Below are 230,686 nucleotides of genomic sequence, written 5' to 3'. Positions count from 1 at the left end.
ATCGGCCGCCACCTTGAATGACAATTCGGTGCTTACCGGCTTTTGTTTTCGGCCCTACCTTCCATTCCCAAGAGACATTTCCGCTTGAATCAGATACCTGCGGGGACAGTCCTTTTGCTTCGCTGGCTTTTGTCGAGTAATAAACCTCGATGGAATATTTTGTGTTTGGCTTTCCTTTAATGGATAGAATGGCTTTGCTTCCGGCTTGAACAGTACCGGGGGATTGCGTAATGGAAATACCCGTCAATGCGGCTGGCGTTTTCTCTGTTGATTTTTCTGCAGCTTTTTTCGGTGGCTCCGCTGAAGAAACTTTTCCTGCAGAACTTGCCTTCGCAGAAGATGGAGGCTCAGAAGAAACAGCAGATGAAACCGGCGTGCTGCTGGATACGGAACTGCTCAAAGCTGCTTCGCTGCTTGAGGTAAGTGCAGAAAAGGAAGCTACGTCAGAGACCACAGAAGAGGAAGAAGACTCATTTCCTCCAAAGATACTTGCAATAACAACGAGAAAGACAATCACAGCGCCAGTAATGGCCGTAGCGGTCAAACACCCGCGCTTTTTGTTACCGGAATTCGGTGATCGCATAGGTGCGTTATCGTGATAATTGTTAAGCGAAGCGGTTTTACTAAAGCCGAAGCCTCTGTGCGAAGATCCACCAATCTTTTCGGATTTAGAGTATGAGATTCCGGTTCCCGGAATTCCGAAACTGGTTGTTTTCTTTCCGGATGTGCTGTATGTTACATGAGCACCCCGAATTCCCGTAGTAACACTCATGCCTTTTTTTCCAAAGTTCAGCCGTATACCTTTTCCAAATCCTACGCTTTTCCGAAACCGCAATCCCATAGCATGTATTTTATGTATTTTCAATAGAAATACATAATGGATATGGAATATTTTACGTTATATAAAAATTATATGTCACTTTGTGAACAGTTGCAAGAAATCATTATAAAAGATGTCATCTTCAAGCTGGTTCAGATTTTTCTGGTTGCTTTTTCATCGGAAAAGATTGCATTTTAAATTCAAGATGAATAGAATACTAAAATAATGGTTTGAAAAATGTATTGAGGTGTCAAGTTATGAAAATGGATAATTATAAAGAAATCAAAGCGGCTATTGATAACTTTCTAGAAAAGGAAAATTCCACTTTAGATAAATATGATTTGTTCGCGAAAAAGGTATGGCTGACGATTGGCAAACCGGAACCTCAAGCCGGTGAGTTTGCCAAGACGCTTAAAAATATGTTGGACAGCTTTACCAAATCTTCATGGAAGCTCTTATATAAGTTAAAATGAAAAATGCTTAAATCGGAAGGCATCCGGGTTTCTCCTGGATGCCTTTATTTGCACTCCGGTGTTGCAGCTACCTAGCACATTCGCCAACACTTTCAATAAAAAAGGTACGTCGGATTTTCATGGCAGTTGCTTGACAAGAAACCCTTAAAGCGATATAATAACAAAGCGTTCTCAAAAAAAATAGGGGTATAGCTCAGCTGGTAGAGCAGTGGTCTCCAAAACCACGTGCCGAGGGTTCGAGTCCTTCTGCCCCTGCCATTCAAAACCCGCATGATACCGATTTCGGTGTGCATGCGGGTTTTCTCATTTGTTCCATTGATGTTTGTGCGTTGTGTTGACAACTGCTGCCGAATACTGATAAAATTAAATGATGATATATTGTTTTTGGGAGTTCATGACATCCATTCTAGAAAAAATTGAACTGAGATGATTTTACGTGATTAACAGCATGACGGGTTTCGGCAGAGCCGAAGAAACGGTGAACGGTCGCGATATTATTGTTGAAATAAAATCGGTCAACCACCGCTTCTTTGACTTTTCCGCCCGGGTACCGCGTGCTTACGGCTTTCTGGAAGATAGGCTGAAAAAATATCTTCAGGGCCGCATCCAGCGCGGCAAAATTGATGTTTTTGTAGATTTTGAAACCGTCGATGACGTTTCCGCTCAGGTTACGGTCAACCACACTTTGGCCGCCGGCTATGTGAACGCTTTGCGTGAACTCAGCAGCACCTATGGATTAAAGGATGACATTACGGCGGGGATGATAGCAAAATTCCCAGACGTTCTTGTTGTCAGCCATGCTCCCGAGGACGAAGACGCCGTCTGGCAGCAGGTGTGTCAGGTGCTGGAAAAGGCCCTTGTGCCGTTTTTTGCGATGCGCGCAGCGGAAGGCGAAAAAATGAAAGAAGACGTTCTCAGCCGCGCAAACACGATTCAGAAAATCGTCGGGTGTGTGGAAGAAAGGTCTCCTCAGACGGTGGAAGAATACCGCCGCCGCCTTAGCGACCGCATCACCGAACTAACAGCGGCTGGGGCAGACGAGCAGCGCATTCTGACGGAAACCGCAATTTTTGCCGATAAGGTCTCCGTTGCCGAAGAGACTGTGCGCCTGCGGAGCCATATCGCACAGTTTTCGGATATGCTTGCTGCCGGCGGAGCGGTGGGCCGTCGCCTTGATTTCTTGGTGCAGGAGATGAACCGGGAAGCCAATACCATCGGCTCAAAGTGTGTAGACGCGCAAATCGCTCACTATGTTGTTGACATGAAGGCGGAAATTGAGAAGATCCGCGAGCAGATCCAGAACATCGAGTGAGGATTACAGAAAAGGAGAAATCTTATGCGATTAATCAATATCGGTTTCGGTAATATGGTTTCCGCGAACAGATTGGTTGCCATTGTCAGCCCGGAGTCTGCACCGATTAAGCGGATCATTCAGGATGCGAAGGAACGCGGTTCCTTGATTGATGCCACTTATGGAAGACGCACCCGAGCGGTCATTATTACCGACAGCGACCATGTAATTCTTTCCGCTGTGCAGCCGGAAACGGTTGCCAACCGCCTGAACAGCGACCGCGACGATCTTGATGAGGAGGAACTAGACGAAGATGACGAATAGAGGCCTGCTTGTTGTGCTTTCAGGCCCTTCCGGCGCCGGAAAGGGAACGATTGTGAAAGCCCTGCTCGAAAGGCGCCCGCAGATTCGCCTGTCGATTTCCGCCACCACGCGGGCACCGCGCCAGGGAGAGACAGACGGAAAGGAATATTATTTTATTTCTAGGGAAAAATTCAGCCAGATGGCGGAAGAGGGCAAGATGCTCGAAACAGCCGAGTATTGCGGCAACTTTTACGGCACGCCGGCTGCCCCGATTGAAGAATGGACTTCACAGGGGAATGATGTTATCCTGGAAATTGAGGTTCAGGGCGGAGCCAACGTGAAGAAGAAACGACCGGATTCGGTAGGGATTTTCATTCTTCCTCCGTCGCGCGAAGAGCTGGAACGCCGTCTGAGAACGCGCGGAACCGAGTCCGATGATGTCATCCGCGAGCGCCTTGCCGCAGCCGACAGGGAGCTCAAGGAAGTTGAGCATTACGATTATGTTGTCGTGAATGACACGGTAGAGAATGCCGTGGAGAAGATTTGTTCGATTCTGCAAGCTGAAAAATGCAAAACAGCCAGAAATGCAGAGCTTTTGGAAAGGATGCAGAGACATGATTAAGCCGATTGCAGATTTGATTTTAACCCCGGACCAGAGCCGGTACTCGCTCGTAATTGCCATTGCGAAGCGTGCACGGCAGATCGCCGAAGAAGCGGAGAAGAACAAGGTGATTCTCGACGATAAGCCGGTTCAGATGGCAGTGGAAGAGTTCCAAAACCACAAAATCAGAATGATTGAAGAAGACAGAACAAAGAAGAAAGACATGGAATAATCAAACATAAAGGAGTGACGGAAGATGGCGGCTGTTGCAAAAATTGCTGTTGAAAATTCCGTCTACCACTTTGATAAGATGTTTGATTACCGGATTCCGGAGGATTTAATCGAAAATGCCCAAATAGGGTGCCGTGTCGTTGTTCCGTTCGGGCAAGCAAATGCAAGGCGTCAGGGAATTATTCTGGGGCTCAGCGAGAGTAGCGACCCGGCAGAAAAATCGTTGAAATCCATATTATCTGTCACTGACCGGGCCCCGCTTCTTTCCGAAGAAGCCGTGGGCCTTGTTTTCTGGCTGAAAGAGCATACATTCTGTACCCTGTTTGAGGCTGCAAAGCTTTTCTTTCCGGCCGGAATCCAGGTTCGCCTGCGCCCCGAGTATGCGCTTGCGTCGCCGATTTCGGAAATCGATACCGACAGGCTCGAGCCAGAAGAACGCCAGATTGTGGAGTACCTTTCCCATTCGAAAGATTTTGTTCCTTGGAATAAACTCCTCAAAGACCTCGGCCTTTCGGAGGATTGCAGTGCGTTGACAGAACTGCTGAAGGCCGGAATCGTGCTGCAAAACAGCGGCGTCGTGCGGCAAATCACGGACGCAACGCAAAAAATGGTGCGTTTGGTCGAAAATGCCGAACCGCGGAAGCTGACGCCGAAACAAGCCAGCGTGCTGGATACACTCCGCGCAGCGGGCTGCGCATCGTTGAAAGAACTGTGCTATTTTTCCGGCGTAACGCCCGCGGTGGTCAATGCGCTTCAAAAGAAGGGCCTTGTTCAGTATTATGACATGGAAGTTTACCGCAATCCGTATGCCGGTGTTCCGACAGAACCGCCGAAGGATTTTGAACTTTCGCCGGAACAGAAAAAAGCCTTTCAGCAAATGTATGCCCAGTACCGTGCGGGCGTTGGCGGCGTTTCGCTCCTGTTCGGCGTAACCGGAAGCGGAAAAACCTCCGTTTTCCTCCGCTTGATTGACCGCGTGAGAGAAGACGGCCGCGGCGTCATTGTCATGGTGCCGGAGATTTCACTCACTCCGCAGACCATCTCCATTTTCCGCGCGCGCTACGGCTCCGATGTTGCGGTTTTCCACAGCGGCCTGACGCTTGCCGAACGTCTCGATGAGTGGAAACGTGTCCGCAGGGGAGAAGCCTCCATCGCCGTCGGGACACGTTCGGCGGTTTTCGCGCCGCTTGACAACATCGGGTTGATTATTATGGATGAGGAGCAGGAAAGCACCTACAAATCCGAATCCTCTCCGCGCTATCATGCCCGTGATGTGGCAAAATACCGTTGTGCGTACCACAAGGCACTTCTGGTCCTGTCTTCCGCTACGCCGTCAATCGAGAGCTATTATTACGCGCAGAAAGGGCGTTACACACTCAATACGCTTCCGTCCCGCTACGGGCAAGCGGAGCTGCCCCAAGTGGAAATCGTCGACATGAACGAGGAACTGGAGCGCGGAAACAGAAGTATTTTCAGCTCCAAACTCCAAGAGGCGCTGCAGAAGAATCTGGACGAAGGCAAGCAGTCCATTCTTCTCCTGAACCGCAGGGGGTTCAATACGTTCGTTTCCTGCCGCGCTTGTGGACATGTTTTGACATGCCCGAATTGCAGCATCACGCTGACCTACCATGCGGCAAACAACCGCCTCATGTGCCATTACTGCGGTTTTTCGATTCCGTTTACGAAGGAATGTCCCACCTGCCATGAAGACCAGGTGCATTACACCGGATTCGGAACCCAGCGCGCCCAGCAGCAGCTTGCCGAGCTTTTCCCGCAGGCGCGGATTCTGCGGCTTGACGCCGATTCCACCATGACGCGCTTTGCCTATGACAAAAAGCTCAAGCGGTTTGCCGAGGGCGAATACGACATGCTCGTTGGGACGCAGATGGTCGCCAAAGGACTTGATTTCGAGAACGTAACGCTTGTGGGCGTGCTTTCCGCAGACCAAGCGCTTTATGGGGACGACTTCCGCAGTTATGAACGCGCTTTCGATTTGCTGACGCAGGTCGTGGGCCGTTCCGGGCGCGGGCGTTTCCGAGGCAAGGCGATTATTCAAACCTTCACGCCGGAGAACAAGGTAATCCGCTTAGCCGCGGAACAGAATTATCCGGAGTTTTACAGGGAAGAAATCGCACTGCGCCGAGCAATGCTTTATCCGCCGTTTGCCGATTTGTGCGTTGTAGGATTCGTCGGCAGCGAGGAAGCGCGAGTCCGCGCATCGAGCGTCGCGTTCATGCAAAAACTGCGGCAGACGGCGCAGAGGGACTATCCGGAACAGCCGCTGCGCGTTCTGAACCCCTCTCCGGCATTAATTGGCAAAGTAAATAATAAATATAGGTATAAATTACTGATTAAGTGCAGAAACAGCAAACGATTCCGGGAAATGATGGCCGCACTTTTGACGTGGTTTCCGACCGATCGGGCAAATAACGGCGTCACCGCTTATGCGGATTTAAATCCGGATTCGATATTATAAGCAGGAGGAATCAACTTGGCAATACGTAATATACTAACGGAGAGCAACGACAGCGAATTTCTCTCGAAAAAATGCCGCCCCGTGGAAAAATTCGACGAACGTCTTGCGTCGTTGCTTGACGATATGGCGGAAACACTTCACCAGGCAAACGGCGTCGGCCTTGCCGCAATTCAGGTCGGCGTTCTGCGTCGTGTCGTCGTCATTGACATCGGCGACGGCGTCAAGGAACTCGTGAATCCGGTCATTGTGGAACAGAGCGGTGAACAGGAAAGTCTGGAGGGCTGCCTTTCCATTCCAGGGAAATGGGGCATCACAAAGCGCCCGAAGCATGTCAAAGTGCGTGCACAGGACAGGCACGGCAATTGGTTTGAATATGAGGGCGATGATCTTCTTGCCACCGTTTCGTGCCACGAAATCGACCACCTTGACGGTGTCCTTTTCCTGAAGCATGTTGTCCGCATGCTGACGGAGGAAGAATTGGAAAAAATGTCATCTAAGTCGGAGGATCAATAATCGTATGCGCATAGTTTTCATGGGAACACCGGAGTTTGCAGTGCCGTCTCTTTTGGCTTTAATAAAAGCAGAGCATGAAGTCGTAGCTGTCTACACGCAGCCGGATAAGCCTCAGGGCCGCAAGATGATACTGACTCCGCCGCCGGTTAAAGTGGAAGCAGAAAAACAGTTGATTCCCGTTTATCAGCCGAAGACGCTGAAAGCGCCGGAAGAAGTCGCTCGTCTTACGTCTCTCAAGCCGGATGCCATTGTTGTGGCCGCTTACGGAAAGATTCTCCCGAAAGCGGTTCTGGATATCCCGAAATTCGGCTGCATCAATGTACATGCTTCCCTTCTGCCGAAGTACCGCGGCGCGTCACCGGTTCAGGCGGCGATTCTGAACGGAGACGCGGAGACGGGCGTAACCACCATGCTGATGGCGGAAGCCTGCGATGCGGGCGATATCCTTTTTCAAAAGGCAACGCCCATCCTTCCGGATGAGAACACTCCGGAGCTGATGGCTCGTTTGGCAAAGCTCGGCGCGGAGCTTCTCATTACAACGCTCAAGGCGGTGGAAGAAGGCACTGTCAAGCCGCAGAAACAGGATGACACAAAGGCTACCCATGTTTCTTTGATTACCAAAAGCATGTCGCCGATTGACTGGAATCGAACGGCGCAGGAGATTCACAATCAAATCCGCGCGCTTTACCCGTGGCCTGCCGCAAGTGCGAGCCTGAACGGCCACCGTTTGAAGATTTACCGTTCCCGCGTGAGGGAAAAAGAATACGGCGAGCCGGGACTGATTGTTCCCGGCACGGAAAACTTTCTTGTTTGCTGTGGCGACGGCACGGCAATTGAGCTTCTGGAGGTCCAAACAGAAGGCGGAAAGAGAATGAGCGGAAGCGATTTCCTGCGTGGCCACAAGGCGCAGGGATTGAAACTGAGTTAACGGAAAATCGGAGGATTCCATGGACGCTTTCGGACTTTATTATTTTGATTACACCTATTTTCTCTTCATGGTGCCCGCCCTCATTATCACCATGGCGGCACAGATTGGGGTGCAATCTGCTTTTACAAAATATTCCCGCGTCCGCACAGTGCGCGGAATGACGGGTGCGCAAGCCGCTGAGGCGGTAGCGCGTTTGGGAGGGGCTTGGGTCACGATTCGCCCGGTTGCCGGAAATCTGACGGATTTTTTCGACCCGCGGAACCATACCATCAACCTTTCGCAGAATGTTTACGGTTCCACATCCATTGCGGCAATCGGTGTCGCGGCGCATGAGGCCGGTCATTCCGTGCAGGATGCACAGGGGTATTTTCCCAACAAGATACGCACGGCGCTTGTTCCGATTACCAACATCGGCTCGCGCCTTTCCATGCCGCTGATTTTGATTGGCCTTCTCCTGCCGGTGCAGTACGATTACGTTGTCTACACAGGCATCGCGCTTTATGCGCTGGTGGTACTGTTCCAGCTTGCAACCCTGCCGGTGGAATTCAATGCGAGCCGTCGCGCCATTCGTGCCCTGGGTGAAACGGGAATTCTCACCCAGGAAGAGCTTGTCGGCGCGAGAAAGGTTCTCACCGCCGCCGCCATGACCTACCTTGCTGCGAGCTTTACGGCGCTGGTTTCGCTGCTGCGTCTGCTTTTCATCGCCGGAAGCCGCGGGAGGAGCGACTGATGGCGGGAGCAAGGTCAGCAGCGCTGAAAGCGCTCCTTCGGGTAGAGAAGGAGGACGCTTATTCCAACTTGGTGCTGGATTCCGTTTTGGAATCTTCCGGACTTGACAGCAGAGACCAAGCGCTTGCAACCACGATTTTTTACGGAGTCTTGGAACATCAAATCACGCTGGATTATATTCTCGGTGCGTATTCACGAACACCGGTGAAAAAACTTTCCCCTGTGGTTCTCGAGATTCTCCGCATCGGACTTTATCAATTGAAGTACCTTGAAAAAATTCCGCCGTCAGCCGCCGTGAATGAATGTGTGGCGCTGGCGAAGAAAAACGGGGAATTCCGCGCGGCCGGCTTTGTGAATGCCGTCCTTCGCAGTTTCCTGCGGAATCCGGAGAAAGCCCGTCTTCCGGATAAAAACCGCGAACCGCTTCGCTACCGGAGTGTTCTTTATTCCTGCCCCGAAGCGCTTGTGGAATTTTGGCAAAAGCAATACGGAACCGAGATTGCGGATAAAATTCTTGAGGGCAGTTCCGCAAAACCCGACTTTTTCATCCGTGTGAATAACATCCGCATTTCGGAGCAAGAATTATTGGAAAGACTTCAGGCGGAGGGCATCGAGGCGGAGCCGGTTCCTTGGCTTGAAGGAGCTTTGCGGGTCGTGAAAAACGCCGCAGGGCTGAAACAGTTTTCCGGTTACCGTGAGGGGCTGTTTCATGTTCAGGACCTTGCTTCCCAGATTTGCTGCCACGTACTCGACCCGCAGCCGGGGGAGCGCATCGCCGATGTCTGCGCCGCACCCGGAGGGAAGACGTTCACCATCGCCGAACGCATGGAGAACCGCGGAGAAGTCATTTCCTGCGATGTTTATCCGCAGCGTACCCAATTAATTGCAAGCGGGGCACAGCGCCTCGGCCTAACTGCTGTGCATACACAGACGCGCGATGCGGCGAATCCGCAGGGCAATCTTCCGGCAGTGAACCGTGTTTTGTGCGATGTGCCCTGTTCGGGCCTCGGCGTCATACGCCGGAAGCCGGAAATTCGCTATAAATTTCCATTGACTATTGACAGCTTGCCCGATTTGCAGTACCGTATTCTGTGTAAATCAGCCGCCCTTGTAGCAGATGGAGGGGTTTTGGTCTATTCCACCTGCACCTTGAACCCAGCGGAAAACTCTGCGGTAGCAGAACGCTTCCTTCGGGAACAGGAAGGCTTTGAGCCACTGGCGCTGCGGCTGCCGGACAACATCGTTCATGTAGTGGATGAACCAGAGTACCAGCTTACGCTGATTCCGGAACTTCATGGGCCGGACGGCTTTTTCATCGCTGCGTTTCAAAAAAGGTAGGAAGAGTAGATTTGAGCTTGACAGATATCAAATCAATGACACTGGAAGAACTGAAGGAACGTTTCACGCAGTGCGGCTTGAAGTCGTTTCATGCTCTTCAGGTGTATCATTGGCTGGCCCGGGGCGTTGTGAGCTTCGACGAAATGACAGACTTGTCAAAGCAGCTTCGTGAAAAATTAGCGGGTGAATACTACATACCCCGCGCCGACATTGAAAGAAAATACTGCTCCAAACTCGATGATACCGTAAAATACCTCTTTCGCATGCATGATGGGCAGTTTGTGGAAAGCGTTCTCATGCATTACCACCATGGATGGACCATCTGCATTTCCTCGCAGGTCGGCTGCAAGATGAATTGTGCCTTTTGCGCAACGGGCAAAAGCGGCTACGCGAGGAATCTGCTTCCTTCGGAAATGCTTGCACAGGTGCAGTCAGCGCAGGCTGATGCCGGCATACGCATTTCCAACATCGTGCTCATGGGCATGGGCGAGCCTCTTGACAACTACGAAAATGTCCTTCGCTTTTTGACCCTCGTTTCTTCCGATGAGGGCATGAACATCGGGATGCGCCACATATCGCTTTCAACCTGCGGTATCGTGGATAAGATATATGATTTAGCCGAAAAAAGACTGCAGTTGACTCTTTCCGTTTCGCTTCACGCGCCGAACGATAACATCCGTTCGCGTCTGATGCCGGTGAACAGCCGGTGGAATGTGGAAGAGTTTTTAAAAGCCTGCCGTTATTATTTGAACTGTACTGGCCGGCGCATTTCCTTTGAGTATGCGCTCATCGGCGGCGTCAACGACAGCAGCGAGTGCGCTGAGGAGTTAGCCGCCAAGCTGGAGGGAATGCTTTGCCATGTAAACCTGATTCCGGTGAATAACGTGAAGGGTTCTCCCTTCCGTCCAAGCACGCCGGAGAGGGAACAGCAATTCCTTCGCATCCTAGGCAAGGCGGGCATAAACGCAACCGTTCGTAGAACTCTCGGCGCAGATATCGACGCTTCCTGTGGCCAGCTTCGGCGCAGGTATGAAGAGGAGGCGGCTCATGTTTAAGGTTTTCAGCCAAAGCGATGTGGGTTTGGTCAGAAAATCGAATGAAGATGATTGCCGGTGCGGCGTTTTTTCCGAAAACGCGGCATGGGCTGTCGTCTGCGATGGAATGGGAGGCGTGAACGGCGGCAATATTGCAAGCAGTATTGCGGTTCAGAAAATTTCGGAAACCATTCTTGCAGGTTACCGAGAAGGCATGAGCAGCGATGCTGTGCGCGAATTGATTGTTTCGTCCATTGCAGGTGCCAATAAAGCAGTGCATGAAATGGCGGGCACTGACGCGATGCTCACCGGAATGGGCACGACTGTGGTTGCGGTTGTCATATCTGATTCCATCGTGCATGTTGCGCATGCCGGCGACAGCCGCGCCTACCTCATTTCACCAGATGGCGAGCTTCATCGCCTGACAACGGATCACTCCGTTGTGCAGGAAATGGTGGATAAAGGAGACCTGACGGAACAGCAGGCCCGGGTTCATCCACAAAAAAATATCATCACGCGGGCGCTTGGTGTGGAGTCCTCCCTCCAAATTGATTACAGCGAAACTTCCATCTTGCCGGGAAGCCGGGTTCTTATCTGCACCGACGGGCTGACAAATTATGTGGAGGAAGAAAGCCTGTCTGCTCTTTCCAAAGAGTACAGCGGAAAAGAATTGACGGAAAATCTGATCGGGCTGGCAAAAAAAGCCGGCGGGGGCGATAACATCACGGTTGTCCTTCTGGAAGATAAGCCCGAATGAGGAGATGAATGAAATGGAACAATACACGGGCAAGCGTCTTGACGGTCGCTATGAGATTCACGAGGTTATCGGCGTGGGCGGAATGGCTGTTGTCTACCGCGCGTATGATACGATTGAAGACCGTACGGTCGCCGTGAAAATTCTGAAGGATGAATATTCGCAGAATGCTGAGTTTCTCCGCCGTTTCCGCAATGAATCCAAGGCGATTGCGGTTTTGTCGCACCCGAATATTGTGAAGGTCTACGACGTCAGCATCGGCGATCGCATTCAATATATCGTAGAGGAATATATCGACGGAATTACGCTGAAAGAATACCTCGATCAGCAGAAGCAGATTAAATGGAAAGAAGCCATTCATTTTGCCATTCAGATTCTGCGTGCGCTCGAGCATGCGCATGGCAAGGGAATTGTCCACCGTGACATCAAACCGCAGAACATCATGCTTCTGCAGGATGGGACCATTAAGGTGACGGATTTCGGCATCGCGCGTTTTGCACACAGCGAGACTCGCACCATGACGGACAGAGCCATCGGCTCCGTTCATTACATCGCGCCGGAACAGGCGCGCGGCGGCTACACCGATGAAAAAACGGATATTTATTCTGTGGGCGTCATGCTGTATGAGATGCTGACCGGTCAGCTTCCGTTTGAAGCGGACAACGCTGTTTCCGTAGCCATCATGCAGTTACAGACAGATCCTAAGCCTCCGAGGGAAATCAATCCTTCCATTCCGGAAGGCCTCGAGGAAATCACTCTGCGGGCGATGCAGAAAGACCCGGAGCGTCGCTATCAGTCTGCCGCAGAAATGCTGCGAGATATCGAGGAGTTCCGCCGCAATCCTGCAGCAAGGTTCGAGTATAAATATTTTATCGACGAAAAGCCTACCAAATATATTGATGCCATCGAATCTGTAAAAAGTTCGGGACAGTCCAATTATAACGATAACTACGACTACGTTGAAGAATTGGAGCGCGTTCCGGAAAAGAAGAAAAAGCCGGTCGCGATTTACGTAATTGCAGGCATTGCCATAGCGTTCATCATCGGTGCTGTCGCACTTGGAATTTCATCGTTGCTAAAGCAAAAACAAAATGAGCCGTATGATGTAACCATGCCGAACTACGTCGGCAAGATGTACAACGACGTTGTGAATGCTGCTTCGTCCGATTCCAAGTACGCCTTTACGTTTACGGAGGAGAAAAAGAACGATTCTACCCATCCGGCTGGGACAATCATTGACCAGATTCCAAAGGCGGGTTCCGTTGTAAAGTCGAACGCTTCGGTCACTCTGGTCGTCAGTACCGGCGTGGAACCGGTGGTTATGCCGGATGTGACGGATAAAACCGAAGAAGAAGCCACCGCGGAGCTCTCCGCCGCAGGGCTGAAAGCAAATGTCATCAAAGTGATCGACGACAATGTTGAGAAGGGGCACGTTGTCAATACGGATCCCAGAGCAGGCCAGGAAGTGGAGAAAGGCTCCGAAGTAAAAGTATACGTCAGTTCCGGTAAGGCTGAGGAAGAAATTGCGGTGCCGGATGTCGCACGCTATCCTCTTCAGCAGGCAGAGTCGGTCATTGCCGCGGCAGGCCTGACAGTGGGCGACAAGACGTACCAGGATGACGAAAATCTTCCTAAGGATTACGTCATTTCAACAAACCCGCTTAATGGCGTGAAGCTGAAAAAGGGCGGAAAAGTCGATCTTATTTTGAGTTCGGGTAAGGCGCCGTCTAAAGATGTTACGATTCAGCTGAAATTGCCGCAAAACGACCCAAGACAGCTTTATGTGCATGCGTATATTGACAGAAAACTTGTGTATCAGTCCATTGTGAATGCAGCAGCCAGCGATACCACTCCTTTGAAATGCAGCGGCTTTACGGGCACGAAAACGTTAAAGGTTTTCCTTGATGACAAAGAGAACGTGTTAAGTCACCTCTATGCAGAATTCTCTGTGAATTTTACAACCGGGGAATATACCCAGACGCAGGGTTACTATGATTTGCTGCAGCCGAAACCCAATAATGATAACCAATCAAATCCAGAGAATGGTGCAAATCCTTGACCTATGGCCGAAAACATGAAAGACTATTCTGAAGGGTTAATATTAAAGGGAATCGGAGGTTTCTACTATGTAGAAACCTCCGATGGGGTTATTGAGTGCCGTGCACGCGGCGTTTTCCGCAAAAAGGGAATGACTCCTTTGGCCGGTGACCGCGTGAAGATTCGTGTTTCGTCTGACAAAACCGGTTTTGTGGAAGAGATTTTGCCGCGGAAAAATTGCCTTGCGCGTCCCCCCGTTGCGAACATAGACTGCTTGGTGATTGTTGTTTCCACCTGTGAACCGTCCCCGAATACGCTCGTAATTGACCGCCTGATTGCCGAGGCGGAGGCAGCTGGCATTGAGCCAGTTTTGGCGATTTCAAAGATAGACCTTCAAAGCGCCGATGGACTTTCCGAAATATACGGGAAAGTCGGGATTCGGCTTTTTTATGTCTCTCCGGTTCATGGAACCGACGGGCTGGAAACGATTCTTCCGGGGAAGATTACCGCCTTTACCGGAAATTCCGGTGTCGGCAAGTCAACCTTGCTCAACAGAATGTTTAGCACATTCCATCTGCAGACTGGGGAAATCAGTCAAAAACTCGGCCGCGGGCGCCATACCACGCGGCAGGTGGAACTGCTGAAGCTGCCGGAAGGCGGATATGTCATTGACACCCCCGGCTTTTCCGCCCTTGATTCCGAGATGAGCAGTGCCCTTACAAAGGATAATGTTGCGGAGTGTTTCCGCGAGTTCCGGCCCTACCTGAACCAGTGCCGTTTTACTTCCTGCACTCATACCTGCGAGAAGGGCTGCGCGGTTCTCGCGGCGGTGAAGGAAGGCGTTATCAGTTCCTCACGCCACGAAAGTTATTGTGTAATTTATCAGGAGATGAAAGAAAAGAAATCATGGCAGAAGAAAGAAAAATCTGCGCTGTAGTCGGGGCCGCGCCAATCGCAGAAAACCCCTTTTCCGATTTCGACCGGAACCAAAGGTTTATTATCTGTGCCGACGGCGGGTACGATACTCTTGTGAAATTCGGCGTTGTCCCTGACCTTTTGGTCGGGGATTTTGATTCTATGCAAAGTGAGATTCCCAGAAGCATCCGTACCATACGCCTCAAACGGGAAAAAGATGATACCGACTTTTTTGTGGCGGTCAAGGAAGGAATTCGGCTCGGTTTTCGTGATTTCGAGCTTTACGGGGCACTCGGCGGAGAGCGTTTTGACCATTCGTATGCCAATCTCTGCGTCCTGCAATACCTTTGCACACAGGGATGCCGAGCGTTTATTTCAGACGGCTGCCGCCGTGTTTTTCTTCTGTGCGGAGGAAGAATCACCATAAGCGGCATGCGGGGAGCGGTCCTTTCCGTGTTCCCGTTTGGCTGTGCCGCTTGTGAAGTTAGTTATATCGGAATGAAATATCCGCTGGAGAATGCAACCCTTTCTTCCGAGATTCCGCTCGGCGTAAGCAATGAGATAACGGAAGATACTGCTCAGATTACCGTTCACAGCGGCAATGCGCTGATCATTGTTCAGAAATAAAATTACTTTGCACCAATTTCCTCCGTTTGTTATATACTGTAACAGAAACAACGGATGGGCGGTGCGGGAATATGTGGAAGAGCCGCAGCTATGGAAAGCCTTCATGGGTACGCTACTGTATTGTTTTTGGCATTGGGCTGGCACTGTCCTGGTTTTGCCCACCGGGATTTGTTATGTTCGTCCTTTCAGTCCTTTTGGTAGCGGTCGGCATTGCACTTCTTAGAAGGTGCTGAACATATTTAGGAGGTCAGCGGTATGAAGGTAGTCGTTGTGAAGAGTTCAAAATTCCTTGCTTTCCTTTTGCGCAAGATGTTCAACATAAAAAAAGAGCAGTAATCGTAACATATGAATCCTTTTCCCAAAGGGAGGACGGTTTCTTTCTGGAAACCGTCCTCCTTTTTTTCGGCTACTGAGCATAAAACAGACGAGTCCCGAATACCATTACTTAGAAACAGGAAAAGGAGAGACCTTTATGGATTATATGCTTGAGCGGGAAAGGATTGCCGTCGGTGAAATTTTATTCGACGGCTGTCAGGAGCAGCCGATTGATATAGATATCAATCTGCCGGATTACTGCCCTGACATCCAGCGAATCCTGAAGTGTCAGATCTACCCGAAAATCTCCTCTCGAAGCATCACGGGAGACCGACTGATGCTGGATGGAAGCTATACCGTGAAGATCTTCTATCTTGACCCTGAGGGAAAGTGCGTCCGTTGCCACGAATGTGACGATTCCTATACGGCAGAGATTGCCTTGAAACAGCAGGCGGAAAATGCCATGGTTTCGGCTTTTGCGCGTGTGGAGTATGTGAACTGCCGCGCCTCCAGCCCACGCCGCCTGAATGTGCATGGTTCCTTCTCTTTGTGCGCAAAAGTCATTTCAACCGGTCAGTGTGAAATGGTCAGCAACATCTGCGGCAGCGATGTTGAGCAGCAAAAACTGCAGACCACAGCCTACGAACTGGTCGGCTTCGCACAGCAGCAGTTCAGTGTCGACGAAGTCCTTGAGCTGGGACAGGGAAAGCCGCCGGCCGATGCCATTGTGCGCTCGGATGCGTATGTCGTTTTGCAGGACTGCAAGATTGCCGCAGGAAAACTGATGACAAAGGGCGAAGCAAACGTCAAGTTCCTTTACCGCACGGTGGAAGAAAACGGCGAGCTGGAAACGATGGAGTATACGCTCCCGTTTACACAAATGTTGGACTGCGACGGTGTCACGGACGACTGCTCCTGCTTTGTTAGCATGGATGTAGTGAGTGCGGATGCGCAGATTAAAAATGATTACTCCGGCGATAAGACCTTCTTTGATACGCAGGTGAAAATCTCCGCAACGGCGAAGGCATACCGCCAGAAGAAGATTGTTCTGGTCAACGATGCATTTTCCCGCACTTATGATATGAACATTGATGCCAAGCAAAAGACAATGGAAACTTTTGCAGAGTCGGTGCAGGATACCATCTACCATAAGGCGGAACTGACGCAGGAAGGTACCACCATTACCAAAGTAATTGATGTCTGGAGTGAAATGGCCAGCGCGACAGCTTCCTTTGATGAAGGAAAAATGAAGCTGAAGGGCAAATACAATCTGTGCGTGCTGGCGAGAAACGAGCAGAACGCACCGATCTATTTTGAACGAATGATTGATTTTGAGCATGAGATGTCTTGCTCGGCAGAAGGAGATTTGAAGTGCGAGCCTGAGGTAACGACGGGTGCAATCAGCTACCGGATTTCCGGCAGCGGAATTGAAATGAAGACCGAAATTTTCATTTGTGCTGAAATTATGCGCCGCATTACCTTCAAATCGGTTACGGCAGTTACGGCGGATGAAACAAAACCTGTTGCACGCGACACCACCGCTTCCCTTTGCCTCTATTTTGCTGATGCAGGTGAAAGCGTCTGGGACATTGCCCGCGAGTACCGCACCTCCATGGCCTCGGTATGCGCTGAAAACGGAATAACAGGCGATGTTGTTGAGAACAGGGGGATGCTGCTGATACCCATGTAGCGGCCCGGCGATACTCCTGTCAGCTTCAGCGGCAAAATATTCTCATCCGGAGGGGGAGGCAAAATGGAAGAACGCAATATCTACCGGGATATTTCCGAGCGAACAAACGGAGATATTTACATTGGGGTCGTCGGACCAGTTAGAACCGGCAAATCGACTTTCATCAAGCGCTTCATGGATACCATTGTTGTGCCGAATATGGATTCCAAGTATTCAAAGGAACGCGCCATTGATGAAATGCCACAGTCCGCGGCCGGACGGACGATTATGACAACAGAGCCGAAATTCATTCCGGAAAAGGCCGTTACCGTTCATATCGGCGACAGTGCAACTTTTTCCGTGCGGATGATTGACTGTGTTGGTTATATCGTTCCAAGCGCACTCGGCTACATAGAGGGCGACACCCCGCGCATGGTGATGACGCCGTGGTATAAGGAACCGATTCCGTTCAACATGGCGGCGGAAATCGGAACCAAAAAGGTCATCACCGAACATTCCACCATCGGCCTTGTTGTAACGACAGATGGCAGCATCAGCGACATTCCGCGCGCCGAGTATGAAGAGGCCGAGGAACGCGTCATTGACGAGCTGAAGAAAATCAATAAGCCGTTCATCGTCTTGCTCAACTGCGTTGACCCGACAACGCAGAATGCCATCGAGATGGCCGCAGCACTGGAGCAGAAATACGGCGTGCCGACGCTTGCCGTCAACTGCCTTGAGATGTCGGAGAAAGACATTGAAGACATCCTCACGAAGATTTTGTTTGAATTCCCGGTGCGCGAAATCAAAGTCGAAATGCCGCACTGGATTTCTCTGCTGGAAAAGGAGCACTGGCTTCGCTCTTCCGTCTTTTCAACGATTCGTCAATCCGCGGAGAAGGTCTCCAAGATTCGCGATGTAGACGGCATTATCTCAAACGTTACATCCTGCGAGTATATTTCGGCAGCGCGTACGGTTTCCATGGATCTCGGTACCGGGCGTGCGAGAATCAATATTACGCTGCAGCCGGGTTTGTTCTACAAGGTGCTGGGTGAGAAAACCGGCCTTGAAATCAAGGACGAAGGCAGCCTGATGGACTGCATGCTCCAAATGGCGGAAATGAAAAAGACATACGACAAAATCGGTGCAGCATACCGCGACGCAGAAGAGACCGGTTACGGCATCGTAATGCCGAGCATTGATGAACTGACGCTCGACGAGCCTGAAATCATTCGGCAGGGCGGAAGATACGGAATCCGGCTGAAGGCGGCCGCACCGTCTATCCATATGCTGAAAACACGCATCACGACGGAAATCACACCCATTGTCGGTTCTGAGCAGCAGTCGCAGGAACTGGTCGATTACATTCTGAAAGAGTTTGAATCGAACCCCACGCAAATCTGGGATTCCAATATTTTCGGCAAGAGCTTGCATGAACTTGTAAACGACGGCCTGCACAACAAGCTGACGCGCATGCCGGACGACGCGCGTGAGAAAATGCGCGAAACAATTGAGCGCATTATCAACGAAGGCTGCAATGGACTAATTTGCATTATCCTGTAACTCTCCTGCTGTTTCACTGAACATAGGGATTTCCCCTCGAAAAAGGCAGCAATTCGTTTTCACGAATTTGCTGCCATTTTTTCTGCTGCTTTTTCGTCTCTCGGACGGAAGGCCTTTCGTGCTGCACCGTCCCTCAGACATCACCGTCGGCGATTTTGGGGTATTGAAAACTTGATGCCCGAGTTTGAAGACGAGAAAGGCGTTTCTCTTGTTTTGACAAATCCTCGAAAGGACTGTATACTTTTTAATGCAGTTCGTGCTTCTTTGGATATCCGTGACTGTAATCGAAAGATTGCCTGCAGCAACTGCGCTACAAAGTGAGTAAAGGAATCACTTTATGAAAAAGCATGAATGGAAGCAACTGTTTTTTCAGACTCTGCCCATCCTCGTTGCGCTGTGGATTTTTCATAATTCCATGTTTTCCGGCGAACAGTCCGACGAGCAAAGCAAGTTTGTTCTGATGTTTTTCGAGAATCTTTTTTCGCGTGTCGGAATTTCCGTTACACTTACGTCCTTTGCGGTGCGCAAGCTGGCGCATCTTACGGAGTATTTCCTTTTTGGTTTCACGCTGAGCCTTTCTCTTTGGAAACAAGGCAAACGGATTTTTCCTTCTCCACTGTTTTGGTTTCTGGCCGTGCCGCTTGTCGACGAAACCATTCAGCTTTTTTATCCGGGCAGAAACGGCAATGTCGTCGATATCTGGATTGATTTTTCCGGATGTTTGATAGGCCTCGGCCTGATTTGCCTCATCATCCATTGCATGAAATCGCGCCGTAGGGCCAAAATATAACGTATTTATAAATGCAATAAATTTACCCCGCAAGAGCACACAGCACGCTTTGCGGGTATTTTTATGCCTGCGTTAAAGTTTGCATCGGAGTCCAAACAGCGGGCAAAAACGCCGTCCTCCGGAAATGCAAGCGCATCAGACATCACATATTTCCGGTGTCCAGGCGAAAAATACCGACAGTTGACAAACCGTTAGGAAAGGGGTATTTTATAATGATCCCCGGTTGAGGTGGTTACATGAAACAGAAATTTCGCGTTACCGGCATGAGCTGTTCTGCCTGTTCGGCAGCGGTTGAGCGGAGCGTAAAAAAGGTTGACGGAGTGAAATCCGTCAACGTCAGCTTGCTTACCAACAGCATGCTGGTTGAATATGAAGGAGATAAACAGCAGGCAATCATCCGTGCAGTAGAGGAAGCCGGGTACGGCGCTTTCCCAAGCGACGAGGAAAACCGGCGTTCGGAAAGCAAAGGAGAAGATACTTTTTCGGCACAGCAAAAAGCGGCGAAAACTCGTCTTATTGTCTCGTTTGCCTTTTGGATTCCGCTGATGTACCTTGCCATGCACCACATGCTTTACATGTGGTTCGGCCTTCCTGTGCCGCCGTTTATGACGGCTGCCTTTCACGGCACGGAAAACGGCGTCGTCTTTGCGTTGACGCAGTTTTTGCTTCTTCTTCCGATTTTGTATGTGAACCGCGGTTATTACCGCACGGGCTTTCGGGCGCTCGCAAAGCGTGCCCCGAACATGGATTCGCTCATTGCGGTGGGTTCTTCCGCTGCGGTTGCCTACGGCATATATGCTATCTACCGCATCGGCTGGGCCATTGGCCACGGCAATTTTGCGGTGGCAGAGCAGAGCCTGTCGAATCTCTATTTTGAATCGGCTGGCACAATTTTAACCCTGATTACCCTCGGAAAATATCTGGAGGCCCGGTCAAAAGGAAAAACGTCGGAGGCCATCACAAAGCTGGTTCAGCTTGCCCCAAAAACCGCAACGGTGGAGCGGGACGGAGAAGAGACGGAAATCCCCGTGGAACAAGTCAAAGTGGGAGATATCGTTGTGGTTCGCCCCGGGCAAAGAATCCCCGTCGACGGTGTGGTGACGGAGGGCATCTCTTCCGTTGACCAGTCCACCGTTACGGGCGAGAGTATCCCCGCCGCAAAAAAGCCGGGCGACCAAGTCATTGCGGCAACCGTCAACGGGACCGGCTTTTTCAAGTTTCGCGCCGAGAAGGTCGGGGAAGACACAACCTTGGCGCAGATTATCCGCCTTATGGAAGAGGCGGGTTCTTCCAAAGCCCCTATCGCGAAGCTTGCGGACCGCGTGAGCGGAGTCTTTGTGCCCGTCGTAATTGCCATCGCCATTGTTGCCACAGTGGGGTGGCTGCTGGCAGGGCAATCCTTTGAGTTTGCGCTGTCCATCGGAATTTCCGTCCTTGTTATCTCCTGCCCATGCGCACTCGGCCTTGCAACGCCTGTGGCTATTATGGTCGGCACAGGGCGCGGGGCGGCAGACGGCATTTTGATTAAATCCGGCGAAGCGCTCGAAGCCGCCCAAAGCATTAAGACCGTCGTGCTTGACAAAACCGGCACCATAACCGAAGGAAAGCCGCGCGTCACCGATTTGCTTCCGGCAGACGGAGTCACGGAAACAGAACTACTGCAAATCGCCGCGTCGCTGGAAAAATCGTCCGAGCATCCGTTGGCGGAAGCCATCATGACTTACGCCTCAGAGAAGAAAATCGACGCGTTGCCTGTTGAAGACTTTAAGGCTGAGGCCGGGCGCGGCGTTTCCGCTTTGGTTGACGGAAAGCGCTGTGCTGCCGGCAATCTTGCCTTTATGAATGAACTTGGCATTCACCCGGGAAATGCCGAAAAGCGAGCCATGAAGTTGGCAGAAGAGGGGAAAACACCGCTTTTCTTTGCAAGGGAACAGACGCTGATTGGCCTTATCGCCGCGGCGGATGTAGTGAAGCCAACCAGCCGCCAAGCAATTCGGGAATTTGAAATCATGGGCATTGAAGTCGTCATGCTGACGGGCGACAATCGCCAGACGGCAGAGGCTATCCGCAAGAACCTCGGTATCGGCAGAGCTATTGCCGAGGTCCTGCCGCAGGATAAAGCCGGGGAAATCCGCCGGATTCAGGAAAGCGGACGAAGGACCGCAATGATCGGCGACGGCATCAATGATGCGCCTGCGCTCGCCGGAGCCGATGTCGGCATTGCAATCGGTGCCGGCACGGATATTGCGATTGAGTCGGCTGATATTGTCCTGATGAAAAACGACCTGTTGGATGCAGTTGAAGCGATTCGCCTTAGCCGTGCCACCATGAGGAACATCAAAGAGAACCTTTTCTGGGCATTCTTCTACAACGTCATCGGAATCCCGATAGCGGCCGGTTTGTTTTACCCTGCGTTCCACTGGACACTGAGCCCCATGATAGCCGCTGCTGCCATGAGCTTCAGTTCCGTTTTTGTCGTTACCAACGCGCTGCGACTTCGTTTCTTCCGCTCGGGCCGTGCTCCCTCGGTACAGAACGAAGAGCGGCGTGAGGCAAATATACAAACTATAACAGATGAGAAGGGATATAAAGAAATGAAAAAGATTATTACCATTAATGGCATGATGTGCGAACATTGCAAAATGCACGTGGAGAAAGCTCTCAACGCTTTAGACGGCGTCAGCGCAGTCGTAGACCTTGAAGGCAAAAAAGCAGAGGTCGTCCTCACCGCAGATGTCAGCGACGAGACGCTGAAAAAAGCTGTGCGCGATGCCGGCTATGAACCGGTTTCCGTGGAAACGAAAGAATAGTCAAGTGCAATCCACATCGGCAATTGCAGAATGTCGATATGTGTTAGACATTCGGTATGAATTGTCGTATCATTTTCTCAAATCGAGAGGCAAGGGGCGAACAATCGAATGAGCTGTCTTGGAAATGTTTTATGGTTTCTTTTCGGCGGGATGCTCATGGGCTTTGCCTGGGCGTTGGTTGGTGCGCTGTGGTGCATTACCATCGTCGGAATCCCAATTGGCCTGCAATGCTTTAAGTTTGCCTCCCTTGCTTTCTGGCCGTTCGGCAAAGAAGTTGTTTACGGCGGCGGGGCAGGTTCCCTGCTTTTGAATATTCTTTGGTTGATTTTCGGCGGGCTGGAACTTGCCGCTTGGTGTGCAGTAATCGGCTTGCTGCTTTGCATTACGGTTATCGGAATCCCGTTCGGCAGACAGTGCTTCAAACTGGCAAAATTGGCGCTCATGCCGTTCGGTGCACAAGTCATCGGATAAACCAAAATTCGCCAACGCAGTAGTACACGGATACAAAGAAAAGCTCCCCAACCGGTTTCTGTAACCGATTGGGGAGCTTCTGTTCTATGTGAAATTAATCGTTTTTTAGCCCCATTTTCTCGTCACGGAAGATACGCTCGTCCATGAGCTTCAAATCGGGGGAAATGAGAGGCTTTTTCGGCATGTGCGCCAGAATGTCGCGCTCCATGTCAACGCCGGGGGCTATTTCACAAAGCATGATGCCGTCTTTTGTCAGGCGGAACACGGCACGCTCGGTGATGTACATAACGGGAAGGTTGTTTTTCACGGCCGTTTTTGCGCTGAAAGTGATTTGTTCAATGGATTCGGTGAATTTGTCGACCGCGCCTTCCTGCACGATGCGCAATTTCCCGTCGCCGATTTCCGTCTTCAGTCCATTCGCTGTGAAGGTACCGCAGAAATAGACCTTTTTGGTGTTCTGCGTGATGTCGATAAAGCCGCCGCAGCCGGGCATCAGCGGGCCGAATTTTGAAACATTTACGTTGCCTTCCATGTCGCCTTCCGCAAACCCGATAAATGCCTGGTCAAGGCCGCCTCCGTCGTAAAAATCGAACATGGAGGACATCTGCACCATGCAGGCTGGGTTCAGGCTGACACCGAAATCAAGGCCGCTTTGCGGAATTCCGCCAAAAATACCGTCTTCCACCGTCAGCGTGAATTTTTTTGAAATGCCTTCCTCGGCAGCCACAGTAGAAATAAATTCGGGAATACCGACGCCGAGGTTGACAACACTGCCGTCGCAAAGCTCCATTGCGGCGCGGCGTGCAATCACCTTTTTGTTGTTAAGCGGCATGGGCTCGACCGATGAGGTACTGATGCGGTGCTCACCGGAGAATCCGGGGTTGTACTGCGTTTTGAAGTTCTGCATGCAGTATTTCAGGTCGCTTGCCACAACAACGTAATCCACCAGAACACCCGGAATTTCGACCATGCGCGGGTGGAGAGAGCCGGATTTCACAACCTGCTGCACCTGCACGATGACTTTTCCACCGGAGTTTTTGCAGGCCATTGCCATCGAAAGCGCTTCGGTGCGGACGCCCTCTCGCTCAAATGAAATATTGCCGTCCTCATCCGCGTATGTACCTGCAATCAGCGCGTAGTCGATAGGGACGGATTTGTAAAACAGAAATTCCTCGCCATTGAGGTTTACAATCTGAACCAGATCTTCCGCCGCACGGGTTTTCTCGTTCATCTTGCCGCCAAGCTGCCGCGGATCCACGAAGGTTCCGATACCCACACGGGTGAGGACGCCGGGCTGGTGTGCCGCCGTTTCGCAGAGCAGATGAGCCAAAACACCCTGAGGGAAATCGTAGGCTTCAATCTTGTTTTCAATGACCAGCTTGCCAATCTTACGGGCCATACCGTAGTGTCCACCGATTGTACGCTTAATCAGACCCTCATGTGCCAAATGCTGCAGACCTTTCTCTTTGTTGTCGCCCTGTGCAGCGCAGAAGTAAAGAGTCAATCCGTTCGGCTTGCCGGTTTCAAGGAACCGGTTTTCCAGCTCCATGGCCACTTCTTCCGGAAAAGTGGTGCCCATAAAACCGTTTGAGCCGACGGTAACGTTGTCGGGGATGAGTGCGGCTGCTTCTTTCGCATTAATAAATTTTGCCATGTTTTTCCTCCTAAATCTTTTCTCGGAGAATGCGTTTTGTCAATTGCGAATTATGTTTTCCAATTTAATGAACTTTGTTAATATTATGTCATACTATTTCTTTGATTATAGCAAATTTCCAATGTTGATACAAGAGGTTTCCTGTTTTCCAGCAGAGTGTTCCGGAATTGTGCCATACGGAATCCCCTTACAAAAATCTGTTGCAAAGAGCTTTGCTGGGTATTATAATGTTTTCAAAGCGCATTTTCGTGGGAGCATTTCCACAGAAACTTGCTTTAATCTGAAAAGATACGGGAAATTTAAGGTTATAGATTTCATAAACAGGAGGTAACAAACAATGGCTCAAATTACAAAAGATATGCTGATTGGCGATATTCTTCGGGTTGCTCCCGATTCCGTTCCGCTTTTTTTGGACATGGGTATGCATTGCCTCGGTTGCCCCGCTTCTTTAGGGGAATCCCTAGAGCAGGCTTGCTTGGTTCATGGCGTGGATGCCGATGAAATGGTGCAGAAGCTGAATGAAATGGCTTCTTCCGACGAATCGAAAACAGACCAGAAATAAGGTTTAGTACGGTGATGAATGGCCGCCCGGCTTTTTGGTTGGGCGGCCGTTCGGTTTGGAGGTCTAGATGAAACTCTTTTCGCTCGGCGCAAGGCTTGCACTCTGTGCTTCTATGGTACGGCAAGGAACCACGCTGGCGGACGTTGGAACCGATCATGCTTATCTTCCGGTTTGGCTTGCGTTACAGGGCGTTATCCGGAGTGCCATAGCGGTTGATATAAGACCCGGGCCATTGGAACGGGCAAAACAGAACATTGCAAAGTTCAAAGTGGGGGAGCAGGTGAAAGCCCGCCTTTCCGACGGCCTCGATGAAGTCAGCCCGGAGGAAGCCGATGATATTGTAATTGCCGGCATGGGCGGTGAAATGATTTTGAACATCGTCGGGCGAGCCGCGTGGCTACAAAATCCGGAAAAGAATCTCATCCTTCAACCGATGACGAAAGAGGAAGAGCTTCGTCGGGGACTTTTGGAGCTTGGTTTTTCCGTGCGTCAGGAGCAGGCTGTGCAGGAAGACTACCATGTTTACACAGTCATGCGCTGTGTTTATTCTCCCGAGTGGAAGCCGCAAAATGACGCACTTTTTCCATACATCGGTCTGCTGACCGGAGATACACCGGCAAGTCGGGCATATCTGGAGCGCGAGAAAAAACGTTTGAAAAACTATATCAGGGGCCTTGAAGCTTCAGGCGACGGTTCCGGTGCCTCAACGCTTCTTGAACTCTGTGAGCAACTGGAAGCGATGCTGGAAGAACAGCAAAAGGAGCGAAAACCATGACAACGGTTCAGGATATTTTTCAGTATATTGACAGCTTTGCACCTTTTCAGACCCAGATGAGTTTTGACAACTGCGGCTTGCAGGCCGGAGATCCTCAGGCAGAAGTACATTCGGTTCTTTTGGCGCTGGACATTACTCCTGCCGTCGTTGAGGAGGCTGTTCAGAAGAACGCACAGCTCATCGTGAGCCATCATCCGGTCATCTTCAATCCATTGCGAACGCTGACGGCAGACACAGTGCCTTATCAGCTTGCACGGCACGGCATAGCCGCAATATGCGCACACACAAATCTTGACCTTGCACCCGGCGGGGTGAACAGCTGCCTTGCAGAGCGGCTCATGCTAACCGATGTGCGTCCTTTGGCCTTGGATGTGCCGTCAGGACTGGCGGCAGCGCTTTGTGGCCAGACAACGCGCAGCTTTTCACCGAGCGAATTTGCCGCCTTTGTTAAGAAACAACTAAACTGCGACGGGCTTTTCTACACAGACGGTGGAAGGCCGATTCGCAAGGTGGGCCTGTGCAGCGGTGCAGGTAGCGAGTATCTTGAAGATGCCGCCATTAACGGCTGCCAGGCATTCGTAACCGGAGAAGCAAAGCATCATGAGCTGCTCAATGCGGAAAATTTTGGAATAACCTTGGTGGTAGCCGGGCACTATTTTACGGAGGATGTTGTCATTGACCCCTTGATGGAACGCTTGGAAAAGCAATTCCAAGATGTTATATTTCAAAGGGCACAGGCATCACACTGCCCGGCGGCATATTTGTAACTAAACTAAAGTGAGGGCAATCAAATGGCTCTTGATGGAGCTTTTTTAAGACATATAAAGTGTGAGCTGGAGGATAATGCACTCGGTTCCAAGGTGGATAAAATCTACCAGCCGAACCGCGACGAGCTAGTCTTTTTTTTGCGCTCGCGCAGCGGAATCCGGAAACTGTTGCTTTCCGTGCGTGCAAACAGCGCACGCATTAATTTTACGGAGCAAATTCCCGAAAATCCGAAGGAACCGCCCATGCTTTGCATGCTGCTTCGCAAACGGCTGGTCGGCGCGCGCCTTGCTGGAATCCGGCAGCCGCAGCTGGAGCGCCTGCTGTGCTTTGACTTTGAGACAATCAACGAGCTCGGCGATGAAATCACACTGACGCTGGTTGCTGAAATCATGGGGCGTTACAGCAATGTGATTTTGGTTGACGAAAAAGGAAAAATCGTCGATGCACTCAAACGTGTTGACGCATCAATGTCCTCAGAACGCTTGGTTCTGCCCGGAATTCCGTATCAACTTCCCCCGCCGCAGGATAAACTCTGCTTACTCACAACGGATGTCCGCGAGATTGCGGACCGCGTTTGTGCGCAACAGGCAGGCGTGAGCCTTTCAAAAGCACTCTTGAGCGTACTTCAGGGCGTTTCCCCCATTGTCTGCCGTGAAGTGCAGCACCGCACCGCTCGCGGCGCTGATGTGCGGGTGGGGGAGATGACTCCCGAGCTGAAAGAGCGGCTTGTCTTTTTCCTCGGCAGATTGGCAGAAATCGTAAAAAACGCGGACGGAACTCCGTTTATGGCAGTGAACCCGCAAAAGAAGCCGGTCGATTTCACGTTCTTTGCACCGCAGCAGTATGGCACAGCGGCAATTGTGAGCCAGAAAGGCAGCTTTTCGGAACTGCTGGATGATTTCTACGGGGAACGCGACCGCATCGAGCGGATGCATGTACGCTCCCAGGGAATTTTAAAGGTCCTGACTACCGCGTCGGAGCGCCTGAGCCGGAAAATCAATGCACAGCAGGCAGACCTAGAACGCTGTGCGAAAAAAGAAGAACTCCGCATGTGCGGCGACCTTCTGAACGCGAACCTGTATCGGCTCAAAGAGAATGTTCCGTATGTTGACCTGCCTAATTTTTATGAGGAAGGACAGCCTACTGTAAGAATTAAACTGAATCCCGCCCTGACACCTTCCCAGAATGCGCAGCGGTATTATAAGGAATACCGCAAAGCAAAAACTGCAGAAGAGGTGCTGGCGGTACAAATCCGCGAAGCAAAGCAGGAACTTGCGTATCTTGACACGGTTTTTGAGGAACTCAGCCGTGCGACCGGCGAGCGAGACCTTGCCGAAATACGTGCGGAGCTTGAAGAGCAGGGATACATCCGGGTTCAGAGAGGGGCAAAGAAGCAGAGCCAGACGCGCGGCGCCATGGAATTCCGCTCAACGGACGGATTCCGGATTCTTGTTGGCAGAAACAATCGTGAAAACGATGTCCTGACGCTGAAAATGGCCAAGAAGAACGACCTTTGGTTCCACACGAAGAACATCCCGGGTTCCCACGTTGTGCTCTTCTTAGAAGGGAAAAAGCCCACGCAGCGGGCCATAGAAGAAGCCGCGATGCTTGCGGCCTGCTTCAGCCGCGGCAGAGATTCTTCCAATGTTGCGGTGGATTACACGGAAGTTCGCCATGTCAGCAAACCACAGGGTTCCAAGCCCGGAATGGTTATCTATGTTGCGAACAAAACGATTTTTGCGGTTCCCGACCGCGAAGCGGCGGAAAAACTCCGTGTGACAAGATGATTTGGCAGTCGGTGACAATCGTGATATAATTGCTAGTAATAATTTTTTCACGAAAAGTCCGGAGGGTGAATTCATGTCAGCAGATCGGCTAAACGCGAAACATTTAATTTGGGATACGATTTTTTTCGGCACTGCTCTGTGCCTGATGCTTACAGCCTGCCTGATGGCGGTTGTCGGCAGTGAGGAAACAGCGGCCTGCACGGTGTTTGTTGCCAATGCGGTTTTGAATATTGCAATTTTTCAGAATTTATTCCGAAATGCCAGGCGCGATTTTCCGCTAATTTTGTTTATGTTCTCTTATGATCTGCTGCTCCTCGGACGCGTGTACAGCGTTTTTTTAAGGTGCTACTCCATGATTCTCTCATACCTCGAAGCGGAAAATTTCTATAATCTTTTTCTTGCGCTGATGATTGTTACCGTCGCACAGCTCACGGTTTATGCTGCCTACAAACTTGCAGCGCCGCTTTTCTGGAAACGGGAAAGGGCTATCTGTGAAAAAGGTGTACAAGCAGTCACCCAAAGCCCCATTATACCAATCATTCGGCAAATCAGCGTCGTCGTGTTGCTGTTCAGTTCGGTAGCATCGTTCTACATGCTGTTTCAGATAATACTCCTTGTCTTTCAGCACGGTTACCGCGGTTCTTACGTCATGAATAACTCTTCGGTTCCTTCCGTTATCAGCCGAATGTCTGCCTTTTTTGCTCCGTCGTTTGCCGTGTTTCTTGCAACACTCCCAAATCGGAAGCAGATGTGGTTCCCGTTGGTCATTTATAGCGCCTATATGCTTACTTCTCTGTTTACGGGACGGCGAAACATTTTTGTCTGCGAATTGCTTATGCTGCTCATATATGCGTTTCTTCGGGTCGTATTGAGCAGAAAAGGCAAGCTTGCATTATCAAAGAAAAAGATTTTGCTTGTGGTGCTGTTCTGTGCAGTCAGCGCCTATATGATGCAACTGGTTGCCTTGATAAGAAACGGTTCCTCGTTTACGGCGAAGGGCTTCTTCGCTACGATTGGAGATTTCATTTATTCGCAGGGAGCCAGTTTCCGCGTTGTGATTCAAACGGTCAACTGTTGGAACCGTTTTGACCATCAGACAGCTTACCAGTATCTGTTCTATCCGTTTGAAAAATATGTTCATAACAATGTCCTGCTCAGTTCTATCTTTGGGTTTGCTCCCATTACGGAAGGGCAGAATATCCGTTTTGTTTCTTCTACCCACAATTTTGCACATGTCATTACGTTCATGGTCAATCCGGCTTATTATCTTTCCGGCGGTGGTTTCGGTACATCGTTTGTTGCGGAAGCCTATGTCGCTTACGGCATGGCAGGCGTTGTGATTGTGAGCGCGATGGTTGGCGTCATTTTCCGTTTCTTTTCTTCCTTGCTCACCCGCAACTGGGTCGTCATTGCGATGGGGCTGATTGCGCTCAAGGATTTTGTTTACATTCCGCGCAATCTCACATTCTCTTGGGTCATCGATGTTTTCAGCATTACTTATCTCGCGTATTACATTGCGGTCTATTTTGCGGCTCTGTTTCTTGCTGGCTTGGCGCCGCATCTGCGGAAAGTCCGTGCTGCTTCGTCACCTTCCTCGGAGGAACTGACATGAAAGTATTGCTGCTCTTAACGAATTCGTTTCCCTACGGAACCGGGGAGAGTTTCCTTTCTCCCGAACTAAATTATGCAGATGGATTCGATAAGATTTATGTCTGCCCGTGCAGCCTCAGCGAGTCATCCGAAAAGACAAGAAAGCTGCCAGAAGGAATCGAATGTATTCCGCTTCATCGGGTTACATTAGGGAAAAAACAGTATCTGCGCCTTGTGTTTCGCCCATGTATTCTGGCAGAGTGCTTCCGACTTCTTCGTGAAAAAAAGCTGACACTGGATCGCGTGCACGAACTCCTGTTTTTTATGAAGAATGCGCAGGAGATTTCCAATGCGTTGAAACAGGCTGTATCCTTTCATCCAGGTGACAGCGTAGTCATTTACAGCTATTGGTTGTACGATGCGGCTGCGGCAGGAGTACTCTTTGCTTCCATTCTTCGCAAAAATGGAGTATCTGTCCGCGTTATTTCACGAGCACATGGGTTTGATATCTACAAGGAGCGAGCAAAGGACTCCTATCTTCCCATGCGAAAGTATCTGTTCAAAAACCTAGACCACATTTATCCATGTTCCGTGGACGGGGAATCGGTGCTGAAAAAAGAAGCTGGAAAGGATGCGGCGAAAATCACTTGTGCCTATCTCGGCACGGAAGACTATGGGGAAGGGCCGCAGAAACGGGAATCGTTTCACATTGTTTCCTGCTCTTACCTCGTGCCCGTCAAACGGGTACACCGGATTATCGAAGCACTAAAGCAGGTAGATTACCCCATCATCTGGACGCATATCGGTTCCGGACCGCTTGAGAAAGAAATCCGCCAAGCTGCGTCGCAGCTTCCCAAGAATGTGAAAGCAGAGTTTTTAGGCACACGCGGCAACGAAGAAATTTTAGCCTATTACCACAGCAATGATATTTCTGCATTTGTCAATGTAAGCTCAAGTGAAGGAATTCCGGTTTCGATTATGGAGGCCGCTTCGTTCGGAATTCCAGTAGTTGCGACCGACGTGGGGGGAACACACGAAATTATTGAGAATGGTACAAACGGCTTCCTGATTCCGAAGAATTTTACATCGCAGGAATTTCTCAATGCCATCGGCAAGATTCGCACCATGAACGATGACGAGTATCACACGCTTTGCCGGAATGCCCGACGTGTCTGGAAGGAAAAATTCAATGCTGCCGATAATTTTCATAGATTTTACGGAGAGATTAGCAAATGAAACTTATGTATTTGACTTTTCAAGAAGATGCACTGCTATATGTCGGCGTAGTCCGCAAAATACGGTGGCAGGTCCACGCGTTTGAACAGCTTGGCTATGATGTGACCTACTCGCTGTTTCGCGGAAATGAGTACCGTTTTACTACGGGAGATCAGACGGAAATCAAGACAATTGCCGGCGGAAGAGGATTGATGAAACAATTTGCGAAGGTGGCGGAGGAGTACCTTTCCTCTCATCGGTTTGATGTCCTTTATATCCGGCTTGACCGCATCAGCTTTGACATCATACGTATCTGCCGCATAGCCCGAAAGAATGGCGCGCAGCGTGTGATTCTTGAATTGCCGAATTACCCGTATCTTGCCGATTACATCAATAGCGTCAACGACGTCCCTCAATTCACGAAACGTGCGTTGCAGCGGTGCCGTGTGCTCGGCTTCGCGGCGGAGGATAGGCTTTCCGGCCTTTTCCTCCGTGGGTTGGTGGACGCTGTGATACTTATCGGGAACCACGCAGACAGCTTTTTCGGCGTGAAAGCCATGAACATCAGCAACGGCATCGACGTAGATGCAATGCAGCCGGTTCCGCAGAAGACGAACCCCAATGAAATCGTCCTGGTTGGTGTCGCGGGAACTCTGTGGTGGCAGGCGTATGACCGCATCCTTGAGGGAATGTACCTTTACAAGAAGGCAAACCCCAATCGCCTGCCGCGGATTCGTTTCATCTTAGTCGGCGGCGATGCGAAAGAAATGCCGGATTTCCGTGCTTTGATTCAGAAATACGGCCTTGAGGACGATGTGGAATGTCCCGGCTTTAAGACAGGCAAAGAACTCGATGAGATATATGCCCGCGCCGATGTCGGCGTTTCAAAACTTGGCTGTTACCGCCGCGGGCTGCAATCTTGTTCTTCCCTGAAAGCCAGAGAATACTGCGCAAAAGGTTTGCCGTATATCTATACCTGCGAAGATTCGCTGGAAGACCAAAAGGTTAAATTTGCACTTCAAGTCCCAAACGACAGCACACCGGTGGATATGGAAGCCGTAGTTCGCTTCGTACAGGAATGCCGTTCTGACCCCAACCTTCCGTTCGCAGAACATCAGTTTGCGAAGGATCATTATGACTGGAAGTCCATCATGAAGCGTGTGCTTGAATTTGCGGGCGCTCATACGGAAGAAAAGAATTAGGAGGTACCACCAATGGAACTCTTTGTCAGCTTTTCGGAAATCATGCACTTTTTCAAAAGAACTTGGATTCGATTCCTTGTTGTAGTCATCGTTTTTGGCGTTGCCTGTTCTTTACTGTCGTTGAAACTGTTCCATCGTACTTATTCTGCCAATTCCACCATTACGCTGAGCTGTGATATTCCGGAGGATGCCGGAACGGATTACCGCCTCCAGTATACGAACATTTTAGCTTCTAGGGTCCAAACGGCAGTTGCCCAAGCAAATACTCATTCTCTTATCGAAAAAACCGCTGAGAAGTTAGGCATTGATTCTTCGGAAATCATTAGCATTGCCGGGGAACAAGTCCTTTCAGCGCCCGTGGTCAAGATTACGGTTCAAACACAAAGCGCAGGCCGTGCAGCAGAGATTTCCGACACAGCCGCTCAGATTTTGGCGGACGGTATTGCTCAGCAGTTCCCTTCTCCAAAGCTGACGGCGACTTTGACCGATAAAGCACAGCCGGCAAAAGCAAGCTCCTCTAAGTCCGCTGTGCTAAAAGCCGGAATTCTAGGCGCAATCCTCGGCTTCTTGATTTACGTAATTTATGGGCTAATTTGTATCCTAGGCGACCGCTCGGTGCGAAACACCCGCTTTGCGGAGGAAGCTTTGAAGATTGACCTTCTTGGGGAAATTCCGCACAGCGGCGGTCGAGAAGCGAAAGAAGATGCATTCCGTAGAATTCGTGCCGCAGCGCTTCATAAACTGGATAACGCAGCGTGCATCGTTGTGGAAAGTGTTTCAGACGGCGACGAGGGCGCAGAAACAGCCGCCGGCCTCGCTGTTTCGCTGGCACGCACCGGAAAGCGGGTGCTTCTTGCTGACGGAGACCTGCGTGAACCGAAGTTGGCAGGTATGTTCCAACTCCAGCCGAAAAAGACTTTCAACGATGTGCTGTCCGGAACCTGCGGGCTAACGGATGCTGTTGCAGAGGTAAAAGGGGTTCCGGGCCTTTCCGTCGTGTGCGGTGCAAAAGCGGAAGAAAGTCCGGCAGACCTTTTTGCAAAGGGATTCGCGAACTTTACCGCCGAGGCGAAGAAACTCTGTGATTATCTTATTGTCTATGCTCCGTCGTCCACGAGGTACCCGGATGCGGAAAATCTGGCTGCCGCTTCCGAAGCGGTCATTCTGAACGTAAAATTCGGTTCTACCTCCTATGTGGCGCTTCGGGATGCGCTGCGCAGAACAACAGAAGCCGGCGGAAACGTTGCGGGCTTCGTTGTTGCAAGCGTGTAACAAATTCATACTATAATTTGAATGCGTTCCGTGCGATCTGCACGGAACGCATTTTTGTGTCTTGTTGCAAAAATCTGCCGGCGGCATAATCCTGCCTTTTTCTCCCATACTAAAGGGCAGGTGATGCAAATGACGATATCATTGATTCGTACGGTTATCCTTTATGCGATTGTCATGGCGGCCGTACGGTTGATGGGGAAAAGGCAGATCAGTGAAATGCAGACGAGTGAACTTGTTGTCACGCTGCTCATTTCAAACCTGGCGTCCGTTCCGATGCAGGAGACGGGCCAGCCGTTGATCAACGGCCTGATTCCGATTGTTGCTCTCGTGATAAGCGAAATTGTTGTGTCAGCCCTCATGGTCAAGCTCCCGATGTTTCGCAAATTGATTTGTGGACGTCCGATTATTGTGATATACGACGGGAAGATCCAGCAGGATGAGATGCGCCGGCTGCGCATGACGACGGAGGATCTTTTTGAGCAGCTGCGCGAGAAGGACGTTTTCAGCATCAAAGACGTCGCCTATGCCATTGTGGAGACAAACGGAAAAATGAGCGTCATCAAGACGCCGGAAAAGGAACAGCCAACAGCAGGCGCTCTGAACGTCGTAGAGCCGGATAAGGGGCTGGAAACCGTCGTGATAAGCGACGGCGTGATTTCCGATTACTCTTTGGCTTTGTGCCGACAGACCCGAAATTGGGTGGAAAACATTTTGGAGAATGAGGGAATTATACTTTCCGATGTGTTTCTGATGACAGCAAATGCGAAAGGCGATTACTTGATTGTGAGGAGAGACCAAACGAAATGAAACGACTGTGGATTGCTCTGGCACTCCTTACACTTGTCATAGCAACCTGCGTCATGGGGATTTCTTATACAAGGCAGATTACAACGCAAATGACACAGACGGTTGAAGAAGCAAAGGCTGCGGAGAAACGCGGTGACGTAAATGCGGCGTATCAGCTCAGCATCACCGCAAAAAACAATTGGAAAAAGGCACACAGCGTGCTTTGCGTCTATATGATACACAGTGACCTGGAAGAAATTGACCAAACCTTAGCCCTTTTGCCGGAGCTTTGTCTCAACGGCGCAAAGGATACCTTCCTTTCGGAATGTGACCGCGGCCTGACGCTCATCTCCAGCTTGGAGGAATCTGTGGCACCTAGTCTTGAGAATGTGTTCTAAAAAAGAAATGCTGCCCTTTTTCGGGCAGCATTTCTTTATTTCGGATAAATATTCCGTGCAAAGTTTTCATAGTTTTCGGAAGCGTTGAAGTTCTTTTCCCAGATTTCCCGGGAAGCTCTGCGCATGGCAGCTCGCTCTTCCTTCGTCTTGCGGCAGAAGGAAGCTATCGTTTCCGCCAAAATCTTCGGGCTTAGGTTGCTGTCAAGCAGATAGCCATTTTCACCGTCGTGTACAATCTCCCGTGTGCCGCCTACGTCGGTTGCGGCGATAGGAATTCCAAACGAACAGGCTTCCATAATGCTAACCGGCAAACCTTCTGAGGTGCTCGTGTTGACAAATAAGTCCACCCGGTTTTGCTGGTAAAATTTCATTAAATCCGAGTTAGCGGTTTCTCCGGCAAAAGTTACTTTCATGAAACTGAGGTTTTCAGCGGCATATTGTTTCAGAGATTCCAATTCACTGCCGCCTCCAAAGTGAATCCATTCCAGATGGAGTTCGCTGTGATTTAGTTCCGCAAGTGCCTGTGCCAGAAGTTCCACGCGTTTAACTGGTGAGATGTGACAGCAGCTTGCAATACGGAAAACGCCGTCTTCTTCATCTGGTCCCATACCGTGGTCTGCTGTTCCGAGGTAACGGGTTGAAATTTTAGCCGCTAGCTCAGGGAAGGAGCGCTTCAAATAGCAAGTTCCGTCCTCAGAACATGGGAACACACCGTTAAGGTTATCCAGAAGATAAGGACGAAGCGGCAAGTATTTTACAGGGCTGAACTCAGGATATAAATCGTAGCGGTGCGCTCGGCTGTAAGCATGGCATTTGCGTGCTTTGCAGTTTTGCTTCAGCTTAATTGCCGCGAGTGCAGTATCGTAAAACCAGTAGCTGTAAAATGTTATGCCGTCAGCCTGCGAAATGTCTGTCTTTTCAAGAATCGCTGAGGCCTTTTTCGCAACTGTAAGGCCTTTTGCGAGAAAGTATGCACGAAACAGGCGCTTTTCCGGCGAGTGTCCAATCGCCAGCTTATCCGCGTCGCTTTCATATTCCTTCGGTATGTGAAAGAAATAGCCCGCGGCAGAACGAAGCAGGGCTTTGTTGACGTCGGAAGCGTAAATTTTGTGTATCTCAACGTTTTCGGGAACGCTGCGTGTTTGTTTTGCGGCGTCTGGTACGGAGGTTGCAATCAAAATCACTTTATCAAATCGTTGCGCTAAGGCGGGGAGCTCATTTTCAATGAATTCTTCGCCCGATGCAAACGGGAATGTCTTCGTCAAAAAAACGAGGCGGCTTTTCATTTCTTTTCAACTCCCAAAACAGCATAAAATAAGCATAACATACAGCACCAAGGAATTCAACCTAGGTGCATTTGCTTTAAGGATAGCGACTGGAACCACAGGAAGATAAGCCTCGCGGCGATCGACAAGGTGAAAAGTGAAATCATTTTCTATGCGGAAATCTGGTAATCGGTTGAAAATCTGCAATTAAATTCTTGACAAAACGCCGCACCGAGCATATAATAACGACAAATAGGAAAACCGTTGAGTAAGAGTAGTAACCCGAGGAAAATGTGCACAAAGAGAGCCGCAGGCGGTGGGATTGCGGCGGAACATTTCGGGCGAATGGGCTTACGAGGGCACGGAAGAACGGCAAAACCAAGTAATCCGTGACGGGAACTTCACCCGTTACCAAGGAAGCGTACATGTTTGTGTACGGAACGAGAGGGCTTCGGCCAAATAGGGTGGTACCGCAGGATTCACTCCTGTCCCTGTAAAAATTACAGGGACAGGAGTTTTTGTTTTACTAGCAAGAGGGGGTGGTGCCAATGAAAGATGGCTGGCACTGGCAAAATCGTAAGAATCAATCTACCACGACCCTATTCTTTGAGAATTTCAGGAGGAATTCACGTATGAATCAGTTTATAAAGAAAGCGCTTGCCGCAGGCATGGCACTCACACTCATAACATCATTCACCGCTTGCTCTTCTTCGGGAGAGAACGCATCTGCAAAATCGGGTGACGGGAATCAAGCGGCAATCGGTGTGATTCAGTACGCAACGCATCCGTCGCTCGACGACTGCTACAAGGGTTTTCTGGAAGGCCTCAAAGAAGGCGGATATGAAGAAGGAAAGAACCTTACAATCGACTTTCAAAATGCACAGGGAGATAATTCAAAATCCGACTTAATGGCACAGACCATGGTGTCCAAAAAATATGACATGATTGCGGCAGTAGCGACGCCGGCTGCCATGTCTGCCTACAGTGCGGCGCAGAATTCCAACATTCCGGTGGTGTTTACTGCTGTTTCTGACCCCGTAAGTGCGCAGCTGGTCAGTTCCCTAGAGAAACCGGAAAGCAACTGCACCGGTTCTTGCGATGTCCTTCCGCTGGAAGCTCAGGTCAAAATGATCCGCGCGTTCCTGCCGAATGCAAAGAAAATCGGCGTTCTTTATACAACGAGTGAGCCGAACTCCGTTTCTCAGCTTGCGAAACTCAAAGAGATTGCTCCAAAATATAATTTTGAAGTTGTAGACATCGGAATCACAAATTCTTCTCAGGTGGCTTCCGGTGCTGCTTCGCTTGTTGCGAAGAAAGTCGATTGTGTCAACAACTTTACTGACAATAATGTCGTCAACAACCTTTCCACGCTGCTGCAGGCGACCGACGCGGCCAATATCCCCGTGTTCGGTTCCGAAGTACAGCAGGTGAAAAACGGATGCCTTGCGGCCGAAAGCATTGACTATGTTGCTCTCGGCAAGGAAACCGGAAAAATCGCTGCCAAGATTCTCAAAGGAGAAGCCACAGCGTCCGAAACACCGGTTTATGTTGTTACGGAAGGAAAACCGGTTTATAATAAATCTGCATTGGAAAAGTTCGGCATTACGCTTCCCTCCGAATATTCCGGAGCCGAAGCCGTAGACTGATAGACATTTATTCTCAGCAATAGCCGGGGTAGGGGATTCCTGCTCCGGCCATGCTGCACTTCATACCCTCTTAATTCTATTAGGAAAGCTGTGATACTGCCACATGGATATTTTCCTCGGTTTAGCAAACGACGTCCTGATGGAGGGCTTTATCTACGCCATCATGGCCATCGGCGTTTATGTCACCTATTCGGTATTGAATTTTCCAGACCTTTCGGTGGACGGTACGTTTCCGCTCGGCGCCTGTGTCACGGGTGCGCTGATTCTTGCAGGTGTAAATCCGTGGGTCGCGTGTGTGATTGCGTTCTTGTGCGGTGCCGTCGCGGGCGGAATCACGGGCTTGCTCCATGTTCGCCTGCACATTACGGACCTCCTTTCCGGAATCTTAGTCATGACGGCGCTCGGAAGCGTGAACCTGATCGTCACGGGCGGAAAATCCATGCTCGCGTATTACAACATGGGAACAATTTTCAAAACAGGGCTTATGGCAAAAGTTCCGAAGTCCGCGCAGAACTGGGCGTATGCCGGCCTTGCACTGCTTTGCTGTGTGGCTGTGAAGATTCTGGTTGACCTTTTCCTAAAGACCAAGACCGGGTTGCTGCTCCGTGCGGCGGGGGATAATCCGCAGTATGTCGTTTCTCTCGGAAAAGACCCGGGAAATATGAAAATCCTCGGCCTGATGATCGGCAACGGCTGTACGGCACTGGCAGGATCTATCCTCAGCCAGCGTTCCGGTTCGGCCAACATCTGGAGCGGGTCCGGCATGGTCGTCATGGCGCTTGCCGCCGTCATCATCGGCACCAGCATTTTCGGACGTTTGAAGTTTATGTCGATTACGCTTGCCGTGATTTTGGGAACTGTCGTCTATAAGCTTTGCTTGGTGCTGGCAATGCAGCTTGGTCTGCCCGCCGATGACTTGAATCTCCTTATGGCGGTCCTTCTGACCGTTGCGCTTGTACTCAATAATCTTGCACCTACGGGTGGAAGGAGGAAGAAACCAGATGTCAACCCAACACAAATCTGAAGAAATTCTGGTGGAACTCAAACACATTGATAAGGTTTTCAATCAGGGAACCATCAGCGAAGTTTCGCTGTTCCACGATTTCAACCTTTCCATCCGCAAAGGCTCGTTTGTTTCCGTCATCGGGAGCAACGGTTCGGGCAAGACGACAGTTCTGAACCTTCTCTGCGGCAGCGTGACTCCGGATGCCGGTGAAATCAAAGTGAACGGCAGAGAAATTAGCCACCTTCCCGAATTTCAACATTCCCGCTTTATCGGCCGTGTATTTCAGAACCCCGCGGCGGGAACCTGCCCGGAACTGACGATTCTTGAAAATTTGTCGCTTGCGGACAACAAGGGCAAGCGCTTCGGCCTCACGCCCGGCGTTTCACGCAAGCGCATTGATTTTTACCGTTCTCAACTGGAACTGCTTCACCTTGGTTTGGAGGATAAACTGAATGTGCCGGTAGCGAGTCTTTCCGGCGGTCAGCGTCAGGCGCTGGCTTTGCTGATTTGTACCTTGACGCCGATTGAACTGCTGATTCTCGACGAACATACAGCCGCGCTTGACCCAAAATCAAGCGAAAATGTCATGGAACTGACAGACCGGTTTATTCGGGAGAAAAACCTTACCGCACTGATGGTGACGCATAACCTGAAATACGCCTTAGCCTATGGAGACCGCCTGCTGATGATGCACCGCGGTACCATTGTTTTGGACTGCGAAGGCGAAGAAAAAGAAAAGCTGGAAATTCGTGACCTGACCGCACGTTTCGACGAAATCAGCCTGGAGGATGGAAATTCAATCTGAACAGCCTTTTCTGAGTAAGCTGTATGGACAAAGAAAGGATTTCGGATATGGAAGCATACAAACAACAATTCATTGAATTCATGGTGAAAGCTGGTGCACTGACTTTCGGCGATTTTATAACGAAAAGCGGCCGCAAAACCCCATATTTCATCAATACAGGCAACTACCGCACCGGCTCGCAGATTGCGAAACTGGGGGATTATTATGCCGAGTGCATCCACCGAAACATCAAGGAGGATTTCGATATCCTATTTGGTCCGGCCTACAAGGGAATTCCTCTTTCCGTTGCCGCTTCGATTTCACTCTACAAACAATACGGGAAAGACGTAAACTACTGCTTTAACCGCAAAGAGAGCAAAGATCACGGCGAGGGCGGAAATCTGGTCGGTTGCAAGCCGAAAGACGGGGACCGCGTTGTCATCATTGAAGATGTGATTACGGCCGGCACCTCAGTCCGCGAGACCATTCCGCTGCTGCAGGCTGCGGCGAAAGTTCAGGTGGTCGGTTTGGTTGTTGCGGTTGACCGCATGGAGCGTGGAAAGACAAACAAGACGCCGGCGGCGGAAATCTATGAAGAGTTCGGCCTGAAAACCTATCCGATTGTTACAGTGCGTGAGATTATTGATGCACTATATGGCAAAGAGATTGACGGCCGCGTCTATTTGGATGATGTGCAGAAAGCAAGAATGGAAGCTTACCTCGAGCAGTATTGTGTTCAGTAAATAAGAACAGCCGGAGCGTTATGGCGACACTCCGGCTGTTTTTGCAAGATTGGCAACAAAAAACGATGCAGTCTTTCGGCTGCATCGTTTTTAAGTCCAGAATGAAATCAGTCGCTGCTGAAGGGCAAAAGTGCGAGATGACGCGCACGCTTAATCGCGACAGTCAACTGACGCTGATGATGTGCGCAGGTTCCGGTAACACGGCGGGGAAGAATCTTAGCGCGCTCGGAAATGTAACGGCGCAGTTTTGCAACATCCTTGTAGTCAATGGTCTCGACTTTGTCGACGCAGAAGCTGCAGACCTTTCTGCGGCCTTTGCGTCCACCGGGACGATCATTTTTATCAGCCATGAGATAATTCTCCTTTCTATCAAACAAATCAGGCCGTTTTGTTAGAACGGCAGGTCGTCGTCGGACGGAATTTCTTCAAAATCATCCGCATTGCCGCTGGAATATGCGGGAGCCGGCCGCTCCGTCTGACTGGCCAGATTATCCGGACCAGCGAAGTGGTTTGTGCTGGAAACTCCGTCACGCTTCGGCTCGGCGAAATGAACATTGTCCGCGACGATTTCGAAAGCTTTGCGTTTGTTGCCTTCTTTGTCGGTGTAAGACCTTGTCTGGATCGACCCCTGAACGGCCACAAGCTGACCTTTCCGGAAGTACTTGCAGACAAACTCGGCGGTATTGCGCCAAGCGACAATATCAATGAAATCCGTCTGGCGCTCAGCACCGGACTTCACATAAGAACGGTCTACGGCCAGAGTAAAGCTGGTTACGGAAACACCGTTCGGTGTCTGCCTCAGTTCCGGATCCGCGACCAAACGCCCCATCAAAACAGCAACATTCAGCATTTCATTCACGCTTCCTTTTTCTCTTCGGCTTTCGGCTTGCTGGGAGCTTCTTTCTCCTTCTTAACAATCAGAGAACGGAGAACGCCGTCTGTGATGTTATAGACGCGGTCAAGCTCTGCAGTGAATTCCGGAGCACTTGTGAAACTGATAAGCGTGTAGTAGCCTTCTTCTTCTTTGTTGATAGGATAGGCGAGTCTGCGCTTGCCCCACTCGTCGACATTGTCAATCGTGCCATGAGCAGCAATCAGTTCTTTGAACTTGTTTACTGTGGCAGCAATGCCTTCTTCTCCGAGCTTCGTGGACAGGATAAACACTGTTTCATAGGAATTTTTGACTTCGGGCATTGATTTACACCTCCTTTTGGACTTTAGGCCCCCGTTGCCGCCGGGAGCAAGGATAAAACCCATTTAGGGTTAACCTAAAATATTATATCAGCCGAAAAAGTCTGCGTCAAGCAAATATTTTGCTCAAAGTGTTTTCGCAATTTCTTTCAGATAGGCTCGGAAGTCATTCCCGATTTCAGGATGATTCAGTGCGACTTCAACCTGCGCTTTCATGATGCCGAGTTTATTGCCCATGTCATAGCGGGTGCCGGTAAAGTCCACAGCAATCATACCGTCTCTGCGGGCAAGCGTGCGCATGGCGTCGGTCAGCTGAATTTCATTGCCTGCACCAGGTTCCGTGTTTTCCAGAATATCAAAAATATCCGGAGTCAGCACACAGCGCCCGAGAATGGAGTAAAGCGACATAATCTTGTCCGGTGACGGTTTTTCAATCATATCCGTGCAGCGGAAAATGTTGTCGTGTAGGGGCTCAACTTTCAGGGAACTGTATTTCGTAATTGCCTCTTTTGAGACCTTGTTTACACCTACGACGCAGAGCCCGTATTCTTCATAGGCGCGAATCAGCTGCCCGCAGGCAGGGTCTTCTCCGATAATAACGTCGTCGCCGTAGAGCACAGCAAACGGTTCGTTGCCGACAAAAGATTTTGCCTTGCTGACGGCATGCCCGAGGCCGCGTGTCTCTTTTTGGCGGACAAAATAGATGTTGGCCATGTGAGCTATGTCAACGATTTTATCGAGAATTTTCTGCTTTTCAAGTCCACCGGATTCCAGCCTGGACTCTAGTTCCGGAGCGCGGTCAAAATGGTCCTCAATCAATCCCTTGCCGCGGTTCGTAATAATCAGAATATCCGTGATTCCAGCGCGGACCGCTTCTTCTACAATGTATTGAATTGCAGGCTTGTCCACAATCGGAAGCATTTCCTTAGGCATGGACTTTGTTGCCGGCAGAACGCGGGTACCGAGTCCCGCCGCGGGAATGACTGCTTTTGTAACTTTCATAAAATAAACAACTCCTGTTCGTAAAATCAGCTCAGCTAAGAATCAGCTCAGTTAAAGAATGTAAATAAGAAGGAAGAAGCATAATACAAGCGTAGTGGCAAGCACGGTATTCATGCCGCCTTCCTGTTGAAGACGAATCGAATAGTCACTTGGATTTTCCGTTTCCGCTTGGATTTTTTTGATTTGAGTAACGCAGTTTTTCAGATATAGCCGATTGGCGAGGATGCCGGAGATCAGCATGATGGCAATCTGGCCCAAGAAGAACAGCATCGGTGAAATTACAACCAGCTTTTGAAGCGGGGAAAGCTGAGCAATTAGATTCATCAATGCGTTTTGCTGAGCTGTCGTCATCGAGTAATAATCGTTGGTTGTGACGCCGGCGAGAGCAAAGAGCTTCTGGTAAAGCGGAGCAGTGTAATCCCTGGAAACAATGATGTATGCCGAAAAGAGCACTGCCTGCAAAGCGGTGAATATACTGCCAATCCAATACATTTTGCGGTAAAGCATCCAGATTCCTTGGAGAAGGAAAGCCGAAAAGTTAAACCGGTTTCTGCCGAAACGGCTGATTGCCATAAAGACCGGCAGGTAATACGGTGTGTTGCCCTGAACGAATTTTGCTATGTCACCGGCCGGAATTCCTTCTATCGGTTCATTGGGGGAAACGCCGCCCAGCGGGTCGAACAAAAAAGGAAAACCATAGTCTGGCGGTATATTGTTGCCATTCTGCGGCGGATAACCGTTCTGGGGCGGAATTCCCCAACCGTACCTCTGCTCCTGATTTTCCCGGTCCTGATTCTGATATGGAAAGGAGGTATCCCTCGGAGGTGTATTTACCTCGGAAAAGGAGTGACCGCAGTGCGCACAAAAAAGCGCATCTTTAGCGTTGACCGCACCGCAGCGGGGGCAGCGCTTTGTTTCCTCCTGAGGCGACTCCTCGTGTTCCGGCGGATGCCATGCGTCAGGCGTTCCGTGACGGTCGGTATAAATACACTGCCCAACTTTTTTGTAGCACTCCCTATGGTAGGGTGCTCCGCACTGTGGGCAGACTACAATATCATCACCTGCAGAAAAAGGCTTTTCGCAGATGGGACATTTCATCCCAGTAAAATTCATTATCCAAAACCTCCTATCCACTATATATTTCATTGTAACGAAAACAACAGAAAACTTCAACGATTTCCGCTGGAAGTTTTCAATACATTCACAAATTCTAACATCTCGCCGCGGGCGAATCATGCCGTAAAAAAGGCCTCTGAAATTTTTTTGACTTTGCATACAGATTATCTTATAATTAAACTTCAGAGTAACTCGACTGAAGGATGATGATATGCTTCAATTTGAAGAACTGAAACTCTCGCTCCAAGGGCTTGAGCCTGAGCTCAGAGACCTGGCGGAAGCGCTTGGTCTCGATGCCATGCGGAAAGAAATCATGGAGCTAGACCAGAAGGCAACAGCGCCGGATTTCTGGGATGACATGGAGCGGTCGCAGAAAGTACTGCAGCGTTCCAGTTCGTTAAAAAATAAAATCGAGAAATATGAGAAGCTGTGCAGTGCTTACGATGATCTTCTCACCCTGATTGAGCTTGCTGATGAGGAAGGCGATTTATCGCTTCTTCCGCAGGCCCAGGAAGAATTTGAAAATTTCCGCAAAGAGCTTGAAAGTCAGCGCTTGACAACTCTCCTTACGGGAGAATATGATTCCAAAAACGCCATTTTGACCTTTCACGCGGGCGCAGGCGGCACCGAAGCGCAGGATTGGGCCATGATGCTTTACCGCATGTACAACCGCTGGGGTGAACGCCATGGATTTACCGTAAAGACATTGGATTTGCTCGAAGGCGAAGAAGCGGGCATTAAGAGTGCAAGCATTCTTCTGGAAGGGGAGAATGCCTATGGGTTCATGAAGAGCGAGGCCGGCGTTCACCGTCTTGTTCGTATCTCTCCGTTCGATGCCTCGGGCCGTAGGCACACTTCCTTTGCTTCGCTGGAAGTTATACCAGAAATTGACGATACCATTGACGTGGAAATAGACCCGGCTGATATTAAAATGGATGTATTCCGTTCCAGTGGCGCCGGCGGCCAGAAGGTTAATAAGACGTCTTCGGCTGTTCGTCTGACGCATATCCCGACCGGAATCGTTGTTTCGTGTCAGGTGGAGCGCAGCCAATACCAGAACCGTGAAGTCGCTATGCGCATGCTGAAATCGAAATTGATGGAAATTAAGGAGCGCGAACATCTCGAGCGCATTGAAGACATCAAGGGCGTCCAGAAAGAAATTGCATGGGGCAGTCAAATTCGTTCTTATGTTTTCATGCCGTACACGTTGGTGAAAGACCACCGTACCGGCTACGAGAACGGCAACATTGATGCCGTCATGGACGGCGACTTGGACGGCTTCATCAACGCATACCTGAAAATGCAAAGTCAGGGAGAAATCAAAAAACAACCCCAGGGCGCTTAATAGCCAAATTACAAAGGGACAGCGTTTGCTGTCCCTTTCAGCCTGTCGAAAAAGTCCAGTGAAAGCTGGGCTTTTTCGTTGTAAAATGGTAAAATATAGACAGGTGATGAAAGATGCTGGAACGGGAAAAACTACGCAGAGATGCAGTGGAATTTGTGAATACAGACCTATTGGTGCCGGGAAATCATCTGCTGCGAAAGATTGACAGCGCGGTAGATTTTAGCCATATTTATGATTTTGTAGAAGATTTGTATTGTGAGGGCAACGGTCGTCCTAGTGTGGACCCGGTCGTCCTGTTTAAGATTGTTCTGATCCAGCATCTGTACGGAATTCCCTCTTTACGCCGGACGATGCAGGAAATCAATATGAATATCGCGTATCGGTGGTTTCTGGGATATACACTGAACGAGGAGCTGCCGCATTTCTCCACTGTGAGTTACAATTTTAAGCACCGGTTCACAGAGGAAACCGTGGAGCAGGTGTTTTCGTGGATTTTGCAGGAGGCAAATTACGCCGGATATTTGGAGCCGGAAGCAGTATTTGTGGATGGGACGCATATCAAAGCAAACGCCAACATCAACAAAAAGATCAAAAAGGCAGTTCCTCAGGCGGCAAAGCGATATGCCTCAGAATTAATGGAAGAGGTTAACGCTGACCGGGAAGATCATGGGAAGAAGCCATTCGACAGTACTCCGAAACCGCCGAAGGAAAAAGAAATCATGGTGTCCAAAACAGACCCGGAAAGCGGGTTGTTCCAAAAGGGAGAACACAAGAAGTGCTTTGCCTACGAAGCACATACGGCCTGCGACAAACACAATTTTGTCCTTGACGTTGAGGTGACTCCGGGAAACGTACATGACAGTGTAGCATTTGACGCGGTCTATGGCAAAGTGACTCAACGGTTTCCTGAAATTGAAACGGTGGTGGCGGACGCCGCATACAAAACGCCGCATATCTGTAAACGGGTGTTTGACGACGGGCGGGTACTTTCCACAGCATACAAGCGGCCAATGACCAAAGCAGGAAATCTGGAATGGTGGAAGTATGTATACGACGAATATTATGACTGTGTGATCTGCCCGGAATATCAGGTTCTGCATTATGCAACAACCAACCGTGAGGGATACCGGGAATACAAAAGCCGGAGTTACATCTGCGAAAAATGTCCATTCCGTTCTCGCTGCACCGAGAGTAAAAGCTGTACGAAAACCGTAACGCGGCATGTGTGGCAGGATTATGTGGAGCTTGCGGAAGATATCAGGCACACACCGAAATACAAAGAGCTTTACAAAAAACGAAAAGAAACCATTGAGCGTGTCTTCGCCGATGCAAAAGTGAAATATGGGATGCGGTACACGCTCTACCGGGGCTTAACTCAAGTGACGAATTGGGTTAAGCTTAAGTTTGCTGCCATGAATCTCAAAAAGCTGGCAATGTGGAAATGGAGGGATGGCCATCCCTCCGGGTTTTTATTGATTTTACTTTGCTTATTTTCCTATCCTGCATATTATCAAGAGAACCCATCCTTCGTTTAACCGCGTTGGATGGGTTCTTCGACAATCTGAAAGGGACAGCGTTTGCTGTCCCTTTTCTTTATGTAATTTTATCTGATACTTTCAGTCCTTTTGTTCCGGAAGATGCTTGCCGCGTTCCGTCAAAGCCTTCTGCTGGCGAATATCCCGTCCCACGAATGCAATGCGGTCGTAGCTGCCAATGATTCGGGAGGCAAAGCGCTCGGAATAAAAGTCAGCCATTTCCTTTGTTGTGAGGTTTGTGCTGATGATAGTCGGTTTTTCCAACAGCAGGCGGGAATTGATGATGCTGTAAATAGCGGAAGTGGAAAACGAATTGCGGAATTCCGTCCCGAGGTCATCGAGAATCAGAAGGTCGCAGCTTTGCAGGGAGTCCATAGCCTCCGTGTCGTTATCCCGTCCAAAGTGTTCGTTTTCGAGCTTGGTAACGAGATTGCTAACGGAGGAGTAAACAACGCCGTATCCCTTCTGAATCGCCACGTTGGCAATGGCGAGCGAAAGGTGGGTTTTCCCAAGTCCGGTGTTTCCCGTCATAATGACATTTGGGGATTTCAGGCTGAATTGGCGCGCGTAGTTGATGCAGTATTGCAGCGTATTCCGCATGATGCTTCGGTCGCTTGGGCGGCCTTCCTGCGGTTCGTCGGAATAATAATTCAAAGAAAAGCTCTCGAACGTAGAAAGAGACAGCGGCGTCAAAGCGTTCAGCCGCTGGTAGGATTCCGTGCGGAGCAGCTCCTTCATGCAGGAACACATTAATCCGTCAACATAGCCGGTGTCTCGGCAGACGGGGCAGTGGTAGTTCGGTTCTAGACTTGATATTCCATGAGCCTGCATCAGTTCTTTTAGTTCTTTCTGGAGACTCAGGTTCTTTTCTTTCAGTGCTGTCAGCGCTTGCGCGGCGTTTTTTCCGCTCAGAACGGCTTTTGCGGCGCTGACGGAAGTGCTGCACAGCGTGCGTTCAATCTCTTCCGCACGGGGGCAGGCGCGGTAAAAAGCCTGCCTGCGCTTTTCTGCTTCTTCTTCTGCACGCCGGCGGCGCTCTCGGAGCTTATTTTCCGCTGCCGCATAAATCTCTCTGCCGTACCCCAATGTCCTTTCACCTCTTCATGTTGTCGTAGATGCTTGTCCGTTCGTATTCATCAATATCGAAGCTGTACTGTTTTTTCTGCTCCGATTTCGTGCCTTTTGTTTTTCCGGATACCGCAGTGTTTCGTTCCATCCGTTCATCGGCTGCCTGTTTCGGCGTCTTGATTCCGGCTTTGTACCACCGCTCCAGAATACTGTTCATGTAGGCGGTTTGGTATTTTCCAGCTCCGTCAATCGTTCGGTCATAGGCTTCTCGAATCATCTCGGGGGAAAATTTCCATCGGTTTACCCAGATAGGAGCGAATTCTTCCTCACGCTTAGAGGGTGCTCGGTGCGGAATGCCAATGGCTTGTTCCACGATTCGCCAAGCCTTCTGTTCCTCAGAAAGGAGGCGAAGTCGTTCCTCGGCCTTTTCATGCGTCGTAATTCCCTCGTCGGCCCAGTTCATGGCAACTTTCTCTATGTAGCGCATATTTCCCTTGCCGATGCTCACGGCATACTGCATCAGCATGATGATGACATCGGAAGGAAGCCCAAAATCGTCGTGAATCATAAGCAGCGTTGCAGATTCTCCGCTTGAAATCAGCCGCCCCAAAATTTCCTGCGCTGTCTGCATCAGGCAGGCAATTTCCTCCGATTCTTCCATCCTCTTTGCCACAAAAGCACTGTCCGGCTTTTGAGGACGCGATAACACGCGCTTGGGGCGTTCTGGGGATGTCTCCGCAGTTTTCATTTCCGGCTGGAACGGAACGTCTTTTTCAACAGGTTTTGTCGCTTCCGGAGCAGGAGAAGGCGTAATAACATTGTCGCGTGAAACGATGACGCCGGTTTCCTGCCAGTAAAGCAAGGCATCTTTCACATCTGCACAGTCAATCCCGAGTGCGTGTGCGATATCCTCTGCTTCAATCGTTTCCCCGGCGTGGCGGAGAACCCAAAGCAGAACTTTCAACTGCACGGAACCTGCCAGCTTGATGTTGTTATCCACAACGGAGCAGGGAACAGCAAAAACAGAGTTCCAAACACCGAGATTAATGGTAAAACTCATAACTTCACTCTTTCCGGATCAAGTAATCTTTGCTGTTATTATAGCATAGCGGTGAAAAGAGTAAAATACAAAAAATGTGTCAGAATCGGAAGAAATCTCTGCCCGGAAATTGCAGAAGGCAGCGGCTTCCTGCTGTTTGCTGCCCGGAGCTAAAAAGAGTGAAAAAGGTGCTTGACAAAACGACGAAATGCGGTTATAATGGACGAGTCGCTGAGCGTTGCAAAAAGCAAATATGCGAACGTAGCTCATCTGGTAGAGCGCCACCTTGCCAAGGTGGAGGTAGCGGGTTCGAGCCCCGTCGTTCGCTCCAGTAAGCCGGTTTTTTAACCGGCTTTTTTGTTTTGTGGGCTATACGGCTATTGCTGGAAAGGACTCTGCTTATGACGTCAAAACAGTGAAAAATTTCTTTCTCGTCGAATCCTTATTCATCAAATCCTCATATTGTAATTTCCTGTGATATACGGTACAATTATATAAAATCTTTATTTCGCTGAATTGTTTTCTGTGCGGCAGCAGTCTGGTTGTCATCATTCGGAAGGCTGTGCAGGAAAGGACATAGCAAAAGCTCACAAAAGCAGCCATATCGGTTCGCAATGAGGCACCCGGAGGTTTTCGGGTGTTTTTCTTTGCGAGTTTTGTAATTTCGTATAATATATGTTATAATAAAAATTACGCTTTTTGTAAAAGGAAGGCGGTTTCCAACTGGCCGCTTGAAACCAGTTCAAATAGAAGAGGGATAAACTGCATGGATGTCAGAAATGATTTGAGAAACGTAGCCATCATCGCGCATGTCGACCATGGCAAAACTACCCTTGTTGACCAGTTGCTCCGTCAGAGCGGAGTGTTCCGGTCCAACGAGGTCGTCGAAGAGCGCGTGATGGATTCCAACGCGCTGGAGAGAGAACGCGGAATTACCATTCTTGCCAAAAATACAGCGGTCCACTACAAAGATGTGAAAATCAATATTGTTGACACGCCCGGCCACGCCGATTTCGGCGGGGAAGTGGAACGCATCCTGACGATGGTGGACGGGGTTCTTTTGCTTGTCGATGCCTTTGAAGGCTGCATGCCGCAGACGCGTTTTGTCTTGAAGAAAGCGCTCAGCCTCGGTAAAAAGCCCCTAGTTGTCATCAATAAAATCGACCGCCCCGGTGCAAGGCCGAAAGAAGTTGTCGATGAGGTCATTGATCTGTTCATCGAATTAGGCGCAAATGAAGATCAGCTGGAGTTCCCTGTTATTTACGCTTCCGGCCGCGACGGCTATGCGACTGAGGATCCGAATGTACCCGGAACCGATATGAGGCCTCTGTTTGAAGCAATTCTGAAGTACATTCCTGCGCCGCAGGGTGTTTTGAACGGCCCGATGCAGGTTCTGTTCTCCAACATTGACTACGATGATTATATCGGCCGCATCGGCATCGGCAGGGTTGAGCGCGGCAGCGTTCATGTCGGCGATAGCGCTGTTATCTGCCATCGTGACGGAACCACGAACAATGCCAAAGTTACAAAGCTCTATCAGTTCGAGGGATTAAAGCGCGTAGAGGTCGAAGAAGCAAAACTTGGCGATATTGTCGCTGTTTCCGGCGTAACCGGACTGAATATCGGCGAAACCATCTGCGCGCCGGATTGCATTGAACCGCTTCCGTTCGTCAAGATTGATGAACCGACCGTGTCGATGCTGTTTATGGTTAACGACAGCCCGTTTGCCGGTAGAGAAGGAAAATATGTCACTTCTCGCAATCTTCGCGACCGCCTGTTCAAAGAGATTGAAACCAATGTGGCTTTGCGTGTCGAAGAAACAGATTCCACCGATACATTTAAAGTATCCGGCCGCGGTGAGCTGCATCTTTCTATTCTGATTGAGGAGATGCGCCGTGAGGGCTACGAGTTCCAGGTTTCCAGCCCGACGGTTATTTATAAGGAAATCGACGGTAAGAAATGTGAACCGATTGAACTTCTGATGATTGAAGTTCCGGATTCCTATGTCGGTATCGTCATGGAAAAACTCGGTGCCCGCAAAGCTGAGCTTCAGAATATGGGTACACGCAACACGGGCGTTACGCACCTTGAATTCAAGATTCCTGCGCGCGGTTTGTTGGGCTATCGCCAGGAATTCCTAACGGATACCAACGGCAACGGCATCATGAATAATGTCTTCGACTGCTATGAACCGTACAAGGGTGACATCACCACCCGTTCCTCCGGTTCGCTGATTGCTCATGAAACCGGTGAAGCAACCGGCTATGGCTTGTTCTATGCGCAGGACCGCGGCAGATTGTTCATTGGACCCGGTACCGAAGTCTACGAGGGGATGATCGTCGGAGTCAGCCCGAAGTCAGACGATATTACCGTCAATGTCTGCAAGAAGAAACATGCAACCAATACGCGTGCAGCCGGTTCCGATGAGGCGCTAAAGCTGACTCCTGCAAGCGAAATGAGCCTTGAGCAGTGCCTCGAATTCATTAAGCCGGATGAACTTGTTGAAGTAACTCCGAAGAGCATCCGCATGCGCAAGAAAATCCTGAATAAAGAACAACGCATGAAGCTTGCTGCACGAATGAAATAAGCGATTTTATGAATTTTGTAGTACTTGACCTTGAGTGGAACGGGGCTTACAGCAAGCGCATCAAGCGCTTCATCAATGAGATTATTGAGTTCGGCGCAGTACTCGTCGATGAAGATTTAAATATCCTTGATACCTTCGATGTCCTAATCCGCCCACAGGTCGGCAAAAAAATAAGCGGGGAAGTCAGTACCCTTACGAGCATCACGGATGAGGACCTTGAGGACGGCTTGCTTTTTATGCAGGCTGTGAGCAAATTCTCAAAATGGGCGCGCGATGCTGTCGTTATGACGTGGGGCACCTCGGATATTCTCACGTTAATTGAAAATTGCAGGTATTTCTGCGGAAACGGCAGAATTCCGTTTCTGAGCCGATATGTCGACCTACAGAAATATTGTGAATCTATGCTGGAAACGGAAAAATCCGGTCAGCAGATGGGCCTGAGCACAGCGGCGGCGCTCCTCCATGTTGACGAGAACGAGTTCGACCACCACAGGGCCCTCGGCGACAGCTTGCTCACTCTTGCGTGCCTGAGGAAGATATACACCCCGCAGACTTTAAAGCCGTTCATTCAGGATGCACGTTCCGATGAATTCTATAACAGAATGGAGTTCCGAACTTCTACAATCTGCGATCTTAGTCATCCGTTGATTCGCCCGCAGCACCTTGCCTTTTATTGTGTTAACTGCGGCAGACGAGCGAGGAGAATCAGCGAGTGGCAGCTCCGTAATAAAAGCTTCCGCGCTGTATTCCGCTGCAAACATTGCGGCACCGAATTTTACGGAAGAGTACAGTTTAAGCTGAAATATGAAGGGCTTTCCGTGAAAAAGAAAATCACCCCTGTGCAAGAGAAGCAAGATGAAAGCGGCGCCGCGGATTCTAAAAGCAGCCCAGCAAATTATGAAGATTCTCCAAAAGGGACATCCAAAGCATAGCGCAGACTCATACACAGAGCATAATAATTAGAAGCTGTTACGGCCAGTTTTATGAATGGAACGAGCCGTAACAGCTTTTTTATAAGCAGCTGGCTATAAATTATAAAAAACACTTGACTGGCTATGTCAAGAGAAGTTCGCAATTTGGGGACTCCACGAAATGAATTAAGCTGCGCTTAGCAGAAGTGTCTGAATCGATTTGGGATTCAAATATGCTCTGGAAACGGACCAGTCTTCAGCGTATTCCATGAGATATGTTGTAACCAACCGCAGATAGGAATCTTTGTTTGGGAATATCCCGACGACGTTGGTTCTGCGCCGGATTTCCTTGTTCAGCCGTTCCAGCATATTGGTCGATGAGATTTTACGGGCATCAAGCTCGGGGAATGCATAGAAAGCCAGTGAGTCCTCCAGCCCGTCTTCCAGAAGCTCGATTGCTTTGGGAAACCGCTTCCCATATTGCTCCGACAACTGTTTTGCGCGCTGTCGCGCTAATTGGACGGAAGGCGCCAGCCAGATTTCTTTCAGTTGGACCGCAAAGGATTCTTTTTCTTTCTGCGGTATATGGGCCAGAATATTTCGCATGAAATGCACTTTGCAGCGTTGCCAGGATGCGCCGGGAAAACTTTCTCGGATGGCGGCAATCAGCCCTTTGTTCGCATCGGAAACCACCAGCAGCGGTGTTTTCAAGCCGCGATCCAAAAGACTTTGAAACAACTGGGAATAGCTCTCTTTGGATTCGTCCAGCATCGGCTCCACGGCGAGAATGTCCCTGTGCCCTTGCTCGTTGACGCCGCAGACAACCATCACCGCCATGCTGACGACACGGCCATCCATACGGACTTTTTCGTACAGGGCATCCGTCCAAATGACAGGATAACGAGTATCCGTCAGAGAACGGTTGCGAAATTCCTGTACCTGTTCATTGAGCCCTTTTGTCATCTCACTGACCTGACTGCGGGAGAGGTTCTCTATCCCCAGACTGTGAGCCAACTTTTCCATCTTCCGTGTGGACACGCCCTGCACGAATGCCTCCTGAATAACCTGTACCAGCGCCGCCTCGCTGCGTTTGCGTTCAGTGACAAAGAACGGGATATATCCATGGCTGCGCAGCTTTGGCACCATGAGATACATCGTCCCTACGCGAGTATCCAGCCTCCGGGGACGATATCCGCAGCGGTAGTCACTTCGAGACGGATTGTGCGCATTCTTTTCCGCCCCCACAAGGCCGGAAACCTCCGCCTCCATCAGTTGAGCGCAGAGCCATTCCAGCATACTGAGCATCGGGTCGGGCTCCGCCATACATTTCAGTAGCAATTCCGTAAGATCTGTGTTATTCTTTCCTTGAGTCATTGGGACCAACTCCTTTTTGAATGTCTTGACACCATTCATTTTAAAGGAGTCCCAATGGCTTTTCTATACCTTCTCGAAATTGCGAACTTTATTGTACTCTATCACTTGACTCTGACGTAACGTCATACCTTATTATTTAGGGCAAGGGGGATGCAAAAGATGAAAACGGTACACGAGGTCAGCAAAATCGCCGGTGTAAGTGTCCGGACCTTACACCATTATGATGCAATCGGTCTCCTGAAGCCCACAAAGGTAACGCCCGCGGGGTATCGGCTTTACGATGAATCAGCCTTACGACGGCTTCAGACTATTCTGCTGTTCAGGGAGCTGCGGTTCCCGCTCAAAGACATCAAAAAGATGGTGGATCAACCGGACTTTGACCAGATGGCTGCGCTCAAAGACCAGATTCGTCTACTTGAACTGCAGAGAGAGCACCTTGACCGTCTGATTGCATTCGCCCGCAAACTTGAACGAAATGGGGGAAACAAAGTGGATTTTTCGGCTTTTGATCATTCGGAGTATGACCGGTACGCAGAGGAAGCCAAGGAAAGATGGGGCGGCACGGATGCTTACAAAGAATACGTCAGCCGTGCCGAACACCAGCCCGAGGACAGAAAAGAAAACGCAGCACAAGGGCTAATGGCAATATTTGCAAAGTTCGGCAAAGTGAAACACCAAAACCCATCTTCTGATGAAGCACAGGCCCTTGTTAAGGAACTGCAGCAGTTCATTACCGATAACTTTTACACCTGCACGCCGCAGATTTTAGCGGGGCTTGGACAAATGTATATTGGAGATGAGCGTTTCCGCAAGAATATCAATCAAGCAGGAGGGGAAGGAACGGCTGAATTTGCTGCTAAAGCCATAGAAATCTATAATACTGGAAAATGAAAAGGTTAAGCCGCCGCTAATTATTTGGCGGCGGCTTTTTTATATTCTAGTGTTAATTAATTACCATATTTCTCCGATTACGTCGTCTATTTTTCTTTCAAACCGCGCATCGATATGCTATTGCCGCTTTATCCATTTGTGCTATAATAATATCTTGTGCTGCCTATCCTAGTTTGCATTTGGCAGCAATTTGATTTTTACAGGAAATACACGTTTCCGGAAGTATTAAGAATTTAAGGAAATGATACATAGGGAATGAGTAAAACAAATCTCATAAAAACACTAGCGAAAGAGCCGCTTTTTACGGCGATGCTCGTTTTAACGGCAGTCATGTCATTTTTTTCAAGGCCTCAGCTGTCCTCCATCAATTGGAATGTGATTACAACGTTGTTTTCTCTCATGCTGGTTCGCACAGCATTTGAAAAATGCCATTTCTTAACGTCTGTTGCGGGCATCTCAACCGCGTATTTTCACACGCAGCGTTCTCTTAGCCTTGCGCTGACTGCGGTAACCGGTTTCCTTTCCATGCTGGTAACCAATGACGTTGCATTGCTCACCGTCGTTCCCATTACGATTTTGATTGCCGAAAAAGAGGGGGAAGACCCCTTTATTCTTATCATTCTTGAAACGATTTCGGCCAATATTTTTTCCTCGCTAACGCCGTTCGGCAATCCGCAAAATCTCTATTTATATTCGTATTATAACATGACTGCGGCGGACTTTTTCCGCATCATGCTCCCGCTTTTTGTGTTCGGCGTTGCACTCATTATTTTGTTGAATTTTTCCCTGAACCGTTCCAATCACCAATATCATACTTCTGCAATTTTTCAAATAACGGATCCGATTCTTTTCTGGGGCGCACTTGCTGTCTATGTTTTGAATATTCTCTCTGTCCTGCGGGTGTTGAACAGCTGGATTCCTTTTGTTGCGGCTGTGGCGTTTTTTGTTGTATATCGTCCCGGATTCTTTCTAAGTGTTGATTATTTCCTTCTGGGTACGTTCGTACTGTTCTTCCTGTTCACGGACAGTGTTACGGGTATTCCAATGGTTAAGACGGTTCTTTCCGCAATGCTGAACAGCAAAGCCGCCGTTCTTGCGGATTCCGCGTTGATATCGCAGGTGCTAAGCAATGTGCCCACAGCGGTTCTGATTTCCGGTTTCACGCCTCATTACCGCGAATTGCTGTACGGTGTTGCCATCGGAGGCCTCGGTACGCCGGTTGCCTCTCTAGCTAGCATGATATCCTATAAGATATACGCTCAAAAATATGCGGGCGGAAAATACATGAAAGTATTCCTTATTGTGAATTTTGCCACTCTTATTCTGCTTGGTTTAGCTATCTACCTTTACGAACTTCTGGCAGGCTGATTGATATTAGAAAAAGTCCGCAGTTTTCCCTGCGGACTTTTGTTATGTATTGTTCTGTTCGCTAGCCGAAGCGCCTTTTCATGGTTTAAACATTGTCTTTTTCTTTTTTGATATTACAAACAGCGTGGCACCGCCTGCCATTAAAATTGCTCCGACCAACGTACAGACCGCATAAAAGATGCTGCCGCCTGTTTTTGGAAAATTGAATCCGGAACTCGATGTGGAAGACGACGCCGGTGGTACCGAACTGGATGGCGGAGTACTGCGATTATGTACCGTAATTGTTTGTACGGAACCAGAAGCGGCCTCATATTTCCCATTTATGAGGGCTGCTGAGCCTCTTTGATTGATCCGAAACTCGTGTGGCGTTGGGTCAAGAATATATCCGTCGGGCGAGGAGGTTTCAATAAATCGGTACTCTCCAAAAGAAAGTCCGTTCACCGCCAGCTGACCGAAGCGATTTGTGGTCAGGGAGAAAATCATGTTCTTCCAGTAATAAGTCCCTTTGCTGTCGTGGCCGCTTTCAACGCCTGACGGTATGCTTTCTGAAGTATATACCTTCTTTTCCAGACGAAAAACCGCGTTCGGGAGAAATTGGCCTTCGTCGTTGACTTTTTGAAGTATCACCGCACCGCAGACAGGCTCGCATTTTGAGTTCGTAACAATATCGTAAATCAGGCTGCCGTCACGTTCGCTTTTCATCGGAACGGCAACCAGAAAGGGGTCACTGATAATGCCGAAATTTGGGTTGCTCGAATCGTATGATTGCAAGACGAGATAGTATCCTAAAGCAAGATTATGAAACGATACGGTGCCGTTTGCGTCGGTTGACGCTGTAATACCGCTGATATTTTTTGACGAAACATAATTTTCCAATTCCTTTGATGCGGCGGAAGCTTCATAGGCGGTTGACAGCTTTTCAAGCGCAAGACCGGAGCCTAAAAAATCATTCGTCAAATAGTATTTTCCGGAATCCGAAAGCGCGGCGACTTGATAGATAGAAAATCGCACTCCGGCGGGAGATTCCGTTCCACCGAAATCGGCGGCGGATAGATTAATGGTAATGGAGCCGAGTCGGTTCCGATCAATTACAGAAGAAGCAAATGCCGGGAGCGACACGGAAGATACCAGCAAAGCAACTGATACGGCTATGCTCCACGCCTTTTTCCATTTCAGCAGTGCCTTCATAGCTTGCCGCCCTTTCTTTGCAAGTTCTGCCAATCAGCTCACGGCCGATGGCAATTGATTTTCCAAAATCCAGCTAACCGCTCTGCACACGGTCGCAATAGACCACATAACGCTGTGTGCTCTTTCCATACGGATTGCAGCTGATGAGCGTTACCATATCTCTGCCCGGTTGAATCAATACTTTCTCAATCGCATTGGGAGCAATGATTTCCGTAGTGGTTACGCGGTAAATCAGCGTTTTCCACGGGTTTGTGATAATCACTTTGTCTCCCGGTTTCAGCTGGTCGATGTGCAGAAACATATCCTGATGTCTCGTGCCGCGATGCGCAGCAATCACGGAGTTTGTGTTGATGCCGCCAATCGGAAGGGAAGTTTGCGTCAAATGGGCTGCGCCCTTCGCCATGTTCGCCGAGGTAGCGCCCAGATAAATGCCGAGTTTCACATTTATTTTCGGAATTTCGAGAAATCCGAATAAATTGTCCGCAATCCCGTATTCAGAAAGATCAATACTACTTACCTCATAAGAAAACGGGTCTTTCAAATCCTTTTGTCCGTCGAGATAAAGCTGTTTATTGTAACTTTCTGCACGCTGCAGCAATTTTTCAAGAGTACTGTTCTTCAAGGAGCACTCTGATGTTTTTGCCTGCAAAGATTGTATTTTTTCCTGAAAAGTTTTTTCTTCCTGTTCCGTGTGTTGCCTGCTGAGAAGACTAGCAACCGTGGGGCAGACGTATATGGCTGCACCGGCCAAGATGAAAACAGCGGAGAGTATCGTCAACGTATAACTGCTTGCTTTCACTTTCCGGCTCCTCTTTTCTTCCAGACGAGAAACACGATGGGGAAAATAAGAAGAATCAGAAAAACAGGGGGTACCACGTTAGCTTCCTCGGCCAGCGCAAGAGCCGGCTGAGCCTGCTTTTCGGGAGCCGTGTATTCGGTCCGTTCACCCCGTACCAACAACCTCTGCGTATTGATTCCGTAGGGGGTGCAGGTCACAAGCGTGACGTAATCTTTCCCGTTCTGAATCATAAGGTCGGCGGTATTCTCAGGGTCAACTACCTTAATCTGGTCTACTTTGTACGCCAGAACCTCATCTAAGATATGAATATAAAACACATCGTTTTTTTCGAGCTGGTCGAGGTTGGTAAACAGCGTCGCCGAAGGGAGCCCCCGATGGGCGGAAAGTACCGCATGCGTACTCTTTCCGCCGATGGGAAGAGAAGAGTTTTTTAAGTGCCCGACGCCCTTTTGTAGAATTTCTTTCGTAGTCCCGTGGTAAATGGGGAGGTAAACATCTATCTTCGGAATTTCAATGTAACCGATGACTTCACCAGTTTCTAAAAGTTTGAAATTGCTGATCTCGCTGCCTCTTTCATCTGCAAACGGATCGGATGGAACTGTGCCGGAAAGCGATTCGTTGTATTTTATAGCCTCCGCTTTCAGCTTTTCAATTTCCTTGTTGCTTAAATTTTCAACGGCACGCTGATAGTTTGAAATGGTCGCAGACTGTGCCATTTTCGATAGGAACGAGCTGACAACCGGATACAGCATCACGCAAACGCCAAGAAGCAGTACACATCCGATTGCGATGATAGGCAGGTTTTTTTTCACCGTCCTGTGCCTCCAAAATTGCTCGAGAATACCGCAGGGGAGTGTTTATTCCCCTGCGGCAAATTTTTTATTCACATTCCGATTTTCTCTTTTTTTCTGAAGTACAGCAGACCCATAACACCGCCGAGTACAACGATTCCAATACCGCTCAGGGTGAAAATCTTCGTACCCATTCCGCCGGTGCCGGGGAGAGTAAAGCCCTTCGTGTTCGGCACCATGAAAGTCGCAAGGATTTTCAGAATCGGACCGCTTGAGGTCTGGGTGTAGTTCGCCGTCTTGCTTGTTCCGTCGGGGAGGGTGTAAGTGCAGGTGAAGTCGCCGTTCGGCTGACCGTCCGCTCCAGTTAAGGCTTTAATGGTTACTGCAATATCTCCGGAAAGGAGCTGGTATCCGCTTGGCGCACTGATTTCATGAATATAATAGGTTCCGTCTTTAACACCCAAGAAGTACGCAGAGCCGCCTTTCTGGGTCGTGACGGACGGGTTTGCAGAATCAAGTGGAATAACACTCTTGGTTGGGTCGGAGGAATCGTAGGTATAAACGGCAAGCGGCGTAGTGCCATCTGCGCCTAATAGTTCAAAGGTTGCACCGTCAAGGCGTGTGTTCTGGGATTCGGAATCCACCTTCAAAAGATTAATTCCGAAGGTGTAAACGTATGTTTTGCGAGTTTCATGATGCTCCGATTTGTTGGGGTTGTTTGTGTAGATGAGTTCACCTGTATTGTCGTTTCCTTGTTGACCGATGGCGGCTTTCTCATTCAACCTCGCACTGTAAAGAACCTTGATGGCTTTATAGTTTTTAATTTGCGCATATGTAAAGTTAATCGTAAAAGTTGTGGAAGCTGTCGGGGATTCCACGGTATAGCCCGATGTCAGTGTTGTTGTACTATCGTCGTCATTGATACCCAGAATGACAAGGCTGTCTCTGTCAAACGTGAGCCCGTCGCACATAGTATCGCTGAGTTCGTACTTGACAGTATCATCGGGAACAGAAGCGTCGTATTTCGGTACGTCGGCAAGGATTTCATAATCAACGATATCGCCGATATTCTTTGTTGTGCTGCTAACGCGTTTTTCTCCCTCGACGATTTTTTTGTTGAACGTAACCGTGCTGTCTTTGCACGCGGCAGTTACATGATAGTTCCACGCCTTATTGCCGCTGCTGTCGATTACGACCGACGGTACGGAAACGACAAAGTCGTCCGAAGCGATTCTTGCACCGGTGGTACTCGTTTCAATCACGAGATAATAGCCAAGGTCAAGTGTGGCCGTTCCGGAGCAGAGGGTATCTTCGGTAACAGTACCCGAGGCGCTCAATTTTAGTGTGCTATCCGGTTGAACCACATCGTCCGCAGTGCCGATGACCTTATCGGCGCCGGCGATGTAATTATGTAAGTCCTTTGTGAAGGAGGTCATTTGGGCTGCGGTGTAATTTTTAATATCACTTACTTTTGGAGCAGAAGGTTGCGAAAAGTATCCCTTAAAATTGGTGTCGTCCGAAGAATACGTATAGGTGTCTGACCCATTCGCACATGACATGCTGAAAAGTTTGTAGAGTACAAATGTTGAGGTGGAACCTTTTTTCGTAATGGTCAGTGTGCCTTGCTTAATGGAACTGTCGCTCACACTCGGCTGATCAGTCGAGGGGATGTAATTCTTTGCGTCCTGTGCGTTTACGGGGACGATCCAGAAAACGAACAGCAACGAAAGCAGAATTGCCCCCGATCGTTTGATAATTTTCATAAGCCTCACCTTTCTTTTCCAGTTTTTATTTAAACTACTCATTTGGGCGAGGAAGCCCTCATTTTCGTTTTTGGACTTAGTTTCCCGTTTAGCAGAAAAACGATGATTTCTGCTGCGACGAAAACAATCCCTCCGCCTGTCAGATAAAATATGCCGGCTCCGGGGCCGCCTGTTTCAGGAAGAGTCACGGCCGGGGTGCACTGGTCGGTAAAACTGACGCTCCGGGTGACTTTCTGCGTCGGGCGGAATATCATTTTGTGAATCTCGCCGGTGTTGTTGTAGACGGTATCCGCGTAAATTGCGCCGACCATCGTAGAACCGTATTTTACCGTTGCCGATGGCGCCAATATGGTTCCAAGCGCACCAAACGGTGCATTTACGGTAAGAGAGCTGCCCTCACCGTAAAAATTCCAGATGATTCGGCTGGCGATCTCATTCCAGCCGCCGTCCGTGTCGATGGTGACGTTCCCAATGCGGCAATATGGAATGGTAACGGATGTATTCCTTCCGCAGTTGACGTTCACCACCAGATATTGGCCGTTATTTAAGCTAATGCCGGTATTTGCTAGGTAATTTTCGTCATGAACACGCAGGGCTTTCAGCAGCGCATCCCGTAGCGCGTTGCTGCCATTGCCGGACGGCGCGACATTGATAACACGCATGGTTCCGCTGTCCTGTGCTCCTGCGAGCGTTGTGGAGAGGGAGGATAAACTTGCAAAGACATCGTCAAAATCGAACGGGAATTCATTTTTGATAAAAACGGCGTTCTCCGTTCCGCCGCCGATTGTGTCAATTACGTTTTGCTTTTTGCTTGGGTCGTAGAGAGTATAGGTTCCGTCTCCGCTCGTTTGGTAAACAATATTTGCCGCATGTTTGTTGTACAGAAGATATCTGCCGCCAAACGTAATGCTTTGCGGGATTATCGTAGAGCCCGACTGGATTCTTCGGCAGATTTCCCAACCAATCGGGAGTTTCGGGCCGTTATCAGGGTCGGTCAGCGTCTGAATATAATTGTCGTTGCTGCTGTAAATCACGCTTCCTCCGCCAGTGATTCCTTGCTGCGAAGAACCGCTTCCAAAAATCGGGTTTCCGCTGTTGTCCAGAAGATAAACATAGTACACGGTTTTGGAATCCAGTCCGGAGATTGTTTTCGTCGCTTTACCTTCCGAATCTGCTGTAAGGGAGACTTTTTGGAATAAATTTTTCGCGGCGGCGTCCGTGTAAATGCCGACCTGATAATTTTTCTTTGCAATGCCGCTGATGGAAATTTTCAAATCGAACGTGAGGGGGTTGCCCTGCGTTGGCGTGTAAATATTCATCGAATTGCCGATATTTCCGGCTGTGGCGGCAAATGTCTCAACAGCTAAATTTCCTTCCATGTCACAGTTCAGAGTGAATTTACGGGCAAAGACACTAAAGCTGGCAGCGACGCCTAAACCGTCGGTAATTGTCTGCGGAGAAATTGCGGTATCCGATAGCGCTGCACGCCGAATTGCTCGTATCGAGCTGGCCGTACTGCTGCTTTTGAGAGCCTCTTTTGCAGAGGATGTTAAGCTGGATGACAGTTGTGAAGAATTCGCCTGATTGTTTGCTGCTGTCTGCACACTGGAAGAAGTTTTGCTTTTTATAGATTCCTCGGAAGTAGCGCTTAAAATGGCAGACGACGTAGGACAGGAACTTTGAGCGCTCAAAGTCTCCTGCACGGCAGATGAATTCGTGTGTTCGCTGGAAGGAGGCAAAATCTGAGAAGTTTCCTGTTCAGCACTGCTGCCGCTTGAGTTCGTGTCCACCGTTTCAGCATGAGGAAAAACGATGAAGAACATCAGCGAGATTGCTGTCACCAGCGTGGAGGCGATAACCCGTTTCAGTGAATTCACTCTGCCATTTCTCCTTCCTTTGCAGCGCTTATGTGCTCCCGCCCAAAATCCGAACTTCAAAAAACACTTTTCCGAGCAGGTTGTTGGTTTCTATCGCGCCGAGGCTGCGTGAATCCAGTGCAGCCTCGCGGTTGTCGCCTAAAACAAAAACGCAGTTTTCAGGCACGGTAAACGGATATTTGATGCCGCTGTCTCTCGTATATGTTTTGCCTTTGGCAAGTTCTTTGGGGCTGGTCCCATTCACCAAAAGCGTCCCCGTTTTGTCGTCAATTTCAATTTTGTCTCCGGTTATGCCCACAACGCGCTTGATGAGCAAATTTCCGTTGCCGGACCGGAATATTACGATGTCGTTTCTTTTGTATGTATGGCCGAGCCGATAAAACAGCACAAGACTTCCGTCCGTCAGTGTCGGTTCCATAGAGTCTCCGCGCACAATTGCAATGCCGGCAATTATCTTGAATAATAAGAAAATGACAGCTGCCGTTATCGCCAGGTCGCGATACAAACAGTGCCTCATTTTCTTCTGGCGTTCTTCCGCAATGTGCCAATCAAAAAATTGCAGGAGTTTGTCTTCTTCCAATGCGGTTGTGTTATTCACAGCATTCATTTTGCTTGATACTTCCCGCCGCTTTTTTAATTTGTTCATTTGCTTCGTCGCATTGCTGTTCAATTTCGCTGTTCTGCACCTCTTCTACCACCGAAAGCAAATTGGATAAGAGGGAATGTGCATTGTCTAAAGTCGTGCCGAACTTCTGTTTGATGTTTGAAATATTTGTGGAAATTCGTTCCATTTGACGTTTCTGGGCAAGATATTCTTCATTTGCCAATCTGCATTTTTCCGTTGCTTTGGCGATGATTCCGTCGGCCTCTTGCTTTGCTTTATTGAGAATTCCTTCTTTCTCCGCATTCAAAGCGTCAATGGCAAGGGAAAAGGCTTTGAATTTCTGTGCGCATTGAGACTGGCTTTTCTGTGCCTCTTCCAGTTGGTATTGCAGCTTATGTATCTCACTGTTGGCCTTGCTAAGTTGTTTGGTAGCAGCTTCATAATCGTTTTCAAGCTGCGCTTTTTCTTCACGAAGCTGCGTGATTTCATCGAGGTAAATAGCGGTTAATTCTCTCATAGCAGCATATACAGCTTCTGTTTCAAATCCACCGAAAGCAGCTTTTTTGAGATTCAGATTTTTTACAAACGTCTGAAGATCACTCATTTTTCTCTCACCCATCTTTTTGTTGTCCTTCTGCCGGCCTGTCAGCTGATTTTCGCGGCTTGAACCAAAGTTTTTCGTCGGCATGACATTTGCAAATTCGACAAATCCTTACAGCACATTACTTCCAATTTATTCCAAACATGTCCCAGTTTACCGATTTCGAGGTAAAAATTTCAGCAAATCTTGTCGGCACAATCATTTTGATTCTTATTCACAATTTTGAAAACAAATGCGCCAAAAGTTTGGACGAAATTACTCCTTCCATCAATTCTTTTGGGTGTAAGCGTCGGCGGACGAGCATTTTCGTTCTGTGAAGTGGTTTTTGAAATAACGCTCCTGTGCATACAATTCAGCGGAGGAGGTGCTTTCAATGGGAAACAGTTTTGATTGTTGGGAAATGGTAGGTATCGGTTTTGTCATACTGTTTGGTACATTGCTGCACTTTGTTTACAAGTGTACAAACCAAAATAAAATCGTTGGGCTGTTCAGCCCGGTCAATGAAAGTGTTTGGGAACATCTAAAAATGCTATTTGTACCGATGTTGCTTTATAGCGCGGTTGAATATTTCGCTGTGGGGAACCAGTTCCCGAATTTCATTGCCGGCAAGGTGATTGGAGCCGTTTACGGAATGATAACAATTCTAATAATCTTCTACACCTATACAGGAATTACGGGGCGGCATTTTCTGTGGGCGGATATTCTGGCGTACTTTTTTGGCGTTTGGGCAGCTTTTGCTTACAGCTGGCAAATTATCAGCCAATCCGATGCCGGTTCTGCCACTCAGTGTGTGGCATTAATTGTTGCAATGGTGCTGATTGTGAGTTTTGCTGTGTTCACTTATTACCCTCCGCATATTCCGCTGTTTTTGGATCCGATTCACAAGGTTTATGGCGTGCCGCAAAAGACGTCTGCCCGCCCGAAATCATAACTGATATTTGTTTTTTATTTGTTTTTGCTGAATTTTTCCTAAAAATCAAAATCTCCGCATTCTTTTCATAGTGCTTTGCTTTATGGTTATACTATTGCTGACGTTGATAAGGAGTTGATTATTATAAATGAATGACGATACCATAAAGCTGCTTAATGAATGTAACGCGGGCACAAAGATGGCGGTAGGTTCTATCGACGAGGTTTTGCCCAAAGTGAGAAATAAAGACATGGAGCAGTTGTTATTGAATTGTAAGCATGAGCATGAACAGCTGGGAAATGAAATCCATCGTTTGCTGAATGAGTATCATGACGCCGAGGAAGAACCGAATCCCATCGCAAAGGGAATGTCGTGGATGAAAACCAATGCCAAACTGATGATGAATCCAACGGATAATACAGCGGCGGATTTAATTGTGGAAGGTTGCAATATGGGCGTAAAATCTCTGAGCCGTTATTTAAACCAATATAAAGCGGCAGACCAGCAGGCGAAAGATATCGCGCAGAAGCTGATTCATTCGGAAGAGCAGCTGTCCGTACAGTTAAGACCTTTCTTGTGAGCGCATGGGGAAGTAAACCTCCAAAATGAAAATTACAGCTGAAATTAAAACAACCACGGAAGAACTCAGTTAAAACTTAGTTCTTCCGTGGCTGTTTTTTAAAGAATTATGCCCCCGCATAACGGGGGCATAGCCTATTTTCTGAAAATTACGGTTTATAGTAAACTTTACCGTCCGAGCCAGTGATGGTTCCTGAAAATGAAACAGTGGGCATATAATCAAAGGTCACTGATGCAGGAATATCTGTGCCTGGTATCGTATACGGGAAAAATACATTTTCGGTGTTTGTACCATCAGAAAGTGTGGCACTGTAATAAATCGTTGTGTCGCTCGGTGTTATTGTCTCTCCTGAGTAGGTAAATGTTATACTGACTTCACTGTTTTCCGGTAAACTTTCCGATAATGCTACAGGGGTTACATTAACATTTACAGCCATATATGAAATCTCTCCTTTGTAATTAATTCAATGGCGAGAGTCTGTCTAGTTCAATCTATTCTGTATGCAGGAAAAAGTTTCCTTAATGGTTCCTCCACAAAGAAATTCGCATACAATAAAAAGAGGTGATTGCATGTGAGCATTATGGATCTTAAAACGCGTTATTCGATAAATTACCCTATGTGTTTCGATTGTGTCGCACGGGAAAGATTAGTTTTGGGATATTGCAAAATGATTTATTTGTATTTTACTCTGCCTTGTTTTAACTCTCTTTGCAAATTTCCGAAAGCAGAATTAATCCTTTTCCAGTATCCATGTGCATCGCGGGAACGGGTATTTTCCAATGAGGATGACAGCAAAAAAGATTGCTATTTTCTGTATCCGCTATTAAAACCGCTGAATATTTTCTACCGGTTGGCTCCGACTGAGATTGATCGAAAACACTGCGTTTCCTTTCAAGTTTCCCGTATGCAAAGCCACGTAACAATTGATATTACGAAGATTTTCCAAGATTGGATGAACGGAAAATTAGCAAACAGCGGTTTACTGCTGATAGCTCCGCCAACATCAAAAGAAGTTGCTTTTGCTTCCGGCCAATTTGATCTTCCGTGGATGCGGCCTACAATTAGGCTTGACTGCGACTTCAAGGGCATGCTGCCGTGTTTCTGCTCGGCGCCGTGTGAGGTAAAGGTTGCTGGTGTTCCGTAAAACATGTGTGAAAATGAGAGACGACAAAACTTTCCAACAAGAAAGGAGAAACAAAAATGCAGCAGTTTTATCCATTAACAAACTGCTGCATTTTTCTTTGTTATATTCCGGAAATAAGCAGAGTGGTAATTGCTTTCATGCGAATCAAAAAGTGGACATCCTTGATAAAGTGCAACCCGCTATGGTCGCAATACTATCCTTTCTAGGAGACCTTTTGTTATTCCATATTTTTTGCATAAGTGTTCAAATATTTTTTGATTTCTTCGATATATAAGCTTCCCATTTTGCTGAGCATTGTATTCTTTCTGACAATATAACCAATCTCCATGATGCTATTCTGATTCACATCGTCTGCTTCAAACGGAACCGCTACATAATCCGTGCCGTTGAGCTCTTCACATATAATTCCGGAGCAGAGAGTATATCCGTTGAGACCCACCATAAGGTTTAACATGGTGGCGCGGTCGCACGCTTTAATAATCCGCGGATATTCATTTGTGCTCAAAATTTCTTCGGCAAGATAAAAAGAACTGTTATCACCCTGTTCAAAGGAAAGGCATGGGTAGTCTGCAAGCTGTGCAAAATGAATCGACTTCTCTTTTGCCAGTGGATGCCCTTTCCAGAGATAAACGTATGCGTTGCATTCAATCAGCTTGTGAAACTCCAAGTTGTTGGACCGAAGAAGTTTCAGGATAGCTTTCCTGTTGAAGTCGCTGAGGTACAAGATTCCGATTTCGCTTTTGAGCGTGCTGACATCGTTAATTACGTCTCCTGTTTTCGTTTCCCGTATAGCGAATTCATATTTTGATGTGTCAAACGACTTTACCATTTCCACAAAAGCCTTGACGGCAAAAGAATAATGCTGCGTTGAAACACCGAATTTCTTTTTCACATTTCCGTTTTTGCCGAATTTCTCGAGCAAAATATTATATTGACTGTATACCTGCCGTGCATATAAAAGAAATTCCGCACCGTCGTTGGTTAAGGTCACTCCCTTGCCGCTGCGGTTGAAAATCGTGATGCCGATTTCTTTTTCAACCTCCTTGATTGCGTTTGTCAGCGACGGCTGTGCCACGTATAGAACCTCCGCGGCTTTGTTGAAGGAACCGACTTCTGAAATGGTTATTATATAATGTATCTGCTGTAAAGTCATATACATTCTCTCCTTTCCACGCAGACTGTGCTTTATCAAAAAAAAGCTGCTTTTCGGGCGGCTCCTCTACAATGCGCACCGTGCTCGTTTAGGTCAAAAATTCCATTCCGTCCGCGCTATTTATCTATTACAAGTGAAGTTGCCATAAAATTTATCTGCGAAATCAATGTACCATATTCGCAGTGCGATATCAAACGTAATTATTTCATGTGTAGCAACCATAATATCTTCTCGATTTAAAAGGCCCTGCTATCTCTCGGCTGCTTTGTAGCAGACAGGAGAAATATGCAGGGCCTTTGTCAAGTCCATGATGCTGTAAAAAGGCAGTTATAGTGAAATTCTATTGAAGTTAATAATTTTCAAGTATTGGACGGCAATAAGGGAGTTACGTTAAACTAACTAATAGCAACCAGTGCCATACATATATTAAATACATATAATTGCTATTTTACTAAGACAGTAGTGGTAAAAGCAAGACTCCACACAGGAAATGTTCGTCGGAATGGAAACTGTAAGATGAACAGCACCGGTTGGACGGTCAGGAGGGAAGGGGAATATGGGTCAGAGTTTAATCGAAATACGCGGCTTGAGCAAAACCTATCAAACCAAGGATGCGGAAATCCACGCTTTACACGACATTAACTTAAACATTGAAAAAGGGGATATTTTCGGGATTATCGGCATGAGCGGAGCCGGAAAAAGCACATTGGTGCGGTGCATCAATCTGCTGGAAAGGCCGACGCAAGGAACCGTCATTTTTGACGGAAAAGATCTTTGTGCATTAAGTGAAACCGATTTGCGTAAGGTGCGCCGTTCCATCGGAATGATCTTTCAGCAGTTCAATCTTCTGCAACAGAGGACAGCGCTTGAAAATGTCTGCTTTCCTTTGGAAATTTCGGGGGTACGTAAATCGGACGCAAAAAAGAAGGCACAGGAGCTTCTGGACTTAGTCGGGCTTTCCGATCGGGCAGAGTCTTACCCAACACAGTTATCCGGCGGACAAAAGCAGCGCGTCGCAATTGCGCGTGCACTCGCGACGAACCCAAAAGTTCTGCTGTGCGATGAAGCTACCAGTGCACTGGACCCCACAACTACGCAGTCGATTCTCGATCTGCTGAAAAATATCAACCGGCAGCTTGGAATTACGATTGTAATTATCACGCACGAAATGAGTGTAATCGAAAAGATTTGCAATCGTGTGGCAATCATCGACAACAGCCAAATCGCCGAATGCGGCCTTGTGGAGGATGTTTTTACAAACCCGCAAACCGCTGCGGCACGGAAATTTGTTTTCCCGGGCGCAGAAGGACGCAATGTGCGGTTGAGCAAACGCTGCCTGCGTATTGTTTTTAACGGGAATTCTTCCGAAGAGCCGGTACTCGCCAATATGGTTTTGACCTGCAAAGCACCCGTCAATATTCTTCATGCCGACACAAAAGACCTAAACGGCAAAGCCTTTGGACAATTGGTGGTACAGTTACCCGAGGACGAAGATTTGGCGCAGAAAATGGTTCATTATATCCGGTCAAGAGGACTTACCGCGGAGGTGATTGACAATGCTAGATGAATCGACTTTATACATGCTGCTTCAAGGTGTCGGCGAATCGCTGTATATGACACTGGTGTCCACTTTGTTTGCATATGTCATCGGCTTGCCAATCGGAATTTTCCTAGTCACGAGCTGCAAGGACGGGATTCATCCTAGCCCCTGGTTATTTAAGACGCTGGACGTCATTGTAAACCTGACACGCTCCATACCTTTTCTAATCCTTTTAGTGGCGATTATGCCGTTTACTCGTCTTGTTACCGGCACCACCATCGGCTCCACAGCAACCATTGTGCCGCTTACGCTGTCGGCCGCACCGTTTGTCGCTCGACTCGTGGAATCTTCCCTCAAGGAAGTGGATCAGGGTGTAATTGAGGCGGCGCAGTCCATGGGTGCTTCCAATTTTCAGATTGTGTGGAAAGTCCTCCTTCCGGAGGCGAGACCGTCACTTCTTGTCGGCGCCGCAATTGCCGTAACAACCATTTTGGGCTACTCGGCTATGGCAGGTTTCGTAGGCGGCGGAGGGCTTGGCACCATCGCAATTAACTACGGTTATTACCGTTACCAAAACGAAATCATGCTCATCACGGTTGTCCTTCTTGTGCTGATTGTTCAGATTTTCCAGAAAATCGGCATGCAAATAGCCATGTCACTTGACAGAAGAAAACAATAAGAGAAAACGGAGGGTAATTATGAAAAATAGAAAAACGGTTTCCATCGTACTGGCTGCACTCCTGTCTTTGAGTGCATTTACGGGCTGCGCAAGCTCCGGAAGCACCGCTTCCTCTTCGACTGGCGATTCGGCTTCCACTGGATTGAAAAAAATCGTAGTCGGTGCCTCGCCTACGCCGCACGCGGAGATATTAAAAGAAGCTGCGAAACTGCTGAAAAACAAAGGCTATGAATTGGAAATCAAAGAGTTTTCCGATTATATCCTGCCGAACACCGCTCTAGCAGATAACCAATTAGACGCAAACTATTTTCAGCACGAACCGTATCTGAAGGAATTCAACAAAGAAAAGGGAACCAATCTTGTATCCGCGGGTGCGATTCACTATGAACCGTTCGGAATTTATGCTGGCAAAATAAAATCCTTGGAGGATTTGAAAGACGGGGCAACCGTAGCGGTGCCGAACGATACGACTAATGAAGCGAGGGCTTTGTTGCTTCTTCAGGCACAGGGTTTGATTAAGCTGAAGGACGGGGCTGATATTACTGCTACCCAGAAAGACATTGCCGAAAACAAAAAGAATCTCAAATTCCGCGAAATTGAAGCAGCCCAGTTAGTGCGTTCCCTACCGGATGTGGATATTGCCATCATCAACGGCAACTATGCGCTGGAGGGCGGCCTCAAGACGGAAAATGCCCTTGCCTTGGAAGCGTCTGATTCGCTTGCCGCAAAAACTTATGCGAATATCATTGCCGTCCGCAAAGGTGATGAGAACCGCGAAGAAATCAAAGCTCTTGTGGAAGTGCTGAAAAGTGATGAAATTAAAACATATATCAAAAACACTTTTCAAGGGGCAGTCGTTCCCCTCGACTAAGCCATTATTATAAATTATGACTTAGTGGATGTACCCTTAGCCGGTGTATCTGCTTTGGTATTAGATGCAAAAATAAGCCCATCGGGTTAATCCCCGGTGGGCTTAATGTTTGTACGTTTTATTTGAATAATGACTAAATAATGACCAAACGGCTAATTGCCCTTAGCTGTCTAAAGACAGCAAAAAACCCGCAGGCCCAAGAACCATGCGGGTTTTTGTTTGGTGGAGCATAGCGGGTTCGAACCGCTGACCTCCACACTGCCAGTGTGGCGCTCTCCCAACTGAGCTAATACCCCAGAGAATCGAAACAGCTTTATTACTATACCACATCTGCGCGTGATTTGCAAGCGTTTTTCGACAAAAATGAGAGGAAGCCTGAACAAACTTAGAGGGACGAATGTTGAAAACTTTCAGAACTTTTGATAAACTAATTGAAAAAGCTACGTCGAAATGTTTTGAGATATGCGAGGGTGTTGTATGTCCGATTCTCTAATCACAAAAAGGGCTATGGCTGATTCGTTAAAAACATTGATGAAAAAGAAGAGTCTGGAGAGAATCACTGTATCGGATATCGTGAAGGGCTGCGGTCTGAACCGCCAAACCTTCTATTATCATTTCAAAGATAAATATGACCTTGTGAACTGGATTTATTACAGCGAGATTATTACCACGCTGTCGCCGATTTCGGATGGCGCGGATTGGTCTGCTGCAATTATGAAAGCGCTGAACATCATGCGGAAAGATAAAGCGTTTTATGCCGGTTCACTGAACCTCGACGGGCAGAGCATTCTGCGCGATTATTTGTTTCGCGAAACGCGCGATATGCTGATTAAAATTCTTGAAAAACCGGATTTTCAGAAAACGATGAACCTTGAGCCGGACGATCGGATTCTGATTGCGGAGTTTTATACATATGGCTTAGTAGGCATGGTGATTCAGTGGGTCAAAAAGGGAATGTCAGAAGCGCCGAATGAAATCGTGGAAAAATTATCCCGCTTCATTGACGACAGCGAATGGGTTTCTGCGGTGCGCAGCTGGGCGAAAAATAACAGCACGAAATCTCTCCCGGGCAAGCAGAGAAAGTAGTTTCCAATTTAACCAGATTATTTGTGGTTTCTATGTTGCAATCTGTATGAATTACGTCTTACGAAAGGGATTCTTTATGGATATACTTGAATAGGAATATATGACGGAAGGGTGGGTTCTGGTTGCAGCCTTCTGAACTTTCTATATTGATTCCAACGCAGAATGTTGAAAAGGAAATTGCCAGAATTATTGTTTTTGCCGCGGAACAGGCAAAAGGAATTGATGCGGAATTCATCATTGTCGATATGGGTTCCACGGATAAAACCGTGTTGGAAGCGGTATTGCAAATTAAAAAACTGAATCTACGCGGCTTTGTAGTTCAGAACGGTGTTTCAAATGTACCCGCTGCGTTGAACACGGCAATACAGAAAGCAAACGGAAAATATATAACCTTTTTCTTTGCGCGCAGGCTATACCGAGGTCATCTTCCTGTTTATTTGGAGATTGCAAATCGCCTGAACAGCGATTTCGTTTTTGGCTGCATTACGAAAGAAGAACTTCGCGCTGCGGAACGCTACGCCATCAGCACGGTGATTCGGCGTCCCAGCGGTGTCCACTATATCCGGGAACTCATTCACAAGGAAAGAAGAATTGATATTGCCGCGGTGCTGCTTCGCCGCGATTTTATACTTGCAAAACAACTGTCGTTTGACGAGAACTGCCCCTTCGGTTATGCAGAGGAGTTCCTTTTTCAGGTGCTGATCTTTTCGGATTCTTTGGCGCAGGCGCCCGCTTTGCTTTGCCGTGAGAAAGACCTTGAATTAAAGCGTGGAAGAACCGAGCCGGTCGGTTTAAAGATTTTCAGCCGTGTGGAGGCTGCTCTGCGCGTGCTGGATACCGCAAAGTCCGTCTGCACGGAAAGCGAGCTGCCGGCTCAAATTGAAAAGAATTGGATTCCTCTCGTCGTTATGGACTGCATTGACATCGCGCTGCGTGACGGAATCAACTACCGCAGCATAAAGGATTACCTCTTCACTTCCGGATATGAAAAATTTCTTGTTCCGGATCGCAGGAGCGACCGCAGACTGAAACTTCGGATATTGACATGGAAAACTGCTCCGTGGCTTTATCGGGTTTGATCGGCCTGTCTTGCGCCCGATTCAGCTTCAATTCCTTGAGTATATTATCCCGGAGGAGAACACATCATGAATAAAATTCAGTTTCTTGCAACTTTGCGGCGCTTGCTGAAAGCGCTTCCGGAAGATGAATTGGAACAGATTCTCACATATTACCGGGAGACAATCGAAAATAAGGTCAAAAGCGGCTGGACCGAGGAAGCGGCCGTGAATGACTTCGGCAATGTTTATGCGCTTGCGCAACAAATCCTCGCACAACACCCGAGACGAAAGCCGAGAAACATCGGCCGGATTGCCCTTATTGCACTGGTCGTTGTGCTGTGTGTCGCGGCCCTTGTGATTGTACCGGCATGTCTGCTTCAATTTCGGCATACTGGAACCGTTAGTTCCGTCGTGAATACGCTCATGGGAGAAACGATTGATTACGAATACCAGACACGAGATATTTCTGCCGACGGCATTACCTCAGTGAACATTTCCGCCGAAGATAAGGCGGTCGTGTTTCAACCGTGGAATAATAACAAAATCGAGGTAAAGTATCCGACAGCCAAGGGCCAGACTTATGATTTTGAATGTTCTGGGGCGTCCTATACGGTAATCAATCAATCGAAAGGGAAGCTTCGCGGAATCAGGTCCGATCATACGCCCACCATCACGGTCATGCTTCCTGAGGACTATTCGGGCGATGTTCAGGTGGATACCACGAACTGCTATGTAAAACTGGAGCGTTTTCAGAAACTTGGCACTTTTAGCTGCTCAACGACAAATTCAGCCATCATGGTCAATGACATTTCTGCCCGCAGCCTGAGTTTTATGACGACAAATGCGGCAATCGACCTAAAAGAGGTTGCTGCTACAGAAACAATCGAAGCGGATACCCAGAACGCTCAGATTGGCCTTCTAAAAGTAGAATCGCCGGATATTTCGCTTCGCACGACAAACGCGCTGGTTACGGGCACCATCGTCGGCAGGGAAGAGGACTACACAATCAGCGCACACACGACCAACGCGGTCAGCAATTTGCAGAATCGAAGCGGTGGAAGCAAAAAACTCTCGGTAGAGACCACGAATGCCATCATCAACCTGAAGTTTGAACAATAAAACAGGGCGGCTTTCATTCAAGCGCGCCCATAACGAAGGAATTACCAATGAATTGCGGTGCAGCCGAAAGGCTGCACCGTTTTTCTTTTCTCGGATTTTATCGGTTATGTATTTCTTCTGGGTACATGTCATGGTGTGACAGTCTATCCCATGCAATCTGCTCCCATCTCGTACCGGGTTTGCCATAATTGCAGTAAGGATCAATAGATAACCCGCCGCGAGGCAAAAACTTGCCCCAAACCGATAGAGTACAATAAAGTTCGCAATTTCGAGAAGGTATAGAAAAGCCATTGGGACTCCTTTAAAATGAATGGTGTCAAGACATTCAAAAAGGAGTTGGTCCCAATGACTCAAGGAAAGAATAACACAGATCTTACGGAATTGCTACTGAAATGTATGGCGGAGCCCGACCCGATGCTCAGTATGCTGGAATGGCTCTGCGCTCAACTGATGGAGGCGGAGGTTTCCGGCCTTGTGGGGGCGGAAAAGAATGCGCACAATCCGTCTCGAAGTGACTACCGCTGCGGATATCGTCCCCGGAGGCTGGATACTCGCGTAGGGACGATGTATCTCATGGTGCCAAAGCTGCGCAGCCATGGATATATCCCGTTCTTTGTCACTGAACGCAAACGCAGCGAGGCGGCGCTGGTACAGGTTATTCAGGAGGCATTCGTGCAGGGCGTGTCCACACGGAAGATGGAAAAGTTGGCTCACAGTCTGGGGATAGAGAACCTCTCCCGCAGTCAGGTCAGTGAGATGACAAAAGGGCTCAATGAACAGGTACAGGAATTTCGCAACCGTTCTCTGACGGATACTCGTTATCCTGTCATTTGGACGGATGCCCTGTACGAAAAAGTCCGTATGGATGGCCGTGTCGTCAGCATGGCGGTGATGGTTGTCTGCGGCGTCAACGAGCAAGGGCACAGGGACATTCTCGCCGTGGAGCCGATGCTGGACGAATCCAAAGAGAGCTATTCCCAGTTGTTTCAAAGTCTTTTGGATCGCGGCTTGAAAACACCGCTGCTGGTGGTTTCCGATGCGAACAAAGGGCTGATTGCCGCCATCCGAGAAAGTTTTCCCGGCGCATCCTGGCAACGCTGCAAAGTGCATTTCATGCGAAATATTCTGGCCCATATACCGCAGAAAGAAAAAGAATCCTTTGCGGTCCAACTGAAAGAAATCTGGCTGGCGCCTTCCGTCCAATTAGCGCGACAGCGCGCAAAACAGTTGTCGGAGCAATATGGGAAGCGGTTTCCCAAAGCAATCGAGCTTCTGGAAGACGGGCTGGAGGACTCACTGGCTTTCTATGCATTCCCCGAGCTTGATGCCCGTAAAATCTCATCGACCAATATGCTGGAACGGCTGAACAAGGAAATCCGGCGCAGAACCAACGTCGTCGGGATATTCCCAAACAAAGATTCCTATCTGCGGTTGGTTACAACATATCTCATGGAATACGCTGAAGACTGGTCCGTTTCCAGAGCATATTTGAATCCCAAATCGATTCAGACACTTCTGCTAAGCGCAGCTTAATTCATTTCGTGGAGTCCCCAAATTGCGAACTTCTCTTGACATAGCCCCCAAACCTCAATGTACTTTGGGCTTAGCAGTTTGATAAGATCATTCACGATGATATTGACGACGTCTTCATGGAAGCACCCTTCATTTCTGAATGAGAACAGGTATAGCTTCAGCGTTTTGCTCTCCACAAGCCTCTTATCCGGAACATAGGAAATATAGATGGTGGCAAAGTCCGGTTGACCTGTAATCGGACATAAGGTGGTAAATTCGGGACAGTTGAACTTTACAAAATAATCTCGGTCCGGATGCTTATTGCTAAAGCTTTCAAGCACCTCCGGCGCATACTCTGATTTGTACTTCGTATCTTTGTTGCCCAGTGCGGTAAGTCCTTCCTTCTCTCTCATACTCAACCTCCTATAATCGTGTATTTTTCTTCATAGTCGAAGGTGTCGATACCTTCTGCCTTTTTCAATCGGTTAACAACAAAATAGGTTACCGGGGTAAATACAATTTCATAACTGACCTTGAATAGGTACTGAAATAGAATCATCCGGAAAACTGTCAAACTGTCCATCGTTCCCCAGAAAGATATCGTTATAAAAATGATGGAGTCAAAGCCCTCGCCTACCAGAGTGGAAAGAATGGTTCGGATCCACAGCCTTTTTCCTTTGGTAGCAACTTTCAGCTTGGAAAGGATTATCGAGTTGGAAAACTCTCCGAACAGGTACCCGATGAAGGATGCTGCGGCAACACGAGGCGTTGTACCCATAACTGTTGCATATGCCGCCTGATTTTCCCAGAAATCCGGATATGGTAGCGCAATTGTGATTAGGTACACAACGACCGCAAAAAAGCTACAACCAAATCCGAGCCATATTACGGTGCGCGCTTTCCTAAATCCGTATACCTCTGTAAAAATATCTCCGAAGATATAAGTTATCGGGAAAAGGATGACTGCTGCCGGAAGTGTAATATTATCGGTTACTGCCCATATCTTACCAGCAATCAGATTGGAAAGCAGCAAACAGGTTATGTAGACAACGGTGGCAATCAGAAAAAGGTGCGATACAGACTTGCTTTGTTCCATGAATATCTACTCCAATACAAAAAAATAGCTTTGCAAGACGCAAAGCCCAGCCTGTCGAAAAAGTCCAGTGAAAGCTGGGCTTTTTCGTTGTAAAATGGTAAAATATAGACAGGTGATGAAAGATGCTGGAACGGGAAAAACTACGCAGAGATGCAGTGGAATTTGTGAATACAGACCTATTGGTGCCGGGAAATCATCTGCTGCGAAAGATTGACAGCGCGGTAGATTTTAGCCATATTTATGATTTTGTAGAAGATTTGTATTGTGAGGGCAACGGTCGTCCTAGTGTGGACCCGGTCGTCCTGTTTAAGATTGTTCTGATCCAGCATCTGTACGGAATTCCCTCTTTACGCCGGACGATGCAGGAAATCAATATGAATATCGCGTATCGGTGGTTTCTGGGATATACACTGAACGAGGAGCTGCCGCATTTCTCCACTGTGAGTTACAATTTTAAGCACCGGTTCACAGAGGAAACCGTGGAGCAGGTGTTTTCGTGGATTTTGCAGGAGGCAAATTACGCCGGATATTTGGAGCCGGAAGCAGTATTTGTGGATGGGACGCATATCAAAGCAAACGCCAACATCAACAAAAAGATCAAAAAGGCAGTTCCTCAGGCGGCAAAGCGATATGCCTCAGAATTAATGGAAGAGGTTAACGCTGACCGGGAAGATCATGGGAAGAAGCCATTCGACAGTACTCCGAAACCGCCGAAGGAAAAAGAAATCATGGTGTCCAAAACAGACCCGGAAAGCGGGTTGTTCCAAAAGGGAGAACACAAGAAGTGCTTTGCCTACGAAGCACATACGGCCTGCGACAAACACAATTTTGTCCTTGACGTTGAGGTGACTCCGGGAAACGTACATGACAGTGTAGCATTTGACGCGGTCTATGGCAAAGTGACTCAACGGTTTCCTGAAATTGAAACGGTGGTGGCGGACGCCGCATACAAAACGCCGCATATCTGTAAACGGGTGTTTGACGACGGGCGGGTACTTTCCACAGCATACAAGCGGCCAATGACCAAAGCAGGAAATCTGGAATGGTGGAAGTATGTATACGACGAATATTATGACTGTGTGATCTGCCCGGAATATCAGGTTCTGCATTATGCAACAACCAACCGTGAGGGATACCGGGAATACAAAAGCCGGAGTTACATCTGCGAAAAATGTCCATTCCGTTCTCGCTGCACCGAGAGTAAAAGCTGTACGAAAACCGTAACGCGGCATGTGTGGCAGGATTATGTGGAGCTTGCGGAAGATATCAGGCACACACCGAAATACAAAGAGCTTTACAAAAAACGAAAAGAAACCATTGAGCGTGTCTTCGCCGATGCAAAAGTGAAATATGGGATGCGGTACACGCTCTACCGGGGCTTAACTCAAGTGACGAATTGGGTTAAGCTTAAGTTTGCTGCCATGAATCTCAAAAAGCTGGCAATGTGGAAATGGAGGGATGGCCATCCCTCCGGGTTTTTATTGATTTTACTTTGCTTATTTTCCTATCCTGCATATTATCAAGAGAACCCATCCTTCGTTTAACCGCGTTGGATGGGTTCTTCGACAATCTGTAGCTTTGCAAGACGCAAAGCCATTCCCAAACAACAATAATCAAATTGTAAATTTAGTCCTGGTTTTGCTTAACGACAGGAAGGTACAAATGAACTGTCGGCCTTTCGGCATGCAAATTATACATCTTTTCCGGTATTTATTCAAGGAGAAACAAAAGCTTAAATTTAGCAACTCAAGAAACCTCTGGCAGCAGTTTGTACACTTTGAAGATACAGAATAAAGAGGAAACGGTACAGCATCACCACTGCTGCTTACAAGCCATGAAGTTTGCAGCTTCTTTTTCTTTATAATGACAAAAGAGAGGTCAGCTGACCTCTCTTTCCGTGAATGATCCGATTGTTCAATATACCACCGAAACCTTCATTACGGTACGGGTATTTGCATTAGGCAAGCCGCCCTGCTTTGCTTTGTTCCTTATTCTGCATTTTCAGCATACTATAATCCATGAGGTGGTGGTTCCAAATGGTGGATAATTACTCTCCGGAAGAACTGGCTTACCTAGCATCATCCTTTGCAATCGCTCTGACGAAAGGGATGGACGCAGAAAGCGTCAGAGTAATGTGCAACTTTTTTGTCAATGTTGTTGGAACCCTGAACCTCATACTCGCACAAAAGGAACTCCTGAAAAAAAGATGTGCACCACCAAAACCGCCCCATAAACCTTGCGATTCCAAGGACTCATCTCATGAACCGCGCCGCGAACAGAAGTGATGGATATTGCGCAGATTTGCCAGAATACGCAGCGTTTCATGCTTGAATTCAGCCCGCTGAAACCGGATATCACTTTCTGAGGCGTTTCTTATGCTTACCCAGTCTACCGCCAATTCCCGCACGGGGAGGTGGCTCCGTTCAGCCAAGAGCAGCAGCTCGGCACAAACATACCAGCAGGATTCACAATTGCAGAAAGGGTATAGGGACTCGATGGTTTCGCGGCGGAAGAACTTGAACCGGCAAAGCGCATCGCTTGACCGGTAGTGTAGCAGCAGGCGAAGAATAAACTGAAAGCGGACAGCGTCCGCCCAAAGGGATTGCTGAACCCGAATTACGGAAAACGGCCGGAATCGGGAACCGTTCACGACACAGGCTGCCCCGTCCCGCAAGGGCTGGTCGATGAACAGCAAGTGTTCCAGTCCGGCGGAAAGGTCAAGGTCCAAGAAACCCACAATATCGCAGCAGTTCGTGCTGAGAATTTGTTCCATAAGCGACGGCCCACGCAGGTAATCCACGTTTTTGCAGCACGCGGCAAGCGAACGGCCCATGCGCTCGGTTCCATCCGTAGAACCGGAATCAGCAATCGTAATGCGGTATCGTTCGGGGAAATATTCCTCACAGAAATCTGTCATTCTTCGGATGCCACGGATCAGCAAGCCTTCATCATTGTGTACCGGAAAAACGAAATTAACACTCCGCATGGAATGCCCCCGTTTCGCTGCTGCGAGATTATTCTACTCTGAGCCTTCCTTGCTTTTCCGTTGATTTCGTTTCTTTTCCTTTCCCCTTCATCATATTGACTGGGACACAATTTTATTCCGCTTCCCAGAACGCAAAACCGGGTCGACGCTTTTATGCGTGAACCCGGCCATTTTGTTCTTACAGATCTCCGACTAAAACGACACTTTTTTCCAAAAGCGTCGTCGGGTGATAGGATAGCTTCGATTTCCTCAGTCCCGGGTCACCGACGTCTTCTTCACGGTTGACGTAGGTGTCTCTTTCCTGGGCAAAGTGCTTCAAAAATTCCTGCACAATCACCTGATAGGCTCCTGGGTAGCGAATATCGGCTTTTTCAACGTGGACAAACAGGGTATCGTTGACTCTTTCACCGATTGACATTGAGATAATCTTCCCATCTCCCTTAATCACGCCCCCGAACAGGCCGTATTTATCATAATTGCGGAGAAGTTCCTTTACTTTTGAACTTTCCTCACGAGCAAGTTCGCTTGGCTTCTCATAGAGTTTTGCAAAATTATCATAGAATTCGCAGACCTGCGGAAGATTCTCTTCGGTGATTTCCTCAAAGGAATAGTCAGGAACCATCTTGCGGAACTTGTTGATATGGTTTCGCTGACCATCGTATTTTTTGCCGCGGAACGAAAGAAGGTCTTCCGTAAGATATAGGTAATCGAACCAGTCACGGCTGGGCTGTATGAAGGCGGAAGGGTAGCGCTCCCGGAATCTCGGCAGCACATTTTCGGGAACGGTGCAGAAAACAAGCGGAAGGTTTGTCTCCCGACAGTGCTGCTCAATGGCCTCCAGAGCGATGGTAATTCCCTCCGGATTCGGGGAGAGGGGAACCGTGAAAGCGGTCACGCCGCTCAAATAGCGAACCTGAAAAATCAGCACACCGTGATAAATCGTATAGCGTGTTTTGAAGAATTCACGCCACATGAAGATTCCGCCGACGGAGTAATCGCAGATTCTAGATTGCTGGTACTTCAAAAATGGTCTTATGGTTGGAATGTCATCGAGAGTTAGAGGTTTAAAATTCAACATAGCAAAATCCTGTCTTTTGAAAAATCTTAGTGGAAAGCCACATTTTAAGTATGTCCTACTTTCCTCCAAAATTATGGCAGGTTCAAATTCATCTCCTATTTGTTATAATTTTCCAGAAAATTATGCCGTTCGCTGCCCCTGCGGTATCCGATTACGGTTTCCAAATTCACGTTTTCCATGCTGTGAAAAATGTTTTTGTCGATGTTGGGGTTTCCCTTTCGCAGTTGGGCGATGAGCCGTTTCATCTCCTGACGCTTGGAGTCACTCTGCCCAGCGGCACAGCTTTCGGTGAAGCGGCAGGCGCACTGAAGAAATGTCAGGTTGTTGTAGTTTTTCCAAGCGATGATGTCCGCTTCACGCACGAGATATAATGGGCGGATCAGTTCCATTCCGGGATAATGCAGGCTGTGGAGCTTCGGCATCATCGTTCGGATTTCCGCCCCGTATAGCATGCTCATCAGCGTCGTTTCAATGACGTCGTCAAAGTGATGTCCAAGCGCAATTTTGTTGCAGCCGAGTTCTCGAGCGTGCTTATAGAGGCATCCGCGCCGCATTTTTGCACAAAGGTAGCATGGGTTGCGGCCGGTCGCCTCCGTAATTTCAAAAATCCGCGTATCAAAAATATGAATCGGCAGATGCAGAGCCTCGGCGTTCTGAATGATTTGCCGCCGATTCTGCGCGTTGTATCCGGGGTCCATGACCAGATACTCCACTTCAAAGGGAAAATCGCTGTATTTTTGCAGGTGTTGCATGCACTTTGCAAGAAGCATGGAATCTTTCCCGCCGGATATGCAGACAGCGATGCGGTCTCCCTGTTGAATCAACTCATATTGTTTTACAGCTGAAAGAAAGGGCAGCCAAATCTGTCTGCGGTATTTCTTTGTAATGCTTCTTTCAGCCTGTTCAAAGGGTTCCATTTTGTCTCTCCCGTGTTAGATATGTTTGTAGTAGAAAATTGCAAGCTGAGTTCTGTCACGCCGTCAATTTGTCGAGCATGGTGCAGGTGTAATTTCGCACCATTCATGGACAAAACTTCTGCCAAAACGGGGAAAGGCGAGAAAGGATGCCGTGCAGCAAAAGGACAGAATCAGTTTGTCAATCACTTTTGAAGTCTGTAATCCCATCCTTTTCCCTCCCTTTCTATGTATTGTAGCATTTTTCGCCTGCCGATACAATCGGGTCCAAAATATCGTATATTCGAAAATCGCCGAAGGCGTTTTATTCGCAGCTATTGCTTGCAATTGCGGGATTCTCGGTTGTCTGCTGGGCCATTCTGATTCTGCCGTGCATGTTCCTTGACCCATTACCAAGTTACCCCTCACTTGCATATGATAGCAAAAAAGAGGGGGCGAATCTTATGGCTTGTTTCAATAATTGCAGTAATAGCGAGAATCTAAACAGTCTTTGTGCTCTTAGAAGAATTCTGAATTGTATCGGATGCCTGAATACTCAGGACCTGATTGCACTGCGAGACATCGTCGACCGTATTCTCGACGGCGGCTCTTGCGACTGCATCCGCAACAGCCTAAATACCTAAAGAAGAAGTCCTTCCAAAAAAATAAGCCTGCCTGTATCTTCATGTGCTGCCAACAGCTAGCGCATAGGGACACAGGCGGGCCTCATTTATGTGTTTGTGCCGAAGGACGGATAAGGAAAAAACCGTTTATTCTAGCCAAAAGATTTTTTACTGCAAATGGTAATGGTGAAAAACCTCAGAAAACATATTCTTTAGATTGTCTCCCGCAATGACCAGGAGTGCAAGATAAATCCACATGGCATGTAGATCCTGTGCACAACTGGGAGCGGTTGAAAGAAATACGGCAGTTGCCAGGGAAACGAGAATCAGCAACGGGTAAATGCTTAGTGAAGGATGTCCTTCGCGCCGCATTTTTGCCATGGCGGAAAACAGGGCTTTGAATAAGAAAAAAATAAGAGTTAACCCAAGCAGCAAAAAAATGATACCAAAATCAGCTAAACATTCTGCAATATAACAATGAAGTTTTTGAATATCACCGATATAGCGAGAAAGGTTCGGGCCGACAAGAAGCTGCGTATTGCCAAGACCGACGCCAAATGGATTTGAATAGAAAGTGCCTAAAGCAAATTTTAACAAAGTTACACGACGATACGTGGTATTCTTCATTACCTCATCACTGCCCACGCCAAGACCGGAAAAATCATCTCGGTTTGTGGGGTCAACGAGAGAACCAACAGGAGATTGTAATGTGGTGTAATCGGAAAGCCTTATACTGGGAGCAAAGTAAATGATTACAGCAAACAAAATGGGTATAACCAGAGCCGCAAATGCGCCAAAATGCCTTTGCTGCTTCATCCACACAACCAAGGCTACCGCAAAGACGGCGAAAAACAAGAGAACGCCGATCTGTACCAAAATCGCCCCGCCACAGGTGCATAGGAACCATTCCATGCAAAAAATGAGCGTGATGGCAGTAAGAGTGAGACCTTTTCTTTTGCCGTTAAACAGATCATGCAGCAATTGGAGAAGAACCGGCATGGCAAGAAAAAATACCGTAGCGCAATAATCGTTGGTATTGTAAAAAGTACCGGAGGGAAGACGGAATACAATAAAGCCGAAAAAGTCAACACCGTAGTTCTTGAGATGAGTATCCGTATACATCGGTCCGGCGAAACATTCATAAAAACCAACAGCCATCTGGCCAGCCAGAATCATGGCAAGATTGCGGACCACGCTTGTCCAAAGTTGACGGCTGCGTAGATAAACAAGGATGACCATGCAAAACAAAATGTCAAAGCCAAGATTGGCAAGGCGTGAAAAAGTATAACTGCGGTCAGAAGTAAGGAATAGCAAGGTAACGGCACCGTATCCAGCCATAAAGGCCATTATCGCCAACAGAGCCCACCGGCAAGCAGAAAAACCGTGAAAAGGGTTGATGTGGTTGCGGAAAATCCAAAAAAGATACAGTACTGTGAAAAGCAACAAGGAAACACGAAATGTAGTAATGGCACTACCAATGCGCGGCTCAGCTAAACCCCATACCGAAGATGCGATTACAAGTTGAAAGAGCAAAAAAAGAGTTTTTTCAAATGGGGTTGTGAACTCTTTCGGTTTTGCAGTGTAGGCGGCAATCAAAGAAAGTACCGTCCAAAACAGACAGGTGATTAGCCCACCGACTGTGGAAAAGAACATGAAAGTATCCTCCTGGCGTTGTTTTTAAATTTCAAAACTGCTTTTCTTTGGAAGCTTTGTTTCAAATACAGTTATTAATTGGGAACGTACTTCATCAAAATCAAAATCTGAAGCACCGTCATTGCAACAAATCATTTTGTAGCGGGAATGTAAAAGCGCATGATACATCTTTTTATTATGGCTGGAAATTTCAAAAATTTTCCCGTGACGATAGGAACAAGGAATCACATTTCCTTGTGCTAGGTTCCAATAACGAATTACCCAAGGGCTGATATCGGAACTGGTACGAAAGCGATGCCGGCAGGTTTCATCAAAAGCAGAATATTCCTGTGCCCACATCTGCTCAAAGGCTGTTTTTGTAAAGCTGATAGGGAGATGATGATTATAAAAACCTGTGAAATATGGAAAAGGCAGGACGAATAGATTTTTCAGTCCCGGTAATCCATACAATGGATAAAATATTTTTCTGGCATCACGGCACAGCATTTTTCGCTTATCTACGTATTTGCTGATGAGCCGGTAATTGTTGTAGGTAATTTCGGAGATTTGATTATCCGACGGATATCCTACATCAAAGATAAGCTGGTCGACAGGAATCCCGTTCCGAAAGAAATCGGTCGGCTTCACAGGGGCATTTAAAAACGTATCATCATTAAAGTAAACAAATTGTTCGGTTAATCCCGGAATACGATGTAAATTCAGTTCAATAGGGTGGGAGTTAAATGTGGGAAGATACTCGGATGGTATATAATCACTATGCCGAACAATGTGGAGCTTTGGATTATTAACATTTAGCCAAGCAGGAATATGCCCCCATGTTACAAAATGGACGCGGTTTACCCACGGAGCGTAATTTTCGACAGCACGGAACCAGTAGCGCAAAGTGTTCCAGTCACGGTAGCGAATGTCTCTGTCATCGCTATCCTGCGTCAATTGGAATCGTTGCTTCTCTGCACGCCAATTGGGATCATTCCCATCAACCCAGGTAATCACAAAATCTATGTCTGGCATTGTGAGCCTCCCTGAAAAATTTTTCGATACATGGTACTAGCTGCAACATGTATCGAAGTAGTTAAATCATATTCATCACAAAAAATTTATAAAATCTATCAGAATAGAAAATGTGCCCCCTTTGTCTGCAGCAACATTTGCAACCAAATTTTATTAAAACTATAAACCACTTTGTGATGTCGTCATAACTCTCAATGCGCTTTAGTTCTGAAAAGAATTGGGATGCTTGCTTGCCACATAAAATGTAACGAACGCTAATAGTAACCTGGGCGTGTTTTTCCATAACATTATACGATAATATCACAAAATGCAGTGTGGTTCAACAAAAACAGCTTTTCAAAATTCATTTCTAGAGATTCTTGCTAGAGATTCTTGTTGATATATCCGGAAAAGCGGATGTATCAACTCACAGGATTCCAGCGCTTTTCCTCTTTTCTGCACCGTAGATGGCAGGGCATCCTTCTTGCAGTGCCCAGCGGGCTATGATATAATGAACAATAATGCAAATTTGTTGCAAACTGAGTTAAACGGAGGAATTTCTGTTTGAAAAACAATTTGTCGGAGCGTCTGCCGGAGCCACAGCATCCGAAGGAGTTTTATATTTCTGAAGTCCGAAAAATCATGCAGGTCCGCAAGCGTGGCAAGGTGCCGATGGCCCTTGTTCACACATACGGCTGTCAGCAGAATGTAGCTGACAGTGAAAAAATAAAGGGCTTTCTGGCCCAGATGGGTTTCTCTTTCACCGAGGATGAAGAAGAAGCCGATTTCATTCTGTTCAACACTTGTGCGGTTCGGGGGCATGCGGAGAATCGTGTGTTCGGAAATGTTGGTGCGCTTAAGGATCTGAAACGCCGTCATCCGTCGCTGATTATTTCATTGTGCGGCTGCATGATGGAAGAAAAGCAGGCCTCAGAGCATATCAAGCAAAAATTTCCATTTGTCAACCTTGTATTCGGAACCCACGTTCTTCATCGCTTTCCGGAACTGCTTTGGACGGCGTTGACGGCAAGCCGCCGTGTTTTTGAACGCGGAGACGAGCAGGAAGATGCCCGCATCGTGGAAGGCCTTCCAATCCACCGTGACGGTACAACGCGTGCTTGGCTCACCGTCATGTATGGGTGCGACAATTTCTGCTCCTACTGCATTGTGCCGTATGTCCGTGGAAGGGAAAGAAGCCGCGAACCTGAGGCAATTCTTGACGAATTTCGTTCCATTGTGGCAGATGGTTATAAAGACATTACCCTTTTGGGGCAGAATGTAAATTCTTACGGCAAAAAGCTGGAACGTCCAATCAACTTTTCGCAGCTTTTGCGGATGCTTGACGCTGTGGACGGAGATTACCGTCTCAGGTTCATGACGTCCCACCCGAAAGATGCGACCCATGAGCTGATTGACACCATGGCGGAAGGCAGACACATCTGCCATCATCTTCACCTTCCGGTGCAGGCCGGCAGCAACAGAATTCTGAAAGAGATGAACCGCGGATATACGCGAGAGAAGTATCTCGCGCTGGTAGAGTACGCCCGCAAGAAAATTCCGGATCTTTCTCTTACAACAGACATTATTGTCGGTTTTCCCGGGGAAACTTATGAAGAGTTCCGTGAAACCGTAAGCCTTGTCCGCGAGGTTGGGTTCACTTCTCTGTTTACCTTTATCTATTCGCCGCGCGAAGGAACACGGGCTGCACGCCTGCCCGACCCAGTGCCCTATGAGGAAAAAGCCAGATGGCTTCAGGAGCTTTGTGCCGAGCAGGAGAAGATTTCCGCGGAGCGTTGTGCGAAGGAAGTCGGAAAGACTTATCGGGTGCTCGTTGAAAAGCAAAACGAGAAAGACGGCCTTTTATGCGGCCGCACGGACGGTAACGTCATCGTTTTGTTCGAGGGCAGCAAAGAACTCATCGGCAATTTTGCAGAGGTAAAAATCACCGCCGCACGCAACTGGATTCTGCGCGGCGAGTTAATCCAATAAATCCAGAAATTAAGGAGTATATAAATGGATAATATTATCGAACAGGCAAGAGCAATCGGCAAGGCTATCCAGAAGGATGAGCGCTATCTGAAAACGCAGTTGGCACTGCAGGCTGCAGACGAAGACAAAGAACTGCAGGACCTTATCGGTCAGTATAATCTCAAGCGCATGTCCATTCAAAATGAGATGCAGAAGCCGGAACGCGACGAGGAAAAACTCAGAGCATACCAAACGGAGCTTAACGGCCTTTATGAAACCATTATGAAAAATCCGCGTATGATTGCCTATAACGAGGCGAGGAAAGATTTTGACCTTCTTCTGCGCCGCGTTGACGCCATTATTTCCCAGAGCGCCAACGGCGTGGACCCCGATACTGCGGATTATCAGGAATCTTCCTGCAGCGGCAACTGCGGTTCCTGCAGTGGATGCCACTGAGAAATACTTGTTTGAAGGGAGGCGGTAAGCATGGCATCACTTTCTCCCATGATGCAGCAGTACTTTGAAATCAAAAAGAAAAACCCGGACACGATCCTGTTTTTCCGCCTCGGCGACTTCTATGAAATGTTCTATGATGACGCGAAGCTTGCGTCCCGGGAACTGGATCTTACCCTTACTGGGAGAGACTGCGGTCAGCCGGAGCGCGCGCCGATGTGCGGTGTACCGTTTCACAGCTACGAAACTTATGTTGCAAAGCTGATTGCAAAGGGTTACAAGGTCGCCATCTGCGAGCAGCTGGAAGACCCCGCTCTCGCAAAAGGACTTGTGAAAAGAGACATCATCCGCGTGATTACGCCGGGCACGGTGCTGGAAAGCAGCATGCTCGACGAAGCGCGGAATAATTTTATTTGCTCGCTGAATGTGCAGGGAAACCGAGCCGGTGTCTGTTTTGCCGATGTTTCAACGGGCGAGCTTCATGCGACGAAACTTTCTGCAAAGGACGCCGCAGCACTGACAGAACAGCTTTGCAATGAACTGTCTCGCTTTTCCCCGAGGGAAATTCTCATCAATCAGGGCGCACTCGATTTATCCGCCCTTCCCGAATTTATCAAGAACCGCCTGAACGCGAGCCTTGAACTGCTTGACAGCGAAAAGTTTGATTCCCAGTCTGCTGTTCCAGTTCTTACGGAGCAATTCCATAAGTCGCCGGAGGAGCTGGACCTTGCGGACAAGCCCGAAATTGAGGGTGCGCTTGGCGCTTTGCTCGGCTACCTGAAAGAGACGGAACGCACAGGCCTTGAAAGCATGGATTCCATTGACCTTTACAGCGGCGAGCAGTTCATGCGTCTGAATCTGACGACACGCCGCAACCTTGAACTGCTGGAAACCATGCGAAGCAAGGAAAAGCGCGGTTCACTTCTGTGGGTGCTTGACCGCACACGCACTCCGATGGGCAAACGCCTTATCCGCAGCTGGGTGGAACGTCCTCTGCTAAATCCTGCGGCCATCACCCGGCGCTTAAACGCTGTGGAGGAATTGACGCGCGACAGCATTCTCCGCGACAGCCTTTCGGAGCAACTCTACGGGATTCATGACCTTGAGCGCCTGATGTCCCGCATTGTTTATGGTTCCGCAAACGGCAGGGAGCTGCGTAGCCTCTCGGATGCCGCGGCAAAGCTTCCGACTTTGAAACATTTGCTGAAAGACTGTAAATCGGATTTGCTTTGCAAGATATACGAGGAAATCGACGGCCTTGAAGATGTTCATGAACTGATTGAAAGCGCCATTGTGGAAGAACCGCCGTTTTCCGTTCGTGAAGGCGGAATTATCAAGCCCGGGTTCAGCGAAGAACTGGACCAGCTCAAGGGCGATATGACGGACGGGCGCGGCATCATTGCGAAGATTGAAGCGAAGGAACGCGAGCGCACGGGAATCCCAAAGCTCAAAGTCGGCTACAACCGGGTATTTGGCTATTACATAGAAGTCACAAACGCATACAAGGACCAAGTGCCTCCGGAATACATCAGAAAACAGACCTTGACCAACTGCGAACGCTTCATCACACCGGAGCTGAAGGAACTGGAAGGCCGAATTCTCGGCGCACACGACAAATCCGTTCAGCTGGAATATGAATTGTTTACCTCTGTGCGAAAGCAGGTCGCGGCGCAGATGGAACGCGTGCAGCGCACGGCGCAGGCTGTTGCAAGGCTAGACGTGTTGCTTTCTCTGGCGCAGGTTTCTGTTGATCGGAACTATGTCAGACCCGTTGTGAACCTCAGCGGCAGAATCGTTTTGAAAGAAAGCCGTCATCCGGTTGTCGAAGCACTCCTCGAGGAGCCTTTTGTTCCGAACGATGTATTGCTCGACAAGGACGAAAACCGCGTTGCAATCATTACCGGCCCGAACATGGCGGGAAAATCGACTTATATGCGTCAAATCGCGCTGATCGTGATTATGGCGCAGATTGGCTGCTTTGTGCCCGCTTCCAGTGCGGAAATCGGGATTACGGACGCAATCTTCACCCGTGTCGGCGCTTCCGACGATTTGGCGGCGGGGCAGTCCACCTTCATGGTGGAAATGGCCGAGGTGGCTGATATTGTAAAAAATGCAACGTCAGACAGCCTTTTGATTCTCGACGAGATCGGCCGCGGCACATCGACTTTTGACGGAATGAGCATTGCACGCGCCGTCCTCGAATATGTAGCGGACAAAAAGCGCCTCGGCGCAAAGACGCTGTTTGCGACGCATTACCATGAACTCACCGCGCTGGAAGGCTTAATTCCCGGCGTAAAAAACTACAACATCGCCGTGAAAAAGCGCGGCGACGATATTACATTCCTTCGCCGCATTGTGCGCGGCGGTGCCGATGATAGCTACGGCATCGAAGTTGCAAAGCTCGCTGGAGTGCCGAATGTCATCATCGAAAGAGCAAAGCAGATTTTGAAAGAAATCAACGAAGGCAAAGATGTTTCCATGCCGGTGCGCCTTGCGGCACAGCGAAACACAGAGGAAGAAAACGGGCAGATTGCTCTGACTCCGCCGAATGAAGTGGAGATTATGGAACGACTCAAAACCTTAGACGTCAATACACTGACGCCGATTGAATGTATGAACACGCTGTTTGAACTGTCCAAGCTGGCACAGTGAATTTTTGTAAGCGGCAGGGAGGTGCGTTATGGGAAAAATCAATGTCCTTGATAAGCATATTGCCGACCTGATTGCGGCCGGCGAGGTGGTGGAGCGTCCGGCGTCCGCCATCAAGGAATTGATTGAAAACTCCATTGATGCCGGTGCAACCGCCGTTACAGTCGAGATACGCAATGGAGGGGTTACTTACCTGCGCGTGACGGACAACGGCTGCGGCATCGCGCGCGAAGATGTGCCTGTCGCTTTTTTAAGCCATGCAACCAGCAAGATTGCCGGAAAAGATGATTTGCGGGCAATCGGTACACTTGGCTTCCGCGGAGAGGCACTCGCCTCGATTGCCGCGGTTGCCCGCGTCGAAATGCTGACGCGCACGGCGGATGAGCTTGCCGGAACAAGGTACGGAATCGAGGGCGGGAGAGAACAATACTGTGAAGACGCTGGCTGCGCCGAAGGAACAACTATCGTAGTGCGTGACCTGTTCTACAATACGCCCGCCCGAATGAAGTTCCTGAAAAAGGACATCACGGAGGGCAACGCGGTAGCCGCCGTTGTGGACAAAGAGGCCCTTGCCCATCCGGAGGTTTCATTCCGATTCCTGCGCGACGGGCGTGAAACATTGCGTACCCCCGGTGACGGAAATCTGAAATCTGCTGTTTATGCTGTCTTTGGCAGAGAGTTTACCGAAAGTCTCATCCCGCTTGATTACGAGTTAAACGGTGTAAAGGCTTTCGGATTCATCAGCAGCCCTGCGGCTGCTCGCCCGAACCGCAGTATGCAAAACTTTTTTATCAACGGGCGTTATGTAAAAACCCGCACCGCCATGGTGGCCCTCGAAGAAGCCTTTAAGGGTTCGCTGATGGTGGGAAAGGTTCCTGCCTGTGTGCTGCACCTTACCGTTCCGCTTGAAGCGGTGGATGTCAATGTGCATCCGTCCAAAATCGAAGTCCGCTTTCTCAATGAGCGCCCGATTTTTGACGCTGTCTACCACGGAGTGAAAGCCGCGTTGAACGTGGGGGACAAGCCTCATATTCTAAAGCTTGCTGATTCCGCCGTGCAGCCGAAAAAACGCGAAACACCGCCAATGCAGATGCGTTTTTCGGCGCCGCTCCCAAAGCAAAAGACAGAGCCGGAAAAACCGGTCCACATTGTACCTACGGTCAGGGAACAGCCAATTCCAACCGTACCGAAGGCCGTTCCGGCGATGTCCTTTCATGCGGCAGTAAAAGCACCGGATATTGAATTCAGCGAAGAAGAGCCTGCTGCAAAGCCGCTAAAACCATCGCAACCGCCTGTATCGGAAAAAAGCGAAAAAGTGCCTGAGCCGGAACCGCAATACACCGCCGAGCCAGAACCGGCTGTTCCGGAAGAAAAGCCGGAGCGGCTGATTGGGGAGGCGTTCGGTACCTACATCCTTCTTGAGCGCGGCGATGATATCATATTTGTGGATAAGCACGCGGCGCACGAGCGGCTTCTTTATGAAAAGCTGAAGGCGCAGAGCGGGGAAAGCGACCGTCAGCTTTTACTGGAGCCGGTTTCGGTTACGCTTTCAAAAGATGAGTACTCCGCAGTGCTCGAGTCTCTTGACATCTGTGCAAAAGCAGGGTTTGAGATTGAAGATTTCGGCATGGGAACAGTCCTAGTGCGCACAGCGCCGATGATTCTCGGCGGAAACGGTGTAGCGGAGGCTGTCATGGAGATTGCCGGCTACCTTGCTTCCAATAAAACGGATCTTACAACGGAAAAAGTGGACTGGCTGTATCACAACATAGCTTGCCGTGCCGCGGTAAAAGCAGGAGACCCTGCCTCTTCGCGCGAACTGATTGACCTTGTGCACCGTGCAGAGCGTGAAGGAGTTCGTTATTGCCCCCACGGCCGCCCGGTATTTTTCATACTGACCAGAAAAGAACTGGAGCGCCAGTTTGGGAGGATACAGTAATGGCAGGAATTCCGGTTGTTGCTGTTGTCGGCCCTACGGCGACGGGGAAAACGAGGCTTGCGGTCGGACTTTCCCTGCGCTTCGGCGGTGAAGTCGTTTCCGCCGATTCCATGCAGATTTACCGCGGGCTGGATATCGGGACAGCCAAACCGACGATTGAGGAAATGCGCGGTGTTCCGCACCATCTGATTGATTTTCTCGACCCCTCACAGTCGTTCAGCGTCGCAGATTTTGTCGAACTGGCGTCGAAAAGCATTGCCGATATCAACGCAAGAGGAAAACTTCCGATTGTCGCCGGGGGCACAGGACTCTATATCTGGTCTTTACTCAACGGCCTGAACTTTTTGCCGCAGGAAAAAGATGAAGAACTCCGTGCAAAATTAAAGCACATGGCAGAGCAGGAGGGCACCGAGAAAGTCTGGAAGATGCTCCGTGAAATCGACCCGGAGTCAGCCGAGCGTATTCATCCGAACAATGTGGGTCGCGTCATACGCGCCATTGAGGTTTACCGCGTGACCGGCATCACGATGACGGAGCAAATCCGCCGTTCCCGCGAAAAGCCTTCTCCGTATGATCCTCTCGTCATCGGCCTTACGTACCGTGACCGCTCAAAGCTTTATGATGCCATCAATAGGCGCGTTGATATTATGATGCAAAGGGGCCTTCTGAAGGAAGCCGAAACGGTTTTCAAGATGGAGCACGCGGCGACAGCTTCACAGGCAATCGGCTACAAAGAATTCTTCCCGTATTTCCGAGGGGAGTGTTCCGTTGAGGAGTCTGTGGAGCAGGTAAAACGTGAAAGCCGAAGATACGCAAAGCGTCAGCTCACTTGGTTCCGCCGTGATGAATCCGTTCAATGGCTCTATGTCGATGAATTTGCAAATCCTGATGAGCTGCTTGCGAAAGCGGCTAGTTTGATTCTGCAAAAGGGGTGGAAGCGATGAACAATTCAAGGCTGCGAAAAGTAGGTTCCCGCATCCTTGCGCTTCTTCTCCTCTTTTATGTAGGCTATCAGATTTTCAAAGCGAATTACTCCTCAATTCGGACGGAAAACGTGTCTTACTTTACCGCTTCCCGGACGGTTAAGGTGTCGGTTGTGGCGCTTCGCAACGAAGTGCTTCTTACTTCACCCGCCGGCGGTGCGGTGGACTTCGCAATCAATTCGGGCAGCCGTGTTGCAAAAGGCGGAACGATTGCGGAAATCTACGCCAATTCCGAGCAGATTTCCGTAAAGCATCAGCTGGCGGATATTGACAGAGAGATTCAGCAGCTGCAAAATCTGCAGCAGTCTGCCAGCGCCTATTCTTTAAGCGCTGAAACTGCCAACGAGCGAATCTGCATGAAATTATCGGAGATGCTGAACTACGTCAGTTCCGGTGAACTGCCGAAAGTGTATTCCGAGAAATCATCGCTTCTGAACCTTTTGAGCGAGAAGGAAATCGGTACTGGAAAGGTCAAAGATTTCAAATCGCGCATCAGTGAACTGCAGTCGCAGCGAAAAACGATTGCTGCAAAAGCCGGCAAGCCTACCGGAACTATTGTGTCTCCGGTTTCAGGTTACTTCATCGACTCAACGGACGGAATGGAAAGCGCGTACGACATTTCCAAAATCTCCACAATTACCTGCAGCGACATTCAGAAACTTCAAACGATGAAAGCCGTTCCGGTTTCCGGCAGTATCGGAAAAATCGACCGCGATTTCAACTGGTACCTTGTCTGTATTGTTCCGGCGGACGAACTTGTCCCGTTCCGCCACCAAATGGACACGGGGGGGAACTTGTCGATTCAATTCCCTTTCGTTTCCAATATGTCCATTTCCGCTACACTCGAGACAATCAATATGAATTCCGACAATTCGGCAGGCGCTGTTGTTTTGCAGTGCAAGGAAATCAATTCGGAACTTGTCGGAATCAGGCGTGAGACGGCAAATATCTCCTTTGGTGAATATACCGGCCTCCGCGTCAGTCAGAAAGCCGTACATTATGCAAATGTGAAATCTACCACAAAAGACGCTAACGGAAAAAAGACAACGGTCGAAAAGAAAGTAATGGGAGTATATGTGCTCCATGGCAATCAGATTGTATTCCGCCAGATTGTCCCGGAGTTTAGCACAGAGAGTTATGTAATCTGCAAAGCGAACCCCAATGACGACGAAATTCTGACGTCCGATACAGTAAGATATAACGACGAAGTTGTTGTGGAGGGGACGAATCTGTATGATGGAAAAGTTATCAAATGAAGACTTGCAGCGCCGCTTTCATGATGTGGAAGAAAATCTGAAGGTGATTCGTGAAAATATCGCTGAAGCAGCCGCACGCGCCGGAAAAAGTGCCAGCGACATTACGCTTCTGGCGGCAACGAAAACCGTTCCCGTAGAGGTCATCAACCACAGCATCGAGCTTGGCGTCGACCACATCGGCGAAAACCGTGTTCAAGAATTGAATGAGAAATACGAAAGTTATAACCTCGAGCGGTGTGAGCTGCATTTTATCGGCCACCTGCAGCTCAACAAGGTCAAGTACCTCATCGGCCGTGTCGCGATGATTCAGTCGGTCGACAGTGAAAAACTGGCCGCCGAGATTTCCCGCCTTAGTGCGAAAAAGGGCGTTACCACCGATGTCCTGCTGGAAGTGAACATCGGTAAAGAACCGAACAAATCCGGTGTCATGCCGGAGCTTTTGCCTGAACTGGTTGAAAAAGTGTCCCTTTTGCCGAATATTCGGGTGCGCGGATTGATGGCAATTCCTCCTGCAAACGCCTCCGAGACGGAAACAATGAACTTTTTTTTGAGAATGAATCAATATTTTGTTGACATAAAGCACAAAAAAACCGATAATGTATCTATGGACTGGCTGTCAATGGGAATGTCAGCAGATTATACACAGGCAATTCTTGCGGGGGCAAATTTAGTGCGTGTGGGAACGGCACTGTATGGCCCGCGAATTTATGTGAAAAAACACTGACTGGGAGGAATACAGATGGCAGGACTTGTTGAAAAATTCAAGAACATGTGGGATGCTCCTGAAGATGAATATGAAGATTACGATTACCCGGAAGAAGAAGGGCAGGAGATGGCTATGGCCGGTCAAAATAATGAGCCGGAAGTACAGCGCGATTCAAACCGTCATGTCGCCAATGTAAATTCCGGCAACAAAGTCGTCAACATCCATGCAACAGCACAGCTTCAGGTCGTCCTCTTCAAACCGGAGCATTTTGGTGAAGAAACCTGCAACATTGCAGATGAATTGCTGAAAATGCATACCGTAGTGCTCAATCTTGAAAACACTGCCAAGGATGTTTCCCGAAGAATTATTGATTTCCTGAGCGGCGTCGCTTATGCGAACGGCGGCAAGATTAAGCGCGTTGCCACAAGTACCTTCATCATCACTCCATACAATGTCGACCTCACCGGTGAAGACGTGATGGACGAGCTTGAAAACAACGGTGTTTATTTTTAATGCAGAATAAATCCTCTGAGCAGAATGATCTTCTGGCTGCGCGGATTCTGGATGCGATTCGTCTGGCTGAGATACGCAGGAAACCTCATTTTGTCGGCTTTCTCGATGAAAGAGAGACTGTGCGCACCAAGAATTTGCTGCGGCGGGAATCATTCGTGAATGCCCAGTTCTGGGGCGGTTTTTCCGAAGCGGAACGGGTCGTTTTTGGGGCTTTTCCAGAATTTATGGCACCCGATGCGACTGTTTTTCCGGTTACAGCGCTTACGGTTGAGTTCCGTAAGCAAGACCGCCTGACTCACCGTGATTTTCTCGGCGCGCTGCTTCATACCGGACTTGAGCGCTCTTCGCTGGGCGATATCTTGACGGAGGAAGGGCGTGCAGTAATATTTTGCAGGCGCGAAGTCTCCGGGTTTCTATGTTCTCAAGTGGAAAAGATTGGCGGAGTGGGCGTCAGAATTACGGAGGGGGCACAAGAACCTCTTCCGGCGGCGCATCGCTTCGCCGATTTTTCAGCTGTCATTGCTTCCGCGAGGCTTGACTGCGTTACGGCTGCGGCGGTAGGTACCAGCAGAGAGAAGGCGGCTGCGATGATACGCGCACGGCTTGTCGAACTGAATCACGAGGAAGAGGCCTCTCCCTCCGCAGACGTTCACGAAGGGGATATCCTTTCCGTCCGCGGGGAAGGGCGTTATGTGATTGATCGGCTTGGCCCGCTCACCAAAAAAGGCAGACTTGGCATAGCGGGCAGAAAATATGTTTAACGTTTGTACGGGGAGTGAAAAATAGATGTTGTCATTAAATGATATCATCAACGTAGGGTTCCGCAAGTCCGGCTTTTCAGGTTACCGTGCCGACGATGTTGACAGCTTTGTCGATAGCGTCCGTGAGAGCTACGAAGAACTTCTGAAACGCTGTGAAACTGCCGAAGCAGAAGTCGTGAAGCTGAAAGAGGAAAATCGGCAGAATATCGAAAAACTCAAAGTCCTGGCAAACAAAATCGAAGAATACCGGAACCAAGAAGATGATATTAAGAATGCTCTTATCAGTGCTCAGAAGCTCAGCGAAGCATCGGTTCGTGAAGCACGCCATAAGGCGGAAATAATTCTGAAGGATGCCGAACTGAAAGCGGAGCGCATCATTCAAGATGCAGACCGTAAAATTGTTGAGCAAAAGAAAGAATTTGAACGGATGCAGAGAACGGTTTCAGATTTCCGCTCCAAGCTTCTCAGCATCTATAAAGAGCATTTAACGCTGATTGATGCGCTGCCGGGCACAAAACCGGAAACGGCAGCACCTCAGGAATCGGCTCCGGCGCAGAAGGCTCCGGAAGAACATGCTGAAAAGGTATCTGCTCCCGCTGCAGAAGAGCCAAAAGCGGGTGAAGAGGCAGAAGCAGAAATGGAATCTCAGCCTGTTGTAATGAATTTTGACGATTGATATTTTTCCGGAAGACACATCTTTAAGGAGAGAATGAACCAATGGATTACAAAAGCACCCTAAATCTTCCCAAAACCGATTTCCCGATGCAGGCCGGTCTGCCGAAGCGCGAACCGGAAATGCTGAAGGAATGGCAGGAAAGCAAGCTTTACGAAAATGTTATGAAAAAGAACGAGGGAAGACCGCTTTACGTCTTGCACGACGGCCCTCCGTATGCAAACGGAGATATCCATCTGGGGACAGCTCTCAATAAAGTCTTGAAGGACATCATCGTCCGTTACCGCAACATGAGCGGCTACAAGGCGCCGTATGTTCCCGGCTGGGATACGCACGGCCTCCCGACGGAGCTCAAAGCCCGCAAAAAAGCAGGTGTCGGAAATTCCACAACGATTTCCGACGTGGAGCTTCGCAAAATCTGCCGCGAGTTTGCGCTGCATTATCTGGACGACCAGAGAAATCAATTTATGCGCCTCGGCGGAATTGGCGACTGGCAGAACCCCTATATCACCCTGACGCATGACTTTGAAGCCAAGCAGGTTGAAGTCTTTGCGAACATGGCTCAGAAGGGCCTGATTTATAAGGGACTAAAGCCAGTCTATTGGTGCCCAAGCTGTAAAACGGCACTCGCTGAGGCTGAAATTGAGTACAGCGAGGATCCCTGCGATTCCATCTATGTAAAATTCCGCGTTACCGATGACAAAGGTGTGTTTTCCGGAAAGGGTATCGACCCGAATAAGGTCTTCTTCGTAATTTGGACGACCACAACCTGGACCATCCCTGCCAACGTGGCAATTTGCCTCGGACCGGAGTTTGAGTATTCCCTCGTAAAATGTGGTGATGAGTATTACGTCATGGCTACCGCACTTTATGAGGAAGCGATGAAAGCGGCAGGAAAAACCGATTATGAGGTCGTCGCAACCTTCAAGGGTTCTGACCTGGAATATATCAAAACAGCACATCCATTCCTTGACCGCAGTTCGCTTGTTATTCTCGGCGACCATGTAACGCTGGAAAGTGGTACCGGATGCGTTCATACGGCACCTGGACACGGTGTAGAAGACTATGATGTTTGCCACAACCATTATCCGGAACTGCCCGTCATTGTTCCGGTCGATGCAGACGGCAAGATGACAGCCGAGGCCGGCGAAATGTTCTGCGGCCTTACAACGGCAGAGGCGAACAAGGCTATCCTGAAACATCTGGATGATATCGGCGCCCTCTTTGCCGTCAAGCACATCATTCACCAGTATCCGCATTGCTGGCGCTGCAAGAATCCGGTGCTGTTCCGTGCAACGGAGCAGTGGTTCTGTTCGGTCGATGCCATTAAGGACAAGGCCGTGGAAGAAATCAATAAAGTTCAGTGGGTTCCGGCATGGGGCCGCGACCGCATCACTTCCATGGTGCGTGAGCGCAACGACTGGTGCATTTCCCGCCAGCGCCGCTGGGGTGTGCCGATTCCGATTTTCTACTGCAAAGATTGCGGCGAGCCGCTCATTTCAAAGGAAGCCATGGATGCAGTATCCAAGCTGTTTGCGAAGGAAGGCTCGGATGCTTGGTACATTAAGACCGCGAAGGAAATTCTGCCGGAAGGCACCAAATGCGCAAAATGCGGCTGCACGGAATTCACACAAGAACGCGACATTATGGATGTGTGGTTTGATTCCGGCTGCAGCCATGCCGCTGTGGTTGACCAGCGTCCGGAGCTTCGCTGGCCGGCTGATATGTACCTCGAAGGTGCCGATCAGTACCGCGGCTGGTTCCAGTCATCCCTGCTGACCTCCGTCGCTTGGAGAGGGCAGGCACCATACCGCACTGTTGTAACTCACGGCTGGGTCGTAGACGGCGAAGGCCGCAAGATGTCCAAGTCGCTCGGCAACGGAATCTCCCCGTCTGAAATCGTTGAAAAGTACGGTGCAGATATTCTGCGCCTCTGGGTTGCGTCTTCCGACTACCACGCGGATATCCGCATTTCCCATGAAATCCTGAAACAGCTTTCCGACGCATACCGTAAAATTCGCAATACGGCGCGCTTCATTCTCGGAAATCTGTATGATTTTGATCCGAACAAAGACCTTGTTTCGCCGGATAACATGGAGCCGATTGATCGCTGGGCACTTCACCGCTTCAACGGCCTCATCGAGCAGGTGAAAAAGGGATACGAGTCTTACGAGTTCCACGAAGCTTACCATGCGATTCATAATTTCTGCGTGGTGGATATGTCGAACTTCTACCTCGATGTCCTGAAAGACAGGCTGTATGTTGAAAAAGCAGACAGTGCAACGCGGCGTGCGGCGCAGTCTGCTATGTACCTGATTCTCGACGGTATGACTCGCCTCGTTTCTCCGATTCTTGCCTTTACCTCGGATGAAATCTGGCGCAGCATGAAGCATCGCAGCGAGGAAAATGCCGAGCATGTCCTTTACAACGATATGCCGGAGCCGATTGATGTCAACGCGGATGATGAGTTTGTTGCCCGTTGGGATAAGATTCATCAGATTCGTGAAGATGTGAAGAAAGCGCTTGAAATCGCCCGCAAAGATGATGTCATTCATGCTTCGCTCGATGCGAAAGTGACGCTTTACTGTTCTTCTGACTTGTATCCATTCGTGAAATCCGTAGAGCAGGTGCTCCCGGCTGTTTTGATTGTTTCTCAGCTTGAAGTTTTGGAAGGCGGGGAAGGAACATTCAAGGGCGAGGAACTGCCCGGTTTGTCTGTTTCCGTTGCTCATGCGGACGGTGAAAAATGCAGCCGTTGCTGGAGCTACAGCCACACAGTCGGAAGCGATCCGGAGCATCCGGATATCTGTGCACGCTGTGCAGCCGTATTAAAGTAAATCTGTGGGAGAGCTTTTCGGCTCTCCCTTCCTTTCATTACAAAAATGAGAAGGTGTGTCTTGTGGCGGTCATTACACTTCTGTTGGCTCTCTTGCTCGCGGCGACAGACCAGCTGCTGAAAATGATAGTGATTCGCGACGTAAAACCCGTCGGCTCCATTGACATTGTGAACGGGCTTCTGAAATTGGAATACTCCGAAAACACCGGTGCCGCTTTCAGCATGATGGAGGGCGGCCGCTGGGGTTTCCTCGCAATTACGGTTGTGCTTTGTGCCTTCTTTATCTTTGCCATGTTCTGCTACAACAACCATGAATTTTTTTCGCGGGCGGCTTGTGTGCTTATTGTAGGCGGCGGAATCGGAAACGCGATTGACCGGTTGGTTAATTCTTATGTGGTAGACTACATCTCGATTTCCTTTTTCCCGGCAATCTTTAATTTCGCGGACTGCTGCATCGTTGTCGGGGCAATTTTCCTTGCAATACATTTGCTTTTCTTTACTGAGCACGGCAAAGCGGAAAAAGTGATACGGACGAAATAATATGTGCAGAATTGAATTAATCGTTTCAGAGCCGGACGCTGGAGCCCGGCTCGACAAATATCTGGGAGAAAAAGTCGAAGGCCTTTCCCGTTCCGCGGCGGAAAAACTCATTGAAGCAGGCCTTGTTTTCGTCAACGGCAAAAAGCAGAACAAAAGTTGTCGCTGTGAAGTCGGCGACAAGATAGAAGCGCAGCTTCCCGCTCCAAAACCTCTTTCGGTAGAGCCGCAGGATATTCCGCTTGATATTGTTTATGAAGATGACGACCTGCTGGTCGTCAATAAACCAAAGGGCATGGTGGTGCACCCGGCCGTCGGCCATGATGACGGAACGCTTGTGAATGCCCTTTTGGCGCACTGCGGAGATTCACTGTCTGGAATCAACGGAGTCATGCGCCCGGGCATTGTTCATCGCATCGACAAAGACACAAGCGGACTGCTGATTGTTGCGAAAAATGATTTTGCCCACCGTAATCTTGCCGCACAGATTAAGGAGCACAGCTTCACCCGAATTTACGAGGCAGTGGTTGTCGGGAATTTGAAGAACGATGAAGGAACGGTTGACGCGCCGATCGGCAGAAGCCCCAACGACCGGAAAAAGATGGCTGTTGTGCAACAGCATTCGCGGAATGCGGTAACACACTACCAGGTCATTTCACGCTACCAAGGCTACACACATGTAAGGCTTAAACTTGAGACCGGCCGCACCCACCAGATTCGAGTCCATATGGCCTACATAGGCCATCCGGTTGCAGGGGATACGGTCTATGGCTCCAAAAAACCTTTGGCTGGTCTGGAAGGGCAGTGCCTTCATGCAAGGGTGATCGGTTTCCGCCATCCGCGTGATGGCCGCTATCTCGAATTTTCGAGCGAACTTCCTCCATATTTTACGGATTTCTTGAAACGCCTGAAACCGTTCTAACAGAACTCTAAGCGAGAATATATTCTGATAGGGAGTAACCGAATATATGGACGAACAAACTCGGCAGGTTCGTTTTTTGGTCGTGATTGCGGCAGTAATCTGCGCACTTCTCATCGGTTATAACGCTTTTTATGTTCCCGACGCGCCGCTTTCTGAGCCGACCGTAAAGGTGGACTTGACTTCTTCCACATCATCTGCGGCTGTGCCAACGTCCTCCGCGGCGGCGTCAAGCACAAAAGGGTCATCGGCGCCGAAAACAGCGTCGGCAAAAGTTAACATCAACACGGCCACAGCCGCGGAACTCAGCGAAAAGCTGGACGGAATCGGGGATACCCTTGCCCAGAGAATTGTTTCCTATCGTGAGCAGCACGGCCCATTCCGAAATCCCGAAGATTTGAAGAATGTCCCCGGCATTGGGGAGAAGAAATACGCAAAAATATCCTCTTTTATAACAACGTCGTAGTTTACTTAATGAAGCGCGAAGAAAAATATTGCCAAAAAATGAAGAACATAGTACTATAAGTCGGGAGGTGGTTGTTGCCGTGATGCCTTATATTTGGCTTGCCATTATCGTACTTGCTGTTTTGCTGGAAATGGGAACTACACAACTCATCTCAATCTGGTTTGCGGCCGGTAGCGTAGGCGCTTTGATTGCATATTTAGTCGGCGCATCGACCTTGGTTCAGATTTGTGTTTTTGTTCTCATAACAGGTATTACACTTGCATTTACGCGGCCATTCGCCCAAAGGGCGCTTGGCGTTAAGAAAACGAGTACAAATGCTGACCGCTATATCGGAAAAGTTGCGGTTGTTACGGTGGAAATCAACAATACGCTCGGAACAGGCCAGGTGAATGTGCTTGGCAGTATTTGGACGGCGAGATCTTCAGATGGTTCGGTAATCCCCGTTGGTGCGCATGCTGTGGTGGAATCGATCGACGGTGTCAAGTTGATCGTTCGCAAAATAAACGACTGAGAAAGGGCGAGTAAAATGGATCCGTTTTTGATTTTCCTGATTCTGCTTGTTATTGTCATTCTCATCTTGGTCACCAACGTCAAAGTAGTTCCGCAAGCCCATGCCTATGTCGTGGAACGTCTCGGAGCTTACCGCGTTACGTGGGACACCGGCCTTCATTTCTTGGTGCCTTTTTTCGACAGAGTTGCAAAGAAGGTCTCTTTGAAGGAACAGGTCATTGATTTCCCGCCGCAGCCTGTTATCACGAAAGATAACGTAACGATGCAGATTGACACGGTTGTTTACTTCCAAATTACGGACCCGAAGCTGTACGCTTATGGTGTGGAGCGCCCGCTATCTGCTATTGAAAACCTTTCCGCAACAACCCTGAGGAACATTATCGGTGAGCTGGAACTCGACCATACTCTTACATCCCGCGATGTCATTAATGCAAAAATCCGCACTGTGCTCGATGAAGCAACCGATGCGTGGGGCATTAAGGTCAATCGCGTAGAACTCAAGAATATCATACCGCCTCGCGAGATTCAGGAGTCCATGGAGAAGCAGATGAAAGCAGAACGTGAACGCCGTGCCCAGATTCTGGCTGCAGAAGGCGAAAAGAGCAGCGCAATTCTGGTTGCGGAAGGCGAAAAAGAATCTGCGATTCTCCGTGCGGATGCAATTAAGGAAACAAAAATCCGCGAAGCGCAGGGCGAAGCAGAAGCCATCCGACTGGTACAGCAGGCTTTGGCTTCCGGAATCAAAATGCTGAACGAAGCCAATCCTACACAAGCGGTTATTGCCCTTAAGAGCCTTGAGGCGTTCGAGAAGCTTGCAGATGGCAAAGCAACTAAGATTATTATCCCTTCACAGATTCAGTCGCTTGCAGGCCTTGCAACTTCCCTTACGGAATTAATCCGCAATGATGTTCCTTCTGCCGAAGAAGATAAGAAGTAAAAATTCAGCACGGTTCACAAATTATTCGCGAGAAGTGGGCTTTTATTTTTTGCATAATAAATTCAAATCACTTGCATTTTATACACAAATCTCCTAAAATAGAAGCAGATGATTGCGGAAACGGACCCCCGCGGACAGTTCCCGCGACAGGATACTCTGGATCGTGGGAAACCGAATACCGTTTTGCATTAGACCGCGTCATGGAAGGCGCGGTCTGTTCTTTTTTCGGTTGGTGCAGTTTCCGCCTTGGTCCGTATTACGTATCGATGCAAATGCAAAGGAGTGGTTCAATGTCAGAGCAGAAGAAAGTTGCTGTCATCATGGGAAGCGACAGTGATTTCCCCGTTGTTTCGGCAGCCGTAAAAAAGCTGAAGTCTTTCGGAATCCCTACGGAAACTCATGTTATTTCCGCTCACAGGACCCCACAGGCGGCGGCAGAATTTGCGTCTTCAGCAGAAGAAAACGGGTTTGGCGTAATCATAGCGGCCGCAGGAATGGCTGCACATTTGGCCGGTGTTCTTGCAGCTTACACAACCCTGCCCGTCATCGGTATACCGATGAAGTCGGCCGCACTGGAGGGCCTTGATGCTTTGCTTGCGACCGTGCAGATGCCGAGCGGAATTCCTGTGGCAACGGTTGCGGTTGGCGGAGCGGAAAACGCGGCAGTTCTTGCGGCGGAGATTCTTGCATTGAGCGACCCAACCCTTGCAGCAAAACTGAAAGAAATGAAAAAACAGATGAAGGAGAAAGTGGCCGCAAAAGATAAGGCCATTCAGGAAGAAGCAGCGAAACTCTGAGACGGAGGAAAAACATGAAAAGTTTCAGCGAGAGTTACAAAGCGGCAGGCGTAGACGTAACAGCCGGATATCGCGCAGTTGAGCTCATGAAAAGCCATGTGGAACGCACGAAAATTCCGGGCGTTGTCTCGGGTATCGGCGGTTTCGGCGGCCTTTTTCAGCCGAATTTAACAGGGATGAAAGAACCTGTCCTCGTGAGCGGAACCGATGGCGTCGGCACAAAACTGAAAATTGCATTTCTCATGAACAAGCATGATACAGTGGGAATCGACTGCGTTGCCATGTGCGTAAACGATGTGGTATGCTGTGGGGCAAAACCGCTGTTTTTTCTTGATTATGTAGCAACCGGAAAGAATCATCCGGAAACGGTTGCTGAAATTGTCGGCGGAGTTGCGGAAGGCTGTGTGCAGGCCGGGTGCGCTCTTGTCGGCGGAGAAACGGCAGAAATGCCGGGATTTTACCCGCCTGATGAATATGATCTGGCGGGTTTTTCTGTTGGATTGGTCGACCGTGAAAAAATCATTGACGGGTCTAAGATTCAGCCGGGCGACGCGATTATCGGTCTGCAGTCCTCGGGCCTTCATTCCAACGGTTTTTCCCTTGTCCGTAAGGTTTTCCGGGTAAATGAACAGAACATCGGCATGTATATTGATGAGCTGGGCTGCACCCTCGGCGAAGCCCTCTTAACACCTACAAAAATCTATGTAAAGCCGGTTTTGCGTCTGATGGAAAAGGTCGGCGTAAAGGCAATTTCTCATATTACCGGCGGCGGATTTTATGAGAATGTTCCGAGAATGCTCAAACCCGGAGTGTGTGCAAAGATTGAGAAGAAAGCTCTGCCGCAGATGCCGATTTTTTCTCTGCTTCAGCGTCAGGGAAATATTCCGGAGCACGATATGTACAATACGTTCAACATGGGAATCGGTATGTGCATTGCTGTTGCGAAAGAGGATGCCAACCGCGCCGTGGACGAGCTGAAAGCTGCCGGCCAGTCTGCTTTTGTGATTGGTGAGATTGCAGCAGGTGACGAGGGTGTTGTGATATGCTGAACATTGCTGTCCTCGTTTCCGGCGGCGGTACAAACCTGCAGGCATTGATTGATGCGCAATCTAGCGGAAAGATCAAAGGCGGCCAAATTGTACTCGTCGTTTCAAGCAATCCTTCTGCCTATGCACTGGAGCGGGCAAAAAAAGCAAATATTCCGACGAAAGTGCTTCGGCGGAAAGATTTCAAAACGCAGGAAGATTACGACAGCGCTCTTCTCGGACTTCTGGAGTCCTACCAGATTTCGCTTGTTGTTCTTGCGGGATTCCTCACGATAATCAGCGAAAACGTGGTTTCCCATTATCCAAACCGCATCATGAATATCCATCCTTCTCTCATCCCGTCATTCTGCGGCGAGGGATATTATGGGCTTCGCGTGCATGAAGAAGCGCTCAAACGCGGGGTAAAGGTGACAGGTGCAACCGTTCATTTTGTCAATGAAGTGTGTGACGGCGGCCCGATTATTCTTCAAAAGGCAGTAGCGGTGCAGCAGGGCGACACACCGCAGACACTGCAAAGGCGTGTCATGGAGCAGGCGGAATGGGAACTCCTTCCGCGCGCCGTCTCGCTTTTCTGTGAAGGCAGGCTTACGGTTGAAAACGGAATTGTAACAATCAAGGGGGAAGAACAATGAATCTCAAAACAATCGAAGAAACTCTCGGTTCCAATTCTTACCCGGGCCGCGGAATCCTGCTCGGAAAAAGTGAAGATGGGCAGAATGCTGTCATTGCGTATTTTATCATGGGGCGCAGCGAGAACAGCCGCAACAGAATCTTTGTTGAAGACGGCAAAGGAATCCGCACAGAGGCTTATGATCCCTCGAAGCTGACGGACCCGTCTCTCATCATCTATTCTCCGGTTCGAGTTTTGGGTGACACCACCATTGTGACGAACGGAGACCAGACAGACACGATTTATGACTTCCTCTCCAACGGCAGAACGTTTGAAGATGCGCTTCGGACTCGCACCTTTGAGCCGGATAGCCCCAATTTCACTCCGCGCATCTCCGGCCTTGTGGAGCTGAATGAGACGCTCCGCCTGCGCCTGTCGATTCTAAAAAGCGGAGATGCGGCAGGCACAACAACGCAGCGTTTTTTCTTCGAGTACAACGATCCTAAAGATGGGGAAGGCTGGCTGATTCATACCTATGTCGGTGATGGACAACCGCTTCTGTCGTTTGAGGGAGAACCTACCCATATTTCTTTGAAAGGAACCATCGACGAGTTTGCCGAACATCTTTGGTCGAACCTAAACGAAGACAATAAAATATCACTGTTTGTGCGTTACATCAACTTGAATACAAAACTGGTAGATACACGCATCTTTAACAAGAATCTTAGCCGGAACGCGTAAAAAATAACCGTCCGGCTCTGCCCGGGCGGATTGCTGAACAGGAGGATTTGATTCATGGCAAAAGAAATCATGCTCAAGTATGGCTGCAACCCGAATCAGACACCCGCCCGTATCTTTATGAAAAACGGCGCCGAACTGCCCCTTAAGGTACTGAACGGCCGCCCGGGTTATATCAATTTTCTCGATGCACTCAACAGCTGGCAGCTTGTCAAGGAGCTGAAGCAGGCTACCGGACTTCCATCCGCTGCTTCCTTCAAGCATGTAAGCCCAGCGGGTGCGGCAGTCGGCGTTGAACTTTCGGAAACGATGAAGAGAATCTGCTTTGTGGATGACCTGGATCTTACCCCTCTTGCAAGCGCCTACGCGATGGCCAGAGGAGCAGACCGCATGTCTTCCTACGGAGATTTTGCCGCCCTTTCCGACGTGTGCGACAAAGAAACAGCGCTGCTTTTAAAGCGTGAGGTTTCCGACGGCGTTATTGCACCCGGTTACACCGATGAGGCACTTGAGATTTTGAAGCAGAAACGCAAGGGAACCTACAATATTATTGAGATTGACCCGTCTTACAAACCGGAACCGGTCGAACATAAAGATGTTTTCGGCATTACGTTTGAGCAGGGACGCAATGAGTCAATCATTAACGAAGACCTGCTGAAAAATATTGTGACGAAGAACAAGGAGTTGCCGGAAGCAGCCAAGCGCGACCTTTTGATTTCGCTCATCACCCTCAAATATACTCAGTCCAATTCCGTTTGCTATGTCAAGGACGGCAAGACCATCGGCGTCGGTGCGGGCCAGCAGTCGCGAATTCACTGCACTCGCCTTGCGGGCAACAAGGCAGATGTGTGGTTCCTCCGCCAGCACCCGAAGGTCATGGGCCTTCCGTTCAAAGAGAACATCCGCCGTCCGGATCGGGACAACACCATTGATGTTTATATTTCCGACGATTATATGGATGTGCTCGCGGACGGAATCTGGGAGCAATTCTTTACGAAAAAGCCGGAACCGCTTACCCGTGAAGAGAAAAAAGCGTGGCTTGCCAAGCAGACCGGCGTTGCACTCGGCTCAGACGCATTTTTCCCGTTCGGCGACAACATTGAGCGGGCGCATCGTTCTGGCGTGTGCTATATTGCGCAGCCCGGCGGTTCCATCCGGGACGACAACGTGATTGAAACCTGCGATAAGTACGGTATGGTAATGGCCTTTACGGGCCTTCGTCTGTTCCATCATTAATGGGGAAAGGACGGAGCTGATATGAAAATCCTTGTAATCGGCGGCGGCGGCCGTGAGCATGCAATCGTCCGCAAACTGCTGGAAAGTCCCCGCGTTTCTAAGCTTTACTGCGCGCCCGGTAACGGCGGTATTTCCAAAGATGCCGAATGTGTCCCAATCTCTGCTATGGATATTCCGGGCGTTGTGAAGTTTGCCAAAGAGAATGAGATTGACCTCGTTTTTGTTGCACCGGATGACCCGCTTGCAGCAGGAATGGTAGACGAACTTCAGAAAGCTGGAATCCGCGCCTTCGGCCCGACGGCAAAAGCGGCGGAAATCGAAAGCAGCAAGGTGTTTTCTAAGAACCTGATGAAAAAATACCATATTCCGACGGCTGCGTACGAGGTATTCGATGACCCCTCCAAGGTGCTGAATTATATTGCTTCGCGGAATACCTATCCGACGGTCATTAAAGCAGACGGCCTTGCTCTTGGCAAAGGTGTTATCATCGCGGAAAATTACGAAGAGGCACAAGACGCCGTAAAGACCATCATGGAAGACAAAAAATTCGGTGCATCTGGCAACCGGGTAGTCGTCGAAGAATTCCTGACCGGGCCGGAGGTTTCTGTGCTTGCTTTCACAGACGGCAAATGCGTCAAACCGATGGTGTCTTCCAAAGACCACAAGCGCGCATTAGACGGCAATCGAGGCCTAAATACCGGCGGTATGGGTACCATCAGCCCGAATCCGTTCTACACCCCGGAAATTGCTGAAGAATGTATGAAAACAATTTTTCTCCCGACGATTCACGCAATGAATCAGGAGGGCCGGCCATTCAAGGGATGCCTGTATTTTGGCCTGATGCTGACGAAGGACGGTCCAAAGGTTATTGAGTACAACTCTCGCTTCGGTGACCCGGAAACGCAGGTCGTGCTTCCGCGCCTGAAAACCGATCTTGTCGATATTTTGGAGGCTGTCATTGACGAGCGCCTGGAACAGCAGGACATCGAATGGAGCAACGAGGCATGTGCCTGCGTCGTCATGGCTTCTGGCGGGTACCCAGAGGCATATAAAAAGGGTATTGAAATTCATGGCCTGAATGCTGACGGGCAGGTCGACGGTGTTACCGTTTTCCATGCCGGGACCGTGTGGAAGGATGGAAAGTTTTACACGAATGGCGGTCGCGTCCTCGGTGTTACCGCCCTCGGGAAAACACTGGACGAAGCCCTTGCCCGTGCGTACAGCGGAGTGGATAAAATCCATTTCGACGGCGCACATTACAGACACGATATCGGTAAGTGATTTCTAACTTCAGCATGGCTTGAAATCCAAGAGGAAGCGTCATGCTTCTTCTTGGATTTCTTTATTCGCACATCGACGGTAGGATAGGATGAAGTGTAAAATGGATTTTATCAAAGCGAAAGAGTCGGATTTGCCTGCTGTGCTTGCTCTGTATCGTTCGGTTATCGGTACGGGCGGAAGTACTTGGAATAAAAATTATCCAAGCATGGAAAACTTGCAGAACGATTTTCAGACCGGCGCCCTTTATGTGTTCAAAGAGAACGATGATTTGATTGGCGCTGTCTCTCTTGTGACGAAAAATGAGCTTGACGGGCTGGATTGCTGGAAAATCCGCGACGGTACACAGCGGGAGTTTGCAAGGCTTGTTGTTACTCCGCAACATCAGGGCAAGGGATATGCAAGGGAACTGGTCAATCGTGTGCTTTTAGAGTTCAAAAAAGACGGCTGTCATGCCGTACACATTCTGGCGGCAAAATCCAATACTTACGCTGTTAAACTATATCGTTCGTTAGGCTTTGCGTTCTGCGGCGAGTGTTCTCGTTACGGCAACGAATATTATGCCTGCGAAAAGATACTCTGAGAGATAAAGAAAAGGTGCAGCCCATGAGGACTGCACCTTTTCTTGTTATATGGAATGTCTTGGACGATATCTTGGCCTGAATATGACGGCAAAGAGTTTAAATACAAGAAAGCCGAGTAAACATCCTACCGCGTTCAAAATCACATCTTCGGTTCTGACAGCACAGATTTCCGAACCACAGAGAATGTTGTCCACAAGCTGAAGCGATTCTATGAGAAGTGGAATCAGAAGCGAAATAAAAATCATGTGCCAACCTCGGATTTTTGGCTTGATAATCGGAATCAGAATCCCGAACGGCATAAAAATCAATACATTCCCGACGAGAATCCAGAGAAGCTCCGACCATTTTCCGCCCACAAAGGCGCTGTTAATGAGGTCAGGTGCCGAAAGGAACGGAACCCAAACGATGGAATGAAGAACCCATTCGGTTGCAGCGGGAAGCATGTGCCAGCGCTCTTTCGGTAGAATCGGAACTGTCAGCGCAAATAAAGCACCGGCATACAGAAAAAGCAGGGCAACGGCAAATTTCTTTCCGGCGCTTAGCCTGCGGAAGAACAGCGCAAGGCAGACCAGGAAAAGAATCAGCGAAAAGACAATTGCTTCCGGCAATGAGAGCAGCGACCCGTTGCTTCCGCCGGAAAAAAAGCTTTTCCAAACTGTGCGGAGCAATTCCGTTACATTCAAGGCGGGACAACCTCCCATCATACATGATATTTAATTCATTATATCCCGCATTTCCCGTGAATTCAACGTATAAAGCTGTAAAATCGCGCCAATAATTCCTTTGCAACAAATTGCGGAGGCGATTTTACATGAAAATATGGGAAAAATCTATATGCCTTGCTTTGGTGTTTACGATTCTTGTCAGTTTTACGGGATTTACCGCTCGGTGTGAGAATATTCCGAATCATGTCCTTCGTCTGCATATTCTTGCAAATTCAGATTCTAATGCCGACCAGGCCTTGAAGCTGAAGGTGCGCGACCGCATCTTGCAGGAAAGTGCCGGAATGCTTGACGGCGTGAAAAGCAGAGAAGACGCGGAAAAGGTTGTCTCACAGAACCTTGAGAAAATCCGCGCGATTGCACAGCAGGAAGTTTACCATCAAGGTTACCGCTACCCAGTGAAGGCTGAGCTTACAAATATGTATTTCCCAACCCGCCAGTATGGGAATGTTACTTTGCCCGCGGGAATGTATAATGCGCTGAGAATTACCATCGGCTCAGGCAGCGGCCATAACTGGTGGTGCGTAATCTTTCCGGCGCTTTGCCTCCCCGCTGCCGAGGCTCCCTCGAAAATCAGCGATGTGCTAGACCAAAACGAGACAGAAATGGTCTGCAATGAAGATCAGTATGTTGTGAAATTCAAAGTGGTGGAGTTATACGAACAATTCCGCAACTGGATTCAGGATCAGCCTATTTTCCGAAACAGCAATGAACAGCAGTCCACAGAATCGGTCAGTTCAGCCGTAGAGAGCAGCGTGAATTGAGTTTTCGTTCCCTTCCCGTTTATGTTATAATAACCGGGATAGGGGGAATTCCGATGCTGCAGCTGATCTTGGGCCGCTCCGGGAGCGGCAAGACCTATACGGTTCGTTCCACGCTGAAAACACTTGCGGAGAACGGCGCCGAGCGCTTGATGCTCATTGTCCCTGAGCAGGCATCTTTTGAAAACGAACGTGCCATGCTTCACCTTTTAGGAGACCGCGGCGCGAGAAAAGTAACCGTCACGAGCTTTACACGGATGGTAGACGCTGTGCAGCGAAAATACGGCGGTTTTGCCGGAAGACGCCTCGATGACGGGGGACGAAGCATCTTTATGAGCCTTGCCCTCGAGCAGGTGCGCGACCAACTGAAGGTTTTCCGAAAGAATTCGGAAAGTACGGAACTTGTCGGCCTGCTTCTGCAGATTTCGGCTGAAATGAAAATGTGCGGCATTCTGCCCGAAAAACTGGAAAAAGCATCCCACGGCATTGTGCAGAGCACGCTTCGCCAAAAGACGGAGGAAATCGCGCTGATTCTCTCCGCTTATGATGCACTTGTCGCTCAAAGCTTTATAGACCCCCTAGATGATTTGACGAGGCTGAAGGACATTCTTTCCAAACACGATTTCTTCACAGGATACACAGTCATGGTAGATGCTTTTCAGAGCTTTACCGTTCAGGAATATGAAATACTTGAAATCATACTCCGCCAGGCAGACATGGTTTCCGTTACGCTGTGCACAGACAGCCTGGATGGTCCGGAAGGGGACTTGTTCGCCATCGGGCGAAATACAGCAAAAGCGCTTTTGCGCTTGGCTGCTGAAAACGGCGTACAAGTGAAAAAACCCGTGTTTCTGCAGGGCGGAGCACGCTTTGCCAACCCCGCACTTGCTGAGCTGGAAAAACGGGTTTACCGCCCCGGCTTTGCACCTTGGAATGAGGCTTGCAGCGGGGTGATGATTTATCAGGCAAAGGACCGTTATGACGAAGCAAATTTTGTGAGTGCTTCCATCAGCCACCTTGTGCGTGAGGAAGGCTATCGGTACCGTGACTTTGCAATCATTATCCGCTCCACGGAACCGTATGACGGCATCCTTGACGCGGCGCTGGAGCATTGGGAAATCCCGTATTTTATGGATCGCCCGGAACGAGTGGATGCGGAGCCGCTGATGCGGCTGCTTCTCAGCGCGTTTCGCATTGTAATCTACGGTTTCCGGTCGGACGATATGTTCCTTTACTTAAAAACGGGACTTGCCGGCCTGACGACAGCTCAAATTTCAGAACTTGAGAATTATACATTCGTCTGGAACATTTCCGGCAAAAAGTGGTGTGAGGAATGGACGGAGAATCCCGAAGGATTTTCCGGCCCGATGGATGAAAAGCAGGCGCAGCGGCTGAAAGAAATCAACGAAAGCCGCCGCATAGTAGTAGAACCGCTTCAGCGGTTCGCAAAGCGAGTGGGAAATGCGGAAGGAATCCAAATCGCAGCAGCTGCTTATCAGCTTCTCTGTGATGTTCATGCGGCGGAACATCTGCGAAAATATGCGGAAAAGCTCGAACAAGACGGAGACCCTGTGCTGGCCGAGCGAGAGCTCCGCACATGGGACCTTCTGATGAGTATTCTTGACCAGACAGCGCTTGTCATCGGCAAGACTAAACTTTCGTGTGAGCGATATGCAGAGCTTCTGAATTTGATTATTTGCTCCAGCCGAATGGCAAGCATTCCGCAAAGGCTTGACGAAGTGCTGGTGGGAGACGCGAACCGAATCCGGGCGGAAGGCCCCAAAGTGGTGTTTGTCGTAGGCGCGGTTCAAGGAGAATTCCCAATGGCGCCGGGCGGCGACTGTGTTTTCAGCGACAGGGAACGTCGGGAATTGATTCGCCTCGGTCTGCCGCTGAATGATACGATGGTCGGCGTGGTGCTTCAAGAGCGCTTCCTTGCCTATTCGGCGCTGACAGCCGCATCGGAGAAACTCTACATAACGTACCCCGAATCCGACGGGGCCGGTAAAGCTTTATTGCCGTCTACCATTCCCGAAGAGACGAAAAAAGCACTTCCGCAGATTCCTGTGGTGGATGCAGAGGATTTTTTGCCTCTTTGGTTTGCGTGTGCAGAAAAGCCTGCACTGGAGCTTGCAGCGCAGAAGTGGAATTCAAACGATGAGCTTTCTGCTTCTTTAAAGGAAGTCTTTGCCCGCAGAGAATCCGGAAGCAGACTAGCTGCAGCGGGCAGAGCCGCCGGAAAACAGCCGGTTTCTTTTCAAGACAAAACCCTTGCGCGGTCGTTCTTTGGAAAGGACATCCGGCTTTCTGCAACCCAGATTGAAACATTTGAAAAGTGCCGGTTTCAATATTTCTGCCGCTATGGGCTGAATGTTCAGGAACAGCGGCCTGCGGAACTAAATGCGCTGGAGTACGGCAGCCTGATGCATTACTTGCTGCAAAGGCTTTTTCAGGAGCTTGGCAGTGAAAAAATTCTCACTCTCTCGGAAAAGGAACTTCATGCCGAGATTCTCGGCTTCCTTGACGATTACGTCAAAAACAACTTCGGGGATATGCAGGCGAAAACCCCGAGATTTGTCTATCTCGTTTCCCGAATCGCCGATTCTGCGCAAATCGTTGCGCTACATATTGCCAAAGAGCTTTCTCAGAGCGGTTTTGTCCCGACAGATTTTGAATTGGAAATCGGTTCGTCGGTAGGAGAACTAGTCATTTCGCTGCCGGATGGAAGCAGCGTTCGGATTGACGGAAAAATTGACCGTGTGGATATCATGGAGAAAGACGGTGTCAAGTATCTCCGAATTCTTGACTACAAGACCGGAGAAAAAGAATTTCGTCTTTCAGACCTTTTGTACGGCCAGAATATGCAGATGTTGATTTACCTTGCGGCGCTTTGTGAAAACGGCAAAAAGAGGTATGGAGAGTTTCAGCCGGCCGGTGTTCTCTACATGCCGGCAAACCGGCCGTCGCTTTCGGTAGCCCGCGGAACAGCTGCCGACAAACTGGAAAGTAAGTATGACGAAAAGCTGCGCATGGACGGTTTGGTACTGGACATCCCCGAAGTCATCAGCGGCATGGATTCATCGGAAAAAGGAAAGTACATTCCGGTAAAACTGAAAGACGGCGTTCCGGATAAGCTCGACCACGTTGCTTCTCCGCAGGAGCTTCAAGCGATTCTGGAATATTTGAAACAAACGATTGCCGAAATGTCGGTGGAACTGCAAAAGGGCAATGTCGCCGCTTTACCGCTGAACGGCAGCAAGTTGGATGCCTGCAAGCAGTGCCCGTACCGGCCGGTGTGCGGGCATGAGAAGGACGACGAGGTTCGGCTGATGCAAGATTTCAGCAGAGATGAAGCGATGAAGGAAATACAAGGAGGCGGAAACAAATGAGCAGAAACTGGACACCGGATCAGCAGGATGCCATTCAAGCGCGCGGCGGAACGCTTCTCGTTTCCGCAGCGGCAGGTTCCGGAAAGACTGCCGTCCTTGTGCAGCGCGCCATTGAGCGCATTACGGACAAGGTCCATCCGACAGATGCCGACAGGCTCCTTGTAGTAACCTTCACAAAAGCGGCGGCGGCCGAGATGCGGGGGAGAATTGATGAGGAGCTTTCCCGCCTTCTGGAAAAGGATCCCTATAACCCATATCTACAGCGGCAGCAGCTGTTGCTTTCGCATGCACACATCAGCACAGTTGATAGCTTTTGCTTGGACCTCGTGCGCCGGAATTTCTACAAGCTCAATCTCCCACCGGATATCCGAATCCTCGACGACAGCGAAATCTCCATTCTTCGCGCCGAGGCGTCAGCGGAAACGCTGGAAGAATTCTATGAGAGCGGCGATGCGGAATTCTTCGATTTTGTGGAATCTTTTTCTTCCGGACGTGACGACGCTCAAGTTGCAGAAATAGTGGAGCGGCTTTACGATTTCGTGCGCTCGCATCCGTTCCCAAAGCGCTGGCTGGCCCAGAAAGCTGCACTCTATGAGAACAACGCCGCTGCAGCAGAAACAGTATGGGGCAAAACCCTCCTCGCTTTTGCTGCGGATGCGGCGGAATACTGCGAGGCGCTTATTCGCGATGCGCTGTCTCTGGCGGCAGAGGATGAGGACATCTTAAAAGCCTACGGCGATGCCCTCCGCTCCGATCTTGCCCAGCTTAAAGTGCTGAGAGAAGCGATTTCCGCCGGTAATTGGGATGACGTAAGACGTATTTCCGGAAATTTTGACTGGCAAAGTTTGAAACGTTGTAACAGCTGTGCAGATGAAACTTTAAAAAAACGTGTTCGCGATTTACGAGATAATGTAAAAAGCACAATGAAAAAAATTGCGGAAAAGTTTTCCGCTTCCGACGAGCAGTGCCGGGAAGACATCGCTCGGCTGTGCCCTATCGTCAAGAAATTGTTTGAAGTGACGGAGAGGTTTTCCGAGATTTTCGACAAGAAGAAAAAAGAACATAGGGCAGCCGATTACAGCGACATCGAACACTGGGCTTTGAATCTTCTCGTGCGGGAAACGGAAGATGGGTATGAGCGAACAGCGGAAGCCGAAGAACTGTCTTCTCAGTTCGACGAGATTATGATTGACGAATATCAGGACACCAATGAAACACAGGATATGATCTTCACCGCTGTTTCCCGAAACGGGAGCAACCTGTTCATGGTTGGCGATGTGAAGCAGAGCATCTACCGGTTCCGTCAGGCCATGCCGCAGATTTTTCTCCGCAAGCGCGAGGAGTTTCCGCTTTACAATAGAATAAAAGACAATTATCCGGCATGTATTGTGCTTGACCGGAATTTCCGCAGCCGTGCCGGAGTAACGGACGCGGTAAACTTTGTCTTTTCGCAACTGATGAGTCGTCAGGCTGGGGAGATGGAATACACAGACGAAGAAAAGCTCGTTCCGCAGGCAGAGTATCCGCCCACAGAGGAACCGGCTGCCGAGCTAGATGTGATTGATCTTTCCGCGTCGGAGGACGATAAGACTGCAATTCAGGCGGAGAGCCGCCGCATTGCGGAGTTGATTTACGGCATGATGGATGGCACTCCGAGAATTACGGACCACGGAAAACTGCGCCCTGCCTGCTACCGTGATTTCTGTGTCCTTCTGCGAAGTGCGAACCGCCCAGCGCATGAATATGTGAAGGAACTGACTGCGCTTGGAATTCCGGCGTGGGCAGATACTTCCGGTGGCTTCTTTGACACCTATGAAGCGGGAATCGCGCTTTCGCTCCTCCAGACGGTCGATAATCCGATTCAGGATATTCCGTTGCTCGCGGTCATGATGAGTCCGCTCTATGGCTTTACCGCCGATGATATGGCGAAAATCAGGCAGAATGACCGTTTCAGCAGGCTTTATCCGGCGGTTGTAGCCGCGGCAGAAAGCGGAAACAAAAAGGCGTCTGATTTTCTCAGTCAAATCGAAACATTCCGCACGCTGGCGGCTTCCATGCCGTCGGATAGGCTGATTCGTGAAATTTTTGAAAGAACCGGCCTCTTTGAAATGGTTCAAGCCATGCCGAACGGAGATTTGCGCCTTGCGAATCTGCGGCTGCTTCTGCAGTATGCCAAAAACTATGAAGCATCGGGCTACAACGGCCTTTCAGGGTTTCTGCGTTTTCTATCCCGCTTGCGCAGAAGCAACGGCGACCTTTCGGCAGCCACATCGCTGACGGAATCCGCGAATGTTGTGCGGGTTATGAGCATCCATCACTCCAAAGGCTTGGAATTTCCAGTTTGCATTGTGGCAGGGTGTGCACATAAATTTAACCGCGAAAGATCGTCCGTCCTGCTTCATCCGGAGCTTGGCCTGGGCGCATACTTAAAAGACGAAATCGGCGTGCGTTATAACACCATGCCGCGCGAGGCGGTCAGCCTTGAGCTTTTGCGGGACGATATGAGTGAGGAGCTGCGCGTGCTATATGTTGCCATGACCCGTGCCCGGGAGAAACTCATTCTCCTCGCAACGCTCAAGGATGCTGAAAAAACGCTCCGCAATCTGTCCATGAAAATCATTCCGGGAAGGCGCATCCAGCCTTATGTAGTCCGCTCGGCTGCCAGCATAGCCGATTGGCTCCTGTTGTGCGCACTTCGGCATCCTGACGGAAGGGAGCTTCGTTCCATTGCAGGCGTTTCCGAGGAAATCACGGTGCCGGCCCAAGAAAAGTGGGAAATTAAATACATAATGCCGGAGAAATCTTTCGAGGAAACGCAAGACATAGAGGAGATACCGGAGGCAAAGCCAAATCCGGAACTTGTAAAAAAGATTGAAGAAAATCTTTCTTATCGTTATCCGTATGCGGCTTTGAGTAGCGTGTCCGCAAAGGAAGCCGTTTCACAGATTGCCGGAGAACAGTTTGAGGCGCGTTTCGCCGCCTCGTCGCGTCCGGCTTTTCTCAGCGAAAAGGGACTTACTCCGGCGGAACGGGGAACGGCACTTCACGCTTTCATGCAGTTTGCGGATTATGAAGCCGCCGCTCAGGACCCGCAAAAGGAACTGGAACGTCTGGTAGCGGAAAAATTCATTACACAGGAACAAGCAGACGCAGTCGACCTTAGTTGCGTCAAAACTTTCCTAAACAGCAGCCTAATGAAACGCATTGCCGCGTCTCCGCATTTCGAGCGAGAAGTGCGTTTTACCGAGGAAATCCCCGCCGGAGCAATCAACCCGGAGCTTCCGCCTGCTTTAGAAAATGAATTGGTGGTCGTTCAGGGCGCCGCCGATTTGCTTTTTGAGGAAGACGGCGAATTGGTGCTCGTTGACTTCAAAACAGACCATACCGAGGACGCGGATGCTCTTTGGGAACGCTACCGCATGCAGCTGAAGCTTTATTCCGAGGCTTTTGAGAGAAGTTTCGGAAAACGGATTAAGCAATGTTTGCTTTATTCATTCCATCTCGGGCGCCAAGTGACAGGAAAGTTATAAAAAGAAGGACTCCCGTTGATCCATCTCAGTGGAAAGGGAGTCCTTTTTATATTTTGAAGATTACATTTCGGATTTAATTTTAGAAAACGGTGCACTAATAAGGATTACTGCCGGGTACGTAATGATGCGCCACAATAGAACAGCGGGTTTTACGGTTTCCGGTGTGAAGAATGGGTTCATAAATACATAAGAACTTAACTCGGAAGCACCAGCCGCTCCGGGAAGAGGAATCAGCGAAGATACCATGGTTACAAAGGCCTGTGAGAAAATCATGCTGACTGGCGATGCTTTGTTAAACCCGAAAGAACGGTAAATGCAGTAGAAAACCGCAAAAAGAGAAGTAAGCTGAAAGAAGGTCAAAATGTAAGTTTTAATCAGCAGAGATTTGTTCCGGTAAAGGTATTGGTTGCTCTCATGGAAGGAGTCAAGCTGAACTTGCCAAGATTCTAAAGTCTTTTCGTAATTCTTTACAAGGTGGATTTTGGAAAGAAACTTGGTGGCCCAAACAAGGAGCTTGTTCGTGATTTTTTGATTAAAGGAAACAACAAGAAGAAAACCGGCCGCAGTGCCTTGAACAATAAATCCGAAAATCGTAAGGGCAACCATAATGGGACTCAGCAGGTTTATTTCCTTTCCGTACTGAAAAATCAGGGCAAACATACTGTAAGCGGTAATGCTGGTCTGATAAACAAAAAACTTCTGAACAAGTGTGGAAGCTGCATTTCCTGCGTCTATCTTCTGTTTTGTCATCACATAAATTTGCATAGGCTGTCCGCCGGATTGAAACGGAGTAATCGCACTGTAAAGATGCCCAACCATGCAAACCTTAAAAGCGCGGCGGAACGTATAACTGTTACTGATACCCTTTGTGAACAGGTAAATCAGACAAGTATCCAGAAATAAGTCAGACAGCATGCAGAGAACAGCGAAAATCAGCCATTCAATTTTAAACTGATGGACGTGTTCCGCCAATGTCGTTAGACCATTCTCAGAAAACGCAAAGTAGCTCAGGCAGCCAACCGTGAGAACGATCGAGAAGATGTTAAAGAAGGTCTTTGCGCTGATTTTTTTCCTTTGGCTAGTGGGCATTGAGTGCTCCTCCGAATTTCGATTTTTAACGTTTTCTCATTATAGTATCTCACAAGCCTTCATAATTTGCAACAAAGAATTATATAAATAAACAGAATGGAATAATTTAGGCATAGGGAAAAAGTTGATGTGCAAATTTTACAATAAATTATATGATAATTGTATAAAATATATATTTATCGAACAATAGAATTTGCTATAATAACCTTAGGATCGTCCAAATCATATGAATCCGGTTAAGGCAGTTATTATATTTACTATATAAGCAAACTGCATAAAAAACGGAAGGTGGATGATGAACATGCCGGGGCTACAAAATGCCACCGTGTTTGAAACGGTGGCGATCTGGGTCGTACTTGCAATCGCAATTATCGGTTTGCTGTATGCACTTCTGCTGCGGTCGCAGATTTTGAAGGCAGATAAAGGCACCGATAAGATGCAAGAGGTATGGAATGCTATTCGGGAAGGTGCAAATGCCTACCTGAACCGCCAGCTCAAAACAATTGTTCCTTTCATTGTTGTCCTGACCATAGTATTATTTTTCTCTGTCTATGTTATACCCCCATCGGCTGAAGCAGCTGAGAGGTTCCAAGGTTATGACACCGGAACGATTCAGATTATTGTCGGAATTGGCCGTGCTGTAGCGTTTGTTATGGGTGCATGCTTCTCACTTGCCGTTGGGCAGTTCGGTATGCGAATGGCTGTGCAGGGAAATGTCAGAGTTGCTGCTGCTTCCAAACACAGCTTCAATGAAGCTCTGAAACTTGCCTACCGTTCCGGAACCATCACAGGTATGCTGACAGACGGTCTTGGCCTTTTGGGCGGCACAGTGATCTTCATTATCTTCGGGATTGCTTCTCCTGACGTATTGCTCGGCTTTGGCTTCGGTGGAACGCTGTTGGCTTTGTTTATGAGAGTCGGCGGCGGTATTTATACAAAGGCTGCCGATGTCGGTGCAGACCTCGTCGGTAAAGTTGAAGAGGGAATTCCGGAAGATGACCCGAGAAACGCAGCTGTTATTGCTGACCTTGTCGGCGATAACGTGGGCGACTGTGCCGGTATGGCTGCCGACATCTTTGAATCATACGAAGTAACGATTGTTTCCGGTTTGATTCTTGGATGTGCGCTTGTCGGTATTACACACGATATTAAATGGATTGTATTCCCGTTGCTGGTTCGCGGCATCGGTGTATTCTCGTCAATCATCGGTACATATTCGGTCAGAGGAAGGAAAAAGGCAGAAGACTCCAACGCGATGGCCTCGATTAATAAGGGGTTCTATACTTCCGCTGTGATTTGCCTTGTTTCGTTCCTCCTGCTTGCGATTTTCTACATGCACGAGTGGCGTGCATTCCTGTCTGTGGCAGTCGGTATCGTTTTGGCCATTCTCTTGGATGAAGTCACAAAATACTTTACCGATACCCGCTACAAACCGGTTAAGAGCATTGCCGGCGCAGCAAAGTCCGGCGGCGCGGCAACATTGATTCTACGTGGACTTTCCACTGGCTTTGAAGTCTCCGTTTGGCAGACACTTATTATTGCAGTAACCATTCTTATTTCGGTCCTGATTTACTGGGGACAGGACGTTACCTTTATCCTTTACGGTGTTGCCATGACCGGTATCGGTATGCTGACACTGACGGGCAACAACGTTGCTATGGACTCGTTCGGACCGATCTCGGATAACGCGAACGGCATTGGCGAAATGGCCGGCCTTGATGAAGATCAGCGTAAGATTATGGGCGACCTTGACTCCGTCGGCAACACGACAAAAGCAATTACGAAAGGTGTCGCCATCGGTTCCGCAGTCATTGCCGCAGTTTCGCTGTTCGGTTCGTTCCTTACGGACGTTTCAAATGTTCAGGTCCAGATGGGTGTAGACAGCGCTAAGACCATTCTGCAAAGTGGTATCCGCATTTCTCAGCCCACAGTTTTCATTGGCGCGTTGATTGGTGCCTCGATTCCGTGGCTGTTCTCTTCTTTGATTATCAATGCTGTGGCCCGTGCCGCATCGCAGATTGTTGAAGAAGTTCGCCGTCAGTTCCATATTCCCGGACTGATGGAAGGCAAGGTAAAGCCGGATTATTCACATGCGGTCGGCATTTGCACCGTTTCCGCGCAGAAAGAGCTCATTACGCTCACAACCATTTCCGTTCTGACTCCGCTGGTTGTTGGATTGTTCCTCGGCGTGGAAGCTTTGGGCGGTGCTCTTGCAGGCGTCATCCTTTCCGGCCAGCTTTTGGCTGTGTTCATGGCAACTTCAGGCGGTGCATGGGATAACGCAAAGAAGACCATTGAAGATGGCGCTTACGGCGGAAAAGGCTCCGAAGCGCATAAGGCTGCCGTTGTCGGTGATACCGTCGGAGACCCGCTGAAGGATACTTCCGGACCGGCACTGAACCCGATGATTAAGGTTATCAACATGGTTTCGCTTCTTGCGGCTCCGATTTTGATTCGTTATGAGGGTTCAACCACTCTGAATGTCATTCTCGGCATCATCTTCTTGGCCGGTGTTGCTTTCTCGATCCTCTATTCTAAGAATGGCGGATTCAAGAAGAAAGCCGAATCGAATGATGTTGCCTGATTAACAAGGAAAAACTGCTGTGTGGCACAGAAAGCCACACCGCAGTTTTGCGTTATACGCACAATCTCAATTATACAGCCTTTCTTCCATGCTGAAAGACTTTGATGGCAAAATGCTGACCATTATGGTCAGCATTTTGCTTTTGTACGATATCCTTGTTCCGTCTGAATATTCCTCAAAAAGCAAACCATACTAAATTAGGATTCAGGCAGTTTGCGTTCTCACTTGCCGGAGAAACTTGCGAAACTGCCAAAAACGAAAAAGCAAAGAGGAGGTTAGATAGGAGAAGGCAGCTCCGGTTTATGCCGGAACTGCCTATCAACGTCGAACAACATGGTTACGCTTTCACAGAAGGAACGATTCCTGATTCAGGATTTACAGGACCAAGAGAAGCTGTGCATTGAAAAATATGAAAAGAACCAGACGGCAGCAAAGGATACTGTCCTCAAAGACCTTTTTGGCGAATTGAAGAAGGATGAACAGAGACATTATGATTCATTGGGACAGGTACTTAATGGTACGGTTCCCTCGGTAAATACGAACGACACCGCCGGCAAAGACTACAACCCAAAGGCAACCTATACGGGGAATTTTAATCAGGCCGATAAGGATAACGATTCATTCCTCTGTACGGATTCCATCTCCGTAGAAAAATATGTGTCATCGGCCTATAACTTCAACCTGTTCCAGTTTGGCAACTCAGATGTGAGAAGACTTTTGAACGACATTGAAACGGAAGAACAAAATCATGCCGAAAGAATCTATAAATACAAAACCGTAAACCAGATGATGTAACGCCTTGATGTTTTACGGAACTGACCTGCATGATATTGCTTTTCAAAAGCCGCATAAGATAATCAGAATCCTTGATTATCTCATGCGGCAGTTTCTATGTTGACTTAGCGAAAGCTAGGTTTTAAGAGATTGAAACGGAAGAAAAAACATGCTAATTAGTAAAATGCAAAAACACAATCGAAAGGGTGAGTATTGAACAAGACAATACTCACCCTCTTTTTGTGCTGTTAGAAATGCCCTTCCATCTTTTGAAGCAAAAAAACATCATTTTGAATCAATCGAGGAATCGTTTTTCTGCTTTCGGCTGCTCCATATCAGATAGACAGTGTATGAAACCGCAAAGCCAAACAGCCAACCTCCCAGCACGTCACCAGCGTAATGAACACCGAGGTAAACACGGCTTATGCCAATCGTAACCACCATGAGGATACAAAGAATCGAAAAGATAATTTTCTTTGTATCGCTTTTCACATATCGGAACAACATGAAAATCAGCATGGAATAAAATGTGGCGGTAACCATCGCGTGACCGCTTGGGAAGCTGTAGCCCGTTTCGCTGATTAGTTGAAGAATGTTCGGGCGGTTTCTGGCGAATATCTGTTTCAGAATAATGTTGATTACAGCCGACACAATGACAGCCGTGGAAGTCGGCAATGCAATTGCTTTTCTCAATTTTGGAACGAGAAAAGTAATCAAACACAGGATTGTTATGGAAGCTGGATCGCCGAGATGTGTTATTCCTTTCAGAAACGCGGTCAGGGATGGAGACATATGCTCAACAGCTTCATGATAAACCCAGCCTTCAAAGTTCGTTGCAATATCTGCTTCAATGCAGACTGCAAGGACGATAAACAGCATGATGGGGACAATCGCGAACCACACATTTCGCTTATTCATTGCTAACTTCCTTCGCAATCTAAACTAACGTTCAAAGGGTTTGTTCCCTGCATCCGCTAAACCGGCACAGTGATGATATCGTTCCTATTTTAGAGGAGAATTCCTTAGTCCACTGTTTGTACGAACAGCGTTACAATAGTAAAGATATGCAAATGGGTTGTGAATGTCAAGCAGTATCAGTTATGCAGCTTAATCGGCATATACGAACTATGAGGGAGAAATGCGCGTTTTAAGAGTCGAAATATTTGGAAAAATCGAAAAATATGTTGAAAATTGACTTGTTGGAGGAAGAAGTTTGGAGTACACTATTATGTAGATTATTCAAATTTAGCAACCAGTTGATGCCAATTTTACGACACTGATTTGAAATATCAGCGCCATACGGCGTTTGAGAGAGGATGCGCCCGATTGGCTTTTTCTGATTTGACGTTTATTTTCGCTTTTCTCCCGATTACATTAATCCTTTATTACTCCGTACCGAAAAAGCTAAAAAATTATGTCCTTTTGTTCGCAAGTGTGTTGTTTTGTGGATTGGGTGCATGGTGGCAGGTAGGGCTTCTTGCGGCGGACGTCATAGTAAATTATACGTTGGCGTGGTCATTTGATGCAAATCGCAGCAATCAACATAGAAGACAATGCTTGTTTTGGCTTACTATTTTGCTGAATATAGCACTACTTGTGCTGTTTAAATGCTCTGGCTCCATTCCAATTGGAATTAGTTTTTATACATTTCAAATTATAGCGTATCAGGTTGATGTTTACAAAGGCACATGTCCGCGTGAGCAATCGCTGAAGCGGTTTATGACATATTTGTTTTTCTTCCCAAAATTGCAGGAAGGGCCGATTACACGCTATGATGAACTAAGCACTCGCCTTTGCAAACCGCTCTGTCGCGTTGAAAATCTTGAGGAAGGTTTTCGTATCTTTGTAGTGGGCCTTGCATATAAAATCCTCATTGCCAACAAGCTCGGCGGCTTATGGAAACAGCTTTCGATCATTGGTTATGACGCCATGTCGACCCCGCTCGCTTGGATGGGGATGTTTGCCTTTACCCTCGAGCTTTATTTCGACTTTAACGGCTACTCCCTCATGGCAGTCGGAATCGGGAAGATGTTCGGATTTACTTTACCGCAGAATTTTCTGTTCCCTTATAGTTCTGTATCGGTGTCAGAATTTTATCGCCGCTGGCATGCCACACTCGGCAGCTGGTTCCGCGATTATGTTTATATCCCGCTTGGCGGCAGCAGGAAAGGAATGCCCTGCACCATCCGAAATCTTTTGATCGTCTGGTTTCTTACGGGATTGTGGCACGGCCTTCACTGGAACTTTGTCCTCTGGGGACTTTCGTTGTTTGTCCTGATTGCGATGGAGAAACTCGGCTTGAGAAAGTTGCTTGAGAAATATCGAATCGTTGGCCATATTTATGTTTTGCTTATCATCCCTCTGACATGGATGTTGTTCGCCAATCAGAATTTTTCGGACCTTTGTATGTATTTTACCCGCCTTTTCGCTTTTGGGGAGAACAGCATTCACGTTTATGCTCTGGATTGGCTGGAATACGGCAGAAGATATGCACCCTACCTCCTTGCCGGATGCCTGTTTCTGATTCCGTCCATCGAACGATTCCTGCTTTCACAAAAAAAGAAAAATCGTGTTTTTACCACGGCTATTCTTACAGTTCTGTTTTGGATGAGCATATATTCCATTTATCACAGTGCAACTGATCCCTTCATGTATCTTCAGTTTTAACCTACTGTTTCGGCAGGCTCAGCTGATGCTATTACATCTATAAGGATTGATTGAATTGAAAAGGATACTTCGGAAGTGCCCGCTCATCATTCTTACCTTGCTGATCTCTTTATTTGTCGGAGCATTCATCGGCACAGGAAAAGTAATGACTACAAGTGCATCACTAACAGATGAACTTGTTCCGAGCGCTTCGGTTACAGTTGCTGCCAACACGGTCAGTTCATTGCCGGATGGCGGCTCATCTGCTTCTTCAAGCCCGAGCTCAGCTGCAAGTAATGCCACACAGCAAACTCCCTCCGGAAACGAACCTGCGGCGAAAATGGGGCAGCTGCCGAACGCTTTTTCACAGAAAAAGTCCCTAGGTGCTGTGAATCCGGATTATTTTAGCGATGCGCTTTTTGTTGGAGACAGCTTAACAGAAGGTCTAAAAGAGTACGGACATTTGGACTCTGCTTCCTATTTTTACCGAGTCGGCCTCAGCATTTACCAGGTTTTTGAGCATCCAAAAAGGGATGCGCAAAGCGGCTTGACATTAGAGGAGATGTTAAAGCGGCACAAATACGGGAAAATATACTTTTTGCTCGGCATCAATGAGATTGGTACGGGAACAGACGATTATTTTGTTCACCACTATGCCTCCGTTCTTCAAAAAGTCCGTACTTTGCAGCCGAATGCAATCATCTATATCCAATCCATTCTCCCTGTGACAGCCGAGAAATCCAGCGGCGGCGTTTTCAGCAACAAACGTATTCATGAGCGAAATTTAAAACTGGAAAAACTCGCAGACGGAGAACACATCTTCTTTTTGAATGTTTCCTCTGCGTTTGCGGATAAAGATGGATGCTTACCCAAGCAGTATTCCGGCGATGGTGTTCACATCAAAGCAAAGTACTATCCGATTTGGGCAAATTACCTGATGACCCATGCGGTTTTGCATCAATGAGATTAGAAAAAGGAAGAGACACGCTTGTGCCTCTTCCTTTTTGTTCTGCAGAAATGTTTCTTTATGCGTTTACTTTTCCTCGGGAAAAACAGCCTCTTTTAGACTGCGTACAAAATCTGCCACCTTTGGTACAGCATTGCTTCCGTATTTTTCTACAAGGTCCACAATAGCGCTTCCCACAATCACTCCGTCACAGTAACGCGCTGCCTGCTTCGCTTGTTCCGGGTTTGAAATGCCGAACCCGACGGCGCAGGGAATATCGGTACATTTTTTTATTGCACCGAAAAACTTTTGAAAATCGGTTTCAAATTCCGTGCGCATACCCGTCACCCCGGTGGAGGAAACGCAATAAAGAAAACCTTTTGCTTCTGCGGTAATCATGGCGATGCGCTCATTGGAGGTCGGTGCGACCATGCTGATGACAAGAACACCATTTTTTTCAGCTTCTGTTAGAATTTCATCGCGCTCCTCATACGGCATATCAGGCACAATGACACCGTCTACTCCGCAATCTGCACACAGTTCAAAAAATCGGTCCTTCCCGAAACGAAAGATGCTGTTAAGGTAAAGCATCAGCAGCAGAGGCTCCTCCGTTTGACTGCGGAGCCGTTTTACCGTTTTAAAGATATCAAGCAACGTTGTTCCGGCGTCCAGCGACCGCTGGCTGGCTCGCTGAATGACAGGCCCTTCCGCAATTGGGTCGGAGAACGGCACGCCGATTTCCACCAAATCGGCCCCCGACTCAAGCATAGCAAGGACAAGTCTCTCGGTTGTCTCTAAATTTGGGTCGCCCGCTGTAACAAATGGGATAACCGCTTTTTCGTTCTTGGACTTCAATTCGGCAAATTTCTGTTCAATCCTATTCATTGATCTGCACCCCCTGATATTTCGCAATTGAAGCAACATCTTTGTCGCCGCGCCCGGAGAGGTTAATGACGAGAATCTGGTCTTTTTTCATTGTCGGAGCAATCCGCATTGCCGCGGCAACCGCGTGCGAAGATTCAATCGCGGGGATAATGCCTTCCATTTTAGAAAGATACTCAAATGCTGAGACTGCCTCATCATCGGTAATTGCTACATATTGAGCGCGGCCGCTTCTGGCAAGCTCAGCGTGTTCCGGCCCGACCCCCGGATAATCCAACCCTGCGGAAATGGAATAAACCGGCATAATCTGTCCTTCTTCATTTTGAAGAAAGAGCGATTTCATGCCATGAAAAATTCCGGGGGTGCCTTTCGTAATGGTCGCGGCGTGTAGGGCAGTGTCAACGCCTTTTCCGGCAGCCTCAGCCCCTACGAGGCGCACGGTTTTCTCAGGGATAAACTCGTAGAATGCGCCCATTGCGTTGGAGCCGCCTCCCACGCAGGCTACAATGCAATCCGGCAGTTTTCCTTCGCGTTCTTGGAGCTGTCTGCGGATTTCCTGCCCGATAACTTTCTGGAAGTTCCTTACCATCATGGGGTAGGGGTGCGGGCCCATTGTCGAGCCGATGAGGTAATAGGTGTCCTTCACGTTGGTGCACCAGTCTCGCATCGCCTCGTTGACGGCGTCTTTGAGTGTGCCGGTTCCGGAGTCCACGCCCGTTACTTCAGCTCCGAGCAGGCGCATGCGGAATACATTTAGAGCCTGCCGCTCCATGTCTTTGACGCCCATGTAAATCTCACATTTCATGTTGAACAGGGCGGCAGCAGTGGCGGTTGCAACGCCGTGCTGACCGGCGCCGGTTTCGGCAATAATACGCTTCTTTCCCATCCGTTGAGCGAGAAGAATCTGACCCAATACGTTGTTGATTTTGTGAGCACCGGTGTGGTTTAGGTCTTCTCGCTTCAAGTATATTTTGGCCCCGCCAAGGTCCTCAGTCATGCGCTTTGCAAAATACAGCATAGACGGCCTGTTTGCGTATTCATGGTAAAGCCGCTTGAGCTCCGCATTGAACTCTGCGTCCTTGCTGTACTTCTCATACGCCGCTTCCAATTCATGTACGGCGTTCATCAGAGTTTCAGGTACATATTGACCACCGAATTCTCCGTACCTTCCGACTTTTTTCATGTCAATTTCCTCCTTTACCGGGTCTACCGAGAATCTGCATGACCCGCTCAATCTTTTTGCGGTCTTTTGTACCGCATGTTTCGATGCCACTGGAAATATCCACTCCGAACGGAGAAAGCTCCCTGATGGCGTTCTCAAGATTTTCGCTGCACAGTCCTCCTGCAAGGAAGAAAGGCACCGTCAGGTTCGCTTTGCGTATCAGCTCAAAATTTGCTGTCTTGCCAGTGCCGCCGAATTCTTTTTCGGAAAAGTTGTCGAGCAGAAGCAAATCTGCACCGAGTCCAAGAGCATGTTGAATGCTTTGAGCGTTTTTTACCCGCACGCCTTTCCAGATTTCAACGTCGGGCAGCAGCTTTCCGAGTTTTGCAATATCCTGCGGGGTTTCATCACCGTGGAGCTGAATTACGTCAAGCCCGACCAGCTTTGCTGTGTTTGCAATATGCTCCGGCGTTTCATTGACGAAAACGCCCACTTTTGCGATGTCCCCTGTCAGTTTTCCTGCAAGGAAAGATGCAATTTCCGGCGTGATTCTGTGCTTGGTGCCCGCAAAAACAAAACCGACGTAATCCGGCAAAAATTCATTCATCAGCTCAATGTCGTGTTCGCATTTCATACCGCAGAATTTAACTTTCATGGCACACCTCGCAATTCCCGCAGTTTCGCAGAGGGGTCTCCGCTTCGCATGAGTGTTTCACCGATTAACACGGCATCCGCTCCCGCTCGTTCCGCAAGGAGAACATCCGCCCGCTCCTGAAATCCGCTTTCCGAAACGAGCACACATTGCTTCGGAACAAGCTGCGCAAGACGCGTGGTGGTTCCGAGGTCAACGCGGAAAATTGTGAGGTCCCGGTTGTTGATGCCCACAATCTCCGCTCCCGCTTTCAGTACCTTCTCAAGCTCCGCTTCATTGTGCGCTTCCATCAAGCAGGCTAATCCGAGACTATCTGCTATCTTCTTGTATTCCGCCAGTTTTCCCGCATCCAGAAGCGATGCAATCAGCAGAATGGCGTCCGCGCCCATTGTCCTTGATTCATAAATCTGGTAAGGGTCAATGATAAAATCCTTACGCAGCACGGGGAGTTTTACAGATGCTCGCACTTTGCGCAGATTTTCGGAGGAACCTTGGAAAAACGCTTCCTCCGTAAGAACGGAAACGGCATCGGCGCCGCCACGCTCATATTGTAGAGCTATCTGCGTGGGGCGGAAATCCGGGCAGATAAGCCCTTTGGAGGGGGAGGCCTTCTTCACTTCCGCAATGATTGTGATTCTTTCCTTTTGCAGGGCTTTCTTAAAATCCAGCGGAGGCGAGGCCCGCTTGATTTCCTGTTTGATTACATCAAGCGGGTGGGCACTCATCTCCCGTTGAAGCTGCTCCTTCCGCTTTGCGACAATTTCTTCGAGTATCATGCAGGTTCACCGCGAAAGGCGTTTGTCAGCCTTCTCAGTTCGTTGAGCTTTTCCAGAGCCGCCCCGCTGTCAATGGAATATTCTGCTCGGTTGATGCCGCGTTGGATTGTTTCGGCAATTCCGCCGACATACAGCGCGCATCCGGCGTTGAGCAGTACAATATCACGCTGCGGCCCCTTTTTCCCGTTTAAAATCTGCAGGGTGATTTCTGCATTTTCCGCTGCGGAACCCCCCACAACGTCCGCTTTCCGCGCGAGCGGGAGGCCATAATCCCGCGGGTCTATTTCGTAACGAATCCGCTTGTTTCCGCGAAGCTCGCAGACAGAAGTCCGGTCGGAAATGCTGACTTCATCAAAGCCGTCGTCCCCGTGAACCAGCATGGCAGTTTTCACACCGAGGTTTGCAAGGACTTCTGCGAGAGGCTCCAGCAGCGCCTCATCATAAACGCCGAGCAGCATGCCTTCTGCGTGAGCCGGGTTGGCGAGAGGCCCGAGAATATTGAAAACCGTGCGGAGCCCCGTTTCACGCCTAGGCCTTGCGGCAAAACGCATGGAGCCGTGGTAATACTGAGCAAAAAGGAATGCGATGCCGCAGCGATCCATACATTCCGCAGCCTGTTCTGCAGTGATGTTGATATTTACACCAAGCGCTTCCAACACGTCGGCGGCGCCGCTTTTGCTGGACACACTACGGTTTCCGTGCTTTGCAACACGAAGGCCGGCACCTGCTGCAACAAAAGCGGAAGTCGTTGAGATGTTGAAGCTGTTTGAAAGGTCTCCGCCGGTTCCAACGATATCGACCGCTGCGGGCGATATCGGAATCTTCTTTGCCTTTTGACGCATGACTTTTGCAAAACCCGTGATTTCTTCAATCGTTTCTCCCTTCATGCGCAGGGCGGTGATAAATGACGCAATCTGTGAATCCGTCGCTTCATCGCTCATGATGTAATTCATTGCCTCCCGAGCTTCGTCCTCAGTCAGGCTTTTTCCGTCTACGACTTTTGCAAGGAACGGTTTCAAACCAATTCGTTTCTCCATCGGGATGGATGGGGCAGGAACTGTTAATTCCATGTGACACACCTCTTTCAAAAAGTTATAGATAATGCGGTCTCCGGCCGCCGTTAAAATGGATTCTGGGTGAAACTGCACGCCGAATGTGGGGTGCGCGCAGTGCTGTATGCCCATGATGTGACCGTCCGCGTCACGGGCTGTGATTTTGAGGCACTTCGGCAGGGTATCGGGGTCAAGAATCAGGGAGTGATACCTCGCAGCCTGTATTTCGTCCGGAAGGCCGTGAAACAGCGGACAGGCTGGGTCAATTTGTATGGCACCTGCCTTTCCGTGCATCAGCCGGCAAGAGGAAACGGTTCTTCCGCCGAAAGCCTCGCCAATTGCCTGATGCCCGAGGCAAACGCCGAGAATCGGAATTTTCCCGCTGAGGTGTTGAATTGCTTCAATCGAAATCCCTGCGTTTTTGGGGTACCCGGGGCCGGGTGAGATGACAATTGCTTGTGGATTTCTCCGTTCGATTTCGCTGATTGTGATTTTGTCGCTGCGCATAACAAGAATGTCCGGGTAAAAGACACCGAGCCTATCGCGCAGGTTATAGGTAAAACTGTCATAGTTATCAAGTAAAAGAATCATAATTTTGCCGCCTCCATAATCGCGTCAAGCACGGCTTTCGCCTTGTCGCTGGATTCTTGGTATTCTTTTTCGGGGTCGCTGTCAGCAACAACTCCCATGCCAGCCTGAACATACGCTTTTCCACCTCGGAACAATGCCGTGCGAATGGCGATACAGGTATCAATGGTACCGTCAAATCCCAGGTAGCCGATGGCACCTCCGTAAACGCCGCGCTTTACGGTTTCCAGCTCGTCGATAATCTGCATGGCGCGGATTTTCGGGGCGCCGGAAAGCGTACCTGCCGGAAGAAGCGAAAAAAGAGCGTCAACGGCGGTTTTTCCGGATTGCAGCGTTCCACGGACTTCGCTGACAAGGTGCATGACTTTGGACGCGTGTTCTACATGCATGAAATCCCGCACTTCAACGGAACCGTATTGACAGACGCGCCCAACGTCATTCCGCCCGAGGTCCACCAGCATGGTGTGTTCCGCTCGTTCTTTTTCGTCATGGAGAAGCTCTTGTTCCAGCTTTTTGTCCTCGGCTTCGTCAGAACCGCGAGCAGATGTGCCTGCAATCGGTTTGTTCGTCACGATACTGTCCTCCACGCGGACGAGCATTTCCGGCGACGCACCGCAGATTTGGTAATCCGGTGCCTGAAAATAGTAGAGGTACGGAGAAGGATTCGTGGAGCGCAATACCCGGTAAACGAAAAAGGCGTCGGGAGGATTTTGTACTTCAAAGCGCCGGGACGGAACGACCTGAAAGATTTCCCCCGCACGAATTAGGTTCTTGGCTTTTTCAACGCGTGCTATGAATTCTTCCTTTGTCACATTGACGCTTATAGTCGGACTAATCCTGCTTTTGTGCGTCGGTTCGTCAGCAGGAGGTGCGGATGAAATGAGTCTCAGTAATTCTTCGGCCCTCGCATCACAACGCCTGTATTGCTCCTCAGCGTCGGATTTGTTGTCGATGTGGAGAATTGCGTAAGATTTTCCGTTCAGATGGTCAAAGGCAATCATCTCGTCATAGCGATGGAGAATGCAGTCCGGCATTCCAAGGTCGTCCGGCGGAGGATTGCCGAGGGAAGGCTCCAGATAGCGCAGCATATCGTAACCGAAATATCCCGCAAAGCCGCCTGTAAATCTCGGGTATCCCGGAAAATGCGGGGAGCGGAAGTCGGCAAGAAGGCAGTTTAAAAATTCCGCAGGGTCATTGATTTGCTCTGTTCGGCAACATTCTCCGCTTGCGATGGTTGCCTTGCCGTTTTGAATCACGATTTGCGCTTTCGGGTTTATGCCGATAAAGGAATAACGACCCCATCGTTCCGATTGTTCGACACTTTCGAGGAGAAAGCAGTTTTCGGAACGGCCTTTCAGCAGAGAAAAAATACCGACGGGAGTGGCGCAGTCCGTCAGGGCCGTGGCGAAAACAGGTACGGTGGGGTAGGATTTCAGCAGTTTTTTTACCGTATCAATTGACGGATACAACATGGTTTTAATCACCCTTTCGTATTCGGAAAATAAAAAAGTCCATCGTCCCTAATTCCTAGGGACGATGGACTCGTGGTGCCACCCTAATTCAGGAACACAATGTTCCCCTCAAACGGGTACGCTGTGAACTTCATCGTCTAATTCAGGTACGCTGCAGTTCGCATGAATACCCTTCCGCTGTAACGCGCGGACGCGGCGACAGGTACTCGGAAAACCTTTCTCTGTGCTCCTCACAAATCCATTCACAGACATCGTATGTGCCGGCTTTCACCAATACCGTGCTCTCTGTGTCACCGTCGTGCCTGCTACTTGCCTTTGTTCATCGGATTTTGCCTATTAACTTGTTCAATTGGTGCAATTATACTGGAAATAATTTCATTTGTCAAGACCTTATTTGAAAATACATGGGAAAATTTTACTTCGTCTATGGGAATTAAATGAACAATTTAATCATCGGCTTTAAGGGCCATCTGAGCGACGTCCATGCAGACTGAGAAAAATGTCAGAACAAAAATCAGCGCGGCAAAACCAAAATCTAAATGTATTTTTCAAGGAAACACCGCGTTTCATGAATCCCATGAACAAATGCCCAACACCGGGAAGAAAAGCGAAATTTTTACACAAGCAGTTTAAGGATTCCATGCGAGTATTGAAAAATTTTCGGAAATTCGATATACTGTAATGGACAATAACCAATATGGCAAAAATGCGTTTTTTAGGAGGCTATGAATGAAACAGTCTGAGAAAAGGGCACTCGAGATTACCGCGTGCAAGGTCCGCATGGGCATCATCGATGGTGTCTATCATGCAAAATCAGGACATCCGGGTGGGTCGCTCTCTGCAGCTGAAATTTTTACCTACCTCTATTTCCATGAGATGAACGTTGATCCGAAGGATCCGAAGAAAAAGGATCGCGACCGCTTTGTACTTTCCAAGGGACATACCTGCCCAGGTCTGTATGCAACCTTGGCACTGAAGGGCTATTTCCCGCTGGAAGAGCTGAAAAAGCTTCGCCACACGGGTGCACTTCTTCAGGGACATCCTGATATGAAGAGTATTCCGGGCGTTGACATGAGCACCGGATCTCTTGGCCAAGGCATTTCCGCTGCTTGCGGCATGGCAGTTGCGGGAAAGATGGACGGCAGCTCATACCGCGTCTACTGCCTGCTTGGCGACGGTGAACTCGATGAAGGCCAGGTATGGGAAGCTTGCATGTTTGCAGCTCATCAGAAGCTTGATAATCTCTGCCTTATCATCGACAATAACGGCCTCCAGATTGATGGGCCGGTTGAAGAGGTCGCTGGTCCGGAACCGATTGATAAAAAATTTGAATCATTCGGTTTTGATGTTCAGACCATCGACGGACATGATTTTGATGCAATTGAGGCAGCATTGAATCACGCAAAAACAGTAAAAGGGAAGCCCTGTGCCATCATCGCGAAAACGATCAAAGGCAAAGGCGTATCCTTCATGGAAAATCAGGTGGGCTGGCATGGAAAGGCCCCGAACGACGAACAGTATCAGACAGCCATGCAAGAACTTAAAGCGGTACTGTCCGGACTGGAGGCAGAATAAATGGCAGAAATGGTAAAAAAGGCAACTCGTGAGAGCTACGGCCTCACACTTGCAGAAATCGGCGATCAATACCCCAACATTGTTGTGCTGGATGCAGACCTTGCTGAAGCAACAAAGTCTGTGTTCTTCAAGAAGAAATTCCCAGATCGTTTTATCGACTGCGGTATTTCAGAGTGCAACATGGTTGGCGTTGCTGCAGGTCTTGCAACCTGCGGAAAAATTCCGTTTGCAAATTCATTTGCTATGTTTTCGGCAGGCCGTGCGTTTGAGCAGGTCCGCAATTCCGTTTGCTACCCGCATTTGAATGTAAAGATTGTTGGTTCTCACGCCGGTATTTCCGTCGGCGAAGACGGTGCAACCCATCAGTGCTTGGAAGATATCGCTCTGATGCGTTCTCTTCCGGGAATGGTTGTTCTTAATCCTGCGGACCATTATGAGATGCGCGCTGCTGTAAAAGCGGCGGTTGAGTATCAAGGCCCGGTTTATCTGCGCCTTGGCCGCCTTGCGGTAGAGAGTTTCAATAACTCCGATGATTACAAATTTGAACTTGGCAAGGGCATCACGCTCCGTGACGGTAAAGACATTACCATCATTGCAACGGGCCTGATGGTTTCCCGTGCACTTGAGGCTGTGAAAGAGCTTGAGAAAGACGGCATTGATGCACGTCTCATCAACATTCACACCATTAAACCGATTGATCGTGAGATCATCGTGAAAGCTGCGAAAGAAACAGGCAGAATCGTCACCGTTGAAGAGCACAACGTCATTGGCGGACTCGGCGACGCTGTCTGCAGTGTCCTCTGTGAGGAATATCCGACTCCGGTTACAAAGATCGGCGTCAACGACGAGTTCGGTCATTCTGGCCCGGCTGCTGAGTTGCTCGAGGTCTACGGCCTTTGCGCTTCTCACATTGTGGACGTGACCAAGAAAGTTCTTTCCAAATAAGGACTGGCATCGGCCGCTGCGGGATTTTCGTCCTGTGGCGGCCCTTTGCATAAGGTCAAAAACAATTTACACAGGGAATGAGGAAAATAAATTGGATAATTCCTTTATTACATTCACAATCCCGAAGCAAAAAACAATAGCGCTGATTGCGCACGACGGCAAAAAGAAAGAACTCATCGACTGGTGCGAAGCAAATAAGGATATTCTGAGACATCATTTTCTCTGCGGAACAGGAACTACCGCAAGGCTTGTGGCAGAAAAAACCGGGCTGCCCGTAAAGGCTTATAACAGCGGACCGCTCGGCGGTGACCAGCAGATTGGTGCCAAAATCGTGGAAGGATTGATCAATTTCGTCGTGTTCTTCTCCGATCCTCTGGAGGCGCAGCCGCACGACCCGGATGTGAAGGCACTTTTGAGAATTGCTCAGGTCTACGATATTCCGATTGCGAACAACAAAGCTACCGCAGATTTTATGGTTCATTCTTCGCTGATGAGTGAAGAATATGAACATAAGGTCATTAACTTCCGGCAGAATGTGGCCGACCGTGTCAGCGAGCAAAGCCGGCAAATGTAGGGGAGAAATAGCATGACTACCGTAAAAGTTTTGATCGACAGTATCCAGAAAGTCAAGGAATTTTCATCCATCATTGCAAGATGGAACGTTGAGTGCGAACTGGTTGATGGGCCAAGAATTCTTGACGCAAAGTCGATTATGGGCATTTTCAGTCTGAATCTTTCAAAACCACTCGAGCTTCGCATTCATTCCGACAATGCGAATCTTGTGGAATCCATTCGGAAGTTCATCGTCTGACGCTGCAGCATAATCTGAACAAACAAAAAAGCCATGAGCGTTTTCCGCTCATGGCTTTTTGTTGATTTATTTAACCCTTTACCGCACCGGCAACGAGGCTCTTTTGAACCTGACTGCTCAGCATGAAGTACAAGAGTAATGTCGGAATTGTTGCAACCATCAGAGCTGCACCAATGGGGCCCCATTCCGTGAGGTACTGACCGGCCATGGACTGAATACCGACCGTGAGTGTCTTTGCTTCGTCTTTACTGATAAAGGTAACTGCCATCATCAGTTCGTTCCACGACTGCAGGAACGTGAAGATTGCGCAGGTCGCAATAGCAGGGCGGAGCAGGGGAAGGATAATGCTGAAGAAGAGACGGTAGATACTGCATCCGTCGATGCATGCGGATTCATCGAGTTCCCTTGGGATTCCGTCCAAAATACCGGAGATAATCATAATTCCCATCGGAATTGCAAAGCCAGTGTAAGGAATGATCAGAGACCAAATGGTGTTGATCAGTTTCAGGTTGCGCATGACAACGAATACGGGCAGCAACGCGGCGTGAATCGGAATCATCATGCCCACAAGCAAAATGGACATGGCAACCTTGCTCAGTTTCCAACGCATCCGCTGCATAGCGAACGTTGCCATAGTGGAAGCAAGCACGGTAAACAGAATGGTCATTGCTGTAACGATAATACTGTTTAACAGGTAGATGCCCACTTTTCCGTTCAGCAAAGCATTGGAATAGTTGCTCCAGCGATAAACTTGAGGTAGGCCGACAATGTTACCGCCGAAGATTTCCGTGTTGTTTTTCAGTGAGAATGTAAATAGCCAGTAGATGGGGAATAAGCATAGAATAGCCCAAATTATCAGACAGATATAGAGTATGGCTTTCCCAAAGTAGGCAGGAATACTTTTCTTTTTCATAGCTGCGACACCTCTAATCTCTTTGCAATGCTCTGAATATCTTGCGGACTACGAATGTGAACAGAACACATTCCGCGATGATAAACACAGCCATTGCGCTGCCGTAGCCGTACTGATATCCCATGAAAATCGTGCGAACCATTAATGTACTTGGAACCTCGCTTGCCTGCGCCGGTCCACCATTTGTCAAAACATATACAAGGTCAAATACCTTTAACGAACCGATGACTGAGAAAATCAAGCTGACTTCCAGCATCGGCAGAATCATCGGAATTGTAACACGAAAAGCAATTTTTGTTCTGTTTGCGCCATCAATCTTGGCTGCCTCGAAAATCTCAGGGTTGATTGACTTAATTGCGGCGTAAAGCAAAAGCATATGATACCCAGTATATTGCCATAGTGTGGGAATAAACGTAGCGATTAATGCGGTGTTCTGGTCACCCAGCCAGCCATGCGCCCAGCTTGAGAGACCGATGCTCCGAAGAAAAGTGTTCAGAAGGCCGTAATCCGGATGATAAATTTTCATCCACAGCTGGCCGATTACCACAGTAGACAAAACGACAGGAACGAAATAAACATTGCGGAAGAAGTTTTCACCCTTCACGCCGTTGGACAAGATGATTGCCAGCAACAGGGAAATCGGTATTTGAATGAATACAGAAGCAAGTAAAAAGAGAAATGAGTTTCTAACAGATAGCGGGAAATTATCAACATTGCCGACGAATAGCTTTTTATAGTTTTGAAAGCCAATAAACGTTCCGCTTCCCATACCGTCCCAGTTCAATGTGCTGTAGTAGAAGGACATAAGGACAGGCATCAAAATTACCAAGAGAAAAAACAGCACAGCCGGAAGCATAAAGAAAACAATGGCTTTTTTGTTTGATAGTACTTTGTTCATAGGTCTTCCCCTCAACAGGTAATGAACGGAAGCCGAAGATTTGGCTTGCATTCGGGATTGTCAGCGAAAAATGGGACCCGAGACCGGTAAAGGTCCCGGGGTCCCCGAAATAATTAGGAGTTCATAGTCTGTAGATCTTTTGCGTACTGTTCCGGAGTAATCTTCAGTGCGAAAAGTTCAGAGGATTTGTTCATATAGAGTTCAGACTTAGATCCATCAAGATAGGTGTTCCACCAAAGCGTATAGGTCTTTGCCGAATTCGTCAAATCCATCAGTTGCTTCGTCAGTGTATCAACCTTAGATTCATCGATGTCAAGCTTCCAAGCCGGGAGACTTACGCCCGCCTCGAATGCTTCTTTTGCAAAGCCCTGAGCGATATACTTGAGGCAAGTAACCGCCTGGTCTTTATACTGCGTGTTAGCGCTGACAACAAAGGTTCCAGCCACGCCGCCAGTCAGGTCGGTTGAATCGCTCTTGTCGCCGACTTTCGGGAACGGAACAATCTTAATCTTGTCTTTTACCTTACTCTTGTTGACATTGCCGATGGTCCAGCTGCCGTTGAAATACATTGGGACTTCACCATTGTAGAACGGAACTTCCGATTCGTCTCTGGAAATACTCATCGGGCTGTCGCCAAATGCACCGAGTTTTACGAGTTCCTGGAGCCTCTTGGCACCGTCGATAATGCCAGCGTCTTCGTAGGAACCTTTGCCGGAAAGAGCATTGATGCAGGCTTCATAACCGGCGGATCTTACCTGAAGAATATCAAGGTACATATCAATGCACCATGCTTCTTTGCCGCCGACTGCCATCGGGGTCTTCACGCCGGCTGCACGGAACTTCTTGCAAGCGTCGACCAGTTCATCGTATGTGGTCGGAACCTTGATGTTGTACTTGTCGAACAGTTCCTGATTGACAAAGAATGTGCCGACGTCCATGGTGTGAGGCAGTCCATAGACCTTGCCGTCAAATGTCATGTTGTCGAGCGTTCCGTCAAGCAGTTTGTCCTTTGTTCCGTCGTTCAAATAATCATCCAACGCGAGAAGCTTACCGGCCGTTACAAAGTTTTTCATGTAGCCGCCGGCCCAGTAGGTAAAGATGTCCGGAGCTTCGTTTGCTGCAACGGCGGTGCGGATTTTGGTCTTGAATGTCTCGTTTTCCGTTGCGTCAACATCGAGTTTGATGTTCGGATGTTCCTTTTGGAAATTGTCAAGTGTTTTCAAGAACGGGACTTTGCTGGATTCGGAATCTGCTGCCCAGATGTGCCACAGTTTCAGAGTAACCTGCTGGTCACCGGACTGTGCACCTGATGTCGTGTCGGAGCCGCTGTTCGAGCAACCAGCCATACTGAAAAGCATACTTGCGGAAAGAGCTCCTGCAATGACATTTTTCAGGACTTTGTTCATAGTGCTTTCTCCTCCTTAACAGATTTGAGAATTTCTCCTCTTGCGTTCATTATAACCAAAGAAAGCTACAGTTAGAAGGCAAGATTTTTACTCTAGATGGTAGTATTTTTACTTATTGCACAGATTATAGCAGCAAAATTAATAATATTTTGACGGAATTTAATTCTTGTGTGTTAATCTGTTGAGGAGGATCCTTTTACGCGTTTTCTAAATTCCTGAATGGAGCATCCGGCATATTTCTTAAAGCACTTTCCGAAGTAGTTCGGGTCAGGAATGCCGACTTCGGCGCCGATTTCATAGGCCATTTTATCACTGTTTTGAAGCAGTTCCTTCGCTTTTTGAATCCTAAGGTCAGTCAGGTATTCAACGATAGAAGAACCTACTTGATGCTTGAAAGTGCGGCTCAGGTAGCTTGGATTTAGGTAAAAATGCGCGGAGAGAGACGCAAGGCCAAGTGTTGGGTCAGAAAGGTGCTCGTTAATATATTCCATCACCATGGCAATCTGCTGGCCGCTTTTTTTCTTCCGAATCTTCCGTGTCGTATCGGTGAGTTCGTTGGCGGTTTGGATCAACCGCTTTTCAATTTCTGAAATATCTTTTAGATTAATCATTTCCATGTAGGCTTTTCCGAATTCCTGCGTAGGAAATGCAACATGCAGCTCCGCTGCAATGTTAAAGAGCAGGGTCATGATATTAATACCTTTTACGCGAACAGCATTGATGTCTTCAATTTCCGCCAAAGACTGTTGAACTAGTAAGCGGTGAATTGCTTCCACCGCCTCTTTCTGGAAACCGGCTCGTACAAAAAATTCAATTTCATCCAATCCTTTGTTTTGTTCTTTTTCGTCTGAATCCACCATACTGACGTCTTTGTAGGAAAGGACGATTCTGTCCCCGTAAAAAATGCAGTATTTCAGCGCCATGCAGGCTTCCTGATAGGATTTGGAAAGCCCATGCAGACCTGAGCGAAGCGTGCCGATGCCCGCGCTTACCCGTCCCTGAAGTTTTGAAGAAAGCATGTCCTTCAATCTTTCCATTGCGGATTCAAAAGTACTGGTGTTGCCGGTGTACGCAACTACGATATTGCTTAGATGATCCGAAAAAACATAGGACTTTGGATCATTGCTGAAAAACTGTTTTACAAGGTCCAATGCAGCCATGCTGTAAAGAATCCGCTTTTCGCCATCCATGTTTTCTGGTTCGCCGCGCAGGGTAATAACAGCAGCCTGTACTTGCTTTTCAATCGCTTCCAGCGAAAAATACTGGATTTTTTGCTTTATCTCATCATCCGGTAAGTCGGCAATCAGCAGTTCACTCAAAAATTCTTTCTGCAGGGTTTCACGCATTTGACCAAGCTGCTCCTGAATTCGCGCATATTCCTGCTGCATATCCAGTTCTTCCTCAATCTTTTTCGCAATTGAGTTTAAAGTAGATGTCAAGCTCTCTCGCTTTACAGGTTTGAGCAGAAATGCAGAAACACCCATCTGTACGCTCTGCTGGGCACTCGAAAAATCTTCGTAAGCAGTCAGCACGATAATTTTCAGGTTCGGGTACGCTTGAAGAGCAAGCTTTGAAAATTCAAGACCATCCATATATGGCATGCGAACGTCGGTTATGATGAGGTCTGGCCGCACCTCATCCAACATATGGAGGGCCTCCTGACCGCTTGACGCTTCACCGCAGATTGTAAAGCCAAGTTCTTCCCAATTGACTAAAAGCTTCAGCAGCTTTCGAGTTTTTTCTTCATCGTCTACAAGCATTACTTTAATGTCTCGGTTGAATTCCGTCATTTTTTGTCCTTTCCCTTTCTGAAGTCTCTTTTGGAATTGAAATCGTAATGATTGTACCTTCGTTCTTCGAGCTTTTTATTGTATATGAACTATCGCTTTCATAATAAATTCGTAGACGTTCGAGCGTTTCGCACAGTCCGAAACCGCTGCCTTTAATGTCGCCGTTTTGAATGGCTTTGATGACATCGTCGGACATGCCAATTCCGTTATCCTCTACGGAGAGGATGATTCGGTCGCCGTCGCCTTTTACACGAACCAGAATTTCTCCCGGTTCACCTTTCGGCCGAATACCGTGGTAGATAGAATTTTCAACTAACGGCTGTAAAACAAGTTTTAGCGTCTTATACTTCAGAACGTCGTCATCAATGTCGAATTTTGCTGTGAATATATCGCCGTAGCGAAGCCGCTGCAAAAATAGGTAATCTCGGGTAATGTCAACTTCGTCTTTAATCGAGATGATTTCTTCGCCTTTGCTCAGGCTTTTTCGGTAAAATTCTCCCAAAGCTTCGAGAGCGTCATATAGCTCCGCGTTCTTTCCTGCGAGGGAGAGATATGCCATTGCGTCAAGTGTGTTATAAAGAAAATGAGGCTTGATTTGTGCCTGAAGGATGTTCAGTTCAAGTTTCCGCTTGGCTCTTTGGTCATTAATGGTTTTATTCAGGAGTTCTTGAATCTTGGTAATCATCAAGTTGTAGCCGTCTTTTAATTGCCCGATTTCATCTGCGCCGGTGTTCATGTTCACGGTAACGAAGTTGCCTTTTTGTACGCCTCTCATCGACTCGAGCAGTTTGTGTATCGGAACAGTGATTAGGCGTGAGGAGATCATGATTCCTCCCAACAGAAGTATGATGTTGAGAAAAATAATGATGAACGTAATACGCTGGTAAAGGGCAAGCTCCTTATCAATTTCTTCCATCGGGATTCCCATGATAATTTTCCATGCAGGGGAGTCGAGTGTAATGGAAGAGTAAATGAACCGCTTGCCGCCGGATTTCAGAATGATTGGAGCATCGCGATTTTCTTCGCTATTTTTAAGAATCATCGCTACATTTTCTTTGGGAATGGATTCGTTGCTAATGATATATTCATTGGATTCGTTCAAAAGAATTACGTTGCTTCCATATTTCTTAACAATTTCGTGGTAACTTTCTTCCAATGCCGAGTTGGAAATATTCATGAGAAGAATTCCGATTGGGCGCTGTGAAACGGTGCCGTTGATTAGCCGGACCATTGAAACGCTGCTATCTTTGTTTTCTGCAGAAAAAATATTGTTGGCATGCAACTGGAACAGACTAGCGCCACGAAGATTTACAACCTGCTTATACCACGGTGCTCCCGTAATACTTGAAAGTTTAAGGCTGTAGTTCATTCCTCTGCCAGCTCCATAGAAGTGCCCATAGTTGTCGAAAACATAGATGGATTCAATCGACGGCATGGTATTAATTAGCAGGGTTAGGATGGTTTTCATCTTTTTCTCTGCTACAAAAGTATCTTCCTCTTGTCCGTTACTCAGAATTGTTTGCACGTCATTGTTCGATAGGATGACACGCGAGTTGTAATCGACGTTTTGCAGAAGATTCGTGATGTTTGATTTCAGGGAGTACAAAGTTTGCATAGAGAGTTCGCCACTTTTCTGAATCGAAAAGCGGTAGTTCAAATTGTAATAGACAATCCATGAAAGGAACATGGAAAGTAAAAATACAAAAAGATATAAAACGGACAGCTTCGTTGAGATTCGGAAATTCATATATGTTTTTTTGAGGCGAACCAGTACTTTTTTCATATCAGCAACATTCCCTTGCACAACGAAATTCTCGTTGGTCGATGTGATTTATAGAACCTCTTCCGTGAATTGATTTCCTATCATTTTGATTTGCATTTGATTTAAATTAATTTATAGACATATTAACACAAAATAAAAATAGAATAAAGTGCATAAAAACAAGGTAATGTAAATGGCTAATTTGTAAAAAGATGGATAATTTTCATAAATAAAATATAAAACATTTACCCACAGCCGGAAATCCAGTTTCGGCCTTCATGGCTATCTTTTTGAGTTTTCAAATCGCAAAATACTGTACTAGTGTGATTTGTGACAAAGTCAAAGACAAAAAAAGACCCTTGCAGTATACTCAAATCATAAATTCAAGGTTTTTACACCGGAATGAATCAGTATCATGAATCCGAATGAGGAGGAATCTGTATGAAAACAGTTATCATCGGCGGGGTAGCAGGCGGAGCATCTGCAGCGGCGAGATTACGCCGTTTAGATGAAAAAGCAGAGATTGTCATTTTGGAACGCGGGCCGTTTGTATCGTTTGCAAACTGCGGCCTTCCGTATTATATCGGCGGTACCATTACAGAAAAAAGCGACCTGACGCTGCAATCGCCGGAAAGCCTACGGGCACGTTTCAACATAGATGTTCGGGTCAAGCATGAGGCAGTGAAAATCAATCCTGCACGAAAAACGGTAACGGTGCGCGCTGTGGAAACGGGTAAGGTCTACGAAGAAAATTATGATAAGCTCATTCTTTCTCCCGGTGCAGAACCCGTTCGGCCACCGGTGAAGGGAATTGAAAATGAGCGGGTGTTTACCCTGAGAAATATTCCGGATACCGAAAAGATCAAGGACTTTATCGCTAAGAACAACCCGAAAAACGCCGTCATTATCGGCGGGGGATATATCGGCGTTGAAATGGCCGAGAATCTTGCTAATGCAGGAATCAAGGTGACGATAGTCGAACTTGCCGACCATTTGATTACATCGCTGGACTATGACATGGCCGCAGATGTGCACCAATATCTTCGGAAAAAGGGAATCTGCCTGATTCTTGGAAACGGACTGCGTGAAATCGCCGAAGACGGGTCCCTCGTTGTCAAGCTCCAGAACGGTGAAATCAAAACCGACATGGTGATTTTGGCAGTCGGCGTGAGGCCGGATACCGGACTGGCAAAAGACTGCGGAATTGAAACAGACCAGCGCGGTGCGATTCTAGTCAATGAAAACATGCAGACGAGTATCCCAGACATTTACGCGGTCGGCGATGCGGTGCAGGTGAAAAACTTTATTACAAATGCACCAGCTTTCATTCCGCTTGCCGGCCCTGCAAATAAGCAGGGGAGAATCGCTGCCGACAACATCTGCGGAATAAACAGCAGGTACACCGGCACACAGGGTTCAGCAATTCTAAAGATTTTTGACATGACGGTTGCTTCGACCGGCCTAAATGAGTTGGCGGCAAAAGCAGCAGCGATTGATTATGACAAAACCTACCTATATTCTGTGTCCCACGCGGACTATTACCCCGGCGCAACACACATGTCCATTAAGGTGTTGTGGGAGAAAACGACGCACAAATTGCTTGGCGCGCAGATTGTCGGCTATGACGGAGTTGACAAGCGTATGGATGTTTTGGCCACGGCGATTCGTTTTGGAGCAAAAGTAACCGACCTGAAGGATTTGGAACTCTGCTATGCGCCGCCGTTTGGAAGCGCAAAGGATCCGGTCAATATGATAGGATTTGTAGCCGAAAATGTAATCACGGGGAAGGTCAAACAATTTTTCTGGGATGAAGTTGACAGCCTGCCTCGTGACGGCAGTGTGTTTCTTCTGGATGTGCGTACTAAAACGGAGGTTGCCCGTGGTAAAATTGAGGGTTTTGTCAATATCCCGCTGAACAATCTGCGTGAGCGCCTGAATGAGATTCCACGGGATAAACCGGTTTATGTCCACTGCCACAGCGGTCTGCGCAGCTACATCGCCTGCCGGATTCTGACCGGATACGGTTATGACTGCAGAAATCTTGCCGGCGGTTATCGGCTGTATGAAACCGCTGTTCATGAAAAATCCGTTCGTGATTATATCTGCACGGAATGTGAATGAATCGGCTGGGAGATAACGTTATTGTGGAGAGCATAAATTTTAAAGTCATGGAGATGATGGAAATGTTTCGTGCAGGAAAAGAAACGATGGAAATTAATGAAGCAGTAAAAGAGATGAAAAACGATCCGAATGCCCGCCTGATTGATGTCCGAACTCCGGAGGAGTATCAGACCGGGCATATTCCGGGCAGCGCCTTGCTGCCTCTTGACCATGCACAGAACATTGTGCAGCTCGTTCCAGATAAAAAGACCAAGATATACGTTTACTGCCGGAGCGGAGTGAGAAGCGCTAAGGCCGCGGATTTGTTTCAGCGCCTTGGGTATGAAAACGTCGTAGATATTGGCGGAATTACAAAATGGAAAGGAAGTCTCGAAAGGTAAAACCATAAACGCATAAAAGCGCAGCACAAACGTGCTGCGCTTTCGTCTTTCCAAATTAATTCTCAGTCACTGGATTCTTTGCTACCGTTCTGTTTAGAAGTTCTGACATTACAAGCATAAGAACCAAGAAGAACAGCAGATAAAGCGGGTAAACCCGGATGTTGCTGTAACTGGCAATCGCTCCAAAGAGCGGCGGCATAAAAGTACTGCCGATGTAAGCACTTGCCATTTGAATTCCGATGATTGCTTGAGAATTTTCTTCCCCGAAGAAGGCAGGTGTTGCGTGGATGATAGAAGGGTAGATTGGCGCACAACCAAAACCGATAACAACAAGCCCGGTTGTAACTAATCCATCGGCACCGGAAGGCAACCCAAGCAAGGCAATCCCAACCAGAATGATGATGCTGCCAATGCGAATCAAGCGCTTGTCTCCGATTTTCCCGGAAACAAACCCGCACAGAAACCGCCCGAAAGTGATGCCAAAGTAGAAAAGCGAGGCAAATTCCGCAGCAGTGTCTGTGTCGATTCCCCGCGCATTGACTAAGTAACTGCTTGCCCATAAACCGGCGGTGCTTTCCAAAGCGCCATACGCCAGAAACGCGGGCAAAATGAATTTTACTCCGGTGATGCTTAAAGTCTGCACAAAACCGAGACTGGCAGATTTTTTTTCGCTGCCGGATGGCTCGCTGCTGTTTCTTTTCCAAAGCGGCAGGCTAAGAAAAAGAAATGCCGAAAGGACAATTTGAATGATGGCGACCGAACGATAGCCATTATTCCAGCCGAAGCCGTTCACAAGGCAGTAGCCCATGATATTTGGGCTGATTGACGCACCGATTCCCCAGCAACAATGAAGCCAACTCATGTGTCTTGCTGCGTAGTGAAGAGCAACATAATTGTTCAGTGCAGCGTCTATCGCTCCTGCACCCAAACCGTATGGCACGGACCAAATGCAGAGCAGAAGAAACGAATTGGAAAGGGAAAAACCAAAAAGTGCCACGGCTGTGAGGAATACACTGATTGCGGTTACCAGCCCTGCACCGAACTTTCTTGTCAGTCGATCTGACAGAAGGCTCGAAATAATCGTGCCGCCGGCGATAATCATTGATACAATTCCCGCATAAGAAAGCGGAACATCAAATTGCCGGTACATAACCGGCCAGGCAGAGCCAAGGAGGGAATCCGGCAGACCTAAACTGATAAATGCAAGGTAGATAATTACAAGTAAAAGTGAAACCATAAAATATACCTCAAATTATTTTAACGAAGATATTTTAGGATCAAGAAATCTATCTTGAACTGCTACCTTTTTTAGAGCTAAGCGGTTATTAGTGCCATATGTCCTTTTTACGTTCCGTACAGGAACAAGCCTCGGTTTTGATTCCTTGCGGGTGGCTGCCGATTCGGAACAGTGAAGAAACAAGCAGTATCCCCATGGCGAGAGCACCGGCAATGCCGAGAGTGTGCAGCCCCGTTTTAAGAAACATTTCATTGTTTCCGATGACGCAGTATTCCATCGTGTAGAAAATTCCGCCGCCGGGAACCATCGGAAGCAACGCAACGATTTGAAATTCAATGGCGGGCTTTTTCATGACACGCGCCATAACCTCGGAATAGACGGCTGTTGCGATGGTTGCAACAAAAAACTGAAAAATATCGTTGTTTGTGAAATTCAGCAGCAGATAAACAAACCAGCCGAGCGAACCGCCGAGGGAGGCAAGCAGTAATGTCTTGCCGCGCATATTATAAACCAGCCCGAATGCAACGCAGGCGAAAAAAGACCAAAGGCAAGCCATGTAGCTCAAATTCACACCCCCATGAACGTGCGAATCGCTATCAGCGCAATGCCTGCGCCGATTGCAATGGCTGCCGCAACTAGAATACTTTCCACAAACCGGAGAATACCGGCGATCATGTCGCCTGCAATAATGTCTCGCATGAAGTCGGTTATGGCAATGCCCGGGACGAGATTCATCAGCGCACCAATGATTATTTTGTCATAATTGAGCCAAGCATAAAAATATGCGAAGATAATCGCGATTACGGCTGACACGAAACTGGCTGCAATGTAAATGAAAAACTGATTTACATGAAAATGCTCCAGGAGTCTCCATACCGGCTTGATTGCGGCGCCGCAGAGAAAAGCGACACATGCATCGGCGGCAGTTCCACCATAAAACATGGTAAATGCGGCCGCAACAAGTGCAAATGCAACCGCCTGTGCCCAGAAAGGCAGCGTCGGCAGCGAAGAGATGCGCTTCATTTCCCGTTCTATTGTGTCAAAGTCGGGTTTCGTGCGGCAAATTCGCCTACATAAATCGTTGGCACATTCTACGCGGTCCATGTTGATTTGCCGGACGGGAATCCGTCGGATTGCAGTGATTGGCCTCCCGTCAGGTGTGCTGATGGAAACGCTGATGAAAGTCGGAATAGCGAAAACTTCTCCGTTGGAAACGCCATAAGCGCTGAAAAAACGGCGCATGGATTCTTCGGCGCGCGAAATTTCGGCGCCGTTTTCAATCAGAAGATTCCCCATGTCGGCTGCTGTGTTTACTAATCTGTCGTAATTCATGCGCCCTCCCGGAATAAAATACTACGTTATGGAAGCATAGGAATATAAATTACCATGTTGTTGTGTCTTAATGAGAAAACAAGAATTTCTCTGCCATAACAAGACAATTGATAGTATATAATATTCACATGTTTGATTCAAGAAATCAGTGCCGAAAATACTTTGCAGTCACAGATAAAAAAGCGCCCCGCTTTTGAGCGGGGCACATAACGAAATGCATTATTCCGGTTTTCCGACTTTCGCACGAATCTGAGCTTTGAGTTCCTTTTCTCTCTTCTGCTTGAGCTCGGAATACGCACGGCCGGGGCTGTTTTTCCAAAGTTCGGCGGAAACGCGTGCCCATTCTTTGGCGGTCTCCACGCACTTCTGGCTGAGGGATTCCACATCCTCCGGATGTGTCAAGTCTGTGGAATGTGCTCCCGATTTCTTAACCATCTGGGTTAGCCTGCCCGGATTGTCAAGCAACGGGCACGGGCGGAGCATATTGCTGTTAAACGGCTGGTTCCGCCGGTAAGCCATAAATAGCGGAGACTGGTAGGCTTCCAGCAGCGTCTTTTCTTTAATATTGGAGTCTGCGTAATGAATGAAGGCGCAAGGTTCAATATCGCCGTTAGCGTTGATATGCAGGTAGCAACGGCCGCCGGCGATGCAACCGTTGACATACTCGCCGTCATTCCAGAAGTCCATTGTGAAAATCGGTTTGGTTTCGCGGAACTTCCGAATCTGTTCATACATAAATTTGCGCTGCTCCGCAGTTGCCATAAGCTCCGGTACCGCATCGACGCCAACCGGCATGTAAGTAAAGAGCCACGCAAACTTGCAGCCCTGTTCAATCAGGAAATCAAAATATTCTTCGCTTCCGATGATTTCCGTATTCTTGCGTGTGTAGCACAGGGAGGCACCAAACGGAAGCTTTTTCTCTTTCAAAATCTGCATAGCACGGATTACTTTTTGGAAAGTGCCTTTGCCGCGGCGAAAATCCGTGTCTTCTTCATAGCCTTCAATGCTGATTGCGGGGACGAAGTTCTTCACGCGCAGCATTTCGTCGGCAAATTTTTCATCAATCAGCGTACCATTGGTGAATGCAAGGAACTCGCAGTCACTGTGTTCCTCACACAGCCGGATAATATCATCTTTGCGGACCAACGGTTCGCCGCCCGAGAAAATATACATAAAAGTCCCGAGCTCTTTGCCTTGCTTAACAATGTTGTTAAGCTCGTCGTATGTAAGGTTCAGTTTGTTGCCGTATTCTGCTGCCCAGCAGCCAGTGCAATGCAGGTTGCAAGCAGAAGTTGGGTCCATTAGGATTGCCCACGGCAGGTTGCAGTCATATTTCTGCTCGAGCTTGCTTTTGCGCCGAATGCCGATAACAGCGGAATTGACAATAAAGTTCTCAAAGAGTTTGCGTCTGACGCTGGCGTCGATGTCTTCGTAAATGGATGTGATGAGTTTGTTCCAGTTGTTTTCTGGGTCTTTCATGATGTCATCGAGCATGTTGTATGTGTTCTGATAAATATGGTCTTTATCAAATTTGCGGAGCCAGGAAATTACTTTGGGAACATTTTCCTGAGGATTTCCGTCAAGATAATCCAGAACACGCTTTGCGCCGAATGCTTCCAGTTTTTCACTAACTACGCCCATGCAAATCTCTCCTTTTAAGGTCACATGAAAGTGCGGCCATTTGCTTACATTTTATTACAATAACTCACAAAAAACAATATGTATCTATACAAATACTGGCAATAGTAATAAATATGAACAAAAAGGAGTCTTTGTATATTACGTATTTCTGCGCTTGTTAAAAACGCAAGCGATAAAGATTGAATTTGACACGGCTTTGTGACTATTGTATCATCAAGTAGCTCCGTTTTTCAATTCTAAAGTGGAGCGAAAGGCACAATCCGTCACAATTTGGAATATGTGCCTAATATTTTGGGGGGCATCTGCATGATGATTTTAAAAGACCTTTTGGCAGGATTGCAATTTACCATGGATGGTTCCGGGGACGTTGAGATAGAAGACATTGTTTATGATTCAAGGAAAGTGAAAAAGGGCAGCCTGTTTGTTTGCCTGAACGGTTCTTCGGTAGATAGTCACCAATTTGCGGAACAGGCAGCAAAAGACGGTGCAGTAGCAATTGTAGCCGAAAAAGAAGTCAAGCACGGCGACGCCGTTTTGGTAATGGTTCCGGACACAAAGGTAGCGTTGGCGGAAATTTCGGCGGCTTGGTTCGGTCATCCGGCAAAGGAGATGACAGTGATCGGCATTACCGGAACAAAGGGCAAAACCACTACTTCTTACATGATTCGGTCCATTTTGGAGGCCGGCGGCATAAAAACCGGGCTTATCGGCACGATTGGAACCGTATTTGGCGACAAGGTAATCGCGACCGAGAATACAACGCCCGGGTCGTATGATATTCAGCATTATTTGAGAATGATGGCGGATGCGGGATGCAAGGCGGCTGTGCTTGAAGCATCTTCCATTGGTTTGCGAGACCATCGGGTAGACGGCTTTCAGTTTGATTACGGCCTTTTTACCAACTTCTCACCGGACCATATCGGCGGGAAAGAGCACAAGAGCCTTGAGGAGTACCGCCAGTGCAAGAGCATGCTGTTCCGCCGCTGCAAAATTGGAATTTTTAATATCGACGATGAAAACTGGGAAAAAATCGCCGAAGGCCATACCTGCCAAGTGGAGACATACGGTTTTTCCGAGAACGCGGAACTGCGAGCTTACGGAGAACAATTAATTTCACGCCCGGGCTACCTCGGTGTTCATTTTGAGATGGCGGGCAAACTGAACTACGGCGTTGACGTTCACATTCCCGGGCGTTTTAGCGTTTATAATGCGCTTGCGGCCATAGCGGTTTGTCGGCATTTTCCCGTCGACGAAGAAGCCGTGAAAAAGGGACTGGACACCGTCAAGGTAAAGGGCCGTGTGGAACCGGTTCCGGTGCCCGGCAATTATACACTCCTCATTGATTATGCACATAATGCCCTCAGCATGGAAAATATTCTGACCACTCTGCGCGAATATCATCCGCATCGCCTTGTCTGCATGTTTGGAGCCGGTGGAAACCGTGCCCGTTCGCGCCGGTTTGAAATGGGTGAGGTTAGCGGACGCCTTGCGGATTTGACGGTGATTACGGAAGACAATTCCCGTTTTGAGGATGTCATGGACATTATTGCCGACATCAAGACTGGCATTGAGAAGACAACCGGAAAATATGTGGTCATTCCGGATCGAAAGCAGGCCATTAAGTATTGTATAGAAAATGCAGAAGAGGGCGACGTGATTGTCCTCGCCGGAAAAGGACATGAAGATTATCAAGAGATCAAAGGCGTGAAATATCACCTAGATGAACGTGAAGTTGTAGCGGATGTTCTTGCCGGAAAAATCTGATTTTATTGAAAGGTGTTTTGGTATCCATGAAAATGACAGCGGGGGAGATTGCAACCGCATGCGGCGGACAAATTCTCACAGGCAGTCCGGAAACTTTGGTGACTTCGGTAACGACTGACAGCAGGCAAGTGAAGCAGGGAACGCTTTTTGTGCCGATTGTCGGGGAGAAAATTGACGCGCATCAGTTTATCGGCAAGGCATTGGAGGCAGGTGCGTCGGCTGTATTGACGCAGGAGCACCAGACAGCGCAAGGCCCCGGTGTGTGGATAGCAGTTGATGACACTCGGGCGGCGCTGCAGAAAATAGCGGCCGAGTGGAGAAAAAGGTTCAATGGGTCAGTCGTCGGGATAACAGGCAGCGTCGGCAAGACGACGACGAAAGAAATGACAGCTCTTGCGCTTTCAGCGGGTATGAAAGTCATGAAAACCGAAGGCAACCAGAACAGTCAGATTGGCCTTCCGCTGACGATGTTCCGCCTTTCGCCGGAATATGATGCGGCAGTGATTGAGATGGGCATGAGTGAGTTTGGCGAAATGAGCCGCCTTGCTGCCGTTGCTTCTCCGGACTATGCAGTGTTGACCAATATTGGTCTTTCACACATCGGCAATCTCGGTTCACAGGAGAATATCCGAAAAGAAAAGCTCCACATTACAGACCGGTTTCATGAAAAATCGGTTCTTTTCCTAAACGGCGATGACCCGCTTCTCGCTGAGCTGCGCGGGAAACTGCCGTTCCGTACCGTGTATTTCGGAACTCAGCCGTGGTGCGATTTCCGAGCCGAGTCGGTCCGTATTGGCGCGGAAGCTTCCGATTTCCGTTATTTTACACCCGATGGGCGAAGCGGAAGCATACATCTTCCTGTACCGGGAATACACTGTGTGCTTGATGCACTCGCAGGCCTAGCGGTGGCAGATCAGCTGGGCGTTTCGCTAAAGAAAGCGGCACAGGCACTTTCAACCTATCAGCCGCTTGCCATGAGAATGCAGATTCGTCGTGCTTCCAAGGGCTATACGGTCATAGATGACTCCTACAATTCAAGCCCCGACGCCGCAAAAAGCAGCCTCAGCGTTTTGGCAGGATTCCACAGCGGCAAGCGTGTAGCCGTGCTTGCGGATATGCTGGAACTGGGTGACTTTTCAAGGCAGGGCCATTTCAGTGTGGGAGAATATGCAGCAAACGAAGACATCGAGGTGCTTGTTACCGTAGGAGAAGAGGCAAAAGAGATAGCCGAGGGTGCACTCTCGGTCAATCCAAAAATGCAATGCCATGTCTGCAAAACAAATGCAGAGGCTTTGGATGTTCTTTCTTCCGTTTTAGAACCGGGGGATACCGTCCTTGTGAAGGGCTCCCGCGGAATGAAGACGGATGAAATCGTCAAACAGCTTCTTTGAAGACTAAGACATAAAAGAAAAAGCGCATCGTTTGGAACGATGCGCTTTTTTATGCTGCCGAAGTCAAAATTCCAATTTAATTTCATATTTTTTCAGCCAGTAGTTTATTTCAAGAAGGTATGCCATCATCTGCGGCCCGGCCATCAGTTGCCCGAACCAAGGCCTGCCGTAATCGGATTTTTCGTCCATCAGACGGCGTACGTTTTCCTCATTCACAAGAATATGGAGCGGTTCATCACGGTTATCCATTACCTCTGCCAAACGGCTCCGGAGAATTGCCTCATAACCCGGGTTGTGCGTTTTCGGATACGGACTCTTTTTGCGAGTGCGTATATCTTCCGGCAGCCAACCTTTGGCGGCGTCACGAAGCAGTGCTTTATTGATGCCGTTATGATTTTTGTAAGACCATGGAGCATTAAAAACATATTCCACAATGCGGTGGTCGGCATAAGGAACACGAACTTCCAAACCGCTTGCCATGCTCATGCGGTCTTTTCGGTCAAGCAGATTTGTCATGAACCAGCGGATGTTTAGCCAAGAAATTTCGCGGCGGCGCTTTTCCTGAGGACTTTCTCCCTCCAAGGTGGGTACTTCCGCGATGGATTCTTCATATCGCTGGTTCACATATTCGGGGACATTGAGTGCGTCGGCAACGTCAGGCTTCAGAAGATCTGTCCGAACGGTCAGATCCGGCGACCACGGGAAGCAGTGCCCTTCAAAGGCTTCTTTTTTGTGGAACCATGGGTATCCGCCAAAGATTTCGTCGGCACATTCTCCGCAGACGGCAACAACGTGGTTTCGCTTGACGATTCTGCAGAAATATAGCAGAGAAGAATCAACGTCTGCCATGCCCGGTAGGTCTTTTGCGTCCACCGCATCATACAGACAATCTGCCTGGCTGGTATTGTTGCAAATCAGCACATGGTGGTCCGTGCCGCAGTACTCTGCCATTTTCTGGCTCCAAGGCTGGTCTGCATCGGGCTGGTAGGCGTTTGGCCGGAAATAGCGGTCATTGCCGGCAAAATCAAATGCGTATGTGGAAAGGATTTTTCCGCTCTTGCGGTATTCTCTCGCTGCAAGTGCGGTGATAATGCTGGAGTCAAGACCTCCGGAAAGGAACGTACAAAGCGGCACATCAGAAACCAGCTGCCTTGAAACGGAATCCTCCAAGAGGTCGCGAACATGGGCTACGGTTTCTTCGTAGCTGTCAGGGTGTTCATAGCTTTCTAATTTGTAATAGGTATATGTGTGCAGGCCTTCTTTATCGAATATCGCACATTCTCCGGGCTTGATTTCATAAATATCACGGAATACGCCAACACCGGCAGTACGCGCGGGGCCGATGCCGAACACTTCACACAGCCCCTGGCGGTCAAGGATGGGGGTAACCCCCGGATATTCAAACAATGCCTTGATTTCGGACGCAAAAACAAGCCTGCCGCCTGCTATTGTGTAGAACAGAGGCTTAACCCCGAAGCGGTCACGGCATAAAAAACAACAGTTGCGCTTTTCATCGTCAACTGCAAAGGCATAAATTCCATTCAGTTTTTTTACGCAGTCAGGTCCATAGCACATGTAGCATTTCAGGAGTACTTCCGTGTCGCTCTTCGTTTCAAAAAAGAAACCGGCAAGTTCCAGTTCACGGCGCAATTCTGCGCTGTTGTAAAGCTCGCCGTTATAGACTATGGTACAGCGGTAACCACCAAGGTGGGCTGTCATGGGCTGCTTTCCGCCTTCAATGTCGACTACCGCAAGTCGTTGGTGCGCAAAAGCCGCATGACTGGAAAGAAAGATTCCTTTTTCATCCGGCCCTCTATGTCTGAGAGTGTTGCCCATGCGCCTGACAAGGCGCCCCAGAAATGGCGCTTCTTCAGAAAAATCATCTCTGTAGTCACAAAAGCCTGCAATTCCACACATGGAACGACCCCTCCTTCAAGTTACACTTTCATATTATGCGTAATGGAAATTAAGGTTAAACGTTCCGGCAATAAGTACGGTTTTCTAAGAATGTGGTTCGTTCTCAAATGCAGGACTACTTTACGGGGTTCGTCAGAAAGAAAAACCCCCGGAAATTCCGGGGGCTTCATCATTTCTTTTTATCTTTTGTCTTCTCGGCTTCTCGCTCGGCAGCTTGGCGCTTTTCTTCAGCCCGCGCAAGTTCGCTCAAAATGCGTTCGGAAGCAGTTCGTCTGGCATTTGCTTCGACGGAAAGCTCAATGGCAAGCCGCGTGAGTTCCGCTTCTCCTTGGGGGGCAACCTTGTCAACACGGTCGCAGATCTCCTGCATGGCAGCGCTTTGCGCTTCGCAGAAGCGGTTGTACATTTCACTGTGCGATGCACTCTTTAGAAGCGTATGAACCAATGCGGAAATATCCTGAATGGAAAGAACCTGTTTCAACATGCAGATGACGAGAAGTATTGCCAAATGTTCGCGGGAATATTTTTTCTGATCGGGGCGGGGAAGAACCCCATCCTTCACATAGTTGTTAATCATGCTTGAAGTCAGGAGTGATTCTCCGTCGTTCCTTGCATAGAGACGCAATTGCTTGTTCATGAACGTCAGCACTTGGTCCATGTAAAGGTAGATTTCGGGAAGTCGATCCCATTCTTCAACATTGCAAGTTCGGATATCGTGTGACCACTTTAGAATTGTATCAATTGTCTCTTTTGTGATGTCGGTATAGTCAACGGTGTTTTCGTCATCTGGTTGGCTCATTTTCGTTCCTCCCTTCCGCCGTTCAGATAAACCGCCATATAGCGGCTCGGCGGTATTCCCATATATTTTTTAAAAACCCTAGAAAAATAAAGTTGGTCCGCAAATCCGGTAGAATACGCGGCTTCGCCGACAGTGAGCCGTCCAGTTTCCAAAAGGGCGGCCGCCTTGTTTAAGCGGAAGCGAATCAGATATTCGTTCGGAGACATAGAAACATTCTGAAGAAAGAGCCGGTAAAGATGGCTTCGGCTAATGCCAACACTTGCCGCGACATCCTCAATGCTAATGTTCATGGAATAATTATACTCAATGAATTTAATTGCCTTTTGAACATATTCATAGCCATTTCTCCGCGGCTGTGCCGGAGAGCCGAAGCGATCCATCAATTCCGCAAGAAAAGCCAGAAGTACAGATTTCATGCGGGTTTCACGCCCGGGGTCAGTTCCGGTCAGGTTACACATTCCTTCCAGCAGCGTTTCGAGCTTTTTGTCATCGCTGTGAAAAACAGGCTTTCTGTCCAAAAGACCGGTTTGCTCCATCAAACGCTTGGCGTCGGAACCGTTGAAACAGACCCAACAATATTCCCAAGGGTCGTCTTTGTCTGCGGAGTAAGAAACAATCTGGTCGGGTACAACAACAAAGCCGTCTCCTGCAGAAAGATGATATTTGTTCCCGAGGCACGTAAATGTCCCGTGTCCGGAAATAATGCAGTGAATTAAATAATGATCCCGCACGGCGGGACCCCATGAGTGCAGAGGAGGGCATTTCTGAATACCGCAGCTGTAAACCGCAAGCCCAATGCTATTATGATAAGAAAAGCGGAATGATCTGCGGAATTCATCGTTTGTCAATGTACGCCACCTCGAAGCGTTTTAATCATGCTTATTATAATAAAACAGAATCTCCGATGCAAGGAAAAAACAAAAAGCTCCCGAATTCTTGAAATCATGGACGCGGACGTTTATAATATAAAGACATGATTGGGGGCTTTGTGACTTGGATAGTTTTACGATAGGCTGCATTGTAGCCGCTGTTTTAGCGTTTTTGATTCTGTTATACAGCATAAAAGCAAACAATAACGAAATTCACGCTTTGGAAGAACGTCTTCTTTCCAAAGAGCGCTCCGAAAACGATAAAATTCAGACTTCAGAAAACGAAGTCCCACCGGAAATTGTAGCAGCGATTTCGGCAGCGATTGCATACCTCTATCCCGGAGCGCAGGTACGCAAGGTACGGCGTTCCTCGGCAAATAGCCGCAACGTCTGGCAAATGGCCGGGCTTTTAGAAAATACACGCCCGTTTTAATAAAAGTAGGGCAAACGAAGAAGGCCGCCCCGCCGCCCGCGGGGTGTTTTTTTGCAAAGAAATCTTTTAATGCTTTGGCGGTGTACGTATGGCAGCATGGAATGAAAAGAAATTACTGGAACTGCGCCGTAGAGTTCTGGAACAGGACTTTCAGCGAATGAATGACAAACAAAAGGAAGCGGTCTTTCATGTGAACGGCCCGCTTTTAATCCTTGCAGGCGCCGGAAGCGGCAAGACCACAGTTTTGGTCAACCGTGCGGCAAACATTGTGCGGTATGGCAATGCCTATCACAGCAATGATGTTTCCCGCATTACGGATGAGGTGGCTGAGGAAGCGGAATCTTATCTTACACAGAAAAAACCGATTCCGGATCGGCTTCGCTCCTATTTTGCAGTTGATCCTTGTGAGCCATGGCGTATTCTCGCGATTACGTTCACCAATAAAGCGGCGAACGAGTTGAAAGAACGCCTTTCCGCCATGTTGGGTTCCGACGATGGCGAGCAGATTTGGGCCTCGACGTTTCACGCAACCTGCGCCCGTATGCTTCGCCGTGACGGAGACAAGATTGGCTACTCGAAGCATTTTACCATCTACGATACGGACGACTCCAAGCGACTGATTAAAGAATGTCAGAAGACTCTGAATATTGACGATAAAAAAATATCTTATAAAACAATCATGTCTGAGATTTCCCATGCCAAAGACAACCTGATTGGCCCGGATGAATACTACAAATCGGCAGGCAGAGATCCGCGTCTCGCTAAAATCGGCGAACTCTACCGCATGTATCAGAAACGCCTGAAAGACGCGGACGCAATGGATTTTGACGACCTTATCATGAAGACCATAGAACTTTTCCGCGCTGAACCGGAGGTTCTGGATTATTATCATAGACGTTTCCGCTATATCATGGTTGACGAATATCAGGATACGAGCCATGCTCAGTACGAGCTTGTACGTTTACTGACAGGTGAAAGCGGAAACCTCTGCGTTGTGGGTGATGATGACCAGAGTATCTACCAGTTCCGCGGCGCAACGATTGAAAACATTCTCAGCTTTGAAAAAACGTTTCCCTCAGCGACCGTTATTCGTCTGGAACAGAACTACCGTTCCACAAAGACAATCCTGAACGCGGCTAATGCCGTTATAGCGAATAATGAAAACCGCAAGGGGAAAACCCTTTGGACGAAGAATGATCAGGGCAAGAAAATCGATGCCTATACTGCTGCTAGCGAAGAAGAGGAAGCAAGCTACATAGCGGACACAATTCTCGAAGGTGTGGCAAAGGGTAGAAAGTTTTCCGACTATGCAGTCCTCTATCGCATGAATTCTCAATCGAACACATTAGAACGTGTTTTTACGAAGTCTTCGATTCCGCACCGCGTTCTGGGCGGGCACCGCTTCTTCGACCGCAAGGAAATTCGGGACATGATTGCTTACCTTAGTGTAATCAGCAACCCGAACGACGAGGCTCGTCTGCTTCGGATTATCAACAGCCCAAAGCGCGCGATTGGCGAAAAGACCGTTGCTACGGCACAGCAAATCGCATCCGGCATAGGGGAACCTCTGTTCTATGTTCTTGAGCATGCAGATGAATATGAGCCACTGAAGCGTTCTTCTCAAAAGTTGATGGCATTTGCAAACATGATTCGGGAACTTTCCGATGCAGCGGCAGAAGGGGACAAAAGCCTTGCCGAAATTTATGGGTTGCTTCTCGAAAAAACGGGTTACATCGAGGCTCTTGCTGCCTCCGGCGAAGAAGACGCGCAAGACCGCATTGACAATGTAAACGAGCTGACTTCTCATCTGATTCGCTTCAGTGAAGAAAACGGAGAAGATGCTACCTTGGAAGATTACCTTGCGGAAGTGCAGCTCCTGACGGATATTGATAATTATGATGAGACTGCTGATAGTGTTGTCATGATGACAATGCACTCGGCAAAAGGACTTGAGTTCCCTGTGGTGTTCCTTCCGGGGTTTGAAGAGGGAATTTTCCCAGGCATGCAGGTCATGTTCAATCCATCACAGGTAGAAGAAGAACGCCGCCTGGCTTACGTTGCTATAACCCGCGCAAAAGAGGAACTGCACATAGTGAACGCTTTGCGCCGCATGCTGTTCGGCAGCACACAGAGCAACCGGCCGTCGCGTTTTCTGGATGAAATCCCGAAGGAGATAGTCGAATTCCGAACCTCGGATAGGCTTCACACTTACGGGTTGGGGTCGAACTCTTTCACCTCTTTCGGCTCGTCAAGCCACTCTGTGTTTCCATCTGCGGCGCAGCCGAAGAGTTTTGGGTTTCCTCCTGCAGCATCTACACCGCAGCCAAAATCTTCTGTTTCGTTCCAGAAAGGGGATAAAGTGTTCCACAAAACATTTGGCCTTGGAACCGTCCTTTCCGCTTCTCCGATGGGAAATGACACCTTACTTGAAATTTCTTTTGAGCGCGTCGGCAAGAAAAAGCTTATGGCGAATTTTGCACGTCTCGAAAAAAGATAACAGGAAAAGAACCCCGCCCGCTTTTCGGGAGGGGTTCTTTTTTAGCTGTTGTTGTTTTCTTCACTTCTTGAGGTGCTTTCTGAAATGTCCGGTGGGAAGAAATCATCCGTCGGGAACTCGATTCTGCGGAACATTTCGCGAGGTCCGTCCGAAGTTGTAGGGCACTCTTTTTCCGGTACGCAGAATTCGTAGGTGGGTACCAACATCGGAATTGTTCTGACTAGCTGAACAATGGTGAACAGACCGATGGTTGCGTAAACAGCATGAGTGCTGCCATAGTCGAAGTCTGTTCCGTAGAGCGATGCGATGCTGTCCGGAATTCTGCCGCAGATGTCACTTCCCTGCGGAGGCCTGTCGCAGATTTTCGCAGAGAGGCCAATCGGTTCGGATACCATGCATACTGCTTTCGGCAGTACTTTGCCGGTAGACATTTCAATGTCCGGTTCTTCCGAGTTGCTGCCGGAAACAAATGTTTTCACATTCCCGTCACTGCCAAAAAGGATGACACGTTTGTTGGCTGTGCAAACACCGTGGACGATTGTCGGGCACGGGGTCTGCGGTGTGAACACGTCAAGGCATACATCCAGGAAGAAATTCAAATCCACGGCGTAAAAACCTTGGTTGAACGGAACAGGTTCCAGATGTATGAATACTTTAATCACTTCTGCACCGCGGATCCGCACGTTTGTAGCCTGTTCGATCAGCTCGTGCTTGTCGGGAGTAAAATATACTCTTCTGTCTTCCAAATACTCTTTTGCGCTGCAGGAATCATAGACGCGCATGGCATCTATGCAAACGGCTTCTTTAATATTCCCTAGATTTGCTTCCGTCGGGAAAGTGCCCCCGGCGCTGTTTTTATCCATAAGATCATCCTCCTGACGCGTTTCATGAAACTTATTTCTCTATACCATTTTATGGCTTCGGTTTCATTGTGTTACAGAATTCCCTATGAATAAAAAACGTGCTCCGTGGTGCACCAGAGACGAAAAATGCATCAGCCGAAAAATTGAATGTTTCCCTTGCTGAGTTCATCCACAGCGTTGCCGATACGCGTACGAGCCTCGTCACCGGTGTTTGCGCTTTCAATATATCGAATCACGGAAGACTGCTTTTCATCGTCCAGCTGGCTGAAGTTTTTCATCGCGTCTGGATTCATGGCAAGCGACATCATAAGGCCAATTGGTAATTCCGCTCCGCTTTTCTTCTTGTCATCCATCATGATTTTCCTCCTTTTTCCTTTCATCATTTCCTGTGCGTTTGCAGCTTTTAGTATTTCCACGATGCTTTTGGCAATCCGAAAACTAAAGTTGAAACAGAGCAGAGCCTTTGATATAATAAATAAGATTAGATGGAAAAGGACGGATTTTCATGCCGAAAGTCACTTTGCTGGCATATACACCCGAACCGGAGAAAGTTATCGCATCGGCTGCAAAGCTTTGCTACTCCGCCGCGGGAATAGAAAAAATAGAACAGGGACTGACTCCGGAAAAAACTGCTTCCTTTGTCAGTATGATTTCGGAACTTGGGCACAACAGTACCATTGAGCATGCGTCGTTCACCTTTGGAATTGAAGGCGTTTCACGCGCTTTTCTTGCTCAGATTACACGGCATAGGCTTGCTTCTTACAGCGTGAAGAGCCAGCGCTATGTGAATGAAACGAATTTTGAATATGTGATTCCGCCGGAGATTGAAAAAGTTCCGGAGGCAAAAGCGGAATTTTTGAAGGCCATGGAAGAAGACAAACGGCATTATGAAAAAATTTCCGAGCTTTTAAAGGAAAAGCATAAGCAGGAACTGCTGAAATCCGGGAAGAATGAAAAAGAGGCGGCAAAAGCGGCCGAAAAAATGGCAAATGAGGATGCGCGCTTTGTCCTTCCGAATGCCTGCGAAACAAAGATGATTTGCACGTTTAACGCACGCGAACTTCTGCACTTTTTCTCTCTGCGCTGCTGCAACCGCGCCCAGTGGGAAATTCGGGAAGTTGCCCAGATGATGCTGAAGCTCGTAAAACCGATTGCACCGGACATCTTTGCCATGGCCGGCCCGGGCTGTGTCCGCGGTGCGTGCCCAGAGGGGAAAATGACTTGCGGAAGAGCAGCCGAAATGCGCGAGTTCTACCGGAACCTGGGTGCCGAACAATGAGCGGGAAACTGATTGTCGTCGAAGGATTGGACGGCAGTGGGAAAACTACCCAGATGGGTCTGCTGGAAGAAGCGTTTCATGCTAAGAATATTTTATGCCGCAGAGTTAAATTTCCTGCATACGATCAGCCTTTTTCTGCGCCGGTCCGCATGTACCTCGGCGGAGAATTCGGCAGCGACCCCGGTGACGTGAATGCGTACGCAGCAGCAACGCTTTTTGCGGTTGACCGCTTTGCTAGCTTTAAAAAAATTTGGCAAAAAGATTATCAGAGTGGTACCGTGATTCTCACAGACCGCTACACAACTTCCAACCTGACTTATCAGCTTCCAAAGCTTCCGCGCAGCGAGTGGGATGACTACCTCGCCTGGCTCCTGGATTTTGAATACGGTAAGCTGGGAATTCCCAAGCCTGACCTTACGGTATTTCTGGATATGCCGCAGGAGCTTTCCCAGAAGCTTCTTGATAAGCGCTACCATGCAAACGGCGGAAAACGCGACATTCATGAGCAAAACCGCCCATATCTGGAGGCTTGCAGGGAAAGCGCGCATTATGCAGCGGAGAAACTTGGGTGGAGTGTAATACCTTGCTCCGAGCAAGGCGCTCTCAGAAGCATTGAATCCATTCATGAAGATATTCTGAAAACTGTTATGGCAGTACTTGACAAGGATAAGCAGGTTTCTGAATAAGGGATGTCAACATGATTGAATTCGCACAATGGAATATGAGGCGGGAACTCTCTGCACTTTGGCAGGAAGCGTTTGAAGATTCCAAAAGGATTCCGGATTTTTTCCTGAACAATCTTTTTTCACCGCACGACTGCCTCGTTTATAAAATCGGTACAGAAATTGCCTCTGTCGTTTATCTTCTTCCGGCGTCTGTTTTATGGGACGGTAAAACAGTTCAGGCCCATTACATTTTTGCCGCCGCAACTGCTAAAAGATACCGTTCCCGCGGATATATGTCATCGCTTTTGGCTTATGCGGCTCTGGTAGGCGCAAAAAGGGGAGATTACTGTTCCGTCCTGCTACCCTCGGAAAGAAGCCTCAGCAAATTCTATCAATCCAATGGATATGCCGATTTTTATCGTGTAAAGTATGTTGAGCTTTCCGCGAAGGAACTTCAAAGATTAGCAGGAGCGAATGTTTGCCTCGGAAAAACGCTTCCGGGGATTCATGACTTGAATCGCTTGCGAAGAAACCGCCTTGCAAAGGCAAACGGTTCGCTTCTCTGGAGTGACCGGATGTTTGCCCTTACAACCGCCATGAGCAAATCTTACGGCGACAAGTTGGTTTGTGCATCCGGTGGGCAAGGAAAAGCATATGCATTGTGCAGTTTAGAAAATGACTTCTGCGAGGTGTTAGAGGCATTTGCGGCGGACGGAATGTTGCCGCAGCTTGCCGCTGCCATCCTCAAGGAATCACCTGCATCAAAGTACAGGTTTCGCCTTCCGGTAGATGATTTGTGTTTCCCGGGACAGGGCGACATCTGTGAATTCGGAATGATAAAGCCGCTTGGCGGCAGAACGATAGAAGAAATAAATCCCTGCAACCCATATCTGGGACTATGCATGGATTGAATTGTTTTTATAAATATGCAAAGGGAGGGCTCGTAATGATTTATCTTTTTCTTGAGGATAGATTCGAGGAAGTGGAGGCACTGGCTCCCATTGATATTCTTCGGCGCGCCGGTGCAGATTTGAAAACGGTAGGAGAGAGTGGCCGCGTGGTAACCGGAGCACATGGTGTTTCGGTTATGGCTGATTTATTAGAAAGCGACGTTTCCTTTGACAATATGGACATGGTGATTCTCCCTGGGGGCCCTGGAACGTCAAATCATGAAAAATCCGCTGTGGTGCGTGACGCTTTGCTGTATTGCGAGAAAAACAAAAAACTGATCGGTGCTATCTGCGCCGCACCCTCCGTCCTTGGCCACTTGGGTATTCTTCGCGGGAAAAAAGCCGTATGTTTCCCTGGCTTTGAGGCGGAACTAGAGGGTGCCACGGTTCTACAAGATCCGGTCTGCGTCAGTCAGAATGTCATCACGGCACGCGGTGCAGGCGTTGCAATAGAGTTTGCCTTGGCATTGACAGCCGCAGTTTTCGGCGACAAAAAATCGGAGGAAATTAGGAAAAGTATTCAATGTATATAAGAAATATCAAAGAGAAGAAGATGGAACTCCGGCAGCAGAACCGAGAGTTCCGCAGAAGCCTTTCTGCTGAGACGAAGAGTGTTCTGGATCGTGCAATCTTAAAAAAAGTTCTTTCCCTTCGGGAATATGAGCAGGCAGATGTTGTTTATACGTATGTTAGCAAAGCCGAGGAAACGGACACTATTGCGCTGATTCATACGGCACTCAGAGAAGGGAAAGTTGTTGCGGTTCCGCGCTGCCTGCCGGAAACAACCAGCATGGAGTTTCTTGAGATATCATCCCTAGATGATTTGGAACGCGGAACTTACGGCGTCCTTGAGCCGATTCCGGGGAAATGTCCTCCGGTTCGTGAAGCGAAAAACGCATTCTGCGTTGTTCCCGGGCTTTGCTTCGATTCAAAGGGATATCGGTTAGGTTACGGAAAAGGGTATTACGACAGGTTTCTCTCAGGATTCCGCGGATTTACTGTGGGCCTGTGCTATTCCGGATGCATCCGGTGGAACCTTCCTCACGGTTATTATGATCGCCCGGTCGATGTACTAATTACGGAAAAATTTATTCGCAGAATCGCCCACGGCTCGCCGCGGCGCTAATGTACAGGAGGATGCGTATGAATGACAGGCAGGATTTTGAAAACGAGCGTCAAAAAAAGATTCAGAATTTCCACATCCACATTGATGATGACGAAATCGACGATGATTCGGTAATTCATAGTTACAGCGATCCTGCAGAAGCGGAAAAACTTCATGAACGCATTAATGACCGAGCTCAAATGGCACATCAGCTGCGCGATGCGGAAAAAGCCAAAAAGAATAGGTCTTTTTTCCGTATGATGTGGTTCTGCTTTGTGATGATATTTTCCCTTCTCGCGGGAAAGTATCTCGTTTTCGGTGTTAATGATATGCTCGCCGTTGGCAGGGATGCGGTCAACGTCACAATAGAAGTGCCTAAAAACGCAACTTCGTCCGAAGTGGCGCAGCTTTTATATAAGGCTGGGGCAATCAATGATATGACTTTCTTTAAGCTTTATTCTAAGCTGACAAAAGCTCCGTCCACATACAGTGGAGGTTCATACCAGATTACGACGAATATGGATTATGAGGCGCTGATTAACTCCATTCAGTCACCCACAAAGCGTGTTGACACAGTGAAGATTACATTCTCTGAAGGACTCAATGCCTTGGAAATCGCAGATAAACTTGAGAAAAACGGTGTCTGCTCTGCGGAGGATGCTCTGAAAGCCTTCAACACCACAGAACTTGACAGTGATTATGATATGCTTGCGGAAATTCCAAAGAATTCTGACAAATATTACAGGCTCGAAGGCTATCTTTTCCCGGATACTTACGAATTCTTTAAGAATGATGACCCCATAAACGTTGTAAAAAAGATGGTTTCAAATTGCAACCGGAAACTGACGAAACAGATTCGGGAAAAAGCAGCTTCCGAAAATCTGACAATTGACCAAATGCTTACCTTGGCGTCTTTGATTCAGGCCGAGGCTGCTACCACAGAGGATATGTACGATATCTCGGCGGTATTCCATAATCGACTGAAAAGTAAGGATCCGGCCCTCAAGCACCTTGGTTCAGACCCGACGGTATTTTACCCTTACCGTACGAAAAAACAGGTTCCGGCGAGTTTGGGTGAGAATTACCAGAGTAAGTACGATACTTACAATGTTGTCGGCCTGCCGGCAGGAGCGATCTGCAACCCGGGTTCCGATGCCATTGATGCGGCTCTGAATCCTTCCGAATCTTCCTACTATTATTTTTGCTATGATAAAAAGAATAAACTTTATCTTGCCAAAACGCTGTCACAGCATCAGGCAAATCTGAAAAAGGCCGGAATAAAATGACACAGAGAACAAATAGAATAGGGCCGGAATTACTGGCTCCTGCAGGAGATATGGAGCGCCTGATGAATGCGGTGAAATTCGGCGCAGACGCTGTATATCTTGCGGGAAAAGAATATGGCATGCGGGCTTCTTCGCCGAATTTCGGGCCGGAAGAACTGGCCCAAGCGGTGGAGTATGCACACAGCAATCATGTACGTGTTTACCTGACCTGTAACAATATCATGCGGAACTCCGATCTACCTCATTTACCGGATTTTCTGCGGAGCATACGCGATGCCGGAGTAGACGCAGTAATCGTTGCTGATATGGGGGTACTCGCCCTTGCGAAGAAGCTGATTCCTGATGTAGAAATCCATATTTCAACACAGGCGGGCGTAACAAACTGGGCTGCTGCTCAGAGTTTTTACGAACTTGGTGCAAAACGGGTTGTTCTTGCCCGTGAACTGAGTCTAGAGGACATAGCGGAAATCCGCGCAAAGACTTCAAAAGAACTTGAGCTTGAAGTTTTTGTTCACGGCGCCATGTGCGTCTCGTTTTCGGGAAGATGTCTTCTCTCTGAGTTTTTTACGGGGCGCGATGCAAACCGTGGAGACTGTGCCCAGCCATGCCGCTGGAAATACGCGCTGATGGAAGAAAAAAGACCGGGGGTATATCTTCCAATCGGCGAGGAAGACGGCGGTACCTATATTCTCAACTCCAGAGACTTGTGCCTGATTGAAGAATTGCCTCAGCTCATACGCGCCGGGGTAACCAGCCTGAAAATCGAAGGGCGTGCGAAATCCGCATACTATGCTGCGGTAACGACGAATGCTTACCGCTGTGCGCTTGATTGGTATGCGGAACATCCGGATTCGCCGCTGCCTGCGTGGATTCGTGAGGAACTCAATAAGATTAGCCACCGAAAATATAGCACAGGTTTCTGCCTCGGCGGCACACCCGGCCAGGTGTACGAAACCGGCGGATATGAACGAGGCTGGGAAGTAATCGCTATCTGTACAGGTATGCGTGACGGGTACGCTGTTTTGTCTCAGCGCAACCGCTTTTTCCCGGGTGATGTGGCAGATGTTTTGGAACCAGGAAAAGAACCGTATCTTCTTCCAATGAATGAGATTTATGACGAAAATGGCAATCCGCTGACAAGTGCAAACCATGCAGAAATGACAGTTCTTGTACCAACAGACCGAGAAATCGGTGTCGGTGCAATCTTGCGAAAGAAAATTGACGGTTAAAAATCCCTCCGTTTGGCACAATAGCCTAACGGAGGGATTTTGATGTATAAACGCACGACTGTGTTGTTTGGTCTGTTTGTATCAGCGGCCTTTGTAATTGTTCTTGGCATTTGGCAGATTTCCAATGGAGATTGGTTGGCTGAAGCGGCGGCGGAACAGCATACCTATACGCTAACGGTGTCGTCAGCGCGTGGAACAATCTATGACCGAAATCTTGATCCGCTCACTGGAATTGGAAAAGCAATTTATCCTGCCTCGGTTGTTCCGAGCGGCGAAGCGGCCGCAGCACTCTCTCGCGTTTGCTCTGCTTCAGAAATGTCCTCCATCCAATTCTTGTTAAGCAAAGGAAAGCCGTTTACTTTAATGCTACCCTCCAATGTTTCAGCCCCCAACATTGATGTCTTTCCGGAACATGAGCGCTATGCGGAAGATTGTCCGGCAGCCCATGTCCTTGGCTATCTCGACGGTTCCGGAAAAGGAGCCGCCGGAATCGAAAAATCATTTGACAACCTTCTTTCTTCCGCTAAGGGGGATATTAAGATTTCCTACCAGACCGATGCGTTGGGACGTATCCTGGCAGGTACAGGCAAAAAAGTTGAAAATAATTCAAAAAGCCGGAAAAAAGGCGTTGTGCTTACGCTCGATAAGTCTATTCAAGAAGTGGCAGAAAAATCTGCTACTTCCCACCTCAAAAAAGGCGCCGTTGTTATTCTTGAGGTGCAGACCGGAAAGATTCTCGCCATGGTGAGCCGACCTACCTTTTCTCAGACTGATGTTGCGTCAGTTCTAAATAAGGAGGATTCTCCGCTGTTGAACCGCACCCTTTCCGCATACAGTTTGGGTTCGGTGTTCAAACTTGTATCAGCGGCTTCTGCATTGGAATACGGTGTTTCGCCCGATACCTCTTATAACTGCACCGGCTCCATTGATGTAGACGGGCAGGCTTTTCATTGCTTTGAAGGTGAAAAGCATGGTGCCGAAAATATGCAGCAAGCAATTGCTAATTCCTGCAATACCTATTTTGTTAAGCTGATGCAAGGCGTTCCGCAGGCAAATTTCTATAACATGGCGAAATCTCTCGGTTTCGGAAGCTCTTATGAAATTGCTCCCGGAATTGAAAACAGCGCGGGAACGCTTCCTGCTCTGAATTCGCTGAAGATTCCGCGTGCTCTTGCAAACTTTTCCTTCGGTCAGGGAGAACTGACGGTTACTCCGCTTCAAGCGGCAGCTCTGGTGAATACGATAGCGAACGGCGGTGTTTACTTGCAGCCATATCTGTATGAAGGGATCGTTGATGAAAACCTTCATTTCACAGAGAAAGCGCAAACGAAGACCGGCGTACGAGTCATGTCTGAGAAGACAGCTTCCCTTCTAAAAAGCTTTATGAAGGCTTCAATTGATTCGGGAACAAGCCGAAAAGGCAAGCCTAAATATGGCACAGCGGGCGCAAAAACAGCAACCGCGCAGACAGGAAAGTATATCGACGGTAAGGAACTGAACGAGTGTTGGTTTGTCGGATTCTACCCTTATGAGAACCCAAAATTTGTCATTGCCGTTTTCTCGGAAGGTGGAGAAGGCGGCGGCCAGACGTGTGGGCCTGTTTTTCAAGAAATAGCAGATGGGTTATATGGTTATGTCAGCTGAAAGAAACAGATCGGCAAATCCGGAATTATGTATGGAATAGGCTGCGGCTATTGCCGCAGCCTTTTTTTGTGTTAGCATCCGCAGCCGTCGTTACCGCAGCCGCAGCCGCCACCGCAGAATCCGCTACCGCCGCAGCAGCAGCACAGGATAAGAATAAGGATGATGATCCAAACACAATTGTTGCCACCGAATCCGCAATTGTTGCACATAAATGATTTCCCCCTTTCGGTTTTACAGTACATAATATTGTAGTTGGATAAAGGATGTTACAGGTTAAAAAAGCTTTGCCTGCAAATTTTGCTAGCGGGACAGTAGGACTTGCGGCCGGAAAGAAAGGAATTCTAGAAACCTTTCGGCAAGAAGTGTGGTATAATAAAAAGAAAAAGGAGGAACGGATATGCTTTGCAGATGCTGCGGCAAGAAGCCCGCTTCTACTTATATTAAAATTGTGCACAACGGAAAGATAACAAGTTTAGAGCTATGTGCGGACTGCGCCAGTCAGCTTGGCTGCGGCAATCTGTTCACGGGCCTTGGATATCGGATTAGTGATATTGTTCATGAATTTTTCGCCGATACGGAGAATGATGAAGTCAGGTGTAGCTGCTGCGGTTCAACGTTCAGCAGCATTGTACGGAGCGGCAGAGTCGGTTGTGAAGAGTGTTACAAAATTTTTGCCAATCGCCTGCTTCCCATGATTCGACAGATTCACGGAAGCGATCTCCACCGCGGAAAAACTCCTGGCGGTATGCTTTCATCGACAACGGGCGCCGGAGAACTGGCTGTTCGCGGATCCGGGCCGCAAATAGGGGACGAAGATCAATGAAAAAATGGTATGAAACGCAGGGGCCGGAGCAGAACGTAGTCATTTCCTCCTGTGTTTGGCTTTCCAGAAATATCAGTGGGATTCCATTTCCGGCGAAACTGAATACGATGGGAAAACAGGCGGTTGTGCAGAAATTGCTCTATGCCGCGGAAAACGAAAGTCGTTTGTTTTCCCACACCTTTATTCTGGAAAATCTTCCAGAATTAAAAACGGCAGAAGCAGTTGCACTGGCGGAAAGAGGCGTCATTAAGGCAGATTTTGCAGATGACCGAGAAGGGCGGTTTGCACTTGTTTCTGAGGATGAATCGCAGACCATCATGGTGAATGGGGAAGACCACGTTCTCATACAGGTGCGCTCCCCAGGTTTGTCGCTGGAAAAGGCGTACGCGGATGCCGACCAGCTCGACACAATTTTGAATAAAACACTTTGTTTCGCGTTTCATGACAGACTTGGCTATTTAACTAGCAATCCGGCACTTTTAGGCACGGGAATGATTGTATGTCTGGACCTTCATCTTCCCGCACTCAAAGATACCGGTGCTGCCACCAGAATTGCTGCAAATCTGAGCATGCTCGGCATTACTTTGAGCTCAGCCCTACACCCCCATGGGTCTGTTTACCGCTTGTCCAATCGAATGACCCTCGGTATTATGGAACAGGAAGCAATCGACAATCTGAACGGAATCGCAAAACAGATTATTGCTCAGGAATATGATGCACGCAAGAAACTGATTTCTAATATATCGGTTCAGGATATGATTGGACGTGCCATAGGGATTTTCCACACTGCTCGTTTGCTTGATTATCATGAATTTTTGGATTTGGCTTCCATCGTTCGACTCGGGATCGCGGAAGGGTTCGAGGAAAATTTGAGCGTGGCGGATATTGACGCGCTCACCATGCGGCTACATCCTGCCAATTTGGTCTTGCAAGCGGGAATGGGCCTTACCGAAAATGAAGAAAAGGCCATGCGTGCGCAGATTGTCCGAGAATTTTTTGCCCATGCGGAGGGGTAAAGATGAGCGTGGCGCATGATGTAAGCCTTGCAGCGTCGATTCTTGCGCTGCTTGGGGAGTCTGTTCCGCACAATGCTGCAGAAGATGAGAAGGCAAAACTTTTGCGGCAGCAATTACCGGATGACGACAGTTTGCTGCTCCGGGCGGCAGAGCTTTGCGAAGGAACTCCACAGACGCCGGAAAAACTCTATCTGAAAACAAAGATATACAGTTGGCTGGGGCAGCAGTATGGCGAGAAAATTGTAGCCAGCGCGGAAGCATATCTTGCTTCCGAGGGTTGGGATGCACTTCCTAAGGGAATAGTTGAAAAGCGTGGAATCAAGGTTGACCTTGCGGCGCGCAGCAGGGCTGAGATATTCTCTCTCCTCGGCAGTGCTTATGCAGGTATGCACCAGTATCAGAAAGCGTGTGCGGCTTATAATCAAGCGCATCGCTTGGAGCCGTATCGCATCGACTATATCATTGAAATTTCGGATGTCCTTGTCCGATTGGGAAGAGTTCAGGAGGCCCTAGATTTTCTCACAGAGCAAAAGCGCAGTCCATATTACAAAACCGTGAAATATCGGGATTCATCCGGAAAAATCTGCTTTAACTCCGAGTTTCGCGATTCGCTGGACCGTTGTATCGCGACACTTCAGGCAAGATACGCCAAAAAATAAACGGACCCCTCCAAAAGGAGAGGCCCGCGCTGTTTTTATGTTGAAGTCGTTCTGAAATCTGTGACAATTTCCTTTTCACATCCTTCCGGAGAATACACAAATCGGTCCATATGGTCTCCCGTGAAGAAGTATTTCGGAGGAGAGGGCCGGTAGGAAAAATCAAAGGTATCAATAATAACGAGCTTCACTTTCATCCTTGCCGGAAGGATACTCTTTATGTAGACGCTTGCCTGCTGGCCGGGTGATACATCGTCCTTCGTTTCCGCAAGGCCGGCAAGATTCGGTGTCAGTTCCACAAAGACGCCGTAAGGCTCCACCGAGCGGATAATTCCGGCTACGGTTTCTCCTGCGTTGAACTGTGCCACGTTTTCTTCCCAAGTTCCAAGAAGTTCCTTGTGGCTAAGAGTGATGCGTCCGTTTTCAATGGATTTTATAACCACGCGGATGTCCATACCCACCGAGAAACGCTCTCGAGGGTGGTCGATTCGAGAGACGGAGATGGAGTCAATTGGAAGCAGGGCCACAATCCCACAGCCGATATCTGCAAATGCGCCGAAGCTTTCCAAATGCGTGATTCTTGCATCTATAACATCACCGGGCTGCAGCTTGGATATCTTCTCTTTTTGGCATTTTTCCTGAGCTGCCCGCCTAGAAAGAATCGCACAAAGCGAGCCGTCCGGCTTTTTTTCAAAGCCGGTTACAATAAAGCAGACCGGGTGGTTAACCCGAGAAATAATAGCAATATCCCGCACTTTTCCTTCCCGAATACCGATTGCTCCTTCTTCGCGGGGAATTATGCCTTGCATAGAACCAAGGTCTACAATAAGATTATGAGCTCCGTCACAGACAATAGCGCGGCCTTCCAATATTTTCCCCTCACGGCAAGCGTCGTTCAGTGCTGAGAAACTCTGCGTTGCCATGCGGTTTTCCAGTGTGTCAATGTTCCATCCCTCCGGGTAATATTCAAACATTTCCTTCCCTCCTTTTTTCGTCGTTTCATCTATATGCGGTAAAATGAGAGGTAATTCGTTTCCCGGGAATTAAATGATTTGGCATTATTTTCAAAGCGCTTGATTCCGAACAGCTTGTATTATAGAATTAGAACAGCCCAAATAATCTGAAATCTGGAGGATCCTCTACATTATGAAAGTCAGAAAACTCATTCTTAGCCTAATTCTTGCAGTGGTAATTTCTGCTGGGTGCTGTGCATGTTCTTCTAACTCCTCAGTGAGGAAAGATGATGGCAAAAAAATCGGCTACCAGCTCGAAGCTCCTGCAGAAGGTGAGGAAATAGCAGTTCTGACAACGAGCATGGGAACAATAAAAATTCGCCTTTTTCCGGAGGCGGCGCCAAAGGCGGTTGAGAATTTCAAAGGATTGATTCGGAAAGGCTATTACAACGGGGTTACGTTTCACCGTGTTATCGAAGACTTCATGATTCAAACGGGGGATCCTACCGGAACAGGAGCCGGCGGAGAAAGCATTTGGCAGGAGCCCTTTGAGGACGAGTTCAATTCCAACCTGCTGAATCTCCGCGGCGCTGTGGCAATGGCTAACTCGGGGAAGAATACAAATGGAAGTCAGTTCTTCATCAACCAAGCCAGTGCGGACACCTTTGGAGGATGGGATCAGTACGAACAGGCATATTCGTATATGAAACAGTCAAAAATGACCGTAGATTCCTTTGTGACTCAATACGGAAGCACTTGGCTCGATATGGACAAAGTAACCGATGAGTACCGTGAAATTTACGAAAAGAACGGCGGAAATCCTTACCTTGACGGCTACTATAATATCGCCGGAAAGGGTCATACGGTGTTTGGTCAGGTCTTTGAAGGTATGGATACTGTGGACAAGATTGCAGCTGTCCGTGTTGATGCCCAAAACAAGCCCGTCAAAGAGGTTATCATCAACAAAGCAACCATTGAGAAATATAAGAAGTGATTATCGGAAAACCATCCCCATGGCTTGACAAAATGAGACAAAAAGCGATATAATTATCAGTATGTGTGTTGAGAACACGAATGGATTGAATGAGGATGGTGGGCATTATGTCAGCTAAATTTGTTTTCGTGACCGGCGGCGTTGTTTCGGGACTCGGAAAGGGCATCACTGCAGCTTCACTGGGCAGACTGCTGAAGGCTCGGGGACTTCGCATCACGATGCAGAAGTTTGACCCTTACCTTAATGTAGACCCGGGGACGATGAATCCATTTCAGCACGGCGAGGTGTTCGTGACCGACGATGGTGCAGAAACTGACCTTGACCTTGGTCACTATGAACGCTTTATTGATGAGAATCTCACTCAGAACAGCAACGTCACTTCCGGAAGAATTTACTGGAATGTGATTCAGAAAGAGCGCAATGGTGATTACGGCGGCGGCACCGTCCAAGTAATTCCGCATATTACGAACGAAATAAAAGAGCGCATCTATGAAGGAAAAGAAGACGTTGATGTTGCAATTATCGAAGTCGGCGGAACGGTCGGTGACATCGAAAGCCAGCCGTTTCTCGAAGCAATTCGTCAGTTTGCAACGGAGGTCGGCCGTTCCAATTGCTTATTCATTCATGTGACTCTTGTCCCTTATTTGAGTTGTTCTCACGAACATAAATCTAAGCCGACACAGCACAGTGTGAAGGAACTGCTTTCAATCGGCATTCAGCCGGATATTATTGTCCTTCGCTCAGAGCGTGAAGTAGGGGAAGATATTAAAAAGAAAATTGCTCTGTTCTGCAATGTCGAAGAAAACTGCGTTATTGAGAATCTTGATTTGCCCCTCCTTTATTCTGTTCCGCTCGCTCTTCGGGAAGAACGTCTTGACGATATCGTCTGCAAGCGTTTTGGCCTTGACACGCCGGGACCGGATCTTTCTGAATGGATTTCAATGGTCAATACGGCAATGTCTTTGACTGACAGTGTAACCATCGCACTTGTTGGCAAATACGTTAACCTGCATGATGCCTACCTCAGTGTTGCGGAAGCTTTGACCCACGGCGGGATCGGCAACAACGTAAAGGTTAATATTAAATGGGTCGATTCGGAAGACATTGAATCCGGTTCAGTCGATGAAATCCTTGCTGATGTCGATGGTATCCTTGTTCCGGGCGGATTTGGTCAGCGCGGAATTGAAGGAAAGATAAAGGCAATTGAATATGCGCGTGTCCACGGTATTCCGTTCCTCGGAATCTGCCTTGGTATGCAACTTGCTCTTGTTGAAATTGCCCGTAATGTCCTTGGCCTGAAGGATGCAAACTCTGCTGAATTTGATCCGCAAAGCAAAAACTGCGTAATTGACTTGATGCCGGAACAAAAAGATGTTCAGCAGCTGGGCGGAACCATGCGTCTCGGAAAATATCCCTGCAAGCTCTTGCCTGATTCCAAAGCTTACAAACTCTACGGAGGCTCAACGCTAATTTATGAGCGCCACCGTCACCGTTTTGAGGTGAATAACGATTACCGTGAGAGATTTGAACAGGCCGGTGTTGTGTTCAGCGGTCGTTCTCCGGACGGACGCATTGTTGAAATGATGGAACTTCCGAGCCACATGTGGTTTTTGGGTTCACAGTTCCATCCGGAATTTCGTTCTCGTCCCAATCGTCCCCATCCTCTTTTCAAAGGGCTTATTGCAGCGGCAAAAGAGTACAGGAAAAAGAATAGTAATGAGCAGTTGAAGCTTGACTAAGAAAAATCAAAGGTCTCGGGCAAAAGCCCGGGACCTTTTTTGCATGTTCTGCATAAACTATTAAGTTGAGCTTTCTGGCGAATTCTGTTTCGGGGCTCCGTCGGTTTCATAATAATCCGAATATAGGGAGAATTGATTTTTGCCGTTTTGCTTTGAATGATATAACGCCATGTCCGCTTTTTTGAAGAGTTCAGCAAAGTTTGTACCGTCACTCGGGTAAAGGGACACACCAATGCTGCTATGTACTTGGTAAGAAGCATCATCAAGTTTGATTTCACAGAAAGCAGAACTAATGGAGCGAAGCTTCTCAAGCAGCACATCCTTGCCCGCTATATTTTTCATAAGGACGAGAAATTCGTCGCCGCCGACGCGCCCGACGATATCAGAAGAACGAAAAAGCCGTTGGAGTTGCTTAGAAAAACAGATGAGAGCGGCATCTCCTTGAGAATGACCATACGTATCGTTGATTGACTTAAAATTATCAATGTCTAGCATAATGACCGCATGCTGCACGTTTTTGCCGTTTTCGCTAAGGTACTGATTAATTAAGGCTTCTGTTACTTTCCGGTTGAATAGGCCGGTCAAGCTGTCTTTTTGGGATTCATTGAACATTTTAATTTCTTGCTTTTTGCGTTCGTCAATGTTTTTGACATACCCTATGATTTTCAGACCGGTCTGTGAACTCGAATACAAGAAAACGACGGAAGCTGAATGCCAGATCCAACGGCCATCCGGAGACGCCAAACGGTATTCCACGGAAACCTCAGGGGAGTGAGCACGGTGAAATGCTTTTAACAGACCGTTTCTGGATAATGTCTCCACGAAGGCTTGTGTATCTTCCGGATGGACAGAGTTGGCTGCGATGGCAGAAATAATGTCATCGTAAATCTTTGTTTTCACATAAGGGAAATTAGCGGAATATTTTTCAAAACCATAAAGCAGGCGGTTGTGCGTCAAATCAGCTTCAAAAATACGCTCGCAAGTCAGCTCCAAGGCGGAACGATAGATCTTCTCATTTTCATACAGCTGATTCTGCAGAATCCGGTTTTCCGAAAGCTCGTCCATCTGATTTTCAACGCAGCTCATGAGCTGATTGTAGATAAGGCTGATTCCCTTTAAAGATGATTTGTTATTGCACACAAAACGGGCCTTATAATCGCCGTTTATGGCGCGACGAATTGCATTGATAAAATCATTGCGCGGTTTAAGCTCAAAAGCGGCCGTGTCAAGAAAATTTCGCAAAATCCATCTATGCCGTCAGTTTGCCAGTAGCTAGCTGGCAGAATGTTGTTGCATCAGTTCCATCTGGAATAGGTGCTCCATGTTGAGATAACGCTTCGTTCCCCATGCAGAAGCTGCCACATAACGAAGTCGTGCACAGACCAGCATCAAAGCACTATTGCCATCCGGGAAAGCACCAATTGCTTTCGTTCGGCGTTTAATCTCTCGATTGATGCGTTCGGTTACATTATTCGTACGAATTCTGGTCCAGTGCTCTGTTGGAAAGTCCATGTAAGTTAGAGTTTCATCAACACTTTCTTCGACCTTTTTAGCTGCCGCAGACAATTTCATTTCACGAAGTTTAGCTGCAACTGAAGCAGCTTTTTCGCGGGCAGCTTCTTTACTTTCCTGGGCATGAATTGCTTTGAGCATTAACGTGACTGAGCGCATTTTGTTTTTCGGTGTAACACGAAAGATATTGCGATAAAAGTGAACGGTACAACGTTGATATTTGGCATCGGGGAAGACTTCTGGAATGGTTTCTAACATTCCAAGACACTTATCTCCAATAATAAGGCGAACGCCCTTTAATCCGCGTTCTTTTAGGCCGACAAAGAAGTTTTTCCAACTTTCTTTATCTTCCTTCATACCTTCCGCAGCGCCAATGATTTCTCGATATCCATGACGGTTTACGCCAATGGCAACGAGTACAGACACATTCTGTATTTCGCCACCCCAACTGCGCTTGAGATAAATACCATCAACATAAACGTACGGATACTCCTCTAAAAGAGGACGTTGACGCCATTGTTCAATATGTCCATAGGCTTTTTTGTTAAGATTACTAATTGTTCCCGGAGACACCTTTGTACCCCAGAGAGCCTCAGTGATATCTTCCACACGGCGTACTGAAACACCTGCGAGATACATCTCAATCAGCGCTTCTTCTACAGAGCATTCCCGCCGTTTGTAGCGTTCAATAATGGCTGTCTCAAACTGGATACCCTTCAGCTTTGGAACCCTGAGTTTTACATTTCCGGATGTCGTAGAAAAGTTTCGCTCATAATGGCCGGAGCGATACCCCTTTCGGTCGCCAGAGCGTTCATATCGCTCGGCATTAACAAGCTCATCAGCTTCATGGTCGAGTAGTGCATTCAGTGTTTCTTCCACACTACTACGGACAAGATCTTTAAGATTATTCTTTATCAGGTCTTCGTTTAGTTGTATAATATTATCAGACATAGTTTATTGCCTCCTTGGTAGATTTTGTATGGTAACTTTATTTTACCGACGGCAATCGACTATGTCTACTTTTTTGCTTCAATTAATTTTGCGAAACTTATTATACGTTATCTCAAAAGCGCGAAACATAAGTGCTTGAACGCATATCATGATGAAAAACGATATAAAAATGTCAAAAAATGTAGGGCCTTGACTAAATCCAAGGGTGGACATCCATAAAACGACAAAAAAAGAGAGATAGGAAAGAAAAAGCTGCAAATGCCTTTGTACCCTCAATCCTATCCCACCTTTCTCAATCTGTGCTTCGTGAATGAAATACAAACCGCAAATTAAACATAAAAGCCTGTAAATTTTAGTATATTATACCACGAAATACACAAAAAAGTAAGATTTATTTGGATAATATTGTATTTTTCGAGAATATTGTATTGCACTTAATTCGGCTGATTTTGCTGCTCGAGTTGTTTATTTAGGTTTTCACGCGCCACAGCAAGCATCAGTTTAATCCTGTTTTCTTGATTGACTCTTGTTGCACTTGGGTCGTAATCAATTGGGACAATATTCGATTTTTCATTAATTGCCTTGATGCGATGAATCATACCTTTTCCGGAGATGTGGTTTGGCAGGCAACCAAACGGCTGAGCGCAAACGATGTTTTCATAGCCTTCTTCTGCAAGCTCCAGCATTTCGGCTGTCAGGAGCCAGCCTTCACCCATTTTGTCGCCATAGCCGATTACGCCGTTTATAAGGCTTTTTGTGTGAGCATAAGGCTGCGGAGCGTGGTATCTCGGTTCGCTTTTGATTGCTTCAATTAACGTATCCTGCATCTCGAGCAGATATTTCATCAGAAGATTGACAAAGAAATATTTAATCGGGTTGCCGCCGTAAAGCTTAATATCTTCGAGGCGGTTGTCAACCTTGAACAGTGCGAAGTTTATTAGACCGGGAACATTGACTTCACAATCCTGTCCGCGTAGAAAATCTTCTAGGTTGTTGTTGCCGAGGGAGGAGTACTTAACATAAATCTCTCCGACGACGCCAACTTTGACTTTCGGAACCTTTTTAATCTCAATGGAGGCGAAATCTTTTACAATACGGAACAGAATTTCCCTTTGCTGTTTTCTGGAAAGGGCTTTGCCGTGGTTAAACTGGTCGGTTAGATAATTGCTCCACTTCTCGACCATTTTGTTGCTGTCGCCTTTATGAACTTCATAGGCTTCCGTCTGATTGCGAAGCAACATCAGTGCGTCCCCGTAAACCATTGCGGCAACAAATTTGCGAATCATGGAAAGAGTGATATGGAATCCCGGGTTATGCTCCAGGAAAGAGAGGTTCATCGAAATAACGGGCACTTGCTCCAAACCTGCCTTTTTTAACGCTTTGCGCAGCAGGTGTATGTAATTGGAAGCACGGCAACCGCCGCCGGTCTGCGTAATGACAAGCGCTGTTTTGTTGACATCGTATTTGCCGGAGTGCAGCGCGTCAATAAACTGACCGATTACCAGCAAGGCCGGGTAGCAGGTGTCGTTATGAACATATTTTAGGCCCTCTTGCACAACGTTCGGCCCGTCATTTTCAAGCAGCTCAAAATTGTAGCCGCAGTTCCGCAGGACGTTGATGATCAGCCTAAAATGAATCGGTGCCATCATCGGCGCCAGAATCGTATATTCTTTTTTCATTTCCTTTGTAAAAAGGAGACGGCCAGTTTTGTCATAAACTAATTTTGCCAAGAGAAACTCCTCATTTCTCAAGCGCTGCAAAAAGGCTGCGAAGCCTGATTTTGACGGCGCCAAGATTTGTTATTTCATCAATTTTGATTTGGGTATAGATTTTGTTTTTTTCCTCAAGAATTCGGCGGACTTCATCGGTGGTAATCGCATCGACGCCGCAGCCGAATGAGACAAGTTGTACCAGGTTCATGTCTGGCTGGTCGCCGATGTATTTTGCCGCCGCATAAAGTCTCGCGTGATAAGTCCATTGGTTTAGGACTTTTGTTGGGAACTTCTTCACCCTAACACTGACAACATCTTCCGAAATCACAGCAGCACCAAGACTGGTTATCAGCTTGTTGATGCCGTGGTTGATTTCCGGGTCCAAATGATATGGTCTGCCGCTCAAAATGATGATTGGCATTCCGCGTTTTCGGGCCTCATCAATCATTTGACTGCCCTTTTTGCGGATGTTTTTCATGTATTGGTCGTAAGCCTTGTATGCATCAGAAGCCGCATCGTGAACTTCGGCAAAAGTGATATCGGGAAAACTGCACTGCAGAATCGCAGTCATTTTTCTCGGGAAATCATGCTTGCGGTGAATTCCGACGTATTCGTGAATCAAATTGATGCCGTCTAGGTGCATATTTGCGCTGATGACTTCGGGATAATAGGCAACAACAGGGCAGTTGTAATGGTTGTCGCCGAGATGTTCGTCAAAATTATATGACATGCATGGGTAGAAGATATTCTTGATGCCTGCGTTGATCAATGCCTGCACATGCCCGTGCATCAGCTTGGCAGGGAAGCATACCGTATCCGATGGAATCGTTGCCTGACCCTCAATATACAGCTCGCGGTTTGAAAGGGGAGAGAGAACTACTTCAAAGCCTAGCTTTGTGAAAAATGTGTGCCAGAACGGAAGCAGCTCGTACATGTTCAGCCCCATGGGAATACCGATCTTTCCGCGCGGTCCCATTGCGGGCATATAAGAACGTAGCAGCTTCAATTTGTAGGCGTACATATCCAGCTCGGTACCGCCGGAGCGTTTGGTCACAGGCTTCTCACACCGGTTTCCGCCGATGAATCTCCGGTTTCCGCCGAAGATATTGATGGTCAGGCGGCAGTGATTGTTGCAAAGTCCGCAGTTTGTAACTTTAACCTCGTGTTTGAAATTCTCGAGTTCTTCCAGACCGACCAGTGAGCTCTTGCCGGTGGATTTACTCATGGCGTAGATTGCCGCACCGTAAGCACCCATCAGGCCGGAAATGTCAGGCCGTGTTACTTCGACGCCAAGCTCTTTTTCGAAGACACGCAGAACGGCGTCGTTGAGGAATGTTCCGCCCTGCACAACGATGTTTTGTCCAAGCTCTTTGGCGTTTGGAACACGAATGACTTTGTAGATGGCGTTTTTCACAACGCTTACGGAAAGACCGGCACTGATATCCTCCGTAGTAGCTCCGTCCTTCTGTGCCTGCTTCACCTGAGAATTCATGAATACCGTGCAGCGCGAACCGAGATCTACCGGATGCTTTGCGAAAAGGCCAAGCTTTGCAAATTCGGCAATATCATAGCCAAGAGTGTTGGCAAATGTCTGCAGGAAAGAACCGCATCCAGAGGAACATGCTTCGTTTAAGAAAATGTTGTCGATTGCACCATTGCGGATTTTGAAGCACTTCATGTCTTGGCCGCCGATGTCGATGACAAAATCCACATTCGGGCGGAACCGCTTGGCAGCGGTGAAGTGCGCAATTGTCTCCACAATGCCGAAATCAATGCCGAATGCGTTTTTCAGCAATTCTTCTCCGTATCCGGTTACAGCACTGCTTTCTATGGTAATGTTCGGGTAATTGCGGTAAAGGTCGAGAAGATAGTCTTTGATAATTGGGATGGGGTTGCCGGAATTGCTGCGGTAAAGTGAACTCAGAATTTCTCCATCTTTTCCGAGAAGCACTGCCTTCACCGTTGTGGATCCAGCATCTATGCCGAGAAATGCGTTTCCATTATATGTATTAATATCACCGCGGGGAGCCTTGCACTGCTCATGACGGCGGCAGAATTCTTCATACTCTTCTTGACTTGTGAAGAGTGGCGGAATCGAAAGGAAATTTCCGCTTGAGCCGTATTTCTGGATGCTTTCCAGAGCTTGGTCTAGGTCTATTTCCTCGGCACTACAGTAAGCCGCGCCCAAAGCAACAAAGTAGAGAGAATTCTCCGGGCACACCCCAGTTACCTTCAGTAAACGGTCGAAACTTGCACGCAGTTCAGAAAGAAAAGTAAGCGGTCCACCGAGGTAAAGCACTTTACCTTTAATGGGTCGCCCTTGTGCCAGACCGGCAATTGTCTGGTTTGCCACCGCGGCGAAAATACTGGCTGAAATATCTGTTTTGCGCGCTCCTTGGTTCAGAAGAGGCTGTATGTCAGACTTAGCAAAAACGCCGCATCTTGAAGCGATGGTGTAGATTTTTTCATATTGCTTCGCGAGTTCGTTCATTTCTTCAAGATTCACGTTCAGCAAAGTCGCCATCTGGTCGATGAATGCTCCGGTTCCGCCAGCACAGGAACCGTTCATGCGTACTTCCGTTCCGCCAGTGAGGAAAAGTATCTTTGCATCTTCGCCGCCGAGCTCAATAATGACATCGGCATCGGGAACCAGCCGCCCAACTGCAATGCGGGAAGCGTAGACCTCCTGAACAAACGGAAGGTGGCAAGTCTGAGAAATGCCCATACCGGCTGAACCGGAAATGGTAAGCATTGCCTTGTCACCGTGAATGATTTCTGTTTTGATTTTTTGCAGAAGTTCAGTCATCTTTTCCGTGATTTTGGAAAGATGCCTCTCATATGATTTGTACAAAATATTGCAATCGTCGTCAATGACGACACATTTTATAGTGGTTGAGCCTATATCAAGTCCGACTTTCATTGCGAAACCTGCCAATCATAAAAATAACATTGTTAACTATTAATTGTAGTTTCCAAGAAGACTACTGTCAAGAGCTTGGGGAAAATTCCAGCTACTTGTGTTTGATAAGGCAGAATGATAAAATAGGTAAAAATTGAATGAGGCGATGTAAATTGCAGCTCAATCACATGATTGACCTTGACCAGTTGACAGTGCCGGAGATTGAAGAACTCATTCATCTCGCCAATGACATTCGTTCAAATCCATGGGCGTATCGGGAATCTTGCCGTGGGAAAATCATGGCAACGCTTTTCTATGAGCCGTCTACCAGAACAAAAATGTCATTTCAAACCGCAATGTATCGGTTGGGCGGGGAAGTAATTGGGTTTGACAATCCCGGCAATTCTTCTGTTTCAAAAGGGGAAAGCCTGAAGGATACCATTACGGTCATCGGCGGATATGCGGATTTAATCGTCATTAGGAATCCATGGGAGGGTGCCGCTGCAGCAGCCTCACTTTATTCTGGAGTCCCAATTATCAATGCGGGCGACGGCGGGCACCTACACCCGACGCAGACACTTACAGACCTTGTTACGCTATATAATGAAAAGGGGCGTCTTGATCATTTGTGCATCGGGCTGTGCGGAGACCTGATGTATGGGAGAACGGTTCATTCACTCATTAAGACAATGACACGGTTCGAGGGGAACTCATTTGTTCTGATTTCCACTCCGGAACTTGCATTGCCTCAGTATGTAAAGGATATCATGGATGCAGCAGGATGCAAATACCGTGAAGTTTCCTCTCTAGAAGAGGCAATCCCTTCCCTGGACGTTTTGTATATGACGCGCATCCAGCAAGAACGCTTTCCCAGCCGTGAAAGTTATGAATCTCAGAAAGGCGTGTTCGTTCTGGATAACAAAAAGCTGTTGGCTGCAAAAAAGGACCTGAAGATATTGCATCCGCTGCCGCGCGTGGATGAAATTGAAGTAAGTGTTGACGATGACCCACGTGCAACTTATTTCCGTCAGACGGTGTACGGAGTGTATGCGCGAATGGCCTTGATTCTCACAATTTTGCGGGGAGCTAATATCGGAGTTCCGAAAAAGGCCAAGACATCGACACATCCGTATCATTGCACCAATCCCCGCTGCATTACGCAGACAGAACACTATCTGCCGAATCTGTTTACAGAAGCAGGCGGCATGATAACTTGCGTTTATTGCGACGGCAGAACGCTGATTTGAGTTGCAGGCGCGGTACTTGTCAACTTAACAACACAATAGTATAATATTAAACTAGCTGTTTTACAGCCTTCAAACAAGGAATAAACTGGGAGGAACTCTTTATGTCAGGCCATTCAAAATGGAACAATATCAAGCGAAAAAAGGAAAAGACAGACAGCGCCAGAGCGAAAATTTTCACAAAAATCGGACGTGAGCTTGCTGTTGCGGTTAAAGAGGGCGGCGGACCGGATCCGGTTGCTAACTCCCGGCTGAGAGATTGCATTGCGAAAGCTAAGGCCGCAAATGTGCCGAACGAAAACATAGAGCGCATTATCAAGCGTGCTGCCGGAGACGGTGACGACACGAAATATGAGAATATTACTTATGAAGGGTATGGCCCGAACGGTATTGCTCTGATTGTGGAAACACTGACGGACAACCGTAATAGAACAGCCGGAGACCTTCGCCATTATTTTGATAAATTCGGCGGCAACCTTGGAACAACCGGTTGTGTTTCTTTCCTGTTCAACCGCAAAGGTGTTCTCGAAATCGAGCGTGAAGGGCTTAATGAAGATAAGGTTATGGAAGATGCCCTGGAAGCTGGCGCTTCTGATTTTCAGGCAGATGATGATGTATTTACCATTTACACCGAGCCTGACGATTTCAGCGGAGTCCTTTCAGACCTGCAGGACAAAGGTTATGAGTTCGTCACGGCAGAAATTCAAATGGTGCCTTTAACCTATAATAAGCTAGAAGATCAAGGCGCAATTTCCAATATGCAGCATCTTTTGGATGCTCTCGAAGATAATGATGACGTGCAAAATGTGTGGCATAACTGGGACAATAGTGATATCGAAGAGGAATAAAACTTATTTCCAGCCTAACTGGAATGTACTTATGTAGGAAAAATTTCCCCAAAAAATGGATAATAATATACCGGCGGAGCAAAATAAAGTGAACCTTTATTTCAGTTCGGAGGCTTGTGTATGACCGAATTCAGCAATCTATGTATGTACTGTATGTCCGACATGCAGGGGAAAGATGTTTGCCCGGTTTGCGGTCATCGGAAAGGCGAGCCGCAGATTGCGGGTGCATTGCCGTATGGAACAACGCTTCAGAAACGTTATTCGGTGGGACGTGCTCTGCGGAGCAACGGCGAAGGGTTCACCTATATCGGAATAGACAATGTCCTAAATATACGCGTTGAGATTCATGAATTTTATCCTGCTTCCATTGCTGAAAGGAAAGAGGACGGCAAATCCGTCCGAATTCTCGGCGGAAGTGAGCTCCCGTTTCAGGAGAACCTTACGGAGTTCCTCCGCTATTCTCGTGAAATCGCGCATATGCGTGAGCTTTCCGCAATTATTCAGATTTACGACATTTTTGAAGAAAACGGCGTTGCCTACACGGTTTCCGAATGGAATGACAGCATTACGCTGCGCTATTTTGTAAAGCGCAGCGGCGGTCACGTTAGCTGGAATGTCGCACGCCAGCTCTTTATGCCGGTTTTATCTGCTCTTAAAGAACTTCATGCTCATTCAATTCTGCATCTCGGCATTTCTCCGGATACATTGATGATTATGCGTGACGGGAAAATGAAACTCGGTGGATTTTCCATTGCCGCAGTGCGCCAGATGGACACCGATTTACCTCCCGATCTCGCGCCGGGATGTGCTGCAATCGAGCAGTATGTTATGGGTGACAAGCCAAGCGAAGCCACTGACGTTTATGGCTTTGCTGCCTCACTTTTCTTTGCATTAACCGGCCAGCTTCCGCCGGAAGCTCCGAGACGCCGCACGGATGCGCGTCTATTGATTCCAAATTCCATTATGCATAGCCTGCCGCCGTATGTGGTTTCTGCAATAGCAAATGCTCTGCAGGTTGATCCTGAAAAACGTACGCAGAGTTTTGAACGCCTGCGGGAAGAAATCACTGCAGCGCCTAGCGTGGCGGCTGCCCTTGAGTCAAGTCAGAGATTTGACCGAATTGCCGCAGTTGAGCCAAGAAACTCGGAAAAGGCAGAGAAGGAAAAGCCGGAGAAAAAAGAAGTCTCAGGCTTCGTTTGGGTCATTTCTTCGTGCCTTGTGATGCTTGTTATTTTTGTCGCGATTGCAATTGTTTGGATGAATAACAAAGGCATACAGAGTCGCGTAGCGCAGGCTTCCGTATCCAGCGCGGTTTCTCAGGAAAGTTCGCAGATTGTGTCGTCGAACGCAGAAAGCGCAATTGATCAGATTACAGTTCCCAATCTTGTGGGAAAGGATTATAACGAACTTGTAGCCGCGCAATCCGCGGCTGATTCTGATCAGGATTATAATATTGCTGAGACTAGTACGGAGTTCAGCGATACGATTGAAGAAGGAAAAATCATCTCCCAGGACCCGAAACCCGGAACAAAAATGCAGCGCGGTTCCACGATTGTGGTAGTAGTCAGCCAGGGTGCAGCAGTCCGCACATTGCCTGCAATTACGGGGAAGGCTTTGAACGAAGCCTCTGCCTTGGTTACGTCCGCTGGCTTTGTTCCGATTCAAGGTTCTGAGTACAGCGATAAGATTCCAAAAGGATTGGTAATCGGGTATAAAGATGTTAAAGCAGGCAGCCAGATGGCTTACGGCTCTACCGTAACGATTTTGGTAAGTTTGGGACCTAAGCCGGCTTCTCAGATACAATAAAAACCGAATCTCTATCATCCGGGACGTTGTCCCGGATTTTTTTATATTTTTTTCAAAACGGTCTTGACAATGAAAAATAATCATGTATTATTGTATTAAGCACTTAGTACAATAAGACAATAATACAGAGGGGCGATAAAATGAGCGAAACTGTAATCCAGACAAAAAATATCACAAAAAGATATGGAAAGTTCGCGGCAGTGTCGGATTTAAGCATTCGAGTCAACCGCGGTGATATTTATGCGCTTGTGGGTCAGAACGGAGCGGGGAAGACTACACTGCTCAAGCTCATCACCGGACTGACGCCGCGTTCAAGCGGAGAACTTGAGCTGTTTGGCCACTCCTCGGAACGTGGGCTTGAAATGGCAAGAAATCACATGGGAAGCATGATTGAAACTCCCAGTTTCTTCCCATATCTTTCCGCAAGAGAAAATTTGGAGTATTATCGTATTCAGCGCGGCGGCAAAAACAAGGGCAATATTGAAAGCGCACTGAGAATTGTCGGGCTCGATAAAACCGGAAACAAAAAGTTTAAGAATTTTTCCCTTGGCATGAAGCAGCGCCTAGGCCTTGCGCTGGCTATCATGGATAATCCGGAAGTTTTGATTCTGGATGAACCGATCAATGGCTTGGATCCAATGGGAATCAAGGAATTCCGCGAAATTATCCTGAAACTCAACAAGGAAAAGAAGACGACAATTTTAATTTCCAGCCATATTCTCGGTGAGCTTTCGCAGATTGCTACCACCTATGGATTTATCAGCAAAGGTAGCCTTGTGGAAGCCATTACGGCTGAAGAGCTGAAAGAAAAATGCCGCACTTACCTGCAGATTGATGTAGATAATGTGCAGCTTGCTTCGGAAATTCTGAGAAACAACTGTTCCTGCGAAAACTTTGAAGTTGTCGGAGAAAATTCGATTCATGTCAATGAAAATTTCGATTCACCGGAACTGTTTGTGAAAGCTCTCGTGGAAGGCGGAGTTGTGGTTTCACAGGTATATCGTGCCGGTATCAGCTTGGAACAGTATTTCATCAAACTGATGGGGGTTGGCCAGAATGCTTAAAATGATTCATGCTGATTTATATAAAACATTTCATCGTGCATATTTCTTTATTATGACGCTTGTTGTTTCTGGACTTTGCGTTGCATTGGTGTTTGCCATGCGAGGTGGTGGGGCTGGAAATTGGACCGGAGCAACAGAACTCGGAGTTGAGCTTTTGGGTTATCCTGTCTTTCTGATTCCGATGCTTACTCAAATCGTTTATGCGGAAGAATTCCGCGACCATACGCTGAAGAATACAATCGCATTCGGAACGAACCGTACAGTACTGTATATTTCAAAATGGCTGACGACAATTATTCTGGGTGTAATTATGGCAGCAGTCGTTCTGTTCTTCTTCTTTGGCTGCGCTGCCCTGATTCTTCCAAAAGATTCGGATTTCACATGGGATTTCATGAAAGTGTTCTTTGAACGTTTCGGAGCTTCCTGCTTGGTTTATATTGCCGCAATTTCCATGTCCATTTTTTTCATTCAACTTTTCAATAAAAGTACGCTTGCAATCTTTTTCTACTATGGTGGCTTCTATTTTACTGACCTGATTTTAACTCTGATTAAATGCGATAAGGGAATTGATTATCTTCTGAAAACGCAAATGTCAGCCATTATTTCAAAACCGGTTGATCAGTTTCGTGATCCAATTGTCATAACTCTTGTAACCATGGCGGTGTTTTTTGTTGCCGGAATTGTTTTCTTCCGGAAGAAGGACTTTTCATAATACTTCTCAAATGATTCACAAAAGAAAGCAAAGGTGACAATATGTCGTGGGACTTAAAATCCGATCGTCCGATTTATACCCAGTTAATTGAACAGATCCAGCTAATGATTGTCTCAGGCGTTTATCCGGCAGGGGCAAAGCTGCCGTCAGTGCGTGAAATGGCAGCGGATGCTGCAGTTAACCCAAACACAATGCAGCGAGCCTTGTCACAGCTAGAGGCAGACGGACTTTTGTATTCCCAGAGAACTAGCGGGAGATTTGTGACAGAGGATGTGGATAAGATCATGCAGATCAAGAACGGTCTTGCGGTTGAAGTAATCCATGAATTTCTCAGGAAAATGAATCAGCTCGGTTATGACACACAGCAGACAATCAACCTACTAAGCAGCATCATGAAGGAGGAAGAGAACCTTGGAGAACAACAGCATAGTTGAGTGCAAGAACCTGACCAAGATTTTTCCGGGCTGCATGGCGTTGGCTTCGGTCAATCTGTCCATTCCGAGAGGGAAAATTGTTGGTCTCCTTGGCCCGAACGGCAGCGGAAAGACAACCCTCATTAAGCTGATAAACGGCTTAATTACTCCTACTTCGGGAGAAATTACCGTGAACGGAATGAAACCCGGGGTGGAATCCAAGAAAATCATTTCTTATCTACCAGAACGCACATACCTGAATGACTGGATGTCCGTTCGGAACATGATTGACTTTTTTGGGGATTTTTACGAGAATTTCGACAAGGTAAAAGCTTACGACATGCTTCAGCGTCTGAACATCAACCCGAATGACCGATTAAAAACGATGTCGAAAGGCACGAAGGAAAAAGTTCAGCTTATTTTGGTTATGAGCAGAAACGCGGAACTGTATATTCTCGATGAACCGATTGGCGGCGTTGACCCCGCGGCACGCGACTATATCCTCGATACAATAATCAGCAATTACAGTGAAAATGCTTCGCTGCTGATCTCTACGCACCTGATTACCGATGTAGAAAAAATCCTCGACAACGTAATTTTTATCAACAAAGGAAACATTATACTGACCTCCAGCGTGGATGAAATCCGTGAAAAGGAGAACAAGAGCGTTGATGCGCTTTTCCGGGAGGTGTTCAGATGTTAAGAAAACTTTTGAGATATGAAATTAAGGCAACTCAGCGTATTTTTCTACCAATCTTTGCCTTGATTCTGGTTTGTTCCTTGCTGATTAAGACATTTATTGCCTTGAATTTTGATGATATTTCTAATACAACGGCATTGCCCTTGGTAATCACAGCCTTTGTTTATGCCCTGTCAATTGCGGCATCTTTCGTTATGACACTTGTTGTTACCATTCAGCGTTTCCAGAAAAATCTTCTTGGCGATGAAGGTTACCTCTCGTTTACTCTGCCCGTCAAGGTACACAGTCATATTGACTGCAAAATGATTGTGTCTGTCATGTGGACGATTCTCAGTATGATCGTTGCCTTTGTTTCTGTCCTCATTATCGTTGGCGATAAAGCGACTCAAGATGAATTTATGGAGTTTTGGAAAGATCTAGGACTATTGTTCGGAAATTACGGAGGATGGGCCACATTACTGCTTATAGAAGGTATTGTTTTCTTAATTGTTTCATGTCTTTCTTTTGTCCTTCAAATTTATGCTTCCATTTCGGTTGGAAATTTCAGCAGTAAGCATAAGCTGCTAGCGTCTTTTGGAACGTTTATCGGATTTTCAGTGGTTGAACAAATTGTCCTTTCTTTTCTAATAGGTCTTGATAATAATAACATGTGGATATGGTCACTGGATGGACCGGATGTAATCGGAAAGTTGAGCATATTCTTTGGAATCGCAATTTTATATTGCGCAGTTTTCGGAGTAGCGTTTTACTTTCTTACAAACTGGATTCTCAGTAAAAAACTAAATCTTGAGTGACAGTTTGAATTTTTGGGGCAGGAAACATCTGTTTCCTGCCCCTCAGATTGTCGAAGAACCCATCCAACGCGGTTAAACGAAGGATGGGTTCTCTTGATAATATGCAGGATAGGAAAATAAGCAAAGTAAAATCAATAAAAACCCGGAGGGATGGCCATCCCTCCATTTCCACATTGCCAGCTTTTTGAGATTCATGGCAGCAAACTTAAGCTTAACCCAATTCGTCACTTGAGTTAAGCCCCGGTAGAGCGTGTACCGCATCCCATATTTCACTTTTGCATCGGCGAAGACACGCTCAATGGTTTCTTTTCGTTTTTTGTAAAGCTCTTTGTATTTCGGTGTGTGCCTGATATCTTCCGCAAGCTCCACATAATCCTGCCACACATGCCGCGTTACGGTTTTCGTACAGCTTTTACTCTCGGTGCAGCGAGAACGGAATGGACATTTTTCGCAGATGTAACTCCGGCTTTTGTATTCCCGGTATCCCTCACGGTTGGTTGTTGCATAATGCAGAACCTGATATTCCGGGCAGATCACACAGTCATAATATTCGTCGTATACATACTTCCACCATTCCAGATTTCCTGCTTTGGTCATTGGCCGCTTGTATGCTGTGGAAAGTACCCGCCCGTCGTCAAACACCCGTTTACAGATATGCGGCGTTTTGTATGCGGCGTCCGCCACCACCGTTTCAATTTCAGGAAACCGTTGAGTCACTTTGCCATAGACCGCGTCAAATGCTACACTGTCATGTACGTTTCCCGGAGTCACCTCAACGTCAAGGACAAAATTGTGTTTGTCGCAGGCCGTATGTGCTTCGTAGGCAAAGCACTTCTTGTGTTCTCCCTTTTGGAACAACCCGCTTTCCGGGTCTGTTTTGGACACCATGATTTCTTTTTCCTTCGGCGGTTTCGGAGTACTGTCGAATGGCTTCTTCCCATGATCTTCCCGGTCAGCGTTAACCTCTTCCATTAATTCTGAGGCATATCGCTTTGCCGCCTGAGGAACTGCCTTTTTGATCTTTTTGTTGATGTTGGCGTTTGCTTTGATATGCGTCCCATCCACAAATACTGCTTCCGGCTCCAAATATCCGGCGTAATTTGCCTCCTGCAAAATCCACGAAAACACCTGCTCCACGGTTTCCTCTGTGAACCGGTGCTTAAAATTGTAACTCACAGTGGAGAAATGCGGCAGCTCCTCGTTCAGTGTATATCCCAGAAACCACCGATACGCGATATTCATATTGATTTCCTGCATCGTCCGGCGTAAAGAGGGAATTCCGTACAGATGCTGGATCAGAACAATCTTAAACAGGACGACCGGGTCCACACTAGGACGACCGTTGCCCTCACAATACAAATCTTCTACAAAATCATAAATATGGCTAAAATCTACCGCGCTGTCAATCTTTCGCAGCAGATGATTTCCCGGCACCAATAGGTCTGTATTCACAAATTCCACTGCATCTCTGCGTAGTTTTTCCCGTTCCAGCATCTTTCATCACCTGTCTATATTTTACCATTTTACAACGAAAAAGCCCAGCTTTCACTGGACTTTTTCGACAGGCTGTGGGGCAGGAAACATCTGTTTCCTGCCCCTTTTTTGCATTAATAAAATCGAGTATTGGGTAAATAGAGTGGATTCGCATGTAAATTTGTGATATTATGTTGCACGAGGTGATAAGCCGATGGAAGAACTAGCAATTCAGACAGATCAACTTTCAAAGACATACGACGGAAAAAGCTATGCTCTGAAGGACCTTACCATTGATGTACGTCAGGGAGAGGTTTTCGGCTTTCTAGGACCGAATGGAGCTGGAAAAACCACAACGGTGAAATTGCTCAATGGTCTGCTCAAGCCAAGCAGCGGCTCTTGTTCCGTTATGGGGCTTTCGTCAACGCTGCGTTCGACGGATGTGCACAGCATCTGCGGCGTAATGACGGACAGCAGCAAAATGTATGCTCAAATGACCGGTATGGAAAATCTGATTTTTTTTGCCCAGACTTACGAAATTCCGCTTCCCAAAGCAAAGGAAAGAGCTGAGGAACTGCTCAAGAAAATGGATCTGTGGGATGCGCGTGATAAGAAATTGGGAGCTTATTCTACCGGTATGGCGCAGCGTCTGTCACTTGCTAGGACTCTTGTAAATCACCCGAAAATCCTTTTTTTGGATGAACCGACAAGCGGCCTTGACCCTGAGTCCGCAAAAACGGTAAACAGCCTCATTGCTTCTCTCGCAAAAGAGGAAGGAGTGACCGTTTTTCTCTGTACGCACCAGCTTCGTTACGCGCAGGATATCTGCGGAAGGTATGGCATCATTGAAAAAGGACACCTCTTAACCTCCGGCACTCTGGAATCAATTGCAAAAAGCGCACACATCTTCATGAAAGCGGCTGTGCGTGTCGCAGAAAGCGAAAAAATTGACGGCTTTGAACTCTGTGAGGACGGTTTCTGGAAAACGGATATCCTTCGTGAAGACGATATGCCGCGCCTGCTGAAAAAAATAGTGGACGAAGGGCATGAAGTATATGAAGCATTCATATTGAAACCAACTCTGGAAGATATATATTTCCATTTCGTTCAGAATGAAAATGGGGAGGTTTTACCGTGAAACCGATTTCATTGGCAGAGAAGGCGGTCATTAAAAAGGATTTCCATGAAGTCTGGGACTCGAAGATGGCTCGCGAGACACTTCTCATTGTCCCGATTGTCCTTGTTGTACTGATTCCAATTTTGTTTTTGGTTCTTATCATGAATGTACCAACTAGCCAGGTAAATGGAATTGATACGCTCATGAAGATGGTTCCAAAAGAGATGTCCTATATGGACATTAAACAGTGCAGCTTCTACGTGATGTCGAATGTGATGTTTCCGATGTTTTTCCTGATGATTCCGCTCATGACCTCTACGGTAGCTGCCGCATCCAGTTTTGTCGGAGAGAAAGAACGCCACACGTTGGAAACATTGGTGCTGACTCCTATGTCTTTGCAGAAAATTTTCCGCGCGAAAGTTGCAAGCAGCGTTTTACTTTCTGCAATTGTAACAACGATTTCCTTCCTCATTTTCTCTGTAGTTATTTCCGTTGGAGATATTATGCTCGGACTGCCATTCTTTCTCAACTGGAGCTGGCTGGTCTGCATCTTGTTTTTTGCTCCCGCCGTAACGGTGTTCGGTGTAGTTTTTATTGTGCTTGTTTCGGCAAAAAGCAAAAGCTATATTGAAGCAGTTCAGACCTCAGGTTATATCGTGATACCTCTTATACTACTTTTTATCGGACAGTTCATGGGACTTTTCGTCTTAAATGCAGTTATTTTGCTTTTGATTTCACTTGGAATTATAGTAGTTGATATTATAATTATGTTACTGACTTCCCGTTCGTTTCGGACGGAAAAAATATTAAATTGACTTTGAATTTTTGCACGAAAGGGGGCTGCCTTTATGGCTGCTGACCTGCATTGTCATACAGTCGCATCAGATGGTTCCGCTTTACCCGAAGAAGTTGTAATGATGGCGAAAAAGCGTGGACTTTCCGCCGTTGCCATAACCGATCATGATACTTTTCTTGGTGTAAAGGCTGCCGAAAAAGCCGGTGCAAAATACGGCATTCAGGTATTGCCCGGAGCGGAGTTTTCCTCGCGAGATGCCGAAACCGGTCGAAAAGCTCATATCCTCTGCTATTTCTGTGAACAGCCGGAGAAGTTGGAGGATTTATGTAAAAAGATTTGTGACGCGCGCCGCAAGGCAGGGGAAGCGATGTTAGAAAAAGTTCTTGAACTTTTCCCGATTCCGGCGGAAATGGTTTGGCACGAGGCGAGGGGAAGCGCTTCTTTATATAAGCAGCACATCATGCGCGCTTTGATGAATGCTGGCTATGCACATGAAGTTTTCGGCAGCGTTTTTCATGAACTTTTCTCGCCGGATGGCGGGAAAGCTTATGTAAAAGTCGAGTACCCGGAAGTACATGACGTCATTGAACAGATCCACCGTGCAGGTGGACTTGCTGTCCTGGCGCATCCCGGGGAATATGACAGTTATCGCCTTCTTGAGGAGCTAGCCATGCATCGGACGATTGATGGTGTTGAAGTATGGCACTCAAGGAATAAAGCGGGCGATGAAGAGCGCTTTTTTGAGATTGCTCAGGAGAATGGGCTGGCCATGACAGGCGGTACCGATTTTCATGGGTTAAACACAAAAAAGCCTATGCCGATTGGAACCTGTACGGTATCTGATGCTCAATTAAACGCATTGTTCGAAATTTCCTATCATAATAGAGGAGGACACTAATTTGGAATACCGTTATCGGACAAAAGGTACTTGTTCAAGAGAAATTATCGTTGACTTAGATCATGACATAGTGCGGTCTGTCAAATTTATCGGCGGCTGCGACGGAAATACAAAAGGCATCTGCAGCCTTGTTCAAGGGATGAAGGCGGAAGATGTTATTCAACGGTGTAAAGGCATACGTTGCGGTTTCAAGACCACTTCATGCCCGGACCAGTTGGCTGAAGCTATTTCGCAAGCATTAAACCACAAATCAGGCCTAAATTGAATTGTTATGAACTTGGCTCATTTTTTTAGGCTTACTGGAAAATATTTATTATTGTTAATGGGCGGGTATATAATCCTTTCAAATAAGTAAACACGTATTGGAGTAATAATATGGTTGATAAAAGAAATAATATCATTCACCAGTTGCCACTGATTGTAATCGATATAATCTGTATATATTCTAGCTACTGGATTGCTTTCCTTCTTCGATTTTTATTCGATCCGGTTTTCACCCGTCATAATGTACCGATGTACTACGTAGATGCATTCCGAATCACAATGCCTTGGGTGACTATAATCTGCTTAGGCATATTTGCAGCATTTCGCTTTTACAGCACCATGTGGGAATTTGCCAGTACGGACGAGCTCCTTCAGATTGTAATCGGTACAACCGTAGCATGTGCTGTGGCTACACTTTTTGGCTATTTTGTTTTTCCTGCAATCTTTGTGGATTCCAGCGGCAATAATATCCTGCGTTTCCCACAGTCCGTTTATGTTATGGGTTGGCTGCTAACAATGTTTTTCGTAGGCGGCTATCGCTTCTTAGTTCGTATCCTTCATCGTAAGAAGAACGGAAAATCAAATCGTTCACTCAAAGAGGCCGATAAGCGTGTTATGGTTGTTGGCGCGGGTGAAATGGGTTCCATGGTCATTAAAGAAATGAAAAATGCACCGCAATACACCGGCGTACCGATTATTGCAATCGACGACGACGTAAAAAAACGCGGAACCCGAATTAACGGCGTAAGAGTAGTCGGAGGACGCGAAAGCATTCCCAAAATGGCAGCACATTACCATATCGATGAAATCATACTCGCAATTCCAACGGCCAAACAAGCAGATAAACAGGACATCATCAGAATCTGCTCGACTACGGGATGCCACCTGAAAACAGTACCGGCTCTTTATGAACTTCTGGAGGAAGACGTTAACCACCTTAGGGTGCGTGATGTTGATATCCTAGATCTTCTCGGTCGCGATGAAGTCAAGCTGGACATAAAAGAAATCAGCGGCTACCTGAGAGACAAAACAATCTTAGTGACAGGCGGGGGAGGTACAATCGGAAGCGAGCTTTGCCGTCAGATTGCTTGTTTTCACCCCAAGAAGCTGATTGTTTTTGAAATATACGAGAACAACGCGTACATGCTTCAAGATGAACTGAAACGGCGCTTCCCGTGGCTGGATATGGAAATTGTCATCGGTTCGGTTCGAGACCGTGAAAGGCTTGAGCAAGTGTTCAACTGTTACCGGCCAGACGTCGTTTTTCACGCGGCTGCCCACAAGCATGTTCCGCTCATGGAGCTTAGTCCGGGAGAGGCAGTAAAAAACAATGTCTTCGGAACACTCAATGTTGCACAGGTGTGCGATAAGTTCCATGTTAAGCGTATGGTACTGATTTCCACGGATAAAGCTGTGAATCCGACTAGTATTATGGGTGCCACCAAGCGAATCTGCGAACTTATTATTCAGTATTACAGCCGCCACAGCAAGACCGGTTTCGTTGCGGTACGATTCGGCAATGTTTTGGGAAGCAGCGGCAGCGTCATACCGATTTTCAAACGTCAAATTGCTGAAGGCGGCCCCGTCTTGGTGACAGACCCCAATATTGTGCGCTATTTTATGACGATTCCCGAGGCTGCGCGCCTTGTCATTCAAGCAGGCGGTATGGCGAAAGGCGGCGAGATTTTTGTTCTTGACATGGGTAAACCGGTTAAAATCGTCGATCTTGCCAGAAATCTAATCAGGCTTTCTGGCTATGAGCCGGATGTCGATATCAAGATTGAATTTACCGGCCTTCGTCCTGGCGAAAAGCTGTATGAAGAAATGCTGCTCGATAGCGAAGGCGGCTGTAAGAAAACGGCACACGAACTGATTTATATTGGAAATCCGATTCCGTTCAACGAGGAAACATTCATTGATGATATTGAAGCACTTCGCTCCGTGGTGGGGAAAGATAATACAAAAATGCTTGAAATCATTCATCGACTGGTTCCAACTTACACAGGACATGCCGAGAAAACAGACTTATTGATGCAGAAATCATGAGAGGAGTCGCCCCCGAATGGCGGATGAAAAGCGATTTGCGGTGTTAATCGACGCCGAAAATGTGTCAGAAAAATATATCAAGTATATCATGGATGAAATTTCAAATGACGGAATTGCCACAATTAAGCGCATTTACGGGGATTGGACAAAGCCGAGCATGGCTTCGTGGAAGAATGTTTTGCTTGATAATTCCATTACGCCGATTCAGCAGTATAGCTATACTTTCGGAAAAAATGCCACCGATTCGGCTATGATTATTGATGCCATGGATATTTTGTATTCCGGCAATGTTGATGGCTTCTATATCGTATCTAGCGACAGTGATTTCACGCGTCTTGCTGCCCGCCTTCGTGAGTCTGGAATGATTGTTGTCGGGATGGGAGAGAAGAAGACCCCCAGCCCATTCATTGCTGCATGCAACCGATTTAAGTACTTGGAAGTGCTTGCGCAAGATGGCATTACGGAAAACCAGGCTGTGCAACCTGCTGCTAAGGTTTCCGGCTTAGACCACACTTCGTTAGATGCAGTACGCAACACGGTGCTTACCATTGTCCAGGAGACATCCGACGACGATGGCTGGGCATCGCTCGGAGATGTGGGAAATATCCTGACAAAACGATATCCCGATTTCGATGTGCGCAACTACGGCTTTCGCAAGCTGACACCGTTCATTAAGTCCCTGAAGATTTTCGACATCCGCGCTGTCCGCGGAAAGGATGGACATGTCAGCGTAATGTATGTAAGAGAAAAAGAAAACGAACGTGAAAAAAAAAGCCGGAAGTTAAGCTTCCGGCGTTCTGCTCACTGAACTTTTTTCTGGAACTTTTGAGATTCTGCCACCGCCATTCGGTCGCAACATTCATTCTCCGGGTGTCCGGCGTGGCCTTTAATCCAATTTACGGTAACATGGTGGACGGAAAGCAAATCCAACAGCTTCTCCCAAAGATCGCTGTTGAGTGCCGGCTTCTTGTCGGCCTTGCGCCATCCATTCTTTCTCCAGCTTTCTGCCCACCCTTTTTGAATTGCATCACATACATAGCGGGAATCGCTCGTTAAAATGACTTCACAGGGTTCTTTCAGCTGTGAGAGTGCCGCGATAACGCCGCTCAACTCCATGCGGTTATTGGTTGTTTCCGGGGCACCTCCACTGATTCTCTTTTCGTGCCCGTTATAGCGAAGAATCGCTCCCCACCCGCCGGGACCCGGATTTCCGCTGCAGGCACCATCAGTAAATATTTCAACTTTTTTCATATTTTCCTCCGTAGCATATATCAGTGTTATTCAGTATAGCATGCTTTCTTTCGCATGAAAAGAATGTATATTAAGAAAATTGATTAACATGTTCGCGTAAGGTAATACTATTTTCTGATGAATCGATCTTGCCTTGACAGAAAATACATTTCAGAGTAAGATTAAACATATCTTACCGGGTAATTCCAGACTTATAATTTAGGCTGTTTACGTTTTGTGCGGTTGCGCAAAAAGTATCACAATATAAAAAAGACAGAATTCCACGAGGCCCGTTTGCCTCCAGAGAGATTCCTGCCAATATTTAAATGGAGGTCATTTTGTGACAGAAAAAAAACAAAATATTTTACCGGAGCGCGGGAACGCGGCAATGCCACAGGCCGAGATGGGGAACGGAACACATACCATCGGCCTTTATGAGAAGGTGGAAGTGCCGAAACACCGTGTTGGCCAAGTGCGCTCAAAACGCCGCCAGCCTAAGGCGGAAGCGGCGGAAAGCACGTCTGCGAATGAAAACAGTTCTGCAGACCAGGAGCGTCAGCCCAGTAGGCGCCGTCAGTCTTCCAAAGTTTCCGTTGTGCAAGCACAGTTGAAGGCACAAACCGTTTCCGAGGTAACCGCTGTGCAGAATACGGCGAAACCGGAGCAGAGTGCGCAGAAGAACACCGAAAAACGTTCGGGTCAGCACTCCAAATCTGCGAAGAAAGCGCCGCAGAAACCGCCAATCCGCGTTTATTTTCTCGGTGGTTTGAACGAAATCGGAAAAAACTTCACGGTGTTTGAATGCTTGGATGACATGATCATCGTGGATTGCGGTATGGCATTCCCGGACGATGATATGCTTGGCGTTGATCTCGTTATTCCGGACTTTACTTTTGTAGAACGGAATGCAGATAAGATTCGGGGAGTTGTGCTGACGCATGGCCATGAAGACCATATCGGCGCGCTTCCGTATCTGCTGGAAAAATTCAATTTTCCGATTTACGGAACAAAATTTACCCTTGCACTGGTCGATAGCAAGCTAAAAGAGCATGGCCTTTCCGGCAAAGTCAGAGCGATCAGCGTACGTCCAGGCGAGCATATCCGCCTTGGCTGTATGGATGTCGAATTTGTTCATGTAAACCATTCCGTGCCGGATTCCGTTGCGCTGGCCATTCATTCGCCGGCAGGTACACTCGTCCATACGGGTGACTTTAAGATTGACTGCACTCCGGCACTCGGCGAAATGATTGATCTTGGCCGCTTTGGGCAGCTTGGCAAAGAAGGCGTTCTTGCCATGTTATGCGATTCCACCAATGCCGAGCGCGAGGGATATACCAAATCGGAAAGTAAAGTTGACAGCTCGTTTGATATGTTGTTCAAACGCGCAGAGAACAGCCGCATTATCATTGCTACGTTTGCTTCCAATGTCAGTCGCGTGCAGCAGATTATAAATTGTGCGGTTAAATATGGGCGCAAGGTCGCGCTTTCCGGGCGCAGCATGGTCAATGTCATGAGCGTCGGCGTTGAGATGGGGTATCTCGATGTCCCGAAGGGGACGCTGATTGATATTGACATGATTAATCGCTACCCGAAAGACAAGATCGTTCTCGTTACAACCGGCAGCCAAGGTGAGCCAATGAGCGCTCTAACCCGTATGGCATTTGCCGATCACCGTAAGGTGGAAGTTGGCCCCGGTGATTTCATCATCATTTCAGCCCGCCCGATTCCGGGAAATGAAAAAACAATCGGCAATGTCATTGACGAACTGATGAAGCGCGGCTGCCAAGTCGTTTATGAATCCATGTACGATGTTCATGTATCGGGGCATGCCTGCCGCGAAGAGATTAAACTTCTTCAGGCTATTGTCAAGCCGAAGTACTATATCCCCGTTCACGGCGAGCAGAAGCATCTGAGAAAGAATGCTTCCATTGCTTATGAACTTGGAAAAGATCCGAAAGATGTTTTCATCGGAGATATCGGTGATGTGGTCGAACTACATGAAGACTACATGAAGCGGCTTCCGTCCGTGCCCGCGGGAAGAACTCTTGTAGACGGGCTCGGTGTTGGCGATGTGGGCAGCATTGTTCTTCGCGACCGCAAACACCTTGCGGAAGACGGCCTTATGATTGCCGTCTGCACAATTTCCGCGCAGGATGGGCATATCATTTCTGGGCCGGATGTTGTGTCACGAGGCTTTGTTTACGTTCGCGAATCAGAGCCTTTGATTGAAGAAGCGCGCAACCTTGTTACCGAAGTTCTGGAAGATTGCGCAGAAAACCAAATTCACGACTGGGGAACTTTAAAGACCAAAATTAAGGACGAACTGTCCCGCATGCTGTATGAGCGGACACGTCGCAGTCCGATGGTTTTGCCGATTATCATGGAAATCTGAACGTGCTTCGCATGAGGGGAGTATGTCGGTGTGAAAAAGAAAGTCTGGGCCTCTTCGCCTCTGCTCTATGTAATTTCGGGCGTTATGTTCATCATGGCCGGCGCAAGCTGGTTCTGGAACAGAACAATATTTTATGTTGAGTTCATCGCTGCTGCAGCCTCTGTTGTCTTCATTTTGGTGGCAACAAGACGTTTCCGTTCTTATGTTGGCGAAGCGCTGAAAAGCACTCAGACTATCTTTTACGGTGATGAATACCGAGTTATGCAGGATTTTGCAATACCCATTGTTGTGGTAGGTAAAGCCGGCGATATTGTTTGGTTTAACAATTCATTCTGGAATACGGTCTGCGGAAAAAATGAATGCCGCGGCGAAAACATTAGCAAATTCATTTATCCGCAGACTATCCAGAAGATAATCGAACAAAACGGAGTCGACGTTGCGGTCAATAAACGCCGTTTCACGGTTTATGGCATAGAAACTGCCGAAAGCAGTGTGCTTTATTTTATCGACAATACCTACTATAAAAATCTTGAGGCAGCTTACCGGGAAACACATCCGGCAATTGCTCTGGTAACTTTTGATAACCGTGAAGAAATCGCTCGATGCTGCAGCAACAGTGAAGACACCAGAATCGCTTCACAGGTTGAAGAAGCATTGATTCAGTGGTCGCAGCACATGGGCGGGTTCCTTAAAAAGATGAGCAGCGGCCGTTACATTATTTTTACGGATGAACGGCATGTTCGCCAAGAGATGGAACGGCGTTTTCCCATTCTTGATACGATTCGTTCGATACACGCTGGTGAGCACCTGACTGCTACAATATCCATCGGCATTTCGCGCAATGCACTCACGTTAAAGGATGCGGATGCTTGGGCACGTAGTGCTTTGGACATGGCCCTCGGTCGCGGCGGAGATCAGGTCGTTGTAAAACAAGGTGACGATACATATGAGTTTTTTGGCGGACTGTCAAAGGGCGTCGAAAAGCATGACAAGGTTCGCACCCGTGTTTTTGCAGCAACGATCTCAGACGATATCAAGCAAAGCGACACTGTCCTCATTATGGGACATAAATATGCCGATTTAGACTGTATGGGCGCATCGGTCGGAATGTGGAATGTCGCTTCTAAAATGCTGAAGCGACCGGCTTATATTGTTGTAGACAGATCGCGGTGCCTTGCCATGCCGTTGATTTCAATGGTTCAGGCAAAATATCCGCAGGAGAAAATCTTCATAACGGAACAGGAAGCCGAGGCAAAAGTAACACCGAAAACGACGCTGATTGTCACGGATACTCATTCGCCGGATTTTGTTGAGTCAGTATCACTTTTAAATCAAATTTCTCGTGTGATTGTGATTGATCACCACCGCTTGATGGTGAGAAAGATTGAAAATGCCCTTGTGTTTTACCATGAGCCTTATGCAAGCTCGGCTTCTGAAATGGTAACGGAACTGATTCAGTACATCGGCGACAAATTCATTACCGAGGCTGAATCTCAGGCACTTCTTGCCGGAATTACGCTTGACACCAAGAATTTTGTTCTAAAGACCGGTGTCCGAACCTTTGAAGCTGCCGCATATCTGCGCCGCAATAACGCGGACACCGTGCAGGTTAAGAGATTGTTTTCGGATTCTATTGAAGCATATAAGGAAAAGTACCGTATCGTTTCCAACGCGCAGGTCTATGGCGATTTAGCAATTGCCGCTACGGAAAATGAATTTCCGGACATTCGAATTTCCGCAGCCCAGGCTGCGGATGAATTGCTCTCCATCCAGGGCGTGAATGCATCTTTTGTTATTTTCCCAACGGACAATGTGATTAATATTTCCGCACGTTCCCTTGGGGAAGTGAATGTTCAGCTGATTATGGAAGCAATGGGCGGCGGAGGTCATCTTACCATGGCCGGAACACAGCTTGAGAACGTTACGGTTAAAGAGGCTGCAGAAATGCTCTTGTCCGCCATTAAAAAAGTGACGGAGCCGAGCGGAACTGCGGCAACACGTAATTAGGAGGTTTATCAATGAAAGTAGTATTGCTGGCAGATGTGAAGGGAACAGGGAAAAAGGGCGAACTGGTGAACGTAAGTGACGGTTACGCCAGAAATTTTCTTCTGCCTCGCAATCTTGCAAAAGAAGCAAATGCACAAGTACTGAATGAAATTAAGAGCGCACAGGAAGCGAAGGAATTTCATATCCGTCAAGATACGGAAGCTGCTCGTAAGATAGCGGAAGCGATAAACGGCAAAACGCTAAAACTCACAGCAAAATCGGGTCAGGGAGGAAAACTCTTTGGTTCCATTACTTCCAAGGAGATTTCCGAAGAATTGAAGCGTTCGTTCCACATTGATGTTGACAAAAAGAAGATAGTCCTAAACGGCGACATTAAGGCTTATGGCACTTATGAATGTGAGCTGAAACTCTACAAGGGTGTTTCTGCAAAGATATACGTTGCGGTAGGCGAAAAATAAATTTCCGGAGGGTTTCAGAATGAGTGATTCGGTGACTTCCGGTTACAGCGGCTTAAATCTCCCGTTCAGTCCGGAAGCGGAACAGTCGGTTCTTGGCGCTGTTTTGCTGGATGCTTCTTGTATGGAACGCGTTGTGGAAATACTTCCAAAGCCAGAATACTTCTACCTAACCAGCAATCAGCGTATTTACAGCGTCATGCTTCAGATGTTCACAGAAGGCCGGCCGATTGATTTCGTTACGGTTCTGGAATCTTTGAAACAGTCAGGCGACTTTGACGAAGCCGACGGTAAAACATACTTACTGCAGTTAGCACAGTTGGTGCCATCCATATCCAATGTTGAGTCATACGCAAAAATCGTTCGCGATAAGTACGATGTGCGTACCCTAATCACCACGGCACGCGATATCATTGAAGAGGCGTCGGCAGGAGAGGCAGACGCGACAAGTTTGCTGGATTCTGCCGAACAGCGAATTTTTGATATCCGCCGTGGGAAAAACATGCAGGGACTGCAAAAAATTGATGAGATTATCCTTTCGGAGTTTGATCGTCTGGATCATCTCAATTCTCCGGATGCAGACAAGTATCGGGGTGTGCCTACCGGCATCAAGGAACTGGATGACACTATAACTGGCTTAAACCGTTCGGACTTCATTCTGCTCGGTGCCCGTCCTGGCATGGGTAAAACAAGCTTTGCCCTTAATATTGCGCGCTATGCCGCAGTCAAAGCGCAGAAGCGGGTTGCATTCTTTTCTCTTGAAATGAGCAAAGAACAGCTCATTTCCCGCCTTCTTTCCACGGAAGCAATGGTGGAGGGAACGAAACTTCGCACCGGTAAGCTCAGCGAAGATGAATGGATTCGTCTGATTGAAGCAGGCGATATTCTTTCCAAGACTCAAATGTATTTTGACGATAATCCTTCCGTCACAGTACCCGAAATCAAGGCAAAACTTCGCAGACTGAAGGATGTTGACCTCGTTATCATCGACTATTTGCAGTTGATGAATTCGCCAACAAGAATCGAAAACCGTGTTCAGGAAATTTCCCAGATTACCCGTAACTTGAAGATTATGGCCAAAGAACTGAACGTTCCGGTAATGACGCTTTCTCAGCTTGCTCGTGATAGTGAAAAGCGCACCAATCACAGACCCGTCCTTTCAGACCTTAGAGATTCCGGTTCAATTGAACAGGATGCGGATATTGTGCTTTTCTTGTACCGTTCAGATTATTATCAGGATTCTGAGATACCTTCTGAAAATGAGGACCGCAACCAAAGTGAGGTTATCGTAGCCAAAAACCGTCACGGTGAGACCAAGACGATTCCGCTTCATTGGCAGGGTGAATATATGCGTTTTACTGCACAGGAGGTAATCCGCCGTGAAGGATGATGTTGCCGCGATCGAGCAGAAAATATCTGAAACAATCAGCCGTTGGAACATGTTTCCGCACGGTTGCCATGTTATTGCGGGCCTTTCCGGTGGAGCGGACTCCGTTGCGATGCTGCATTACCTCTGTAGCCATTCCGCAGAACTTGGAATTCAGGTAACTGCTGCACATGTGAATCATGGCCTTCGCGGAGCAGAAGCAGACAGAGATGAGCGTTTCTCGGTAGAATTCTGCCAAAGCCTTGGAATAGCATGCAGGGTTTTCCATACCGATGTAGCTGCCGAGGCAAAACAAAAATCACAAGGAATTGAAGAATGCGGGCGCGAGGTCCGCTATTCTTTTTTTCGCAGCCTCTGCAGCCAGAACGGGAGAATCGCGACTGCCCATACGTTGACAGACAATGCAGAAACAGTTCTTCTAAATCTTACAAAGGGCGCAGGAACAAAAGGCCTTTGCGGAATTCCTCCGGTCCGCGACAATATTGTGCGTCCCTTGCTCGGTATTACGAGGCAACAAGTGGAGCAGTATTGCGCTCATTATGGATTGAATTTTGTTACAGACAGCACAAATCTTTCCGATGAATATGTGAGAAACAATCTCCGTCATCATGTAGTTCCGGCACTGAGAGAAATTAACCCAGCGTTTGAATTGGCAATCGGGCGCATGACAGAAATTTTGCGCTGTGATGAAGCCTTTTTTGAGGAGCAGGTGAAAAAATCCCTATTAAATGCCGCTGCAGCTGGCGGGGGATATCAGCTTGATGTTCTTCGGCAGATGCCTCGCGCGCTTCTCACGAGGGTTATTTCGGCTGCCGCGGAAAAGGCAGGAAGCAGCAGAATCGGGTATGATCATATTGCTGCCGTTGAAAGAATAATTTACAACGGCGGGGCGGTGGAGATTGCCGGCGGGATACGTTGTGAAACAATTGGAAACACTCTTTATATTGGAAAGAGAGAGCAAGAGATTTCCAATTGGAGTGTACCTTTTGTACCGGAGGGAACAAAACTTCCGGATGGAAGGATCCTAATGGTTTGCCCAGTTGACATATCTAAATTGAGAAACGCGAGTAAAATTCATAATTTATTATTTAATAATTTCATTAACTATGATACAATAATCAATACTGGCGGAATTGTCAGGAATAAACGGCCGGGCGATGCATATCGTCCCGCAGGCCGTGGTGTAACAAAGACGCTGAAAAAACTTTTCAATGAGGCGAAAATTCCCGTTTCGGAACGTAGCCGCCTAGCTTTGCTTGAATGTGGCGGTAAAATTGTTTGGGTAGAAGGTTTCGGTGTTTCGCAGGAAGCATGTGTCTCTGAGAAGTCAAAAACAGCCGCAGAAATTATCATTAAGGAGTGCAGCTAAACCGTGCATAATATGCAGGACGATATTAAAGAGGTTCTTTTTAGCCAGGAGAAGCTGGCAGAAATTGTTAAGAATATGGGAAAGCACATCAGCGAGGACTATAAAGATAAGAACCTCCTTATGGTCAGTATTTTGAAAGGCTCTGTTGTGTTTATGACAGACCTGATGCGAGCTATTACTATTCCTTGCAGCATTGATTTTATGGCAGTCTCTAGTTATGGTTCAGGCGTGAAAACGTCAGGCGTCGTGAAAATTATTAAGGACCTTGACATTGACCTTAAGGGCTGGGATGTCCTTGTTGTAGAAGATATTCTCGACAGCGGCCTTACCCTCAGCTATATTCTTGAAATTCTACAGGCGCGTGAACCGAAAAGCATTCGCCTGTGCACATTGTTTGACAAGCCGGACCGTCGTACGGCAAATGTAAAGGCAGACTATGTCGGCGCAATTGTTCCGGATGAATTTATCGTTGGATACGGACTTGATTATGCTGAAAAATATAGGAATCTGCCATATGTCGGAATCCTGAAACCGGAGGTATACGGAGACTGATTTTTCGTGTTATCCGGCGGGCAAGAAGGAGTGAATTGTTTTTGGACAACAAAAAAACACTGAAAAATATTGGATTGTTCATCGGTATTCCCGTGTTGTTAATGATTCTGCTTGTTATGGTACTCTCCAAACCGACAGAGGCAACCCATAAATATTCGGAAATTCTCTATTATTTCGAGGATCAAAAAGTCACTGGGTATACTCTTGACTGGGGCAGCGGTGATATGACCATCACCTTGAATGATAATACTCAAATCAATTATGTGGCGCCGAATGTGCCGCAATTGGTGAAAGATATTACCCCATATGTGGAAGCATACAACAAGGCTCACCCGAACAACCGCATGACGTATAACTGGAATCGTCCGGCGGAAACGTCTTGGCTTTCCAGTCTTCTTCCGATTTTGGGTTCGCTTGCTCTATTCGTCATCACCTGGTGGTTCATGATGAAGCACATGAACAACGCCTTGGGCGATGCCGGCAAACAGATGAATTTTGGTAAAGCAAAATTCAAGCAAAATGTGGATGAGAAGAGAAAAACAACATTTGCCGATGTTGCAGGTGCGGACGAAGAAAAAGAAGAACTGCAGGAAATTGTTGAGTTTCTGAAAAATCCCCGCAAATATAATGAACTCGGCGCACGCATTCCGAAGGGCGTTTTGCTTGTCGGCCCTCCGGGTACCGGTAAAACATTGTTGGCACGTGCCGTAGCAGGGGAAGCGGGAGTACCATTTTTCTCCATTTCGGGCTCCGACTTTGTGGAGATGTTCGTCGGTGTCGGTGCTTCCCGTGTACGTGACCTTTTTGAACAGGCAAAGAAGAACTCCCCTTGCATCGTTTTCATCGACGAAATCGACGCTGTTGGCCGTCAGCGCGGTGCCGGTCTCGGCGGCGGTCACGACGAGCGTGAACAAACTCTGAACCAGCTGCTTGTTGAAATGGATGGTTTCGGCGCGAACGAAGGCGTCATTATGATTGCCGCTACAAACCGTCCGGATATTCTTGACCCTGCTTTGATGCGTCCTGGACGTTTTGACCGTCAGGTGACGGTCGGCTATCCGGATATTAAAGGCCGTGAAGCAATTCTTAAGGTTCATGCCCGTAATAAGCCGATTGCTCCCGATGTAGATCTTGCCACTATTGCAAAGTCAACAGCCGGATTTACCGGAGCGGACCTTGAAAACCTTCTGAATGAATCCGCTTTGCTGGCAGCAAGAAAAGGCCTTAAAGCAATTACGATGGCAGAAATTGAGGAAGCTACCATTAAAGTCGTTATGGGCACCGAGAAGAAAAGCCATGTGATGACGGAAAAAGAAAAGAAGCTTACCGCTTACCACGAAGCGGGTCATGCGGTGGCTACCTATTATTGCCCCACGCAGGACCCTGTGCATGAAATTTCCATTATCCCGCGCGGAATGGCCGGCGGCTATACCATGCAGATTCCTACGGAAGACCGTTCTTACCATACGCGTAAGGAAATGGAAGAAGACCTCGTTGTTCTGCTTGGCGGACGTGTCTCCGAATCGCTGACATTAGACGATATTTCAACGGGTGCGTCCAACGATATTGAACGTGCAACCAAACTTGCTCACAGCATGATAGCTAAGTACGGAATGTCGCAGGAACTTGGACCCATTACGTATGGACGCGATGAAAGCGAGCCGTTCCTTGGCCGCGACATGGGCCATATTCGCGATTATTCCGAAGCAACGTCAAGTGCGATTGACCGTGAAATTAAGCGCATGATTACGGAAGCATATCAGCGCGCGGAAACAATTCTTAGAGATCATATGGATCAGCTGCACCGCGTTGCAAAAGAACTCTTTGAAAAAGAGAAGATTAGCGGCGAAGAATTTGAAAGAATCATGCAGGAAAGCAGTGAACCAAAAAAAGAAAGCGGGAATATGGAGCCTCTTCCACAAAACTGAAATGAAGCTTCTACCGCTTGATTACATTCAATGATAAAAGGGGAATGTTATGACATTCCCTTTTTGTTGCGTTTAAGCAAACATATTTTTCCCTAAAATCAAATCAGTCAAATGGGTTGGCTGATGGAAGCGGCGGAGGAGAAGAATGACTGCTAGTAAGAAAAAAACATATGGAAACGAAAGCATTTCCGCACTGAAAGGAGCAGACCGGGTTCGCCGCCGGCCGGCTGTTATATTTGGGTCAGACGGGCTTGAGGGGTGTGAACACTCAGTCCTCGAAATTATATCGAATTCCATCGACGAAGCTCGAGAGGGATTCGGAGATCAAATCATTGTAACTCGTTATGAAGACAATTCCGTTGAGGTGGAAGACCACGGCCGAGGAATACCGGTTGAATTCAACAACGCGGAACAGCGTTGGAACTGGGAACTTGTTTTCTGTGAACTTTATGCAGGCGGTAAATATAACAATGATGTTGATGAAAGTTATGAGTATTCTCTCGGATTAAACGGTCTTGGGCTTTGTGCTACCCAGTATTCTTCGGAATACATGGATGTTGATATCCGCCGTGACGGCATGCGTTACACGCTCCATTTTGAGCACGGCGAGAACATCGGCGGACTTCACAAAGAACCGTATTCGGGTAAGGATACCGGAACGAAAATCAAGTGGAAACCGGATATCGAGGTATTTACGGATATTCAAATTCCGCCTGAATATTTCTGCGACATACTGAAACGGCAGGCAATTGTCAACGACGGCATTCGTTTTTTGTTCCGCAATCAGTCGGGCGGAAAATTTGAAACTACCGAATTTATTTATCATAACGGAATTGTTGACTACGCAAAAGAGATTGCCGGCGAAGATGCGCTTACTCCGGTTCAGTTCTGGCAAACGGAACGCCGTGTCCGTGACCGTGAGGACATGCCAGAATATAATGTAAAGATAAACATAGCGGTCGCCTTCTCCAATAAAAACCCTCTGATTGAGTATTATCATAACTCCAGTTGGCTGGAACATGGTGGTGCTCCGGAAAAGGCCGCAAGAAACGCATTTGTTTACCAGATTGATTCGTACCTGAAGCAGACAAATAAGTACAACAAAAACGAAAGCAAGATAACATTCAATGATGTTCAGGACTGCCTGATTCTTATTATCTCGTCTTTTTCAAACCGCACTTCCTATGAAAACCAGACGAAAAAGGCAATCACAAACAAAGGAATTCAGGAAGCCATGACGGAAGTCCTTCGCCATCAGCTTGAAGTTTATTTCCTTGAGAATCCTCTAGACGCGGAAAAAATTGCGAATCAGGTGCTTATCAACAAGCGCAGCCGCGAAGACGCCGAAAAGACGCGCTTGAACATTCGGAAAAAGCTTTCCGGAAACATGGATCTTTCAAGCAGGGTCGCAAAATTCGTCGACTGCCGGAGCCGCGATGTCTCGAAAAGAGAAATTTTTATCGTGGAAGGGGATTCCGCACTCGGTGCCTGCAAGCAGGCAAGGAATCCGGATTTTCAGGCGATTATGCCAATCCGCGGCAAAATCCTCAACTGCATGAAAGCTGATTACGATAAAATTTTCAAAAGCGATGTTATCACGGATTTAATCAAGGTGCTTGGCTGCGGCGTTCAGGTAAAATCGAAGGCAAACAAAGACCTGTCTTCTTTTGATTTGAATTCTCTGCGCTGGAGCAAAATCATACTTTGCACAGATGCAGACGTTGATGGTTATCAAATCAGGACGCTTCTGCTCACGATGCTGTACCGTCTGACCCCGGCGCTCATCGAGAATGGCAAGGTTTTCATTGCGGAATCGCCGCTTTTTGAAATCCGTACAAAGGATGAAACGTATTTTGCTTACACGGAGAAAGAAAAAGAAAACTTCCTAAAACAGCTTGAGGGTAAGAAATTTACGGTTCAGCGGTCGAAAGGCCTCGGTGAAAACGAACCGGATATGATGAACTTTACGACAATGAATCCGGCAACACGCCGCCTGATTCAGGTGATGCCTGAGGATGCAGAAAAAACAGCAAAGGTTTTTGACTTGCTCCTCGGCGATAATCTAGACGGCCGAAAAGACTATATTGCAGAGTACGGTCATCTTTATATGGATCTTGCAGACCTTAGCTAAGATAAACATGGTAGGGATTGAGTATAATGAAGAAAAAACATACCGGCGGTGAAGTGCAACAGCCGCAAGTACACGGTGTCATAGAAGGTGCCGGCAGCATTGTCAAACAGCAGATTACCGAAACGCTGGAAACAAATTACATGCCGTATGCGATAAGCGTCATTATGTCGCGTGCGATACCAGAAATTGACGGCTTTAAGCCGTCTCACCGGAAACTGCTGTATACCATGTACAAGATGGGCCTTTTGGGACCTACAAGGACAAAAAGCTCGAATATTGTCGGGCAGACGATGAAACTGAATCCACACGGCGAGAGTGCCATTTATGACACTTTGGTACGTCTCAGCCGCGGATATGAGGCTTTACTGCATCCATTTGTTGACTCAAAAGGAAACTTTGGTAAGTTTTATTCGCGGGATATGGCCTGTGCGGCTTCCCGTTACACAGAAGCAAAGCTAGATCCCATTTCTCAGGAACTTTTCAAAGATATTGAAAAAGACACGGTCGATTTCGTCGATAACTACGACAACACGACAAAGGAACCAACGCTATTTCCGGTTACCTTCCCGACAATTCTGGTTAATGCCAACACCGGCATTGCTGTCGGTATGGCCAGCTCCATCTGTTCGTTTAACCTTGCGGAAGTCTGCCGCACAACAATTGAGTACATGAAAAATCCCGAGCATGATATCCTTTCCACATTGCCTGCGCCGGATTTTCCGGGCGGTGGACTGATTATCTACGACCGTAAGGAATTTGAAAAAGTTTACCGCACCGGCCGCGGTTCCATGCGAGTCCGTTCCCGCTATTCGTACGACAAGGAAGCAAACTGCATTGATATTACGCAGATTCCTCCAACAACGACAATTGAAGCGATCATCGAAAAGACAGTTGACTTGGTCAAGCAGGGAAAAATAAAAGAGATTTCGGATATCCGCGATGAAACTGGCCTTGAGGGCTTGAAAATCACCATTGATTTGAAGCGTGGAACAGATCCGGACCGCCTAATGGCGAAACTGTTTCGGATGACTCCGCTCGAGGACAGCTTCTCGTGCAACTTCAATGTTCTGGTTAAGAGTGCGCCGCGGGTTATGGGAATTCGCGAAATCCTAGACGAATGGATTCATTTCCGCACGGAATGTGTACGCCGGAGAACACAATTTGAGTTAAAAAGCCTGCAGGACAAGCTGCATCTTTTGAAAGGTTTGCAGGCAATTCTAGTCGACATTGATAAAGCCATTGCAATTATTCGTCAGACGGATGAAGAGTCGGAAGTTGTTCCAAACCTGATGATTGGTTTTGGAATTGACCAGCCGCAGGCGGAATATGTTGCAGAAATTAAGCTTCGTCATTTGAACCGGGAATATATTCTGAAGAGAACCGCTGAAACGGAACAAATTGAGCATGATATTGCAGCACTCCAGAAAATTCTGGAAAGTGACCGGGAAATTCGCAAGGTTATTCTGGCTGAGCTGGATGAAGTCGCGCGCAAATACGGCCAGAAGCGTCGCTCCATGATTATTTATGAGGACGAGCTGCAGAATGTTCCGGAGGAAGAAGTTCAGGATTATGCTGTAAATCTCTTCTTTACAAAAGAGGGCTATTTCAAGAAAATAACTCCTTTGTCACTTCGCATGAGCGGTGAGCAGAAGCTGAAAGAGGGGGACTCTATCCTTCAGCAGATTGAGAGTGTAAATTCTGCGGATTTGCTCTTCTTTACGAACCGCTGCACCGTTTACAAGGCGAAGGCCTCCGATTTTTCGGATACGAAGGCGAGTGTTTTGGGAGATTATCTGCCTGCACAACTCGGCATGGAGGAAGGCGAAGTCCCAATTTATATGGCCGTTACAACGGATTATAAAGGCTATATGCTCTTTTTCTTTGAAAACGGAAAAGTTGCAAAAGTTGACTTGGCAAGTTATCAAACAAAAACAAATCGCAAGAAACTTGTGAATGCATACAGCGACAAATCTCCTGTGGTCGCGTGTGCCCAAATTGAGGAAGACTGCGAATTCCTGTTGACTTCGTCAAAGGGGAAAGTTCTTCTGATTCATTCCGGCGCTATCGCGTCCAAAAGTACGCGCAGTACGCAGGGCGTCTCCGCTATGACTCTGAAACGCGGAGCTGTTCTTTCAAAAGCTCAAAAATATGAAGAAGGAATGTTGACAAAACCAGACCGTTACCGTAAAAAGATTCCTTCTTCGGGCACTGTGTTGAGCGAGGAAGAGCAGGGGGAACAGCTTACCCTGTCATAAAAAACGGTGCGGAAAGGCCTAATGCCTTTCCGCACCCAGACAGGTATAGTGGCAAACGCAAACACTTACCTGTCCATCATTATCGTCTCCGTAGAAAGACGGAATATGCACATAAATATAAGAATTTCCTTGCAAATACCTTTCTTTTGTGGTACTATTTGCTTATTGGTATAGCTTGCAGCTTTGGAGGTAAAATATGACTGTCGGTGAGATTGTTTTAGGAATCATTCTTATGCTTTTTTCGGTCGGCATTACCATAATCGTTTTGATGCAGGAAGGTCATCAGGATAATCTTGGAGTAGTTACAGGCGGAGCGGATACGTTCCTTTCAAAAAATCAGGCGAGGTCGGTTGATGCTTTTTTGGCTAGATGGACCAAATTTATCGCCATTGGATTTTTCTTGCTTGTGATTATTATTAACGCTTATACGTTCTTTGGAAAATGATTGCTTAAACGCTCCGCCGATTGGCGGAGCGTTTTTTATATCGAAATATCAAAAATATGGAGGAATACTTTGAAAGATTATAAGGAGAAAATACTGCGTTGCCTGCAGAAATCAAAGCAAAGTCTTCCGCTTTACTCAATCATGCGGACATTGAGAATAAAGCCGGAGCAAAAGAAGGACTTTTTCTTTGCATTCGAGGCATTAAGGAATGACGGAAGCATCATTGTGACAAAAAAGAAACGTGTAAAACTGCCGGATACCGATAAACAAAAGGGAACGGCAGAAGGTACCGTTATCTCTCTTTCACACGGCTTTGCATTTGCACGCACCGACGAAGGGCATGATGTGTTTGTCCATGAAGATAGCTTGAATGGTGCGTTTCTTGGGGACCGTGTCATTCTTTCGCACTTAAAAAGAGATGCAAAGGGGCTAAGCGGCGATATTGAGTCCGTGACGGAGCGGGCAAGCCGATTGCTCACCGGAGTCATTCATATCACAGAAAACGGAGTTATGTTTTCTCCAGATGGCGCAATTCGCTTTGAGGTGCCGGTCAGCCGTAAATCGGCAGCTTTGGCTGGAGACGGGGACAAGGTGCAGGTGAGACTGCGCAGAAAGGCGCGTTCCCGTGATTTTGAAGCGGAAATTGTAAAACGCTACGGCAAGGCCGGCAGCGCAAAAGTCTGTTCCGATGCGATTCTTGACGAATACGGAATTGTAACGGAATTTTCTCAAAAGGCTCTTGCGGAAGCCGAAGAAGCGGCCGCACAGGGGATTACGCCGGAAGACCTTAAGGGTCGGCTTGACCTTCGCGATGCTGCAATCTGCACGATTGACGGTGAAGACGCAAAAGACCTGGACGACGCGATTTCCGTCAGCAAAAGGAGATCAGGCGGTTTCCACCTTGGCGTGCATATTGCCGACGTGTCGCATTATGTGAAGCCGAACGGCGATCTCGATCTCGAAGCCAGAGCACGCGGAACTTCTGTGTATTTTGCAGACAGAGTGGTTCCGATGTTACCAAAGGTTCTTTCAAACGGCGTTTGCTCGCTGAACGCCGGGGAAGATAAACTGGCTTTTTCCGCGTTAATTGACCTTGATGCAGACGGGAACATTGAGTTCTACCGATTTTGCAAGAGCGTCATCCGCTCGAAGGTTCGCGGTGTTTACTCAGAGGTAAATCAGCTCTTTGCAAAGACGGCATCTCCCGAACTCCGGGAAAAATACCATCCTGTAATCCGTTCTCTTAACGCCGCAAGAGAACTTGCCGCTTTGTTGAAAAAGCACTTTATCGCAAACGGTTCCGTCGATATTGATACAACCGAATCGGAGTTTACCTTAAATGAAGATGGGATTTGTGTTGATGTACGGCCGCGTACAACCGGTGAGGCGGAACAGATGATAGAAGCCTTGATGATTACGGCAAACCGTGCAGCGGCGATGTTTGCGAAAGAACGGGGAATTCCGTTTGTCTACCGTGTGCATGAACTGCCGAATCCGGAGCGCACTAAGACGCTGATTCAGATTGTAGACGCAGCCGGCCTCGATTCTAAGCCTCTCAAACACAAAGACGGCACGGTTTCATCACACGACTTTGCGAATATCTTAGAGCAAGCCAAAGGAACACCGGCGCAGAAAGTTATCTCTCACCAGCTTCTGCGAACCATGGCAAAAGCACGCTACGACGTAAAGCCGCTTGGCCATTTCGGGCTTGCACTCGAGGATTACTGCCATTTTACTTCGCCGATACGCAGGTATCCGGACACAGCAATTCACCGTATTCTATCCGATGCACTGAAAACCAAGAATAAAGATTCCCTCAAGCAAAAATATGAGGCGTTTGCGGTGGAAGCGGCAAAAATGTCGTCCGATGCCGAAATACGCGCTATGTCTGCCGAGCGAAGCGCTGAAAGCTGCTACATGGCGGAGTATATGCTTCAGCATATCGGCGAAGTCTATGATGGTGTCGTCAGCGGCGTTACGCAGCGCGGTATTTTTGTCGAATTGGAAAACTCCGTTGAGGGATTTGTTCCGATCGCGAGTATTCCGAATTCCAATTACCGATTTGACGGCGCACTTTCGATGGTAGACCCGCATACAGGCAGCAGAATCACGATTGGTACCCCGATGCGTGTCAAGGTCGTATCCGCCGATGTCGCGACCGGCCGGATTGACTTTATTTACCAAGAAAAAGATAGAAAATAATTCCTTGTCCACTGTATAAAAGTTGGAATAACAGACCATCATACTGACATAAACTATATTCGGAAGGCGGAGTTGTTAGTATGGAATCTGTTCTGAAACTGCTACAGCGGACGGATTGTACTACAAAGGACGATACTGCTGAACAGGAAAAGCTGCTTTCAGAAATCAAGGATGTTTCCCGCCTGCTGGCCTACAATGATTGTTGGTTCCAGTTTGAGTGTGACAGCGACCTGATTGATGCGTGCATCTACCAAAGAGAAGAACTTCAGGCACGCTATCGCTATCTGCTCAGCCGGATGAAACAAATGAATGTAGGCGGCACTGCTTTCTAAATCAAAAGAGCGGGGTGTGTCGATTGCAGGACTTATGGATTGTTCTCTGCGCATGCGGCGTCTTTTTACTCCTCTGTATCATTCAGGTGATTATGAAGTCGCGACATCCAGTACGCCATGCAATCGGCGGAATTCTCGTTGGCTTATGCACACTGATGGTCGTCAATCTTACCGGAACATTTACCGGAGTCAGTCTACCCATAAGCCCACTGACAATCGGCGTTTCCGGCGTTGCCGGAATCCCGGGAGTAACTTTGCTCCTTTTGCTGAATCTCATCATGAAATGACATGCGCAGAAAAAGGCGGACTGCTGTGTTTGCAGTCCGCCTTCGACTTTCCATTTAGAAATTGGAACCATTCCAACCCCAGTATTGAACCTCTTCATAGCGAACGTAGGTTCTGGCGGGGCTGATTCCTAGAACTTCCTCCAGACTTTGTGTAAGAGCGGAAGTCAGCTTTTCGTAATCCTCAGCAGAGGCTTTCCCGAATAATTTTACATCAACCAGCGCAGTTGCGGGTTCATCGTTTCCCTGAAACCACATTCTACAGTTGTCTTCAAAGGTTAATATGAGCCAGCGCTCAGATTTGCCGGGGAGCAGTTCGATGGCCTTGCCGAATTTTGTTTTCAGCTTCGTTTCCTGCTCTTTGGAGATTGGAATATTGACTTTTGTCTGTATGGACGGCATATGATCCTCTCCTTTCTTCAAGGATTATAGCATGAACAGAATTATGATTCAATTCATGCAGCCGAATGAAAGAGCCAATTGGCCCTCTGGGAGAACATCATATTACCGAAGAAGTATAGTTAGGATTTATTTTTGTGTTCTTGTCGTCTTCTGTGAACTTCGCGTATAGAAGCTGGTTTTGGTATGGTGTATAATTCCGTGTAGGATTCACTTTCCGGTTCGTCTTCTGGCGGAGTGGGTATAAGGCCCGTACATTCAGTGCCAGAAACAACGTTATCTGTGCAAGAATCAATTAGGTCTAAGTCAAAATTTTTATTTTCCTTCGGTGCCATTTGTTTGTTTTCCAAAGCAGACTCCTCCTTTTGCAAAGTAGTCTGCCCGAAAATAAAAAAAAGATTATCGCTTCTGAAATAGTTTACGATTGAAATAAATTACCTTTGGCATACGAAAATTTTTGAACTTTGTCTGAAGGCTTGCGAGCGGGCGAAATCTGCGCCGCGGCCTATTGCATCCTTCACACGGTGGAAAAAGATACCAGTAAAACGGAAACGCGGATTTCATTGTTATTCCTCCCTTGATTTCAGAATATGCGGCACATTTTTTTCGTTTCAAACTAGAGAAATAGTTGACAAACAGCATAGCGAAAGCTATAATAACTCATATAAAAACAAAGTAGAGCGTGCAACTGTAACCGCCGTTCTCACCTGTGGGGTTTCGTCCGGCACGGGTCCATACATGTAGCTGTTGCTTTATGCTCGGCTGTAGTATTGGCGCATGGACGGAGATTCGGTTCATGTGCTTTATTTTTTATTGCTAATGACGTGTTTTGGAGGTGCTTTACTATTAGCAGCAGAGAACATCAGATCAATGAGCAAATCCGCGACCGGCAAGTTCGTGTGATTGGGCCGAACGGTGACCAGCTTGGTATCATGTCTGCGGCTCAGGCGCTGCAGAAGGCAGCTGAGATGAACCTTGATCTGGTAAAAATCGCTCCTCAGGCTACACCGCCTGTATGTAAGATTATTGACTATGGCAAATTCCGTTTTGAACAGGCCAAGCGAGAAAAGGAAGCGAAAAAGAACCAGCACATTGTGGATATCAAGGAAATCCGTCTTTCGTTGAACATAGACACTCATGACTTCAACACAAAAGTCGGCCATGCACAGCGCTTCTTGAAAGCCGGGGACAAAGTTAAGGTTTCCATCCGTTTCCGCGGACGTGAAATGGATCACCCTGAACACGGGCATGAAATCATGAGGCGGTTTGCTGAAGCTTTGTCAGACGTCGCAAATGTTGAGAAACCGTCCAAAATGGAAGGTCGCAACATGCTGATGTTCCTTGTTTCCAAACCCGTTAAGTAAGATTCAATAAGGAGGGGCAGCTATGCCTAAAATTAAAACACATACCGGTGCTAAAAAGCGTTTTAAGTTGTCAAAATCGGGAAAGATCATTCGCGCTCATGCCTACAAATCACACATTCTCAATAAGAAGACAACGAAGCGTACCAGAAACCTGAGGAAGACTACTTTGGTTGATAAGACTAATGTGGCTCAAATTAAAAAATTGATTCCATATAAATAAGCTGAAATAGCTCAGCTCTAATACGGGAAACAACCAGTTTTTGGAGGTAATAAAATGGCACGTGTAAAAGGTGCGCTCATGACGCGCAAGAGAAGAAAAAAGACACTGAAACTTGCGAAGGGCTATTTCGGTGCTAAGAGCAAACATTTCAAAATGGCCAAACAGGCCGTTATGAAATCCGGCAATTATGCTTATATCGGAAGAAAAGCCCGTAAGCGTGATTTCCGTCGTCTTTGGATTACTCGTATTTCAGCAGGATGCCGTGCAAATGGTATCAGCTATTCCATGTTTATGAACGGCCTGAAAAAAGCTGACATCGCACTGAACAGGAAGATGCTTGCTGAAATTGCGGTTGCAGACGAAGCTGCATTCAAGGCTCTGGTTGAAAAAGCAAAAGCTGCACTTTAATATGAAGCATGCGTCCGGTTCTTTCCGGACGCATCTTTTTTTGTGGAGGAAGATGAAATGCGCGTGACCATAACAAGCAGGAAAAATGAGCTCGTCAAAGAGTTTCAGCACCTTTCTTCTTCGTCATCGTATCGGAAAGAGAAGAAAAAATTTCCTTTGGAAGGTGCACGCCTATGTTCGGACGCTGCTGAAAGCGGGTTAGAGACTGTTTCTCTCCTCTACACGGAAGAGGCAGAGATAAAATACAGTCAATATCTTTCAATCATCCGTAAAACGAACCCGAATGAATATCTCATTTCACAGTCAGTTGCGCAGGCTCTTTCCGAAACAAAGAATCCTCAAGGTGTATTCAGCATTTGCGCACGACCCGCTGAAAGGGAAGACATTCCGTCTGCGGCATCTGGGCAACATTTTCTGATGCTCGAAAACATTCAGGACCCTGCAAATCTCGGTGCGATGCTTCGCACAGCGGAAGCGGTAGGAATCAAAGGCGTCGTTCTTTCAGGTGATTGCTGCGATGTTTTCTCACCCAAGGCGCTTCGTGCTGGGATGGGTGCGGCATTTCGACTTCCGGTCTTCATTTTAAAAAATGGGCCGGAAACGATTGAACGCCTGAATAAGGCTGGCTTTCAGACTTTAGCTGCGGTGCCGGATTCTACTGCAATTCCAATTACAAAACTTGATTTCTCTGTCCCTACCGTTGCGGTCATCGGAAATGAAGGAAACGGACTGACGCAGGAGACAATTCATGCTTGTTCGGAACGCGTAACAATCCCAATGCAAGGCAGGGCAGAATCGCTGAACGCTGCTGCTTCGGCTGCAATCATTATGTGGGAAATGATGCGCGGAACGGAGGCGGTCAAAAATGAGCGAAATTGATCCGCGCGCGTATTGGCTTTGGCTTCAACATGCACTCGGCGCTGGAAGCTCCAAGCAGAACAGAATCCTTGCTTCTTACCCGTCACTTCAAGTCTTTTATCAAGAAGGCAAAGAATCATGGCTTTTGGAGGGCTATTTTACCCCAAAGGAATTGCATGCGCTGGAAACGTGGTCGGTTGAGCAGGCGCAAGCTCTGCTCGATTACTGCGAGAAGCTGGGGCAGACCGTAATCACGCCGGACGATGCGGAATATCCTGATTTATTGCGGGAGATTCCCAATCCTCCCTGTGCATTATTTGTAAAGGGAAAATTGCCGGATTTTTCGCATAGACTCTCCATTTCAATTGTAGGAACACGAAAGGCCACGGCGACCGGCCGAGGTGCAGCAAGGAGCATTGCTTTTGAACTTGCCAAAAAAGGCGTCATAATTGTCAGCGGCGGTGCACTCGGAATTGATACCGCGGCGCACCAAGGAGCACTTCAGGCCGGCGGAACAACAGTTTGTGTGCTTGGATGTGGTATAGATGCGGAATATCTGATGGTGAACGCTTCCATGAGAGACGCGATAGCGCTTCACGGAGCACTTGTTTCGGAATATCCTCCGCAGACGCAGCCAATCAGCTCGAATTTTCCAATCCGGAACAGAATTATTGCCGGCCTTTCCGTCGGAACACTCGTCGTGGAAGCCGCGGCTAGAAGCGGTTCGCTGATTACTGCGGATTTTGCGCTTGATCAGGGCAGAGATGTATTCGCAGTTCCAGCTGATATTTTCAGCCCTGTTTCGCAAGGTGTAAACAATCTGATTAAATCCGGGGCAAAGCCGGTCAGTTGTGCGGAAGATATTCTGGAAGAGTATTCTGAACTTTTTCCAGAAAAAATATATCTTGACGGCGGCAAAACAAATGATATGATAAAAGATAACGGTATGATTCCAAAGAAGCAGGAAAACGTAAATTATTTGCAGGAACCTGCTGATATTTCCGATGATGCAAAAACTGTATTCCGCTTCTTGGAAAAACAGCCTGTGCATATTGAAGTTCTGCAAGAAAAGACAAAAATGAATACCTCCCGCATACTAGCAGCGATTACGGAACTAGAACTTTCCGGCGCTGTAAAAACATATTCTGGCGGGAGATACAGTCTTCCATAATCGAAAACAAAACTATGAGGTGGTTACTTGTCTAAACTTGTTATTGTAGAATCACCTGCCAAGGCAAAAACAATTCAAAAGTATCTTGGCCCCGGTTACGATGTAATAGCATCCATGGGCCATGTGCGTGATCTGCCGGAGAATCGTCTCAGTGTTGATGTAAAAAACAATTTCAAGCCGAAATATGACATTATAAAGGGAAAAGAGAAGCTGGTTGAAAAGCTCAAAGACAAAGCGGAAAAGAGCGATGGCGTGCTCCTCGCAACGGACCCTGACCGGGAAGGAGAGGCGATTTCGTGGCATCTAGCTTATCTTTTGGGCTTGAGCACGGAAGAAAAGAACAGAATAACCTTTAACGAAATCACAAAAAGCGGAATTAAGGAAGGCATGGAACATCCGCGCACCATCGACCAGAATCTCGTGAATGCTCAGCAGGCAAGGCGAATTTTGGACCGTCTTGTCGGCTATAAGCTTAGCCCGTTCCTTTCTCAAAAAATCCGCCATGGCCTTTCGGCAGGCCGTGTTCAATCTGTTGCGGTGCGTCTTATCGTAGACCGTGAAGAGGAAATCCGTGCGTTTGTTCCGGAGGAATATTGGTCGATTGAAGCCAAATTTTCTCCGAAGGGCTCTCGTAAAGTTTTCGTGGCTTCTCTTTACGGCGACGAAAACGGCAAGATAAAAATTGAAAACAAAGAGCAGTCTGACCGCATTTTAAGCGAACTGCAGGATGCGGAATATGTGGTAACAAACGTGAAAAAGGGAACCAGAAGAAAATCTCCGGTTCCTCCGTTCACCACTTCAACCATGCAGCAGGAAGCATCCCGCAAGCTCGGCTTTCAGGCACGCAGAACCATGAAAGTCGCGCAGGAACTTTACGAAGGCGTGGAAATTGCTGGCATGGGCGCAATCGGTTTGATTACTTATATGAGAACCGACTCACTTCGTGTCTCAGAAGAAGCAATTCAGGCTGCGGCTGATTTTATTAAAGAAACATGGGGCGAGAAGTACCTTCCGGATACTCCGCGCCACTATAAATCCAGAGCCAACGCACAGGACGGACACGAAGCGATTCGTCCGACCATGCCAAGTCTCACACCGGACAAAGTTAAGGACAGTCTTTCATCCGACCAGTATAAACTCTATAAGCTTATCTGGGAGCGTTTTATCGCAAGCCAGATGGCAAACTGCATTCAAAACACCGTGCAGGCTACCATTCAGGCAAAAAATTATATCTTTAAGGCATCTGGATACACTGTAAAGTTTGATGGCTTTACAACCTTGTATGAAGAATCAGCAGATGAAGCTAAAAAGGACGAAGGCACATTACCGGAACTGGAAAATGGCATGCCCCTGAAGCTGAAAGAAATCGCGGGTAATCAGCATTTTACTCAGCCGCCGCCGCGTTACACCGAAGCTTCTTTGATTAAAGCGCTTGAAGAAAACGGAATCGGACGCCCGTCGACGTATGCTGTCATAATCTCTACCATAACAGCAAGAGAATATGTCGTTCGGGAAGGAAAGGCTTTGAAGCCCACAGAGCTCGGCGAAGCTGTCGTGAAGCTTATGAAGGAACGCTTCCCGAAAATCGTCAATGTCAAGTTCACTGCACAGGTTGAGAGTGATCTGGACGATGTCCAGAGCGGAAAAACCGACTGGGTGGAGGAACTGAAGAACTTCTACGGAGATTTTGACGCTACTCTGAAGGCTGCTAAAGAGGCCATGAAGGGTGTCAAAATTCAGTTGAAAGAAGACGTGACCGACGTCATCTGTGAAAAATGCGGCCGTCACATGGTCATTAAAACCAGCCGTTACGGGAAATTTCTTGCTTGTCCGGGATACCCGGAGTGCAAAAACGTCAAGAAATATGTTGAGACCAACGGCGCAGAATGTCCGAAATGCGGCGGGAAAGTCGTTATTAAACGCACCAAGAAAGGCCGCATATTTTACGGCTGCTCCAATTACCCACAATGCGATTTTGTCTCTTGGGACGAGCCGTCAAAGGAGAAGTGCCCACGCTGTGGCAAAACCCTTCTGAAAAAGAAAGGAAAGAAACCGAAGTATTACTGCATTACCCCGGGTTGCGGTTATGAAAAAACGGAGGAAGAATGAGTATTTTGGTCGCGGGTGCCGGTCTTGCCGGGTGTGAAGCCGCCTGGCAGATTGCACAGCATGGAATTCAAACCGAGCTTTATGAAATGAAGCCTGCCAAATTCTCTCCCGCTCATAAAAATCCGAATTTTGCTGAACTTGTTTGTTCCAATTCGCTAAAAGCAGAGCGAGTGGAGAGTGCGGCAGGTCTGCTGAAAGAGGAGATGCGCCGCCTCGGTTCTTTACTCGTGCCGTGCGCGTATGACTGCCGTGTGCCGGCCGGCGGTGCACTTGCTGTTGATAGAAATGCTTTTGCGCAGAAAGTAACAGAGAAAATCCGCAGTCACCCATTGATTCACGTCCACACGGAAGAACTTGTCAACATTCCGAAGGATGGAATCGTAATCATTGCAACTGGTCCGCTTACATCGGACGCCCTTGCTGACGAGATTTTCAAATTGTGCGGAGGAAGTCTCAGCTTTTTTGACGCTGCGGCACCCATCGTCTCCGCAGAAAGCCTTAATATGGAACGAATTTTCTCCGCCTCACGCTATGGGCGTGGCGAGGATGACGCTTATCTGAACTGCCCAATGAATAAAGAGGAGTACGAAGCTTTTTATCAGGAGCTGATTCACGCGGAGCGCGCCCCGATTCACGGGTTTGACAACGCAGACCCAAAGGTTTACGAGGGGTGTATGCCTGTTGAGGTCATGGCAGCCCGCGGAAAAGACACCCTTCGCTTCGGACCGATGAAGCCTGTCGGCTTGCGCGATCCGCGTACAGGCCACCGGCCATGGGCCGTTCTGCAGCTCCGCAAAGAAAATGCTGAGGGAACACTCTATAACATGGTCGGTTTTCAAACAAATCTGAAATTTGGTGAACAGAAGCGCGTCTTTGGCATGATACCCGGTTTGGAGCATGCAGAATTTATGCGGTATGGCGTGATGCATCGCAATACATTTTTGAATTCTCCAACCGTACTTTCTCCGGATTTCAGCATGAAAGAAAATCGAAATCTGTTTTTTGCAGGCCAGATTACAGGCGTTGAAGGATATATGGAGTCTGCGGCCTCCGGACTGCTCGCAGGCATAAATGCTGTTCGGCGTTTCAGGGGGAAGGAATCATTGGTTCTCCCAGAAACGACTATGATGGGTGCACTAAGTAGGTATGTAGCTTACGGCGGAGAAGGACCGTTCCAGCCAATGGGTGCGAATTTCGGCATCCTGCCGTCGCTTGAAAAGCCAATTCGTGATAAACGTGAGCGTTATGCTGCCCTTGCACAAAGAGCATTAGCCGACCTTGAAAAAACCATAGATTCTTTGGATACCTAAAAGGCAATTAACCGAAAGTTGTGGTTGATTGAATATAACGTGGAGATGGTACAATGAAGATTATTGTCGATGCATTCGGGGGAGATCATGCACCGCTCGAAATTATGAAGGGGTGCGCCGATGCAGTTAAAGGACTTGGCATTGATATCATGCTTGTCGGTCGCGAACAGGAAATTCGGCGAGTAGCTTCCGAAAACAACATCTCTCTGGACCACATGGAGATTGCGGATGCACCGGATGTCATCACCATGGAAGACAGCGCCGGCGAAATCATGAAGTCTAAGGCCAATTGTTCTATGGCAGAGGGCCTTCGCAGACTGGTTGCAGGGGAAGGCGACGCTTTTGTTTCCGGAGGAAACAGCGGGGCGCTTGTGGTTGGCGCATCCCTCATCGTTAAGCGAATCCACGGGGTAAAAAGAATAGCATTTGCTCCCATTATCCCCAACGAAAAAGGCTTTTTCATGTTAATCGACTGCGGTGCGAATGTCGACTGCAAGCCAGAAATGCTCCAACAGTTCGGAATCATGGGCTCCATCTATATGGAAAAAGTAATGGGGATTAAAAATCCGCGCGTTGCATTGGCTAACATCGGTACGGAAGATCACAAGGGCGGCAAGCTGCAGCATGAAGCATTTGCGCTTTTGAAAAATTCCGGTCTTAATTTCATCGGCAATATTGAGGCACGAGATATTCCAGTCGACGCCGGCGACGTTATTGTAGCGGATGGATTCACAGGAAATGTAATTCTCAAAACCTATGAAGGCGTGGCTTTGATGCTTCTTGGAAAACTCAAGCAGGTATTTATGCAGAGCCCCAAAAACAAGATTGCCGCTGCACTTGTTATGAAAGACATGAAGCAACTAAAGAAGAATTTTGATTATAATGAATACGGCGGAGCTCCTTTGATGGGGTGTGTTAAGCCGGTTTTCAAAATGCACGGAAGTTCAAAGGCAAAAACGGTATTTAATGCTTTGCGCTTAACCAAAGCTTATGTAGAGGGCCATGTAGCAGAAGAAATTGCAGCCTCCGTCGAAAAATACGGAATGACGGAAGCTGACACCAAAAAAGAAGGTGATTAAATCAATATGGAGCGATTACCTATGAAAGAACTGGAAGAAAAGCTTCAGTATCATTTCAAGAATCCCCAGTATCTCAAAACCGCGCTCACCCATTCTTCCTATGCAAACGAGTATCGTGTTCCGGAAGGGAGCAACGAACGGCTGGAGTTTCTGGGGGACGCGGTTTTGGGAGCAATCGTTGCCGATTATCTTTTTAAGAATTTCCCCAAGCTTCCAGAGGGGGAGCTGACAAAAAGGCGTGCAGCTCTTGTGTGTGAAAAAGCGTGTTGTGGGTTTTCAAAAGAAATCGGCCTTGGCAAATACCTGTTGCTGAGCCATGGAGAACAGAATTCCGGAGGACGTTCCAGACCCTCCATCCTCGCGGATGCCTTTGAAGCGGTAACGGCCGCCATATATTTAGACGGCGGCATTGAGGCTGCACGAACCTTTGTACTTCGTTATGTTCTGCCGCTCCTGCGCCAAGGAAGACCAAAGGCGATGAAAGATTATAAAACCGCTCTTCAGGAGATTGTCCAAAAGAATCCGGAAGATCATTTGGAGTATGTCCTGACGGGCGAAAGCGGTCCCGACCATGAAAAACATTTTCTCGTTGAAGTGCGTCTTGACGGCAATACTATGGGAAAAGGTGGGGGCCGTAGCAAAAAAGAAGCGGAGCAGCAGGCAGCGCGTGAGGCACTGAAGCTGATGGGATATTGAAACACGCTAATGTAGCTATTTTCGTGCCGAACAACGGCTGCCCGCACATGTGCAGCTTTTGTTCCCAACGAAGCATCACCGGCAAGGCTGTGCAGCCTTCGGCAAAAGACGTTTCTGCAGCGGCTGAAACCGCGCTGCGTTCACTTGGCAGTGAAGCGCCAAACGCGGAGATCGCGTTTTTTGGAGGGAGCTTTACTGCAATTGAGCGAAGCTATATGCTGTCGCTTTTACAGGCCGCCGAACCGTATATTCGTTCGGGCGCATTTCGCGGAATCCGCCTTTCTACTCGGCCAGATGCAATCAATGACGAGATTCTTTCGCTACTGAAGCAATATGGGGTTACAACCATTGAACTTGGTGCGCAGAGCATGGACAATGAAGTCCTTCGTGCAAATCAGCGCGGGCATACGGCAGAACAGGTGGTTGCAGCTTCAAAATTGATTCATTCTTACGGCTTTTCGCTTGGTCTTCAAATGATGACCGGTCTTCGGGGAGATACAGACGAAAAGTCTAAGAAAACAGCAGAACAGTTTGCCGACCTAGCTCCGGATTGTGTGCGGATTTACCCGACTATTGTCCTTCGCGGCACCGAACTGGGCGAAGCTTACCGAAAGGGCGACTATCAGCCTCAGTCCTTGGAAAGTGCAGTAGAACTTTGCGCATACCTTTTGGATTACTTTGAAGAAAAGAATATTCCTGTCATTCGCCTAGGCCTGCATGCAACTCCTGAGTTAAAGCGAGATATGCTTGCAGGTCCGTGGCACCCTGCCTTTCGTGAGCTATGTGAAAGCCGCCGCTTTTTGAACAAGATCAAAGCCGGGTTGCAGGGGCAAAATATTCAGAAAGGCAAAATATCCATTGCGGTGAATCCTGCGTGTATTTCGCAGGCCGTCGGCCAGAAAAAAGAAAATCTGCATCAGCTTGAAAAACTTGGCTACTCAGTCCGCATCGTACCGGACGTTTCTGTGAAGCGGGGATGCTTCAAATTCATCTGATACGGAGGAACCGATTTGCTTCTAAAATCATTGGAACTTCAGGGATTTAAAACATTTCCGGATAAGACAACTCTGAGTTTTCATAACGGGATTACAGCCGTAGTCGGTCCAAACGGCAGCGGAAAAAGCAATATCAGCGACGCTGTGCGTTGGGTGCTCGGCGAACAGTCTGTCCGTACGCTCCGCTGCACAAAGATGGAGGATGTAATTTTCAGCGGAACGCCGGGCAGAAAACCGCTCGGTTTTGCCGAGGTTACACTGAATATTGAGAATAAAAACCGAGAGTTGCCTTATGATTCGGATTTGGTTTCTGTCACACGGCGCTATTATCGTTCCGGCGACAGTGAGTACCGAATCAATAATGTTCAAGTTCGCCTGAAAGATATCAATGAACTGTTCATGGATACCGGTCTTGGACGTGACGGATATTCCATCATCGGTCAGGGAAAAATTGACAGCATTGTTTCGGCCCGCAGCGAAGACAGACGTGTAATTTTTGAGGAAGCGGCGGGAATCTCGCGTTTTCGCTACCGCAAAGAGGAGTCTGAGCACAGGCTGGCTCAGGCAGAAGAAAACCTGACTCGCCTTCACGATATTTTGTCGGAACTGGAAAGCAGAATCGGCCCTCTGAAAGAGCAGTGTGAAAAGGCAAAAAAATATCTTGCGCTTGCAGACGAGAAAAAACAACTTGAAATCGGCCTTTGGCTTGTTACGCTGGAGCATTCCGGCCGTGTCCTTCGTGAGCAGGAAGATAAAATCCTGATTGCAAAAAATCAATATGACGCAGCAGAGCGGGGAATACAGGAACTGGAACAGCAGATTGAAGAGACCTTTCAGGCTGCGAATGCTTGTGCAGCTAAAATTGATGAAATTCGGAATCGCTGTGCCTCTCTGGATGAAGAGGCCGCACGAAAGGACAGCGAGGTTTCTGTTCTGCGGAACGATATCCGCCATAATGAGGAAAATATCTTACGTCTGCAGAAGGAAATCGAGCAGAACAATGTTTCCGGCGGCAATCTTGAAAATGTCATCGCAGAGCGCCGCGAATTAATCCGGCAAAAGCAGGAGTACATAGCGAAAAAAGACGCTGAATTTGCGAACTGCACAAACGAACTTGAGAAGCTCCGTGGCGGAATGACGGAAACGGAAGACGTTATCGACCAGTTTTCCAAAAAAATCGCCGAATTGACGGCACAAGCAACCGAGGCAAAAGTAGCAGAGATGACGGCTGTTTCCGCAATTTCTGAAATCAGTCTCCGCATGAAAGCCATCCATAGCTCAATTGAAGAAAAAAATAAGCTCCTGAAACAAGCAGAAGCAGATGTAGAAAATGCAACCAAAAAACTGAATGAGGCTCAAGAACGCGCTACATCCGTGGCGAACACTGTAAACGGCTACAAAATGCGCCTAGAGGCAAGAATCCGCCGAAGAGATGCCGCAAAGCAGACAAGCGATTCTCTCCGCCTTGATCTTCAGGAGCAGCTGCGGCGGGCAAAACTGCTCGAAGACCTCGAACAAAACCTAGAAGGCTTTTCCAACAGTGTAAAAGCGGTCATGAAAGAATCAAAGCACGGCACTCTTCCGGGAATTCACGGGCCAATCTCCCGCTTGATTCATGTCCCGGAAGAGTACACGGTTGCAATGGAAACTGCGCTTGGCGCGGCAATGCAGAATATTGTTGTCAGCACCGAGCAGGACGCAAAACGGGCAATTGCTTTTTTGAAACACACAAATGCTGGGCGTGCGACGTTTTTGCCGGTTGAAACCATCCGCGGAAAAATTCTGCATGAAGACGGCCTTTCCAACACCCCTGGATTCATAGGAATTGCATCGCAGCTTTGTTCCTATGATTCGGTTTATCAGAATATCGTAGAATCCCTGCTGGGAAGAATTGTGATAGCGGAAGACCTTGACAGCGCGGTTTTGATCGCCAAAAAGTTTGGTTACCGGTTCCGCATTGTCACATTGGACGGGCAGGTCGTGAATACCGGAGGATCATTGACAGGCGGTTCTTTGGTGCGCAATTCCGGCCTTTTAAGCCGTGCCGCCGAGATTCAAAAAATTCGTGCGGAAGCTGAAAAGCTGAAAGCAAAAGCAGAAAAAGCGGCGGCAGAGGCCAAAGCCGCTTCGGAAGATGCTGCTTCGGCAGAAGCGGAACTCACTTCGGCGAAAGCAGAACTTGCATCGGCTCAGGAAGAATGTGTGAGAATGGACGCGGAACGCAGCCGAGCTCAGGACAACCTCCTTTCTCTGAAAAATGACATTGATGCTTTGCAGAAAGAGGCAGTTTCGGCACAGGAACGCTTGACTTCACAGGAAAAAGCACGCGACGAAGAGCGGAAAAAAGCCGAAGAACTGCTGAAACAAGTGGAAGAAATCAAGAACCGTCTTGCAGAGATTACCGGAAATCGAGACGAATTAAACCGCAAATGCGACGAGCTGACGGATACCATACGCCAAATCGAACTTGACCGTTTAGCTGCCCAAAAAGATGTTCAGTCGCTGGAAGATGCCATTCGCCAAGCGGAGGAGCTCGGTCGCAGCCACCAAGAAAAAATAGCAGAGTTAAACTCCGAAATCGAAAGAACAAAACAGGCAACATCAGAAATTGAGAAAAAGATTGCTGAACTATTAAAAGAAGCCGATAAGCTGCGGGAGACCTCGCGAAACGCTTCCCAAGAGATTGAGACGTTCAGCGCCAAACGCATGCAACTGGAACAGAAATCTGTTCAGCTTCGCGCAAAAGAAAGAGAAAAGTCTGAAGAAAAAGAGAAAATCGGGCATGACCTTGGGCTTCTTGAAGAGCGAAAAGCAAATCTTCAGAAGGAATATGACGATATTATTTCACAGCTCTGGGAAGAATACGAACTGACACGCCGTGAAGCCGAGGAACAGGTAAAGACTCCGATTCGAGATTTAGCAGGCGCAAAGAAACGCTTAATGGTGATTAAAGGTGAAATCAAGAACCTCGGTGCGGTAAATGTTGCGGCTGTGGAAGAATACAAAGAGGTCAGCGAGCGTTATGAGTTCTTAAAGGCGCAGATAGCGGATGTGGAAGAATCCCGCAACGAGCTGAGCCAGCTCATTAATAACCTGACTCGCCAGATGAAAGACTTGTTCTCCGCCCGCTTTGAACAGATTAACAGGAACTTCGGGCAGACGTTCCGTGAGCTGTTCGGCGGCGGAAGCGCAGGCTTGTCTCTTACCGATCCAACAGATGTTTTGAATTCCGGCATAGAAATAGCCGTGCAGCCGCCCGGCAAAATTGTGACGCATCTTGAGTCATTATCCGGCGGTGAGAAAGCTCTTGTTGCCATCGCTCTCTATTTCGCAATTATGAAAGTTAACCCGCCGCCGTTCTGCGTTCTCGACGAAATCGAGGCAGCGCTTGACGACGTAAATGTTACTCGTTTTGCTTCTTATCTGCGCAGAATGAACGACAAGACACAGTTTATTGTCATCACGCACCGTCGCGGGTGCATGGAGGAAGCAGACGTGCTGTACGGAGTCACGATGCAGGACGAGGGTGTTTCCAAGCTGCTTGAAATGCAGGTAAGTCAAGTCGAGGAGAAACTGGGTATTAAGGCTTAATTTAAAGGAGAAAACAGAATGGGAATTTTCGCAAAAATCAAAGACGGCTTAAAACGGACACGCGAAACCATGAGCGCCTCCGTTGCGTCTATGCTGAATTCCTTTACGCAAATTGATGAGGATTTGTTTGAAGAACTGGAAGAACTGCTGGTAATGGGGGATGTCGGCGTACCGACTGCGGAATACATCTGCGGTGAACTCCGCAAGCAGGTAAAAGAGCAGAGAGTAACCGATCCTTCCCAAATCAATGAAATGCTCCGCCAGATTATCGCGGATATGCTGCGCGGCGGGGAAGAATTGAAGCTCAGTACAAAGCCTTCTGTCATTCTCGTCATCGGCGTGAATGGCGTTGGCAAAACAACAACGGTTGGCAAGCTCGCCGCTATGTTCACAAAGCAGGGGAAGAAGGTCATTCTCAGCGCGGCGGATACATTCCGTGCCGCTGCTGTGGAACAGCTTGAAATCTGGGCTGAGCGTTCCGGAGCGGAAATCATCAGCCAGCCTCAAGGCAGCGACCCGGCTTCTGTCGTTTTTGACTCCATTGCGGCTGCAAAGGCACGCGGTGCGGACATCGTTATCTGCGATACGGCAGGGCGCCTCCATAACAAAAAGAATCTTATGGAGGAACTCGCGAAAATCAACCGTATTATCCAGCGCGAAGCGCCGGATGCCGACCGTGAGGTTCTGCTTGTTCTGGATGCTACGACCGGGCAGAACGCGATTAATCAGGCAAAAGAGTTTATGTCTGTAGCAGATATTACAGGTATTGTTCTCACGAAGCTGGACGGCACACCCCGCGGCGGCGTAGTCTTAGCAATCCGAAAAGAATTGGGGCTGCCAGTTAAATTTATCGGTGTAGGGGAACAGGTCGATGATTTGCAGCCCTTCGATGCCGACCAGTTTGCGGAGGCACTGTTTGAGAGGCAGGAAGAAACGTGAAATTAGTCGTTGCAACACATAACCGTAATAAGGTTCAAGAATTTCAGAGAATTCTTCAGCCGCTTTCGATCGAAGTCATTACGGCGGATCTCCCTGAAGTAGAAGAAAACGGAACAACATTTGCCGAAAACGCTTATTTGAAAGCTATCTCGGCATTTCACGCAACAGGAAAGGCAGCCGTCGCTGATGATTCCGGCTTGGAAGTGGATGCGCTCAACGGCGCCCCTGGGATTTATTCCGCGCGGTATGCAGGCGAAAATGCGACGAATGAGCAGAGAATCGCGAAACTGCTTGATGCTCTGAAAGATGTTCCGGAGGAAAAAAGGACAGCTAGGTTTGTCTGTGCCATTTGCTGCATTTTGCCGAATGGCGATATTATCACCGCCCGCGGGGAGTGTCCCGGAAAAATAGCTTTTGAAGCCCGCGGAAACGGCGGCTTTGGTTACGACCCGGTTTTCCTCGTTGGAGAGAAAACTTTTGCCGAACTAAGTGCCGAGGAAAAGGACAAAATCAGTCATCGCGGAAAAGCGCTCCGCGTTTTTGCGGAAGAGCTCAGAAAATATAAGGAGAATTCTCATGCTGAACAGTAAACAAAGAGCATATCTTCGCTCACTTGCAAATTCAATTGATACGATTCTCATTGTCGGAAAAGGCGGCATCAACGCCGAGGTTATTCGTCAGGCAGATGATGCGCTGACGGCAAGAGAACTGATTAAGGGCAAAGTCCTTGAAACGTCGCCGGTGAACGCGCCCGAAGCTGCAGACCAAATAGCCGCTGAAACTTCTTCGGATTCTGTGCAGGTGATTGGTTCAAAATTCGTCCTTTACCGCAGAAATGATAAGGATCCCAAAATTATACTTCCCAAAGAGCGGAAAAAGTAATATGATAAATAAGAACCCTTTTCATGGGGAAAGAAAAATGAAAATCATCATTTTCGGTGGAACGTTTAATCCGATTCACAATGGTCACATTCATTTAGCAAAGTGTTTTGCGGACATTCTTCAGGCTGACCGTGTCATTCTGATTCCCACCAACGTTCCACCCCATAAGCGAGCACCGGACTTGGCAGATGCGGAAGATCGGCTCAACATGTGCCGTCTCGCCGCGGAAGCCGACAAACGGTTTTGTGTCAGCGATATTGAAATCGCGCGGGGAGGACAAAGTTACACCTCCGAGACTCTTACCGAGTTGCATCGGCAGTACCCAGATGCTGAGTTATACCTCATAACGGGCGAAGATATGTTTTTAACGCTTGAAGAGTGGCACGACCCGCAGGTCATCTATCAGCTTGCGACGATTTGTGCGGCCCCCCGCAGCCCGAAAGGTACCGGAGCGTTGCTAGAATACGCAAAAAAAATTGAACGCAACGGCGCAAAAACAAGAATTGAGGATATCCCCTATTACCCGATTTCATCAACAATGATTCGGGAGGCTGTGAAAGCCGGGAAAAGCATTTCTTCGCTTGTTCCTGCAGCCGTTGAGCGATATATTCGTGAAAAGAAACTGTACTTGGGAGAAATGAGTACAAAATGAACTTTGAAGAATACAAGGCTGTCATCAAGCCGTTCCTAAGTGAAAAGAGATATCACCATTCTATATGCGTTTCGGAAGCCGCTGTGGAGCTTGCGAAAAAGTACGGAGCCGATCCGCTCAAAGCGCAGACGGCGGGAATCCTTCACGATATTATGAAGGATATTCCTCCGGAACAGCAGCTTGAAAAAATGAAACAATATGGCATCAAACTCACAGAAATTGAGCTTGCGGCGCCCAAACTGTGGCACGCCATTTTGGGGACAGAATATATCAAAAAAGAGCTTCACATAGAAGACACGGAAATCCTGAATGCGGTTCGTTATCACACAACCGGGCGCAAAAATATGACGTCGCTTGAGCGTGTGTTATTTATGGCGGATTTTATTTCTGCGGACCGCGATTATCCGGGTGTAGAGGAATTGCGTCAAGCAGCGCAAAAGGATATGGATACTGCGTTGTTGGAGGGCCTGAGCTATACGATTGCAGACCTTGCCAATAACAAAAAACCGATTCATCCGGACACATTAGAG

General features: G+C 48.0%; 210 protein-coding genes, 3 tRNA genes, 2 pseudogenes and 1 other annotated feature (1 of these 216 running past the window's edge). Of the genes and pseudogenes, 153 read left to right on the top strand and 62 right to left on the bottom strand.

The window, feature by feature from the left end; genetic code table 11:
• The first annotated feature begins 230 nt into the window (after nt 1-230).
• Complete coding sequence (locus NOG13_RS05035) at nt 231-599, top strand: hypothetical protein (protein WP_283111206.1); 369 nt, start codon at nt 231-233, stop codon at nt 597-599.
• Between the two features lie 83 nt (nt 600-682).
• Here the strand turns inward: NOG13_RS05035 and NOG13_RS09510 are convergent.
• Nucleotides 683-841: pseudogene (locus tag NOG13_RS09510) on the bottom strand (DUF4236 domain-containing protein); the annotation flags it as partial.
• Nucleotides 842-1,077: 236 nt separating this feature from the next.
• On the opposite strand from NOG13_RS09510, the gene NOG13_RS05025 reads away from it, so the two are divergent.
• The 22 genes from NOG13_RS05025 (at nt 1,078) to NOG13_RS04925 (ending at nt 22,688) form a co-directional block, all read left to right on the top strand.
• Nucleotides 1,078-1,293 carry a hypothetical protein gene (locus NOG13_RS05025; protein WP_283109494.1) on the top strand — a complete coding sequence of 72 codons (216 nt, stop codon included), beginning with the start codon at nt 1,078-1,080 and terminating at the stop codon, nt 1,291-1,293.
• Nucleotides 1,294-1,475: 182 nt separating this feature from the next.
• Nucleotides 1,476-1,551 (top strand) — tRNA-Trp (locus NOG13_RS05020).
• Between the two features lie 178 nt (nt 1,552-1,729).
• The gene (locus NOG13_RS05015; RefSeq protein ID WP_283109493.1) at nt 1,730-2,605 is read left to right on the top strand and encodes a YicC/YloC family endoribonuclease; all 876 of its coding nucleotides are present in this window, start codon (nt 1,730-1,732) and stop codon (nt 2,603-2,605) included.
• A gap of 24 nt (nt 2,606-2,629) precedes the next feature.
• A complete protein-coding gene (gene remA, locus NOG13_RS05010) occupies nt 2,630-2,908 on the top strand; it encodes an extracellular matrix/biofilm regulator RemA (RefSeq protein WP_283109492.1) in 279 nt (92 codons plus the stop codon).
• Nucleotides 2,898-3,509 (top strand): guanylate kinase, encoded by a 612-nt coding sequence (gmk, locus tag NOG13_RS05005; protein WP_283109491.1) that lies wholly within the window; start codon nt 2,898-2,900, stop codon nt 3,507-3,509. Before remA ends, gmk begins: the two co-directional genes overlap by 11 nt.
• Nucleotides 3,502-3,720: a DNA-directed RNA polymerase subunit omega gene (gene rpoZ, locus NOG13_RS05000; protein WP_283109490.1), complete on the top strand. Its 219-nt coding sequence runs from the start codon at nt 3,502-3,504 to the stop codon at nt 3,718-3,720. The genes gmk and rpoZ overlap by 8 nt, the downstream gene beginning before the upstream one ends.
• Before the next feature lie 24 nt (nt 3,721-3,744).
• Nucleotides 3,745-6,195 (top strand): primosomal protein N', encoded by a 2,451-nt coding sequence (priA, locus tag NOG13_RS04995; protein ID WP_283109489.1) that lies wholly within the window; start codon nt 3,745-3,747, stop codon nt 6,193-6,195.
• Between the two features lie 15 nt (nt 6,196-6,210).
• Nucleotides 6,211-6,708, top strand: coding sequence for a peptide deformylase (gene def, locus NOG13_RS04990; RefSeq protein WP_283109488.1), 498 nt, complete (start codon nt 6,211-6,213; stop codon nt 6,706-6,708).
• A gap of 4 nt (nt 6,709-6,712) precedes the next feature.
• A complete protein-coding gene (fmt, locus tag NOG13_RS04985; RefSeq protein ID WP_283109487.1) occupies nt 6,713-7,636 on the top strand; it encodes a methionyl-tRNA formyltransferase in 924 nt (307 codons plus the stop codon).
• 19 nt (nt 7,637-7,655) lie between these two features.
• Entirely contained in the window at nt 7,656-8,366 is a 711-nt protein-coding gene (locus NOG13_RS04980; RefSeq protein ID WP_283109486.1) for a zinc metallopeptidase, read from the top strand.
• Nucleotides 8,366-9,703, top strand: coding sequence for a 16S rRNA (cytosine(967)-C(5))-methyltransferase RsmB (gene rsmB, locus NOG13_RS04975; RefSeq protein ID WP_283109485.1), 1,338 nt, complete (start codon nt 8,366-8,368; stop codon nt 9,701-9,703). Before NOG13_RS04980 ends, rsmB begins: the two co-directional genes overlap by 1 nt.
• Before the next feature lie 17 nt (nt 9,704-9,720).
• Nucleotides 9,721-10,758, top strand: a complete 1,038-nt coding sequence (gene rlmN, locus NOG13_RS04970; protein ID WP_487251191.1) for a dual-specificity RNA methyltransferase RlmN — start codon at nt 9,721-9,723, stop codon at nt 10,756-10,758.
• Nucleotides 10,751-11,494 (top strand): Stp1/IreP family PP2C-type Ser/Thr phosphatase, encoded by a 744-nt coding sequence (locus tag NOG13_RS04965; RefSeq protein ID WP_283109484.1) that lies wholly within the window; start codon nt 10,751-10,753, stop codon nt 11,492-11,494. The genes rlmN and NOG13_RS04965 overlap by 8 nt, the downstream gene beginning before the upstream one ends.
• A gap of 13 nt (nt 11,495-11,507) precedes the next feature.
• Complete coding sequence (gene pknB, locus NOG13_RS04960) at nt 11,508-13,550, top strand: Stk1 family PASTA domain-containing Ser/Thr kinase (RefSeq protein WP_283109483.1); 2,043 nt, start codon at nt 11,508-11,510, stop codon at nt 13,548-13,550.
• A 15-nt stretch (nt 13,551-13,565) separates the two neighbouring features.
• The gene (gene rsgA, locus NOG13_RS04955) at nt 13,566-14,465 is read left to right on the top strand and encodes a ribosome small subunit-dependent GTPase A (protein WP_283109482.1); all 900 of its coding nucleotides are present in this window, start codon (nt 13,566-13,568) and stop codon (nt 14,463-14,465) included.
• On the top strand, nt 14,435-15,070 hold the full coding sequence (locus NOG13_RS04950; protein ID WP_283109481.1) for a thiamine diphosphokinase: 636 nt from the start codon (nt 14,435-14,437) through the stop codon (nt 15,068-15,070). Before rsgA ends, NOG13_RS04950 begins: the two co-directional genes overlap by 31 nt.
• A gap of 255 nt (nt 15,071-15,325) precedes the next feature.
• Complete coding sequence (spoVM, locus tag NOG13_RS09505; RefSeq protein ID WP_416201376.1) at nt 15,326-15,406, top strand: stage V sporulation protein SpoVM; 81 nt, start codon at nt 15,326-15,328, stop codon at nt 15,404-15,406.
• Nucleotides 15,407-15,542: 136 nt separating this feature from the next.
• The gene (locus NOG13_RS04945) at nt 15,543-17,075 is read left to right on the top strand and encodes a DUF3794 and LysM peptidoglycan-binding domain-containing protein (RefSeq protein ID WP_283109480.1); all 1,533 of its coding nucleotides are present in this window, start codon (nt 15,543-15,545) and stop codon (nt 17,073-17,075) included.
• Nucleotides 17,076-17,138: 63 nt separating this feature from the next.
• Nucleotides 17,139-18,617, top strand: coding sequence for a stage IV sporulation protein A (gene spoIVA, locus NOG13_RS04940; protein ID WP_283109479.1), 1,479 nt, complete (start codon nt 17,139-17,141; stop codon nt 18,615-18,617).
• 337 nt (nt 18,618-18,954) lie between these two features.
• The gene (locus NOG13_RS04935) at nt 18,955-19,407 is read left to right on the top strand and encodes a VanZ family protein (protein ID WP_283109478.1); all 453 of its coding nucleotides are present in this window, start codon (nt 18,955-18,957) and stop codon (nt 19,405-19,407) included.
• Between the two features lie 236 nt (nt 19,408-19,643).
• Entirely contained in the window at nt 19,644-22,217 is a 2,574-nt protein-coding gene (locus NOG13_RS04930; protein ID WP_283109477.1) for a heavy metal translocating P-type ATPase, read from the top strand.
• Nucleotides 22,218-22,325: 108 nt separating this feature from the next.
• A complete protein-coding gene (locus NOG13_RS04925) occupies nt 22,326-22,688 on the top strand; it encodes a YccF domain-containing protein (protein WP_283109476.1) in 363 nt (120 codons plus the stop codon).
• 94 nt (nt 22,689-22,782) lie between these two features.
• On the opposite strand, the gene NOG13_RS04920 is transcribed toward NOG13_RS04925, so the two are convergent.
• Entirely contained in the window at nt 22,783-24,342 is a 1,560-nt protein-coding gene (locus NOG13_RS04920; protein WP_283109475.1) for an acyl CoA:acetate/3-ketoacid CoA transferase, read from the bottom strand.
• A gap of 337 nt (nt 24,343-24,679) precedes the next feature.
• Between NOG13_RS04920 and NOG13_RS04915 the strand changes: the two genes are divergently transcribed.
• The 10 genes from NOG13_RS04915 to NOG13_RS04870 all read left to right on the top strand — a co-directional run bounded on the left by NOG13_RS04915 (nt 24,680) and on the right by NOG13_RS04870 (nt 34,697).
• Nucleotides 24,680-24,904 carry a DUF1858 domain-containing protein gene (locus NOG13_RS04915; protein WP_283109474.1) on the top strand — a complete coding sequence of 75 codons (225 nt, stop codon included), beginning with the start codon at nt 24,680-24,682 and terminating at the stop codon, nt 24,902-24,904.
• Nucleotides 24,905-24,971: 67 nt separating this feature from the next.
• Nucleotides 24,972-25,679: a class I SAM-dependent methyltransferase gene (locus NOG13_RS04910; protein ID WP_283109473.1), complete on the top strand. Its 708-nt coding sequence runs from the start codon at nt 24,972-24,974 to the stop codon at nt 25,677-25,679.
• Nucleotides 25,676-26,446: a Nif3-like dinuclear metal center hexameric protein gene (locus NOG13_RS04905; RefSeq protein ID WP_283109472.1), complete on the top strand. Its 771-nt coding sequence runs from the start codon at nt 25,676-25,678 to the stop codon at nt 26,444-26,446. Before NOG13_RS04910 ends, NOG13_RS04905 begins: the two co-directional genes overlap by 4 nt.
• Before the next feature lie 24 nt (nt 26,447-26,470).
• Nucleotides 26,471-28,234, top strand: coding sequence for an Rqc2 family fibronectin-binding protein (locus tag NOG13_RS04900; protein ID WP_283109471.1), 1,764 nt, complete (start codon nt 26,471-26,473; stop codon nt 28,232-28,234).
• A 73-nt stretch (nt 28,235-28,307) separates the two neighbouring features.
• Nucleotides 28,308-29,846, top strand: a complete 1,539-nt coding sequence (locus NOG13_RS04895; RefSeq protein WP_283109470.1) for an O-antigen polysaccharide polymerase Wzy family protein — start codon at nt 28,308-28,310, stop codon at nt 29,844-29,846.
• Complete coding sequence (locus NOG13_RS04890; protein ID WP_283109469.1) at nt 29,843-31,060, top strand: glycosyltransferase; 1,218 nt, start codon at nt 29,843-29,845, stop codon at nt 31,058-31,060. The genes NOG13_RS04895 and NOG13_RS04890 overlap by 4 nt, the downstream gene beginning before the upstream one ends.
• Nucleotides 31,057-32,241, top strand: coding sequence for a glycosyltransferase (locus tag NOG13_RS04885; protein WP_283109468.1), 1,185 nt, complete (start codon nt 31,057-31,059; stop codon nt 32,239-32,241). The genes NOG13_RS04890 and NOG13_RS04885 overlap by 4 nt, the downstream gene beginning before the upstream one ends.
• Before the next feature lie 12 nt (nt 32,242-32,253).
• On the top strand, nt 32,254-33,513 hold the full coding sequence (locus NOG13_RS04880) for a tyrosine-protein kinase domain-containing protein (RefSeq protein ID WP_283109467.1): 1,260 nt from the start codon (nt 32,254-32,256) through the stop codon (nt 33,511-33,513).
• 129 nt (nt 33,514-33,642) lie between these two features.
• Nucleotides 33,643-34,320 (top strand): DUF421 domain-containing protein, encoded by a 678-nt coding sequence (locus NOG13_RS04875; RefSeq protein WP_283109466.1) that lies wholly within the window; start codon nt 33,643-33,645, stop codon nt 34,318-34,320.
• On the top strand, nt 34,317-34,697 hold the full coding sequence (locus tag NOG13_RS04870) for a DUF4363 family protein (protein ID WP_283109465.1): 381 nt from the start codon (nt 34,317-34,319) through the stop codon (nt 34,695-34,697). The genes NOG13_RS04875 and NOG13_RS04870 overlap by 4 nt, the downstream gene beginning before the upstream one ends.
• Nucleotides 34,698-34,732: 35 nt before the next feature.
• On the opposite strand, the gene NOG13_RS04865 is transcribed toward NOG13_RS04870, so the two are convergent.
• Nucleotides 34,733-35,983, bottom strand: coding sequence for a glycosyltransferase (locus tag NOG13_RS04865; RefSeq protein ID WP_283109464.1), 1,251 nt, complete (start codon nt 35,981-35,983; stop codon nt 34,733-34,735).
• A gap of 234 nt (nt 35,984-36,217) precedes the next feature.
• Nucleotides 36,218-36,458, top strand: a binding site (T-box leader).
• A gap of 136 nt (nt 36,459-36,594) precedes the next feature.
• Here NOG13_RS04865 and NOG13_RS04860 point away from each other — a divergent pair.
• The 4 genes from NOG13_RS04860 to pyrE all read left to right on the top strand — a co-directional run bounded on the left by NOG13_RS04860 (nt 36,595) and on the right by pyrE (nt 40,141).
• Complete coding sequence (locus tag NOG13_RS04860; RefSeq protein WP_283109463.1) at nt 36,595-37,608, top strand: ABC transporter substrate-binding protein; 1,014 nt, start codon at nt 36,595-36,597, stop codon at nt 37,606-37,608.
• Nucleotides 37,609-37,711: 103 nt separating this feature from the next.
• Nucleotides 37,712-38,632, top strand: coding sequence for an ABC transporter permease (locus tag NOG13_RS04855; RefSeq protein WP_283109462.1), 921 nt, complete (start codon nt 37,712-37,714; stop codon nt 38,630-38,632).
• A gap of 7 nt (nt 38,633-38,639) precedes the next feature.
• A complete protein-coding gene (locus NOG13_RS04850; protein WP_283111157.1) occupies nt 38,640-39,419 on the top strand; it encodes an ABC transporter ATP-binding protein in 780 nt (259 codons plus the stop codon).
• A 47-nt stretch (nt 39,420-39,466) separates the two neighbouring features.
• Nucleotides 39,467-40,141 carry an orotate phosphoribosyltransferase gene (pyrE, locus tag NOG13_RS04845; protein WP_283109461.1) on the top strand — a complete coding sequence of 225 codons (675 nt, stop codon included), beginning with the start codon at nt 39,467-39,469 and terminating at the stop codon, nt 40,139-40,141.
• Nucleotides 40,142-40,248: 107 nt separating this feature from the next.
• On the opposite strand, the gene rpsR is transcribed toward pyrE, so the two are convergent.
• The 5 genes from rpsR to NOG13_RS04820 form a co-directional block, all read right to left on the bottom strand.
• On the bottom strand, nt 40,249-40,491 hold the full coding sequence (rpsR, locus tag NOG13_RS04840; protein ID WP_283109460.1) for a 30S ribosomal protein S18: 243 nt from the start codon (nt 40,489-40,491) through the stop codon (nt 40,249-40,251).
• A gap of 41 nt (nt 40,492-40,532) precedes the next feature.
• Nucleotides 40,533-40,991 carry a single-stranded DNA-binding protein gene (locus tag NOG13_RS04835; RefSeq protein ID WP_283109459.1) on the bottom strand — a complete coding sequence of 153 codons (459 nt, stop codon included), beginning with the start codon at nt 40,989-40,991 and terminating at the stop codon, nt 40,533-40,535.
• Between the two features lie 5 nt (nt 40,992-40,996).
• Complete coding sequence (gene rpsF, locus NOG13_RS04830) at nt 40,997-41,335, bottom strand: 30S ribosomal protein S6 (RefSeq protein WP_283109458.1); 339 nt, start codon at nt 41,333-41,335, stop codon at nt 40,997-40,999.
• Nucleotides 41,336-41,458: 123 nt separating this feature from the next.
• The gene (gene galU / locus NOG13_RS04825) at nt 41,459-42,334 is read right to left on the bottom strand and encodes a UTP--glucose-1-phosphate uridylyltransferase GalU (RefSeq protein WP_283109457.1); all 876 of its coding nucleotides are present in this window, start codon (nt 42,332-42,334) and stop codon (nt 41,459-41,461) included.
• Nucleotides 42,335-42,385: 51 nt separating this feature from the next.
• Nucleotides 42,386-43,447, bottom strand: coding sequence for an RING finger protein (locus NOG13_RS04820; protein ID WP_283109456.1), 1,062 nt, complete (start codon nt 43,445-43,447; stop codon nt 42,386-42,388).
• A 214-nt stretch (nt 43,448-43,661) separates the two neighbouring features.
• Between NOG13_RS04820 and prfB the strand changes: the two genes are divergently transcribed.
• Nucleotides 43,662-44,795: a peptide chain release factor 2 gene (gene prfB / locus NOG13_RS04815; protein WP_283109455.1), complete on the top strand. Its 1,134-nt coding sequence runs from the start codon at nt 43,662-43,664 to the stop codon at nt 44,793-44,795.
• A 113-nt stretch (nt 44,796-44,908) separates the two neighbouring features.
• Nucleotides 44,909-46,330 carry an IS1182 family transposase gene (locus tag NOG13_RS04810; protein WP_283109454.1) on the top strand — a complete coding sequence of 474 codons (1,422 nt, stop codon included), beginning with the start codon at nt 44,909-44,911 and terminating at the stop codon, nt 46,328-46,330.
• A gap of 81 nt (nt 46,331-46,411) precedes the next feature.
• Here the strand turns inward: NOG13_RS04810 and NOG13_RS04805 are convergent, their stop codons facing one another.
• Both NOG13_RS04805 and NOG13_RS04800 read right to left on the bottom strand, forming a co-directional pair.
• Nucleotides 46,412-47,416, bottom strand: a complete 1,005-nt coding sequence (locus NOG13_RS04805) for an ATP-binding protein (protein WP_283109453.1) — start codon at nt 47,414-47,416, stop codon at nt 46,412-46,414.
• A gap of 7 nt (nt 47,417-47,423) precedes the next feature.
• Nucleotides 47,424-48,458, bottom strand: coding sequence for a DnaD domain protein (locus NOG13_RS04800; protein WP_283111130.1), 1,035 nt, complete (start codon nt 48,456-48,458; stop codon nt 47,424-47,426).
• 234 nt (nt 48,459-48,692) lie between these two features.
• Here NOG13_RS04800 and NOG13_RS04795 point away from each other — a divergent pair.
• From NOG13_RS04795 to NOG13_RS04785, 3 genes are all read left to right on the top strand, one after another.
• Nucleotides 48,693-48,768: transfer RNA gene (locus tag NOG13_RS04795), tRNA-Gly, on the top strand.
• A gap of 435 nt (nt 48,769-49,203) precedes the next feature.
• A complete protein-coding gene (typA, locus tag NOG13_RS04790; protein WP_283111129.1) occupies nt 49,204-51,024 on the top strand; it encodes a translational GTPase TypA in 1,821 nt (606 codons plus the stop codon).
• An 8-nt stretch (nt 51,025-51,032) separates the two neighbouring features.
• The gene (locus NOG13_RS04785; RefSeq protein ID WP_283111128.1) at nt 51,033-51,956 is read left to right on the top strand and encodes a 3'-5' exonuclease; all 924 of its coding nucleotides are present in this window, start codon (nt 51,033-51,035) and stop codon (nt 51,954-51,956) included.
• A 165-nt stretch (nt 51,957-52,121) separates the two neighbouring features.
• Here the strand turns inward: NOG13_RS04785 and NOG13_RS04780 are convergent, their stop codons facing one another.
• A complete protein-coding gene (locus NOG13_RS04780; RefSeq protein ID WP_135661204.1) occupies nt 52,122-53,309 on the bottom strand; it encodes an IS256 family transposase in 1,188 nt (395 codons plus the stop codon).
• A gap of 159 nt (nt 53,310-53,468) precedes the next feature.
• Between NOG13_RS04780 and NOG13_RS04775 the strand changes: the two genes are divergently transcribed.
• Together NOG13_RS04775 and NOG13_RS04770 are read left to right on the top strand one after the other, a co-directional pair.
• Complete coding sequence (locus tag NOG13_RS04775) at nt 53,469-54,200, top strand: MerR family transcriptional regulator (protein WP_283111127.1); 732 nt, start codon at nt 53,469-53,471, stop codon at nt 54,198-54,200.
• A gap of 255 nt (nt 54,201-54,455) precedes the next feature.
• Complete coding sequence (locus tag NOG13_RS04770; protein WP_283111126.1) at nt 54,456-55,568, top strand: SLC13 family permease; 1,113 nt, start codon at nt 54,456-54,458, stop codon at nt 55,566-55,568.
• Between the two features lie 78 nt (nt 55,569-55,646).
• Here the strand turns inward: NOG13_RS04770 and NOG13_RS04765 are convergent, their stop codons facing one another.
• The 7 genes from NOG13_RS04765 to NOG13_RS04735 form a co-directional block, all read right to left on the bottom strand.
• The gene (locus NOG13_RS04765) at nt 55,647-56,756 is read right to left on the bottom strand and encodes a SpaA isopeptide-forming pilin-related protein (protein ID WP_283111125.1); all 1,110 of its coding nucleotides are present in this window, start codon (nt 56,754-56,756) and stop codon (nt 55,647-55,649) included.
• 73 nt (nt 56,757-56,829) lie between these two features.
• Nucleotides 56,830-57,555 (bottom strand): class C sortase, encoded by a 726-nt coding sequence (locus NOG13_RS04760; RefSeq protein ID WP_283111124.1) that lies wholly within the window; start codon nt 57,553-57,555, stop codon nt 56,830-56,832.
• A complete protein-coding gene (locus NOG13_RS04755; RefSeq protein ID WP_283111123.1) occupies nt 57,552-58,367 on the bottom strand; it encodes a class C sortase in 816 nt (271 codons plus the stop codon). Before NOG13_RS04755 ends, NOG13_RS04760 begins: the two co-directional genes overlap by 4 nt.
• Before the next feature lie 71 nt (nt 58,368-58,438).
• A complete protein-coding gene (locus tag NOG13_RS04750) occupies nt 58,439-60,109 on the bottom strand; it encodes a SpaH/EbpB family LPXTG-anchored major pilin (protein WP_283111122.1) in 1,671 nt (556 codons plus the stop codon).
• Between the two features lie 38 nt (nt 60,110-60,147).
• Nucleotides 60,148-61,986 carry a hypothetical protein gene (locus NOG13_RS04745; protein WP_283111121.1) on the bottom strand — a complete coding sequence of 613 codons (1,839 nt, stop codon included), beginning with the start codon at nt 61,984-61,986 and terminating at the stop codon, nt 60,148-60,150.
• Nucleotides 61,987-62,014: 28 nt separating this feature from the next.
• Nucleotides 62,015-62,593, bottom strand: a complete 579-nt coding sequence (gene lepB / locus NOG13_RS04740) for a signal peptidase I (RefSeq protein ID WP_283111120.1) — start codon at nt 62,591-62,593, stop codon at nt 62,015-62,017.
• Nucleotides 62,577-63,194, bottom strand: coding sequence for a hypothetical protein (locus tag NOG13_RS04735; RefSeq protein ID WP_283111119.1), 618 nt, complete (start codon nt 63,192-63,194; stop codon nt 62,577-62,579). Before NOG13_RS04735 ends, lepB begins: the two co-directional genes overlap by 17 nt.
• Nucleotides 63,195-63,564: 370 nt before the next feature.
• On the opposite strand from NOG13_RS04735, the gene NOG13_RS04730 reads away from it, so the two are divergent.
• Complete coding sequence (locus NOG13_RS04730) at nt 63,565-64,122, top strand: DUF6512 family protein (RefSeq protein ID WP_283111118.1); 558 nt, start codon at nt 63,565-63,567, stop codon at nt 64,120-64,122.
• A gap of 127 nt (nt 64,123-64,249) precedes the next feature.
• Nucleotides 64,250-64,681, top strand: a complete 432-nt coding sequence (locus NOG13_RS04725) for a hypothetical protein (RefSeq protein ID WP_283111117.1) — start codon at nt 64,250-64,252, stop codon at nt 64,679-64,681.
• A gap of 148 nt (nt 64,682-64,829) precedes the next feature.
• Here the strand turns inward: NOG13_RS04725 and NOG13_RS04720 are convergent, their stop codons facing one another.
• A complete protein-coding gene (locus tag NOG13_RS04720) occupies nt 64,830-65,117 on the bottom strand; it encodes a hypothetical protein (RefSeq protein WP_283111116.1) in 288 nt (95 codons plus the stop codon).
• Nucleotides 65,118-65,252: 135 nt separating this feature from the next.
• Here NOG13_RS04720 and NOG13_RS04715 point away from each other — a divergent pair, with 135 nt between their 5' ends.
• Nucleotides 65,253-65,825 (top strand): hypothetical protein, encoded by a 573-nt coding sequence (locus NOG13_RS04715; protein WP_283111115.1) that lies wholly within the window; start codon nt 65,253-65,255, stop codon nt 65,823-65,825.
• Between the two features lie 217 nt (nt 65,826-66,042).
• Here the strand turns inward: NOG13_RS04715 and NOG13_RS04710 are convergent, their stop codons facing one another.
• A complete protein-coding gene (locus NOG13_RS04710; protein WP_283111114.1) occupies nt 66,043-66,978 on the bottom strand; it encodes a LysR family transcriptional regulator in 936 nt (311 codons plus the stop codon).
• A 556-nt stretch (nt 66,979-67,534) separates the two neighbouring features.
• On the opposite strand from NOG13_RS04710, the gene NOG13_RS04705 reads away from it, so the two are divergent.
• Genes NOG13_RS04705 through NOG13_RS04695 form a run of 3 tightly spaced genes read left to right on the top strand, consistent with a single transcriptional unit; the run spans nt 67,535 to nt 70,068 of the window.
• Nucleotides 67,535-68,545 carry a methionine ABC transporter ATP-binding protein gene (locus NOG13_RS04705; protein WP_283111113.1) on the top strand — a complete coding sequence of 337 codons (1,011 nt, stop codon included), beginning with the start codon at nt 67,535-67,537 and terminating at the stop codon, nt 68,543-68,545.
• Complete coding sequence (locus NOG13_RS04700; protein WP_283111112.1) at nt 68,535-69,197, top strand: methionine ABC transporter permease; 663 nt, start codon at nt 68,535-68,537, stop codon at nt 69,195-69,197. The genes NOG13_RS04705 and NOG13_RS04700 overlap by 11 nt, the downstream gene beginning before the upstream one ends.
• A gap of 19 nt (nt 69,198-69,216) precedes the next feature.
• Nucleotides 69,217-70,068, top strand: coding sequence for a MetQ/NlpA family ABC transporter substrate-binding protein (locus tag NOG13_RS04695; protein WP_283111111.1), 852 nt, complete (start codon nt 69,217-69,219; stop codon nt 70,066-70,068).
• Nucleotides 70,069-70,288: 220 nt separating this feature from the next.
• Here NOG13_RS04695 and NOG13_RS04690 read toward each other — a convergent pair.
• A tRNA-Ala gene (locus tag NOG13_RS04690) sits at nt 70,289-70,364 on the bottom strand.
• 181 nt (nt 70,365-70,545) lie between these two features.
• Between NOG13_RS04690 and NOG13_RS04685 the strand changes: the two genes are divergently transcribed.
• The 3 genes from NOG13_RS04685 to NOG13_RS04675 all read left to right on the top strand — a co-directional run bounded on the left by NOG13_RS04685 (nt 70,546) and on the right by NOG13_RS04675 (nt 73,331).
• Nucleotides 70,546-71,154 carry a TetR/AcrR family transcriptional regulator C-terminal domain-containing protein gene (locus tag NOG13_RS04685; RefSeq protein ID WP_283111110.1) on the top strand — a complete coding sequence of 203 codons (609 nt, stop codon included), beginning with the start codon at nt 70,546-70,548 and terminating at the stop codon, nt 71,152-71,154.
• Between the two features lie 122 nt (nt 71,155-71,276).
• Nucleotides 71,277-72,233, top strand: a complete 957-nt coding sequence (locus tag NOG13_RS04680) for a glycosyltransferase family 2 protein (RefSeq protein WP_283111109.1) — start codon at nt 71,277-71,279, stop codon at nt 72,231-72,233.
• Between the two features lie 66 nt (nt 72,234-72,299).
• Nucleotides 72,300-73,331 (top strand): DUF4097 family beta strand repeat-containing protein, encoded by a 1,032-nt coding sequence (locus tag NOG13_RS04675; protein WP_283111108.1) that lies wholly within the window; start codon nt 72,300-72,302, stop codon nt 73,329-73,331.
• Between the two features lie 97 nt (nt 73,332-73,428).
• Here NOG13_RS04675 and NOG13_RS04670 read toward each other — a convergent pair.
• A pseudogene (locus NOG13_RS04670) lies at nt 73,429-73,578 on the bottom strand (preQ(1) synthase); the annotation flags it as partial.
• Between the two features lie 98 nt (nt 73,579-73,676).
• Here NOG13_RS04670 and NOG13_RS04665 point away from each other — a divergent pair.
• Entirely contained in the window at nt 73,677-74,864 is a 1,188-nt protein-coding gene (locus tag NOG13_RS04665) for an IS256 family transposase (RefSeq protein ID WP_135661204.1), read from the top strand.
• Here the strand turns inward: NOG13_RS04665 and queF are convergent.
• Together queF and NOG13_RS04655 are read right to left on the bottom strand one after the other, a co-directional pair.
• On the bottom strand, nt 74,861-75,256 hold the full coding sequence (gene queF, locus NOG13_RS04660; protein WP_283111107.1) for a preQ(1) synthase: 396 nt from the start codon (nt 75,254-75,256) through the stop codon (nt 74,861-74,863). The genes NOG13_RS04665 and queF overlap by 4 nt on opposite strands.
• 2 nt (nt 75,257-75,258) lie before the next feature.
• Nucleotides 75,259-75,939 carry a queuosine precursor transporter gene (locus NOG13_RS04655; RefSeq protein ID WP_283111106.1) on the bottom strand — a complete coding sequence of 227 codons (681 nt, stop codon included), beginning with the start codon at nt 75,937-75,939 and terminating at the stop codon, nt 75,259-75,261.
• A 122-nt stretch (nt 75,940-76,061) separates the two neighbouring features.
• On the opposite strand from NOG13_RS04655, the gene NOG13_RS04650 reads away from it, so the two are divergent.
• The gene (locus NOG13_RS04650) at nt 76,062-77,483 is read left to right on the top strand and encodes an IS1182 family transposase (RefSeq protein WP_283109454.1); all 1,422 of its coding nucleotides are present in this window, start codon (nt 76,062-76,064) and stop codon (nt 77,481-77,483) included.
• Between the two features lie 713 nt (nt 77,484-78,196).
• On the opposite strand, the gene NOG13_RS04645 is transcribed toward NOG13_RS04650, so the two are convergent.
• The 3 genes from NOG13_RS04645 to NOG13_RS04635 all read right to left on the bottom strand — a co-directional run bounded on the left by NOG13_RS04645 (nt 78,197) and on the right by NOG13_RS04635 (nt 80,920).
• Complete coding sequence (locus NOG13_RS04645; RefSeq protein WP_283111105.1) at nt 78,197-78,925, bottom strand: glycosyltransferase family protein; 729 nt, start codon at nt 78,923-78,925, stop codon at nt 78,197-78,199.
• 178 nt (nt 78,926-79,103) lie between these two features.
• Nucleotides 79,104-80,003, bottom strand: coding sequence for a DUF2156 domain-containing protein (locus NOG13_RS04640; protein ID WP_283111104.1), 900 nt, complete (start codon nt 80,001-80,003; stop codon nt 79,104-79,106).
• A gap of 95 nt (nt 80,004-80,098) precedes the next feature.
• On the bottom strand, nt 80,099-80,920 hold the full coding sequence (locus NOG13_RS04635) for a tRNA lysidine(34) synthetase (RefSeq protein ID WP_283111103.1): 822 nt from the start codon (nt 80,918-80,920) through the stop codon (nt 80,099-80,101).
• A gap of 440 nt (nt 80,921-81,360) precedes the next feature.
• On the opposite strand from NOG13_RS04635, the gene NOG13_RS04630 reads away from it, so the two are divergent.
• Nucleotides 81,361-81,540 (top strand): hypothetical protein, encoded by a 180-nt coding sequence (locus NOG13_RS04630; protein ID WP_283111102.1) that lies wholly within the window; start codon nt 81,361-81,363, stop codon nt 81,538-81,540.
• A 147-nt stretch (nt 81,541-81,687) separates the two neighbouring features.
• Here the strand turns inward: NOG13_RS04630 and NOG13_RS04625 are convergent, their stop codons facing one another.
• Both NOG13_RS04625 and NOG13_RS04620 read right to left on the bottom strand, forming a co-directional pair.
• The gene (locus NOG13_RS04625) at nt 81,688-83,172 is read right to left on the bottom strand and encodes a hypothetical protein (protein ID WP_283111101.1); all 1,485 of its coding nucleotides are present in this window, start codon (nt 83,170-83,172) and stop codon (nt 81,688-81,690) included.
• A gap of 24 nt (nt 83,173-83,196) precedes the next feature.
• The gene (locus NOG13_RS04620) at nt 83,197-84,183 is read right to left on the bottom strand and encodes a stealth family protein (RefSeq protein ID WP_283111100.1); all 987 of its coding nucleotides are present in this window, start codon (nt 84,181-84,183) and stop codon (nt 83,197-83,199) included.
• 543 nt (nt 84,184-84,726) lie between these two features.
• Here NOG13_RS04620 and miaB point away from each other — a divergent pair.
• From miaB to NOG13_RS04505, 23 genes are all read left to right on the top strand, one after another.
• Entirely contained in the window at nt 84,727-86,151 is a 1,425-nt protein-coding gene (gene miaB / locus NOG13_RS04615) for a tRNA (N6-isopentenyl adenosine(37)-C2)-methylthiotransferase MiaB (protein WP_283111099.1), read from the top strand.
• Between the two features lie 24 nt (nt 86,152-86,175).
• A complete protein-coding gene (locus NOG13_RS04610) occupies nt 86,176-86,586 on the top strand; it encodes a YlbF/YmcA family competence regulator (protein WP_283111098.1) in 411 nt (136 codons plus the stop codon).
• A 30-nt stretch (nt 86,587-86,616) separates the two neighbouring features.
• On the top strand, nt 86,617-89,235 hold the full coding sequence (gene mutS, locus NOG13_RS04605) for a DNA mismatch repair protein MutS (protein ID WP_283111097.1): 2,619 nt from the start codon (nt 86,617-86,619) through the stop codon (nt 89,233-89,235).
• Between the two features lie 28 nt (nt 89,236-89,263).
• Nucleotides 89,264-91,171 carry a DNA mismatch repair endonuclease MutL gene (gene mutL, locus NOG13_RS04600; protein WP_283111096.1) on the top strand — a complete coding sequence of 636 codons (1,908 nt, stop codon included), beginning with the start codon at nt 89,264-89,266 and terminating at the stop codon, nt 91,169-91,171.
• Entirely contained in the window at nt 91,171-92,115 is a 945-nt protein-coding gene (miaA, locus tag NOG13_RS04595; protein ID WP_283111095.1) for a tRNA (adenosine(37)-N6)-dimethylallyltransferase MiaA, read from the top strand. Before mutL ends, miaA begins: the two co-directional genes overlap by 1 nt.
• Complete coding sequence (locus tag NOG13_RS04590) at nt 92,112-93,410, top strand: biotin/lipoyl attachment domain-containing protein (protein WP_283111094.1); 1,299 nt, start codon at nt 92,112-92,114, stop codon at nt 93,408-93,410. The genes miaA and NOG13_RS04590 overlap by 4 nt, the downstream gene beginning before the upstream one ends.
• On the top strand, nt 93,388-94,134 hold the full coding sequence (locus NOG13_RS04585; RefSeq protein WP_283111093.1) for a YggS family pyridoxal phosphate-dependent enzyme: 747 nt from the start codon (nt 93,388-93,390) through the stop codon (nt 94,132-94,134). The genes NOG13_RS04590 and NOG13_RS04585 overlap by 23 nt, the downstream gene beginning before the upstream one ends.
• 15 nt (nt 94,135-94,149) lie before the next feature.
• On the top strand, nt 94,150-94,629 hold the full coding sequence (locus tag NOG13_RS04580; protein ID WP_283111092.1) for a cell division protein SepF: 480 nt from the start codon (nt 94,150-94,152) through the stop codon (nt 94,627-94,629).
• Nucleotides 94,629-95,390: a YlmH family RNA-binding protein gene (locus tag NOG13_RS04575; protein WP_283111091.1), complete on the top strand. Its 762-nt coding sequence runs from the start codon at nt 94,629-94,631 to the stop codon at nt 95,388-95,390. The genes NOG13_RS04580 and NOG13_RS04575 overlap by 1 nt, the downstream gene beginning before the upstream one ends.
• Before the next feature lie 25 nt (nt 95,391-95,415).
• Nucleotides 95,416-96,066, top strand: coding sequence for a DivIVA domain-containing protein (locus NOG13_RS04570; protein WP_283111090.1), 651 nt, complete (start codon nt 95,416-95,418; stop codon nt 96,064-96,066).
• Nucleotides 96,067-96,107: 41 nt separating this feature from the next.
• Nucleotides 96,108-98,900 carry an isoleucine--tRNA ligase gene (gene ileS, locus NOG13_RS04565; RefSeq protein ID WP_283111089.1) on the top strand — a complete coding sequence of 931 codons (2,793 nt, stop codon included), beginning with the start codon at nt 96,108-96,110 and terminating at the stop codon, nt 98,898-98,900.
• A gap of 62 nt (nt 98,901-98,962) precedes the next feature.
• Nucleotides 98,963-99,439, top strand: a complete 477-nt coding sequence (gene lspA, locus NOG13_RS04560) for a signal peptidase II (RefSeq protein WP_283111088.1) — start codon at nt 98,963-98,965, stop codon at nt 99,437-99,439.
• A 1-nt stretch (nt 99,440) separates the two neighbouring features.
• On the top strand, nt 99,441-100,358 hold the full coding sequence (locus tag NOG13_RS04555; RefSeq protein WP_283111087.1) for an RluA family pseudouridine synthase: 918 nt from the start codon (nt 99,441-99,443) through the stop codon (nt 100,356-100,358).
• A gap of 46 nt (nt 100,359-100,404) precedes the next feature.
• Nucleotides 100,405-100,821 (top strand): ComEA family DNA-binding protein, encoded by a 417-nt coding sequence (locus tag NOG13_RS04550; RefSeq protein ID WP_283111086.1) that lies wholly within the window; start codon nt 100,405-100,407, stop codon nt 100,819-100,821.
• 82 nt (nt 100,822-100,903) lie between these two features.
• Nucleotides 100,904-101,332 (top strand): NfeD family protein, encoded by a 429-nt coding sequence (locus NOG13_RS04545; protein WP_283111085.1) that lies wholly within the window; start codon nt 100,904-100,906, stop codon nt 101,330-101,332.
• Nucleotides 101,333-101,347: 15 nt separating this feature from the next.
• Entirely contained in the window at nt 101,348-102,268 is a 921-nt protein-coding gene (locus NOG13_RS04540) for an SPFH domain-containing protein (protein WP_283111084.1), read from the top strand.
• A gap of 290 nt (nt 102,269-102,558) precedes the next feature.
• Nucleotides 102,559-103,065, top strand: coding sequence for a 5-(carboxyamino)imidazole ribonucleotide mutase (purE, locus tag NOG13_RS04535; protein WP_283111083.1), 507 nt, complete (start codon nt 102,559-102,561; stop codon nt 103,063-103,065).
• Nucleotides 103,066-103,079: 14 nt separating this feature from the next.
• The gene (gene purM, locus NOG13_RS04530) at nt 103,080-104,114 is read left to right on the top strand and encodes a phosphoribosylformylglycinamidine cyclo-ligase (RefSeq protein WP_283111082.1); all 1,035 of its coding nucleotides are present in this window, start codon (nt 103,080-103,082) and stop codon (nt 104,112-104,114) included.
• Complete coding sequence (purN, locus tag NOG13_RS04525) at nt 104,108-104,743, top strand: phosphoribosylglycinamide formyltransferase (RefSeq protein WP_283111081.1); 636 nt, start codon at nt 104,108-104,110, stop codon at nt 104,741-104,743. The genes purM and purN overlap by 7 nt, the downstream gene beginning before the upstream one ends.
• Nucleotides 104,740-105,462, top strand: coding sequence for an IMP cyclohydrolase (locus tag NOG13_RS04520; RefSeq protein WP_283111080.1), 723 nt, complete (start codon nt 104,740-104,742; stop codon nt 105,460-105,462). The genes purN and NOG13_RS04520 overlap by 4 nt, the downstream gene beginning before the upstream one ends.
• 54 nt (nt 105,463-105,516) lie before the next feature.
• Complete coding sequence (locus NOG13_RS04515) at nt 105,517-106,695, top strand: phosphoribosylaminoimidazolecarboxamide formyltransferase (protein ID WP_283111079.1); 1,179 nt, start codon at nt 105,517-105,519, stop codon at nt 106,693-106,695.
• Nucleotides 106,696-106,716: 21 nt separating this feature from the next.
• Nucleotides 106,717-107,976, top strand: coding sequence for a phosphoribosylamine--glycine ligase (gene purD, locus NOG13_RS04510; RefSeq protein ID WP_283111078.1), 1,260 nt, complete (start codon nt 106,717-106,719; stop codon nt 107,974-107,976).
• Between the two features lie 100 nt (nt 107,977-108,076).
• Nucleotides 108,077-108,556, top strand: coding sequence for a GNAT family N-acetyltransferase (locus NOG13_RS04505; RefSeq protein ID WP_283111077.1), 480 nt, complete (start codon nt 108,077-108,079; stop codon nt 108,554-108,556).
• Nucleotides 108,557-108,601: 45 nt separating this feature from the next.
• Here the strand turns inward: NOG13_RS04505 and NOG13_RS04500 are convergent, their stop codons facing one another.
• Nucleotides 108,602-109,240 carry a VanZ family protein gene (locus NOG13_RS04500; RefSeq protein WP_283111076.1) on the bottom strand — a complete coding sequence of 213 codons (639 nt, stop codon included), beginning with the start codon at nt 109,238-109,240 and terminating at the stop codon, nt 108,602-108,604.
• Between the two features lie 128 nt (nt 109,241-109,368).
• Here NOG13_RS04500 and spoIIR point away from each other — a divergent pair, with 128 nt between their 5' ends.
• From spoIIR to addA, 3 genes are read left to right on the top strand one after another with little or no spacing between them, the layout of a single operon-like run.
• A complete protein-coding gene (gene spoIIR, locus NOG13_RS04495; RefSeq protein ID WP_283111075.1) occupies nt 109,369-110,043 on the top strand; it encodes a stage II sporulation protein R in 675 nt (224 codons plus the stop codon).
• Between the two features lie 53 nt (nt 110,044-110,096).
• Nucleotides 110,097-113,429, top strand: a complete 3,333-nt coding sequence (locus NOG13_RS04490; RefSeq protein WP_283111074.1) for a PD-(D/E)XK nuclease family protein — start codon at nt 110,097-110,099, stop codon at nt 113,427-113,429.
• Nucleotides 113,426-116,959 (top strand): helicase-exonuclease AddAB subunit AddA, encoded by a 3,534-nt coding sequence (gene addA / locus NOG13_RS04485; RefSeq protein ID WP_283111073.1) that lies wholly within the window; start codon nt 113,426-113,428, stop codon nt 116,957-116,959. The genes NOG13_RS04490 and addA overlap by 4 nt, the downstream gene beginning before the upstream one ends.
• A gap of 60 nt (nt 116,960-117,019) precedes the next feature.
• On the opposite strand, the gene NOG13_RS04480 is transcribed toward addA, so the two are convergent.
• On the bottom strand, nt 117,020-118,048 hold the full coding sequence (locus NOG13_RS04480; protein ID WP_283111072.1) for a lysylphosphatidylglycerol synthase transmembrane domain-containing protein: 1,029 nt from the start codon (nt 118,046-118,048) through the stop codon (nt 117,020-117,022).
• A gap of 301 nt (nt 118,049-118,349) precedes the next feature.
• Here NOG13_RS04480 and NOG13_RS04475 point away from each other — a divergent pair, with 301 nt between their 5' ends.
• A complete protein-coding gene (locus NOG13_RS04475; RefSeq protein WP_283111071.1) occupies nt 118,350-120,632 on the top strand; it encodes a sodium-translocating pyrophosphatase in 2,283 nt (760 codons plus the stop codon).
• A 333-nt stretch (nt 120,633-120,965) separates the two neighbouring features.
• Nucleotides 120,966-121,427 (top strand): ferritin-like domain-containing protein, encoded by a 462-nt coding sequence (locus NOG13_RS04470; RefSeq protein WP_283111070.1) that lies wholly within the window; start codon nt 120,966-120,968, stop codon nt 121,425-121,427.
• Nucleotides 121,428-121,691: 264 nt separating this feature from the next.
• Here the strand turns inward: NOG13_RS04470 and NOG13_RS04465 are convergent, their stop codons facing one another.
• Nucleotides 121,692-122,324 carry a phosphatase PAP2 family protein gene (locus NOG13_RS04465; protein WP_283111069.1) on the bottom strand — a complete coding sequence of 211 codons (633 nt, stop codon included), beginning with the start codon at nt 122,322-122,324 and terminating at the stop codon, nt 121,692-121,694.
• A gap of 516 nt (nt 122,325-122,840) precedes the next feature.
• Between NOG13_RS04465 and NOG13_RS04460 the strand changes: the two genes are divergently transcribed.
• On the top strand, nt 122,841-124,073 hold the full coding sequence (locus NOG13_RS04460) for an MBOAT family O-acyltransferase (RefSeq protein ID WP_346347672.1): 1,233 nt from the start codon (nt 122,841-122,843) through the stop codon (nt 124,071-124,073).
• Between the two features lie 18 nt (nt 124,074-124,091).
• Here NOG13_RS04460 and NOG13_RS04455 read toward each other — a convergent pair whose 3' ends face one another.
• Nucleotides 124,092-124,355 carry a hypothetical protein gene (locus NOG13_RS04455; RefSeq protein WP_283111068.1) on the bottom strand — a complete coding sequence of 88 codons (264 nt, stop codon included), beginning with the start codon at nt 124,353-124,355 and terminating at the stop codon, nt 124,092-124,094.
• A 37-nt stretch (nt 124,356-124,392) separates the two neighbouring features.
• On the opposite strand from NOG13_RS04455, the gene NOG13_RS04450 reads away from it, so the two are divergent.
• Complete coding sequence (locus NOG13_RS04450) at nt 124,393-125,016, top strand: GDSL-type esterase/lipase family protein (RefSeq protein ID WP_283111067.1); 624 nt, start codon at nt 124,393-124,395, stop codon at nt 125,014-125,016.
• 69 nt (nt 125,017-125,085) lie between these two features.
• On the opposite strand, the gene trpA is transcribed toward NOG13_RS04450, so the two are convergent.
• From trpA to trpE, 6 genes are read right to left on the bottom strand one after another with little or no spacing between them, the layout of a single operon-like run.
• Nucleotides 125,086-125,883: a tryptophan synthase subunit alpha gene (gene trpA / locus NOG13_RS04445; protein WP_283111066.1), complete on the bottom strand. Its 798-nt coding sequence runs from the start codon at nt 125,881-125,883 to the stop codon at nt 125,086-125,088.
• Nucleotides 125,876-127,063, bottom strand: a complete 1,188-nt coding sequence (gene trpB / locus NOG13_RS04440) for a tryptophan synthase subunit beta (protein WP_283111065.1) — start codon at nt 127,061-127,063, stop codon at nt 125,876-125,878. Before trpB ends, trpA begins: the two co-directional genes overlap by 8 nt.
• Nucleotide 127,064: 1 nt before the next feature.
• On the bottom strand, nt 127,065-127,697 hold the full coding sequence (locus NOG13_RS04435; protein ID WP_283111064.1) for a phosphoribosylanthranilate isomerase: 633 nt from the start codon (nt 127,695-127,697) through the stop codon (nt 127,065-127,067).
• The gene (gene trpC, locus NOG13_RS04430; protein ID WP_283111063.1) at nt 127,694-128,470 is read right to left on the bottom strand and encodes an indole-3-glycerol phosphate synthase TrpC; all 777 of its coding nucleotides are present in this window, start codon (nt 128,468-128,470) and stop codon (nt 127,694-127,696) included. The genes NOG13_RS04435 and trpC overlap by 4 nt, the downstream gene beginning before the upstream one ends.
• On the bottom strand, nt 128,467-130,113 hold the full coding sequence (locus NOG13_RS04425; protein ID WP_283111062.1) for a bifunctional anthranilate synthase component II/anthranilate phosphoribosyltransferase: 1,647 nt from the start codon (nt 130,111-130,113) through the stop codon (nt 128,467-128,469). Before NOG13_RS04425 ends, trpC begins: the two co-directional genes overlap by 4 nt.
• Nucleotides 130,110-131,582 (bottom strand): anthranilate synthase component I, encoded by a 1,473-nt coding sequence (gene trpE / locus NOG13_RS04420; RefSeq protein WP_283111061.1) that lies wholly within the window; start codon nt 131,580-131,582, stop codon nt 130,110-130,112. Before trpE ends, NOG13_RS04425 begins: the two co-directional genes overlap by 4 nt.
• Before the next feature lie 729 nt (nt 131,583-132,311).
• Between trpE and NOG13_RS04415 the strand changes: the two genes are divergently transcribed.
• From NOG13_RS04415 to NOG13_RS04400, 4 genes are all read left to right on the top strand, one after another.
• Entirely contained in the window at nt 132,312-133,157 is an 846-nt protein-coding gene (locus NOG13_RS04415; RefSeq protein ID WP_283111060.1) for a transketolase, read from the top strand.
• Nucleotides 133,158-134,102 carry a transketolase family protein gene (locus NOG13_RS04410; protein ID WP_283111059.1) on the top strand — a complete coding sequence of 315 codons (945 nt, stop codon included), beginning with the start codon at nt 133,158-133,160 and terminating at the stop codon, nt 134,100-134,102.
• Between the two features lie 91 nt (nt 134,103-134,193).
• The gene (locus NOG13_RS04405) at nt 134,194-134,676 is read left to right on the top strand and encodes a methylglyoxal synthase (protein ID WP_283111058.1); all 483 of its coding nucleotides are present in this window, start codon (nt 134,194-134,196) and stop codon (nt 134,674-134,676) included.
• 12 nt (nt 134,677-134,688) lie between these two features.
• Nucleotides 134,689-134,913: an HPr family phosphocarrier protein gene (locus NOG13_RS04400; RefSeq protein ID WP_283111057.1), complete on the top strand. Its 225-nt coding sequence runs from the start codon at nt 134,689-134,691 to the stop codon at nt 134,911-134,913.
• Nucleotides 134,914-134,983: 70 nt separating this feature from the next.
• On the opposite strand, the gene NOG13_RS04395 is transcribed toward NOG13_RS04400, so the two are convergent.
• The 5 genes from NOG13_RS04395 to NOG13_RS04375 all read right to left on the bottom strand — a co-directional run bounded on the left by NOG13_RS04395 (nt 134,984) and on the right by NOG13_RS04375 (nt 141,703).
• Nucleotides 134,984-135,826 carry a carbohydrate ABC transporter permease gene (locus tag NOG13_RS04395; RefSeq protein WP_283111056.1) on the bottom strand — a complete coding sequence of 281 codons (843 nt, stop codon included), beginning with the start codon at nt 135,824-135,826 and terminating at the stop codon, nt 134,984-134,986.
• Between the two features lie 13 nt (nt 135,827-135,839).
• Nucleotides 135,840-136,724 carry a carbohydrate ABC transporter permease gene (locus NOG13_RS04390; protein WP_283111055.1) on the bottom strand — a complete coding sequence of 295 codons (885 nt, stop codon included), beginning with the start codon at nt 136,722-136,724 and terminating at the stop codon, nt 135,840-135,842.
• 113 nt (nt 136,725-136,837) lie between these two features.
• Nucleotides 136,838-138,130 carry an extracellular solute-binding protein gene (locus tag NOG13_RS04385; RefSeq protein WP_283111054.1) on the bottom strand — a complete coding sequence of 431 codons (1,293 nt, stop codon included), beginning with the start codon at nt 138,128-138,130 and terminating at the stop codon, nt 136,838-136,840.
• A 173-nt stretch (nt 138,131-138,303) separates the two neighbouring features.
• Nucleotides 138,304-139,920, bottom strand: a complete 1,617-nt coding sequence (locus NOG13_RS04380) for a response regulator (protein WP_283111053.1) — start codon at nt 139,918-139,920, stop codon at nt 138,304-138,306.
• On the bottom strand, nt 139,895-141,703 hold the full coding sequence (locus NOG13_RS04375; protein WP_283111052.1) for a sensor histidine kinase: 1,809 nt from the start codon (nt 141,701-141,703) through the stop codon (nt 139,895-139,897). Before NOG13_RS04375 ends, NOG13_RS04380 begins: the two co-directional genes overlap by 26 nt.
• A 420-nt stretch (nt 141,704-142,123) precedes the next feature.
• Between NOG13_RS04375 and NOG13_RS04370 the strand changes: the two genes are divergently transcribed.
• Together NOG13_RS04370 and NOG13_RS04365 are read left to right on the top strand one after the other, a co-directional pair.
• Nucleotides 142,124-143,803, top strand: a complete 1,680-nt coding sequence (locus NOG13_RS04370) for an FAD-dependent oxidoreductase (protein WP_283111051.1) — start codon at nt 142,124-142,126, stop codon at nt 143,801-143,803.
• A 62-nt stretch (nt 143,804-143,865) separates the two neighbouring features.
• Nucleotides 143,866-144,183, top strand: a complete 318-nt coding sequence (locus NOG13_RS04365) for a rhodanese-like domain-containing protein (protein WP_283111050.1) — start codon at nt 143,866-143,868, stop codon at nt 144,181-144,183.
• A gap of 55 nt (nt 144,184-144,238) precedes the next feature.
• On the opposite strand, the gene NOG13_RS04360 is transcribed toward NOG13_RS04365, so the two are convergent.
• The 4 genes from NOG13_RS04360 to NOG13_RS04345 all read right to left on the bottom strand — a co-directional run bounded on the left by NOG13_RS04360 (nt 144,239) and on the right by NOG13_RS04345 (nt 148,393).
• Nucleotides 144,239-145,420: an MFS transporter gene (locus NOG13_RS04360; RefSeq protein WP_283111049.1), complete on the bottom strand. Its 1,182-nt coding sequence runs from the start codon at nt 145,418-145,420 to the stop codon at nt 144,239-144,241.
• An 88-nt stretch (nt 145,421-145,508) separates the two neighbouring features.
• The gene (locus NOG13_RS04355; protein WP_283111155.1) at nt 145,509-145,976 is read right to left on the bottom strand and encodes a threonine/serine exporter family protein; all 468 of its coding nucleotides are present in this window, start codon (nt 145,974-145,976) and stop codon (nt 145,509-145,511) included.
• Nucleotides 145,977-145,987: 11 nt separating this feature from the next.
• Complete coding sequence (locus NOG13_RS04350; protein ID WP_283111048.1) at nt 145,988-146,752, bottom strand: threonine/serine exporter family protein; 765 nt, start codon at nt 146,750-146,752, stop codon at nt 145,988-145,990.
• A gap of 219 nt (nt 146,753-146,971) precedes the next feature.
• Nucleotides 146,972-148,393, bottom strand: coding sequence for a radical SAM/SPASM domain-containing protein (locus NOG13_RS04345; protein ID WP_283111047.1), 1,422 nt, complete (start codon nt 148,391-148,393; stop codon nt 146,972-146,974).
• A 309-nt stretch (nt 148,394-148,702) separates the two neighbouring features.
• Here NOG13_RS04345 and NOG13_RS04340 point away from each other — a divergent pair, with 309 nt between their 5' ends.
• Entirely contained in the window at nt 148,703-150,157 is a 1,455-nt protein-coding gene (locus NOG13_RS04340) for a UDP-N-acetylmuramoyl-L-alanyl-D-glutamate--2,6-diaminopimelate ligase (RefSeq protein WP_283111154.1), read from the top strand.
• A gap of 26 nt (nt 150,158-150,183) precedes the next feature.
• The gene (locus NOG13_RS04335; protein ID WP_283111046.1) at nt 150,184-151,548 is read left to right on the top strand and encodes a UDP-N-acetylmuramoyl-tripeptide--D-alanyl-D-alanine ligase; all 1,365 of its coding nucleotides are present in this window, start codon (nt 150,184-150,186) and stop codon (nt 151,546-151,548) included.
• 63 nt (nt 151,549-151,611) lie between these two features.
• Here the strand turns inward: NOG13_RS04335 and asnB are convergent, their stop codons facing one another.
• From asnB to NOG13_RS04320, 3 genes are all read right to left on the bottom strand, one after another.
• Nucleotides 151,612-153,465: an asparagine synthase (glutamine-hydrolyzing) gene (gene asnB / locus NOG13_RS04330; RefSeq protein ID WP_283111045.1), complete on the bottom strand. Its 1,854-nt coding sequence runs from the start codon at nt 153,463-153,465 to the stop codon at nt 151,612-151,614.
• Nucleotides 153,466-153,634: 169 nt separating this feature from the next.
• Entirely contained in the window at nt 153,635-154,264 is a 630-nt protein-coding gene (locus tag NOG13_RS04325) for a DUF1836 domain-containing protein (protein ID WP_283111044.1), read from the bottom strand.
• Entirely contained in the window at nt 154,261-155,112 is an 852-nt protein-coding gene (locus NOG13_RS04320; RefSeq protein WP_283111043.1) for an AraC family transcriptional regulator, read from the bottom strand. The genes NOG13_RS04325 and NOG13_RS04320 overlap by 4 nt, the downstream gene beginning before the upstream one ends.
• Nucleotides 155,113-155,257: 145 nt before the next feature.
• Between NOG13_RS04320 and NOG13_RS04315 the strand changes: the two genes are divergently transcribed.
• Together NOG13_RS04315 and NOG13_RS04310 are read left to right on the top strand one after the other, a co-directional pair.
• Complete coding sequence (locus NOG13_RS04315; protein WP_283111042.1) at nt 155,258-155,566, top strand: OadG family transporter subunit; 309 nt, start codon at nt 155,258-155,260, stop codon at nt 155,564-155,566.
• Between the two features lie 88 nt (nt 155,567-155,654).
• Nucleotides 155,655-158,063 (top strand): ATP-dependent helicase, encoded by a 2,409-nt coding sequence (locus NOG13_RS04310; protein ID WP_283111041.1) that lies wholly within the window; start codon nt 155,655-155,657, stop codon nt 158,061-158,063.
• Nucleotides 158,064-158,104: 41 nt separating this feature from the next.
• On the opposite strand, the gene NOG13_RS04305 is transcribed toward NOG13_RS04310, so the two are convergent.
• Nucleotides 158,105-158,926 carry a hypothetical protein gene (locus NOG13_RS04305; protein ID WP_283111040.1) on the bottom strand — a complete coding sequence of 274 codons (822 nt, stop codon included), beginning with the start codon at nt 158,924-158,926 and terminating at the stop codon, nt 158,105-158,107.
• Nucleotides 158,927-159,057: 131 nt separating this feature from the next.
• A complete protein-coding gene (locus NOG13_RS04300; RefSeq protein WP_283111039.1) occupies nt 159,058-159,282 on the bottom strand; it encodes a YdeI/OmpD-associated family protein in 225 nt (74 codons plus the stop codon).
• Between the two features lie 149 nt (nt 159,283-159,431).
• Here NOG13_RS04300 and thyX point away from each other — a divergent pair, with 149 nt between their 5' ends.
• From thyX to NOG13_RS04240, 12 genes are all read left to right on the top strand, one after another.
• On the top strand, nt 159,432-160,205 hold the full coding sequence (thyX, locus tag NOG13_RS04295) for an FAD-dependent thymidylate synthase (protein ID WP_283111038.1): 774 nt from the start codon (nt 159,432-159,434) through the stop codon (nt 160,203-160,205).
• Nucleotides 160,202-160,891, top strand: coding sequence for a dTMP kinase (locus tag NOG13_RS04290; protein WP_283111037.1), 690 nt, complete (start codon nt 160,202-160,204; stop codon nt 160,889-160,891). Before thyX ends, NOG13_RS04290 begins: the two co-directional genes overlap by 4 nt.
• 11 nt (nt 160,892-160,902) lie before the next feature.
• Nucleotides 160,903-161,781 carry a GNAT family N-acetyltransferase gene (locus tag NOG13_RS04285; protein ID WP_283111036.1) on the top strand — a complete coding sequence of 293 codons (879 nt, stop codon included), beginning with the start codon at nt 160,903-160,905 and terminating at the stop codon, nt 161,779-161,781.
• Between the two features lie 35 nt (nt 161,782-161,816).
• Nucleotides 161,817-162,353, top strand: coding sequence for a DJ-1 family glyoxalase III (locus tag NOG13_RS04280; RefSeq protein ID WP_283111035.1), 537 nt, complete (start codon nt 161,817-161,819; stop codon nt 162,351-162,353).
• Nucleotides 162,344-162,946 carry a 5-formyltetrahydrofolate cyclo-ligase gene (locus NOG13_RS04275; RefSeq protein WP_283111034.1) on the top strand — a complete coding sequence of 201 codons (603 nt, stop codon included), beginning with the start codon at nt 162,344-162,346 and terminating at the stop codon, nt 162,944-162,946. Before NOG13_RS04280 ends, NOG13_RS04275 begins: the two co-directional genes overlap by 10 nt.
• 17 nt (nt 162,947-162,963) lie before the next feature.
• The gene (gene mltG, locus NOG13_RS04270; protein WP_283111033.1) at nt 162,964-164,211 is read left to right on the top strand and encodes an endolytic transglycosylase MltG; all 1,248 of its coding nucleotides are present in this window, start codon (nt 162,964-162,966) and stop codon (nt 164,209-164,211) included.
• Nucleotides 164,208-165,440: a peptidase U32 family protein gene (locus NOG13_RS04265; protein ID WP_283111032.1), complete on the top strand. Its 1,233-nt coding sequence runs from the start codon at nt 164,208-164,210 to the stop codon at nt 165,438-165,440. Before mltG ends, NOG13_RS04265 begins: the two co-directional genes overlap by 4 nt.
• Before the next feature lie 42 nt (nt 165,441-165,482).
• The gene (locus NOG13_RS04260) at nt 165,483-167,084 is read left to right on the top strand and encodes a peptidoglycan D,D-transpeptidase FtsI family protein (protein WP_283111031.1); all 1,602 of its coding nucleotides are present in this window, start codon (nt 165,483-165,485) and stop codon (nt 167,082-167,084) included.
• Between the two features lie 68 nt (nt 167,085-167,152).
• Entirely contained in the window at nt 167,153-167,299 is a 147-nt protein-coding gene (locus tag NOG13_RS04255; protein WP_283111208.1) for a hypothetical protein, read from the top strand.
• Nucleotides 167,300-167,481: 182 nt separating this feature from the next.
• A complete protein-coding gene (locus tag NOG13_RS04250) occupies nt 167,482-167,907 on the top strand; it encodes a hypothetical protein (RefSeq protein ID WP_283111030.1) in 426 nt (141 codons plus the stop codon).
• Entirely contained in the window at nt 167,904-168,923 is a 1,020-nt protein-coding gene (locus NOG13_RS04245; RefSeq protein ID WP_283111029.1) for an ATP--guanido phosphotransferase, read from the top strand. The genes NOG13_RS04250 and NOG13_RS04245 overlap by 4 nt, the downstream gene beginning before the upstream one ends.
• Before the next feature lie 2 nt (nt 168,924-168,925).
• A complete protein-coding gene (locus NOG13_RS04240; protein ID WP_283111028.1) occupies nt 168,926-169,582 on the top strand; it encodes a hypothetical protein in 657 nt (218 codons plus the stop codon).
• Nucleotides 169,583-169,617: 35 nt separating this feature from the next.
• On the opposite strand, the gene NOG13_RS04235 is transcribed toward NOG13_RS04240, so the two are convergent.
• Nucleotides 169,618-170,553 (bottom strand): S1 RNA-binding domain-containing protein, encoded by a 936-nt coding sequence (locus tag NOG13_RS04235; protein WP_283111027.1) that lies wholly within the window; start codon nt 170,551-170,553, stop codon nt 169,618-169,620.
• 172 nt (nt 170,554-170,725) lie between these two features.
• On the opposite strand from NOG13_RS04235, the gene NOG13_RS04230 reads away from it, so the two are divergent.
• Nucleotides 170,726-171,526, top strand: a complete 801-nt coding sequence (locus NOG13_RS04230) for a peptidylprolyl isomerase (protein WP_283111026.1) — start codon at nt 170,726-170,728, stop codon at nt 171,524-171,526.
• A 107-nt stretch (nt 171,527-171,633) separates the two neighbouring features.
• Nucleotides 171,634-173,265: a CTP synthase gene (gene pyrG / locus NOG13_RS04225; protein WP_283111025.1), complete on the top strand. Its 1,632-nt coding sequence runs from the start codon at nt 171,634-171,636 to the stop codon at nt 173,263-173,265.
• A 60-nt stretch (nt 173,266-173,325) separates the two neighbouring features.
• Here the strand turns inward: pyrG and NOG13_RS04220 are convergent, their stop codons facing one another.
• The 4 genes from NOG13_RS04220 to NOG13_RS04205 form a co-directional block, all read right to left on the bottom strand.
• Entirely contained in the window at nt 173,326-174,507 is a 1,182-nt protein-coding gene (locus tag NOG13_RS04220) for a GGDEF domain-containing protein (RefSeq protein ID WP_283111024.1), read from the bottom strand.
• 30 nt (nt 174,508-174,537) lie between these two features.
• Nucleotides 174,538-175,728, bottom strand: coding sequence for an IS256 family transposase (locus NOG13_RS04215; protein ID WP_283110741.1), 1,191 nt, complete (start codon nt 175,726-175,728; stop codon nt 174,538-174,540).
• 434 nt (nt 175,729-176,162) lie between these two features.
• Entirely contained in the window at nt 176,163-177,458 is a 1,296-nt protein-coding gene (locus NOG13_RS04210; protein ID WP_283111023.1) for a 2-hydroxyacyl-CoA dehydratase, read from the bottom strand.
• A 10-nt stretch (nt 177,459-177,468) separates the two neighbouring features.
• Nucleotides 177,469-180,360, bottom strand: coding sequence for an acyl-CoA dehydratase activase (locus tag NOG13_RS04205; protein WP_283111022.1), 2,892 nt, complete (start codon nt 180,358-180,360; stop codon nt 177,469-177,471).
• 167 nt (nt 180,361-180,527) lie between these two features.
• Here NOG13_RS04205 and pyrB point away from each other — a divergent pair, with 167 nt between their 5' ends.
• The 8 genes from pyrB (at nt 180,528) to NOG13_RS04165 (ending at nt 187,920) form a co-directional block, all read left to right on the top strand.
• Nucleotides 180,528-181,586 (top strand): aspartate carbamoyltransferase, encoded by a 1,059-nt coding sequence (gene pyrB / locus NOG13_RS04200; protein ID WP_283111153.1) that lies wholly within the window; start codon nt 180,528-180,530, stop codon nt 181,584-181,586.
• Nucleotides 181,587-181,687: 101 nt separating this feature from the next.
• Nucleotides 181,688-182,431 carry a YebC/PmpR family DNA-binding transcriptional regulator gene (locus tag NOG13_RS04195; protein WP_283111021.1) on the top strand — a complete coding sequence of 248 codons (744 nt, stop codon included), beginning with the start codon at nt 181,688-181,690 and terminating at the stop codon, nt 182,429-182,431.
• A gap of 120 nt (nt 182,432-182,551) precedes the next feature.
• The gene (locus NOG13_RS04190) at nt 182,552-184,237 is read left to right on the top strand and encodes a PASTA domain-containing protein (protein WP_283111020.1); all 1,686 of its coding nucleotides are present in this window, start codon (nt 182,552-182,554) and stop codon (nt 184,235-184,237) included.
• Nucleotides 184,238-184,377: 140 nt separating this feature from the next.
• A complete protein-coding gene (locus NOG13_RS04185) occupies nt 184,378-185,301 on the top strand; it encodes an ATP-binding cassette domain-containing protein (protein ID WP_283111019.1) in 924 nt (307 codons plus the stop codon).
• Entirely contained in the window at nt 185,294-186,013 is a 720-nt protein-coding gene (locus NOG13_RS04180; RefSeq protein WP_283111018.1) for an ABC transporter permease, read from the top strand. The genes NOG13_RS04185 and NOG13_RS04180 overlap by 8 nt, the downstream gene beginning before the upstream one ends.
• A 41-nt stretch (nt 186,014-186,054) precedes the next feature.
• Nucleotides 186,055-186,447: a GntR family transcriptional regulator gene (locus NOG13_RS04175; RefSeq protein ID WP_283111017.1), complete on the top strand. Its 393-nt coding sequence runs from the start codon at nt 186,055-186,057 to the stop codon at nt 186,445-186,447.
• 34 nt (nt 186,448-186,481) lie between these two features.
• Nucleotides 186,482-187,129, top strand: coding sequence for an ABC transporter ATP-binding protein (locus NOG13_RS04170; protein WP_416201425.1), 648 nt, complete (start codon nt 186,482-186,484; stop codon nt 187,127-187,129).
• A complete protein-coding gene (locus tag NOG13_RS04165) occupies nt 187,123-187,920 on the top strand; it encodes a hypothetical protein (RefSeq protein WP_283111015.1) in 798 nt (265 codons plus the stop codon). The genes NOG13_RS04170 and NOG13_RS04165 overlap by 7 nt, the downstream gene beginning before the upstream one ends.
• A gap of 72 nt (nt 187,921-187,992) precedes the next feature.
• On the opposite strand, the gene NOG13_RS04160 is transcribed toward NOG13_RS04165, so the two are convergent.
• Entirely contained in the window at nt 187,993-189,414 is a 1,422-nt protein-coding gene (locus NOG13_RS04160; RefSeq protein WP_283109454.1) for an IS1182 family transposase, read from the bottom strand.
• 193 nt (nt 189,415-189,607) lie between these two features.
• Here NOG13_RS04160 and NOG13_RS04155 point away from each other — a divergent pair, with 193 nt between their 5' ends.
• From NOG13_RS04155 to NOG13_RS04130, 6 genes are all read left to right on the top strand, one after another.
• On the top strand, nt 189,608-190,531 hold the full coding sequence (locus NOG13_RS04155) for an ABC transporter ATP-binding protein (protein ID WP_283111014.1): 924 nt from the start codon (nt 189,608-189,610) through the stop codon (nt 190,529-190,531).
• A complete protein-coding gene (locus tag NOG13_RS04150) occupies nt 190,528-191,325 on the top strand; it encodes an ABC transporter permease family protein (protein ID WP_283111013.1) in 798 nt (265 codons plus the stop codon). Before NOG13_RS04155 ends, NOG13_RS04150 begins: the two co-directional genes overlap by 4 nt.
• A 33-nt stretch (nt 191,326-191,358) precedes the next feature.
• A complete protein-coding gene (locus NOG13_RS04145; RefSeq protein WP_283111012.1) occupies nt 191,359-192,204 on the top strand; it encodes a PHP domain-containing protein in 846 nt (281 codons plus the stop codon).
• Between the two features lies 1 nt (nt 192,205).
• Complete coding sequence (locus NOG13_RS04140) at nt 192,206-192,469, top strand: TIGR03905 family TSCPD domain-containing protein (protein ID WP_283111011.1); 264 nt, start codon at nt 192,206-192,208, stop codon at nt 192,467-192,469.
• Nucleotides 192,470-192,579: 110 nt separating this feature from the next.
• Complete coding sequence (locus NOG13_RS04135) at nt 192,580-194,514, top strand: nucleoside-diphosphate sugar epimerase/dehydratase (RefSeq protein WP_283111010.1); 1,935 nt, start codon at nt 192,580-192,582, stop codon at nt 194,512-194,514.
• A 16-nt stretch (nt 194,515-194,530) separates the two neighbouring features.
• A complete protein-coding gene (locus tag NOG13_RS04130; protein ID WP_283111009.1) occupies nt 194,531-195,322 on the top strand; it encodes an NYN domain-containing protein in 792 nt (263 codons plus the stop codon).
• Here the strand turns inward: NOG13_RS04130 and rnhA are convergent.
• Nucleotides 195,316-195,765, bottom strand: a complete 450-nt coding sequence (rnhA, locus tag NOG13_RS04125) for a ribonuclease HI (protein ID WP_283111008.1) — start codon at nt 195,763-195,765, stop codon at nt 195,316-195,318. The two genes, NOG13_RS04130 and rnhA, sit on opposite strands and share 7 nt — an antisense overlap.
• A 319-nt stretch (nt 195,766-196,084) precedes the next feature.
• Here rnhA and NOG13_RS04120 point away from each other — a divergent pair, with 319 nt between their 5' ends.
• The 13 genes from NOG13_RS04120 to NOG13_RS04060 all read left to right on the top strand — a co-directional run bounded on the left by NOG13_RS04120 (nt 196,085) and on the right by NOG13_RS04060 (nt 213,486).
• On the top strand, nt 196,085-198,136 hold the full coding sequence (locus tag NOG13_RS04120) for a ribonuclease J (RefSeq protein WP_346347669.1): 2,052 nt from the start codon (nt 196,085-196,087) through the stop codon (nt 198,134-198,136).
• 30 nt (nt 198,137-198,166) lie between these two features.
• A complete protein-coding gene (locus NOG13_RS04115; RefSeq protein WP_283111007.1) occupies nt 198,167-200,143 on the top strand; it encodes a DHH family phosphoesterase in 1,977 nt (658 codons plus the stop codon).
• An 11-nt stretch (nt 200,144-200,154) separates the two neighbouring features.
• Nucleotides 200,155-200,601 (top strand): 50S ribosomal protein L9, encoded by a 447-nt coding sequence (gene rplI, locus NOG13_RS04110; protein ID WP_283111006.1) that lies wholly within the window; start codon nt 200,155-200,157, stop codon nt 200,599-200,601.
• 19 nt (nt 200,602-200,620) lie between these two features.
• On the top strand, nt 200,621-201,988 hold the full coding sequence (gene dnaB, locus NOG13_RS04105; RefSeq protein WP_283111005.1) for a replicative DNA helicase: 1,368 nt from the start codon (nt 200,621-200,623) through the stop codon (nt 201,986-201,988).
• A complete protein-coding gene (gene tilS, locus NOG13_RS04100) occupies nt 201,978-203,354 on the top strand; it encodes a tRNA lysidine(34) synthetase TilS (protein WP_283111004.1) in 1,377 nt (458 codons plus the stop codon). The genes dnaB and tilS overlap by 11 nt, the downstream gene beginning before the upstream one ends.
• A 12-nt stretch (nt 203,355-203,366) precedes the next feature.
• Nucleotides 203,367-203,906, top strand: coding sequence for a hypoxanthine phosphoribosyltransferase (gene hpt / locus NOG13_RS04095; protein ID WP_283111151.1), 540 nt, complete (start codon nt 203,367-203,369; stop codon nt 203,904-203,906).
• Nucleotides 203,907-203,947: 41 nt separating this feature from the next.
• Nucleotides 203,948-205,834, top strand: a complete 1,887-nt coding sequence (gene ftsH / locus NOG13_RS04090; RefSeq protein ID WP_416200901.1) for an ATP-dependent zinc metalloprotease FtsH — start codon at nt 203,948-203,950, stop codon at nt 205,832-205,834.
• Between the two features lie 145 nt (nt 205,835-205,979).
• The gene (locus tag NOG13_RS04085) at nt 205,980-207,965 is read left to right on the top strand and encodes a DNA gyrase/topoisomerase IV subunit B (protein ID WP_283111003.1); all 1,986 of its coding nucleotides are present in this window, start codon (nt 205,980-205,982) and stop codon (nt 207,963-207,965) included.
• A gap of 26 nt (nt 207,966-207,991) precedes the next feature.
• Nucleotides 207,992-210,220, top strand: coding sequence for a DNA gyrase subunit A (locus NOG13_RS04080; protein WP_283111002.1), 2,229 nt, complete (start codon nt 207,992-207,994; stop codon nt 210,218-210,220).
• Nucleotides 210,221-210,416: 196 nt separating this feature from the next.
• Complete coding sequence (gene secG / locus NOG13_RS04075) at nt 210,417-210,665, top strand: preprotein translocase subunit SecG (RefSeq protein WP_283111001.1); 249 nt, start codon at nt 210,417-210,419, stop codon at nt 210,663-210,665.
• 69 nt (nt 210,666-210,734) lie between these two features.
• Nucleotides 210,735-212,867, top strand: a complete 2,133-nt coding sequence (rnr, locus tag NOG13_RS04070; protein WP_283111000.1) for a ribonuclease R — start codon at nt 210,735-210,737, stop codon at nt 212,865-212,867.
• Nucleotides 212,868-212,947: 80 nt separating this feature from the next.
• Nucleotides 212,948-213,199: a DUF2508 family protein gene (locus NOG13_RS04065; protein WP_283110999.1), complete on the top strand. Its 252-nt coding sequence runs from the start codon at nt 212,948-212,950 to the stop codon at nt 213,197-213,199.
• 23 nt (nt 213,200-213,222) lie between these two features.
• Nucleotides 213,223-213,486: a pro-sigmaK processing inhibitor BofA family protein gene (locus NOG13_RS04060; RefSeq protein ID WP_283110998.1), complete on the top strand. Its 264-nt coding sequence runs from the start codon at nt 213,223-213,225 to the stop codon at nt 213,484-213,486.
• Between the two features lie 54 nt (nt 213,487-213,540).
• Here NOG13_RS04060 and NOG13_RS04055 read toward each other — a convergent pair whose 3' ends face one another.
• Nucleotides 213,541-213,885, bottom strand: a complete 345-nt coding sequence (locus NOG13_RS04055; RefSeq protein ID WP_283110997.1) for a phenylpyruvate tautomerase MIF-related protein — start codon at nt 213,883-213,885, stop codon at nt 213,541-213,543.
• Nucleotides 213,886-214,004: 119 nt separating this feature from the next.
• Entirely contained in the window at nt 214,005-214,232 is a 228-nt protein-coding gene (locus tag NOG13_RS04050; RefSeq protein WP_283110996.1) for a hypothetical protein, read from the bottom strand.
• A 474-nt stretch (nt 214,233-214,706) separates the two neighbouring features.
• On the opposite strand from NOG13_RS04050, the gene infC reads away from it, so the two are divergent.
• The 16 genes in view from infC to yqeK are tightly spaced (at most 57 nt apart) and all read left to right on the top strand, a layout consistent with a single transcriptional unit that may run on beyond the window.
• On the top strand, nt 214,707-215,246 hold the full coding sequence (gene infC, locus NOG13_RS04045; protein WP_346347668.1) for a translation initiation factor IF-3: 540 nt from the start codon (nt 214,707-214,709) through the stop codon (nt 215,244-215,246).
• Between the two features lie 22 nt (nt 215,247-215,268).
• Complete coding sequence (rpmI, locus tag NOG13_RS04040; RefSeq protein WP_283110995.1) at nt 215,269-215,466, top strand: 50S ribosomal protein L35; 198 nt, start codon at nt 215,269-215,271, stop codon at nt 215,464-215,466.
• A 54-nt stretch (nt 215,467-215,520) separates the two neighbouring features.
• Complete coding sequence (gene rplT / locus NOG13_RS04035; protein WP_283110994.1) at nt 215,521-215,874, top strand: 50S ribosomal protein L20; 354 nt, start codon at nt 215,521-215,523, stop codon at nt 215,872-215,874.
• Between the two features lie 57 nt (nt 215,875-215,931).
• Entirely contained in the window at nt 215,932-216,753 is an 822-nt protein-coding gene (locus NOG13_RS04030; RefSeq protein ID WP_283110993.1) for a TrmH family RNA methyltransferase, read from the top strand.
• Nucleotides 216,740-217,903, top strand: coding sequence for a DNA-processing protein DprA (gene dprA, locus NOG13_RS04025; protein ID WP_283110992.1), 1,164 nt, complete (start codon nt 216,740-216,742; stop codon nt 217,901-217,903). Before NOG13_RS04030 ends, dprA begins: the two co-directional genes overlap by 14 nt.
• Nucleotides 217,904-217,930: 27 nt before the next feature.
• The gene (gene topA / locus NOG13_RS04020) at nt 217,931-220,012 is read left to right on the top strand and encodes a type I DNA topoisomerase (protein ID WP_283110991.1); all 2,082 of its coding nucleotides are present in this window, start codon (nt 217,931-217,933) and stop codon (nt 220,010-220,012) included.
• Nucleotides 220,009-221,322, top strand: coding sequence for a methylenetetrahydrofolate--tRNA-(uracil(54)-C(5))-methyltransferase (FADH(2)-oxidizing) TrmFO (trmFO, locus tag NOG13_RS04015; RefSeq protein WP_283110990.1), 1,314 nt, complete (start codon nt 220,009-220,011; stop codon nt 221,320-221,322). Before topA ends, trmFO begins: the two co-directional genes overlap by 4 nt.
• 53 nt (nt 221,323-221,375) lie before the next feature.
• Nucleotides 221,376-222,401, top strand: a complete 1,026-nt coding sequence (gene plsX / locus NOG13_RS04010) for a phosphate acyltransferase PlsX (protein ID WP_283110989.1) — start codon at nt 221,376-221,378, stop codon at nt 222,399-222,401.
• Between the two features lie 21 nt (nt 222,402-222,422).
• Nucleotides 222,423-223,097, top strand: coding sequence for a ribonuclease III (gene rnc, locus NOG13_RS04005; protein WP_283110988.1), 675 nt, complete (start codon nt 222,423-222,425; stop codon nt 223,095-223,097).
• Nucleotides 223,094-224,092 carry an elongator complex protein 3 gene (locus NOG13_RS04000; protein ID WP_283110987.1) on the top strand — a complete coding sequence of 333 codons (999 nt, stop codon included), beginning with the start codon at nt 223,094-223,096 and terminating at the stop codon, nt 224,090-224,092. Before rnc ends, NOG13_RS04000 begins: the two co-directional genes overlap by 4 nt.
• A gap of 15 nt (nt 224,093-224,107) precedes the next feature.
• Complete coding sequence (gene smc / locus NOG13_RS03995; protein ID WP_283110986.1) at nt 224,108-227,683, top strand: chromosome segregation protein SMC; 3,576 nt, start codon at nt 224,108-224,110, stop codon at nt 227,681-227,683.
• Nucleotides 227,684-227,701: 18 nt separating this feature from the next.
• Complete coding sequence (gene ftsY / locus NOG13_RS03990; RefSeq protein ID WP_283110985.1) at nt 227,702-228,622, top strand: signal recognition particle-docking protein FtsY; 921 nt, start codon at nt 227,702-227,704, stop codon at nt 228,620-228,622.
• Nucleotides 228,619-229,212 carry an XTP/dITP diphosphatase gene (locus NOG13_RS03985; RefSeq protein ID WP_283110984.1) on the top strand — a complete coding sequence of 198 codons (594 nt, stop codon included), beginning with the start codon at nt 228,619-228,621 and terminating at the stop codon, nt 229,210-229,212. The genes ftsY and NOG13_RS03985 overlap by 4 nt, the downstream gene beginning before the upstream one ends.
• Nucleotides 229,199-229,504: a YhbY family RNA-binding protein gene (locus NOG13_RS03980; protein WP_283110983.1), complete on the top strand. Its 306-nt coding sequence runs from the start codon at nt 229,199-229,201 to the stop codon at nt 229,502-229,504. The genes NOG13_RS03985 and NOG13_RS03980 overlap by 14 nt, the downstream gene beginning before the upstream one ends.
• A gap of 37 nt (nt 229,505-229,541) precedes the next feature.
• Nucleotides 229,542-230,156 (top strand): nicotinate (nicotinamide) nucleotide adenylyltransferase, encoded by a 615-nt coding sequence (gene nadD, locus NOG13_RS03975; protein ID WP_283110982.1) that lies wholly within the window; start codon nt 229,542-229,544, stop codon nt 230,154-230,156.
• Nucleotides 230,153-230,686, top strand: the 5' portion of a protein-coding gene (gene yqeK, locus NOG13_RS03970; RefSeq protein ID WP_283110981.1) for a bis(5'-nucleosyl)-tetraphosphatase (symmetrical) YqeK. 39 nt of this gene lie beyond the right edge of the window; only the first 534 of its 573 coding nucleotides appear in the window; the start codon lies at nt 230,153-230,155; its stop codon lies beyond the right edge, outside the window. The genes nadD and yqeK overlap by 4 nt, the downstream gene beginning before the upstream one ends.

This window comes from Thermocaproicibacter melissae (assembly GCF_024498295.1).
GTDB lineage: Bacteria > Bacillota > Clostridia > Oscillospirales > Acutalibacteraceae > Thermocaproicibacter > Thermocaproicibacter melissae.
This window is presented reverse-complemented; position numbering and strand designations above follow the sequence as displayed.

Excerpts from the sequence above, each read along its gene's own strand:
- NOG13_RS05035 (WP_283111206.1), top strand. The coding sequence starts at position 231 with ATGGAAATACCCGTCAATGCGGCTGGCGTTTTCTCTGTTGATTTTTCT.
- NOG13_RS05025 (WP_283109494.1), top strand. The coding sequence starts at position 1,078 with ATGAAAATGGATAATTATAAAGAAATCAAAGCGGCTATTGATAACTTT.
- remA (WP_283109492.1), top strand. The coding sequence starts at position 2,630 with ATGCGATTAATCAATATCGGTTTCGGTAATATGGTTTCCGCGAACAGA.
- gmk (WP_283109491.1), top strand. The coding sequence starts at position 2,898 with ATGACGAATAGAGGCCTGCTTGTTGTGCTTTCAGGCCCTTCCGGCGCC.
- rpoZ (WP_283109490.1), top strand. The coding sequence starts at position 3,502 with ATGATTAAGCCGATTGCAGATTTGATTTTAACCCCGGACCAGAGCCGG.
- priA (WP_283109489.1), top strand. The coding sequence starts at position 3,745 with ATGGCGGCTGTTGCAAAAATTGCTGTTGAAAATTCCGTCTACCACTTT.
- fmt (WP_283109487.1), top strand. The coding sequence starts at position 6,713 with ATGCGCATAGTTTTCATGGGAACACCGGAGTTTGCAGTGCCGTCTCTT.
- NOG13_RS04980 (WP_283109486.1), top strand. The coding sequence starts at position 7,656 with ATGGACGCTTTCGGACTTTATTATTTTGATTACACCTATTTTCTCTTC.
- rsmB (WP_283109485.1), top strand. The coding sequence starts at position 8,366 with ATGGCGGGAGCAAGGTCAGCAGCGCTGAAAGCGCTCCTTCGGGTAGAG.
- NOG13_RS04965 (WP_283109484.1), top strand. The coding sequence starts at position 10,751 with ATGTTTAAGGTTTTCAGCCAAAGCGATGTGGGTTTGGTCAGAAAATCG.
- pknB (WP_283109483.1), top strand. The coding sequence starts at position 11,508 with ATGGAACAATACACGGGCAAGCGTCTTGACGGTCGCTATGAGATTCAC.
- rsgA (WP_283109482.1), top strand. The coding sequence starts at position 13,566 with ATGAAAGACTATTCTGAAGGGTTAATATTAAAGGGAATCGGAGGTTTC.
- NOG13_RS04950 (WP_283109481.1), top strand. The coding sequence starts at position 14,435 with ATGGCAGAAGAAAGAAAAATCTGCGCTGTAGTCGGGGCCGCGCCAATC.
- spoVM (WP_416201376.1), top strand. The coding sequence starts at position 15,326 with ATGAAGGTAGTCGTTGTGAAGAGTTCAAAATTCCTTGCTTTCCTTTTG.
- NOG13_RS04945 (WP_283109480.1), top strand. The coding sequence starts at position 15,543 with ATGGATTATATGCTTGAGCGGGAAAGGATTGCCGTCGGTGAAATTTTA.
- spoIVA (WP_283109479.1), top strand. The coding sequence starts at position 17,139 with ATGGAAGAACGCAATATCTACCGGGATATTTCCGAGCGAACAAACGGA.
- NOG13_RS04935 (WP_283109478.1), top strand. The coding sequence starts at position 18,955 with ATGAAAAAGCATGAATGGAAGCAACTGTTTTTTCAGACTCTGCCCATC.
- NOG13_RS04930 (WP_283109477.1), top strand. The coding sequence starts at position 19,644 with ATGAAACAGAAATTTCGCGTTACCGGCATGAGCTGTTCTGCCTGTTCG.
- NOG13_RS04925 (WP_283109476.1), top strand. The coding sequence starts at position 22,326 with ATGAGCTGTCTTGGAAATGTTTTATGGTTTCTTTTCGGCGGGATGCTC.
- NOG13_RS04920 (WP_283109475.1), bottom strand. The coding sequence starts at position 24,342 with ATGGCAAAATTTATTAATGCGAAAGAAGCAGCCGCACTCATCCCCGAC.
- NOG13_RS04915 (WP_283109474.1), top strand. The coding sequence starts at position 24,680 with ATGGCTCAAATTACAAAAGATATGCTGATTGGCGATATTCTTCGGGTT.
- NOG13_RS04910 (WP_283109473.1), top strand. The coding sequence starts at position 24,972 with ATGAAACTCTTTTCGCTCGGCGCAAGGCTTGCACTCTGTGCTTCTATG.
- NOG13_RS04905 (WP_283109472.1), top strand. The coding sequence starts at position 25,676 with ATGACAACGGTTCAGGATATTTTTCAGTATATTGACAGCTTTGCACCT.
- NOG13_RS04900 (WP_283109471.1), top strand. The coding sequence starts at position 26,471 with ATGGCTCTTGATGGAGCTTTTTTAAGACATATAAAGTGTGAGCTGGAG.
- NOG13_RS04895 (WP_283109470.1), top strand. The coding sequence starts at position 28,308 with ATGTCAGCAGATCGGCTAAACGCGAAACATTTAATTTGGGATACGATT.
- NOG13_RS04890 (WP_283109469.1), top strand. The coding sequence starts at position 29,843 with ATGAAAGTATTGCTGCTCTTAACGAATTCGTTTCCCTACGGAACCGGG.
- NOG13_RS04885 (WP_283109468.1), top strand. The coding sequence starts at position 31,057 with ATGAAACTTATGTATTTGACTTTTCAAGAAGATGCACTGCTATATGTC.
- NOG13_RS04880 (WP_283109467.1), top strand. The coding sequence starts at position 32,254 with ATGGAACTCTTTGTCAGCTTTTCGGAAATCATGCACTTTTTCAAAAGA.
- NOG13_RS04875 (WP_283109466.1), top strand. The coding sequence starts at position 33,643 with ATGACGATATCATTGATTCGTACGGTTATCCTTTATGCGATTGTCATG.
- NOG13_RS04870 (WP_283109465.1), top strand. The coding sequence starts at position 34,317 with ATGAAACGACTGTGGATTGCTCTGGCACTCCTTACACTTGTCATAGCA.
- NOG13_RS04865 (WP_283109464.1), bottom strand. The coding sequence starts at position 35,983 with ATGAAAAGCCGCCTCGTTTTTTTGACGAAGACATTCCCGTTTGCATCG.
- NOG13_RS04860 (WP_283109463.1), top strand. The coding sequence starts at position 36,595 with ATGAATCAGTTTATAAAGAAAGCGCTTGCCGCAGGCATGGCACTCACA.
- NOG13_RS04855 (WP_283109462.1), top strand. The coding sequence starts at position 37,712 with ATGGATATTTTCCTCGGTTTAGCAAACGACGTCCTGATGGAGGGCTTT.
- pyrE (WP_283109461.1), top strand. The coding sequence starts at position 39,467 with ATGGAAGCATACAAACAACAATTCATTGAATTCATGGTGAAAGCTGGT.
- rpsR (WP_283109460.1), bottom strand. The coding sequence starts at position 40,491 with ATGGCTGATAAAAATGATCGTCCCGGTGGACGCAAAGGCCGCAGAAAG.
- NOG13_RS04835 (WP_283109459.1), bottom strand. The coding sequence starts at position 40,991 with ATGCTGAATGTTGCTGTTTTGATGGGGCGTTTGGTCGCGGATCCGGAA.
- rpsF (WP_283109458.1), bottom strand. The coding sequence starts at position 41,335 with ATGCCCGAAGTCAAAAATTCCTATGAAACAGTGTTTATCCTGTCCACG.
- galU (WP_283109457.1), bottom strand. The coding sequence starts at position 42,334 with ATGAAAGTTACAAAAGCAGTCATTCCCGCGGCGGGACTCGGTACCCGC.
- NOG13_RS04820 (WP_283109456.1), bottom strand. The coding sequence starts at position 43,447 with ATGAATTTTACTGGGATGAAATGTCCCATCTGCGAAAAGCCTTTTTCT.
- prfB (WP_283109455.1), top strand. The coding sequence starts at position 43,662 with ATGCTTCAATTTGAAGAACTGAAACTCTCGCTCCAAGGGCTTGAGCCT.
- NOG13_RS04810 (WP_283109454.1), top strand. The coding sequence starts at position 44,909 with ATGCTGGAACGGGAAAAACTACGCAGAGATGCAGTGGAATTTGTGAAT.
- NOG13_RS04800 (WP_283111130.1), bottom strand. The coding sequence starts at position 48,458 with ATGAGTTTTACCATTAATCTCGGTGTTTGGAACTCTGTTTTTGCTGTT.
- typA (WP_283111129.1), top strand. The coding sequence starts at position 49,204 with ATGGATGTCAGAAATGATTTGAGAAACGTAGCCATCATCGCGCATGTC.
- NOG13_RS04785 (WP_283111128.1), top strand. The coding sequence starts at position 51,033 with ATGAATTTTGTAGTACTTGACCTTGAGTGGAACGGGGCTTACAGCAAG.
- NOG13_RS04780 (WP_135661204.1), bottom strand. The coding sequence starts at position 53,309 with ATGACTCAAGGAAAGAATAACACAGATCTTACGGAATTGCTACTGAAA.
- NOG13_RS04775 (WP_283111127.1), top strand. The coding sequence starts at position 53,469 with ATGAAAACGGTACACGAGGTCAGCAAAATCGCCGGTGTAAGTGTCCGG.
- NOG13_RS04770 (WP_283111126.1), top strand. The coding sequence starts at position 54,456 with ATGAGTAAAACAAATCTCATAAAAACACTAGCGAAAGAGCCGCTTTTT.
- NOG13_RS04765 (WP_283111125.1), bottom strand. The coding sequence starts at position 56,756 with ATGAAGGCACTGCTGAAATGGAAAAAGGCGTGGAGCATAGCCGTATCA.
- NOG13_RS04750 (WP_283111122.1), bottom strand. The coding sequence starts at position 60,109 with ATGAAAATTATCAAACGATCGGGGGCAATTCTGCTTTCGTTGCTGTTC.
- lepB (WP_283111120.1), bottom strand. The coding sequence starts at position 62,593 with ATGAATGCTGTGAATAACACAACCGCATTGGAAGAAGACAAACTCCTG.
- NOG13_RS04735 (WP_283111119.1), bottom strand. The coding sequence starts at position 63,194 with ATGAGTGATCTTCAGACGTTTGTAAAAAATCTGAATCTCAAAAAAGCT.
- NOG13_RS04730 (WP_283111118.1), top strand. The coding sequence starts at position 63,565 with ATGGGAAACAGTTTTGATTGTTGGGAAATGGTAGGTATCGGTTTTGTC.
- NOG13_RS04725 (WP_283111117.1), top strand. The coding sequence starts at position 64,250 with ATGAATGACGATACCATAAAGCTGCTTAATGAATGTAACGCGGGCACA.
- NOG13_RS04720 (WP_283111116.1), bottom strand. The coding sequence starts at position 65,117 with ATGGCTGTAAATGTTAATGTAACCCCTGTAGCATTATCGGAAAGTTTA.
- NOG13_RS04710 (WP_283111114.1), bottom strand. The coding sequence starts at position 66,978 with ATGACTTTACAGCAGATACATTATATAATAACCATTTCAGAAGTCGGT.
- NOG13_RS04705 (WP_283111113.1), top strand. The coding sequence starts at position 67,535 with ATGGGTCAGAGTTTAATCGAAATACGCGGCTTGAGCAAAACCTATCAA.
- NOG13_RS04700 (WP_283111112.1), top strand. The coding sequence starts at position 68,535 with ATGCTAGATGAATCGACTTTATACATGCTGCTTCAAGGTGTCGGCGAA.
- NOG13_RS04695 (WP_283111111.1), top strand. The coding sequence starts at position 69,217 with ATGAAAAATAGAAAAACGGTTTCCATCGTACTGGCTGCACTCCTGTCT.
- NOG13_RS04685 (WP_283111110.1), top strand. The coding sequence starts at position 70,546 with ATGTCCGATTCTCTAATCACAAAAAGGGCTATGGCTGATTCGTTAAAA.
- NOG13_RS04675 (WP_283111108.1), top strand. The coding sequence starts at position 72,300 with ATGAATAAAATTCAGTTTCTTGCAACTTTGCGGCGCTTGCTGAAAGCG.
- NOG13_RS04665 (WP_135661204.1), top strand. The coding sequence starts at position 73,677 with ATGACTCAAGGAAAGAATAACACAGATCTTACGGAATTGCTACTGAAA.
- queF (WP_283111107.1), bottom strand. The coding sequence starts at position 75,256 with ATGAGAGAGAAGGAAGGACTTACCGCACTGGGCAACAAAGATACGAAG.
- NOG13_RS04655 (WP_283111106.1), bottom strand. The coding sequence starts at position 75,939 with ATGGAACAAAGCAAGTCTGTATCGCACCTTTTTCTGATTGCCACCGTT.
- NOG13_RS04650 (WP_283109454.1), top strand. The coding sequence starts at position 76,062 with ATGCTGGAACGGGAAAAACTACGCAGAGATGCAGTGGAATTTGTGAAT.
- NOG13_RS04645 (WP_283111105.1), bottom strand. The coding sequence starts at position 78,925 with ATGCGGAGTGTTAATTTCGTTTTTCCGGTACACAATGATGAAGGCTTG.
- NOG13_RS04640 (WP_283111104.1), bottom strand. The coding sequence starts at position 80,003 with ATGTTGAATTTTAAACCTCTAACTCTCGATGACATTCCAACCATAAGA.
- NOG13_RS04635 (WP_283111103.1), bottom strand. The coding sequence starts at position 80,920 with ATGGAACCCTTTGAACAGGCTGAAAGAAGCATTACAAAGAAATACCGC.
- NOG13_RS04630 (WP_283111102.1), top strand. The coding sequence starts at position 81,361 with ATGGCTTGTTTCAATAATTGCAGTAATAGCGAGAATCTAAACAGTCTT.
- NOG13_RS04625 (WP_283111101.1), bottom strand. The coding sequence starts at position 83,172 with ATGTTCTTTTCCACAGTCGGTGGGCTAATCACCTGTCTGTTTTGGACG.
- NOG13_RS04620 (WP_283111100.1), bottom strand. The coding sequence starts at position 84,183 with ATGCCAGACATAGATTTTGTGATTACCTGGGTTGATGGGAATGATCCC.
- NOG13_RS04610 (WP_283111098.1), top strand. The coding sequence starts at position 86,176 with ATGGATAATATTATCGAACAGGCAAGAGCAATCGGCAAGGCTATCCAG.
- mutS (WP_283111097.1), top strand. The coding sequence starts at position 86,617 with ATGGCATCACTTTCTCCCATGATGCAGCAGTACTTTGAAATCAAAAAG.
- mutL (WP_283111096.1), top strand. The coding sequence starts at position 89,264 with ATGGGAAAAATCAATGTCCTTGATAAGCATATTGCCGACCTGATTGCG.
- miaA (WP_283111095.1), top strand. The coding sequence starts at position 91,171 with ATGGCAGGAATTCCGGTTGTTGCTGTTGTCGGCCCTACGGCGACGGGG.
- NOG13_RS04590 (WP_283111094.1), top strand. The coding sequence starts at position 92,112 with ATGAACAATTCAAGGCTGCGAAAAGTAGGTTCCCGCATCCTTGCGCTT.
- NOG13_RS04585 (WP_283111093.1), top strand. The coding sequence starts at position 93,388 with ATGATGGAAAAGTTATCAAATGAAGACTTGCAGCGCCGCTTTCATGAT.
- NOG13_RS04580 (WP_283111092.1), top strand. The coding sequence starts at position 94,150 with ATGGCAGGACTTGTTGAAAAATTCAAGAACATGTGGGATGCTCCTGAA.
- NOG13_RS04575 (WP_283111091.1), top strand. The coding sequence starts at position 94,629 with ATGCAGAATAAATCCTCTGAGCAGAATGATCTTCTGGCTGCGCGGATT.
- NOG13_RS04570 (WP_283111090.1), top strand. The coding sequence starts at position 95,416 with ATGTTGTCATTAAATGATATCATCAACGTAGGGTTCCGCAAGTCCGGC.
- ileS (WP_283111089.1), top strand. The coding sequence starts at position 96,108 with ATGGATTACAAAAGCACCCTAAATCTTCCCAAAACCGATTTCCCGATG.
- NOG13_RS04555 (WP_283111087.1), top strand. The coding sequence starts at position 99,441 with ATGTGCAGAATTGAATTAATCGTTTCAGAGCCGGACGCTGGAGCCCGG.
- NOG13_RS04550 (WP_283111086.1), top strand. The coding sequence starts at position 100,405 with ATGGACGAACAAACTCGGCAGGTTCGTTTTTTGGTCGTGATTGCGGCA.
- NOG13_RS04545 (WP_283111085.1), top strand. The coding sequence starts at position 100,904 with ATGCCTTATATTTGGCTTGCCATTATCGTACTTGCTGTTTTGCTGGAA.
- NOG13_RS04540 (WP_283111084.1), top strand. The coding sequence starts at position 101,348 with ATGGATCCGTTTTTGATTTTCCTGATTCTGCTTGTTATTGTCATTCTC.
- purE (WP_283111083.1), top strand. The coding sequence starts at position 102,559 with ATGTCAGAGCAGAAGAAAGTTGCTGTCATCATGGGAAGCGACAGTGAT.
- purM (WP_283111082.1), top strand. The coding sequence starts at position 103,080 with ATGAAAAGTTTCAGCGAGAGTTACAAAGCGGCAGGCGTAGACGTAACA.
- purN (WP_283111081.1), top strand. The coding sequence starts at position 104,108 with ATGCTGAACATTGCTGTCCTCGTTTCCGGCGGCGGTACAAACCTGCAG.
- NOG13_RS04520 (WP_283111080.1), top strand. The coding sequence starts at position 104,740 with ATGAATCTCAAAACAATCGAAGAAACTCTCGGTTCCAATTCTTACCCG.
- NOG13_RS04515 (WP_283111079.1), top strand. The coding sequence starts at position 105,517 with ATGGCAAAAGAAATCATGCTCAAGTATGGCTGCAACCCGAATCAGACA.
- purD (WP_283111078.1), top strand. The coding sequence starts at position 106,717 with ATGAAAATCCTTGTAATCGGCGGCGGCGGCCGTGAGCATGCAATCGTC.
- NOG13_RS04505 (WP_283111077.1), top strand. The coding sequence starts at position 108,077 with ATGGATTTTATCAAAGCGAAAGAGTCGGATTTGCCTGCTGTGCTTGCT.
- spoIIR (WP_283111075.1), top strand. The coding sequence starts at position 109,369 with ATGAAAATATGGGAAAAATCTATATGCCTTGCTTTGGTGTTTACGATT.
- NOG13_RS04490 (WP_283111074.1), top strand. The coding sequence starts at position 110,097 with ATGCTGCAGCTGATCTTGGGCCGCTCCGGGAGCGGCAAGACCTATACG.
- addA (WP_283111073.1), top strand. The coding sequence starts at position 113,426 with ATGAGCAGAAACTGGACACCGGATCAGCAGGATGCCATTCAAGCGCGC.
- NOG13_RS04480 (WP_283111072.1), bottom strand. The coding sequence starts at position 118,048 with ATGCCCACTAGCCAAAGGAAAAAAATCAGCGCAAAGACCTTCTTTAAC.
- NOG13_RS04475 (WP_283111071.1), top strand. The coding sequence starts at position 118,350 with ATGCCGGGGCTACAAAATGCCACCGTGTTTGAAACGGTGGCGATCTGG.
- NOG13_RS04470 (WP_283111070.1), top strand. The coding sequence starts at position 120,966 with ATGGTTACGCTTTCACAGAAGGAACGATTCCTGATTCAGGATTTACAG.
- NOG13_RS04465 (WP_283111069.1), bottom strand. The coding sequence starts at position 122,324 with ATGAATAAGCGAAATGTGTGGTTCGCGATTGTCCCCATCATGCTGTTT.
- NOG13_RS04450 (WP_283111067.1), top strand. The coding sequence starts at position 124,393 with ATGGGGCAGCTGCCGAACGCTTTTTCACAGAAAAAGTCCCTAGGTGCT.
- trpA (WP_283111066.1), bottom strand. The coding sequence starts at position 125,883 with ATGAATAGGATTGAACAGAAATTTGCCGAATTGAAGTCCAAGAACGAA.
- trpB (WP_283111065.1), bottom strand. The coding sequence starts at position 127,063 with ATGAAAAAAGTCGGAAGGTACGGAGAATTCGGTGGTCAATATGTACCT.
- NOG13_RS04435 (WP_283111064.1), bottom strand. The coding sequence starts at position 127,697 with ATGAAAGTTAAATTCTGCGGTATGAAATGCGAACACGACATTGAGCTG.
- trpC (WP_283111063.1), bottom strand. The coding sequence starts at position 128,470 with ATGATACTCGAAGAAATTGTCGCAAAGCGGAAGGAGCAGCTTCAACGG.
- NOG13_RS04425 (WP_283111062.1), bottom strand. The coding sequence starts at position 130,113 with ATGATTCTTTTACTTGATAACTATGACAGTTTTACCTATAACCTGCGC.
- trpE (WP_283111061.1), bottom strand. The coding sequence starts at position 131,582 with ATGTTGTATCCGTCAATTGATACGGTAAAAAAACTGCTGAAATCCTAC.
- NOG13_RS04415 (WP_283111060.1), top strand. The coding sequence starts at position 132,312 with ATGAAACAGTCTGAGAAAAGGGCACTCGAGATTACCGCGTGCAAGGTC.
- NOG13_RS04410 (WP_283111059.1), top strand. The coding sequence starts at position 133,158 with ATGGCAGAAATGGTAAAAAAGGCAACTCGTGAGAGCTACGGCCTCACA.
- NOG13_RS04400 (WP_283111057.1), top strand. The coding sequence starts at position 134,689 with ATGACTACCGTAAAAGTTTTGATCGACAGTATCCAGAAAGTCAAGGAA.
- NOG13_RS04395 (WP_283111056.1), bottom strand. The coding sequence starts at position 135,826 with ATGAAAAAGAAAAGTATTCCTGCCTACTTTGGGAAAGCCATACTCTAT.
- NOG13_RS04390 (WP_283111055.1), bottom strand. The coding sequence starts at position 136,724 with ATGAACAAAGTACTATCAAACAAAAAAGCCATTGTTTTCTTTATGCTT.
- NOG13_RS04385 (WP_283111054.1), bottom strand. The coding sequence starts at position 138,130 with ATGAACAAAGTCCTGAAAAATGTCATTGCAGGAGCTCTTTCCGCAAGT.
- NOG13_RS04380 (WP_283111053.1), bottom strand. The coding sequence starts at position 139,920 with ATGACGGAATTCAACCGAGACATTAAAGTAATGCTTGTAGACGATGAA.
- NOG13_RS04375 (WP_283111052.1), bottom strand. The coding sequence starts at position 141,703 with ATGAAAAAAGTACTGGTTCGCCTCAAAAAAACATATATGAATTTCCGA.
- NOG13_RS04370 (WP_283111051.1), top strand. The coding sequence starts at position 142,124 with ATGAAAACAGTTATCATCGGCGGGGTAGCAGGCGGAGCATCTGCAGCG.
- NOG13_RS04365 (WP_283111050.1), top strand. The coding sequence starts at position 143,866 with ATGTTTCGTGCAGGAAAAGAAACGATGGAAATTAATGAAGCAGTAAAA.
- NOG13_RS04360 (WP_283111049.1), bottom strand. The coding sequence starts at position 145,420 with ATGGTTTCACTTTTACTTGTAATTATCTACCTTGCATTTATCAGTTTA.
- NOG13_RS04355 (WP_283111155.1), bottom strand. The coding sequence starts at position 145,976 with ATGGCTTGCCTTTGGTCTTTTTTCGCCTGCGTTGCATTCGGGCTGGTT.
- NOG13_RS04350 (WP_283111048.1), bottom strand. The coding sequence starts at position 146,752 with ATGAATTACGACAGATTAGTAAACACAGCAGCCGACATGGGGAATCTT.
- NOG13_RS04345 (WP_283111047.1), bottom strand. The coding sequence starts at position 148,393 with ATGGGCGTAGTTAGTGAAAAACTGGAAGCATTCGGCGCAAAGCGTGTT.
- NOG13_RS04340 (WP_283111154.1), top strand. The coding sequence starts at position 148,703 with ATGATTTTAAAAGACCTTTTGGCAGGATTGCAATTTACCATGGATGGT.
- NOG13_RS04335 (WP_283111046.1), top strand. The coding sequence starts at position 150,184 with ATGAAAATGACAGCGGGGGAGATTGCAACCGCATGCGGCGGACAAATT.
- asnB (WP_283111045.1), bottom strand. The coding sequence starts at position 153,465 with ATGTGTGGAATTGCAGGCTTTTGTGACTACAGAGATGATTTTTCTGAA.
- NOG13_RS04325 (WP_283111044.1), bottom strand. The coding sequence starts at position 154,264 with ATGAGCCAACCAGATGACGAAAACACCGTTGACTATACCGACATCACA.
- NOG13_RS04310 (WP_283111041.1), top strand. The coding sequence starts at position 155,655 with ATGGCAGCATGGAATGAAAAGAAATTACTGGAACTGCGCCGTAGAGTT.
- NOG13_RS04305 (WP_283111040.1), bottom strand. The coding sequence starts at position 158,926 with ATGGATAAAAACAGCGCCGGGGGCACTTTCCCGACGGAAGCAAATCTA.
- NOG13_RS04300 (WP_283111039.1), bottom strand. The coding sequence starts at position 159,282 with ATGATGGATGACAAGAAGAAAAGCGGAGCGGAATTACCAATTGGCCTT.
- thyX (WP_283111038.1), top strand. The coding sequence starts at position 159,432 with ATGCCGAAAGTCACTTTGCTGGCATATACACCCGAACCGGAGAAAGTT.
- NOG13_RS04290 (WP_283111037.1), top strand. The coding sequence starts at position 160,202 with ATGAGCGGGAAACTGATTGTCGTCGAAGGATTGGACGGCAGTGGGAAA.
- NOG13_RS04285 (WP_283111036.1), top strand. The coding sequence starts at position 160,903 with ATGATTGAATTCGCACAATGGAATATGAGGCGGGAACTCTCTGCACTT.
- NOG13_RS04280 (WP_283111035.1), top strand. The coding sequence starts at position 161,817 with ATGATTTATCTTTTTCTTGAGGATAGATTCGAGGAAGTGGAGGCACTG.
- NOG13_RS04275 (WP_283111034.1), top strand. The coding sequence starts at position 162,344 with ATGTATATAAGAAATATCAAAGAGAAGAAGATGGAACTCCGGCAGCAG.
- mltG (WP_283111033.1), top strand. The coding sequence starts at position 162,964 with ATGAATGACAGGCAGGATTTTGAAAACGAGCGTCAAAAAAAGATTCAG.
- NOG13_RS04265 (WP_283111032.1), top strand. The coding sequence starts at position 164,208 with ATGACACAGAGAACAAATAGAATAGGGCCGGAATTACTGGCTCCTGCA.
- NOG13_RS04260 (WP_283111031.1), top strand. The coding sequence starts at position 165,483 with ATGTATAAACGCACGACTGTGTTGTTTGGTCTGTTTGTATCAGCGGCC.
- NOG13_RS04250 (WP_283111030.1), top strand. The coding sequence starts at position 167,482 with ATGCTTTGCAGATGCTGCGGCAAGAAGCCCGCTTCTACTTATATTAAA.
- NOG13_RS04245 (WP_283111029.1), top strand. The coding sequence starts at position 167,904 with ATGAAAAAATGGTATGAAACGCAGGGGCCGGAGCAGAACGTAGTCATT.
- NOG13_RS04240 (WP_283111028.1), top strand. The coding sequence starts at position 168,926 with ATGAGCGTGGCGCATGATGTAAGCCTTGCAGCGTCGATTCTTGCGCTG.
- NOG13_RS04235 (WP_283111027.1), bottom strand. The coding sequence starts at position 170,553 with ATGTTTGAATATTACCCGGAGGGATGGAACATTGACACACTGGAAAAC.
- NOG13_RS04230 (WP_283111026.1), top strand. The coding sequence starts at position 170,726 with ATGAAAGTCAGAAAACTCATTCTTAGCCTAATTCTTGCAGTGGTAATT.
- pyrG (WP_283111025.1), top strand. The coding sequence starts at position 171,634 with ATGTCAGCTAAATTTGTTTTCGTGACCGGCGGCGTTGTTTCGGGACTC.
- NOG13_RS04215 (WP_283110741.1), bottom strand. The coding sequence starts at position 175,728 with ATGTCTGATAATATTATACAACTAAACGAAGACCTGATAAAGAATAAT.
- NOG13_RS04205 (WP_283111022.1), bottom strand. The coding sequence starts at position 180,360 with ATGAAAGTCGGACTTGATATAGGCTCAACCACTATAAAATGTGTCGTC.
- pyrB (WP_283111153.1), top strand. The coding sequence starts at position 180,528 with ATGATTGACCTTGACCAGTTGACAGTGCCGGAGATTGAAGAACTCATT.
- NOG13_RS04195 (WP_283111021.1), top strand. The coding sequence starts at position 181,688 with ATGTCAGGCCATTCAAAATGGAACAATATCAAGCGAAAAAAGGAAAAG.
- NOG13_RS04190 (WP_283111020.1), top strand. The coding sequence starts at position 182,552 with ATGACCGAATTCAGCAATCTATGTATGTACTGTATGTCCGACATGCAG.
- NOG13_RS04185 (WP_283111019.1), top strand. The coding sequence starts at position 184,378 with ATGAGCGAAACTGTAATCCAGACAAAAAATATCACAAAAAGATATGGA.
- NOG13_RS04180 (WP_283111018.1), top strand. The coding sequence starts at position 185,294 with ATGCTTAAAATGATTCATGCTGATTTATATAAAACATTTCATCGTGCA.
- NOG13_RS04175 (WP_283111017.1), top strand. The coding sequence starts at position 186,055 with ATGTCGTGGGACTTAAAATCCGATCGTCCGATTTATACCCAGTTAATT.
- NOG13_RS04170 (WP_416201425.1), top strand. The coding sequence starts at position 186,482 with ATGGCGTTGGCTTCGGTCAATCTGTCCATTCCGAGAGGGAAAATTGTT.
- NOG13_RS04165 (WP_283111015.1), top strand. The coding sequence starts at position 187,123 with ATGTTAAGAAAACTTTTGAGATATGAAATTAAGGCAACTCAGCGTATT.
- NOG13_RS04160 (WP_283109454.1), bottom strand. The coding sequence starts at position 189,414 with ATGCTGGAACGGGAAAAACTACGCAGAGATGCAGTGGAATTTGTGAAT.
- NOG13_RS04155 (WP_283111014.1), top strand. The coding sequence starts at position 189,608 with ATGGAAGAACTAGCAATTCAGACAGATCAACTTTCAAAGACATACGAC.
- NOG13_RS04145 (WP_283111012.1), top strand. The coding sequence starts at position 191,359 with ATGGCTGCTGACCTGCATTGTCATACAGTCGCATCAGATGGTTCCGCT.
- NOG13_RS04135 (WP_283111010.1), top strand. The coding sequence starts at position 192,580 with ATGGTTGATAAAAGAAATAATATCATTCACCAGTTGCCACTGATTGTA.
- NOG13_RS04130 (WP_283111009.1), top strand. The coding sequence starts at position 194,531 with ATGGCGGATGAAAAGCGATTTGCGGTGTTAATCGACGCCGAAAATGTG.
- rnhA (WP_283111008.1), bottom strand. The coding sequence starts at position 195,765 with ATGAAAAAAGTTGAAATATTTACTGATGGTGCCTGCAGCGGAAATCCG.
- rplI (WP_283111006.1), top strand. The coding sequence starts at position 200,155 with ATGAAAGTAGTATTGCTGGCAGATGTGAAGGGAACAGGGAAAAAGGGC.
- dnaB (WP_283111005.1), top strand. The coding sequence starts at position 200,621 with ATGAGTGATTCGGTGACTTCCGGTTACAGCGGCTTAAATCTCCCGTTC.
- hpt (WP_283111151.1), top strand. The coding sequence starts at position 203,367 with ATGCAGGACGATATTAAAGAGGTTCTTTTTAGCCAGGAGAAGCTGGCA.
- NOG13_RS04085 (WP_283111003.1), top strand. The coding sequence starts at position 205,980 with ATGACTGCTAGTAAGAAAAAAACATATGGAAACGAAAGCATTTCCGCA.
- NOG13_RS04080 (WP_283111002.1), top strand. The coding sequence starts at position 207,992 with ATGAAGAAAAAACATACCGGCGGTGAAGTGCAACAGCCGCAAGTACAC.
- secG (WP_283111001.1), top strand. The coding sequence starts at position 210,417 with ATGACTGTCGGTGAGATTGTTTTAGGAATCATTCTTATGCTTTTTTCG.
- NOG13_RS04065 (WP_283110999.1), top strand. The coding sequence starts at position 212,948 with ATGGAATCTGTTCTGAAACTGCTACAGCGGACGGATTGTACTACAAAG.
- NOG13_RS04055 (WP_283110997.1), bottom strand. The coding sequence starts at position 213,885 with ATGCCGTCCATACAGACAAAAGTCAATATTCCAATCTCCAAAGAGCAG.
- rpmI (WP_283110995.1), top strand. The coding sequence starts at position 215,269 with ATGCCTAAAATTAAAACACATACCGGTGCTAAAAAGCGTTTTAAGTTG.
- rplT (WP_283110994.1), top strand. The coding sequence starts at position 215,521 with ATGGCACGTGTAAAAGGTGCGCTCATGACGCGCAAGAGAAGAAAAAAG.
- NOG13_RS04030 (WP_283110993.1), top strand. The coding sequence starts at position 215,932 with ATGCGCGTGACCATAACAAGCAGGAAAAATGAGCTCGTCAAAGAGTTT.
- dprA (WP_283110992.1), top strand. The coding sequence starts at position 216,740 with ATGAGCGAAATTGATCCGCGCGCGTATTGGCTTTGGCTTCAACATGCA.
- trmFO (WP_283110990.1), top strand. The coding sequence starts at position 220,009 with ATGAGTATTTTGGTCGCGGGTGCCGGTCTTGCCGGGTGTGAAGCCGCC.
- plsX (WP_283110989.1), top strand. The coding sequence starts at position 221,376 with ATGAAGATTATTGTCGATGCATTCGGGGGAGATCATGCACCGCTCGAA.
- rnc (WP_283110988.1), top strand. The coding sequence starts at position 222,423 with ATGAAAGAACTGGAAGAAAAGCTTCAGTATCATTTCAAGAATCCCCAG.
- ftsY (WP_283110985.1), top strand. The coding sequence starts at position 227,702 with ATGGGAATTTTCGCAAAAATCAAAGACGGCTTAAAACGGACACGCGAA.
- NOG13_RS03980 (WP_283110983.1), top strand. The coding sequence starts at position 229,199 with ATGCTGAACAGTAAACAAAGAGCATATCTTCGCTCACTTGCAAATTCA.
- nadD (WP_283110982.1), top strand. The coding sequence starts at position 229,542 with ATGAAAATCATCATTTTCGGTGGAACGTTTAATCCGATTCACAATGGT.